This is a genomic window from Ktedonobacter robiniae, from assembly GCF_016587375.1.
Classification (GTDB): domain Bacteria; phylum Chloroflexota; class Ktedonobacteria; order Ktedonobacterales; family Ktedonobacteraceae; genus Ktedonobacter; species Ktedonobacter robiniae.
In genome coordinates this window covers 115,343-307,007 of the sequence record NZ_BNJG01000005.1, presented here as the reverse complement: position 1 = coordinate 307,007, position 191,665 = coordinate 115,343, and the positions used below count along the sequence as shown (strand labels likewise).

General features: G+C 53.5%; 160 protein-coding genes and 23 pseudogenes (1 of these 183 only partly in view). 94 read left to right on the top strand and 89 right to left on the bottom strand.

What is annotated here, in order from left to right; all coding sequences use genetic code 11:
• Window positions 1-692: 692 nt before the first annotated feature.
• The 3 genes and pseudogenes from JMJ04_RS47735 to JMJ04_RS49345 form a co-directional block, all read right to left on the bottom strand.
• Window positions 693-1,010, bottom strand: coding sequence for a hypothetical protein (locus JMJ04_RS47735; RefSeq protein WP_236039143.1), 318 nt, complete (start codon window positions 1,008-1,010; stop codon window positions 693-695).
• 7 nt (window positions 1,011-1,017) lie between these two features.
• Entirely contained in the window at window positions 1,018-1,314 is a 297-nt protein-coding gene (locus JMJ04_RS47730; RefSeq protein WP_236039142.1) for a hypothetical protein, read from the bottom strand.
• A 1,893-nt stretch (window positions 1,315-3,207) separates the two neighbouring features.
• Window positions 3,208-4,079, bottom strand: a pseudogene (locus tag JMJ04_RS49345) (sigma factor).
• A gap of 350 nt (window positions 4,080-4,429) precedes the next feature.
• Between JMJ04_RS49345 and JMJ04_RS43850 the strand changes: the two are divergent.
• The 6 genes from JMJ04_RS43850 (at window position 4,430) to JMJ04_RS43825 (ending at window position 10,943) form a co-directional block, all read left to right on the top strand.
• Window positions 4,430-4,729 (top strand): hypothetical protein, encoded by a 300-nt coding sequence (locus tag JMJ04_RS43850; protein ID WP_201376111.1) that lies wholly within the window; start codon window positions 4,430-4,432, stop codon window positions 4,727-4,729.
• 539 nt (window positions 4,730-5,268) lie between these two features.
• Window positions 5,269-5,709 (top strand): hypothetical protein, encoded by a 441-nt coding sequence (locus tag JMJ04_RS43845; RefSeq protein ID WP_201376668.1) that lies wholly within the window; start codon window positions 5,269-5,271, stop codon window positions 5,707-5,709.
• A gap of 394 nt (window positions 5,710-6,103) precedes the next feature.
• On the top strand, window positions 6,104-6,649 hold the full coding sequence (locus tag JMJ04_RS43840; RefSeq protein ID WP_201376667.1) for a hypothetical protein: 546 nt from the start codon (window positions 6,104-6,106) through the stop codon (window positions 6,647-6,649).
• Window positions 6,650-6,716: 67 nt separating this feature from the next.
• Entirely contained in the window at window positions 6,717-8,564 is a 1,848-nt protein-coding gene (locus JMJ04_RS43835; RefSeq protein ID WP_201376666.1) for a Mu transposase C-terminal domain-containing protein, read from the top strand.
• 110 nt (window positions 8,565-8,674) lie between these two features.
• Complete coding sequence (locus JMJ04_RS43830; protein WP_201374549.1) at window positions 8,675-9,619, top strand: TniB family NTP-binding protein; 945 nt, start codon at window positions 8,675-8,677, stop codon at window positions 9,617-9,619.
• A gap of 127 nt (window positions 9,620-9,746) precedes the next feature.
• Window positions 9,747-10,943 (top strand): TniQ family protein, encoded by a 1,197-nt coding sequence (locus tag JMJ04_RS43825; protein WP_201376108.1) that lies wholly within the window; start codon window positions 9,747-9,749, stop codon window positions 10,941-10,943.
• Between the two features lie 966 nt (window positions 10,944-11,909).
• On the opposite strand, the gene JMJ04_RS43820 is transcribed toward JMJ04_RS43825, so the two are convergent.
• Window positions 11,910-13,148, bottom strand: a complete 1,239-nt coding sequence (locus JMJ04_RS43820) for an IS110 family RNA-guided transposase (protein ID WP_201371172.1) — start codon at window positions 13,146-13,148, stop codon at window positions 11,910-11,912.
• Between the two features lie 391 nt (window positions 13,149-13,539).
• Between JMJ04_RS43820 and JMJ04_RS43815 the strand changes: the two genes are divergently transcribed.
• Complete coding sequence (locus tag JMJ04_RS43815; protein ID WP_201376107.1) at window positions 13,540-14,415, top strand: sigma-70 family RNA polymerase sigma factor; 876 nt, start codon at window positions 13,540-13,542, stop codon at window positions 14,413-14,415.
• A 205-nt stretch (window positions 14,416-14,620) separates the two neighbouring features.
• On the opposite strand, the gene JMJ04_RS43810 is transcribed toward JMJ04_RS43815, so the two are convergent.
• On the bottom strand, window positions 14,621-15,724 hold the full coding sequence (locus tag JMJ04_RS43810) for a protelomerase family protein (RefSeq protein WP_201376665.1): 1,104 nt from the start codon (window positions 15,722-15,724) through the stop codon (window positions 14,621-14,623).
• Window positions 15,725-15,922: 198 nt separating this feature from the next.
• Here JMJ04_RS43810 and JMJ04_RS43805 point away from each other — a divergent pair, with 198 nt between their 5' ends.
• Window positions 15,923-16,381 carry an alpha-amylase family protein gene (locus JMJ04_RS43805; protein ID WP_201376664.1) on the top strand — a complete coding sequence of 153 codons (459 nt, stop codon included), beginning with the start codon at window positions 15,923-15,925 and terminating at the stop codon, window positions 16,379-16,381.
• Window positions 16,382-16,878: 497 nt separating this feature from the next.
• On the opposite strand, the gene JMJ04_RS43800 is transcribed toward JMJ04_RS43805, so the two are convergent.
• The 3 genes from JMJ04_RS43800 to JMJ04_RS43790 form a co-directional block, all read right to left on the bottom strand.
• Entirely contained in the window at window positions 16,879-18,237 is a 1,359-nt protein-coding gene (locus JMJ04_RS43800) for an IS4 family transposase (RefSeq protein WP_236039138.1), read from the bottom strand.
• Between the two features lie 194 nt (window positions 18,238-18,431).
• A complete protein-coding gene (locus JMJ04_RS43795; protein WP_201376663.1) occupies window positions 18,432-19,898 on the bottom strand; it encodes a sensor histidine kinase in 1,467 nt (488 codons plus the stop codon).
• Window positions 19,899-19,901: 3 nt separating this feature from the next.
• Window positions 19,902-20,585 (bottom strand): response regulator transcription factor, encoded by a 684-nt coding sequence (locus tag JMJ04_RS43790; RefSeq protein ID WP_201376662.1) that lies wholly within the window; start codon window positions 20,583-20,585, stop codon window positions 19,902-19,904.
• A gap of 305 nt (window positions 20,586-20,890) precedes the next feature.
• On the opposite strand from JMJ04_RS43790, the gene JMJ04_RS43785 reads away from it, so the two are divergent.
• From JMJ04_RS43785 to JMJ04_RS43775, 3 genes are all read left to right on the top strand, one after another.
• A complete protein-coding gene (locus tag JMJ04_RS43785) occupies window positions 20,891-21,616 on the top strand; it encodes a hypothetical protein (protein ID WP_201376661.1) in 726 nt (241 codons plus the stop codon).
• A 66-nt stretch (window positions 21,617-21,682) separates the two neighbouring features.
• Window positions 21,683-22,612 carry an ABC transporter ATP-binding protein gene (locus tag JMJ04_RS43780; RefSeq protein ID WP_201376660.1) on the top strand — a complete coding sequence of 310 codons (930 nt, stop codon included), beginning with the start codon at window positions 21,683-21,685 and terminating at the stop codon, window positions 22,610-22,612.
• A complete protein-coding gene (locus JMJ04_RS43775; RefSeq protein WP_201376659.1) occupies window positions 22,609-23,409 on the top strand; it encodes an ABC transporter permease subunit in 801 nt (266 codons plus the stop codon). The genes JMJ04_RS43780 and JMJ04_RS43775 overlap by 4 nt, the downstream gene beginning before the upstream one ends.
• Window positions 23,410-23,497: 88 nt before the next feature.
• On the opposite strand, the gene JMJ04_RS49340 is transcribed toward JMJ04_RS43775, so the two are convergent.
• Window positions 23,498-23,734, bottom strand: a complete 237-nt coding sequence (locus tag JMJ04_RS49340; RefSeq protein ID WP_420799595.1) for a tetratricopeptide repeat protein — start codon at window positions 23,732-23,734, stop codon at window positions 23,498-23,500.
• A gap of 126 nt (window positions 23,735-23,860) precedes the next feature.
• On the opposite strand from JMJ04_RS49340, the gene JMJ04_RS43765 reads away from it, so the two are divergent.
• A complete protein-coding gene (locus JMJ04_RS43765) occupies window positions 23,861-25,219 on the top strand; it encodes an IS4 family transposase (RefSeq protein WP_236039138.1) in 1,359 nt (452 codons plus the stop codon).
• A 128-nt stretch (window positions 25,220-25,347) separates the two neighbouring features.
• Here JMJ04_RS43765 and JMJ04_RS43760 read toward each other — a convergent pair whose 3' ends face one another.
• Window positions 25,348-29,376 (bottom strand): PAS domain S-box protein, encoded by a 4,029-nt coding sequence (locus JMJ04_RS43760; RefSeq protein WP_201376657.1) that lies wholly within the window; start codon window positions 29,374-29,376, stop codon window positions 25,348-25,350.
• Window positions 29,377-30,052: 676 nt separating this feature from the next.
• Here JMJ04_RS43760 and JMJ04_RS43755 point away from each other — a divergent pair.
• Complete coding sequence (locus JMJ04_RS43755; protein WP_201376656.1) at window positions 30,053-30,547, top strand: hypothetical protein; 495 nt, start codon at window positions 30,053-30,055, stop codon at window positions 30,545-30,547.
• Between the two features lie 238 nt (window positions 30,548-30,785).
• Here JMJ04_RS43755 and JMJ04_RS43750 read toward each other — a convergent pair.
• The 3 genes and pseudogenes from JMJ04_RS43750 to dnaE form a co-directional block, all read right to left on the bottom strand.
• A pseudogene (locus tag JMJ04_RS43750) lies at window positions 30,786-31,622 on the bottom strand (BRO family protein); the annotation flags it as partial.
• 506 nt (window positions 31,623-32,128) lie between these two features.
• The gene (locus tag JMJ04_RS43745) at window positions 32,129-32,299 is read right to left on the bottom strand and encodes a hypothetical protein (RefSeq protein ID WP_201376654.1); all 171 of its coding nucleotides are present in this window, start codon (window positions 32,297-32,299) and stop codon (window positions 32,129-32,131) included.
• Window positions 32,300-33,097: 798 nt separating this feature from the next.
• Window positions 33,098-36,442, bottom strand: coding sequence for a DNA polymerase III subunit alpha (gene dnaE / locus JMJ04_RS43740; protein ID WP_201376653.1), 3,345 nt, complete (start codon window positions 36,440-36,442; stop codon window positions 33,098-33,100).
• 106 nt (window positions 36,443-36,548) lie between these two features.
• Here dnaE and JMJ04_RS43735 point away from each other — a divergent pair.
• The 3 genes and pseudogenes from JMJ04_RS43735 to JMJ04_RS43725 all read left to right on the top strand — a co-directional run bounded on the left by JMJ04_RS43735 (window position 36,549) and on the right by JMJ04_RS43725 (window position 39,857).
• Window positions 36,549-37,730: pseudogene (locus JMJ04_RS43735) on the top strand (IS256 family transposase).
• A gap of 309 nt (window positions 37,731-38,039) precedes the next feature.
• Window positions 38,040-39,218, top strand: coding sequence for an aminoglycoside phosphotransferase family protein (locus JMJ04_RS43730; RefSeq protein WP_201376652.1), 1,179 nt, complete (start codon window positions 38,040-38,042; stop codon window positions 39,216-39,218).
• A gap of 114 nt (window positions 39,219-39,332) precedes the next feature.
• Window positions 39,333-39,857, top strand: coding sequence for a hypothetical protein (locus tag JMJ04_RS43725; protein ID WP_201376651.1), 525 nt, complete (start codon window positions 39,333-39,335; stop codon window positions 39,855-39,857).
• 16 nt (window positions 39,858-39,873) lie between these two features.
• Here the strand turns inward: JMJ04_RS43725 and JMJ04_RS43720 are convergent, their stop codons facing one another.
• Window positions 39,874-40,722, bottom strand: a complete 849-nt coding sequence (locus JMJ04_RS43720) for a transposase (RefSeq protein WP_201376650.1) — start codon at window positions 40,720-40,722, stop codon at window positions 39,874-39,876.
• Between the two features lie 297 nt (window positions 40,723-41,019).
• Between JMJ04_RS43720 and JMJ04_RS43715 the strand changes: the two genes are divergently transcribed.
• Both JMJ04_RS43715 and JMJ04_RS43710 read left to right on the top strand, forming a co-directional pair.
• Window positions 41,020-41,376 (top strand): CHC2 zinc finger domain-containing protein, encoded by a 357-nt coding sequence (locus JMJ04_RS43715; protein WP_201376649.1) that lies wholly within the window; start codon window positions 41,020-41,022, stop codon window positions 41,374-41,376.
• Window positions 41,377-41,607: 231 nt separating this feature from the next.
• A complete protein-coding gene (locus JMJ04_RS43710; RefSeq protein WP_201376648.1) occupies window positions 41,608-42,015 on the top strand; it encodes a VOC family protein in 408 nt (135 codons plus the stop codon).
• A gap of 1,334 nt (window positions 42,016-43,349) precedes the next feature.
• Here the strand turns inward: JMJ04_RS43710 and JMJ04_RS43705 are convergent.
• The 3 genes from JMJ04_RS43705 to JMJ04_RS43695 form a co-directional block, all read right to left on the bottom strand.
• Window positions 43,350-44,780, bottom strand: a complete 1,431-nt coding sequence (locus JMJ04_RS43705; RefSeq protein ID WP_201376647.1) for an IS110 family RNA-guided transposase — start codon at window positions 44,778-44,780, stop codon at window positions 43,350-43,352.
• A gap of 309 nt (window positions 44,781-45,089) precedes the next feature.
• Window positions 45,090-45,392 (bottom strand): IS110 family transposase, encoded by a 303-nt coding sequence (locus JMJ04_RS43700; RefSeq protein WP_201376646.1) that lies wholly within the window; start codon window positions 45,390-45,392, stop codon window positions 45,090-45,092.
• Between the two features lie 449 nt (window positions 45,393-45,841).
• Window positions 45,842-47,587 carry an ISL3 family transposase gene (locus tag JMJ04_RS43695; protein WP_201376645.1) on the bottom strand — a complete coding sequence of 582 codons (1,746 nt, stop codon included), beginning with the start codon at window positions 47,585-47,587 and terminating at the stop codon, window positions 45,842-45,844.
• 392 nt (window positions 47,588-47,979) lie between these two features.
• Here JMJ04_RS43695 and JMJ04_RS43690 point away from each other — a divergent pair, with 392 nt between their 5' ends.
• On the top strand, window positions 47,980-48,132 hold the full coding sequence (locus JMJ04_RS43690; protein ID WP_201376644.1) for a hypothetical protein: 153 nt from the start codon (window positions 47,980-47,982) through the stop codon (window positions 48,130-48,132).
• Between the two features lie 5 nt (window positions 48,133-48,137).
• On the opposite strand, the gene JMJ04_RS43685 is transcribed toward JMJ04_RS43690, so the two are convergent.
• Window positions 48,138-49,562 (bottom strand): IS110 family RNA-guided transposase, encoded by a 1,425-nt coding sequence (locus tag JMJ04_RS43685; RefSeq protein WP_201376643.1) that lies wholly within the window; start codon window positions 49,560-49,562, stop codon window positions 48,138-48,140.
• Between the two features lie 1,053 nt (window positions 49,563-50,615).
• Here JMJ04_RS43685 and JMJ04_RS43680 point away from each other — a divergent pair.
• Complete coding sequence (locus JMJ04_RS43680) at window positions 50,616-51,404, top strand: DUF899 family protein (RefSeq protein WP_201376642.1); 789 nt, start codon at window positions 50,616-50,618, stop codon at window positions 51,402-51,404.
• 495 nt (window positions 51,405-51,899) lie between these two features.
• On the opposite strand, the pseudogene JMJ04_RS47705 reads toward JMJ04_RS43680, so the two are convergent.
• The 6 genes and pseudogenes from JMJ04_RS47705 to JMJ04_RS43655 form a co-directional block, all read right to left on the bottom strand.
• Window positions 51,900-52,137 (bottom strand): annotated as a pseudogene (locus tag JMJ04_RS47705) (DDE-type integrase/transposase/recombinase); the annotation flags it as partial.
• Between the two features lie 227 nt (window positions 52,138-52,364).
• Window positions 52,365-52,961 carry a dihydrofolate reductase family protein gene (locus tag JMJ04_RS43675; protein ID WP_201376641.1) on the bottom strand — a complete coding sequence of 199 codons (597 nt, stop codon included), beginning with the start codon at window positions 52,959-52,961 and terminating at the stop codon, window positions 52,365-52,367.
• Between the two features lie 12 nt (window positions 52,962-52,973).
• Window positions 52,974-53,591: a dihydrofolate reductase family protein gene (locus JMJ04_RS43670; protein WP_201376640.1), complete on the bottom strand. Its 618-nt coding sequence runs from the start codon at window positions 53,589-53,591 to the stop codon at window positions 52,974-52,976.
• Between the two features lie 126 nt (window positions 53,592-53,717).
• Window positions 53,718-56,102: a LuxR C-terminal-related transcriptional regulator gene (locus JMJ04_RS43665; protein ID WP_201376639.1), complete on the bottom strand. Its 2,385-nt coding sequence runs from the start codon at window positions 56,100-56,102 to the stop codon at window positions 53,718-53,720.
• A gap of 793 nt (window positions 56,103-56,895) precedes the next feature.
• Entirely contained in the window at window positions 56,896-57,402 is a 507-nt protein-coding gene (locus JMJ04_RS43660; protein ID WP_201376638.1) for a hypothetical protein, read from the bottom strand.
• 364 nt (window positions 57,403-57,766) lie between these two features.
• Window positions 57,767-58,507: a helix-turn-helix domain-containing protein gene (locus tag JMJ04_RS43655; RefSeq protein ID WP_236039137.1), complete on the bottom strand. Its 741-nt coding sequence runs from the start codon at window positions 58,505-58,507 to the stop codon at window positions 57,767-57,769.
• A 707-nt stretch (window positions 58,508-59,214) separates the two neighbouring features.
• Here JMJ04_RS43655 and JMJ04_RS43650 point away from each other — a divergent pair.
• From JMJ04_RS43650 to JMJ04_RS43620, 7 genes and pseudogenes are all read left to right on the top strand, one after another.
• A pseudogene (locus tag JMJ04_RS43650) lies at window positions 59,215-59,454 on the top strand (ATP-binding protein); the annotation flags it as partial.
• Between the two features lie 53 nt (window positions 59,455-59,507).
• Window positions 59,508-60,286, top strand: a pseudogene (locus tag JMJ04_RS43645) (IS6 family transposase).
• A gap of 79 nt (window positions 60,287-60,365) precedes the next feature.
• The gene (locus tag JMJ04_RS43640; protein WP_236039136.1) at window positions 60,366-60,671 is read left to right on the top strand and encodes a dihydrofolate reductase family protein; all 306 of its coding nucleotides are present in this window, start codon (window positions 60,366-60,368) and stop codon (window positions 60,669-60,671) included.
• 83 nt (window positions 60,672-60,754) lie between these two features.
• A complete protein-coding gene (locus JMJ04_RS43635; protein ID WP_201371172.1) occupies window positions 60,755-61,993 on the top strand; it encodes an IS110 family RNA-guided transposase in 1,239 nt (412 codons plus the stop codon).
• Between the two features lie 515 nt (window positions 61,994-62,508).
• Entirely contained in the window at window positions 62,509-62,940 is a 432-nt protein-coding gene (locus JMJ04_RS43630) for an alcohol dehydrogenase catalytic domain-containing protein (RefSeq protein WP_236039135.1), read from the top strand.
• Window positions 62,941-62,995: 55 nt separating this feature from the next.
• Window positions 62,996-63,490: a cupin domain-containing protein gene (locus JMJ04_RS43625; RefSeq protein ID WP_201376636.1), complete on the top strand. Its 495-nt coding sequence runs from the start codon at window positions 62,996-62,998 to the stop codon at window positions 63,488-63,490.
• A gap of 144 nt (window positions 63,491-63,634) precedes the next feature.
• Window positions 63,635-64,351: an alpha/beta fold hydrolase gene (locus JMJ04_RS43620; RefSeq protein WP_201376635.1), complete on the top strand. Its 717-nt coding sequence runs from the start codon at window positions 63,635-63,637 to the stop codon at window positions 64,349-64,351.
• 70 nt (window positions 64,352-64,421) lie between these two features.
• Here JMJ04_RS43620 and JMJ04_RS43615 read toward each other — a convergent pair.
• A pseudogene (locus JMJ04_RS43615) lies at window positions 64,422-64,910 on the bottom strand (IS6 family transposase); the annotation flags it as partial.
• 52 nt (window positions 64,911-64,962) lie between these two features.
• Here JMJ04_RS43615 and JMJ04_RS43610 point away from each other — a divergent pair.
• The 7 genes and pseudogenes from JMJ04_RS43610 to JMJ04_RS48485 all read left to right on the top strand — a co-directional run bounded on the left by JMJ04_RS43610 (window position 64,963) and on the right by JMJ04_RS48485 (window position 72,223).
• Entirely contained in the window at window positions 64,963-65,118 is a 156-nt protein-coding gene (locus tag JMJ04_RS43610; protein WP_201376634.1) for a hypothetical protein, read from the top strand.
• Window positions 65,119-65,380: 262 nt separating this feature from the next.
• Window positions 65,381-65,617 (top strand): hypothetical protein, encoded by a 237-nt coding sequence (locus tag JMJ04_RS47700; protein ID WP_236039134.1) that lies wholly within the window; start codon window positions 65,381-65,383, stop codon window positions 65,615-65,617.
• Between the two features lie 80 nt (window positions 65,618-65,697).
• Window positions 65,698-66,645, top strand: a complete 948-nt coding sequence (locus JMJ04_RS43600) for an NADP-dependent oxidoreductase (protein ID WP_201376633.1) — start codon at window positions 65,698-65,700, stop codon at window positions 66,643-66,645.
• 191 nt (window positions 66,646-66,836) lie between these two features.
• Window positions 66,837-67,085, top strand: a pseudogene (locus JMJ04_RS47695) (IS6 family transposase); the annotation flags it as partial.
• Between the two features lie 142 nt (window positions 67,086-67,227).
• Window positions 67,228-69,408, top strand: a complete 2,181-nt coding sequence (locus JMJ04_RS43595; RefSeq protein ID WP_201376676.1) for a PAS domain S-box protein — start codon at window positions 67,228-67,230, stop codon at window positions 69,406-69,408.
• A 1,086-nt stretch (window positions 69,409-70,494) separates the two neighbouring features.
• Window positions 70,495-71,517: a GAF domain-containing protein gene (locus JMJ04_RS48490; RefSeq protein WP_307811824.1), complete on the top strand. Its 1,023-nt coding sequence runs from the start codon at window positions 70,495-70,497 to the stop codon at window positions 71,515-71,517.
• Entirely contained in the window at window positions 71,474-72,223 is a 750-nt protein-coding gene (locus JMJ04_RS48485) for a sensor histidine kinase (protein WP_307811823.1), read from the top strand. Before JMJ04_RS48490 ends, JMJ04_RS48485 begins: the two co-directional genes overlap by 44 nt.
• A 281-nt stretch (window positions 72,224-72,504) precedes the next feature.
• On the opposite strand, the gene JMJ04_RS43585 is transcribed toward JMJ04_RS48485, so the two are convergent.
• Window positions 72,505-73,131, bottom strand: coding sequence for a LysR substrate-binding domain-containing protein (locus JMJ04_RS43585; RefSeq protein ID WP_201376632.1), 627 nt, complete (start codon window positions 73,129-73,131; stop codon window positions 72,505-72,507).
• A gap of 83 nt (window positions 73,132-73,214) precedes the next feature.
• Between JMJ04_RS43585 and JMJ04_RS43580 the strand changes: the two are divergent.
• Window positions 73,215-73,996: pseudogene (locus JMJ04_RS43580) on the top strand (IS6 family transposase).
• Window positions 73,997-74,184: 188 nt separating this feature from the next.
• Here the strand turns inward: JMJ04_RS43580 and JMJ04_RS43575 are convergent.
• Together JMJ04_RS43575 and JMJ04_RS43570 are read right to left on the bottom strand one after the other, a co-directional pair.
• Entirely contained in the window at window positions 74,185-74,625 is a 441-nt protein-coding gene (locus tag JMJ04_RS43575; protein ID WP_236039133.1) for a VOC family protein, read from the bottom strand.
• A gap of 67 nt (window positions 74,626-74,692) precedes the next feature.
• A complete protein-coding gene (locus JMJ04_RS43570; RefSeq protein ID WP_201369192.1) occupies window positions 74,693-75,922 on the bottom strand; it encodes an ISAs1 family transposase in 1,230 nt (409 codons plus the stop codon).
• A gap of 136 nt (window positions 75,923-76,058) precedes the next feature.
• Between JMJ04_RS43570 and JMJ04_RS43565 the strand changes: the two genes are divergently transcribed.
• Window positions 76,059-76,448 carry an HAD family hydrolase gene (locus JMJ04_RS43565; protein WP_201376631.1) on the top strand — a complete coding sequence of 130 codons (390 nt, stop codon included), beginning with the start codon at window positions 76,059-76,061 and terminating at the stop codon, window positions 76,446-76,448.
• A 19-nt stretch (window positions 76,449-76,467) separates the two neighbouring features.
• Here the strand turns inward: JMJ04_RS43565 and JMJ04_RS43560 are convergent, their stop codons facing one another.
• Both JMJ04_RS43560 and JMJ04_RS43555 read right to left on the bottom strand, forming a co-directional pair.
• Entirely contained in the window at window positions 76,468-76,767 is a 300-nt protein-coding gene (locus JMJ04_RS43560) for a hypothetical protein (protein ID WP_201376630.1), read from the bottom strand.
• A 584-nt stretch (window positions 76,768-77,351) separates the two neighbouring features.
• Complete coding sequence (locus JMJ04_RS43555) at window positions 77,352-77,897, bottom strand: YceI family protein (protein ID WP_201376629.1); 546 nt, start codon at window positions 77,895-77,897, stop codon at window positions 77,352-77,354.
• Window positions 77,898-77,986: 89 nt separating this feature from the next.
• Here JMJ04_RS43555 and JMJ04_RS43550 point away from each other — a divergent pair, with 89 nt between their 5' ends.
• Window positions 77,987-78,409: a hypothetical protein gene (locus JMJ04_RS43550; RefSeq protein ID WP_201376628.1), complete on the top strand. Its 423-nt coding sequence runs from the start codon at window positions 77,987-77,989 to the stop codon at window positions 78,407-78,409.
• Here JMJ04_RS43550 and JMJ04_RS43545 read toward each other — a convergent pair.
• The 3 genes and pseudogenes from JMJ04_RS43545 to JMJ04_RS43535 all read right to left on the bottom strand — a co-directional run bounded on the left by JMJ04_RS43545 (window position 78,406) and on the right by JMJ04_RS43535 (window position 80,659).
• The gene (locus tag JMJ04_RS43545; protein ID WP_268887437.1) at window positions 78,406-78,813 is read right to left on the bottom strand and encodes a serine/threonine protein kinase; all 408 of its coding nucleotides are present in this window, start codon (window positions 78,811-78,813) and stop codon (window positions 78,406-78,408) included. The two genes, JMJ04_RS43550 and JMJ04_RS43545, sit on opposite strands and share 4 nt — an antisense overlap.
• Before the next feature lie 84 nt (window positions 78,814-78,897).
• Window positions 78,898-79,612, bottom strand: a pseudogene (locus JMJ04_RS43540) (IS6 family transposase).
• 783 nt (window positions 79,613-80,395) lie between these two features.
• The gene (locus tag JMJ04_RS43535; protein ID WP_201376626.1) at window positions 80,396-80,659 is read right to left on the bottom strand and encodes a hypothetical protein; all 264 of its coding nucleotides are present in this window, start codon (window positions 80,657-80,659) and stop codon (window positions 80,396-80,398) included.
• A gap of 152 nt (window positions 80,660-80,811) precedes the next feature.
• Between JMJ04_RS43535 and JMJ04_RS43530 the strand changes: the two genes are divergently transcribed.
• The gene (locus JMJ04_RS43530) at window positions 80,812-81,066 is read left to right on the top strand and encodes a hypothetical protein (RefSeq protein WP_201376625.1); all 255 of its coding nucleotides are present in this window, start codon (window positions 80,812-80,814) and stop codon (window positions 81,064-81,066) included.
• Between the two features lie 15 nt (window positions 81,067-81,081).
• Here the strand turns inward: JMJ04_RS43530 and JMJ04_RS43525 are convergent, their stop codons facing one another.
• The 3 genes from JMJ04_RS43525 to JMJ04_RS43515 are packed head-to-tail and all read right to left on the bottom strand — an operon-like array spanning window position 81,082 to window position 85,272.
• Window positions 81,082-81,489 (bottom strand): WD40 repeat domain-containing protein, encoded by a 408-nt coding sequence (locus JMJ04_RS43525; RefSeq protein WP_201376624.1) that lies wholly within the window; start codon window positions 81,487-81,489, stop codon window positions 81,082-81,084.
• On the bottom strand, window positions 81,479-82,387 hold the full coding sequence (locus JMJ04_RS43520; protein WP_201376623.1) for a tetratricopeptide repeat protein: 909 nt from the start codon (window positions 82,385-82,387) through the stop codon (window positions 81,479-81,481). The genes JMJ04_RS43525 and JMJ04_RS43520 overlap by 11 nt, the downstream gene beginning before the upstream one ends.
• Window positions 82,388-82,431: 44 nt before the next feature.
• Complete coding sequence (locus tag JMJ04_RS43515; RefSeq protein ID WP_201376622.1) at window positions 82,432-85,272, bottom strand: ATP-binding protein; 2,841 nt, start codon at window positions 85,270-85,272, stop codon at window positions 82,432-82,434.
• 465 nt (window positions 85,273-85,737) lie between these two features.
• On the opposite strand from JMJ04_RS43515, the gene JMJ04_RS43510 reads away from it, so the two are divergent.
• The 9 genes from JMJ04_RS43510 to JMJ04_RS43475 all read left to right on the top strand — a co-directional run bounded on the left by JMJ04_RS43510 (window position 85,738) and on the right by JMJ04_RS43475 (window position 93,719).
• The gene (locus JMJ04_RS43510; RefSeq protein ID WP_201376621.1) at window positions 85,738-86,160 is read left to right on the top strand and encodes a response regulator; all 423 of its coding nucleotides are present in this window, start codon (window positions 85,738-85,740) and stop codon (window positions 86,158-86,160) included.
• Window positions 86,161-86,299: 139 nt separating this feature from the next.
• The gene (locus JMJ04_RS43505) at window positions 86,300-86,701 is read left to right on the top strand and encodes a hypothetical protein (protein ID WP_201376620.1); all 402 of its coding nucleotides are present in this window, start codon (window positions 86,300-86,302) and stop codon (window positions 86,699-86,701) included.
• A 158-nt stretch (window positions 86,702-86,859) separates the two neighbouring features.
• A complete protein-coding gene (locus tag JMJ04_RS43500) occupies window positions 86,860-87,621 on the top strand; it encodes an SDR family NAD(P)-dependent oxidoreductase (RefSeq protein WP_201376619.1) in 762 nt (253 codons plus the stop codon).
• Between the two features lie 141 nt (window positions 87,622-87,762).
• Window positions 87,763-88,842, top strand: a complete 1,080-nt coding sequence (locus JMJ04_RS43495; protein ID WP_201376618.1) for an aldo/keto reductase — start codon at window positions 87,763-87,765, stop codon at window positions 88,840-88,842.
• Between the two features lie 182 nt (window positions 88,843-89,024).
• On the top strand, window positions 89,025-89,537 hold the full coding sequence (locus tag JMJ04_RS43490) for a nuclear transport factor 2 family protein (RefSeq protein ID WP_201376617.1): 513 nt from the start codon (window positions 89,025-89,027) through the stop codon (window positions 89,535-89,537).
• 383 nt (window positions 89,538-89,920) lie between these two features.
• A complete protein-coding gene (locus JMJ04_RS43485) occupies window positions 89,921-90,925 on the top strand; it encodes an aldo/keto reductase (protein WP_201376616.1) in 1,005 nt (334 codons plus the stop codon).
• A 476-nt stretch (window positions 90,926-91,401) separates the two neighbouring features.
• Window positions 91,402-92,076 carry an IS701 family transposase gene (locus JMJ04_RS49335; protein ID WP_420799594.1) on the top strand — a complete coding sequence of 225 codons (675 nt, stop codon included), beginning with the start codon at window positions 91,402-91,404 and terminating at the stop codon, window positions 92,074-92,076.
• Window positions 92,077-92,109: 33 nt separating this feature from the next.
• Complete coding sequence (locus tag JMJ04_RS49330) at window positions 92,110-92,772, top strand: hypothetical protein (RefSeq protein ID WP_420799593.1); 663 nt, start codon at window positions 92,110-92,112, stop codon at window positions 92,770-92,772.
• A 125-nt stretch (window positions 92,773-92,897) separates the two neighbouring features.
• Window positions 92,898-93,719: a hypothetical protein gene (locus JMJ04_RS43475; RefSeq protein ID WP_201376615.1), complete on the top strand. Its 822-nt coding sequence runs from the start codon at window positions 92,898-92,900 to the stop codon at window positions 93,717-93,719.
• A gap of 135 nt (window positions 93,720-93,854) precedes the next feature.
• Here JMJ04_RS43475 and JMJ04_RS48330 read toward each other — a convergent pair whose 3' ends face one another.
• Window positions 93,855-93,989: a hypothetical protein gene (locus tag JMJ04_RS48330; protein WP_268887436.1), complete on the bottom strand. Its 135-nt coding sequence runs from the start codon at window positions 93,987-93,989 to the stop codon at window positions 93,855-93,857.
• An 80-nt stretch (window positions 93,990-94,069) separates the two neighbouring features.
• Window positions 94,070-95,302, bottom strand: a complete 1,233-nt coding sequence (locus JMJ04_RS43470) for a citrate synthase (protein WP_201376614.1) — start codon at window positions 95,300-95,302, stop codon at window positions 94,070-94,072.
• A gap of 246 nt (window positions 95,303-95,548) precedes the next feature.
• Between JMJ04_RS43470 and JMJ04_RS43465 the strand changes: the two genes are divergently transcribed.
• Both JMJ04_RS43465 and JMJ04_RS43460 read left to right on the top strand, forming a co-directional pair.
• Window positions 95,549-96,802 (top strand): multidrug efflux MFS transporter, encoded by a 1,254-nt coding sequence (locus JMJ04_RS43465; RefSeq protein ID WP_201376613.1) that lies wholly within the window; start codon window positions 95,549-95,551, stop codon window positions 96,800-96,802.
• 33 nt (window positions 96,803-96,835) lie between these two features.
• Window positions 96,836-97,417 (top strand): isochorismatase family protein, encoded by a 582-nt coding sequence (locus JMJ04_RS43460; protein WP_201376612.1) that lies wholly within the window; start codon window positions 96,836-96,838, stop codon window positions 97,415-97,417.
• Here the strand turns inward: JMJ04_RS43460 and JMJ04_RS47690 are convergent.
• From JMJ04_RS47690 to JMJ04_RS43440, 5 genes and pseudogenes are all read right to left on the bottom strand, one after another.
• Window positions 97,414-97,662: pseudogene (locus tag JMJ04_RS47690) on the bottom strand (RNA-guided endonuclease InsQ/TnpB family protein); the annotation flags it as partial. The gene JMJ04_RS43460 and the pseudogene JMJ04_RS47690 overlap by 4 nt on opposite strands.
• Window positions 97,663-97,881: 219 nt before the next feature.
• The gene (locus JMJ04_RS43455) at window positions 97,882-98,349 is read right to left on the bottom strand and encodes a hypothetical protein (RefSeq protein ID WP_201376611.1); all 468 of its coding nucleotides are present in this window, start codon (window positions 98,347-98,349) and stop codon (window positions 97,882-97,884) included.
• Window positions 98,346-99,179 carry a toll/interleukin-1 receptor domain-containing protein gene (locus tag JMJ04_RS43450; protein ID WP_201376610.1) on the bottom strand — a complete coding sequence of 278 codons (834 nt, stop codon included), beginning with the start codon at window positions 99,177-99,179 and terminating at the stop codon, window positions 98,346-98,348. The genes JMJ04_RS43455 and JMJ04_RS43450 overlap by 4 nt, the downstream gene beginning before the upstream one ends.
• Before the next feature lie 89 nt (window positions 99,180-99,268).
• Window positions 99,269-103,324, bottom strand: coding sequence for a tetratricopeptide repeat protein (locus tag JMJ04_RS43445; protein WP_338001085.1), 4,056 nt, complete (start codon window positions 103,322-103,324; stop codon window positions 99,269-99,271).
• 23 nt (window positions 103,325-103,347) lie between these two features.
• Window positions 103,348-103,545, bottom strand: coding sequence for a hypothetical protein (locus JMJ04_RS43440; RefSeq protein WP_201376608.1), 198 nt, complete (start codon window positions 103,543-103,545; stop codon window positions 103,348-103,350).
• Window positions 103,546-104,498: 953 nt separating this feature from the next.
• On the opposite strand from JMJ04_RS43440, the gene JMJ04_RS43435 reads away from it, so the two are divergent.
• Window positions 104,499-105,401 (top strand): GNAT family N-acetyltransferase, encoded by a 903-nt coding sequence (locus JMJ04_RS43435; RefSeq protein WP_201376607.1) that lies wholly within the window; start codon window positions 104,499-104,501, stop codon window positions 105,399-105,401.
• Window positions 105,402-105,901: 500 nt separating this feature from the next.
• On the top strand, window positions 105,902-106,225 hold the full coding sequence (locus tag JMJ04_RS43430; RefSeq protein ID WP_201376606.1) for a hypothetical protein: 324 nt from the start codon (window positions 105,902-105,904) through the stop codon (window positions 106,223-106,225).
• Between the two features lie 62 nt (window positions 106,226-106,287).
• Here JMJ04_RS43430 and JMJ04_RS43425 read toward each other — a convergent pair whose 3' ends face one another.
• On the bottom strand, window positions 106,288-107,196 hold the full coding sequence (locus JMJ04_RS43425) for an alpha/beta fold hydrolase (protein WP_201376605.1): 909 nt from the start codon (window positions 107,194-107,196) through the stop codon (window positions 106,288-106,290).
• A gap of 551 nt (window positions 107,197-107,747) precedes the next feature.
• Window positions 107,748-110,408 carry a tetratricopeptide repeat protein gene (locus JMJ04_RS43420; RefSeq protein WP_201376604.1) on the bottom strand — a complete coding sequence of 887 codons (2,661 nt, stop codon included), beginning with the start codon at window positions 110,406-110,408 and terminating at the stop codon, window positions 107,748-107,750.
• Window positions 110,409-110,870: 462 nt separating this feature from the next.
• On the opposite strand from JMJ04_RS43420, the gene JMJ04_RS43415 reads away from it, so the two are divergent.
• Both JMJ04_RS43415 and JMJ04_RS43410 read left to right on the top strand, forming a co-directional pair.
• Entirely contained in the window at window positions 110,871-111,809 is a 939-nt protein-coding gene (locus JMJ04_RS43415; protein ID WP_201376603.1) for an ISL3 family transposase, read from the top strand.
• Between the two features lie 3 nt (window positions 111,810-111,812).
• Window positions 111,813-112,445, top strand: coding sequence for a transposase (locus tag JMJ04_RS43410; protein WP_201376602.1), 633 nt, complete (start codon window positions 111,813-111,815; stop codon window positions 112,443-112,445).
• A gap of 383 nt (window positions 112,446-112,828) precedes the next feature.
• Here JMJ04_RS43410 and JMJ04_RS43405 read toward each other — a convergent pair whose 3' ends face one another.
• Window positions 112,829-113,641: a hypothetical protein gene (locus tag JMJ04_RS43405; protein ID WP_201376601.1), complete on the bottom strand. Its 813-nt coding sequence runs from the start codon at window positions 113,639-113,641 to the stop codon at window positions 112,829-112,831.
• A gap of 308 nt (window positions 113,642-113,949) precedes the next feature.
• Here JMJ04_RS43405 and JMJ04_RS43400 point away from each other — a divergent pair, with 308 nt between their 5' ends.
• The 5 genes and pseudogenes from JMJ04_RS43400 to JMJ04_RS43380 all read left to right on the top strand — a co-directional run bounded on the left by JMJ04_RS43400 (window position 113,950) and on the right by JMJ04_RS43380 (window position 118,276).
• The gene (locus JMJ04_RS43400) at window positions 113,950-114,213 is read left to right on the top strand and encodes a hypothetical protein (RefSeq protein ID WP_201376600.1); all 264 of its coding nucleotides are present in this window, start codon (window positions 113,950-113,952) and stop codon (window positions 114,211-114,213) included.
• Window positions 114,214-115,200: 987 nt separating this feature from the next.
• The gene (locus JMJ04_RS43395; protein WP_201376599.1) at window positions 115,201-115,857 is read left to right on the top strand and encodes a PadR family transcriptional regulator; all 657 of its coding nucleotides are present in this window, start codon (window positions 115,201-115,203) and stop codon (window positions 115,855-115,857) included.
• Between the two features lie 88 nt (window positions 115,858-115,945).
• Window positions 115,946-116,764 carry an alpha/beta fold hydrolase gene (locus JMJ04_RS43390; RefSeq protein ID WP_201376598.1) on the top strand — a complete coding sequence of 273 codons (819 nt, stop codon included), beginning with the start codon at window positions 115,946-115,948 and terminating at the stop codon, window positions 116,762-116,764.
• 77 nt (window positions 116,765-116,841) lie between these two features.
• Window positions 116,842-117,204 (top strand): annotated as a pseudogene (locus JMJ04_RS47685) (ISNCY family transposase); the annotation flags it as partial.
• 565 nt (window positions 117,205-117,769) lie between these two features.
• Window positions 117,770-118,276 (top strand): barstar family protein, encoded by a 507-nt coding sequence (locus JMJ04_RS43380; protein ID WP_201376596.1) that lies wholly within the window; start codon window positions 117,770-117,772, stop codon window positions 118,274-118,276.
• A gap of 19 nt (window positions 118,277-118,295) precedes the next feature.
• Here the strand turns inward: JMJ04_RS43380 and JMJ04_RS43375 are convergent, their stop codons facing one another.
• The 4 genes from JMJ04_RS43375 to JMJ04_RS43360 all read right to left on the bottom strand — a co-directional run bounded on the left by JMJ04_RS43375 (window position 118,296) and on the right by JMJ04_RS43360 (window position 121,842).
• Entirely contained in the window at window positions 118,296-118,493 is a 198-nt protein-coding gene (locus JMJ04_RS43375; protein WP_201376595.1) for a hypothetical protein, read from the bottom strand.
• A 538-nt stretch (window positions 118,494-119,031) separates the two neighbouring features.
• A complete protein-coding gene (locus JMJ04_RS43370; RefSeq protein ID WP_201376594.1) occupies window positions 119,032-120,132 on the bottom strand; it encodes an NmrA family NAD(P)-binding protein in 1,101 nt (366 codons plus the stop codon).
• A gap of 91 nt (window positions 120,133-120,223) precedes the next feature.
• A complete protein-coding gene (locus tag JMJ04_RS43365; protein ID WP_201376593.1) occupies window positions 120,224-120,772 on the bottom strand; it encodes a carbonic anhydrase in 549 nt (182 codons plus the stop codon).
• Window positions 120,773-120,987: 215 nt separating this feature from the next.
• Complete coding sequence (locus tag JMJ04_RS43360) at window positions 120,988-121,842, bottom strand: MerR family transcriptional regulator (RefSeq protein ID WP_201376592.1); 855 nt, start codon at window positions 121,840-121,842, stop codon at window positions 120,988-120,990.
• 314 nt (window positions 121,843-122,156) lie between these two features.
• On the opposite strand from JMJ04_RS43360, the gene JMJ04_RS43355 reads away from it, so the two are divergent.
• A complete protein-coding gene (locus tag JMJ04_RS43355; protein ID WP_201376591.1) occupies window positions 122,157-122,507 on the top strand; it encodes a DUF2200 domain-containing protein in 351 nt (116 codons plus the stop codon).
• Between the two features lie 311 nt (window positions 122,508-122,818).
• On the opposite strand, the pseudogene JMJ04_RS43350 reads toward JMJ04_RS43355, so the two are convergent.
• Window positions 122,819-124,313: pseudogene (locus JMJ04_RS43350) on the bottom strand (ISNCY family transposase); the annotation flags it as partial.
• 353 nt (window positions 124,314-124,666) lie between these two features.
• Here JMJ04_RS43350 and JMJ04_RS43345 point away from each other — a divergent pair.
• The 4 genes and pseudogenes from JMJ04_RS43345 to JMJ04_RS43335 all read left to right on the top strand — a co-directional run bounded on the left by JMJ04_RS43345 (window position 124,667) and on the right by JMJ04_RS43335 (window position 128,543).
• On the top strand, window positions 124,667-125,806 hold the full coding sequence (locus JMJ04_RS43345) for an IS256 family transposase (RefSeq protein ID WP_201376589.1): 1,140 nt from the start codon (window positions 124,667-124,669) through the stop codon (window positions 125,804-125,806).
• A 295-nt stretch (window positions 125,807-126,101) separates the two neighbouring features.
• A complete protein-coding gene (locus tag JMJ04_RS48325) occupies window positions 126,102-126,230 on the top strand; it encodes a hypothetical protein (RefSeq protein WP_268887435.1) in 129 nt (42 codons plus the stop codon).
• A 27-nt stretch (window positions 126,231-126,257) separates the two neighbouring features.
• Window positions 126,258-127,660 (top strand): annotated as a pseudogene (locus JMJ04_RS43340) (ISKra4-like element ISKra2 family transposase); the annotation flags it as partial.
• Between the two features lie 112 nt (window positions 127,661-127,772).
• A complete protein-coding gene (locus tag JMJ04_RS43335) occupies window positions 127,773-128,543 on the top strand; it encodes a class I SAM-dependent methyltransferase (RefSeq protein WP_201376588.1) in 771 nt (256 codons plus the stop codon).
• 300 nt (window positions 128,544-128,843) lie between these two features.
• Here the strand turns inward: JMJ04_RS43335 and JMJ04_RS43330 are convergent, their stop codons facing one another.
• Window positions 128,844-129,068 (bottom strand): carboxymuconolactone decarboxylase family protein, encoded by a 225-nt coding sequence (locus JMJ04_RS43330; protein WP_201376587.1) that lies wholly within the window; start codon window positions 129,066-129,068, stop codon window positions 128,844-128,846.
• Window positions 129,069-129,230: 162 nt separating this feature from the next.
• On the opposite strand from JMJ04_RS43330, the gene JMJ04_RS43325 reads away from it, so the two are divergent.
• From JMJ04_RS43325 to JMJ04_RS43315, 3 genes are all read left to right on the top strand, one after another.
• Window positions 129,231-129,641 (top strand): MerR family transcriptional regulator, encoded by a 411-nt coding sequence (locus JMJ04_RS43325; protein WP_201376586.1) that lies wholly within the window; start codon window positions 129,231-129,233, stop codon window positions 129,639-129,641.
• Window positions 129,601-130,386, top strand: coding sequence for an amidohydrolase family protein (locus tag JMJ04_RS43320; RefSeq protein WP_201376585.1), 786 nt, complete (start codon window positions 129,601-129,603; stop codon window positions 130,384-130,386). Before JMJ04_RS43325 ends, JMJ04_RS43320 begins: the two co-directional genes overlap by 41 nt.
• A gap of 226 nt (window positions 130,387-130,612) precedes the next feature.
• Window positions 130,613-131,179 (top strand): transposase, encoded by a 567-nt coding sequence (locus tag JMJ04_RS43315; protein ID WP_268887434.1) that lies wholly within the window; start codon window positions 130,613-130,615, stop codon window positions 131,177-131,179.
• A 223-nt stretch (window positions 131,180-131,402) separates the two neighbouring features.
• Here JMJ04_RS43315 and JMJ04_RS43310 read toward each other — a convergent pair whose 3' ends face one another.
• Window positions 131,403-132,548, bottom strand: a complete 1,146-nt coding sequence (locus tag JMJ04_RS43310) for an RNA-guided endonuclease InsQ/TnpB family protein (RefSeq protein WP_201376583.1) — start codon at window positions 132,546-132,548, stop codon at window positions 131,403-131,405.
• A 43-nt stretch (window positions 132,549-132,591) separates the two neighbouring features.
• Between JMJ04_RS43310 and JMJ04_RS43305 the strand changes: the two genes are divergently transcribed.
• Window positions 132,592-132,861, top strand: a complete 270-nt coding sequence (locus JMJ04_RS43305) for a helix-turn-helix domain-containing protein (protein WP_236039131.1) — start codon at window positions 132,592-132,594, stop codon at window positions 132,859-132,861.
• Here JMJ04_RS43305 and JMJ04_RS43300 read toward each other — a convergent pair.
• Together JMJ04_RS43300 and JMJ04_RS49325 are read right to left on the bottom strand one after the other, a co-directional pair.
• On the bottom strand, window positions 132,833-133,114 hold the full coding sequence (locus tag JMJ04_RS43300) for a site-specific integrase (RefSeq protein WP_201376582.1): 282 nt from the start codon (window positions 133,112-133,114) through the stop codon (window positions 132,833-132,835). The genes JMJ04_RS43305 and JMJ04_RS43300 overlap by 29 nt on opposite strands.
• A gap of 120 nt (window positions 133,115-133,234) precedes the next feature.
• A pseudogene (locus JMJ04_RS49325) lies at window positions 133,235-133,496 on the bottom strand (integrase); the annotation flags it as partial.
• 103 nt (window positions 133,497-133,599) lie between these two features.
• Between JMJ04_RS49325 and JMJ04_RS47680 the strand changes: the two are divergent.
• From JMJ04_RS47680 to JMJ04_RS47665, 8 genes are all read left to right on the top strand, one after another.
• On the top strand, window positions 133,600-134,124 hold the full coding sequence (locus JMJ04_RS47680; RefSeq protein WP_236039130.1) for a hypothetical protein: 525 nt from the start codon (window positions 133,600-133,602) through the stop codon (window positions 134,122-134,124).
• Entirely contained in the window at window positions 134,036-134,791 is a 756-nt protein-coding gene (locus JMJ04_RS47675; protein ID WP_236039129.1) for a HEAT repeat domain-containing protein, read from the top strand. The genes JMJ04_RS47680 and JMJ04_RS47675 overlap by 89 nt, the downstream gene beginning before the upstream one ends.
• Before the next feature lie 376 nt (window positions 134,792-135,167).
• Window positions 135,168-136,400, top strand: coding sequence for a sensor histidine kinase (locus JMJ04_RS43285; RefSeq protein ID WP_201376581.1), 1,233 nt, complete (start codon window positions 135,168-135,170; stop codon window positions 136,398-136,400).
• A complete protein-coding gene (locus tag JMJ04_RS43280) occupies window positions 136,393-137,091 on the top strand; it encodes a response regulator transcription factor (RefSeq protein ID WP_201376580.1) in 699 nt (232 codons plus the stop codon). The genes JMJ04_RS43285 and JMJ04_RS43280 overlap by 8 nt, the downstream gene beginning before the upstream one ends.
• A gap of 472 nt (window positions 137,092-137,563) precedes the next feature.
• Window positions 137,564-138,028 carry an FMN-binding protein gene (locus JMJ04_RS43275; RefSeq protein ID WP_201376579.1) on the top strand — a complete coding sequence of 155 codons (465 nt, stop codon included), beginning with the start codon at window positions 137,564-137,566 and terminating at the stop codon, window positions 138,026-138,028.
• Window positions 138,029-138,030: 2 nt separating this feature from the next.
• Window positions 138,031-138,774, top strand: a complete 744-nt coding sequence (locus JMJ04_RS43270; RefSeq protein ID WP_201376578.1) for an FAD:protein FMN transferase — start codon at window positions 138,031-138,033, stop codon at window positions 138,772-138,774.
• Between the two features lie 38 nt (window positions 138,775-138,812).
• Window positions 138,813-139,562: a hypothetical protein gene (locus tag JMJ04_RS47670; RefSeq protein WP_236039128.1), complete on the top strand. Its 750-nt coding sequence runs from the start codon at window positions 138,813-138,815 to the stop codon at window positions 139,560-139,562.
• Between the two features lie 113 nt (window positions 139,563-139,675).
• The gene (locus JMJ04_RS47665) at window positions 139,676-140,293 is read left to right on the top strand and encodes an FAD-dependent oxidoreductase (RefSeq protein WP_236039127.1); all 618 of its coding nucleotides are present in this window, start codon (window positions 139,676-139,678) and stop codon (window positions 140,291-140,293) included.
• Window positions 140,294-140,531: 238 nt separating this feature from the next.
• On the opposite strand, the pseudogene JMJ04_RS49320 reads toward JMJ04_RS47665, so the two are convergent.
• Together JMJ04_RS49320 and JMJ04_RS43255 are read right to left on the bottom strand one after the other, a co-directional pair.
• A pseudogene (locus JMJ04_RS49320) lies at window positions 140,532-141,775 on the bottom strand (cupin domain-containing protein).
• A gap of 583 nt (window positions 141,776-142,358) precedes the next feature.
• Window positions 142,359-142,631, bottom strand: a complete 273-nt coding sequence (locus JMJ04_RS43255; RefSeq protein ID WP_201376577.1) for a hypothetical protein — start codon at window positions 142,629-142,631, stop codon at window positions 142,359-142,361.
• Window positions 142,632-142,722: 91 nt separating this feature from the next.
• Here JMJ04_RS43255 and JMJ04_RS43250 point away from each other — a divergent pair, with 91 nt between their 5' ends.
• Entirely contained in the window at window positions 142,723-142,908 is a 186-nt protein-coding gene (locus JMJ04_RS43250) for a hypothetical protein (protein WP_201376576.1), read from the top strand.
• A 141-nt stretch (window positions 142,909-143,049) separates the two neighbouring features.
• On the opposite strand, the gene JMJ04_RS43245 is transcribed toward JMJ04_RS43250, so the two are convergent.
• A complete protein-coding gene (locus JMJ04_RS43245) occupies window positions 143,050-143,964 on the bottom strand; it encodes a cation diffusion facilitator family transporter (RefSeq protein ID WP_201376575.1) in 915 nt (304 codons plus the stop codon).
• 567 nt (window positions 143,965-144,531) lie between these two features.
• Here JMJ04_RS43245 and JMJ04_RS49315 point away from each other — a divergent pair.
• Window positions 144,532-145,314, top strand: a complete 783-nt coding sequence (locus tag JMJ04_RS49315; protein ID WP_420799592.1) for a cation diffusion facilitator family transporter — start codon at window positions 144,532-144,534, stop codon at window positions 145,312-145,314.
• On the opposite strand, the pseudogene JMJ04_RS43235 reads toward JMJ04_RS49315, so the two are convergent.
• Window positions 145,240-145,949: pseudogene (locus JMJ04_RS43235) on the bottom strand (IS6 family transposase). The gene JMJ04_RS49315 and the pseudogene JMJ04_RS43235 sit on opposite strands and share 75 nt — an antisense overlap.
• 957 nt (window positions 145,950-146,906) lie before the next feature.
• Window positions 146,907-147,618, bottom strand: a pseudogene (locus tag JMJ04_RS43230) (IS6 family transposase).
• A gap of 228 nt (window positions 147,619-147,846) precedes the next feature.
• Here JMJ04_RS43230 and JMJ04_RS43225 point away from each other — a divergent pair.
• The 5 genes from JMJ04_RS43225 (at window position 147,847) to JMJ04_RS43205 (ending at window position 151,828) form a co-directional block, all read left to right on the top strand.
• The gene (locus JMJ04_RS43225) at window positions 147,847-148,473 is read left to right on the top strand and encodes a TetR/AcrR family transcriptional regulator (RefSeq protein WP_201376574.1); all 627 of its coding nucleotides are present in this window, start codon (window positions 147,847-147,849) and stop codon (window positions 148,471-148,473) included.
• A gap of 152 nt (window positions 148,474-148,625) precedes the next feature.
• Complete coding sequence (locus JMJ04_RS43220; RefSeq protein WP_201376573.1) at window positions 148,626-149,087, top strand: cupin domain-containing protein; 462 nt, start codon at window positions 148,626-148,628, stop codon at window positions 149,085-149,087.
• Window positions 149,088-149,218: 131 nt separating this feature from the next.
• Window positions 149,219-150,019 carry an alpha/beta fold hydrolase gene (locus tag JMJ04_RS43215; RefSeq protein WP_201376572.1) on the top strand — a complete coding sequence of 267 codons (801 nt, stop codon included), beginning with the start codon at window positions 149,219-149,221 and terminating at the stop codon, window positions 150,017-150,019.
• Between the two features lie 81 nt (window positions 150,020-150,100).
• Window positions 150,101-150,280, top strand: a complete 180-nt coding sequence (locus JMJ04_RS43210) for a hypothetical protein (protein ID WP_201376571.1) — start codon at window positions 150,101-150,103, stop codon at window positions 150,278-150,280.
• 42 nt (window positions 150,281-150,322) lie between these two features.
• A complete protein-coding gene (locus tag JMJ04_RS43205) occupies window positions 150,323-151,828 on the top strand; it encodes an MFS transporter (protein WP_201376570.1) in 1,506 nt (501 codons plus the stop codon).
• 5 nt (window positions 151,829-151,833) lie between these two features.
• Here the strand turns inward: JMJ04_RS43205 and JMJ04_RS43200 are convergent, their stop codons facing one another.
• The gene (locus JMJ04_RS43200; protein ID WP_201376569.1) at window positions 151,834-152,022 is read right to left on the bottom strand and encodes a hypothetical protein; all 189 of its coding nucleotides are present in this window, start codon (window positions 152,020-152,022) and stop codon (window positions 151,834-151,836) included.
• Window positions 152,023-152,657: 635 nt separating this feature from the next.
• Here JMJ04_RS43200 and JMJ04_RS43195 point away from each other — a divergent pair.
• Entirely contained in the window at window positions 152,658-152,885 is a 228-nt protein-coding gene (locus JMJ04_RS43195) for an ATP-binding cassette domain-containing protein (RefSeq protein ID WP_201376568.1), read from the top strand.
• A complete protein-coding gene (locus JMJ04_RS43190) occupies window positions 152,882-153,397 on the top strand; it encodes a putative immunity protein (RefSeq protein ID WP_201376567.1) in 516 nt (171 codons plus the stop codon). Before JMJ04_RS43195 ends, JMJ04_RS43190 begins: the two co-directional genes overlap by 4 nt.
• Window positions 153,398-153,791: 394 nt before the next feature.
• Here JMJ04_RS43190 and JMJ04_RS43185 read toward each other — a convergent pair whose 3' ends face one another.
• The 3 genes from JMJ04_RS43185 to JMJ04_RS43175 all read right to left on the bottom strand — a co-directional run bounded on the left by JMJ04_RS43185 (window position 153,792) and on the right by JMJ04_RS43175 (window position 157,497).
• A complete protein-coding gene (locus JMJ04_RS43185) occupies window positions 153,792-155,849 on the bottom strand; it encodes a serine/threonine-protein kinase (RefSeq protein ID WP_201376566.1) in 2,058 nt (685 codons plus the stop codon).
• Between the two features lie 665 nt (window positions 155,850-156,514).
• Window positions 156,515-157,252 carry an SDR family oxidoreductase gene (locus tag JMJ04_RS43180; RefSeq protein ID WP_201376565.1) on the bottom strand — a complete coding sequence of 246 codons (738 nt, stop codon included), beginning with the start codon at window positions 157,250-157,252 and terminating at the stop codon, window positions 156,515-156,517.
• Between the two features lie 11 nt (window positions 157,253-157,263).
• Window positions 157,264-157,497, bottom strand: a complete 234-nt coding sequence (locus JMJ04_RS43175) for a hypothetical protein (protein WP_201376564.1) — start codon at window positions 157,495-157,497, stop codon at window positions 157,264-157,266.
• 144 nt (window positions 157,498-157,641) lie between these two features.
• Between JMJ04_RS43175 and JMJ04_RS43170 the strand changes: the two genes are divergently transcribed.
• The 4 genes and pseudogenes from JMJ04_RS43170 to JMJ04_RS43155 all read left to right on the top strand — a co-directional run bounded on the left by JMJ04_RS43170 (window position 157,642) and on the right by JMJ04_RS43155 (window position 161,306).
• A complete protein-coding gene (locus JMJ04_RS43170; RefSeq protein ID WP_201376563.1) occupies window positions 157,642-158,478 on the top strand; it encodes a helix-turn-helix transcriptional regulator in 837 nt (278 codons plus the stop codon).
• A 44-nt stretch (window positions 158,479-158,522) separates the two neighbouring features.
• Window positions 158,523-158,603, top strand: a pseudogene (locus JMJ04_RS48320) (DNA-binding response regulator); the annotation flags it as partial.
• An 806-nt stretch (window positions 158,604-159,409) separates the two neighbouring features.
• The gene (locus JMJ04_RS43160; protein WP_236039126.1) at window positions 159,410-159,625 is read left to right on the top strand and encodes a hypothetical protein; all 216 of its coding nucleotides are present in this window, start codon (window positions 159,410-159,412) and stop codon (window positions 159,623-159,625) included.
• 58 nt (window positions 159,626-159,683) lie between these two features.
• A complete protein-coding gene (locus tag JMJ04_RS43155) occupies window positions 159,684-161,306 on the top strand; it encodes an alpha/beta hydrolase (protein ID WP_201376561.1) in 1,623 nt (540 codons plus the stop codon).
• 117 nt (window positions 161,307-161,423) lie between these two features.
• Here JMJ04_RS43155 and JMJ04_RS43150 read toward each other — a convergent pair whose 3' ends face one another.
• Window positions 161,424-161,624, bottom strand: a complete 201-nt coding sequence (locus tag JMJ04_RS43150) for a hypothetical protein (protein WP_201376560.1) — start codon at window positions 161,622-161,624, stop codon at window positions 161,424-161,426.
• Window positions 161,625-161,636: 12 nt separating this feature from the next.
• Window positions 161,637-162,434 carry a hypothetical protein gene (locus JMJ04_RS43145; RefSeq protein ID WP_201376559.1) on the bottom strand — a complete coding sequence of 266 codons (798 nt, stop codon included), beginning with the start codon at window positions 162,432-162,434 and terminating at the stop codon, window positions 161,637-161,639.
• Window positions 162,435-162,610: 176 nt separating this feature from the next.
• Between JMJ04_RS43145 and JMJ04_RS43140 the strand changes: the two genes are divergently transcribed.
• The gene (locus tag JMJ04_RS43140) at window positions 162,611-163,054 is read left to right on the top strand and encodes a hypothetical protein (protein WP_201376558.1); all 444 of its coding nucleotides are present in this window, start codon (window positions 162,611-162,613) and stop codon (window positions 163,052-163,054) included.
• 38 nt (window positions 163,055-163,092) lie between these two features.
• On the opposite strand, the pseudogene JMJ04_RS43135 reads toward JMJ04_RS43140, so the two are convergent.
• Window positions 163,093-163,803, bottom strand: a pseudogene (locus JMJ04_RS43135) (IS6 family transposase).
• 158 nt (window positions 163,804-163,961) lie between these two features.
• Here JMJ04_RS43135 and JMJ04_RS43130 point away from each other — a divergent pair.
• Window positions 163,962-164,573 (top strand): integrase core domain-containing protein, encoded by a 612-nt coding sequence (locus JMJ04_RS43130; RefSeq protein WP_236039125.1) that lies wholly within the window; start codon window positions 163,962-163,964, stop codon window positions 164,571-164,573.
• Window positions 164,574-165,320: 747 nt separating this feature from the next.
• On the opposite strand, the pseudogene JMJ04_RS47655 reads toward JMJ04_RS43130, so the two are convergent.
• Window positions 165,321-165,641: pseudogene (locus tag JMJ04_RS47655) on the bottom strand (transposase); the annotation flags it as partial.
• A 522-nt stretch (window positions 165,642-166,163) separates the two neighbouring features.
• Window positions 166,164-167,795: a recombinase family protein gene (locus JMJ04_RS43120; RefSeq protein ID WP_201376556.1), complete on the bottom strand. Its 1,632-nt coding sequence runs from the start codon at window positions 167,793-167,795 to the stop codon at window positions 166,164-166,166.
• Window positions 167,796-167,859: 64 nt separating this feature from the next.
• On the opposite strand from JMJ04_RS43120, the gene JMJ04_RS43115 reads away from it, so the two are divergent.
• Window positions 167,860-168,147 carry a hypothetical protein gene (locus tag JMJ04_RS43115; RefSeq protein WP_201376555.1) on the top strand — a complete coding sequence of 96 codons (288 nt, stop codon included), beginning with the start codon at window positions 167,860-167,862 and terminating at the stop codon, window positions 168,145-168,147.
• Between the two features lie 12 nt (window positions 168,148-168,159).
• Window positions 168,160-169,200: an IS110 family RNA-guided transposase gene (locus tag JMJ04_RS43110; protein ID WP_201376554.1), complete on the top strand. Its 1,041-nt coding sequence runs from the start codon at window positions 168,160-168,162 to the stop codon at window positions 169,198-169,200.
• 805 nt (window positions 169,201-170,005) lie between these two features.
• On the opposite strand, the gene JMJ04_RS43100 is transcribed toward JMJ04_RS43110, so the two are convergent.
• The 9 genes from JMJ04_RS43100 to JMJ04_RS43060 all read right to left on the bottom strand — a co-directional run bounded on the left by JMJ04_RS43100 (window position 170,006) and on the right by JMJ04_RS43060 (window position 178,104).
• Window positions 170,006-170,458, bottom strand: coding sequence for an LLM class flavin-dependent oxidoreductase (locus JMJ04_RS43100; protein ID WP_201376552.1), 453 nt, complete (start codon window positions 170,456-170,458; stop codon window positions 170,006-170,008).
• Window positions 170,459-171,209: 751 nt separating this feature from the next.
• Window positions 171,210-171,596 carry a PPOX class F420-dependent oxidoreductase gene (locus JMJ04_RS43095; protein WP_201376551.1) on the bottom strand — a complete coding sequence of 129 codons (387 nt, stop codon included), beginning with the start codon at window positions 171,594-171,596 and terminating at the stop codon, window positions 171,210-171,212.
• A gap of 217 nt (window positions 171,597-171,813) precedes the next feature.
• Entirely contained in the window at window positions 171,814-172,413 is a 600-nt protein-coding gene (locus JMJ04_RS43090) for a GAF domain-containing protein (protein ID WP_201376550.1), read from the bottom strand.
• 118 nt (window positions 172,414-172,531) lie between these two features.
• Complete coding sequence (locus JMJ04_RS43085; protein ID WP_201376549.1) at window positions 172,532-174,163, bottom strand: MFS transporter; 1,632 nt, start codon at window positions 174,161-174,163, stop codon at window positions 172,532-172,534.
• 157 nt (window positions 174,164-174,320) lie between these two features.
• The gene (locus JMJ04_RS43080; RefSeq protein WP_201376548.1) at window positions 174,321-174,497 is read right to left on the bottom strand and encodes a hypothetical protein; all 177 of its coding nucleotides are present in this window, start codon (window positions 174,495-174,497) and stop codon (window positions 174,321-174,323) included.
• A 185-nt stretch (window positions 174,498-174,682) separates the two neighbouring features.
• Window positions 174,683-175,405 (bottom strand): TMEM175 family protein, encoded by a 723-nt coding sequence (locus JMJ04_RS43075; RefSeq protein ID WP_201376547.1) that lies wholly within the window; start codon window positions 175,403-175,405, stop codon window positions 174,683-174,685.
• Complete coding sequence (locus tag JMJ04_RS43070; RefSeq protein WP_201376546.1) at window positions 175,402-175,848, bottom strand: hypothetical protein; 447 nt, start codon at window positions 175,846-175,848, stop codon at window positions 175,402-175,404. Before JMJ04_RS43070 ends, JMJ04_RS43075 begins: the two co-directional genes overlap by 4 nt.
• Window positions 175,849-176,233: 385 nt before the next feature.
• Window positions 176,234-176,989: an SDR family oxidoreductase gene (locus JMJ04_RS43065; protein WP_201376545.1), complete on the bottom strand. Its 756-nt coding sequence runs from the start codon at window positions 176,987-176,989 to the stop codon at window positions 176,234-176,236.
• A gap of 293 nt (window positions 176,990-177,282) precedes the next feature.
• The gene (locus JMJ04_RS43060) at window positions 177,283-178,104 is read right to left on the bottom strand and encodes an alpha/beta fold hydrolase (protein WP_201376544.1); all 822 of its coding nucleotides are present in this window, start codon (window positions 178,102-178,104) and stop codon (window positions 177,283-177,285) included.
• Between the two features lie 550 nt (window positions 178,105-178,654).
• Here JMJ04_RS43060 and JMJ04_RS43055 point away from each other — a divergent pair.
• Window positions 178,655-182,332 (top strand): WD40 domain-containing protein, encoded by a 3,678-nt coding sequence (locus JMJ04_RS43055; RefSeq protein WP_201376543.1) that lies wholly within the window; start codon window positions 178,655-178,657, stop codon window positions 182,330-182,332.
• Between the two features lie 261 nt (window positions 182,333-182,593).
• Here JMJ04_RS43055 and JMJ04_RS43050 read toward each other — a convergent pair whose 3' ends face one another.
• The 7 genes and pseudogenes from JMJ04_RS43050 to JMJ04_RS43020 form a co-directional block, all read right to left on the bottom strand.
• Window positions 182,594-182,977, bottom strand: coding sequence for a hypothetical protein (locus JMJ04_RS43050; protein WP_201376542.1), 384 nt, complete (start codon window positions 182,975-182,977; stop codon window positions 182,594-182,596).
• Between the two features lie 148 nt (window positions 182,978-183,125).
• The gene (locus tag JMJ04_RS43045) at window positions 183,126-184,016 is read right to left on the bottom strand and encodes an SDR family oxidoreductase (RefSeq protein ID WP_201376541.1); all 891 of its coding nucleotides are present in this window, start codon (window positions 184,014-184,016) and stop codon (window positions 183,126-183,128) included.
• Between the two features lie 323 nt (window positions 184,017-184,339).
• The gene (locus JMJ04_RS43040; RefSeq protein WP_201376540.1) at window positions 184,340-184,540 is read right to left on the bottom strand and encodes a hypothetical protein; all 201 of its coding nucleotides are present in this window, start codon (window positions 184,538-184,540) and stop codon (window positions 184,340-184,342) included.
• Window positions 184,541-184,640: 100 nt separating this feature from the next.
• The gene (locus JMJ04_RS43035; RefSeq protein ID WP_201376539.1) at window positions 184,641-185,036 is read right to left on the bottom strand and encodes a response regulator; all 396 of its coding nucleotides are present in this window, start codon (window positions 185,034-185,036) and stop codon (window positions 184,641-184,643) included.
• 9 nt (window positions 185,037-185,045) lie between these two features.
• Window positions 185,046-186,601, bottom strand: a pseudogene (locus tag JMJ04_RS49310) (ATP-binding protein).
• Window positions 186,602-186,907: 306 nt separating this feature from the next.
• On the bottom strand, window positions 186,908-187,663 hold the full coding sequence (locus JMJ04_RS43025; protein WP_201376538.1) for an SDR family oxidoreductase: 756 nt from the start codon (window positions 187,661-187,663) through the stop codon (window positions 186,908-186,910).
• A 366-nt stretch (window positions 187,664-188,029) separates the two neighbouring features.
• Complete coding sequence (locus JMJ04_RS43020; protein ID WP_268887443.1) at window positions 188,030-188,686, bottom strand: group II intron maturase-specific domain-containing protein; 657 nt, start codon at window positions 188,684-188,686, stop codon at window positions 188,030-188,032.
• Window positions 188,687-188,878: 192 nt separating this feature from the next.
• Between JMJ04_RS43020 and JMJ04_RS43015 the strand changes: the two are divergent.
• Window positions 188,879-189,589: pseudogene (locus JMJ04_RS43015) on the top strand (IS6 family transposase).
• Window positions 189,590-189,627: 38 nt separating this feature from the next.
• On the opposite strand, the gene JMJ04_RS49305 reads toward JMJ04_RS43015, so the two are convergent.
• The 4 genes from JMJ04_RS49305 to JMJ04_RS42995 form a co-directional block, all read right to left on the bottom strand.
• Window positions 189,628-189,882: an IS110 family transposase gene (locus tag JMJ04_RS49305; RefSeq protein WP_201376537.1), complete on the bottom strand. Its 255-nt coding sequence runs from the start codon at window positions 189,880-189,882 to the stop codon at window positions 189,628-189,630.
• Window positions 189,774-190,040: a hypothetical protein gene (locus tag JMJ04_RS43005; RefSeq protein ID WP_236039123.1), complete on the bottom strand. Its 267-nt coding sequence runs from the start codon at window positions 190,038-190,040 to the stop codon at window positions 189,774-189,776. The genes JMJ04_RS49305 and JMJ04_RS43005 overlap by 109 nt, the downstream gene beginning before the upstream one ends.
• Window positions 190,041-190,542: 502 nt before the next feature.
• Window positions 190,543-191,013, bottom strand: a complete 471-nt coding sequence (locus tag JMJ04_RS43000; RefSeq protein WP_201376536.1) for a hypothetical protein — start codon at window positions 191,011-191,013, stop codon at window positions 190,543-190,545.
• Between the two features lie 112 nt (window positions 191,014-191,125).
• On the bottom strand, window positions 191,126-191,665 hold the 3' portion of the coding sequence (locus JMJ04_RS42995) for a peptidoglycan-binding protein (protein WP_201376535.1). It continues 192 nt past the right edge of the window; only the last 540 of its 732 coding nucleotides appear in the window; its start codon lies beyond the right edge, outside the window; the stop codon is at window positions 191,126-191,128.

The following is a 191,665-nucleotide window of genomic DNA, read 5'->3' as shown; positions in this document are numbered from 1 at the left end:
AACAACAACGACAGGGCTCGCTCCACCAGGGCGTCCGGGTCTTTGAGCAAGACCTGCTGCTTCAACGTTCCCTGCGTCACTCTGGGTGCGCGCATTCATCTGCACCCATTCCCCCTCCGACAGGTTAAACACTCGCAGCCCAATATGCTCTCGTTCATTCGTCCGGGGATTCTCCAACTATTGTCCTCCGTCACCGGCAACAGGCGGATCAAATGCCGCACCTGCGTGATCGGTTTGCGCAACGAGTCACCAGACAATCCTCGCTGCGTCTTCCACCAGTCTAGTTCACGCTCCCACACCTCACGCAACTGCACCTCTGCTCCACGGTGGCACGACTCACCACGGCTCCAACACCTCGTTCCAGCGCCGCTGCACCCAGCCTAAGATCGCCGCCATCTGCTTCGCCTCCTTCTTCGCCATCACGGCATCATCTTCTTCTCTCCTCAGTATAAAATGTTCCTTCGTTACTGTCAAGTAGGAACAAAGGAACATGCTCTTCCTCCGCAAGAACGGAACGCAGAAAAAGAGGAATGGAGGTGTTACGCGAGAAGAAATGAGACTGAGCGTAAGACCCCTGCCTTGAGGCATGGGGATACAGAGGAAACTGGAAACGTGCGTTTCGAAGGCACCAACTCCACGATGACCGTGAGGGGCAATACCCTGCTGGTGTGGTGCCGATTGTCCTCGTTTCTCTACCGCATTGGCGCATAGCTCGTTCCGGTGTTGTGAAACAGCACCTGCAACCCATTGACCGTCACCACCAGATCAGGATGCTTTGCATCGCCTGAGAAGGTCAGCAGAACCGGGGCCAGATCCGCGCCAGTCCCAACAAGATGAGGGCCTTGTAGGAGTCGGGCGTGTTCTGGATCACCGCCGGGCACCTCAAAGATGACCACCTGGCCTCTGAGGTTCAGAGCCGTAAAGTGAGTTGGCACGCGTGGATCCAGTTCATGGCCGACGATGTGGTCGACGTGCGTCGTTCGCGGATATCCATAGCGCACATCGTCCATGAACGTACTACTCCAGGTGACACCACAGACCCGCGAGGGCGAGCAGCAGCGCACACAACATCCCCAGCCCAAGAGGCAGGAGCCAGCTCCCTCCTCGGGACATCTTTGGCTGTGGCGAGGCCTCCCGCAAGAATTCCGGGACCTCTTCGGTGGGAACAGGGCGCTGCACCCGTGGTTTGGCGAACTGAGATGCACGCGCTGTCTGGACCGCTGGCGCTTTTCCTGGTGACGACATCGGACGGCGGCGCACGACAAGGCTGCGTGGAGCCAGACGTGACTCCTTCTCCTCGAGAGTTGCAGGCATAATGGTTCCCTCCTTTGAGAAGCAAAGCACAACAAAGTCACACAAGAAATAGAGGGCCGACGCCGGGCACAAGAGAGGGAAGCACGCTCGTTCCTACGAAGCATACCTGAACCAGAGGGCCCGACGCAACCCACTTTTCCACGAACTTATCCAGGGGGGTGCAGCGATTGTGGAGAAAACACAAGCCATCGTCACAGCCAGGCCAACTGGGGTGCGGCAAGTTTTTTTTGCGTACAGCTATTGAGGGGCACATGCTTCATCGGGTGTGAAGTCCCTCTTTGGCAGTGATTCCGATTTGCGAAGCAATTCGTGGCAATGAGTCATTCCGGTATCATTTCAAGGTTTTTCGGCACTCTTCCATCTGATTTTTGCGGCTAAGATATGACTCAAATCATTGCCGGTGAGAGGGCATATTCGGATGTAGCCCCTTCTGGCCAGAAATTGATCATATTTTGTGCTGACAGTAAAGCAGTAAAAAAGTATAACTGTTTTACTCTGGCTTGAGCAACGCTGGCCAGGAAAGAAGTTTCGGATATGACACCTCTCACAAAACAACTCTCTTCATGGAAGAGAGCTTAGCAAAGCCCTCTCCATCGCGAAGGGAAGAAAAAGGCATGCTGGTTGTCAGTTGCTGAACAATTTTGCCAAGCTTATGTGCGGCAGGAGGACTTGTTCTGGCAAATCTGGAGAGGACAAACAATCTCTCCCTTTATATATGCTTCACAGAACACTCACTCCTTCTGGCCTGTTTTGAAGATTGGTCCTTTTTGAGCTCTCTTGAAGAGCGCGGGAGCAATGCGTTGCAGTAGTGCCTCCGCATTTCCGTCAATAGCATCGACTGAAAAAACGATCTTGTAAGAATCATCCACTTGTCTGCCATCATCCCACAAACTCCACAACGACGCGCCCTAAGTATTGACTGCTTGCTTCTTGCTGACCAAGGAGTGGCTGACCTTGATGGCTCGATAAAGGGTCAGCAGTGTTTTTGGGGTCCGCCTACAAAACTGCTTTTTTTTTTGCCAGCTGTTCGTAGGGCCTTCATTCTCTCCTATCATTAGACATGTTGTACCTCCTAGTTAAATTTAAATAATGGGGAACGAACACGGTGTACATTCGCAAGCATACACACATCTATTCTGTAAGTGTGTGATTTGACCGTGTTTTTGTCCTGGTCATTGACGCAAAAAAACTTGCCGCACCCGGCCAACTGGCTACCAGCCTGGCTATGATGATGGCTCCCTTTCTCGCGCGACATGGTGAGAGAAAGTGGCTACCGGTTGGCAAAGAGAGGCGCGAAGAGAACATCAAGACACGCCACCATGAATGGACGCTCGCATTCCCTTCCACCACGGCTCCACAATGGCATCATGTCGACTCCATGCTCATGGCAAGCGATCCATTGCCAATGCTCTTCCACCTCGACATCTCTTCCATTCCGCTACAAACACATCTCTTCCATCTATTTCCCTATTCAAGGGCTTGTAAATGAAGCTATTCCATGATACAGTAAAAGATAGAAAGAGGCATTCGCGCGTTGCGCGAATGCCTGCCCCTGGCGTCAAAGAAGCAGGCGCCATTCTTCAAGGGACAGTTATATAGACCCTCAAAAATACACGGGCAGCGAGAGAAGCGGATTACTCCTCTTCTCTCGCCAGCCTCGCACCATCTACGGCTGATCATCATACAACTGATCATGTCGAGCATCCCTTTTGCTCTTTCCCCGATCCGCGCCTTGTCCCCAAAAGCACCAGAGCACTCAGCAACCGTTATCCCCCTGTCCCCACATGCTCGTGATATCGGCAATCACCTTTGGACTACTTGCCCACCGTAAAATATGCTCCTCATGCTCAAATAACCGTTCTCGCAATAACACCCCACAGGGGCGGCGGTTCGTCAGTCGTCGAGGACCGCAAGGTGCACCTGGCGCAGGCGTGCAGGATCGATAATCGTGGTGATCGCGGTGATCTTCCCTCCTCTGATCGAGAGATCAAAGACACCGATCAGCCGCCCGTACGGGGCCACCACGACTCCCACAGAGCCATTCACCAGCACTGTCTGTGTTGCCTGGGCTCGTCCCACAAACTGTTTGGCCACAGCCGCTGCACCATGAATCTCTCCTGCTACGCCGCAGGCACGGACATGGGATCGCGTCGGAGTACCACATCTGGATCGAGCACGGCGAGCAGCGCGTCAAAGTTCCCGACACGCGCGGCGGTGAGGAAGGCTTCCACCACTTCTCGGCTGGCGGACAGGTCCGCATCCTGAATAGGTGCTCTTCCCCGCACCCGGCGGCGGCGCGGCTGGCAAGCTGTCTGGCTGCGGCGACTTCACGCTCCACGAGAGGCGCGATCTCGTCGAAGGGCAGGGCGAAGATGTCGTGCAGCACATAGGCGAGGCGCTCGGCAGGAGTCAGCTGATCGAGCACCACCAGCAGCGCCAGACCCACCGCATCGACCAGTTCGGCTTCTTCCTCGGGGTCGCTTCTGCCAGGCTCTCTCGTGATGGACCCAGCAAAGGACGCTTCCAGGGACTCTTCTCCCGCGATTTCCGCGCGCGCAGCATATCCAGGCAGATCCGCGTGACCGCCCTGCTCAGCCATGCGCCCGGGTTTGAGACGGTGCTTGGTCCGTGCGGACCAGACGCAGCCAGGACTCCTGAACGGCATCCTGCGCCTCGGGAAGGGAACCCAGCATCCGATAGGCCATCGCCTGCAGTTGGGGACGTTCTGCCTCGAAGCGCTTCACCAGCCAGTCTTGTTCATCCATTCCTTCTCTTCCTTCTTTCTCCATTCGTCATACCACCGACGAAGGAAACCGGGCTGATGTGACAGGCTGCCAGCCCGTCTTGGCGCGGAGCTCGCAAGAGAGCAGGATGTTTCCTTCCAATCGCACACGAGTTTGCCCGAATCAGGGAAGAAAACCGGTCACATTCTTTCCGTGTCATACGTCGGGAGGGTGACGAGGGAAACCCAGCCAAGGTGAGAGGGAGTCCCACTCCTCTTGACCGCGCTGACTGGGCAATCTCATCACCATCAAGATACACCTTGGGGGTTGTGTGCACCGCCAGCGGAAAAAGCACCACTTTCCCTCGTGGAAAAGTGAAAGGACCTGTTCCCATGAAAGTAGCGATTTCCCATACCAAAGTCAAGCCTGACAAGCGCGCCGAAATCGATGCGGCGGGCAAGCGCGTGCTCGAGGCGCTTGAACGAGAACGTCCGCAGGGGTTTCTCTATGCCGTCTGCCCGCTCCCCGACGGGGAGACCTTTGTCACGCTCAGCGTCACTGACGACGGCGTCGACAATCCGTTGGTGGCCTTCCCAGAATTTCAGGCGTTCGTCGCGAACTTCAAGACCTGGATCGCTGAGCCGCCAACCGCCGAACAGTTGACGGCTACCAGCTCCTATCGGTCCTTCTAACGACCCAGGAGTCGAGCGTCTGGCGAGTGAGGCAGCCGCTGCCGATCATACTCGCCAGATCCTCTCGGCGATCTCCGGTGAAAAGCCTTGCGAGAAGACGCGAGCCACATGGCTCGTGAAGCTGGTGAGCGCGGCTCGTGAAACAGAGCCGCTTTCCTGTGCTTTCCGTATCGGGTCGCGTCTTTTGGATCGGGCACGCACGAGAGGAACAGAAGCAATGGCACGAGTGACCCATGCAGCCTCCCATCTCTCTTGCAGAGGGAAAAATCCGGATGAGGACCGATCAGAGCGCCGACCGCAGGAATTCCTTGTCCCTTTTGTCGCGTAACTGGATACTCGTCCCATTCGTCTCTTCTCCTCAAGAAGTACGCTGCTTCTACTAGAAAATGATCAAACTCTCTTCTTCTTCTCTGTTAAACCTAAAAGTACCAGTAGCTTGTTTTAAGGATAGATCATGGTGTATATAACAAAGAATAAGTGCACATCCTCCTGGTCTGAGGAGTGCCTAGAGGGGTATGACCATGTTGAAGGGGGGCCACATGTCAACAACACGCTCACGTCACAGCCACACCACCATTCGAGGGAGCATTCCGAGTAAGAAATCGACACGCCGCATGGTTCACTATCTCGGCCTGCTCCAGAGAGCCTACATCTATCTTCTCGAGTATGATCCACTCGTGCTTCACTACGAGGAACATCCCTTTTCCATTTCCTATCGTTCTGGCAAGCAGATTGCTCAGTATACTCCTGACTTTCGCGTCGTCTGGAAACATCAACGCCCCCGGCTCGTCACCTGCCGTCCGCGCATCACTGACCTTGAGCTCGCCGCTTTCACAGCCGCACAGTTGTGGGGTCAGCAACACGACCATGACGTTGCCCTTATCACCGAGGAGACGCTCAGTTGTCACCCGGGTCCTCCTCTCGAATCTCGAAATGCTTGCCGTTCATTCGTTTGCGCCGATTCCACCACCCATCTATGACTACTTACTCACGACCATTCTCTCCATTGGAGGCCCCTTCTCGCCTCTGGACTTGGTTCAACACACCTCCTTGCTTCGCCCTTTTCAGACAAAATCATTTCTCTGGAACCTTGTCTATCACGGTGAGCTCCTCACTGATTTAACACAACCATTAGAGTTCTCCTCGACCTCTCTTCTCTGGAAAGGACACCACTCTCATGCCTCGCCAGCGCATCTCGTCTGTGAACACGAGGGCTCCATCATATCGCCTCCAGCATCTTCCCCCTCCTCGATGACAGATGAGCTTTTATCCCCATCCAGAGCACCGTTCCCGGCAAGAGAGCAAGGGCGAGGAAGTTGGTCTCTGTCTGAGACCAACGATAAGACCATCAGCTAGTGCAAGAAAGCAAACACCATGTCTCAACCAGTTACCTTTGAACCCGGCATCCGGTACCTCTTCCAAGGGCGAGGCTACCAGGTCGTTCTGATCTTAAGCGGTGGCATGCTCGTTGCACGCAATCTTGAAACGAACGCACTCGTTTCTCAGCGTCTCGCCGAACTCTGGCACCATTGGCAAGAGAACACCCTGGAATTTGCTCGCGAAGGACCCAACCTGGACGAGCAAGCAACGACACCACTCAAGACTCGCTCGACCTTTACCGAACTTGCTGACTTGCCACCACACCTCCAGGAGATCGCGCGACATCGCTATCAATTGATTCGTCCACTCCTTCTGTTATCATCTCGCCAGCGCACCAAAGAGGTGGTCGAAGCACGTATTCAAACATACCTCTCGTCTCTCAATCCGGCCAGTGCTCCACACACGCCTCAGCCACTTGAGCCTGAGGAACATCAAACCATGCTTGCATCATCCCCTCACCTTGCTCCTTCTTTGACATCACCCTCGTACGGTTTCGCGTTGGATTCGTCGCTACCAAGAGAGTCACGAAGACATTCGTAGCCTGGTCCCTTCCTATCATCAACGTGGTCCTCGCCACCACCGCTTCAGTCCTCTTCTTGAACATTTCTTGCAAGAAGCCATCAAAGAAACATATCTGACCAACGTTCGCGCTCCAGTGACGCATGTGATCACAGCCTTTAAGAAACGCATCATTCTTGAGAATGCGACACGACCTGCGGAAGAACATCTTCTTGCTCCTGGCAACATGACGATCTACCGCTACATTCAGCGGCTTGACGCCTTGGACGTTGACACGGCTCGATTGGGGAAAGCGCATGCCCAGCGCAAGCACCATCAGACCCAACTCGGTCCTCTCCACACCCGGCCCAATCAGCGAGCAGAACTCGACTTCGCGCGCCTCGACCTTCTCGTTGTTGATCCCAATGATCGCCTCCCTATCGGACGGCCAACCATCGCAGCTATCCGCGATAAGTACACCGGCTACCCTCTTGGGGTCTTTATCAGTTTCGACCCACCCTCGTATCGTGTGGCCATGGAGTGCATGCTCTATGCCTTTTTGCCAAAAGAGCATGTGCAAACACAGTTTCACACCCAACATGCCTACCTGGCCTTTGGCATTCCAGAAGTGCTCGTCGTCGATAATGGCATGGAACTTGATCGAGATTTAGAGCTCGCGTGCTTGCAGTTGGGCATTGAACTCCAACACATGCCAGTACGCAAACCCTGGTTTAAAGGCAGTATTGAACGGTGGTTTCGCACGCTCAATACCGATCTCATTCACGTCACGCCTGGCACCACCTTCTCTCACTTTCTCGAACGCGGTGACTATCAATCTCAGCACCATGCCTGTATCACGCTCGACAAACTCTGGGAACTGCTTCATCTCTGGATTGTCGATGTCTATACGCAAGAGGTTCACCGCGGGGTGGGAGGCCATCCCCGTGGGAAAGGAATACCCGCCAGGCTCTGGGAGCAAGCGCTTGAAGAACACTTTGTTCCACGTCTTCCCCCCAGCCGCAATGACTTACTGGTCCTGGTCAGCAGAACCGCCACACGCACCATTCATCACTATGGCATCGAATTTGAACAGCTACGCTATCAGGACCCCAAGCTGGCCGCACTTCGCAGCAAGCTTGCACGTGCCAAAACATATCGGTCAACGCACAGCGCCATCGCTCGCCATCGGGAAGACGAGATCAAAGAAGGCATCGTCCACATCAAATACTATCCAGGAGACCTCTCACGCATCTGGGTCCTTGATCCTTTTTCCAACCGCTACCTCGAAGTGGAAGCCGTGGACAAAGACTATACCCAACAGCTCTCCTTATGGAAACATCGTGTCATCAAACGCTATGTTCAGGAGGAACTCAAGCGCCAGGTCAATCAGCAGGCTCTTGTGCTCGCCAAAGCGCGCTTGCAGCAATGTATTACGGATGAGATACGTCTGACACGCAAGCTTCGCACCCGCCAGAGCATGACACGCTGGTGGAATGAACAAGTGACGACATGGATCAATGCATCAACGCATGCGGCTGCCGAGACGTTCATCAACACTCCAGTGGACACATCGCAAGACGGAAACAGAGAGGTCACAGAAGAACATGCACCGCTGGAATCTTCTCTTGAAGCCGAGGCAATGGACCCACATTACCACTCAACCACCACAACACTCGCCGGTGTTGCCGATCTCTCTGCCCTCTCGGGGACATACAGGAGCAGGTCTTCCTCCAGCCTGACCAAAATGGACAAACCCCATTCGAGCCATTCCCGCCTCTTTCGTTCGAAGAGTGTACCCCTTTCGACAAGAAACAGCGTCCACCGCGCAAGTCGACCACAGCCCCAAGACACAGGAGAGCGAGACAGGGCCAATCATCGGCCACCGCCCAGGAACCAGAGGAACATATCCCCCCCTTACACACAGGTCAGCAGGAACACACAAGTGAACTCCCATTGACTTCCATAACAGAACTCACAACCACCATTACTGAACGGCAACAATCCTTTGGAATTGCCGTTCGTTCCACACACTGGCGCTCGTAACCGCGCCAAGGAGACGAAGAAACCATGACACAGGATCCTTCACCCACACCCGCATGGCAAACTCTCAGTGATGCTGAACGTTACGCCATCATTGATCACATCCTCATCATGCATAAAGGATTTACCGCCCTGCTTGCAGAACTCGACTACTGCAATCGCTTCACCCAAAGCAGCTCCACACATAATCCACCCTGCTTGGCCATTCTTGGCGAGACTGGAGCTGGCAAAACCACCCTGGTCCAGGAATGGTTAGCACGCAACAACAATACGCGCAGCGAAACACCGCAAGGGAGTATCATCCCCTATCTCTACGTCTCCGTTCCCGCTAAGGCCAGTATTAAAGGCACCGCTGCGGCGTTTCTCTCCACCCTGGGAGATCCCAACCCGGGACGTGGCACCCAATGGAATATGGTCACTCGCCTGCACATGCTGCTCAAAAGCTGCCAGGTACGCATGATCTTCGTCGATGAGTTCCAGCACATTCTCGACCGAGACACCCTCCGCGTCCTCAACGCCGTCACGGATTTCCTCAAAGATATTATCAATCAGAGCAACATCCCGATGATTCTTATCGGGCAAAAAGGGGAAGCAGAACCTATCCTTCAGACCAATCCACAACTCAGCCGACGCGTCGGGACACCTCGCTATATGACCCCGTTTCCCTGGGACCGCTCCCAATCCAAAACCACCGCCGAATTCCGCACGCTTATGGAAAGCATTGATCTCGAACTCCCCCTTGATCCTTCAGGGTTGGGAAGCCTGGACATGGCCTATCGCTTTCACTATGCCACCAATGGATATCTCGGCTGGATTATGCATCTGGTTCGCCATGCCGCGCACCTCGCTATCTCCCAGGGCTGCTCCACCCTCAATCGCATCTTATTAGAGCATGCTTATAACGCCTGCATTGCTGGCACCGTGATGGGCGAGAAAAAAATGAACCCTTTTTCGGTCAAGCGTTTTACCTAAATGCCCAGGCTTTCCGGCCACAAACGCGCCATCTGCGCTCACGACGCCGAGATGGCGCACACCCTGTCACGGACAGTCCGCTCATAGGCTCACACGTGCGCGAGAAAAACAGGAGAGACACGTTCACATGCACACCACCACACACAGCATCGCACCACTGCCAGTGCGCGTTCCTCCACAACCCTGGGAAGACCTGCATTCCTTCCTCACCCGTACCGCCAAACAGATGCACTACGAACGCGTGAATCAGGTCATTCAACCTGAGATGAGTCATTTCCGCATTGCCTCTTCTCAGGTGTCTCTGCTCGCTGAGCGAGCTGACTATCGGTTCCTTTCAGATCTTCTTCTTCTCAGTGAGGAAGCGCTCTACCAGATGACCTTACATCGGTTCTCGGCCCCATTTAAGCACCTCGAATACTTTCCCGTCATCAAAGTTCCTTCTTGGCGCTCCGGCCTCACTGAGTATCTCAAACCGAAAATAGCCCTCCACCACGATCCTATTGAGCGACCGCGGCTTCAACGAGATCTTCACCGCACCTTTTTTCTTCCCAACCAGACCACACAAATCTGCCCTCTCTGCCTCCAGGAGGAGGTCGCCTATGACCGCCTGTACTGGAAAGCCAGATACCTGCTGACCTGTCACAAGCATAGGCTGCTGCTCCTGCGACATTGCCCACACTGCTCCAGGCGCATTCCCTCACAACGGCTTGATCCAACCTCCTGTCCCTATTGCCGACACTCCTATGCTTCCACAGTAACGCTGCGCATCGCACCAGAAGCCATGGGGTTGGTCTCTGGGGATCAGTTGACCCTCCGTGCTCTTGGCGTTCTTCCTCCTCTTGACCATCCATCTATTCCTTTGGAGCTCAATGATCCACGCACCCTCTTACCACCGCAGCAGTATATTGCGCTTCTGCGCGCCTTTTGTATCAGCCTCCATCGTCTCCAACCCGCTGACGTTCAATCGTTGCTGCCCAACGCGTTCACCGCCTTCCTTCACACCAACCAGCTGTTCCAACGTCCCTATCCAGACGCGGTCCCCCCACTCCAAGTCGCCATCACGCACTGGATCTTTAGCGCCTGGCCCGACCATTTCCTCGCCTTTCTCGATGTCCTCGCATGTTGGTCTCGGAAAACAAAAAAAAAGCATGCCTTTGACAACTTCCCCCACCACTTCCTCCTTGGCGACCTCGCCAAAGACGCCCTCGCCATCGTCTCCCACGCCTACCAGCAGTATCAACCAACCTATTCGTTGCAAACCCTTGAGCACCGCATCCAAGAACACCTCGACGCCTGCAATACCGCCTCCTCCTCTTCCCCATAACACCTCAATATGCCTAATGACTATAGGATAAACTGGCAGCTGATGACCCAGCAGAGAGCGCAGTCCAGGAACCTCAAGGACACTATTTCTGGGATTCCCCACAAAACTCCTCTCCTGCACAGACGCCAAGTAGGATCCCACCAATCGTGTCTTTCTTCCCACAATTCCTGTCTTTGGACCCATCTCCCATCGCACTTATCGCGCGCAAAGAAGCCTATCAGCCGACTCCGCCATCACCAAGCCAGGAACACGCTGGAGGGTAAAGACATGTTTTGTGGGAATTCTGTAGGAAAATGACACATGTTGTGGGAAGCAAAGACAGGATTTGTGGGATTTTTCATATGAGGCGAGCTGAGGCAAAGACACTAATTATGAGATCCTACAGCCCGCCGCATCGATTTCGGCGCGCTTGTCAGGCTTGACTTTGGTATGGGAAATCGCTACTTTCATGGGAACAGGTCCTTTCACTTTTCCACGAGGGAAAGTGGTGCTTTTCCGCTGGCGGTGCACACAACCCCCAAGGTGCATCTTGATGGTGATGAGATTGCCCAGTCAGCGCGGTCAAGAGGAGTGGGACTCCCTCTCACCTTGGCTGGGTTTCCCTCGTCATCCTCCCGACGTATGACACGCAAAGATTGTGACCGGTTTCTTCCCTGATTCCTCTGAAAGAGCTGGAGAAAGAGACAAAAACACCCCCCTGTGGGTCAAGTGACCCAAGAGAACCTCATCCGCAAGCTCGTATGCTGGAAGCAGGATTAAGCGATCTGAGTAGGGGTCAGCGTCACCTGATATCCCAACCGTTCAAGCTGCCTGGTTGCCCGTCGCTCAGCATGCTTGCGATCTAATTCCGAAAAGTAGTTTGCTCCTCTTCCTCTGAAAGAGCTGGAGAAAGAGACAAAAACACCCCCCTGTGGGTCAAGTGACCCAAGAGAACCTCATCCGCAAGCTCGTATGCTGGAAGCAGGATTAAGCGATCTGAGTAGGGGTCAGCGTCACCTGATATCCCAACCGTTCAAGCTGCCTGGTTGCCCGTCGCTCAGCATGCTTGCGATCTAATTCCGAAAAGTAGTTTGCTCCTCTTTCCTGATAGGGCTCACCAGTCGTGAGCATGTGATAGTAGATCACCAGAATGCTGTGAGCCACCGCCACGACAGCACGTTTGTTGCCACGACGAGCAGCAATCTGATGATACTGTGCCGAGAGATAGCTGTGCTTGGTTCGAGCGGCGGCATTGGCGGCTTGAACCAGCATCGCTTTAATCCAGCGATTGCCTTTGCGAATGCGTCCACTTTTGCGTTTGCCTCCACTCTCGTTATTGCCAGGACAAATGCCCACCCAGGAGGCGAGGTGAGCGGCATCCGGAAAAGGAGACACATCCGAGCCTATCTCAGCCAGGAGAACTTCGATGATTCGACGGCTACATCCAGGAATAGCATCGAGCCGCTGAATCAACGCCTCCTGAGGGCGCAAGCGCTCCTCAATCTCCCTGTCCAGGCGCGAAATTCCCCGATCATGTCGCTCGATCAGGGAGAGCAGTTCCTGCAAGAGGAGGCGGTGATGGTCCCTCAGGCGTCCACGCAGCGCTTGTGCCAGCGCGTCACGTTTGCTCATCGCACGTCCCAGAGCCAGATCTGCTAACACGGCTGGATCTTCCTCTCCGCGAAGGAGAGCCGAGAGAATCTGCTGTCCTGATTTCCCCATGATATCCGTCAACACGGACGAGAGCTTCAGATTGGTATCTTCCAGCGTTTTGTGGAGCCGATTCACCAGCCGGGTTCGCTCGGCGATCAGAGTTGTGCGCAGACGGGTCAGATCACGAAGCTCTCGTTGTTGGGGTGACGGGATAAAGCTGGGTTTGAGGAGCCCAAACTGCAAGAGTTCGGCGATCCACTCCGCATCCTTTTTATCGGTTTTGCGACCTGGAACGCGTTTGAGATGTTCGGCATTGACAATCATGACCTGCTCAAAGTGCCCTTCCATGAGGTTGAAAGGGGACTTCCAATACACCCCGGTTGACTCCATCGCGATGGCCTGGCACCGCGCTGTTTTCAGCCAGTCAACGCACGAGAGTAATTCACTCGTCATCGTCGAAAAGCGCCGCAGCTCTTTGTGTTGCTGTCCTTTCTCATCGACAGCGAGCAAACATGCCACCAGAAATTGTTTGTGGACATCAATCCCGCAACAGCTTCGATACAGGACTTCCATCAGGGTTCCTCCTTCTGATACGCTGTGGTCAATGGTTAGCGATCAGCGACCAGGAAGTACCCGGCCTGTGAGGTTAGATTCCTCTACGTGCTTCTGGAAAAGAGCGACAACTGGCGGTGCAAACGGGTACCTGGAGACAGCTTCGGGCTCACGCTCATGTTCATAACTGGGCGTCCGTTCTCACCTGGCCGCGATCTCTCCAGTATATCCTCTTTCATCCCTGGTGGTGTCCCGGCACGGGGCATGCTGCTTCGGGCAAACTCGTGTGCGATTGGAAGGAAACATCCTGCTCTCTTGCGAGCTCCGCGCCAAGACGGGCTGGCAGCCTGTCACATCAGCCCGGTTTCCTTCGTCGGTGGTATGACGAATGGAGAAAGAAGGAAGAGAAGGAATGGATGAACAAGACTGGCTGGTGAAGCGCTTCGAGGCAGAACGTCCCCAACTGCAGGCGATGGCCTATCGGATGCTGGGTTCCCTTCCCGAGGCGCAGGATGCCGTTCAGGAGTCCTGGCTGCGTCTGGTCCGCACGGACCCAAGCACCGTCTCAAACCCGGGCGCATGGCTGAGCAGGGCGGTCACGCGGATCTGCCTGGATATGCTGCGCGCGCGGAAATCGCGGGGAGAAGAGTCCCTGGAAGCGTCCTTTGCTGGGTCCATCACGAGAGAGCCTGGCAGAAGCGACCCCGAGGAAGAAGCCGAACTGGTCGATGCGGTGGGTCTAGCGCTGCTGGTGGTGCTCGATCAGCTGACTCCTGCCGAGCGCCTCGCCTATGTGCTGCACGACATCTTCGCCGTGCCCTTCGACGAGATCGCGCCTCTCGTGGAGCGCTCAGAGGGCGCAGCCAGGCAGCTCGCCAGCCGCGCCCGCCGCCGGGTGCGGGGAAGAGCCCATATTCAGGATGCGGACCTGTCCGCCAGCCGAGAAGTGGTGGAAGCCTTCCTCATCGCCGCGCGTGTCGGGAACTTTGACGCGCTGCTCGCCGTGCTCGATCCAGAGGTGGTGCTCCGGCGCGATCCCATGTCCGTGCCTGCGGGCGGAGCAGGAGAGCTTCATGGTGCAGCGGCTGTGGCGAACCAGTTTGTGGGACGTGCCCAGGCAACACAGACTGCGCTGGTGAATGGCTCCGTGGGAGTCGTGGTGGCCCCGTACGGGCGGCTGATCGGCGTCTTTGATGTCTCGATCAGGGGAGGCAAGATCATCGCGATCACCACGATTACCGATCCTGCACGCCTGCGCCAGGTGCTCCTTGCGGTCCTCGACGACTGACGAACCGCCGCCCGTTAAACGCCGTGCTCCCACAGTTCGAGTCGTGCCCGTGCTCACACGACTCGAACTGTGGGAGCACGGCGAGCCGCATGCTCGCGTGATGCGTCGCACCATCGGTCGGAGCCTGCGGAAAAACAGGGCGAGCCGATGAGATAAAAACGAGGGAGACCCATTCTTTCTACGACAGATGGCGAATTGGTATCAGCTATCTGGATCGATTCCAGGGATAGGCATCAGGCTCCTCAGGCAACTGAATATCCTCCTGCACCAGCTCAGTATGTTTGTTATACCCGCGCGGAATATTGAACTCTTGATGATGCTGATCGACTTCAGCCTGATGCTCCTTCAACACAGCACCGATGAGATCCTTGCGACCACCAGCCAGAGCTTTCAATAAACTGACATTGAGAAACCACCGTCGTCTGGGTTCATTGGCACGATTCCACTGCATGATCGCATAGATCGCGCGGCGCAGACGTTCCTTGGTCGCCCCTTCCTGCCGATAGCGCGAAAGCTGAGATGTGGGCATGGCGGCAAAGTGTGGCCCCTCCTGCTTCATCTTCTCCGCTTCATGCAGAAGCCAGGAGGTTACCAAGGCTCGCAGATCGGTCACCTGTTGGCTGAGCAGATAGGTACGGATCTCTTGCAACTGCTGAGCAGAAACATCGAGAGCATCAATCGTCCAGGCAAGAGGTTCCGTTGGCTGAGGCAGTGGGGTCGCCGCTTTAGTAGCCGCTTCATAGCCATCCATCAGGTTGCGTACCACTTCATCCTGATCTTGAGGATATGGAACCATCCTCTCGGAGAGGTCGTCAAAGCGATCGCGCGTGGGGATCGCCAAGCGGATCAAAGAAAAGGTAGCCCCCTCTTTCCTTTTGCCTTTCTTCTTCTTGAGGGGCCGTCCCTCCAGCTTCGGTTCTTTCCTCACGCCCTTCTCCTTTGGTTGAAAGATCTCAAGCACCTCGACGCCAGGCTCCCCTAACTTTCGCCCCTGACGTCGATCAATGGTCCCATCAGAAGCAACGACCACATAATCAAAGTAGTGCAGGGCGGAAGCATAATTACGTTGCTGCTGTTCCACATCCTCCTCACCCACCTTCCCCGCTCCCGGGTGACGCTCTGCCGTGGTCACCAAGCGATGTCCCTGAATTTCGGCAATATAGGCAATGGCTTTCACCTGCTCGGGAGCATACCAGGACACCGCGACGGTGGCATAGACGCTTCTGAGCAGGTGGGTATACAAGGCGTCCCGCTCCTCATCACGCACAGGCACCAGGTCGTGAAAATGGCGATCAGCGGCCTCGCGCACTGCTTGCCCATAGCGGGCACGAATGCTCTGTTCCTCTTCGTGCTTCTAGAAAAGAGCGACAACTGGCGGTGCAAACAGGTACCTGGAGACAGCTTCGGGCTCACGCTTACGTTCATAATTTGGAGTCCGTTCTCACTCTGGCCGCGATCTCTCTCCAGTATATCCTCTTTCATCCCTGGTGGTGCCCCGCGCCGGGGCATGCTGCTTGGGAAGAAAAACTTTTTCACGTACGGTGAGGTATACTCCAACGAAGAGCAGATAGCCCGTTTTATCGGTCGCAATGCCATGGAAGGGGACACCCCCGTAGGCGTCGATGCTGCTCTCGACTTCCCGCTATTCTCCATATTGCCCTGGTTCGCCAAGGGGAGCAAGTCTCCTTCCGAGCTGGCCAATGTCTTCACGCACCGCAAACAGGCGGAGGAGGGCATTCTCAGCACTCATGGGGACGCCAGCAATTTCTTCGTGACCTTCCTCGATAACCACGATCAATACCAACGCTTCGGCTATCTGGGGGAGAATCCGCAAGCAGCCTTCTCAGATCAGATCTCCCTCGGCCTCGGCTGCCTATTCACACTGCAAGGCATCCCTTGCCTCTACTACGTGGTAAATGCCCCGAAAAGTGGCTCATGGCCAACTTTGGTGAAAGCCCTTCAATAAAAGAGACTAAAACTCATTAGTTTACGCTGCAGAGAGCAGAGGCCTTTCTTCCGATAACCTCATGATTCACCAAACCTGGCCATGAGCCGAAAAGTGAGCACTTTTTGACCTCAAGGGTGAGCACTTGCTCCGAAACGTGAGCAGCTCAACCATTGACGAGCGGAAAAACCGCTCCAGATGCGGATGGTTGTGTGCAGAAGTTGTAAATTCATCGAGAACTCCCACAGAGCAAGAGGACGAGGCGCATTTCCTAAGGTTCTCTGTCGGGCAGTGCGGCTGCGACGCATGATGTCTTCGGGCGGTCAGCATGCCGCTTTTGCTCGTTGGTTTCTCCATCCACGTGGGAACGCAGATGGAGGGTTCGAGCGGATCAGCCTCATGAGGTCACGCCTTCTGCCCGTTTTTTTCAGCATGAGTGAGCATTTTCTATTTGTCCCACTGCGCATGTACAACTGTCGAGCGCCTTGATTCGCGCCTTTCGCCATGTTTGGGGATTTTTACATAACCCCCCATACGCACCAACTTAAGGACTCAAAGCCCAGTTGGTCGATCTCCGCTGGAGGAGTTGGGCGGAATTGGGATGCTTTTTGCGCTTGTTCATTTGGCACCCTAAACGCATGCGACGTTGGATGGCTTGTAGGGCAGAGAGAAACGAGCGCTCCCCTGCAAAAGCTTCCAGCAGCGAACTGGCGGTATCGCGGACCACCTGTGCCAGTTTGCGGCATTCTGCGCTGCTCATCTTGCCAGGCGAACAGGAGAATGAGCCAGTGTTGCAGGAGCAGTCCAATGAGCTTGGCATACAGTTCACAGAGCACGCGCCAGGGATTCGTGGTGCGCCATTCATCAATCCGCCCGTATTGCTTCCATAACTTGTAAAGCATTTCCATTTGCCATCGTTCCCGCACCAGGACGAGAGCCTCCTGCAAGTTCAGAAGATTCGCAGGGACATCGGTGAGCAAGATGGTCCAGTCGGCCAGTTTCCAGGCTTGCTCCCGCACGGGTTGAGCGCGTCGCTTGGCATCAGCCTCCAAGTTGGCGCGTCGTCGCGAAGCTCCGTCTTGGGGAACTCGCAAGATGAGCAGACGCATCAGATGCCGATGCTCTTTGCCCACACGAACCCAGCGTTCGTGGGTCTGTCCGACCTGCTGTGGGAGCAGCGCATCCAGTTCCAGCGGTTTGCCTTCCGGCGTCCAGTAGTTGGTTCTGGCCTGGGCACGAGTGAGCGTGTAACTGCCAGCCGCTCGTCGAGCAGCAATCGCTCCCCAATCCAGATACCCCAGATCGGCGATATACAGACTTCCCACCGGCAAGCCATCATCTTTGAACGGACTGGATCGATCAATGATCCGTCCGTGCGTGAGCCTTGGGCCTTGCACCTGTCCCCGTTTGAGTTCCCAACGAACATGCAATTTCACCGCAGCTTGCCCCTTTCCAGGAGATCCCCCGCATCCCTGCCACTGCTCTGCCAATTCCTCTGGGAGGGCGATACTGCTACTATCCTCCAGCACGACTGACTGAAAGCGACACAGGAGCTCCAACGGGACATCCTGGCTGGCTTCAACGACCACACTGGCCATCTCCTCAAACACCGCATGCAAGAAGTGGGCACAGGGCTCCGTGAAGCGTTTGTGCAGCGCGGTATCTGTCACTTCCACCTTGCGGATGGTCGCCATGGATGCGAGCCGCTCCAGACTGGCATCCGGATGGCTCAGCCAGCCAAAAACCAGCGTTTGCAGCAGGTCGGCTCCACTGAATTTTCTCTGCCGTTCAATACAGCCCGTTTCGCGGGCCAGGACATTCGCTCGTTCTTCCAGGATGTGCTTCAAAGACTGCTCGACGTGTGCTACATTTGCCATGTCTGTGCTCCCTCTGCTCTCGATATCAGGTTTCTCTTTCTGACATCATCGCAGATGGAGCCTCTTTTTGCCTCTGCCTTGCTTAAGTTGGTGCGTATGGGGGGTTATGTAAAAATCCCCACGATGTCTCTTGACATCAATGCCAATCGCCCTGTAGAAAATGAGGGAACGCCGGATGTTCGTTGTCAGCCCCACTACAGTAGCGGCAAACGAATTTCAAAGCGCGATCCAGTTCCGATTTTGCTCTCCACACGGATCTCGCCATGGTGAGCCTGAACGATCCACTGGACGATGGAGAGCCCCAGGCCAGTACCACCGGGTTTTTCCTGATCTGGCAACGTGCTGCGTGTAGACCCTTTCTGCCTGGATGAGCGTGCCTTATCCACGCGATAGAAGCGGCTAAACAGATAGGGTAGGTGTTCGTCGGTCACACCGGGGCCGTCATCCTGCACGCGCACTACGCTCCACAGCGGCGGTTCGCAGGCGACCTCGACATGGACGCGCTTGCCGATGTGGCGGCTATATTTGATCCCGTTCTCGATCAGATTGGTCAGCATCTGTCCCAGATAGTGGGAGTCGCCACGAATCAGCACTTCCGGCAGATCGCCTGTAGTCAGTACGATCTGGCTCGCCCTGGCCAGCGGCAGCAGGCGTTCTACGCAGGCCAGAGCGAGATCGCCCAGATCGACTTCCTGTAGATTCAGGGCGATTTGTCCAGTATCGGCCCGTGCCAGAAGCAGCAGGCTATTGATTATCGCCGCCATATGTGCATTCTCCGCCTGGATCTGTTCAAACGCCTGCCGATATTCTTCCGGCTGCTCAAGCTGCGTTAGCGCCTGGTTGATCTTCAGGTCGATGATCGTGAGTGGCGTGCGCAGTTCATGGCTGGCATCGGCGGTGAACTGGGTTTGGCGTTTGAAGGCGGCCTCCAGGCGAGCCAGCATGTGATCAAAGGTGGCGGCCAGTTCGCCAAACTCGTCCCGGCGCTGCAAATGTAGGCGGCGGCGCAGATCGGTCGCGTTGATTTCATTGGCCATGCGGGTAATCATTTTCACCGGCCGCAGCACCTTTCCAGCCAGCCAGTAGCCCCCAATTGCTGCGACCAGCAGGGCCAGCAGGCCATGAAAAAACCAGATGATCCCTAGAGGGGTGGGATGTGGAGGTGGCAATCCCACTAGCAAAATAGCGACACGCGTATTCTGGTTCAGTACTGGCGTCACCAGAACGTGATAGGTGGTATTGATAGTCCACCAGGGAAGAGAGCGGCGAACGGTGAGGTCAATCATCCCTTTATTCTGCTCGGCCCCGGTCTGAAGTTGCTGGATCAGACTATCTGTCAGAGGTCCGCGCGAGTCCAGGGCATTCCCATCTGGATGCAGCAGCAGCACTATCTCCTGCGAGGACAGCTTGAGATGGAGGGTTGTGGGCGCCTGGCGGTCCAACAGTACCTGCCTATAGGTTTCCGCGAAACGCTGGCTATCCTGATATAATTGTGCCGCGCGCTCGGCTGTGTCGGCATTCAGGGAGATCTGAGTAATATAGAGGCTGACACCAAAGAGACACACGATAAATGCCACCATTACCAGATACCAGAGCGTCAGGCGCGCACGCACGCTGGAGGTCAGAGAAAAGCGGAAGTGATGCTGTATCGCTCGTTTCATGGTTCACCCCTGCTCTGGCGGCAGTTGCAAGCGATAGCCGACGCCGCGCACCGTGATCAGCAAGCTCGCCGCAAACGGAGCGTCGATTTTTCGCCGCAGCCGACGAACGTACACATCAATAACATTCGATTCGCACTCAAAGTCGTAGTTCCAGATATGCTGCTCGATCATCTCGCGTGTGATCACCTGATTGGGATAGTACATGAAGTATTCCAGCAAGGCAAACTCTTTCGGTGTCAGTTCAATTGGCTGTCCGTCTCGCTCAACAGTGTGGCTGCTCGGGTCCATCACCAGACTTCCCAGCGCCAATTGCCCCTGTTTCGCGGGCTGCTGGCGACGTAGCAGAGCGCGCAGGCGCGCCGACAGTTCGCGCCTGGCAAACGGTTTCACCAGGTAGTCATCGGCCCCGCAATCCAGGCCCTGGACACGGTCATCGATGCTATCACGCGCTGTCAGCAGCAAGATCGGCGCATGAATCCGCCGACGGCGCAGATCACGGCAAACCTCCAGTCCATCTTTCACGGGCAGTAAGATATCCAGAATGATCAGATCATAGGGCGTCATCTCCGCGAGATCCTGTCCCTCCTGCCCATCATACGCGCTATCGACGCTATAGCCCTCATGAGTGAGACTGGACGCCAGCGAATTATTGAGACGATGATTATCTTCAATGACAAGGATATGCATAGCACTGTTTCCCCGGCTTTCTTTCAACGACGATGACTCTCCTTCGAGTATCGCATGTCAAGATGACAAATCGATGACAAAAAAGGGGAGATAAGTTCACGCTGTTGTCATTTCACCTGATTATACTGTGGCTATCGAGAGGTATGCAGCCACGACCAGGACAGATCAATCTATTCCTGATCGCTCGGATGTGCAGGTGATGGGAACACGACACCAGACAAAGCGTTCCATCTGTTCTCTAGAGGGAAAAACACCACATCCGGCTTCACCTCTCATTCCACAGTTCCAAAGGAGAAACGTATTATATGAACGTGAAATCAACGATCGACGTATCATCAGAAGCCATAGATCGGCGTGAACGCCACTCTGGTCCGCATCTCGGGGCAGTCGCGACCGTTTATGTCGTCCTTTTCCTCGCTGGTCTCTCTTTTGTCACCGCTTTTGCGACAAACCCATCCTTCCCCTCGCCGAACGCAAGCGCCACGAGCATTGTGACGTACTTTCAGACGTATCCAGAGCAGGTTCGCATCAGCGCCTTCCTCTCTATTGGTTCCCTTCTCGTGTTGGGCGTTTTCGCCGCGAGTATGGCCAGTCGCTTTCGTTTTCTGGGTGCACGTTCTGCCTGGGTGGACATTATGCTCTTTGCGGGCCTGATTACAGCCTTTGATCAGAATCTCTCCCATCTCTGCGAGTGGGCGCTCACCTGGCCAGGGATCACGCAAAGTTCTCCTACAACCCTGGTGATTTATTATCTGCTCTATGGCAGTGGGGGTCCTGGTTTCGCTGTGCCGATGGGACTCTTTGTGGGCAGTATCAGCCTGATCGGAGCCAGAATGAAACTCCTGCCCGCATGGATCGTCTGGTCCGGCTTCGTCATTGCTCTGCTCGGAGAACTGAGCTGGCTCAACTTGCTCTTTCCCACCCTTGGGCGTCTTCCCCTCACCATTCCGCTCACCAGGTTTCCCTCGTTTGCCTGGGTCATTGTTGTGGGATTTATCCTGCCGAAAACGCGAGCGGTGAGCCGCACGTAATGGTAGGGTCGGGTGAGGAGGACAGGTGCCTCTTTGCCTGACGGCAGACGGAAAGGAGCTTCATTCATGGAATCAAACGTGATAGCAACCGCCCATCTCAGCAAACGCTACGGCAAGCAACTGCTCTCAGTGGACGACCTGAACCTACGCATCCGCAAAGGGGAGATCTATGGTTTTCTTGGTCCCAACGGGGCAGGCAAGACGACCACGCTGCGAATGCTGCTTGGTCTCGTGCGCCCAACGGCTGGCACAGGTCAGATCATGGGTCAACCGTTGAGGGGGATCAGGGATCTGGCCAGCGTGGGAGCAATGATCGAGTCTCCCGCATTTTATCCCTACCTTTCGGGGTGGCGCAACCTGCGCATCCTGGCCCACTATGCCGGTGTTCCGCTCTCGCGAGTTGATACCGTTCTTCGTCAGGTGGCATTGACCCGACAGGCGAGCGATCCGTTTAAAACATACTCTCTAGGGATGAAGCAGCGCCTGGGTGTGGCGGCGGCCCTGCTCAAAGACCCGGAACTCTTGATCCTCGATGAGCCGACGAATGGTCTGGACCCACAGGGGATGGCGGAGATGCGCGAGTTGATCTGTACGTTGAAGCAGAATGAGCGAACGGTACTGCTTTCCAGCCATCTGCTGAATGAAGTAGAGCAGATCTGCGATCGGGTAGGCGTGATCAGTCATGGCAAGCTGATCGCCGAAGGGACGGTGGCCGAGTTACGAGGACAGGCACAGTTGCTCGTACGCGCCGCTCCACTTGATCAGGCCCGACGGCTGGCCGAGCAGGCATATGGGGTTGAGAACGTGCAGATGATGGACGACGCGCTGATGTTGACAATCAGTCCTACCCAGGCGTCAGCCATTGCGCATACGCTGGTGACGGCTGGTCTGGCCCTCAGCGAATTGCGACCGGTCGAGCGCTCCCTGGAAGCCTCGTTCATGACCTTAACCAGCGAGGAACAAGAGGTAGGAGGAAAAGGAGAAACAAGACAATGATCAAGAGTTTCATTGCGGAGATGGACAAAGGGATCAGGCGTCCAGCGACCTGGGTTCTGGTGGTCGCCTGGGCTCTGGCTGCGATCGCCTTCGTCTACGTCAATCCATACATCAAATATGTAACTCCTGCAAGCAATGTTTCCGCCACAGACCGCCAGGCACTGCTCACGGGTATGCTCCCGGCGAACCTGATATCGGAAGTTATTGCGGGCTTCCCCATCTTCGGGGGAACGATTGCGTTGATCTTTGGGGCGCTTATGATGGGGAGCGAGTATGGATGGGGAACGTTCAAGACACTGCTGATGCAGCGATCGAACCGACTGAGCATGCTGTCCGGGAAACTGTTTGCGCTTGCTGTGATGCAGCTCGCATTTGTGCTGGTCGTGTTCGGAAGTGGAGCCGTGAGCAGTTTCATCGTGGCGACACTCACCCACTCATCGGTCAGGTGGCCCTCGGCAGAAGACTTCATGCAAGGAATAGGCGCGGCCTGGGTCATCATGATCATGTGGGCGCTGTTGGGAGCCATGTTGGCGACGCTCTTGCGCGGGTCTACGCTCGCAGTTGGGCTGGGATTGTTCTACTTGTTGCTCGAGCTGTTCTTCAGGAATACGGCTGGCACGTCGGGGCCTCTGGCTGAGCTCGCCAGGGTGCTACCGGGATCGAATGCGGGTGTGCTGGCCGCACCGGGCGTTGCAGCAGCGATAGGAGTACCACAATCTGTCCTCGTTCTCATTGCCTATAGCATGGGCTTTGTGCTACTCAGTCTCCTGCTGTTTCTCAGGCGCGACGTGGTGTGAAGGAGGTCAGGGCGACGAGTGAGGTGGTTGCTCTCTTCCGCTCTTTTGCGAAAAGCGAGCGGTGATTGTCTTTATTCGCTCAAATCCGTCAGGGTGCTGTTTGAGGGGGCTCTGATTCCAGGTATTGTTCTCGGATGGAGAGCGCGCGCTGGTGGAAGGGCTGGGCCTCCATCAATTTACCTTGATCAAAGTAGAGGATGGCCAGATTGTGGAGGGCGTTCGCTACCTCTGGATGGTGGTCTCCCAATTGCTGCTCTCGAATGCGCAGAACATGGGGATTTTTACATAACCCCCCGAAACGGTGTCTGGTCAAAGCCGAGTGCACCGTTTCGGGGGGTTATGTAAAAATCCCCATACGCACCAACTTAAGCAAGGCAGAGGCAAAAAGAGGCTCCATCTGCGATGATGTCAGAAAGAGAAACCTGATATCGAGAGCAGAGGGAGCACAGACATGGCAAATGTAGCACACGTCGAGCAGTCTTTGAAGCACATCCTGGAAGAACGAGCGAATGTCCTGGCCCGCGAAACGGGCTGTATTGAACGGCAGAGAAAATTCAGTGGAGCCGACCTGCTGCAAACGCTGGTTTTTGGCTGGCTGAGCCATCCGGATGCCAGTCTGGAGCGGCTCGCATCCATGGCGACCATCCGCAAGGTGGAAGTGACAGATACCGCGCTGCACAAACGCTTCACGGAGCCCTGTGCCCACTTCTTGCATGCGGTGTTTGAGGAGATGGCCAGTGTGGTCGTTGAAGCCAGCCAGGATGTCCCGTTGGAGCTCCTGTGTCGCTTTCAGTCAGTCGTGCTGGAGGATAGTAGCAGTATCGCCCTCCCAGAGGAATTGGCAGAGCAGTGGCAGGGATGCGGGGGATCTCCTGGAAAGGGGCAAGCTGCGGTGAAATTGCATGTTCGTTGGGAACTCAAACGGGGACAGGTGCAAGGCCCAAGGCTCACGCACGGACGGATCATTGATCGATCCAGTCCGTTCAAAGATGATGGCTTGCCGGTGGGAAGTCTGTATATCGCCGATCTGGGGTATCTGGATTGGGGAGCGATTGCTGCTCGACGAGCGGCTGGCAGTTACACGCTCACTCGTGCCCAGGCCAGAACCAACTACTGGACGCCGGAAGGCAAACCGCTGGAACTGGATGCGCTGCTCCCACAGCAGGTCGGACAGACCCACGAACGCTGGGTTCGTGTGGGCAAAGAGCATCGGCATCTGATGCGTCTGCTCATCTTGCGAGTTCCCCAAGACGGAGCTTCGCGACGACGCGCCAACTTGGAGGCTGATGCCAAGCGACGCGCTCAACCCGTGCGGGAGCAAGCCTGGAAACTGGCCGACTGGACCATCTTGCTCACCGATGTCCCTGCGAATCTTCTGAACTTGCAGGAGGCTCTCGTCCTGGTGCGGGAACGATGGCAAATGGAAATGCTTTACAAGTTATGGAAGCAATACGGGCGGATTGATGAATGGCGCACCACGAATCCCTGGCGCGTGCTCTGTGAACTGTATGCCAAGCTCATTGGACTGCTCCTGCAACACTGGCTCATTCTCCTGTTCGCCTGGCAAGATGAGCAGCGCAGAATGCCGCAAACTGGCACAGGTGGTCCGCGATACCGCCAGTTCGCTGCTGGAAGCTTTTGCAGGGGAGCGCTCGTTTCTCTCTGCCCTACAAGCCATCCAACGTCGCATGCGTTTAGGGTGCCAAATGAACAAGCGCAAAAAGCATCCCAATTCCGCCCAACTCCTCCAGCGGAGATCGACCAACTGGGCTTTGAGTCCTTAAGTTGGTGCGTATGGGGGGTTATGTAAAAATCCCCTGTTTCCAGGTGACAATGGTTGAGCTGCTCGCTCTTTGGGGCAAGTGCTCGCTTGCCAAGGCAAAAGCTGCTCACTTTTCAGGGCGTTGACTCATAACGTGCGTCGCGTGCTTTCCACGGTCAAGCATCCCTCCTTTTGGGAAGGGTGACCGTAAAGGTCGATCCTTTGCCGACGGAGCTCTCCACCGTGATGGTTCCCCCATGGCCCTTGACGATCTCGGCCACAATGTAGAGCCCCATGCCCAGACCAGGGATCGCTCTCTGCCGGGGACCTGCGGCCCGATAGAAGCGCTCAAAAATCTTGTCGCGCTGCTCTCGTGGGATGCCCAGGCCATGATCCAGCACACGGATCGTGACTGTCTCTTCGGAAGTACTCAGGTCCATCTCGACCGTCTCTGCACCGGGAGAATACTTGATGGCATTGCTGATCAGATTGGTGAAGACCTGTCCGAGCCGGTATTTGTCTCCAACGAGTGAGCGCGGTGCCGCACCACGCACCACAATGGCATGTGTCGTACTGAGCTGCTGCATCGTTTCTGCCACCTCATGGAGCATCGCATCAAGATCGACCGTCTCCCAGATGTACTCTAACCTGCCTGCCTGGATCTTGGAGACATCCAGTAACTCTTCAATCAGGCGTTCCAGTTGCTTGACAGGCCCCTCTACCCTGGTAAGCGCTGTGGCAGCCTCGTGATGGGATTGCCTTTCCAGTCGTTTTTGCGCCAGCTGGATCTGCATCTTTAAGGCGGCAAGTGGGTTCCTGAGCTCATGACTGGCCATGCTGATAAAGTCATCTTTGCGCTGCTCCAATTCCTTGCGGGCAGAATTATCCAGTACAAAGGCGATCGCCTGGCGTGGGTGATGCTGGAAGACGACTCCGCACACGAGCACCGGAAGGTGACTGCCATCTTTACAAACGTACTCTTTCTCATACGTCGTAGACTGCTGAGTGGCAAGTTCTTGATGGGCCTCTAAGGTACGAGCCAGGTAGTCTGGGGGCGTCATGTGCATCCAGTTCATGCGCCCCGCGCGGAGGTCTTCGCGGGTATAGCCGGTTATGCGCAGAAAGGTGTCGTTGGCGTCCACAATCTGCTCCCCTTCGATGATATTGATCCCGATAATGCTGGAGTTCATCAGGACGCTCGCGCGCTCCTGACTCTGGCGTAAGGCTTCCTCCGTCCGCTTCTGCTCCTCAATGTCAGTGTTGGTGCCAAACCATTTGATGATCTGGCCTGCTTCATCGCGCATCGGCATGGCGCGGCTTAAGAACCAGCGATACTCCCCAGCCTGGCCATTTCTGAGACGCTGTTCGTACTCAAACATTGCGCCCGTGTCCAGGGCATGCTGCATGTGCACTCGGTGGCCATCCTGATCATCAGGATGGATAAACTGGAGATGAACCCTTCGGTCGCTTTGTACGTGCTCAAGCGTCAACCCGGTGTAGTCACGCCAGCGCTGGTTCGTGTATTCGTACAGGCCGTCGGGTCGTCTCACCCACACCTGTTGTGGCACCGTTTCGGCCAACACGCGCAAGCTCTCCTGGCTTTCTTTGAGCTGCTGCTCCACCTGTTTCTGCTCCTCGATGTCAGTGCAGGTGCCAAACCATTTGAGAATCTGGCCTGCTTCATCACGCACCGGCATGGCGCGGGCTAAGAACCAGCGGTAGGCTCCGGTCTGGCTATTTCTGAAACGCTCTTCGTGCTCATACATTCCTCCCGTCTCCAGGGCATGCTGCCAGAGCGCTCGGGTGCCTTCCCGATCATCGGGATGGATGAACGAAAGAGGGGCCCATCGGTCGCTTTGCATGTGCTCAACCGTAACCCCCATGTAGTCACACCAGCGCTGGTTTATATACTCGTGCTGGCCATTTGGGCGCGTCGTCCACACCATCTGCGGCACTGTTTCGGCCAGCACCCGCCAGTTCTCCTCGCTGGCTTTGATTCTCTGTTCAGCCTGTTTCTGCTCATCGATGTCAGTGTTGGTGCCAAACCATTTCAGGATCGTGCCCTGCGCATCTTTGAACGGCACTCCTCTGGCAAGGAACCACCGATAGTCTCCGGTGGTTCCATTGCGCAGGCGCAGTTCCGCTTCATAGGGCTTGCCTGCCAGGACGGCGTTCTGCCACTCCGCCAGGACGCGTTGCTGGTCATCGGGGTGAATGGCCTGGAGCCAGCCGTCTCCCTGGTATTGTTCAAAGGTCATGCCGGTATAATCACACCAGCGTGGGTTTGCGTATTCAGCAGAACCATCGGGGTGCACGATCCAGACCAATTGGGGGATGGCATCAACCAGGACACGGATGTCGTCTTCGATCTGCTTTTTCTCATGAATATCGGTGCAGGTGCCAAACCACTTGATGATCTGGCCTGCTTCATCGCGTACCGGGAGCGCACGAGCTAAGAACCAGCGATAGCCCCCCGTTTTACCATTCTTGAGACGATATTCGATCTCGAAGGGTTCACCGGTTTCAAGCGCATGACGCCAGAGCGTCAGCGTGTGCTGAGAATCGTCGGGGTGGATGGCCTGGAGCCAGCCGTCCCCCTGGTATTGTTCCAAGGTCATGTCGGTATAGTCGCACCAGCGTTGGTTGCCGTATTCACTCGAGCCATCGGGGCCCAGCATCCAGACCAACTGGGGGATGGCATCGATCAGGGCACGCAGTTCTGCTTCGGCCCGCTTTTTGTCATGAATATCGGTGCAGGTCCCAATATATTTGAGGATCGTACCCTGCGCATCGGTGTAGGGTGTGGCTTGCATCAGGAACCAGCGATACTCCCCGGTTATGCCATGGCGCAGGCGCTGTTCTGCTTCATAGGGCCTGCCAGTCTGGACGGCACGCTGCCATGTCTCCAGGACGCGTTGCCGGTCCTCAGGATGGGTACACTGCATCCATCCCTTCCCCTGAGCCTCCTCGGTGCTCAGGCCGGTATAGTCGCGCCAGCGTTGATTATAAAAATCGACATACCCGTCGGGTCGCCCGGTCCAGACCAACTGGGGAATAGCATCGATCAGGTTGCGGATTTCATCTTCGACCTGTTTTTTGTCATGGATGTCGGTGCAGGTGCCAAACCACTTGATGATCTGGCCTGTTTTATCACGCATCGGCATGGCGCGGGCTAAAAACCAGTGATAGGCTCCGCTCGTGCCCTGGCGCAGGCGCTGTTCTGTCTCAAAGAGGGTGCCTGTTTTCCTGGATGTCTGCCATGCGTCCTGGATACGTTGCTGATCATCGGGATGCAGGCACTGGATCCACCCATCACCCTGTGCTTGTTCGGTGCTCAAGCCGGTATAGTCGAGCCAGCGTTGATTATAATAGTCGATATAGCCGTCCGATCGCATGGTCCAGACCTGCTGGGGGATGGCATCGATGAGGGTATGGAGTTCCGCTTCGGCGCGCTTGCGCGCGGTGATGTCGATGCCAACCATGACGAGATACTCGACGTGGTGATCCGCATCCCTGTGGGGGGTGATCGCGACCTCCAGGTGAAACTCCATGCCTTCTCTGGGGTGAATGGGGGTCTCGAACCGCACCGTTTCGCCCCTGCTGGCGCGTTTGATGGCTGCGCGTAATTGCGCTTGACTGGGAGGAGAAAAGGACCACCAGGGGCCTTCAACCAGGGGTTTGCCAACCACCTCTTCGCGTCGGATCTGCGCATCGTCTAACGGAACCTTATTGAGGTCCAAGACGATCCCCTCGGGCGTCAGAAAGACGATCCCAGCATGCACGTTCTCCAGGACCTCCATGTAGAGGGACTCGCGCTGGTGAACCATCTCCTGGCGCTCAGCTGGTGCTCCCATCTCATGGAACTGCAAGGTGAGTCCCCCACTGGTCGAAGAAAGATGCACGTGCAGCCAGCGCTGGGTGACGGAAGACATATACTGCACCTCGGTCAGAGCTCGGGTCTGTTTCGTCTTCTGGATGGCCTGGTAGAGCGCCGTGCTCACCAACTGTGGCGCGCAGCGCCAGAAGCTGTTTCCAACCAGTGTCTCTGGTGTGGCGCCTAGCAAGGCCTGTGCGCTTGCATTGGCGTAGAGAATTATTGAGGCATCATCGAGCACAAACAAGGCCCCAGGAAGGGTCTCGAGAATCGTGAGGAGCGTCTCATGAGACTCTGGCGTGAGACGCGTAATGTGCCTTGTCTTTAACATAATGCGGTCAATCTCCCTTTCACGTGTTCCCATCCCTGGTGGCGAAGATGCGTACCTGCTCTCACCTCAAGAAGTCTAGTGAAATAATCTGATATATTCGAGCAACAAGCAAGCTGTACGATTAGATATCGGTGAAATCGTTCGTCCTCTTCATAGGACTATCGGCTTATGCACATCAATGAGACGTTGAGACCTCAGGGGAACTTGTAAAAATAGACTCAACATCTCTCTACGGCCCATACCATTTTTTCCACCGAGCGGCATGCTGACCGCCCGAAGACATCATGCGTCGCAGCCGCACTGCCCGACAGAGAACCTTGGGAAATGCGCCTCGTCCTCTTGCTCTGTGGGAGTTCTCGATGAATTTACAACTTCTGCACACAACCATCCGCATCTGGAGCGGTTTTTCCGCTCGTCAATGGTTGAGCTGCTCACGTTTCGGGGCAAGTGCTCACCCTTGAGGTCAAAAAGTGCTCACTTTTCGGCTCATGGCCAGGTTTGGTGAATCATGAGGTTATCGGAAGAAAGGCCTCTGCTCTCTGCAGCGTAAACTAATGAGTTTTAGTCTCTTTTATTGAAGGGCTTTCACCAAAGTTGGCCATGAGCCACTTTTCAGGGCATTTCCACTACGGCACCGAACCAGGGGCTTTCTGGACATGGGGACAGATGCGAAGCGGTGCGGGAAGCTCTCTGGGGGAAACAAGATGCCTTCAATCGAGGTGCTCCGTTGTACCAGGTGATTCAGCAATTGGCCGATCATCGCAAGACGAAGCCAGCCTTACGCTACGGGCGACAATACATGCGGCCCATAGCTGGTGACGGGACGCATTTTCAGGTTTCGACCTACGCTCCGGGTGTTGTGGCTTACTCACGCATTTTGAACGACCAGGAGATCCTCATTGTGGCCAATGCCAATACCAACCCACCGCCCAACGGGAATTGGCGCGGGCAAGTGATCGTTGATATGTCTCTGAACCCAGAGGGATCAGCGTACCAGGTCCTATTCAGTAACAAAAGAAATCCGATTGTCCCCCAACCGGTTGCACGAAAAGCGGTCAACACGGTTCAGGTGACAGAATTTAACGGCGCAGTTAGCTCTGGCCCGGTTCACTGCATAGGAGTAGATCTCCAACCCATGGAAATTCAAATTCTGGAAAGAAACAACGGATGAAAATAGCGTGAGAACAGCAAAGCGAAGGAGCCTATATGCGGATCGATAACGTCTCGTTCTATTAGAGCCCCTTCAAGGTAGATAAGTCGCCATATTCACTGGAACAGTCGGCTGCTCATTGTTTCTCTAAAGAGCCAAGCCCCGGTTGATTGCGCAGTTGGTGCACTGACGTACATACTTGCACGTCTTGAAAAAATGGTCGAATCCTATGCATCCAGGGAAAACACCAATCTAGGCGTTAGAAAAGCGTCCCCTGATTATCTTCTGGCCTGCTTTGAATGCGCTTTTTTGTTTTCTTTCGACGCTCTTCGACCAGTTTTTTGATAGAGGGAGCGGGAGGAATATCCTCTGGTTTTTCTCCCGACATAGCAATCATTGCAGCGCGAACCTGCTTGCCATTGGAATAATGTTCGGCAATCGCTTCCTCTTCATCTCGGATCGCTTTCGTGCGTAAATTGTAATCTGTTTGCGTAATGCGTAGGAGGTTACCCGCCAATTCATGAGGTGGCATAGTATTATACAATTCCCCTGAGGGTATCTGTCTCTTTTCTTCCAGCTCGGCTGTCGTCAGCGTATACTGGCCGAGGATTCCTGCATCTTCAAAGATCCCAAAATTGGGTGACTGCACACCAGAGAGTCCCGCAGCCTCGAAAAGCGATTTATTTCCTTCCGAGACCTTCTCGCGCAGCGTAAGGCGTTGTTCCTGGTGTATCCTCTGCTTGTGCATCTCATTTTCGGCGGTGGAGACAAGAAAGTATGCCTGAGCGGCGGCAATTTCCGGTTTCCTGACATCTCCATTCATCGCAATGAGCCAGCACCCATACTTGCTCAAAAGCCAGTCTTTCGCGTTTTGGACGGCTCCATGTCCTCCGACAGTAGGTTTCTCTGCGGGAGTAAAGTGCCGTTCAACGGCATTCCCATTGGTGCGACACGAGTCCATTGCCCGCTTGATCGCATCCTCAAACCGCTGCCATTTTTTGTATCCCAACAATGGGGCCAAGTCTCTTGCCGACCAGTAAGGTTCATTATGAACATTTTCTTGCCGGATACTGTCAAAATCAGGCGTGGCCATTTCAACCTCCTCGGTTTGCGACGGTGTACCGCCTCCGGTAAACCGTTTACCTCCGTCTCTTCCTCTCCGATTTGCCGCGTCACTAGCACATTATACAAAATTGTATGTCTTTAATAGTTCCATTGTCAATTGCCCAAATTACAACCAAGGACCATAAAAATGAAGGAGCGAAAGGCGTTTTACTCCTCAGGAGTGCCTGAATCTCGTTCCGCGGGAACTCTCGCTTCGGCATAGAGTTCAATGATGGTTTGTTCAGGAACGTTCTTTCGCAACATGGGAATACGCTTTTCCTTCGTTGGTATGACCCTGATGACATCCCCGCTTCTCGTATGCATATTAAAAGGCCCACGCTTCTTTTTCAGAACAACGATTTCCTCGGGATCATGTTTTGCCAGCCAGGAACCACGGGGATTCACAACCGGCTTCGTCGCCGGCACTTCTTTAAAAAGCACGTTCTTACGAATCCGCCGGACTTTTACCGGTCGCGTCGTTTCATTCGTAGAGGTGGATTAGTTCTCGCTCTGTCCGATATAACGCCGAGACACGGCGGTTTCATTAATGACAATTTCCTGGTAGTAGCCCGCATTATAAAGGAAGAACCTGTGTGGACTCACACCGTATGCAGGGAGGAGGAAGCTGCTGGAGTCTTTTGCATCCTCCACCTCGCTTTCTTCGGTCATGCTCTTCCTTCATTCTCCTCCTCCTCGGTGCCACCTTTCACTAGGGGCAGTCAACGGGAACCCGGACCAACCAGAGCGAGCGTCAGCTCATCTTGGATTGGCACTCTGGCTCTGGCAACGGCCTTTCGCGTCGCCATGGGCTAGTGCAACAAGCCTCATAGACCCTTGAAGCTCTGGAGGGCGGGGAGCTGTCTCCAGAAGGAGGTCACTGCTGTTCACAGGCCACTAGCGGTTACTCGGGCTCTCCCACTGCTCCCCAATTATTATATGAGCGGTTTCTCAGGTGATCAATAACCGTGTTGTTTAACATTCGGCTCATGGCCAGGTTTGGTGAAAGCCCTTCAATAAAAGAGACTAAAACTCATTAGTTTACGCTGCAGAGAGTAGAGGCTTTTCTTCCGATAACCTCATGATTCACCAAACCTGGCCATGAGCCAAACATTTGGGGCAAATATGCATGTTTGAGGGCAAAATTTGCTTACATGGTAGGCCATTTACCAAGTCGCTCATGACCTTCTATTCCCAGAATAGTTCCTCGGGGGCGAATCTCTTCCCCCTATCGAGTGTAAGGCCCCCTTCTCTACGATCGTAGAGGCAAAAAACAGAAAGGAAGCGAACGTTGCGCACAGGAAAGGGACGCATGACTATAAGACGGCTCTCTCTGGGGCTTCTCAAGCCAGGGCGAAAGATTGAAGCAGGGGCAGAAATGGAAAAGCGCCTCAAAGTCATCTCGTGAAAGCCTGATCTGCTTTCTGTGTCTACTGGAGGCGCACGCTGATTCATCGGAGCGAACTCCAACTAAAGTAGCTGAACCACAATATTATCTTCACCCAGAAGCACCTTCAGCTCATCGCAGACGCCAGGGAAATCGCAAAAATTGTTTTCTGGCGTCAGACGTACTATCCATTCGCCATTACAAATACAAATCTCGTAGCAATCGCGTCCTGGCAGCTCACGCAAGCAGCGATGCAACCCCTGGATCTTCATGATATCGTTGGAGACAGAGATAGCATCCTCACCACTTAAATGCACCGTAAGCCACACCTGGTAGCGTTTGCGGCTCACACCCTCCTCGACCACTTTGAGTAGCTCAGCACTATCGCATAGAAATTCCAATTTTCCCCTTTGCGCCTGGACTTTTCCTTTCACGAGGACAATGCCACCCTCCTGCCACATATCTCTGGTCTGCTCATAGGTGCGGGGAAAGATGGTAATACTCAGGGTGCCATGCATGTCCTCAAGCTGTACGAGGCACATATCATCGCCCTTCTTGGTCGTGACACGCCGCGCCTCTTTAATCATGCCCCCCACAATTACCTTCTTGTTACCCAACTCCTCAGTCACCTGGTCAGTAGCGTGCGTGACTCCACGTTCTACAAAGATATCGCTCAGATAGGCCAAAGGATGCTCACCGAGGTAGACACCCATCAGTTCCTTCTCCCACTCCAGCAATTGCTTACGAGGAATCTCCTGAACATTGGTTGAGAGACTGAACACAAACGAGCTACCTATTTCCTCAAGATCGTCGAAGAGACTCACCAAGCCGCGCTCCTTGGCTAAGCGCTCGCTCTTGCCATACTGGACCGCGCGTTCAACGGAGGCAAGCAGAATATGACGCTCGCTCTCGTCAGGCGAGAGCGAGTCCATAGCTCCCACCTTGATCAGCGTTTCGATGACGCCTTTACCGACCGCGTGGGGATCGACGCGAGTACAGAAGTCACCCAGCGATTTGAAAGCGCCTCCCTCAACGCGCGCCTTAATGATGGCGTTAATAGGAGCATCACCAATATTTTTGATGGCAAGCAGACCAAAACGAACGCCGCCATTTTCAATCGTGAACCCCTTCCGGCTCTTGTTCACATCGGGACCCAGCACCTCAACCCCCATACGTTTACACTCAGCGATAGCACTAGCGATCTTCTTGGCATCCGCGGCTTTAGAGGTCATGGTCGCGGCCAGAAACTCAGCAGGATAGTTAGCCTTGAGGTAAGCGGTATAGAACGTTACGACTGCGTAGCTCGCGGCGTGCGCTTTATTGAAGCCATAACCACCAAAGGGCTGAATCTGGTCAAAGAGCCTCGCAGCGACCTCCGGCTCCATTCCATTTGTAATACACCCCTGGATAAAGTCGCTCTTGTAGGCCTCTACCTCGTGCATGATCTTCTTACTCAATGCCTTACGGAACATGTTGACCTTGCCCCAGGAGAAACCAGCTAGGTTGACAGCGATGAGGAGCACCTGGTCCTGGTAGACAATGATGCCATATGACTCCTCCAGCCACTGCGAGAGGCGGGGATCGAGATAGATTACCTTCTTGCGCCCGTGTTTGGCATCAAGGAAATCTTGGATACTCTCTATCGGACCCGGGCGGTAGAGCGCGATCAACGCCATAATTTCTTCAATAGATTGTGGAGCTAACTGCTTGCCAACACTAGTCATATCCTCCCCCTCCATCATAAACACGCCAGCAGTTTCGCCTTTAGTCAACAGGTCAAAGGCCTTCTGGCGTTTGTGGTCAAGCTCGGGATCGCCGGTGGGGTCCAGCGGCAACTTCTCCAGGTTGATGTCCTCGCCCCGTGACTCTTTAATAAACTTCACGGCATTATCGAGGATGGTCAGGTTGGAGAGGCCCAGGATATCATATTTGATCAGGCCGATCTCTTCCAGGTGGGCGTGCTCGTACTGGGTCGAGATACGACCCTCACGCTTCTGGAGCGGCACAAAGTTGACCAGCGGTTCATTGGCGACCAGCACGCCCGCAGCATGCACGCCCGTTGAGCGCACCGAGCCCTCCAACTTGAGCGCCATATCCAGCAGATCTTTGGCCTCACCATCGCGCTGGTAGAGGTCGTTCAGGTCACGCACATCGTTGAGGGAACCTTGCAGCGTCACTTTGGAACCCTTGGGGATCAGGCGCGAGATTCTATCGCCGAGGTCCTGGCGCCCCATCGAGCGCGCCACGTCCTTTACCGACTGCTTGGCGGCCATACTGTTGAAGGTCGCCATCTGCGCCACGCACTCGTGCCCATACTTCTCGCCCAGGTAACGGATGACCTCTTCACGTCGGTCATCGGGGAAGTCCATATCGATATCAGGCATGTCGTCGCGCTCAGGATTGAGGAAGCGCTCGAAGAGCAACTGGTAACGCAGAGGATCAACGTTGGTGATACCCAGTGTAAAGGCAACCAGGCTACCAGCTGCCGAACCTCTGGCCAGGCAGCGAATGCCCTGCTCACGCGCCCAGCGCACATAGTCCGCCACGACCAGGAAGTAGGGGACAAAGCCTTTTTGCACGATGATGCTCAACTCATAGTCAAGCTGGCGCTTCAACGGCTCGGTCAGCTCACCAAAGCGATAGCGAATGCCTTCAAGGCACTGAGCATAGAGGAACTCATCGGGCGTGCTGTACTGGGGGGGAATATCGACTTTGGGCAGTTGCGCCTTGTAGGCCAGGGGATCGATCTCGCACTGCTCCGCCAGGCGCACCGTGTTGAGCAGACCATCATGTAGCTCTGGGAAGAGAGCGAGCATCTGCTGCGGGCTACGCAGGAAGTATTCATCGCTATCGAAGGCGAAGCGGTTGGGGTCGCTGAGGGTGCTACCCGTCTGCACACAGAGCAGGACCTCGTGCGCGTGCGCGTCCGTATCCTGGACATAGTGCAGGTCATTGGTGACGATCATAGGCACGTCCAGCTCGTTGTGCAAGCCATAGAGCATCTTATTCAGCTTATCCTGGGGAGAGGGCGTGCCGTCCTTCTCGTGGCCATGGTGTTCCTGAATCTCTAGATAGTAGTTCCCTCGCCCCAGCACATCCTGGTACCAGCGAATAATGTTCTTGGCCTCGTCTTCCTTCCCCTCCAGCAACAGTTGGGGAACCTCGCCGCCCAGGCACGAGGAGGTAGCAATGATGCCCTCGGCATACTGAGAGAAGATGTTCTTATCGATCCTGGCGTGGTTAGCGTACATGCCCTCGGTATTGGCGATGGTCATCATCTTCATCAGATTGCGGTAGCCAGTGTTATTCTTCGCCAGCAGGAGCAGGTGAGTATAGTCACGCTGACCACGCTTCTTGGCCTTGACGTTCATATCCTCGGTCAGATATGCCTCGACACCCAACACAGGACGGATATCGTTGGACACCATCCCGAGTGTTGTGTACCAGTAGAGCTTTCTAAAGGGGGGATTTGAGAAGATAATACAGGCATAGCAGAAGTTTGCTACATTTTTCCATCAAAACAAGGAGAAAACTATGCCTGTACCCAAGAAGCATATGACATCGACCTCTGAAGCAGCAAAAGTGGAGTCATCGGGCCACAAGATACCAGAGGAGCAGGAATTTCGCCACTACATACGGAACCTGGCAGTCAGTGCCATGCGGGTCTTGATTGAAGAAGTCATGCGCGGGGAGCTTGAGCAGTGCCTCGGCGCAGCGTGGGGAGAATGCACCCCTGAGCGAAAAGGGTATCGCAATGGCTCCTACACACGAGATTTGGTGACAAAAACAGGGCGTATTGAGGATCTCTCAGTGCCCCGAGATCGTGCGGGACAGTTCCATACGTAGGTGTTTGAGCGGTATGGCCGGTACGAGCCCGAGGTAGCGGAAGCACTGACGGAGATGTTTGTCAGTGGCACCAGTACCCACAAAGTCGGGAAGGTGGCTCAAACACTGATGGGAGTTGCGCCCAGTGCCAGCGCGGTAAGCCGCTTGAACCAAACCCTGACCGAACAGTTTGAAGCTTGGCGAGAGCGCTCACTTCTCAATCACTATCGCATCCTTTACCTGGATGGCATCCATTTTACGGTTCGTCATGGCACTCAAACCGACTCGACCATTATCTTAACAGCGCTTGGCGTGAACCTGGAAGGGAACAAGGAGGTGTTGGCATTGCGAGCCTGTGCGGAGGAGGATAAAGACGGGTGGAGTTGTCTCTTACAAGACCTGCGTACTCGCGGTGCCACACAGATGGATCTGATTGTGACGGATGGACATGAGGGACTCCTCGCTGCCGTCTCTGCCCTTTTTTCCGCGACTCCCCGGCAACGCTGTGTGGTGCATAAACAGCGCAATGTGCTGAACGCTATTCCTCATCGAGAGCGCAAAGAGGTCAGCGCAGAATTGGCCGGGATTTTCAAGCAGGAGAAGAAAGAGGATGCGCTGCTCAATTTGGCAGCCTTTCAAGCCAAATACCAGAAGCGCTATCCCGAAGCCATCCGCAGCCTCTGTGAAGACGAAGAGCATCTTCTGACGTTTTATGCGTTCCCACCGGTCATGCATCGCTACATTCGCACGACCAACGCCATCGAGAGCTTCTTTAGCAATGTGCGACAGCGCACCGATCAGATTGACGCCTTCACGACGGAAACCAGTTGTCTGACCATCGTCTGGGCCGTAATGCAGGATATTCACCTGCCGAAGATCCCGGTCGGCTAAAGGCTGAAGCCTGATCGCTTTTGACATACAAGCAACCAGCTGGAAAGGGTGGTTCAGAAGGAGATATTTTTTGCAGGCGACCTTGTGTAGCACCAGGAATACCAGGAGTATTGAGAAGATTCCACCTCTTCTATTATATCATAACAACACATCGTCCAAACGACCGATGTGTTGTTGCCTCCGCTCAAGTATACTTGCTCTTGTGTCTGATGAATCCAAAAGATCTTCAGAAAACGCCGTGATAATGTTTCTCTCGTGGGAATGCGCATCTGCCTTTCGCGTGGAGAACGAGCTATGACAGGGGGCAAGATGAGAGAAAAGACCGCAAGTGAAAGACTCCTCCAGACTCTTGATCAGCAGACGATTACCACGCTGATGCGCCAGATCCTTGACCTTGAGGATGGAGAACTGCTTCAGTGGCAGGTTCAGGAGATTTCCGAGACCAATGGTGCTGCGACTGGTGGCGTATACCGTCTGACGGGAACCGGGCGAGGTCAGGACCGGGAGATGGATTGGTCGCTTATTTTGAAAGTGCTGTGTCGGACACCCGCGGGGAAAGCGCCCGGGGGCCTCGAACAGGAGCATGTCCTCTATTGGAAGCGCGAAGCCCTCGTGTATCAGTCAGGCCTGCTCAATGATTTGCCGGGGGGACTCCGGGGGCCACACTGTTATGCCGTCACGGAGCAAGATGACGAGTCGGTGTGGCTCTGGCTGGAAGACGTGAAAGATCCCCACGGGCCATGCTGGCCACTCTCACAGTATTCACAAGCGGCGCGTTGTCTTGGGCAGATGAATGGAGCTTATCTGGCTGGTCGACCACTGCCCGCGTTTCCGTGGCTGGTGAGAACCAGCTCTCCGCGCGGCCTCCTCGATCACTTCAGCTGGATGTGGAAAGCTGTGCCAGATCCTACGACCTGGCAACACCCGTTCCTGCGTTCCGCCTTCCCTCTGCCCATCGCTGACCGCCTCTGGCGATTGTGGGAGGATCGCGGGGCGATGCTCGACGTGCTTGAGCGGCTCCCACAAACCTTCGGTCATCTGGATGCCTGGCGTGGGAACCTGTTTGCGGTACCGGAGGCAGATGAAGAACAGCGGTTGATCGCTATTGACTGGGCGTATCCTGGCCTGGGAACTATTGCGACGGATATCGGAGATCTGATGGCTCCCAGCTTCGGCTTGTTTAGAGTCGAACCCTGCGATCCACGGACCCTCGATAGAGTGATCTTCGAGAGCTATCTTGAGGGCCTCTCTGCCGCCGGGTGGCAAGGAGATCGCAGTGTAGTGCGCTGTGCCTTTGCGCTTTTTACGGCCCTCAAGTATGGCTGTCTCCTTTTCTGGCTGCACCAGATCACAGATGAGAGCCAGCACTCCTCCTGGGAGCAGAGAAGAGGGCATCCATTAGACGAGTGCCTCCAGCAGCAAGCCGCCTTGATCTACTACTTGCTCGATCTCGCCGACGAGGGCCGCGGCTTGATCGATGTCGCATGAGAGCGAGCAAATTGGCTTCGGACTTTTCCTCGTTTGTTTACTGCTTGTCATTACACAATTATCGGGATGGTGTCGATGATGAGGTTATTTCCGCGAGCTACCTTAGGAGATATCATGAACAAGAGAACAAAAATTGCCCTCCTTTTTCTAGGCAACCTTCTCCTTCTGATTGGCTTTTTCTTTTTACCCTTGTACGTTATTCCTTATAATAATCACGGGAATCTTTTACAAGGCCCCTCTGCGTGGAATCTCATGACCCTTCCCTTCGTCGGTCAACCGAGCCATAAATTAGGAGCATTCCTTTTGACTATTCCTTTTTGGCTCCTTGCTGCACTTATTATTTTTGAGTTAGGAGGAGAAATTTGGAAATTGTGGCGTCGTCAAAGGACTTCTCCTAATCGATTGTACAACAATATCGGCCAAATAGGCCTTCTCTGGATGGGAATCATCTTCATCCTTTTATGGCTTGATTATGCTCAATTAGGGTGGTGGCGTAGCATCTTGATCAATGTAAGTGGGCTTGGATTCTGGTCTTGCCTCATCGGTTTTTTGCTTATTAGGGTGACAAGATTACCGCTGCGTGGCATGCAGCGTGTATCTGAGGTACCCCAGAATAACCGCAAAAAGAGGGTAGACTAAGATCAGACTTATGAAATTACTCTGATAAAATTGGTGGCAGAAGCGTGATCGAAGCTTTGCGCGGAGAAGACTTGAGCGGTTGATAATGACCCTCGCGATGGCGACGGTGCACGTCTGGATCATACAACGTAGGAGCAGGCGGCTCCTGCCCGTTGGGAACGTTGCTCAACACCTCAGCATCCAGTTTGAGAAGAGCATACATGGTCTCAATCATTTGCCCGGCTACGCGGCCAAAGACGCGGAGCCGACCAACTCGTACTCCGCGACGCTCGTCGTAAGGGCAGCGTTTCTCTACCAAGCGATGGTAGAGCAGTGCCCATTGAGTATCTTGTTTGATGACATGAGCTACAACCAAAAACATCATCTGCTTGATCGTGCGCAAGCCGCCCCGTGTTTGGCCAGTCCAATCCAGCGTCTTGCCAGATTGAGCGACGGCTGGAGCCCAGCCGAAGTGGGATTTGAGGCTTCCTGCGTTGGGAAAATTCTCAATGTTTCCAATGGTGGCAATAATGGTGGCGACCTGGATCAGGCCAATACCCATCGAGGCAAGGATTTTGCCTTCGCGAGCCTGTTCCACAATCGTCTTGATCTCCTGCTCCAACTGCTCAATATGCTGCTGTAGAAGCTGAAGTTCTCGAATGAGTTGTGTCTGCTCTAACACCAAGCCGCGTTGACGAAGAAGATCCCTCGTCCCGATGCTCTGGGCTGCTAATTGTTGCAATTCTATCAGCTTGGCATCACTGAGAACATAGGCTTTTCCCCGGATTTCTAGAAGGGAACTCATACTGGCACTGGCAAGTGCGGCTGGAGTAGGAAATCGTTCCCGAAGGAGCAGTGCTGTTGGACTATTTGGGTTTTTCACCACCCTGGTCATTTCTGGAAACAGTTCATCACAGATGGCGATGAGCTTGTTGGTAAATTAAGCGAAGGGCTGACCGATTTTGCACTGAAGGATGGGAATCTACACTGAAGGGTGGAACTTGACGCTTTGATGCCTGGAAAAGCCGCTCCGTATCAGGTATACTTTTCACGGAAATAGGTAATTGCCCTCCTCATCGAGAGCTTGATAAACCGTTGGGATGCGGAAAACAGACGCACCAGCAGATCGGCAAGGTTGCTCAAAAGGCAGGACCGAAAGAGCCAAAAATTTGAGGACCAAGAAATGACTTCTCTTATCGAAACCATCAAAGCGAAAGTTGACGTAGCTGAAGAGATTCGCCTCATTGTTCCATTACACCAAGCGGGGAAAGCCTTCAAGGGACGCTGTCCTTTCAACCACAACGAGTGGACCCCCTCATTCTATGTCTTTCCAGAAACGCAAACTTGGCGCTGCTTTGGCTGTAACGAGGGAGGGGATATCTTCTCCTTTGTCCAAAGGCAGCAGAGGCTCTCGTTTCGCGAGACACTAGAGTATCTGGCTCAGAAAGCGGGTGTAGTGCTGGATGAGCAGGAAGTGGTAAATAAGGTGAAGAGCGAGCGGGTTTTGAGGCGAAGAGTGAGCAATCAGCGCGAAGCATGAGCAGTAATGGGAGAATGCCTGGGAAGGCCGCTCCACACTTGGTCTACTTCTCCTAAGAGATGGAAATAAGAACGAGCAAGATACGAGAAGTTTTGTCCCTCCTACTGTGCTACACTGTGCCATGTCGAGAACAGATGCGCTCTGCGCCAGAACGAGTGACAAGGGGCCTAACTCGCGTATGCGCATGGACTCTCGTTCCGACGCGACAAAGAAAGAAGAGAGGTGTACACCATGGTTCGCGATATCATTGCATCTGTGTTGTTTGTCCGAGACCTGGGCAGATGCCTGACGTTTTATCGAGATACGCTCGGGCTTGAGATGCAAAATAGCGATGCCCATTCTGCCGGTTTCAAAATGAAAGACATCTATTTCCTCCTGCTGGATTCCTCAGCCGCCGCAAGCCTGATCGATTCAGAGGAAGATGAGCTCAAGACCAAGATCGAGGGAGGGCCTCGGGGACTCCTGGCCGCTGAGGTTGAGGATGTCGACGCCGCCTACGAGGAGCTTTCGGCTAAGGGAGTCACGTTTAGGAGACCCCCAACCGACCAGCCCTGGGGGAAGCGCACGGCACACTTTGCTGATCCCGAAGGCAACCTCTGGGAGATCAACCAGCCCATTGAATCAAAGCCAGAGGAGTAGGCAAAGCCGTTCCGTGGCGCCTTCTGGTCATCACAGCAAGGCTGGCAGGACCCGAAGCCTTGCAGGTTTTTCTTTGAGTCTCCCCAATGAGACTCAAAGAAAAACCTGAGCCCTCAGTCACACCCCTCTTCGTCTCCTCTGTATTTCCGCGAGTATGGGTTTTTATTTACAACTTTCCATTCCTGCCCACTGGATGTGGAGCGGTTTTCCCAAGTAACGCGCGCACCAGTTGTGGATTCTCACAATAAAATTCGCTTTTCTCTCACAAAACTTTTTCTTGTACCGATGGATAACGGCTTGCGAGGCTCGCTCAGCCCGTATATCAGATGAGTGTTCTTCGCACAAAACTTTTCCTGTGTGCATTGAAGCTTTTTCGCGGCTTCATCGCCGTTGAGCAAAAAGGCAAACACACTGAATTTTCTCGCATAACTTTTCGTTGGATAAGCTCGTGGCGCTTCTAGAGCGCCACCAATTTTCTCATAGAACTTTTCGCACAACTGTTAAAAACGCCGTTTACGTGCCCCTGGCTCATTGGAAAAGATACAAACGATCAGTCTGGAAAAGTTATGCGAGAAAATCCGCCGGTATTGCCGCTAAACATCTCTAGTACAGCGAAAATTTTCTTGAGAATGGCGAAATATATTCTGAGAAACGTCACCAGTGCTCATGCTTCGCGCTGATTGCTCACTCTTCGCCTCAAAACCTGCTCGCTCTTCGCCTTATTTACCAGGAAGGGCGTAATGCAGAGGACCAGTAAGCATTCTCTAACGGTACAAGAGAAGGGCTTGGATGTTTACAAGGTCATGATGCGGTTTCAATACCATCATTCCTCTGTGGGATGACTTCTCGCGCCTGCGGCGCTCGCTCAGGGAAAACTGCTCTGGTGATTCTCTGGCAGCCGCAGGCCCCCAGCAAGCCTCAGCGGTAAAGGACCCTTCGCGCCTGCGGCGCTCAGGTCTAGCTCACAAATTTTGCTGCAAGAGATACGAGCAATTCGAGTCATTTACAACTTCCTCTGATGCTTTTCTCGATACGGAGCGGCTTTTCCAGGCATCACAGCGTCAAGTTCCACCCTTCAGCGTAGATTCCCACCCTTCAGTGCAAAATCGGTCAGCCCTTCACTTAAGGTTCATAACATCCAGGCAAGAACTCTTCAACAATCCCCTGGCAGAGTTCCTGCCTGGATGTTATGAACCTTGGACAACAGCTGACCTCTGAAGTGCAGCGTGCATCCCCTCCACCCACGCCTCAAGCTTTTCGGGAGCTTGAGGCGTCTCTTCCCCTCTTCCATCTGATCAGAGGGAAAAACAAGGAGGCTCATCTGAGGAGGGACCTCACGACTTACTTGGAAGTCGAAGAATCTTCCTGGGCTGAGTGCCTGGCTTCAACGAGCGATAGGAGCCCTCCTGGTGTCTCCTGTGAACCTCTGGGTTGTAGAGCATCGGTGGCGGTGGATTCTCTCCTGATGGTACCCTGCTGAGCGTTTCTTGGTCGGTCTTCAACAATGCAAAGATCATAGAAACCATTTGTCCAGCGATTCGCCCGATCACTTTCTTTTTCCCACGATAATCTTTTATGCGGTCGTCGTAGGTCGCCAGACGAGGGAGCAAACGGCGGTAGATCCGTGCCCATTCACAGTCAAGCGTTGCTGCCCGCACAGCCATGAGATAAAGCATCTGTTTCACTGGACGCACCCCTCTGTGAGAGAGCTTAGTTCGATCAAAGGTAACTCCCGTTTGATGTCTTGTCGGTGCCCAGCCCAAGTAGGATTTGAGTTCACCCGCTTTCTCGAAATTATCAATGTGTCCTATCGTTGCAATGATGGTCGCAGCCTGCACAGGGCCAATGGGTGGCATCGAGAGCAAAATTTGTCCTTCACGGCTGGTCCTGACGATGTCTGTAATCTCCGTGTCGAGGCGTTCTAAGTGTCCCTGGACCAGATGCAATTCTTTGATTAACAACTCTTGCTCAAGCTTCATCCCACGTAAACGGTCCTTGTTGTTGATACCAATTGTCTTCTCGGCTAATTGCTGAAGACGGAGCAGATTAGCTTCTGAAGGAAAATATTTCACCCGCGTTTCTCGGAGTGCAGAAAGACTGGCAGTGGCAATGTCGTGCGGCGTTGGGAACTTTTCTCGAAAGGTAAGAGCCACTTCGAGATTAGGGTCGTGAAAAATTTGCGTAAACTCAGGAAAGAGTTCATCACAAATGGCGGTCAACTTGTTTCTCAGCCGTGTGCGCTGATGCGAGAGTTCATAGCGATGTTGCATAAAGCCTCGTAATTGCTGTGCGGCTTGCGTTGGGGACAGAGTCCGTCGAACCAGCTGCATTTTCTCTTCAACCTGGGCACCTAGTTCTAATTGGGTGTAGAGCCTATTGGCCAGTCCAAGAGCATCGCGCTTATCTGTCTTCGTCATGCCTTTGGGGCGCTCTTGCACGTGGATGCGGTAGACGGTGATATCCCACTCCAGAAGGTACTGCTCAAGATTTTTGTGATAATGCCCCGTGTGCTCAATCAGGACCGTGGCTTGTTCAAGAGGCACGTATTCTCGAATGCGGTCTACAAAGGCAAGAAAGCCTTCGCGTGACTGCTCAAAGGCAAAAACTGGACATCCCTCGAAACGCTCATGTCGCTGGAGCAAGGTTCGTGAAAGAAAGCCTGCCACATGCCGGAATTTGCCCACATCGACCCCGATGTAGAGCGTTTCATGAGGAAGCATTGGAATGAGTGCCAGGTCTGGACGGACTTTCTTCGCGCCTGCCATCTGAAGAACCCTCCCACACGCAACTGGGAAACGTCACTATGCTGTGAGTGTTGGCTGAGAGAGGCCGGGAACTGTGAATGTGTCCTACCCAGTTACACACAAAAGGTCTGCACTGGCGTCCTCATAGGTTCATGAAGGATCGTAACACATTCCCCACTTAAGTGAAAAGAGTCGAATTCCAAATTTACCAAAGGGTTCTCCAGTTCCCACTTCTCAGAGTAGCGAGCTCTCAGTGCCTCCCTCAAAATGAGTATCGCAGAAGGCTTGGTTGCCTGTCAAGCTGGTCTGTGTCAGGCTGTTGTGTGTAATTTACCACTTGTTCTTTCGTTGAGTGGTTTCTCCTACCAGCTCATAGCGATGACGGATTAATCCCTTAAGTTGAGCGGAAGCTTGTGTCGGAGGGACGGCTCTCCAAACAAGTTGGGCTTTGTCTGCAACCTGAACTCCCAGAGCCAACTGATTGTAGAGATGGTTTGCCAGCCCAAGCGCATCACGTTTGTCAGTCTTCATCATATGAGCCTGGCGTTCCTGCACATGGACAACATACACAGAAATATCCATCTCCTGTAAGTATTGAAGCAGAGCCCGGTGATAATGGCCCGTTTTTTCCATCAGCACGTACAATGCTCAAGAGGTGACAGGGAGCGCATACGTTCAATGAGAGTACGGAAACCCTCACGTGAATTTTCAAAGGCGAGAGCTGGGCAGCCTTCAAAGCGTTGATGTTGATTGTCGCAATTCTATTCGCTTTTTGACCCATTAACGTTCGTGTTTTTCAATAGTTGAGGTGCAAAAACGGCACATTTTAGAGACGATCTGACACAATTCTTTTCCAGGCACAAGCAAAATGTTGTCTTGCCCACCAGCATTGCAAAAACGGCTTTTTCCCCTTTCATGCGAAAAGTTATGAGACAAAAACGACTCGTTTTGACCAGCTTCTAGTGCTGGTTGAGACAGCGACATGAAAGATTATGCGTCAAAAAATGATGTGTTTTCTGATGGTCCGCTCATGACACCAAGCACGAAAAACATCTCAATGCTGCATGGAAAAGTTATGACTCTTACGCAACCTCGCTGATCACAGCGGTGGTATGCTGAGAGTTTACGGTTTTTTCTCCGCTTCTCGGCACGGTTGCGGGATCTTGTTGTCGATGATGCACTTTTCTCGTGGTTTTGTCCACCTTCGGGTTATCTTCGGCACGATGGAGGACGCGAAGTCGGAGCAGGTCAAACTTTGCCCGACCATACATGCTTCGTTTGAGCAACTTGAGTCGTGTGATTTGCCCCTCAGTCTGACCGCTACTCCACGGTAATGTGAGACCAGCAAGGATTGCGTTCTGGTCCTGTCGCACCCCGGCAGCAAATGACTCGAATTCTGGGATGTGGCTCGTTTCTGCCGCTTTTAGCCATGTCTCCAGGTGCTGACCGGTGCGCTCCCGCAGCATCTGGAGAACCGTCTGAACCAACTGATAAGCAGCCTCAATCTCCGGGCTAGCTTGTCTGATCTGGAATAATTCCTCCTGCTCCTCCTGACTGAGATCCACCGATTTCCGCAGAAAAAGCCGGGTGATACGCCCAGCTGATAAACGCTCCAGCGGTCCAGCAGGCACCTGCTCTTTCTCCAGCATGAGTGATCTTTGACGAGGCGCGCGTAAGCGCGCGAGATAGCGATAGAGAGCTTTTTGCGAGCCACGATAGCCTTGGGCACGCAGTTCCCGATACAAAGACGCGCCGTTGTGGTTTCCTTGCTCCCATCGTTTGAGAACCTCGCGTTCATAGCGATCGACCAGGCTGGGTCGTCGTCGCCGACGTTTCGGCTCAGGATAGCTGCCGTGAGCCAGCCAATCTCGAACAGTTCGTTCCCCCATTCCGACGTGCTTGGCAATGTCACTCGTCTTCAGACCCTGCAGATGAAGCGTGCGAACCAGTTCATACCGTTGCTCCCGCTCTGCTTTTCGAGCCAGCCGCGCTTGTTCCTCTCTTCTGGATCGATAGGCCGAGCGCTCTTGGGAAGGTTCTCGCAGCGGCTCCTCCTGGTGCCCATTTGCTCGGTTTGCTCGTCTCTGCTCCGCTTGGCACCGGGCCAGGACCGCTGTGAGCGTCTCTGACAGATTCTTGCCAAGATGCCAGCGGTCGGCGACTTGTATGGCCTGAGGTGCCCCTTGAGACGCAGCTGCGGCAAACTCAGCGGAGCGGTCGCGGCTGATCACTTCAATGCTGGGGTGCCTCTTGAACCATGCTGCAACGGTTTCTACTCTGCGATCGGGAAGGATGTCCAGAGGTATCCGCCGTTCGAGATCGCATAGGAGGGTTCCGTAACGCAGTCTGCGCTTCCACGCCCACTCGTCCACTCCAACGACTCGTGGAGGCTCTGGGGCTGGCAAATCACGTTGGCGCACCAGACGCAAGATTGTATCGCGGCTGGCTTTGAGATGAAGCTGTTTACTGACGCGTGCGCCAGCCTGCCCTCCCAGAGCAAATCCGAGCATCTGCAGTGTTTGCTGCAGCCGGATCGTCCGCTGGGCATGGGGAAGTGCCAAGAAAGGAAACCTCTCCGCAAAGATTTTGCGCTGACACGTCTTTTTTGGGCAAAAGAAGCGACGGACTTCTACCAGCAAATGAACAGCTCGTTCGCTGCTGGGAAGGTCATGTAAATGACGGATGTAACGACTTTGCACCCGTTTGGCCACCATACCGCAACACGGACAAGCGGCTGTTTGGGAAGCAGATCGCAGCGTCACCGTGATCTCATCGGCGACCTGAACCTGCTCTACCATTCCGTCAGAAAGATCTGGGAAAATCACCATGGGAGACACTCGAAGAAGCGAAATGGGTAATGAAGGCAGGGAAGATTGTACCTTCTATTTTATCACATTTATGATCAGCGAGGTTGCGTAAGAGTCATTTTATGGTCTTTCCTACAAAGAGCACGCGACTGAATGATTTCCTCTCGAATCAGCGGCTGTAGCTCTGCTGTCTCAAATGGACCTATCAGGCCAACGAACTACTTTGCTATTTTGACTCATAAGCTATCCGGCCAGTCATTGACCCATAATGCGTATGAGAGGTGAGGAACAATTACCCGAAAATCTTTTTATGCCTCAGACATTACTGCTAGGGCAAGCTGGAGCGCGGGCGATGCCGCCCATGTCTGAGGTGGGGCGAACGCTGTGCGCCGAGAGCGACGGGTACTGCATTGATGAGCGTTACTACAGCCCCGTCGCTCTCGCTCTTCGAGTCTACCCACCTCAGGCAAGGGTCCGGCCTGGCGGCATCGCTTGTTCCGCATTCCGGCTTGCATGAGCATGCTGGTTCCGTCACCATGCGTGCCTCAAGCTCAGAGGATGCTTGATGAGCCTACGGCTCGACCTGAACAATGTGGTTTGTGGCATGTTCCTTTCTAATTGGACGATAGTGACCATTACGATGGCTTTTATGGAGGTCTGGATCATAAAGGATCGGCTCCGGTGGCTCTGTTCCAGGAGGTAAATGACTGAGCATCTCATCATCTTGCTTGAGCAAGGCATAGATGAGGGTAATCAAGCGTCCGATTACATGGCCAATGGCCTTTCCCTTGCCTTTGTAGGTCTGCGTTCGCTCATCATACGTACAAAGCCGGGGAACCAGACGCTTGTACAAACTGGCCCACTCTGTCTCGCTCTTCACTGCATTCCACGCGACCAGATACATTACCTTCTTCATCTCACGAGATCCCCCTCTCGTAAGACTTGCCCGGTCAAAGGAAACTCCTGTTTGTGCTCTCTTTGGTGCCCATCCGAAATACGCTTTGAGATGCCCTGCGTCTTCAAAGTTGGCAATATGGCCAATCGTCGCAAGGATGGCTGCAGCATACATGGGGTAAATTGGAGGTATTGAGAGCAGAATTTGTCCTTCTCGACTGTGCTCAACGATTTGGGCGATCTCCAGGTCCAGCCGCTCTATATGTTCTTGAATGAGACGCATTTCCTTGATGAGCAAATCTTGTTCAAGCAGGAGACCTCGTTGGCGTGCGAGATTCTTGGTCCCAATGCTTTGGGCAGCAAGCTGCTGGAGGAGAAGCAGTTGTGTTTCAGAAGGATAACTCTTCTTCCTCACCTCACGTAAGGCGATCAGGCTCGCTGTCGCCACAGCGTGTGGCGTCGAAAACTTTTCTCGCAGATCCAAGGCGGTCGGTAAGTTCGGGTTTTTAAAGACCTGCGTTAACTCGGGGAAAAGCTCATCACAGATGGCTGTGAGCTTGTTTTTTCTTTGCGTGGCCTCAATGGCCAATTCATACCGATGACGCATCAATCCTTTGAGTTGTGCAGCAGCTTCCGAGGGAGGAACGGCACGTCGGACCACCTGCAATTTGTTTTCTACCTGGACCCCTAACGCCAATTGATTGTACAAGTGATTTGCCAGGCCAAGCGCATCTCGCTTATCGGTTTTGAGTATCCCTCCCTGGCGGTTCTGGACGTGCATCACATAGACGGGGATATCCAATTCGAGCAGATAGTGTAACAAGGGACGATGATAGTGGCCCGTTTGCTCCATCACGATGAAGCAATGTTCTAACGGACAGTAGGAACGAATGCGCTCGACAAAGGCCCGGAAGCCCTCTCGTGATTGTTCAAAAACAAAAGCGGGGCAATGCTCGAAGTGCTGATGACGTTCCAGGAGGGTTTTCGAGATGAAGCCAGCAACATGCTTAAACTTTCCGATATCCACCCCAATGTAGACGGACTCCTGCAGAAGCATGGGCAAGGCATTCAGATTGGAAGGCGCTTTTCTTCTGTTTGCCATGGGATGATCTCTTCCCGCTCGGCTTCCCTACCAGATACACAGATATGGTGGGTGGAGAGGCCAGGACTCGTGGATGTGGCCTACCCAGTTACATACGAAAAGTTGTACTGGCCTTCATTCAAATGCGTATGAAGGATTTCACGCACATCCCCCAATTATGGGTTAAAGGTTTGCTCATAAACGTTCTAAGGTTCTGCGAGTTCTTTTCTGAAGAGAGCTAATCCTCAGAACCTCTCCAGAGAGAATACGTTTGAAAATGGTTTCAAGTCTCAGCTCTCGTATGTAAACGTTCCGATCAGGACAAAGAGATTGTCAAACCACACCACCCTTCTGCCGGCAACGGAAACCCTCCTCCCACCCTCCCAATATATCGGCATTCCATGGTTCACTCCTTCTCACAACACATCGTCCCTTCTCGCGCTTCCTGGTAAATGACTTGAAATGTAGCCGCCTTTTGTCCTCAAACATGCACATTTGCCCTGAATGCTGGTGGTAAATTCACTCAAGGATTGTCAGATTTTGCACTCAAGGATGGAATTTTGATCTGAATCATGGGAATCGACCAGGAAAAAGCTGGTAAAAGCACTCTAGGAGCGGATTGTTACGCACCGTTTTCGTCAATTCGGGCTCCAACAGCCCCAAAAATCCGCTAAGGACATATGGGTGCTCCAGCTCACAAAAACCCTACTGTTAGTGTCAAATACTCATCTCTTTTCTCTGAAAATGAGACTTTGATTACGATACGTTTTTTGACACTCTTCTAATCATGATGCTCATGCTCCCGGAGATGATGTGTTTCTCTGACAAAAAACAGAACCAAGAGTGCCAAAAAAACGGTCGATTGTGATAATCTTCTTCACCACTTCTGTCCACAGAGCATGCCGCCCCCCCGGGCCAGGCTTTGGGCAGCGGACCGAGGATGTGAGCAAGATCGAAGAAGTTTTTTTCACGTCGAAGCCGGTAGAATAGGAATACGTGCACATGGGAGTTGCATCTCTGCTCACCAGAAGTCATCCTGAATGCGCAGCAGGGAAAAGAAAGAAGGAGATATCTATGAAGACACCTGATCAGCACCATTTCGCTAGAGGCCTCGACACTTCCGCACGGCCTGCAGTGGTAGACCGGGCTACCTGGCAGGCGCAACTGGACAAACTGCGGGTACGGGAAAAGGCGCACACCCGCGAAGGCGATGCAATCGCGGCGGCTCGCCGACGACTACCGATGGTGGAGGTGGACCCCACTATCACGGTGATCGGCCCGCACGGACCGGTCACGCTACTGGAGGTTTTCGAGGGGCGAAGGCTTCTGATCGCCTACTATCACATGTGGCACCTCGATCAACCCGCCAGCGGCCAGTGCGAGGGCTGCACCTTCTCCACCACCCACATCAACGAGCTGTCCTATCTCCATTCCCGCGACGTGACCTACGCCACGTTCTGCGAAGGCCCCTACGAGGAGAGTTCGCGCTATCACGACTTCATGGGCTGGACCATGCCCTGGTACTCGGTGCCGCAGGACTCCGTGGACCCGCTGATCGCAGACCGGCACTTCGGCATCCTGGTCAGCTATCTCCGAGACGGTGACCAGGTCTTCGAGACCTACTGGACCACCGGGCGCGGCAATGAAGTGATGGCACCGTCGTATGGGCTCCTGGATCGGACCGTCTACGGTCGGCAGGAGTTCTGGGAGGACTCGCCCCAGGGCTGGCCGCAGCGGGAAGGCGTGATGCTGCTGGACGGCCGCCCGACCGCCCAATGGTCCCGGCTTGCCGCTGGACGCTCCGACGACCTGGGCACCGGGGCTAGCGCCACTGCCCCCGACTTTTGCCAAAACGAGCCGTGACCTCGCGGGATGCGCAACGAGCTGGTGCACCGCCGAAGTTGCCCTCCAGCTCGTTGCACTCTCTTGGGTCTCACTTTTCCAAGGTTTTTTGCTACTCAACCCTTTCCCTCATAACGGAAAAAAGAAGGACCTCTTTTCCACTTCCTCTTGCCGTGAATTTACCAACGTCGTGTGCTGAAATCCGCTTCCAGAGCCGTATTCCCAAACTCGAACCTGTGGATTCCAATCCTTCGCATCAAAATTCCACCCTTGAGTGCAAAAAACGTCAGCCTTTAAGTGAATTTACCAGCTGGCTCTGCCCACGGGATACGCAACGAGATGCAAGCAAGCTAGCAGCGAGATAGATCTTCACAGAAGAGGAGGGCCTCCTTCGTGGATGTTTTGAATCTCCTCCAATTTAACTTTGAACTTCTTTTCTGTCTTACTGACTTGATTGGGTTCTGTTGCAAAAAATACGGAGGAAACAAAGAGAGTGTGAATTCCCCTCAATCGTACTTAGATTGCCACTCCAAATAGCTTGGCAACCAGCGCAATCTGGCTTCTCACATCACCTTTTCCTCCTCCTTGCAGTTGCCCTTTGCGTAGCATGTTCATCACCTCATATCCTTGGAGTGTTCGCCACGCTGTCTCGAACGAGAAAAAGCCCATCCCCGGCTTCGTCAACCGTTTGATGCGCGCGATGGTCTTGTTCGATGAGATTGTTGAGGTATTTGTTTACTTCTTGCAACACAACCGGAATTTTTGTCTCAGTGCTCACATTGGAGGGCAACTGTTTACATTGGAGGGCCAAATCCGCTCACTTCGGAGGGCATTTACCACCAGCAGAAGCGAGTAGGACACTTGAGGAAACCGCTCAGGGAGTGATTTCCTCCGCTCGACAGTTGTAAATTGAGGAAAGAGAAAGGATGCTCTCAAGAGGTGTCAAGTATCCTTTCGGTCAGTTTCCATCGACTTATATGTTTACACGCTTTTGTGGAGGACTTCGTAGCGTACAAGGATGTTATCGGAGTCTTCCCAACTGCGGACTTCGAGAAGCCGAAGCGACGCGGGAGGCTTGCCCACGAAGACTGGGACTCCTTCGCCTAAGACAACGTGGCCAATCATCAGATGGATCTCATCCACCAGATCGTGCGCCAGCAGATCGTTCCAGAGGGTCCTACTGCCTGTAATCAAAATATCTTTGCCTGGTTGGCGTTTGAGTTCGGCAATCTGCTGGTACGCGTCCGCACGCCTGATGATGCGGAAATTGGGCCAATTTCCTGTCAGCGTATCTGAGACGACGATGTTGTTGACGGACTTGCTCTCCTGTATGATCTCCCTCTGTTCGTCCGTCCACTCATCAGAATCTGGGTTCTCGGCGACCTTGGGCCAGTAACCGTGGAACAGTTCGTGGGAAACACGGCCCACAAGAAACGTGTCGGCTGTACGCAGCAGTTCGGCGTTATAGCCGTTGAAGGCTCTGCCGCCCATCATTGGGAACATGACCGAGACATCGTTGCCTGGCCCTGTGTGATACCCATCCAGTGAGATGATGTTGTAGACAATAATTTTCCGCATGAGAATGCCTCTTTATTTCTTCTTTAAATCCGGACGATAAACGGCGAGGATGTTGCCTGAACCTTGCCAGGTGCGTGTGCTGAGGAGTTTGAGTATCACCGGCGGGCGACCCACGAACAACGGTGTCCCCTCGCCTGCAATCAGTGGGAAAATCGTGAAGTGCAGTTCGTCGACCAGGCCATGAAGGAGCAGATCATTCCAGAGCATACGGCTTGCAAACATGAATATGTCTCTGCCTGGCTGCTGTTTGAGAGCGGCGATCTCCTGGTAGGTATCTGCTCGTTTGACGATGCGCGTATTCTCCCAAGGAGCTAACTCCTCGCTGGTGAGATGATCCGAAATCACAATTTTCTCGATGGATTTGATCAGCCCTGCAAATTCACGCCTGATTACGGTGGAGTGAGGATCATTCGGCACCCCCGTCCAATACTCCTTATTGCCTAAAAATGATGTGCGACCACTTAACAACAGGGTATCGGCTGCACGCATCCGTTCCGTATTGTAGTGATCGAAGGTCTGATCCCCATTGTAGTCTTCGTGGAAGTAGTCAAAGAGTACACCCACGTTTCGATCCTTCCCTTCGTAATAGCCATCCAAGGTGGTGAGGTTGCTGACGATCAGTTTCCGCATGATATTCCTCCATTGACGTCCAATTGAGCCGTTCATACAACGATTATAGCTTTCAACCCATGGTCCTGTGATCCACCTAAAGGCGTATTCAGCAGCGGAAGTGGTGGTATTGAGGTGGTAAAGGCGTTAGAGCAGATTGAGTTTCTTGGCCTGGATGATGGCCTGTGTGCGATTGCTGACAGTGAGCTTGCCGTAAATACGGCGGGTATGCACTTTGACGGTCGCAACAGAAATGAACAACTTTTGGGCAATCTCGGCGTTCGAGCAGCCAGTGCCCAGGTGGTGGAGGACCTCGAACTCGCGTGGGCTGAGTGGTTCGAGCAGAGGTTGGCTCATTTCCTTCATTTCTATGAGTGTGGGGGGATCCTGAAGTGCTTCAGTGATAGCCTGTTCAAGCGTCATGATATTCCCAGCGGCCCATGCGGCATGAAAGGCTTCCTCGTCTAGTTGGGTACGCACGGCAGCAACGGTCGTGTCAAAAACATCCAGAAGAGGGGATAAGCGGGTATTGTAAGAACCCGATGCGAGGGCCGCTTGTACGGCTCCTAGCAATCTTGCGGCTCGATCCTGTTCGCCGTGTCTGGCAGCGAGGCTGCCTATTCCCGCCAGCGCGAAAAGAGCGAGGTTATCGCGTATTCCTAATGCTCGTTCAAGGAGCAGGGTTTCGTGAAAGAGTGCCTGGGATCGCGCAAAATTTCCTTGAGATCGCTCAGCCTCAGCCAACATCACAAGCGGGTGTGCCCTCCCACGCACGTCTCGTATTTCTTCGAAGAGGGCGATGCTTTCCTGATACAGCGGGATCACTTGCTTGGGATGATGCTGGTGGATCCACAAAACGACTCCCCTAAAGCAAAGATCCCAAGCAACAGCATGCTTATCTCCCGCCTGCCGATCATTCTGCAAGGCTTGTTCTAGCAGGCAAGCTGCATACGCGTGCTTATGGTGGCCAATAGCGCAACCAGCAAGCCGCCTGAGTGTATGACTCAGACCTAAAGCGTCTTGCAGTTCCCAGAATAACGCCAAACCCTCTTCGAGCATCGCCAAGGCGTGGTGACTATCTTGCTCCGTGAAATATGCGGCGCTAGAAAGCGACCAAGCCAGATTCCACCGGTCATGTGTCGAACGAGCCAAGTGCAGGGCCTCTTGTATCCATAGTGTTGCCTGTGGCTCATAGGCAAGTTGACCTGCGAGTTCACTGGCGCGATGGAGCGCTTTGGCGCGTACTGAGGGCGACACATCACGGCTTATGGGTAAGAGTTTGTTGAACCAGGTCACTCCTTCTTCGAGGTGCCCACGTGTCTCCCACACCCAGCGGAGCGCCGCAGCGATACGCAGCCCTATTTCAACTTTCTTCGTGTTTATCGACCAGGCGAGCGCTGCCCTGAGGTTGTCCATCTCAACTTCCTGCCGGTCATACCAGATGACCTGTTCGCGACCATAGGCATGGGCTTCCCCCGCCTCAGCCAATTCCAGAAAGTAGTCCAGATAGCGCTGAGTAGTCGTGCTGATTTCACAAGCCTCGGCGAGTTTTTCGCCAGCATATTGCCGAAGCAGTTCGTGCAAATCGTACCGACCAGTGGAGTCCATCCGCAGCAGTGATTTGTCAGCCAGTCCCGCCAGCACGGTCAGTGTTGCCCCAGCTACTGCTACTGCTGCTGCTCCATCAAAGCCACCGCGAAAGAGCGAGAGTCGCATGAGGACCGCTTGCTCATCAGCCGACAGCAAACTCCACGACTGCTGAAAGACCACGCGCAGGCTGCGATGACGTTCGGGCATGTTGCGCAAGGGAGTGGTCAGAAAATCGAGATTATTGGCCATACGCGCCGCAATCTGTTCGCAGGACATCACATGCAGCCAACTGGCAGCTAACTCCAAGCCCAGCGGCATCCCCTCTACTTGGCGGCAAATCGAGAGTACGGCGTGAACATGATCGCTGAGCACAAAATGGGGCCGCACCTGCCGTGCGCGCTGAACAAACAATTGCACCGCACCATAGTGTTCCGCTGAGTCCGCGACCGGTGCTGCCGGATAAGACAAGCCATCCAGCGGAAAAACCCACTCTTCGCGCAGATTCAGTCGTTCGCGCGAAGTGACTAAGATTTTCAGGTGAGGTGCAGCTTGCAGCAGTTCAGTCAAGCATCCAGCCGCATCCAAAAGATGCTCGAAGTTATCCAGGACCAGCAACATCTGTTTGTCGCGCAAATAACGCCTAATTTGGAGAAGGGGTTCTTCGGGGTCCAAAAAGGGGATCTCGAGCGTAGCGCCAATGGAGGTCGGCAAGAAATCCGGTGAATCAATCGAGGTGAGCGCCACGAACGAAACACCATCAACAAAATGAACCTGTTGGCTAGTGGCAACTTGGAGGGCAAGACGCGTCTTGCCGATGCCACCAGAACCAACCAACGTCAGGAGTTGGCAAGTCGGATCGGTCAATAACCCCGCGATCTGCTTCAGTTCACGGTCACGACCAATGAAAGCCGTGGACGGTTGTGGCAAATGAGCAGGACTCATCTCTTTCGCTTTCCCCTTGTTATGCGAGCACCGCTACGTTTACAGCATGGAGCGGCGATTGGATATTCTCGGTATTGATAGTCAGCACTTGTGGCTGACTATCAATACATTTCTTAAAAGGTGCAAATGCAACGGTCGCTCTCTTTTCAGGTTTCTCTTGCTGTAAATGTGGAAATTATGTGAGTCTTCCGCAGGTTTGGTGAATTGGCGATTGCGGAGACATTGCGCCAATTTGGCAAAGAGCCAATGGCGTTCAAGGGCATAAGTCATGTAGGCAGTATGAGACATAATCTATAACATACAGGAATGCGAATAACCACCCGCAGAGGAACGCAGCGAGCAGGCGAATGGGTACCTGAAAACGCGACATATCCTTGTTCTCCTTTCTTTCCGGGGGATGATTCCTGGGTGGACGAGATAGTATCTCCACGTTTAAGACGATCAAGCGGAGCCGCGCGTCACTCCCATGGCCTTTGAGGAGGAGAAGCCTCGGTTATGTTCCTGTTTCTCGCTCTTGATGCGCATCCTGGCTACTAATATGAAACCCTGTCGTCGTTCTCAGATTTGGTAGAAAACACGCTGGCGTAACTTTGTAAGGCGATAAATGGTTAGGCAAAAGCTGCTCAGTTTTCGGTTCTGCCCACGGGATGCGCAACGAGATGGCAGCAAGCGAACAATGAAATAATGGAAGAGTTTGTTGGGAGCAGACAGGGATTCCTGCCCCTCAAGATCAGCTCAGAGGGAAGATGGCATCTTGCTCAAATTACCTGTTTGTAAGCTCATTCCTCCTGTATTACTTGATGGCGAGAAAGGCGGGGACGCCTGCGACGGTCACACGCAGTTGCGGTGGCCCCCACCAGGCATTACAGGCGAGCCGGTCGGGCCACCTCCAGCGGTAATGCGAACGCACTTCACGAGGGGGACGTGGTGGTGGAAAAACCTTCTCAGGACACTCGACAAGCGCGATGATCTCAGCGTGTTGACGACGCCAATGGATGGTCCAGGTGCGGCGAAGCGCTCGACCTGCGACATCCACCCATCGTATTGGTCCGAGAAGGACAGGCTTTTGCTCACACACAACCGAGGTAGGTGGGGGCAAGAGGCGACGGACAGCGCTAACCCGTCGAGCACGATTGCCTTTGGCTCCTTTTGCCAGACATTGTTCTCGTAGAGGTGTATTGCTGGATGGTTTGCCAGTCCTCAGTATGTTCTCGTTGAACCCGCTTGCGTTTGGGCACCGTGCTCCCTCCAACACGATGAGATAGGCTGATACATCAATCGTACCTGGATTTTCCCCCATTTGCAAGCCTCCGGGCATTTTTTGCTCACGTTGCATTGACCACATAAGTCAAGTATGTTATGGCGAGGTGTCAAATACCGCTATCAGCGGAGCAATGATGGTATTACTATCCACTTGATGAGGATCTCAATAAAATGTGCGCATATCCTGACAACTTTCGTTATAAGGGACTCAAGAATAATTAATGATCCCAGATAGCTGACAGGTTTTATTAACTCTACCTGAACCTATTTTGAGTTTCTTATGGAAGCATGGTGCTGAAAGTTGTGGTTGATTGCGGCGCGAATGGTGCATGCAAGCGATTTCAGGTATTTGCGCCTCACCTCCCATACGCCTTATGAGTGTGTCAGATCCGCTTTTCATGTCATTTATCACCAGGGTCGTACTCTATGCGCCTCTCCCCTTGTTTTTGCTGAGAAGTATGACGATATGCCTGTGGCGAAATACGCAGAAAACGCTGGAAGTGCAAGCGCAACGTCGCTGCTGAATGAAAACCACAGCACGGAGCAATCTGCTCAACGGGCTTGTTGGTCGTTTCCAGAAGACGCTGAGCCAGCACGATGCGCTGTTGAAGTATCCATTGATAGGGAGTCATCCCCAGGGTCGCATGGAGAGGAACAACCATCCGCCGTGCGACAGCCGCGGCAATTTCAGCTCCGTAATCCTGGCGCACAATATAGAGAGACAGGTCGATAGCCGCTGCTGTTCCTGCAGCCGTCAACACCTGGTTATCATCGACATAGAGCACGCGGGGATTGACCTGGACTTTCGGATAGCGCGCAGCCAGTTCCGCAGCCCAGGCCCAGTGGGTCGTGGCCCGACGCCCATCCAGCAATCCTGCGGCAGCCAGGAGGAAGGCTCCTGTGCAAAATGAGATCACACGTGTGCCACACTGATAAGCCGTGCGCAAAGCCTCCAGCAAATCGTCTGGCGCGGCCATGGTACGAAAACGAGGAGAACTTGTGGAGCTATAGCTAGGCAGAACCTCACCTGGGTGAATAGAAGGTGGTGGCACAAGAGTGCGACAAATGTCTTGCCATTGGCGAGTAATCAAACGATCTAGGTACTCAACGAGGTTGCTCACCACGTGAAAACGATCAGCCACTTGAACCGCCTGGGGAACCGCTCCACCAAATCAGTCGGAGAACCCATTTATGAGTCATTCCGAGAGTCACGGGCTTCTTCACTCTAGAGTGAAGAAGCCCGTGACTCTTCACTTGTGTTCATTCGACAGCCCTCAACAAATCTGCTTTTGTCCATACCGGCAGAATATGTCACATTTCGCTCCCCTCGTTTGTCTTCTTTCTGAGTGGGCTGAGGGCAATAAAATGATATAGAGAAAGAGGAGGTCACACTGTGTTTCGGTGAGAGCTTTGAAGCATTGGCTGAGAGGATCGAGTACGCTTGCCGGCAGCTTAGGGTTCCCTAACACCATCGTACTGATCATCTCACCGCAGCGATTCGCCAAATGCACCGCAAAGAAACCCAAGAGGAGTGGACTGCTCGCTATCAAGCCTTAATGGATCATTACGGGATGTAGCCCACCTGAGAGTCCCAATCGGCAAACTGAGTTACGCGAGATGTTAGAGCAACTCAATCTGGGTGGAATGGTGGCTATCTTTGCCGAGATTGCTCTGTGGGCGGACAAAGATCATCTACCCATGAAGCGTATTTGTAGGAACTCGCTGTTTACGAGTGAGACCTACGCACTCAGCGCCGGACGACGCGGGTGTTGAGCGCCAGTGGGTTACCTGCGGAGAAAACCTTTCGCACCTTTGATCTGAGCAAACTGCCCAATACCATCCAGGCACACATCGCGATGAAATGGAGGTGTTGTTTACCTTTTTTAGTGAACGCTATGAACGCAAATCCATCATGCTCTCAACCAATCTCGTCTTCAGTGAATGGGAGAGGATCTTCAAACATCCCGCGAAGGCCTTGGCGGCTATCGACCGCATCGTGCATCATTTAGTGATCCTGGGCCTCATGGAAATCGAGAGTTACCCAGATATGGAGGTGACCCTGTTTCAACAGGTTGTGTTGCAAGAATGAAGGTGTGATGATAAACTCTTCTTTATTTGAAGCGGAGCAGAGGAGTTTGCATCATGATCGAGCAGAATCTGTTTAAAGGGCGTCATTTCCAGACCAACATCATTCTTCTCTGTGTGCGCTGGTATCTACGGTATGCGTTGAGCTACCGTGACCTGGAGGAGATCATGCTCGAACGGGGTCTGCACGTCGATCATACGACGATCTATCGTTGGGTTCAGTCTTATGCTCCTGAGTTGGAGAAACGCTGCCGTCCCCACCTGAAAGCCTGCAATGACTCCTGGAAAGTTGATGAAACGTACATCAAGGTCAAGAAAGTCTGGTTTTACCACTACCGGGCCGTTGACTCTGAGGGGAACACCCTCGAGTTTCTCTTGAGTCCAACGCGTGATACAGAGGCGGCTACCCGTTTCTTCCTTAAAGCGTTGCGTTCCACCATTGATGGAACTCCTCACGTTCATCCAGTCGAGGAACAGAAGGCCAGCCCACAACTGCGACTAACCCCGTCACATCAGTTCCTCGAGTAATCAATGTTGATAAGAACGCAGCTTATCCCAAGGCTGTTGCCAACCTGAAAGCCGCTAAAGTCCTGTCTGAACATGTGGAATTGAGGCAGGTGAAATACCTCAATAATCTCATCGAACAAGACCATCGCTTCATCAAACAGTTGACAAAACCTGGAATGGGCTTTTTCTCCTTCGAGACGGCCTGGCGAACCTTACAAGGATACGAGGTGATGAACATGCTGAGAAAAGGGCAACTGCAAGGCGTGGCAAAAGGGGATGTGAGAGGGCAGATTGCGCTGGTCGCCAAGCTGTTTGGAGGGGCAGCCTAAGAATGTTTGATAGGACCGCTCACGCTCCATTTCTTTTCTTCCTATTTTTGCAACACAACCATCCGCAGTTGCGACAGGCTTGCGAGCCGCAGAGAGGAAGAATCTGCTGATCATCGGTGCCAGCGCCCGTCAGTGTCTCGAGGCAGGGCTGATTGACGAGATCCTCGTGCATGTAGCGCCCATCTTGCTCGGTGATGGTGTCCGCTTCTTTGCCCGAAGCAGCATGCCCCGTGCCGGGACACCACCAGGGATGAAAGAGGATATACTGGAGAAATCGCGGCCAGGTGAGAACGGACGCCCAGTTATGAACATGAGCGTGAGCCCGAAGCTGTCTCCAGGTACCCGTTTGCACCGCCAGTTGTCGCTCTTTTCCAGAAGCACGTAGAGGAATCTAACCTCACAGGCCGGGTACTTCCTGGTCGCTGATCGCTAACCATTGACCACAGCGTATCAGAAGGAGGAACCCTGATGGAAGTCCTGTATCGAAGCTGTTGCGGGATTGATGTCCACAAACAATTTCTGGTGGCATGTTTGCTCGCTGTCGATGAGAAAGGACAGCAACACAAAGAGCTGCGGCGCTTTTCGACGATGACGAGTGAATTACTCTCGTGCGTTGACTGGCTGAAAACAGCGCGGTGCCAGGCCATCGCGATGGAGTCAACCGGGGTGTATTGGAAGTCCCCTTTCAACCTCATGGAAGGGCACTTTGAGCAGGTCATGATTGTCAATGCCGAACATCTCAAACGCGTTCCAGGTCGCAAAACCGATAAAAAGGATGCGGAGTGGATCGCCGAACTCTTGCAGTTTGGGCTCCTCAAACCCAGCTTTATCCCGTCACCCCAACAACGAGAGCTTCGTGATCTGACCCGTCTGCGCACAACTCTGATCGCCGAGCGAACCCGGCTGGTGAATCGGCTCCACAAAACGCTGGAAGATACCAATCTGAAGCTCTCGTCCGTGTTGACGGATATCATGGGGAAATCAGGACAGCAGATTCTCTCGGCTCTCCTTCGCGGAGAGGAAGATCCAGCCGTGTTAGCAGATCTGGCTCTGGGACGTGCGATGAGCAAACGTGACGCGCTGGCACAAGCGCTGCGTGGACGCCTGAGGGACCATCACCGCCTCCTCTTGCAGGAACTGCTCTCCCTGATCGAGCGACATGATCGGGGAATTTCGCGCCTGGACAGGGAGATTGAGGAGCGCTTGCGCCCTCAGGAGGCGTTGATTCAGCGGCTCGATGCTATTCCTGGATGTAGCCGTCGAATCATCGAAGTTCTCCTGGCTGAGATAGGCTCGGATGTGTCTCCTTTTCCGGATGCCGCTCACCTCGCCTCCTGGGTGGGCATTTGTCCTGGCAATAACGAGAGTGGAGGCAAACGCAAAAGTGGACGCATTCGCAAAGGCAATCGCTGGATCAAAGCGATGCTGGTTCAAGCCGCCAATGCCGCCGCTCGAACCAAGCACAGCTATCTCTCGGCACAGTATCATCAGATTGCTGCTCGTCGTGGCAACAAACGTGCTGTCGTGGCGGTGGCTCACAGCATTCTGGTGATCTACTATCACATGCTCACGACTGGTGAGCCCTATCAGGAAAGAGGAGCAAACTACTTTTCGGAATTAGATCGCAAGCATGCTGAGCGACGGGCAACCAGGCAGCTTGAACGGTTGGGATATCAGGTGACGCTGACCCCTACTCAGATCGCTTAATCCTGCTTCCAGCATACGAGCTTGCGGATGAGGTTCTCTTGGGTCACTTGACCCACAGGGGGGTGTTTTTGTCTCTTTCTCCAGCTCTTTCAGAGGAAAGGCGGGCGAACAGGTTGCCTTAGAGACGATAGCCGTCTCACAAGCCGAGCAACTGACCACCCTGCGTTTCCGCGTGAGAAAGGCATGAACAGAAGCAACAGATGGGGGATGAACGCACCTCTCCGGCCAAGGGCACGCTCGCCATAGAGAGACCAGTTCCAAAACCTGGCATAGCAAAATGGCTCCGTACTTTTCATATAAAATGGCCCTTGTAGGAAGACCATTATCATTCTATAATTTTGCCAGGTAAAGCACTTCGGAGCCTCATGCAGGCACATATCCATTCAGAAGCTCCCCTTTAGCTCAAGACTTCTCGGCGTCTGCGGCATTTCGTAGGGTCATGTGTCGGTCCTGCTGGAGAGATCAGCCTGGGAATGCTCTGGAAGAATGAGGAAGAACAAGGAGACATGTAAGAGATGAAAGCTATTCGCCTATATAGTCAGAGCGGACCCGATCAATGTGTGTTCGAAGATGCACCGAAACCTCAGCCAGGAGTGGGAGAAGACCTGATTCGTGTCCATGCGACAAGTGTGATGTGGCAGGAACCGACCTGGTCGGAAACCTGGAAAACACCGGCTGGTATCGAACGTCAGCATCCCATACCAGGTCATAATGTTTCTGGTGAGGTCGTTGAAGTGGGGTCCGGCGTCACTGGTATCGCCGTAGGAGAGGCTATCTATGCACTCACCGAATTTTGGCGGGATGGCGCGGCTGCGGAGTACACTGTCACACGCGCGACTGATGTGGCGCTCAAGCCACGAACCCTTGAGCACCTCCAGGCAGCCGAAGTCCCCCTGGTTGGACTTGACAGGAGCTACAGGCAACCTATGCGGTGTGCTGGCCGCTAGAGGATGATGAGTACGGATAACCGTCACGATTAAAGAATAATACAAGGAGATAGATATGACCACGGCAAGTACCGAAAAAAATCCCTCGACTGGCCTGACCGTCGAAGTATTTGGACCCACTGTCGAGTTTCTGACAACGGAAAGTGGCTTCAGCGTGTTAAAAGGGGTTGTCCCACCAGGCGTCTTTGTTCCCATGCATAGTCACCCTGATGTGGAGGACTTTATCGTTATTGCTGGTGAAATGCAGTGCCTTAAACAAGAGACAGAAAGCCACGAGTGGATCACAGCGAAAGTAGGGGATTATATCCACGTGCCTGGGAATGCACGGCACGCATGGCGCAATGCCTCCAATGAGCCAGCAATCCTGCTCATCATCACAACCAATAAGATGGAACAATTCTTTAGAGAGTCGGGAAGATCGATAGATGGTACGCTTCAGCTACCCACACCGGAGGAACTGGGGAAGTTTGCGGCTATCAGTGCCAAATATGGTTATTGGATTGCTACCCCAGAAGAAAATGCAGCAGTCGGAATACACTTTAGTTTCTAGTTTATCGCGTAGACATGGGGTAGAGCCACATTAAATGGTGACGACATCCTTATTCAAGTTCATTTTCACAAGTTTTTCTGCGTTCTTCACCAGATCGTGTGGCTCTATCAGTTTCTGGAGTCAGCAGGTAAAAGGAAAAACTTCATGAGTACATATCTACTGATTCATGGAGCTTGGCATGGTGCATGGGTCTGGTACCATATCGCTCCGTTACTTCGAAAACAAGACCATAAGGTGATTGTTCCTGATCTGCCCGGATTTGGCCGAGATCGTAGTATATCTCCATCTACTGGAACGTTGCGTATCTATACCGACCATCTCAGTCACATCATTAAGGAACAAAACGAACCTGTTATTCTTGTGGGTCACTCGATGGGTGGCATTGTTATCAGCCAAACAGCAGAAGAATGCTCGGAGTCAATTCAAAAGCTCATTTACCTCGCCGCCTTCCTTGTTCCCAACGGCACGACCTTACAGGAACATGCGCAAAAAGATAAGGATGCTATTATACTTCAGAACACGTATATTAATGAAACACAAGGCGTGAGCGAAATTCCTGTAGAGAGAGTAGCCGACCTCTTTTACCATGATTGTCCCGAAAGCGATATTACGCTGGCCCAAATGCTTCTCGGGCCAACTCCCCTGGAACCTTTTTCTGCGATTGTCAAGACAACTGATCGCTTTGCTCGTATCCCGCGTTTCTATGTGGAAACTCTCCACGATCGGGCGAATAGCTTGTATATGCAACGGTATATGCAACGAAACCTTCCCTGTGAGCGCGTGTTCTCTTTATCAACTGGTCACTCTCCTTTTTTCGCAGCACCTAACGAATTGGCAGAGATACTCTTGTCGCTTGCATAGCGACAGGCGGGGAGACTTCTGACATTCTTGGGCTTTAACCTGCCGCAAGCCATGGGTTTAAACCCGTGGTGCGGAGTTCACAACCAGCAGAAAGAGCCTGAGCTGCTTTCAGTTCATCGAACGCTTTCGGATAGGCGGCGTTTTTGTCCACGGTGATGACACGCGGAGTCGTAGTATGGGAGGTCCCAAGGGCTTTGGCGAAAAAGCGCTTGGCCGCCTGAGCATCACGAGTGATACTCAGATGGAACTCCAGCGTGTTTCCCTGAGAATCCACTGCGCGGTACAGGTACATCCACACCCCTTTGACCTTGACATACGTCTCATCGACCCGCCAGGAGTCATTGGTGACCTTGAGATGAGGTCGACAGCGCTTCTCCAACTCGGGGGCGTAGTGTTGCCCCCACCGATAGATGGTGGTGTGATCCACCGGAAGTCCTCGTTGCGCCATGATCTCCTCCAGGTCCCGGTAGCTGAGCGCATAGCGCAGATACCAACGCACACAGAGCAAAATCATCTCGGCTTCAAAGTGGCGCCATTTGAACAGGGTTTGCGTCGCCATCATTACTCTCTTCTCATCTTTTGGCTCCATCCTACCAGATGAGGTTCCGTTCTTGCAACACAGCCCGCCATCTTGCCAATGGGAGGAGCGTGCTCGCAAAAAACCAGAACTGTCCGGGAATGCCCAGGGAGCGATCAATCCACAACTGAGCGCTCGCCTCATCCAGACCCTGGATGAGGGGTCCGTCTTCTCCCTCCTACCACTTTAGCATTTCCTGCCAATTGGCTACCTTACCACCTTAGCGACAACACTGGTCAAGAGCGATTCCTGGCCTTTCGCCAGGTAGTGCTCTTTTAGATATACTGTATCTGCTCTCCTTAAAGCCCCTGTATGAATCAAAATCTTTCTTAAATGGCCCCTTTCTTCTACCTGAAAATGGCCCTTTTAACAGGTCCTTTATCAGAGTATACTTCTTGGTGTCAGGAAAAGACAAGAGCACGAACGCTGCATTGCAGAAAGGAGAGAAAACAGTGATAGACAAAGGACAACGCATACAAGCGATCGCCATTCCCGCCTTTGGCGGCCCTGATCAACTCAAGCTTGTGGATCTGCCCGTGCCACCCTGTGGTCCAGAGCAGGTCCTCATCAGCGTCCAGGGTATTGTCAACTCGAGGACAATTGTTGCGTTTATCGCCAGAAATTCTGGAGAAAAGTGGGCGCCGCCCAAAATCTTCTCGGAAGAAAGCCCGCTGAAAGACCTCACATGAAGGTTCAGTGGTGAAACCTCATCAAGAGAAAAATGTACGTTGACAATACCGATATGTTCAGGTAAAGGAGCAGAGAGAGAATGAAAGCAGCATATATTACTGCTCAGCAAGGTGGTCCAGAAGTGATCGAGTATGGGGATGTGGAGCAACCTCACGTTGGTGCCGGTGAGATTTTACTTCAAGTGCATGCTGTTGGTATTTCTCCGCAGGAGCTCGAATGGGTTCCAACGTGGAAGACTGCCGATGGGCAAGAGCGTGCGAAGCCCATCATCATGGGTCATGAGATTTCTGGCTCAGTTGTTGAATTAGGTGAGGGTGTCACAACATTTAACGTAGGTGACGACGTCTATGGACTGAGCAGTTTCTGGAGAAATGGTGCCCAGGCTGAATATACCATTGTCGAACCAGCTGAAATTGCCCTGAAGCCTCGTCGTAGTAGCCACATTGAGGCCGCGACGTTACCACTTTCGGCACTGACTGCCTGGCAAGCATTCTTTGAGCAGGGATCGTTGAAGCGGGGACAGCGTGTCTTGATTCAAGGAGCTGCTGGTGGTGTAGGAAACTATGCTGTGCAGATCGCGCATTGGGCTGGCGCGCAGGTGATCGCAGTCGCATCAGCACGGCAACATGAGTTTTTGCGTGAACTTGGTGCAGATCAGCTTATTGATTACACAACGATGCGTTTTGAAGATGTTGTCAACGATGTTGACTTTGTGTTGGATACCATTGGTGACGATACACAGAAACGGTCATTTAAGGTACTGAAAAAAGGCGGTATCCTGGTTGGTATTGCTGGCGAGCAGGAGAATAGGATCTTTGAGTGGGCGAAGCAATATGAACGGGATGCGAAGTGGTTTATTGTTCGCCCTAACCATGAGCAACTAGCACGCATTACCGAGTTCGTTGATGGAGGTCATATGAAACCTATTGTGAATAGCGTCTATCCATTAGCTCAAACGCGTCAGGCATATGAGCATAGTTTGAGTGGTCATATGCGTGGCAAAGTTGTCATCCAGGTGGTGGAGTAGCTTTATAAAGTATCCCAGTTGGTAAATGTCCTGAAAAGTGAGTACCATTAGAGCTCAAGAGTTCCGCAAGTTGTTCACGTGTGATGAAATCGCTACCAAAGTTACCTTCAGGTCCCCCAGGCCAGGTGAAGGTATTGTCAACTTGACTAGGAGCCTTCTTGAAAGCTGAGCAATATGATACAATACGCCTTATGAAAAAGAACAGCTCAGCTTCTCCTTACAAGGGATATCGCTTCCCGCCAGCGGTTATCAGTCATTGTGTATGGTTCTATTTCCGTTTTTCGCTTAGTTTCCGTGATGTTGAAGAGCTCATGGCAGAGCGTGGGGTTGTGCTCACCTACGAAACCATCCGCCAGTGGTGTCTCACATTCGCCCAAACGTACGCCAATGAGTTGAAGCATCGACGCTCGAGGCCAGGAGACAAGTGGCATCTCGATGAGGACATGCACTTTTTCATAGCTTGTTCCAACCGATGTGACAGAAGAGGGATCATCTCCATTGCATGATATTTCTTGAGGTTCAAAGCGGGAAACATCTTTGCCACCAGGGATGGGGATACGTGAAAGGGAGACAGACAGCATGATGTTCAACCCACAAAGCAGCGAGTCAAGCATGCTCACATCGCGTGAAACGCTCCTCAGCACGCTTGAGACGCTTCCTGATGCGTTGTTTGTCGTCGATGACGCCACAACGATTGTGTATGCCAATGCGAGCGCGCAGACCATGCTAGGCGCATCACGAGAGCAATTCCTGGGGAACCCCTTCTGGCGCGGTGCTCCACAACTCGTGAGCCCCTCACTCTACCAGGCCGTCCAGAAGACCAGACAGACCCGAGCACCAAGCGAAGTGGAGTATGTGTCTCCCGTGACGGGGACCTGGCTGCACGTGCAACTCTCTCCCACGCTTGGGGGACTCACCTTGCAGTTCCACGAAGTGAGAGCACTAGCCCGACGCCAGGAGATAGTTCCCCTCAGCGAACATCTCTCCATTGAGGACCTGGATGGCTTGTTTAGCAGGATCGGCGTTCTGACCCCCAAGGGGATCGTCTTGGAGATCAATGAGGTCCCCCTGGCGGAGGCGCGTGTCCGACGCGAGGAGGTCATTGGTCACCCACTCACCGAAACCCGGTGGTGGTCCTTTTCTCCGACCAGTCAAGAGCAGCTGCGTGCCGCCATCGCGCGAGCCAGCAGCGGTGAAACCGTGCGGTTCGAGGCGGTCATTCACCCCAGGGAAGGCCTGGACCGCCACCTGGACGTCGCGATCACCCCCCGCAAGGATGCAGATCACCATATCGCGTACCTCGTCATCGCCGGCATCGACATCACCGAGCGCAAGCGCGCCGAAGCAGAAATCCATGCCCTCATCGATGCCATCCCCCAGCTGGTCTGGACCACGCAACCGGACGGCTCTCATGACTTGTTTAATCAACGCTGGCACGACTATACCGGCCAGAGCACCGCAGAGGCCCAGGGGGAGGGATGGATGCAGTGTCTGCATCCTGAAGACCGGCCACGCGTCCGCTCCGCGTGGCAGCGCGCCGTCCAGACCGGCGGGGTGTATGAAACGGAACTGCGCCTGCGCCAGAACACAATCGGGGAGTATCGCTGGTTCTTAGCCCGCGCCATGCCCATACGTGATGACACCGGCCAGATTCTCAAATGGTTTGGTACCAGCACCGACATTGAGGAGAAGAAACAGGCTGAGGAAGCCTTACGAGCGAGTCAGGAACGCGCGAGCGTCCTGATGAACTCCAGCATTATCGGGATCTTTTTCGCCGAAGGTGAGCAGATTGTGGACGCCAACGACACCTATCTGCGCATGACTGGCTATACCCGGGAAGATTTGTGTGAAGGGCACATCAACTGGTTGCGCATGACGCCTCCAGAGTATCTGGCTCGCACTCAGCAAGCGCGTCAGGAACTTGTCATTCAACAATTTGGAACCCCTTATGAGAAAGAATATGCCTGTAAAGACGGCAGTCGCCTTCCGGTGGTCGTGGGAGTCGTGGCCTTACGACGCGACCCGCAACTCCACACAATCGGCTTCATGCTGGATAACTCGGCACGCAAGGAGTTGGAGCAGCGCAAGGATGACTTTATCAGCATGGCCAGCCATGAACTGCGGAATCCACTCACGGCCTTGAAACTGCAGACCGCCTTGCTGCACCGGCAACTGGATAAGCATGGTACCCTGGATCAGGTTCCGGCACTCTCGAGCATGCAAACCCAGATCAACAAAATCACCCGACTGGTAGAAGACTTGCTCGATGTCTCCAAGATCCAGGCAGGAAGGCTGGAGTACCGGCAGGAATCGGTGGATCTCGATGCCTTGCTGCGGGAGATCGTCGACACCATGCAGCAAACCAACCCGAGCCATACCATTCTGGTACATGGTACAGCAGAGGTCAGCCTGCTGGGGGACCGAGACCGGCTCGGACAGGTCTTCACCAACCTGCTCAGCAATGCCATCAAGTATGCTCCCAGCGCAGAGGCGGTTGAGATGGAACTCTCGGCCTCCAAAGATGCGGTCGTGGTCCAGGTGCAGGATCACGGGCTGGGCATCCCGCGCGAGCTGCACGACAAGATTTTTGACCGATTCTATCGGGTCACAGATCCCAAGCAGAAGGCGATTCCCGGTCTGGGCATGGGGTTATACATTGTGGCGGAGATCGTCAGGCATCATGGGGGAACCCTGATGGTGGAGAGCGAAGTCGGCAAAGGCTCCACCTTCCAGGTGACCCTGCCCAAGAAGAGGGATGGCTGACCCGGGAACGACCTCCACATGCACATCATGTGAGACGATGATGGCGGCAGAAGCCGTGTCGACACGGATGCGCACGGATGCGCGCCGCCATCACGGATCTGTTTCCTGAGGACACCTTCGCTCGTCACGAGCCGCAGGATTCAGGCAGCTTTTCGACGCGTCATGGAGACATAGAAGCCCTCCTTGCGCGTTTTATATACATTAATAGGAGTGTAGCGGAGAACTTGTTGCGGCACCAGTGATCACGTCACAGAGAGAATGTGACACTGATCACAAAGAAGAGTTAATCTTCGTGTGGATACTACGTATCGCGCGAAAGGGGCAGCAGCCGAGAGGAAGGTGGTGCCGTTTTTTGTACAGAAACATGAGGTCCAGAATTGCATGTTTATTTTGAAAGCCATGCATGAGAGTGTGAGAGAGCCTTGAAACCCCTTCAGTCACATAGGACGCGTGCGAATCTTCGTGTCCAGAGACACAGGGGAGAGGAAAAGAGCGAAGCGGTCGAGCCAGCGGCCCAGATAGTATAATGGAAACAGCGAATGAGGTACCGCAGATGGCAACACGTCCACAATCAATCTCATGCCAGGATATCGACCGCTTCGAGCAACTACCGGTAGTTTGTTGCATTGGGATTTTACCCCGTTTTAAACCCACCAAGTGAGAGCAATCTGCGCTCAAATTGCTCAAAATAGACATCCACTATCAGACGCGATTCCCCGAGTCAACAAAGTACCGCTACAGCGATATTCACAAAGATTGAGCGCCCTCATTATTGAGCCCCTCTCTCAAAACCAGAGTGTTCTTCCTGGCAATTATCGTGTGGTGAGATTGAAGTCTCTTTTCTACGACACATATAATGACCTTAGAGTACTGTTCTTTTTCTCAGCTTGCAGCGCAATTGAGTATTTCCGAAAGAAGCTCTGAGGTGGGTAAAAGCTCGCACCATGTCACACAACGCACATTGAAACGGGGGGAACGCCTGTAGGGAAGCCGATTCCTCACTCCCGCTCTTTGAGGATCACACCCCACGACCAGGTGCAACTTCACCAGTTGAAAGCCCTCTGGGAGTCTTTCCCAGAGGGTCTCATGGCGTGTGATCATAACCAGAAGATTGTACGGATCAATGCCGCTGCTTGCAAGCTCTTTGAAGTGGCCTCCGAAGCTCAATGTCAAGGAAAAGACTACCAGCAGTTTCTCAAGCACTACCTACACTCTGGTGAGCCGTTACCATCCGTTGCCTCAGGGCAGTGGCTGATGTACCTCGCTCTTGCTGGGAAAGCAGGAGCTAGCCCACCAGAACAGGCGCTTCTGTTGGATCTCCCTTCCGGGCGCAAGATCTCAGTCTCTGTCCGCTCCTTTCCCGTGGTTGATCAAGAGCGCGGTATGGAAGAAATCGTCTTTGTCTTCCAAGAACGTACGGCAATCTCCCACCTCCAACGTGCCCACGAGTCGATGTTGGACCTGCTCACCGCGATCGCGCAGATTCCTGAGCAGATGGATTACACCTTGCCAGAAGAAACCTTCCTCCTCTCGTCTCCGGTGCTCTATGTGGTCCAGCAGGTAGTGGATATCATCCAGTCTGTCCTAGATTGTCACCGGGTGAATATGCTCGCGTTCGGCCATCGAACGGGCCATCTGTATTATGTCGCAGGAACTGGCTATACCGCTGAACAAGAACAGTACTATCGGGACATCGGGGGATACTTCCATCCCTCAGAAGTGCTTGACGACGCGGCATGGGCTCGCTTGGGCGCCAACCAGGAGGTCGTGATTGCGATGAATCAGGTGCACACCATTGAACGTCTCGGGAAACAGCTGCCTCTTCCGGCGTCTCTTTACCCCGTGTCCCCTGGCTCCGAGACCATCCTGTTACTTCCTCTGTTTCTGGAACAGCAGCGGGTTGGTGTGCTGATGGTCGTCAAAGCGAGTTCGGAAGGAGCATACACGCCAGAGGAGATCGCGCTCGTGAAAGCAGTCACCGCGCAGACCATGCTGCTCATTGCAGGGTATTCACTGTTTTTACGAGCAGGAAGAGAAACAGAAGAAAGCACTTGCCCAGCGCGAAGTGAGTCGCCTGGCGGGCGAATTTCTGACCCTGGCCACGCATGAACTGCGCACCCCACTGACAAGAGTACTGGGCAATCTGCAATTAGCACAGCGCCGATTGCAGACCTACAAAGGGCAGTTCGCTCCTCCGTCTGCTCAGATACGCGAACCCCTTGCCCATGTTCAGCAGCCCCTGGCAGCCGCCTCGCAGAGTGCCCAACTTCAGCAGCGTATCATCAATGACTTGATCGATGATGCGCGTATCCAGACCCATATGCTCACGTTGTCCTTGAACCCTGAGGATCTGGGCACCCTGCTCAGAGAGGTGGTAGCCGGGCAGCAACAAGCTGCGCCAGAGCATACCATCGTACTGGATGCTCCGCCTTTGGAACAAGGCGTGCCTATCCTCGCCGATGCTGAGCGAATCAAGCACGTTCTCACCACCTACCTGACGAATGCGCTCACCTATGCTCCCCCAGGACAGCCTATGGTGGTGCAGTTACGCATTACGGAGGCGCTCGCCCGTGTCTCAGTCCATAACGAGGGATCGGGTATTGCGAGAGAAGAGCTCGATCATATCTGGGAACGCTTCTATCGCGCCAAAGGCAGTGCCGTCCAGCATGAACTGGATCTGAGCTTCGGATTGGCCCTCTATTTGTGCCGGGTGTTCATTGAACAGCATCAGGGGAGCGTTGGGGTGGAGAGCGCTCCTGGTCAGGGAGCCACCTTTTGCTTTACCTTGCCCACCACCCCATCTCCGGGAGCATGACACAAGCTCCTTTGTCATGTAGCTCAATCTTTGTGAATATTGCTGTAGCAGAGAAATAGCAAGATTTACAACAAGTAGGTGGTGCTGACTGCATGCTAGCGCCACCTACTTGTTGTAGATAGAATCTGCAATTCTAGACTCCTTTATCAACTATGATTTTTCTCGACCGCTATGCGTAGAACAGGACAAACGCTTGATGAGCGAGCGCCTCAACACGCTGTGTCAATTCATCGATCTGTTCAATGAAGCCAAGGTCAAAGTCCAGGAGTCTGCACCGGGATTCACGGGTTCTCTTGCTCAAGTTGGTGGAAATACTGGATGACGAACGCTCGAAACTGCTGTGCCGCCTGCGAGAGGTAATGCGTGGTGCGCCAGGCCAGCCTGAGCTGACGCTGACAGCGCGGTTCGGCGATGGGAAGAGCTCGTGCTGCGAGTTGAGAGGTACTGCGTACCATGAGGCGGGGGATAAACGTCACCCCCAGACCAGCCCTGACCAGGCCGCGAATCGTCTCGGTCTCGTCGCCCTCAAACACGATCCTGGGCGTAAAACCCACCTGGCGACAGAAGCGGTCGGTCAGCTCCCGCAAGCTATCTCCAGCCTTCAAACTGATAAAGGGCTCGTGGGCCACTTCGGACAAGTGAATGCTTTTCCGCCCGGCTAGAGGATGTCCGAGCGGCACCACCAGATAGATCTCTTCACTCAGCAAGGGAATCCAGCCAAGACCCTCCTGCCAGTCGGTGTTCTCCTGCTCAAGCGGAGGAGAGATAATGCATAGGTCGATTTCTCCTCGTTCCAATTGCTGCTGCACCGCCTGCAGCGTGCGCTGATGGAAGAGGTGGAAGCTAATGTGAGGATGGAGCTCCTGGAAGGCACCCAGCAGCTCAGGCAAGATCTGGGGCACGATCACGGAGAGTGTAATCTGGCCGGTTGTGTTGCAAAAAAGGAAGCTGATCTGCGACAGTAAAGGAAAACGAGCGAAAGAGGCACGTTATGACAGAGCAGCATCCGTTCAAGTGGAGTCATTTCCAGTCCGACATCATTCTTTTGTGCGTCAGGTGGTATCTGCGCTATTCGCTCAGCTATCGGGACCTTGAAGAGATGATGCAGGAGCGAGAGTTGCATGTCGATCACACTACGATCTACCGCTGGGTGCAACACTACGCCCCCGAACTGGAGAAGCGCTGCCGGCCGTATCTGAAAGCCTGCAATGACTCGTGGCGTGTCGATGAAACCTATGTAAAAGTGAAAGAGGTGTGGATGTACCTCTATCGAGCCGTCGATTCAGATGGCCAAACTCTGGAGTTCCTCTTGCGTCCGACTTGCGACGCCCAGTCCGCCAAGCCTTCTCCCTCAAAGCGCTCGCATCGACTGCTCGTTCGGTTTCTCAAGCGGACACGCTTAAAAAGCAGGCGCCCCAGTCCATAGCTCTGGCTGATCCCACCACCATGTCAGCCCCTCGGGTGATCAACGTGGATAAAAACGCTGCCTATCCGAAAGCGATGGCTGATCTTAAAGTCGCAGGCATCTTGCCAGCATCGGTCGAACTGAGACAGGTCAAATATCTCAACAACCTGATCGAACAAGACCATCGGTGTATCAAACGGTTGACCAAGCCTGGGATGGGCTTTTTCTCGTTCGAGACAGCCTGGAGAACACTGCAAGGATACGAGATGATGAACATGATGCGGAAAGGGCAAGTCAGAGGGGTGAGCAAAGGAGACATCAGCAAGCAGATCACCTTCACCGCCCACCTGTTTGGAGTGGCTGCCTAAGCTGAACAGGAAGCGGAGTTCACACCTCTTGTTTTCCCAGAGTTTTTGCAACGCAGCCTGACCAACCGCCCGATCAGCGAGAAGGCGCAAGACCGCAGGTCTCAGTAGCGAGGTTTCCTACTTCTGTTCCTATTTTACGCCCATGGCCTCGGCTGGTCCAGCCGCAATCCACGTGAAACTGCGGCGACTCAGCCGAGTTCTTGGGCCAGCCCGATGAGAAGTCCTTCAGGTCCGCGGATGTAGCAGAGCCGATACGCGTCTTGGTACTGGACCACTTCGCTGCTGACAAGCTCTGCGCCGTGCTTGCGGAGCCGGACGAGCGTATCGTCGATGTCGTCCACGGCAAACATGACGCGTAGGTAGCCCAAAGCGTTAACTGGGGCGTTCCGGTGATCGGCGACCACAGGAGGCGTGATAAATCGCGAGAGCTCGAGCCGGCTGTGGTTGTCTGGCGTGCGCATCATGGCGATCTCAACGCGCTGGTCGCCTAGTCCAGTGACGCGCCCTGCCCACTCACCTTCTACCATGGCTCGCCCTTCGAGCTCGAGGCCGAGCTCAGCGAAAAAAGAGATAGCGGCATCGAGGGATTCCACCACGATGCCGACGTTGTCCATTCGTTTAAGCGCCATGTGTCCATTCTATAATATGTCGTCCGTCCTGTCAACGAACTCAGACCAGGAGCAGGGCTTTCCAATTCTAATAAACAGAACATTGACCAAGGAGGATAAGATCAAGAGCCTGATCAACATGGGCGTTCAAGTAGCGCATCTGGCGAGCAACATTGCGAACGCCAAGGCGATCCATCAGACTCAATACGGCGCTATTGAGCTGAGCAAGCAAACTGGGAACGGATCCTGTACGGGTTTGACAGCGATCTTCCCCCAAAGTGACATCTCGCCGATGATGCAGCCGATTTTCGATGGCCCAGTGGTCTCTGGCGAGTTGGAGCATGCGTTGGGGAGGAGCCTTGCTCATCGAGAGACTGCTGAGCCCATAGACCACTTCGTGGCGAAGCTTTCCCGTTTTCAGGATGCGCGTCGTTCGTTCGAGGCGAAAGACTTGCTCGATGCCTTCCCAGTCCTTGCGAAACCAATCGTTGAGATCAGGGCTAGAGAGAAGCTGGCGATGTTCCAATCGTCCATGTCCTTTGTCCCAGGTCTCTGCCTGCTTCCAGCGCCGCCGATCAGGGAAAGCGTCCTCAAACAAATCAGCAATATCCTCTTGGAGGGTGGGCTGATTGTCCTTGGCAATGAGGAGATAGTCTCCTCTCAAGCGATGGATCTGCGCACAGAGGTCGCGTTGCGTATGCAGAGCGTCGAGGGTCAAAATGCGTCCACTGACCCATGATGGCGCCAACAAGGGCTTGAGGGCACTGATCTCATTTTCCTTCTCCTGCACATTGCAATGCCAAAGCACGATGCCAGTCGCCATTTCATAGCAACTGAGTTGGTGAACCGGATGGACCTCGTTGCTCGTCGCCCGTAGAGCTTTGCCATCAACAGCGACATGAGCGTGATTGGTCTGTAGGCTTGGAATGAGGAGGCGACTGGATTGCTCCCCACATCGAGCCTGAGCTTCCCAACGGATGAAAAATGCCGAAAGAAGCTCGTCGAGATGCTTGCTGTCTACCATCGCCAGGACATTGCAATAGGTCATCTGGCATGGCATTTGCTGGCGACGAAGTCCAAAGCGCTGTGCCAAAGGCACGCCATGATGACGAATCCAATCGGTGGCTCCACTGAGTGTCTGTTGCCCTGCGAGCTTGGCGAGCACAATCAGAGAAAGGACCAGAGCCAATTCGTAGCGTTTTCCTTGTTTGCGTCTCTTGTCTGAGAGGGCTTGCAAGGTGTGGTACAGCGAAGCTGCGGGAACCATTTCTGGGGGATGTTTCGCTCGTGTTGAAAGCGTCAATGTGGTATAGTCCATGCAGAGTTTTCCTTGAGAGATGATTTGGTTTTCGTATTCTACAAGGAAAACTCTTCTTTTTCATCACCCTTTTGAGAATTGGAAAGCCCTGGACCAGGAGGTTCCACCAACAATCGGGTGCTAAGCTGCCATTACGTTGTATCCCAATGTGCTCCCGACGCTCTCTCTGTTGAAAGATACCTATCGTCTCAAGCTTGTCACCAATGGAAACACCTATCCAGAACGCTACGGCTTACCAGGTCTGTTTGCTTTTACGATTTTTGCCCAAGATTATCAAGTACAGAAGCCTCAGCCTGAATTCTATGAGCGGATCCTTTCTGAGACGCACACACACCCTCAGAAGATCATTCATGTTGGCGATTCCTTACACAACGACGTAGGTGGAGCGCAAGCAGTCGGTACCCGGGCCATCTGGGTGAATCGTCACCAAGTGCGAAATGAAACAAGCATACAACCTTTTGCCGAGATCACTGAGCTTTCGGAACTGCCTGACGTGCTTGCCCAACGCGCCTTTTGTAAGAGGTAAGAAGTTGTAGAGCGCTCATTTACAAAACATCGATGAAAGAAGCCAGATGAGGAGCAGCTTTTCTAGAAAAGTTTGTCCCGGTGTCCAGGATTGAGGGCAATGTTCCACGTTTGCGGGCCAAATCCGTCCACTTCGTAGAGTATTTACCAGCAGGCAAACCCATGAAGGTCGCCCGCTGCGCTGCGGCGCGAAAGCTTTTACACATTGCCTTTGCGGTCGTCAAAAACGAGGCGGACTTTGATCCGTTGTATGCAGCCAGAGCACAAAAAACGGCTTGATAGTTTGACATATCAAGAGAAGAAAATGTTTTCTTCTTCATATCCCACATATTTTTTTATTTTTGGTAAGCTGAGCAATACCCCTCTTGACAAACAATACCGTATCTTACTTTTAGCCATTTGCGTGAGAAACGTATCCGCGTGAGGTCTCAAGCGCTCTCATGTATCGGTTACCAGCGCATAGCCACACTGGCATGCTGCTCCGCGCGGAGCAGCATGCCAGTGTGGCTATGCGCTGGTAGTTCGTAGACCACTGAGCTTCCTCCAATTGCCCAGAGTCCCCTCGGACAAAGACGGTTACTAATCTGTAGCTCTACCCCTGGTAGGACCTCGAAGGGAAAAGTGGCAAGGTAATCGCCAGAAGAAATCGTTCGCTCCTATTTAGGAGTGGTTTATTTACAACTTTCTCCGATGCATCCCTAGATGAGAAGCGGTTTTTCCAGGAAACGCGTGTACTAGTGCTCATATGGGAGGGCAAGTGCTTACGTCGGAGGGCAAAACCTGCACACTTCGGATGTCATTTACCAAGACCTGGACAGCACCCTCGACAGCCTTGCTGCCCAGATCTCTGGTTGGTTGCTAGATGCGAGGAAAGCATCTTGCTCGCGCCTCGTACGCCACTCGGCTATTGTGCTGCAGCAACCTCCGCAGCGGGCTGCTGCACAACCTCCAAGTCGATCTCAATGGCGACCATCTCACTCACTGCGACCTGCCCGGCCTCGGCAACCGCTCCCAAGCTCATGCCGAACTCTTTGCGGTTAATCTTCGTTTTCGCGGTGAGACCCGCGCGCTGCACTCCACCCATCAAACTCTGGCCGCTGTACTCCGCCTCAAAGGTGATCGATTTGGTCACTCCGTGCATAGTCAGATCGCCGGTAATCTTGTAGTTTGGCCCATCCTGGTGCTCAACCAGAGTGCTCTTAAAGGTGATCAGAGGATAAATCTCGGTGTTGAAGAAACCAGCAGAGCGCAAGTGCGCATCACGCTGGTCATTATGAGTATCAATGCTGGTGGCATCTACTTCGGCCTCCACCCAGGAGTTCGCTGGTTTATCCTCATCAATATGGAGATGCCCACGCAAGACATTAAAGTGCCCGCGAACGGTGCTGACCATCATATGGCGGACGGCAAAAGAAACGGTAGAATGAACGGAATCGATTTCCCAGGACAAATGGTTCTACTCCTTTTCCTATTTGAGCAAGAGACCAGAAGTACCACAGACCACTGCCGCTGAGTGCGACGAGGAGCACCAGACCGAAGGTGAAGAGCACACGCCAGTTTCGTGTTCTCCTGTTCTGCGCCGGGCGAGGTATGGGTGCTGGCGAAAGTGGGGCTGTGCTCTCAGCAAACCCAGATTCCGGGATCGTGTCAGCTTCAGACGGGATGGTTGGTCGGACCGCTCCTGGCACTGGCTGGTCTGCTCTTGTGCTGGCAAGAGGCGGGGGAGGGAACGCAGCAGATGGGGAGAAGGCTCCTCTTGCCTTCCCAGGTTCGGTTGCCTGGTCTGACAGGAGTGACATCCGAGGCTTTGGTGCGGGACGTTCTGGAGAAGAGGAAGCGGGTTGGGGAGGGGCAACACGCCTCTGGCTGGCAGCCCGGAGGGCAACAGCAAAGTCTTCCACGCGGGCAAAGCGCTCCTGGGGCTGTTTGGAAAGGGCTTTGAACACCACCAGTTCCACCTAGGCTGGCAGCGTGGGCACCTGATCTACAAGCCTCGGCGGTGGCGCGTGGAGGTGCTGAGACACCAATTCTGGCATTGTCCCTTGAAAGGGACGCACCCCTGCTAGCCATTCATAGACCACCACCGCCAGGGCATATTGATCGCTTGCCGGTCGCAGCTTGCCTGCGTGCTGTTGGGGAGCCATGTAAGGCAGCGTTCCACCAAAGTCCTGGTAGGCGCAGGCTGAACTAGAGGCGTGAGCCACCGAAGCAATGCCAAAATCGCTGAGCAACACCGTGCCATCCGTGCGGCAAAGCATGTTCTCCTGCTTCACATCGCGATGCACGAGATGGCGGTCATGAGCAACTGTAAGGCAGAAGCCAGTTGAGTGATCAAGTCCACCACCGTCTCCAGAGGGTATTGTCAACTTATAGAAATAATGGAAGAGCTTGCAAAAAAGAAGGGCGAGGGAAAGAAAAGAAGCAGAAGAATAGGAGTGAACAATGCAGTGCTATGCCGCAGTTTTTGTTTCGGTTACCTCATTCCAGGTCTGGAATCGGGTCTGTAAAATGGCACGATATTCTCCAGCACGCAAACAGTGCCTTCGTGGTTGGAAGTGGCCAGAAATGATGCCGAAAGCCGAGAGAAAACGTTGCGCGTGTTTGGCTGATTTGAAACGCCGCATTTTCTTCTCGCACAGCCGCGTGGGCTGGTGTGAGTTCTCCGCTCGATTATTCAAGCCTTTGTGCTGCCGATGTGCCACGCCAGGCAGGATCTCGCGTTTGGCGGCTCCATAGCTCTTCAGTTTATCGGTGATGATCACGCGTGGGACGTATTGCAGTCCCTTGAGGAGCTTGCGGAAGAAACGTTTGGCTGCTTTTTTGTTACGGCGGCTTTGCACCAGGATATCCAGCACGTTGCCGTCTTGATCCACTGCTCGCCACAAATAGTGTCTCTCCCCCGATTGTGAGAAAGACCTCGTCCAGGTGCCACGTGTCCCCACACCGAGGGCGGCGCCGGCGGAGTTCGTTGGCGTACGTCTGCCCAAACTTCAAGCACCACTGACGTACGGTTTCGTAGGTGACCACAATCCCGCGTTGTGCCAGAAGTTCCTCCACATCACGAAAACTGAGCGAAAAACGGAAATACAGCCAAATCGCGTGGCTGATAATCTCAGATGGGAAGCGAAAGCCTTTGTAGTCGGGTGCAGTGGTGCGTATTTTCATGAGGCTATCTTAGCACAGTGTTCAGCTACGTTACCAAGTTGACAATCCCATGTCAAAACCTCGCATTGCTTCTAGCATAGAACGTTTTTTCGCATCTGTCTATGAGAAGGTACTTTATGGGCATCTTGCCACGCTTTGCCTACATTCTCCTCTCTTTTTGAGAACTGTTGAAAACTCTTTTGGTCCAAACTTCTGGCTTGCACCGATCGGTTTCCTCCTTTCTCTCGGAAGTTGTCTTTTTTTTCTTTCTCGAAAAACTGAGCTACATAGCTCAAATACGTTGCCAAAAGTGTCAGAGATCTCCTGATCGTTAACTTCAAAATATTTTTGGAACACCGCCCCTGCAGATCAGGTTTGCCATCCTAGTTTTTTTGAACAGGTAATTCTACAAATAATAGAATACCAAATTTTGGTAATTTCGGATCCCCAACAAGCTGGGGAGCAAAATGTTGCTTCCGTCCACACACGTGGTCATTGGTTCCATCTCAAGTGTATGGTGGCTCATACCCGATACCGCGCTGTATGATTTGGGTTGAGATGTAACGAGCTTTGCTTCTCGTAAGAAGGAAAGTACATGATTGATGCGAGAAGTATCTAGCTGACCTAAGATGGTGAGAGTTCTCACCCGTGCCACATTACAAACTTCTGAATCTGGCTGAGCTGTTCGTAAGCTCTCTCGTAAAAGTAATTCTGTCATACGATCTAAGTGGGCCTGTAGAAGCGCCTCTCTTTGAGCATCTTTCGCAATTTCCACATCATGTTCTTTTTGCTTCTGGGCAATGTCTAATTCTGTTTTTTCTGCACCTGTGAAAACCAGAGGCCAGCACCAGTTAAAGCTAATGGTGCCACGAAGAGTTGTAACCAGTCCCACAAGGTTTTGTTGGATGAACATTGCTGGTTGAAAGGACAGGCAGGAACAGAAAACCCTGTCCATGCAACTTGATAGCCGAGATACAGAAGATATCCCACAACACCTAGTCCAAGCATAAAAGCACAAAGAGTCGTGATAAAAGAACGCTGTTTCCAAAGACGGCGTTTTTTCTGCATCCTTCTTCCCTCTATTTCAAAAACAGTTTTACAATTTCTACTTATGTAAACGGAAGACAGGAGGTGAAGCACAACGATATCGCCTAAAAAAATCAGGTGGAACCAGCCTTTACAGGGTTTCTGTAAAGGCACTTTCTTTTGAGGCAAAACAAATGAGCATCTTTGCTCTGGATGATAACCTTACTGGCCTGTACCGACTCCATCCCTCCTTTCGTAACACGTTACTCTTCAGTCTCCTCAGTGCGGGAATCATCGCCGGATTTGTTGTATTGTTGATCTATGATTTGCACGTTGGGCTGTACCTAGAATTGCGCTATGGGCTGAGTGATGGGCCGAGCCTTGGGCTGAGCGGAGGAACACGACAGCCGCACTTGTTTATCTCATCCTTTGTGGCGTATGGGTGCTAAATATATGGCGCCTGATTACATCACCAGCCTCAAGAAATACACACCCCGCCATCCACAGGCCACCAGATGTTCTCCATCGGGATGAAAGGCGCAGCCAGAAAGCACTCTATCCACCGGAAAGGCCAGCAAACACTGTCCTGTTTGCACATCCCACACTTTGAGGGTGCAGTCAGCGGAGACAATCAGGCGATCTCCACTCATCCCACAGCCGTGAACCCTATCGCTATGGACAGAGAGGGTAAGGCGTTCGCTTCCGGTGGCAGCGTCCCACGCCTTGAGGGTGTGGTCCCAGGACGCGGAGATGATGAAGCTCCCATCTGCATTCACTGCTTTTGCCGACAGAACCGCCCTGCTTCGTAGGAAGAACTCCTTTTTCCGCTTGTCATCAACTGATGCACTGAACGTCGGGGGATCAACACTCATCCGGCATTGCGTGGGCGTCCGTAATCGAGTGAGTTGCAAGACGTTGCGCGTGCTGAAGCGCCGGACGAATCTGTGGCCCGGCAAGAAAGCGCGCCTGCAATGTCTCATCTTTGATGTCCTCAGCCAGCCTCTGGAGGATCGTCGCGGCCTTCCCAAAGGCCGTGCCTGCTTGCGCGAGTTCGCCTCCTGCCTCATGTAGGTCGCCGAGCAATGCCTGGATTTGCCATTGCTCGGCTGGCAAGCCGATCTCTTCAGCTAACCCTGCTGCCTCTCGTAAGTGATTCATGGCCTGCTCCCTCTTTCCCTCCCATCTGCTCAAGATCGCCAATGACCGGAGATAGGGAACTCGGAAGCGCCGATTGGCCCCAAGGCGTGCCCCCAGTCGCTGCACTTCTTCTCGCACCAGCTTCTCATCTCCCGCGCGCAGTAAGGCCTCTATCTCATACTGCGGGAAGAAATCCAGCCAAATCAATGCCTTGCCAGCACGCTTCCGAAGAGCTATGGCTTGCAAGGCATACGCGTGGGCTTGCTCCCACTCTCCTGCCACGACATAGTGCATGCACAACTGCGAGAGCACTGGCGCATCATAGTATTCCAGAGCAACCACCTCTGCAAGTATGCTACGCGCCTCTTCCCATTGCTGCAAGGCTTGATAGGTGCTTCCCCGAACAATGAGAAAGAGCCGGAGTACAGGCGCTGACGGAAGAGTGCAGGCGCTCGCGCTGGCGTGTTGAGTCAGCAGAAGCGCCTCCTCATAGGCTCCCGCATCCAACAAGCTAGCAGTCAGGCTAGTTGTACTAATGATGGGGGTCCAGACGTCTTTGCTCTCTTGTGCAAGCGCTGCCGCCCGACGCCCACTGAGCAGGCTGTCTCGTCCCTGTCCAGTATGCACTTGCACGAAAGCCAGCACTCCCCAATAAAAGGCACCGGTTGCGCGATTTGTCAAGGATGGGGTAAGTGAAACACCTGTGTTAAAGGAAGGAAGTGACCATTCCTGTGAAGCGAAAGGCTCGCCCCAAGAAACGTATACAGCATACGAGACGCTTCTAAGCAGCGAATGCTCTCCTCAAAATCTCTTCTCAGAAGATGAATATATCCAAGCAAGGCGAGACTTCTGGCTTCCAACTCCGGGTCGAGGCTTGTGCGTGCCAGAGTGAGCGCGTGCGTTCCATGAGACAAGGCCCCTTCCGGATCGTCCCAGGTGGCAGTGATCTGTGCCCAGTTCCACTCCGTTTCCGCCAGCGCCTTTGGATCATGGCTTGCCTCTGCCATCTGCAAGGCTTCCGCGAGCAAGGTGTCCACCAGTGATTTGTCGAACGACCGTTGAATGGCCAGGATGGCCAGGCGGTTGAGGGTGAGGCTGACCAATGTGGACAACTGCTTGTGCCGCCCATACGCGAGGAGTTCTTCGTACGCCTCCTGGGCCTTTTCCCAGAGTCTCTGGAAGGCGTAGGCTTGCCCGAGACGGGCATAGAGCTGTTCGATTGCTGAGACTGCAAGCTCCGTCTGAAGCCACGAGTGCTCTTGCAGCAAGGCACGTGCCTGCTCATAATATCCGATGGCGTCGGCAACGGCAAAGACCGCCACAGCCTCTCTCCCAGCCTGCAGGTTGAAGCGGTAGGCGGCCTCGGCATCATCAGCACACCTCGCATGATATGCGAGCTCAGAGGCGGGTGCCCCCTCACGCTCGAACATGGCGAAAGCACGCTGGTGCAAGACCTGCCGTCGAGCTGCGCCGATTTCCGTATAGACCACGTCTCGGATCAGGTCATGGGCAAAGCGATAACTGCCTGGACGGCCTGACCCGGTGCTTTCTTCGCGCAACGTGCCACTGCTGATGGCCTCTTCCAGGGCTGTGACTGCGATCTGCGTTGTCTGTTCTTCAGCCAGGCTGCCAACCTCTGCCACTTGCCAGAGATGTCGGGCGGTTGCCTGCGTTCCCAACACAGCGCTGGCCATGACCAAACGGCGCGCAGGTTCGGAAAGTTTGCTCAGGCGTACCTGTGTCAGTGCCCGCACCGAGGGCGGTAAGAGCTCGCGACGCAGCCGCTCTCTGCCTATGTCCACCATCAGTTCGAGCCGCCAGATGCCATCCGTTCCTAACCGAGGCAACAGCCATTCCCGCTCTCGCAACAGTTTGAGGGTTTCCAGGAGATACAACGGATGTCCTCCCGTATGGGCAAACAGGAAGCCGCCGAGGACCGTTGCGGGACCGTATTCATCCTGCTCATTGTTCTTCCCTGGGGTCTTCTTTCCCTCTCCAACCAGCGCCTCAAGGAGCTGGATAGTCTCTTCCTGACTGAACATCTGCAACAGCACCTGCGTCATCGGCAAGTCACGTCTCAGATCGGTCAGGTGTGAGCTCACTTCCAGATCCTCACTGCGCAGCGTGCCCAGCAGCAGCACTCGAGGGTTATGCCTGCTCCAGGAATGTCCCAGGTAGCGCAGCAGTTCGAGGGAGGCTTCATCCATCCAATGCAGGTCTTCCACGAGCAGCACCAGCGGCGTACGTTGGGCCAAGGTCTCGAAGAGGCGCGCCACCGCTTCAAAGAGCCGTCCTTTCGCGGTTAGCTCATCCTCAGTTGGAGATGGAAGATCAGGGTAGCGCGCCCGCAACTCTGGGAGCAAACGGGAAAGTTCGGCCAGCCACACGTCCTCCAGCAGATCTTCAGGAGCGTTTTCCACCTCCAGCCGCTCTCTCAGAGCCTCGATGAATGGCTGATATGGCAACCGTCCTCCCATCTCGAAAGCTTGTCCACGCAGGACCTCGGCGCCCTGTGCCTTTGCCCAGCCGATCCACTCCATTGCTAGCCGCGTTTTGCCAATGCCAGCTTCCCCCTCTACCACCACGACCTGCGGCTGCCTACTCCGTGCCTGCTGAAAACGACTGCTCAGTTGGCGGAAAGCACCAGCGCGCCCGACGAGGGGAGCCACCAATTCGCCTGACATCGATTGTTCAGCAGAAACATGGGCCGCAGAGAGGCCAGGGGGGCGCGTGGCGCTGGCGCGAATGTGCCTGGCCAGAGCTACCGTCTCCGCCGAGGGTTCCACCTGCAAATCTTCGGCCAGGCGCGTTCGGCAGGTGGTGTAGACCTGCAAAGCAGTAGCTGCATCACCACGCGCCAAGTGAACCCTCATGAGACGCTGGTAGGCCCCTTCTGCCAGCGGATCGATCATGTTCCAACGTGTCAGTGTGGCACATGCCTGTTCCAGTTCTCCACCGACCTCCTGCCAGGATGAGAGGCGATCCAGCAAGAAGACCAGGCGCACCTGCCACTGTTGCCGTTGCTGCTGAACCCATTCGTCAAAGGGAGCGTCCTCTCCCAACCAGAAGCCGTCCAGGAAAGGGCCGCGCACCAGGTCCAGGGCTTGCTGCACCATCGCGACCAGGGTAACACGTTGCGGTTCTGCGGGGACAGTGGAACACCGCTGAGCCTCCTGGTAGGCCCGTTGCACGACCTCCAGATCAAGCTCAAAAGAGGTGTTCCGATCCAGACCAAGCAGGTCACGCTCAATGAGCAAATGGTTCTGTGGGGATGAGGAAACCTCAACGTCGGTGAACAAGGTACGCAACAGTGCGATGGCGTTACGCAAAGAGGTACGCGCATCATGGGCTGTGCTGTCAGGCCACAGGAAGGCTGCCAGTTTACTCCGGGAATGCATGCCCCCTTCGACGGCCAGATAGAACAACAAGGCCTGCGCTTTGCGTAAAGCAAAGGTGAGGCGATGGCTGTTAGAAAACACTTCAGGAGAGCCAAATACGGCCAGTCGTAACAGGCCCATAGTATCCCTCTCTTACTAGAAGTAGCATGACGGGAAGGCAATGGTCCATAGAAACGGTATCACAGCAGTCTTCACAGATGCGTGGTGCTGTTGTGTTGCGAACCAGGGAAACAACTCGTGTTCGCTCCTAGCGTTCTCCCCTTTCTCCTGGAACAATTGTATCATGCAAGAAAACATCATCCTGAGGCGACCAATAGGCGGATGTGAGTCAGCAAGGAGCGATTCCCCGGGAATAACAGGTCGGGCTGATGGAACTTGCCCTACGGCGAACGCATGCTTCTGTGACGCTTCGTCCTCACTGGATGAACAAGATGACGACATTTTCCTGGACATCAGCACTTCAAGTCACATGTCATGACGCTGCTCATAACGCTTTCTTCACACCTCTTTAGTAGACTGGTACCAGAAACGACGATGTAAGCAGGAGCCAGAAGTCCTGCGAGATAAACCATGAAAGGGAAAACCATGAGGCAACGCATCTTAGTCGTCGATGACGATCAGAACATACGATCGATCTTACGAGCATTGCTGGAGGATGAGATGTATGAGGTCGAAACAGCCACCGACGGACTGATGGCGCTGGAAAAACTCGATCGCCAATGGGGCCGCTATGAGACTGTTTTGCTGGATGTGAACATGCCACAGATGGACGGACTCCAACTTATTCAGATATTACGGCAGCAAACAGAAGCATGGTTACAATCAATCGTTGTGCTTAGCACAGATCACGATGCGCTCTGCCAGGCCGTTCGGATGGGCATTTGCCACGTTCTGGCCAAACCATTTGACCTCGAAACAGTTCTTGCCCAGGTCTCCAGTTGCCATTCCCTGAACGTTTGCGGTGATGCTTCAAAAGAAGATTCACTGAGTATCACGGTGGAGTGGTAAAGCGTCGGGATGTATGTACTTGGAGCCATCCTTATCAGGAGCGAGAAGGCCTTCTCTCCAGGTGCAGGATCTTGTGGATCTCGTTGGATGAAGCTGAGGTGCATGCAAAGAAGCTACCATGCGCGAGGAGGAATAACGTATGCCACAACTACAAATAGCCTGCCTCCTGCGACCGGGAACCCAGGAGCGATGGCGACGATTGTATCAAGAACTTGCCGGGCCACGCCGTGAGCAATGGGAGGCGTTGAGCCAGCAAACGGGGATTACGCAGGTCCAAGTCAGGCTCGTGCAACTGTATCAGAGCGGCGAAATCATGCTCCTGACGTTTGAGATCCAGGATTCTCAACACATCCTGAAGGTGCTGGCAACCTCCAGGCGTCCGTTTGATTGCTGGCTCCAAACGCAACTCCGGAGTTTGCTTGGCTGGAATATGCAGGAGGTGCTGATCAACATGCCAGAGGATCTGATTTTCGTCTGGCCTGCTGAAGAAAAGAGTGGGAAAGGTGAAGTATTACATGCTGATGATATTTCATTCTCATGAGACGCGAAAAATGCTAACGTGCGCGGAGCAATGTTGTCCATGAGCACTTCAAGCTACATTCCATGACGTTGCTCATCACGTTTTCTTGACGTCTCCTGCTTAGACTGTAAGCAGAGTGGAGGACAACCTCGAACTAAACGGAAAAGAGAGAAAGTTCTATGGCACAAGCATTTGCCGGAAAGACAGCCCTGATTACTGGCGGGGGTACAGGAATCGGACGAGCAGCAGCAATCCAGTTGGCTGCGAAAGGGTGCTTCGTCACCATTGCCGGTCGCACGGTCCGTACCCTCGAAGAGACCATACACGAGATTGAAGCAAGCTGTGGAAAAGTCCGTTACGTCGTATGCGATGTCTCGGATGAAGATTCTGTGAAAGCCGCAGTGCAGGCAGCCATCGGAGACTCTGGCCGACTGGACTTCGGCATCAATAGTGCTGGGATCACCGGAGGAGACGACCCCCGGGAAACGGGCAACTATGCAACCGAGACATTCGATCGCGTTATTGCCATCGATCTCCGAGGCACTTTCCTCTGTATGAAATACGAGTTGCAGCAGATGCAGAAGCAAGGCTTTGGGTCCATCGTGAATTTGGCTTCCGGCGCCGGCCTCGTTGGCGTGCCTGGCTTCTCCGGGTACACGGCTGCAAAGCACGGTGTGGTGGGGCTCACTAAAACCGCTGCGCTCGACTACGGGCCCGACGGCATCCGCGTCAATGCAATCGCTGCGGGATTGGTTGACACCCCTTTGATCGCGACCGGTCACTCGCCCGAAATGATGGCCGCGAGAATCGCTGCTCATCCTATTGGGCGAATCGCCCGAGCAAGCGAGATTGCCGACGCCGTGGTCTGGCTCTGTTCGGACCAGTCCAGCTTCGTCACGGGAATTGCGTTGCCCGTGGACGGCGGCTACACGGCGCAATAATGTTTGTCAGAAACCAGAGGATCTGATGAGAATAGTTGCCTATGATCACGTTTGCCTTGTGGTCGCTGACCTCGATGCACAGTGCCACTACTACAGTTAATGAGTATCTATTCACTCATGAAACAGAGAAAGGAACGTTCGATGCCTTTAAACGCATATATTACCTTTGGAACATCTGGCCTGCGGGTGAGTCCGTTTGCCCTTGGGACGATGACGTTTGGGGAAGATTGGGGCTGGGGAAGCAGTGTTGCCGATGCAGAGGCTATTCTTACCCGCTACCTTGAGCTTGGCGGCAACTTCATCGATACCGCGAATATCTATACCGATGGTCATGCCGAAAAGATCATTGGCAACTTCATCGCGAAGGGCCGCGTGCGCCGAGATCATATCGTTCTGGCGACCAAGTTCTTCTTCAACCTCTATCCTGGAGATCCGAATGGTGGCGGGGCGAGCCGCAAGGCCATCATAGAGCAATGTGAACAGTCGCTCAGGCGCTTACAGACAGACTATATCGACCTGTATTGGCTCCATAATTGGGATCGGTTGACCCCAATCGAAGAGACGATGCGTGCACTTGACGATCTGGTGACGGCAGGCAAAATACGCTACATCGGTTTCTCCGATATCCCAGCCTGGAAAGTCGCACAGGCTCAGACCATCGCGCATTTCCGGGGATGGGCACCGATCGTTGCTGTGCAACTCGAATACTCCCTGCGGGAACGAACCGTCGAGGGCGAGCTGATCCCGATGGCGCAAGAGCTTGGCCTGGCGGTGGCTCCATGGAGTCCCCTGAACAACGGAGTGTTAACGGGAAAATACACCCGCCAGAACGCAGGGACAGCAAAAGGAAGAGGAGAACGGATGCTATCCCTCACGGAGAAAGATTATGAACTCCTCGATACCTTAGGCGAGATTGCTCATGAATTAGATACGACGATTGCTGCGGTGGCCCTGGCATGGGTGCAAGGGAGTCCAGGTGTTACCTCAACCATCATCGGGGCCCGCACGCCCAGACAACTGGATGAGAACCTGGCTGCACTCGACCTGCAGCTTTCGCCTGCGCACGTTGCTACGCTCGACAAGCTGACAGAACCGACCCTCGACTTTCCGAGTCAGAACATCGGAGCGTTGTCACTCAACGGCTCGCATGCCGGTGCGACGGTCAATGGCATACCATCTATCGTAGTGTTTCCCTCTCTGCTGAACAAAGAATGCTATTAGCAGACCGGTCAAGGAAAAGAGACAGCTTCCTCGATCATGATCACTATACGTCGAGCTTCTCCAAGTTCTCTCATCTTGATCGCCTCGTTGATCTGATCGAGGAGGTGTGAGCAAGAATAAAGTGAATTAAACGATAGATATCCCTGTTTCAGATGTTGAACAGGAACAAAAGGACGCAAACAATGACACAACCAACTGACGACTTCTCCATCAATGCCCTGTATAGCACCTCGGTCAAAGCGTCCTCGCTTACCGGCGAGGCAGCTGACCGTATTGCTATCCGTGAGTTGATCGACGCCTGGGGCCATTGTGCCGACCGTCGCAAACCTGAGCAACAGGCGAACCTGTTCACTGCTGATGGAACGGTCTTGATCTACGAAGGCGAACCGGGGACCAAAGAACCGGTCGCGGTCCTTCGCGGTCAGGCCGGGATTATTGCCTCCCTGGACGTCCTCAACAAGTATGACGCGACTACCCACTTCAACGGTCAAAGCGCTCTGCTGATCGACGGGATTCGTGCCGTAGGTGAGACCTACTGCCTCGCTCATCACCTGTGGGTCGAGAACGGACAGCGCACACTGATGGTCATGTCCATCCGCTACTATGACAAGTTCGTTCGTGAGGCGGACCGATGGCTGTTTGCCGAACGAAAACTGATCATTGACTGGACCGATAGCCATCCGTCACAGCCATAGTGCCGCTAAAGAAAGCAGCATCTTCTGAAACGCCCACATAAAAGCTCGTGTATTCGCGTTTCATGCGGAGTGGTGCGCTGCTAAGGCAGCGCATGACGTTTCGTCTTTTCACCGTGGCATCCTGCAGTTCTCCCGAAAAGCGATAGCGCACCGCGTTTTCACGCAGTGCTCGACCTGATCGCCGAAAAGCATGGAGTCTCTCTGCTGCAGCTTACCTTCACGTAGCAGTTGCACCGCTCTGAAAACATGCTGCCGATTCCGGGCACCACAAGCCTTGACCATCTGAAAGAAAACCTTGCCGCGACAGTCATTTCGCTGACGCAGTCTGAGGTAGACACCATTATTCATGTAGTTCCTAAAGAGTAGGAAAAGGAGAGAAAAAAATGATGCGTACAGTAAAGCTGGGCAGCCAGGGTCTCGTCGTCAGTGCCGAGGGCCTTGGTTGCATGGGCATGAGTATTACCTACGGCCCCAGCAACGAGGAAGAGAATCTGGCAACCCTTCACCGCGCGGTAGAACTCGGCATTACCTTGTTTGACACCGCCGAAGTCTACGGCCCACAACTGAACGAACAACTGCTTGGCAAAGCCTTTGCCGGTGGCAAGCGTGACCATCTTATACTGTCAACCAAGATCGGTTTCGGGATCGAAGACGGCAAGCTCAATCTTGAGAACAGCAGCCCCGTGCTCGACAGCAGCCCGGAACACCTCAAGAAAGCCATAGAGGGTTCGTTAGGCCGACTCGCCACCACCCACCTTGACCTGGTCTACCTGCACCGCATTGACCTGAACGTGCCGATTGAAGACTCGATTGGCGCTCTCAGCGACCTCGTGAAAGCGGGGAAAATCCGCTACATCGGGGTGTCCGAAGCCTCGCCGGAAACGATTCGCCGCGCCCACGCCGTGCACCCATTGACTGCCGTACAGACCGAATACTCGTTGTTTGAACGCGGCGTTGAAACGAACGAGGTCCTCAAAACCGTTCGTGAACTCGGCATTGGTTTTGTGGCGTACTCGCCGTTGGGCCGTGGCTTCCTCACTGGCACCATGCAGAATACCGACAAGTTGGACCCGACTGACTTCCGTAAGCTCGACCCGCGTTTGCAGGGCGATAATCTGGAGGCCAATCTGAAATTGGTAGCCGCCATTGAAAAGATCGCCGAAGCGAAGAATGTGAAGCCCTCACAGCTCGCTATTGCCTGGACAATGAGTCAAGGTGCTATCCCTATCCCTGGTACCCGCCGGATGAAGTATCTTGAAGAAAATGTTGCCGCAGCAGATATCACGCTGACGGATGAAGAACTCAAAGCCCTTGATGAAGCCGCACCAGTCGGCGCAGCCAGCGGCGACCGGTATCCTGCCTGCATGATGTCAGAGCTTACTCGATAAATACCCCTGAAAGGAACAACAGCGCTTGTTCCTGGCGGTGGGAGCGGTGTCGGCCAGGCGGCGCGAGCAGTAAATAGTTGTGCTGCTCACTCGTCGCGCCGGGTGTTCACGTTTGCGATCTGTCTCCTTTTTGGTGATCCAAACTGCTTGCTACAAACCCTTTGCCGAATCCTTCTCCATCAAGAAAGCCATTGTTGGAGAAGGATGACGATCGACGGAAGTGAAGCAGGAGTTTGCTCTCCCCGAAGGGTGAGAAGTTATGAGCCGCAAGAGAAATAGCTGGCTCGTTCCGCCCTCCTCTTCTATGAAAATAAAACAAGCGCAAGCGTTTGTGTTCCCATCTTCAAGGTTTGTCTGCATCAGAACGGTTGTGCTTCTCGAAAGAGCCGCTTCTGTTCCGGTGCAGGCAGACGTTTCCCCTACCTCATCGGGTATGCTCCAAGAGAAAGTCTGTCTCATGTGAAAGGAGCATCAGCATGAAGCCACCTCTCCAGATCGTCCCCGTCGGAGTGCAAACCACCTTTGTCGAAGTCTGGCGGTGGGGCCAGGAACTCGAACGCCTGTATGCCCGCATCTCCCCGCGTTTCGCCCGTCCCGAACCTCAGCGGCGCGCGCTTGCCTTTCTCAAAGGCATCGTGAGTGCTGTCGAGCGCAAAAATAACTGGCAATTGGCGGAGCACGCCGGAGAGGCCCGGCCTGACGGGATGCAACGGCTGCTCAACAGCGCGGTCTGGGACGCGGACTTGGTGCGCGATGATCTGCGAGCCTACATCCTGGAACGGCTCGGTGATCCCGGCGCAATTGTTGTCATTGACGAAACCAGTTTTCGCAAGCGTGGCAAGAAATCAGCCGGTGTCGGGATGCAACATTGCGGCACCACAGGGCAAGTAGAGAACTGTCAAGTTGGCATGTTTCTGGCCTACACTAGTTCGAAAGGCTCGACGCTGCTGGATCGAGAACTCTACCTTCCCATGCGCTGGACGGAGGATCGTGAGCGTTGTCGAGAGGCCGGTATTCCTGATGAGGTGAGCTTTCAGACGAAGCCAAAACTTGCCCGACGGATGCTGGAGCGGATCTTCGCAGCGCAAGTTCCCGTTGCCTGGGTCGTGGCCGACAGCGTGTATGGGAGCAATCTGGACCTGCGTACCTGACTCGAAGTCCATCGGTATTCCTACGTGTTAGCAGTGGCGAACACCGATGCTGTCGGCATCCAGACTGCCACAGGCCGCCAACGGATGACGGTGGCGGAAGCGAAAGCTCGGATGCTCGCTGCCTCCGACTGGCAACGACTCAGCATGAGCGAGGGCACCAAAGGGCCACGACTCTTCGATTGGGCAGTGCTGCCCATCTTGCATCGGTGGGAGGATGATGGCCGCCACTGGCTGCTGGTTCGCCGTCGGATAGATGATCCGAGCGACAAAACCTACTATCTGGTGTTTGCCCCCGTCGGTACGACGCTAGCCGAGATGGTCAAAGCGATTGGAGCGAGATGGTCCATTGAAACCTGTTTCGAGACAGGCAAAGAGATGGGTCTGGAGGATTACGAGGTGCGAGGATTCACCGCCTGGTATCGATTCATCACCTTGGTGATGGTGGTCATGGCAGCTCTCGCTGGGATTTGCGCGACGGCCCGGACTTCTCCTTCTGCGTCTCTATCGCAAGAGGAGCCATTGTCTGCTCACTGTTTTCTCTCGTTCACGATTCCTGAAGTGCGTCATCTCCTGGCGTCTCTGCTTTGGCCACCACCTCGCAGCGCTCTGCTGGTCCTCGGCTGGTCCTGGTGGCGGCGTTGCCACCAGAGTCGGGCCAGTTACTTTCACACGAAGCGTCGTTGTGCCGCCAGGTAACTGTTGGCTGGCTCAGCCAGACCCTCATCTTTTCTCGGCTATTTCCAATTCCAAGGAATCTCCCTGGAATTTCCCTCGATCTCGTGACGAATCCCATCGTTGTTTCTCATCAAGGAGGTTGTTTCATGACCAATCTTTCGTTCATCGAATGTTGTCACCTGCTCGCCGTCGATCCCAAAACGCTGCGCCAATGGCTGGTTCAGGCCCAGATGTCCCTGCACACCCATCCGACGGATGCACGCATTAAGTGTCTCACCAACGAGCAAGTCTTTGTCCTGGCGAATTTGCATGACCGTGTACTTCAAACATCGGTGCCTGCTACCTTTGCTTGTCCTGCACCATCTGAGGCGGAGAGCCAGAAGCCCCTTCTAGAAGCTCCTGACGCCGATCTGCGCGTCAGACTCGCTCAGATGGAGGCCCAGGTCGCAACCCTGCAAGCCCAACTCACCGGCCTGACGCTCCAACTGCTGCGCGAGCGAGAGCAACGCACGGAGCAGCGTCTGCTGGCGCTGGAAGCTGAACGCACCTGCGCCGGAGATCACCCACTGGTTCCATACTCAGGCACGACGTCCTCTGTGCCATGTCAGCAAGCCACGCCTGCATTAGTGTGCCATTCGACAGAAAAACGCAACCGTCTCATCCCGCTGATCGAATATGGAGCCAGAGGCCGGTATGTGCTCATCAGTCCAGAGGAGGGGGAACTGGCGATCACGCCGGATTCCCCAGAATGGTTTGCCTGGCTGGCGTCGCTCTCGTCCTTTCGTTTTGTGGGCCAGAAGGGTCGCTTTAGCGCGCGTCGAGGCTACAATCGTCGTCCCAATCGGAGTTGGTATGCGCAACGAGGGATTCATCAGAAGAATTACAGTAAATATATCGGCGTCAGTGAACATATCACGACAGAGCGATTAGAGCAGATAGCTGCACATTTCCAATCGTATATGCAGTAACCTCAAAACAGGAGCGTCCCGTCTCTTTCGCTCCTTTTTCCTCGAAAACAAGTGCGGCTGTCATGTTCCTCACTACAGCCGCACTTGTTTATCTCATCCTTTGTGGTATATGGGTGCTAAATACATGGCGTCTGACTACACCACCAGCCGCAAGAAATACGCACCCTGCCATCCACAGGCCACCAGATGTTCTTCATCGGGATGAAAGATGCAGCCAGAAAGCACTCCATCCACCGGAAAGGTCAGCAGACACTGTCCTGTTTTGCACATCCCACACTTTGAGGGTGCAGTCAGCGGAGGCGGAGACAATCAGGCGATCTCCACTCGCCCCACAGCCGTAAACCCTTCTTCTAGTGACCGCCTTCTGGCTGTATTCCCGTATAACGAGCGCGTGGCCGAATCCCTTGCGAGCTCCGCGCTTGCTCCAAGGCATGCCCGATCCAGCCGACACAGCGGGCCAGCGCGACGAGAGCCTGAAACTGCTCATTGGTAAGCTTCAGGTTCAGGGCCAGAGCTGCGTAGGCGAGCTCGATGCGCGGATGGATACCCAGTATTTGCTCAACTTCGGCAACCAGCGTCTCAACGAGCCTGGTACCAGAGGCTTCAGGATACTGCACGTGCAAAAGTTTCAACAGCATCACTACCCGCGGGTCCCCAGCTGGGAAGAGAGGGTGCTCGAAGCCTGGAATATCTTCCCCTTGCTTCAGGCGTTCGACGAGTACCCGATTTATTTGTTGAGGTTGACCAAGACTACCGAGAAATCGAAAAACCTGCCCGGTCCGGAAAGCTGCTAATGCTCCATTGATAGCGGCATACAGTGTTGCACCAGTTGATGCGATGCAGCGGGCAGTAAAAGCTGGAGCGCTTAATTCGTTATCAGCATTCAGAATCAAAGCCGCATTCAAGATCTGCGAGGCCTGGTCATCATGTGGTAACCAGGCCTGCTGGAGCGTCTCAGCCAGGGAGGCCTGAGGAGTTGTTGCATGGGCTAAAAAGCACGTGAAAAGCCAGATCAGGCGTACGCTTGTCGTGAGCGCGGCCTCCTGACTCGGACGATAGGCACGCATATCCTCTGCGCCGAGCAGGGGCAGCACCATCTGGAACTGCTCAAGAAGCGACAAGTTGGTAGGATGCAGCTTTTCCCGGAATGTCGCCAGTTTTTGGAGCAGCGCTGGCTGAGGCTTTTCCTCAGTGAAAAATTGCTCTACTTGTCGGGCATTTTCGCTTTCAGCAAAACCCCAGAGCAGCGCCGCGACTTGTTCAATCTTCCATGACGCAGCCAACTCCACTGCCTCGCGGCCACGATAATAGACGCGATCATCTCTCACCAGGGTCAGTTCGGAATCGATGATTGGCTCACCCCAACTGATCGCCTTGCTCACCACTTGCTCTGGATGCTGGCGCATCTCCTTGCGCGCTTTCAAGCGTTGAATATCTTCCGCCAGGTAGGCCCGCACGCGTCGCGAACCGCTAACCGCTTCCGAACGGATCGCCCCTCGACTCACATATGCATACAACGTTGTCAGGCTGATTCCTAATTCAGATGTCGCCTCCTGCGCACTCATATAGCGCTCATTACTCATGTGTTTCTGCCTCCTTCAGATGTTTTGTTGCCCCTATCATATAACACATTGATTTTTAAATCAACATGTTGACGACCTATCGAGATTAAAATATACTCATGGAGAAGTGAATACAATCACACATAAGCTGCCTTCAACCCCCTCTTCCAGGTGGAGAGAAGAGCAAGTACCACAACCGCGAGGAAAAGAAAAGGATGTTCGTAAGTGATGTTGAGAGAAGTCAGAACAGAAAGAGGGCCTGCTATCATGCCCATCTGGAAAAGGAACTTATTAGTTTGCTGGTTTGGCATGTTTATCACCAGCGTAGGACTGAGCCAGATTGCTCCCGTCTTGCCACTGTATATCAAGCATCTGGGCATCGATAACCCTGCATCGATTGCTCAGTTGTCGGGATTTGCCTTTGGCGTGACCTATATTATTTCCGCTCTTTTCTCCCCTCTCTGGGGTGTGGCTGCGGATAGAGTTGGCCGCAAACCCATGCTTTTGCGTGCCAGCCTTGGTATGGGAATTGTGATCTGTAGCATGGGCCTGGCGCAAAATGTCTATGAACTCGTTGGATTACGGCTATTACAGGGGGTTATCACAGGATATAGTACAGCCTGTACAACTCTCATCGCCACGCAGACGGATAAGGAACACGCAGGTTGGGCCTTAGGCACACTTTCAACGGCAAATATTGCAGGCAGTTTGCTTGGCCCCATCATTGGGGGAGGAATAGAAGAGAGCCTCGGTTTGCAAAATGTCTTTTTTCTTACCGGCGCGCTCTTGCTGGTTGTTTTTCTCACCACCCTGTTCTTTGTACAAGAATCGTTTACTCGCGGCGGGAAAGAGACGCTGCGGGTGAAAGAAATCTGGAATACGATTCCAAACAAAAGTCTAACGGTGATCTTGTCTGCCACCTACCTTATCATAACACTGGCACTCTATTCGATTGAGCCAGTTGTGACCATTTACGTTACTCAGCTTACCACTGATACGACCCATGTTGCTCTTTTAGCAGGAATGGCCTTCTCAGCCTCGGGACTGGCGAGTATCATTGCGGCCCCAAGGCTGGGGAAACTTTCCGACAAAATTGGAGCGCAGAAGGTGATACTTGTCGCACTGGTCGTGGCAGGGATCATTTTTATTCCCCAGGCGTTTGTCCAGAATCCCTGGCAGTTGATGGGACTGCGCTTTTTCTTAGGGTTGGCCGTGGCCGGGTTGAGTCCCTCGGTCAATATCTTGATCAAGAAAATCACCCCGGATGCTCTGACCGGGAGAGTGTTTGGTTTCACCATCTCGGCAGGCTATTTAGGCATTTTTGGTGGTTCCGTTTTAGGTGGACAGGTGGCAGCCTGGTGGGGAATCAGATACATCTTTTTTCTTACCAGCGCACTGCTACTGATAAATGCCGTGTGGGTGTATTTTACCGTGTATAAAAAACTGAACAGACAGGAAGAAGCAGTATCCCAAAAGGAAAGACCTGAGGAAGTTGTGGTCATTCCAACAGAGGCCCAATAGGGGTAGTTGAAGAGAAACATTAAAGGAGTTTTTATGCCATTAACAACCATCGATAAAAAAGCCGCTCTCATTGTCGTTGATTTACAAAAAGGCGTGTTAAACCTACCAGCCACTCATCCAGTTGGCCAGGTCGTTGCGCGGTCAGCCGAACTGGCCAGAGCGTTTCGGGGACGCGAATTTCCGGTCGTGCTCGTCAACGTTGTTGGCGGCGCTCCGGGTCGCACCGATGCCTCACGAGCCGCCCAGGCAACCGGGCAATCTCGCCCAACGCCTCCACCGCAATGGGCCGATCTGGCAGATGAGCTTGACCCTCAACCAGGCGATCACCGTATCACCAAGAACACGTGGGGCGCGTTCCATGACACACCGCTTCATGCGCATTTGCAAGAACTCGGCGTCACACAAGTTTTTCTTACCGGCGTGGCAACAAGTATCGGGGTCGAATCAACAGCCCGCTCGGCGCACGAGCATGGCTATCATGTCGTGCTGGTAACTGATGCTATGACTGACAGGGATGCTTATGCCCACCAGAATAGTGTGGAGCGGATATTTCCACGGCTGGGTGAAACAGCAACCACTGAAGAGGTCATAGCTATGCTGAAGGAGAACGTATAAAAGCGAGCGATGGCAGACCACGCCCGATCAGCACTGGCTTGACGTGCTTGTGAGTTAAGGCAAAAGACAAAGGAGAACGCTTTGGCAAGGACGGCACAATAGCACTGCAACTCATTCTTGTTGGCGTGTTCGTCCATCCAAAGACGGAGGCATTTGTTGCGAATGAACTGCACAATGCGAATTGCCTCCTCAATGGCGGCATATTGCGCTTTGCTGCCATCTAACTTGTATTCGTAGATGAGCACGTCCTTGCTCCTTCTAGAGATTCTCCTGTCTTCTTCTTTTCCACTTGAAGGATCTGGAAACGCGAGAGGCAAAAGGAACGGCGATTCATCCCCGTCATGAATGAGCGGGGCTTTCTCGCTCGATCCTCTGTAAAATTCATGGTAGTTACCACAATCCATGTGGCCGTGATGAGCCCCATCGCGACACTGTTTGTGAAGCCTGTAGGCAATCAGTCGCTATTATACCTGCGCAATGATCACGACAATAAGGAGTGCGAGTGCAATAGAACCAAGTGCAAACAAGACACCAGCCAGTCGCAAACATCGCATTTTATAGGTAGTGATATGTTGTAGCTGCTTGCCCATCTCTGTGACATTATAGCGAGGAATATCGTACATTCGTGGTTGAATTGCCAGGAGCGCCGCTGCCATTGCCAGAAGATACAGGATGAGCGTCAGGGTCACCATGATTTTGGCTGGCGCATTTCCTTTGAGATAAGGTGGTGGAAAGTTATTGCTAAATGCAGTGACGGCAAACAGAATCGTTAGGAATGTGGCGATGCGTTCGATCATACTTTTGCCGGACTCATCGAGAAATTCGAGCTGTTTGCTTTTCATATCAGTGAAAATCTGAACAAGCTGCTTTCCCTCTTCCGAGAGTTCCTGCGCATCCTGGATATCAACGGGCTCCTGTTGTTTACCCATCATTTATATCCTTCACAATCGACATGTGCAACTAATGCCTCACCGCACGTTGTACATGTAAGGATCAATTCATCCAACTCTTTTCCACTGCGTTGAATCTGACCTCGTGGCACCGGATAGGTGACTTTGCAGACAATCCGTTTGTCAAAACAGGACACATGTCCATTTCTGCAACGTACACCAAAGGTGGAATGTCTATTCTGTGTTTGCTGCGAAGGTGTTTGTGGTAGTTGTGATAGTGTCTGTGCATAGAGATTTAGCACCTCTTGCGCTTTGTCGCGGACGCTAGTAATCGTATCATGTTGTACCATATGTTCGAGCAGTGCCAGCACTCCCTTTTCCTGCTCATTCCGTTGCAGCATTGCCGCTGCTTGCTCAATGGCCGCCTTTCGCTCACGGATATACTCATGTGAAGCCTGTTCAACCAGTACTTGTAATGCGTCGCTGCTCTTAGATGGCGGTAGGAACGATGCAATCTGGGTCATGCATTGATCGTAAGGAGGCTGTAATGCGATAGTTTTCTCTGTGACCAGTGCTGTTGGAGGTGGCGTAGCATCTAATGTAAGGACAATGATAGTCTTCTGCAAACGTTGTGCGAAAAGGAGCAGACGTTCCACCTCTTTTGATTGAGCGGCAGCCCGGCTCCAGACCAGTAGAAATGCTGCACTACCTATGATCATTTGCTCGCTGCTGATTGGAGCAGTGACCGCGGATAATAGTGACGTTTGCTCTTTGTGCCAGATCTGATATCCCAAGGCCTCGCAACTACGCTGGATCTGATCGACACAGGCTGAGTTCTCTGAAGCATGTAGAACAAAAATATGTATTGTCATAATTCCTTCTGTTTTCTTTCTGCTTGAAATCTATTGCAGTGCCTTTTATATTCGACTGCCCTACGTGTCTATCAAAAACGTATTGCTTCTTACCAGGGCCAACGAATAGCCTTCCATAGTGATTGTATTCTTTTTGCTCCACCAGGTTGAGTGATTTTCTCCGCTTCTCTGTTTTGTGATACTTCTTTCTGCGCTTTTTGCACCTCCTCTAATGTAAAATCCATTTCTTCTTCTGAAACATCGTGATGCTCCAATATGTATTGAACTTGTTGCATACATTGTAATGACTTGTGCGGATTTTTAAAAACTGTGTAGAAAAGGTTTCCCATGCAAAAAAGTACGGTGGCTTCAGTGGCGCGATCCTCGAGTTCACGCAAGAGAGGGAGGGCCTGCTCGTAGAGAGGAAAGGCGCGTTGCGGCTCATCAGTGTCATGGTACAACATGCCGATGCTTGTAAGTGTTTTTGCTTCAGTGGCACGGTCCCCCAGTTCACGTAGGATAGGTATCGCCTGTTCGTAAGCAAGAATGGCATCCTGCACCTGGCTGGTAGTTCGGTGCAACAGGCCAATGAAAACAAGTGTTTCTGCTTCGGTTACGCGATCACCTATCTCACGAGAGAGCCCGAGGGCCTGCTCATAAAGGGGAAGAGCGCGTTGCAGCTGGTTTGTAGCTTGATACAACATGGCGATATACGTAAGAATAGTGGTTTCAGTGGCGCGATCACCTATCTCACGAGAGAGCTCGAGGGCCTGCTCATAGAGGGGAAGGGCGCGTTGCGGCTGGTCCGCATCATGGTACAACATACCGATACGTGCAAGCGTCGTTGCCTCACCTTGGCGATCTCTGACTTCACGTCTGATGAGGAGAGCTTGCTCATAGAGATCGAGGGCACGTTGCGGTTGATCCATATCTTGATAGAGTCCACCCATATTGTTGAGTATAGATGCTTCAGTAGTGCGATCGCCAACTTCACGCATGATGGGAAGAGCTTGCTCATAGAGATCGAGCGCTTGTTGCGGTTGATCCGTTTCCTCATAGATCCGCCCCATATTGTTGAATAGAGTAGCTTCGCTATCACGAGCGCCGATCTCGCGTGTAATGGGGAGAGCCTGTTCATAGAAGGCGAGGGCTTGCTGCAGCTGATCAGAGCTTTGATACGATAGGCCCATACTGATGAGTATAGTAACTTCTCTTTTACGATCACCGATCTCGCGTGTAATGGGAAGAGCCTGTTCATAGAAGGCGAGAGCGCGTTGTGATAGACCCATATCCTGATATAATAAACCCATACAAGTGAGCGTGGTCGCTTCGAGAGAGCGCTTGCCGATTTCGCGTGTGATAGGTAGCGCTTGTTCATAAAATGTGAGCGCTTGTTGTAGTTGACCAATGGCTTGATAAGCGCCAGCCATGTTACCTAGCACGGTCGCTTCGAGAGAACGATTGCCGATTTCACGTGTGATAGGTAGCGCTTGCTTATAGAGGTCGAGAGCGCGTTGCGGCTTTCCCGTGTCCTTATAGAGGAGCGCGATGTTGTTGAGTGTGGAGGCTTCGCTATCACGATTGCCCATCTCGCGTGCAATGGGGAGGGCTTGTTCATAGAGATCGAGCGCGCGTTGCGGCTTTCCCGTATCTTTAAAGACAATCGCGTTGCTGTTGAGTAAGATAGCCTCACCGTCGCGATCACCAATCTCGCGCGTGATAGGGAGAGCTTGCTCATAGAGGTCAAGGGCGCGTTGTGGTTGTCCAATGGCGTGATAAGCATTCGCCATATTCGTAAGAATAGTAGCTTCAGTTCGGCAATCGCCACTTTCACGCGCAAGGGGAAGCGCCTGCTCATAGAGAGCAAAGGCTCGTTGCGTTTGTCCAATGGCGTGATAGCTGAAAGCCATATTAGCGAGCGTAGAGGCTTCGCCAGTGCGGTTACCGATCTTGCGTTTGATGGTCAGGGCTTGTTGATAGAGAGCAAGGGCCTGTTGTGGCTGCCCAATGGTATTGTATACCCGACCTAGAATGCTGAGTACATCTAATTCTAGCAGCTGATCAGATCCTTGGACTTGCTCCAGTACTTCTTCAAGAATCCCCTGTGCTTTGAGCGCTTTCCCTAAGCGAGAAAGGATTGCAGCCCAGTACGCCTTATAGCTCATTTGTCTGGAAACATCGGCATACTGTATTCCCTGTTCCAAATCTTTTTCTGTCTGTTGTATTATCGCGACGATGGATGCACTCTGGTCCATCTCCTCATATGCCGTATATGTGAAGAGTTCATATGCTTCCCCATAGCGATGCAATATTTCTTCTTGTAGAGAGGTACTTTGCATATAGGTCTGAATATACAGACGGGTTGTTGGGAGGAGATAGTACAGGTCTTGCGTGTCATCACGTGCTGTAATGGTAATACATGCCAGTAATCCTCGTTGCCAGAGGATACTTAGTTGTGTATATATTGCTGAAGATGTGGAATCTGTTTCTTCGCTGTCCGGGTCAAAAATGGAGGCTGCGATATCTGGCAAGAACGGCGCTTGAAAAATCCAGAGATTACGAAGCAGGTGGCGCTGCTCATCATTTAAGTAGCGAATGCTGGTTTCCATGCTCGCGTAAAGTTGGCGATGTCGATGGTCCTCACCCACATATTTGTTCTCGGCATTAACCAATTGCATTTCATAGTCTTGAATAAAGACAGGCAAGGAAAGTGCGCTCGCATTGAATGCCCCTCCAAGGAGACGCAGGCTCAACGGATGTCCTTCTAGTTTCTGGCTGAGCTCCTGTGCTTCTTTCGTCGAAATAGCTTCTTGACGTCCAGGCGCGCATTGCTGGAAGAGTCGTGCTCCTTCCTCCATTGTTAAGCCTCCCAACTCATGGGTGATTTCATCCGGCCAACCGAACTGGACACGTGAGGTGATGAGCAGGCTGACTGATGCGCCGGGAAGTTGTTGGATAAATTCAGTAAGAGCAATCGCCTGGGAATCCCTGGCATTGACTGCGTCGACCAGTGTTTCAGCATTGTCAAGTACAAGTAGAACGCGCCTTGTAGCAAGTAGCCTGAGGACCTGATGCTCCCTATCTTCTGGATTGTCGGCCTTTTGTCCATGAATTCCTAAAAATTGAGCCAGATCGTTTACAATGCGGGTTCGATCAGGGAGTGGATCAAGCATGATGCCCCAGACACCTCCCGGCCATGCATACGCAAAGCGTTCAATGGCCTCACGAGCTAGTGCTGTCTTGCCTTGCCCACTACCACCATGGATGGTAAGTATTCGCGCTCGCTTGTTCCCTGTGAGCAGGTGGCCAAGGCTTTTCAGATCATCTACTCGACCCTGAAAAGCTCCGACTGCCCGAGCGATACTGCTCACTTCAATACGTGGTTGATGCTCATCAATGTGGGATGTGCCAGCGTGATTGATAAAGCCGTATGCTGGTGTGCTCAGGGACGTATACAGGACCGGAACACCAACTGCCCAGGCGAGTGGACGCTCTGCAAGTGAAAGTCGAGCCTGTAACAACGCTTCTTCAACAGATGTGCCTTGCGTCAATTCTGTATAGAACATGCGGGAAAAAGCCAGGGCATCCTCGTCATAGATGCTAAAGCGCATGCCTAGTGCATAGGGAATTTTGGCCTGCACGATAGAGGACGCAAGGTTACTAAACACGGTCGGACCCGGTGAAGCGCTCATACAGGCATTGAGCGTGATCAGAAAGGTGGTACCACGTATTCTGGCAATCAACTCTCTCGCTCCGACCAGATCCAGGTTTCCGTCCTCCTTCTCAAAACAGAGGACTGCCCCGCTCTCAATGTGTTCTCCATGACCCATAAAGTGAATGACGCTCTGTCGTTTGTTAGAGATTAGGCTACGCACTTGTTGGAGCGTCGGTGGGCGTACGCGTTCCAGTCTGATATCAAAAGGTAGTGGTTCAACAATTTCTTTCAGGCGCCACCACTCTGCATCGATATTGAGTGGTTTAACGAGGGGACTCAATGGATTTGATGGAACTGCCACAATATGCAATGGCTTATCAAGTATGGGAGGCGCAATACGTTGCTCTGGAGGAAGCCCACGTACAAAAGGGAACTCAAGCACAAGGAAGCCCTCGGGACTATAGAGATATTCCCAGGGGAGAATATCAAGCTCATCATTCGTGTTGACCAGGACGATGCGTTCAGGATGAGCATCTAGTGCATACCGTGCCGGAGAATCCGCGGGAAGAGGGCTTGAAAAAGGTGTTGACCATACCGGATCGGATCGTCAGTGATGCGTTCAAACCAGTGACCAAGCAGTCGTAATGGTTGTAGATCAAAGGTGTGGGATGGGTTATTATCACAGGTCACATGGACCTGATAATCTTCTAGCTGGGTGAGAATGAGTTCCATCTCTTCTCTCTTTCACTTGGCGTTACTCTGCATATTAGCAAATAGGCAAGGAGAGGGCAAGAGATGCATACGCTCTCAGAGATTTGTCGGCCTGGGAACGTGCTCCGATTCTCTCTGCCACAACGCCAGCAACTGGAACGATACATCATATCACGATTCTCGAGACCGGGTGCAACATGTGTTTTTTGCGCGAGGCTGAGGCTTGGCAACAAGCCGCATAAGTAGCAGATTGTGCCCTAAACAGGCTCGACGCAAAAAAGTGTGGCGGACTCCCGAAGAATCTGGTCGTGACGATTGATGGTTTGCGCCGTGCTGGAGAAGAAAAGGGGTGCGACAAGTGTTTTTTGCGCGAGGCAGAGACCAGGAAAAGCTTCGTACTACAATAGAGCTATCGGCGAGATGACGATCGGAAAGAAAAAGAGCAAAGCGGGATTGCAAAGGACGCAGCCATTTGCCGGGGGCGGGGTGTCTCCGCAAAAACCTCTTTTTCTTCTTTTGCACACCGCCGCAGGTGACAGATGGGACGTTGCAACGGCCTTGAGGGCCATGGGATCACTCTTGCTTTCGGGTATACTCTATGTTATATTCAATCTGTTGAAACATCGTTTCTTCAAACAAAAAGGAGCAACAGAAAATGAAACACACCCCCTATTTTCATGTTGTGTGCCGCTTCTGCTAACAGCTCGGTACAGCTCTCTTAAGGCATCTTACCGCTTCTTGTTATCATAAGGAATGGATACCTATCCTCCCTTGTGCCACACCACGCTCAATGCAGAATCGCTTCAGCAGAGATACCCCTGAGTGATATATGTCGTTCGTGCACATGCATGAACGACGCTGGTACACACTTCTCGATACTCCCGACAATCAATCGCGACATAGCACAGCAAAGGCAAAGCTATGTGCTTCGGTGTGCTATGTCTTTATTCGCTAAAAACATGAAGGAAGAAAAAATGAATCAACGTAGCGTAACAGGCGAAATTAAAACAGAGGTTACAGCAAGTGATCGAGCGAACATAGCCAGGCTGATCGAGGATTATCGCCTGTATGAAGGGGTGGACTGTCTCGTTTCCCTGGAAGAGATGCTTGCACCATCAGGAAACAAACCAGCACAGTTACTCCATTATCAGGGTGACACCCTCACCGGCTTCACCTACCTCCAACACCTCCGACCTGACTCAGAGATCGAGATCTACGGGATGGTACATCCAGATCACAGGCGTAAAGGTGTAGGAACGACGCTATTTGAGGCAGCGAAAGCTGTCTGGCGACGGAGAGGTGCTAGCGGCCTACTGCTGGTTTGTGATGGTGCCTTACCCTCCGGCAAAGCGTTTGCCTCCGCAAACAGGGGAGAATATCGTTTTTCGGAACATCGCATGGTGCTTGATCCAGCTAACATCAAGCGTCCCCAATGGTCACAAGGACAACAGGTACAGTTCCGACGCGCAGAAGCGACCGAAGTTCCAATCCTCACCCATCTCGTTTCACAGGCATTTGAGGCATCTGAAGAGGCAATGGAAAACTGGATCACGGAGGCTATTTCAGCAGACAACCAACGTTTTTACATCGGCCTGCTTGATGGGCTGCCAATTGGGTCACTCAGAACTGTCAGCATTGGTGAGCAGATCGATATCGTGACCTTCGGCGTACTCCCTCCCTATCGTGGGCGGGGTTACGGTCGGCAAATGCTCCTGGCAATCGTTGATCTGCTGCTTGAAGAACACTGGCCTAACATCGCTCTTGATGTAGAGACAAAGAATGCTAATGCCCTCGGACTCTACGAATCTTGCGGCTTCCGTACAATCAGAACATGTGATTACTACCAAGTAATCGAAGGGGGTCCTGCTCGCTCGTAGGCTGATAGAAGAGATAGCCTGTAAATCATCAGATTCTGCTCATAAAATCTTGTGCTTTACAGGCGAGCTATTTTGTTCGTACTTTCATCACCGACCGGCGTTCGAGGAGGTGGTAGACCCAGCGCAAAAAACTTGCCGCACCCGATTGAGTGGGGTGCGGCAAGTTTTTTGCGTCGAACTCATCCAGAGCAATGGAGAGACGGTACGATAGGAGAGGGCTGGTAAATTGAGCAAACTTCGACCGATTTTCAGGTGAAACGGGGGACGTCAATCACGGGAATCGGTGGTGAAACCTCGCCACGGAGAGTTTACAAATTCTGGCAGTGACGTTGACCGATGCGCCTCTCAAGCCAATGGATAAGTGGGAGAATCATCCTATATTTCAAGCAGATTCTTGCGTCAATCACGCTTCTTTCGTAGCATAAGGAGAAGATCATCGAGCTGGCAAAGGAAACGCCCAGTCTCGTCTCCTTTGCCGATCAAGCGCGGGAGTTGCAGAGATGCCGAAAGCCAAGCGAGAACGCAGGGAGCGGACCGATAACTATCATCTGCTTCAACAATGGTGTCGGACTCCAGAGCAGCGTTTGTATGAAGGGATTCGGCCTGTTGTGCTTTTCGGCATTCCTCCAGCAGAACGAGCACAGGAGACAGGTCTGGCGGAACGGAGTCTGGGCCGCGCTGCTGATGCCTTTGACACCCATGGTATCATCAGCCTCTTCCGCCCAACCAAAGCCCAACGAGAAGACCATCACCGCTCTCTTCCAGTCACTATGCGTCAATTGATCGTTGATCTCAAAGCCGAGTATGCCAACAGACGGCAATGATACTCAGGCTTTTCACCTGTGTTCACACAGTCACGGCTTCGGTATCGAACGCGAAAGCAAGGTTATGGCAAGGGCTCAGGGGCAATCATGCTGTTGTGAACCCGGCACTCTTCGACAAAAGCGAGTTCACGCAGGTAAAACGCACGCGCCGCTAAGTGGGCACTGAGTTGATGAACAACGAAGCGTTGGCGACGCACATCCACAAATGGGGCTTGTGGGAAGAGCTGGCTCAGTTCGTCCAGCGCAGATGCAGAGGACTCCCAGGTGGTGTCATACTCTCCAAGGGTCATCTGGACGGGAACGCGCACCTTAGCACTGATCTGACGAAGACGTTGGGGAAAGCGAAGCACCTCACGCAACTCCGCCATCGGCAAAGGAGCTCGACTCTGCTTCAAGCGTTCTCGGGCCTCATGAACCCAACTGTTGGCAGGTCCAAGGGACCTGGCGTTCTCGTCGAAAGGAAGCTCGACAAATGGGGCATTAGCCAGCAAGCTTTGAAAGCGTTGGAGGGCACCTGGCAACCAGCGTAATGCCGTCCCATGAGTGCTCACGCCAAGTAAAGGCACATCAGGCTGGCTGGCAGCCAACCCAAGGACGATGAGTCCCCCGAAGGATTGGCCAAGCAGAACGATTCCGGCCGAGTCGGCTCCATACTGCTCCCAGGCCGCGGTCAGCGCGAGCCGCAGGAGGGCGATCTGGCCATCAAAGGTGCTGAGATCTTCGGCGATCTGTTGGCTGGCCCCATAGCCCGGTCGATCCAGCGCCAGCACCGCGTACCCAAGAGCGGCCGCCGTATCGAGGAAGCCTGCTTCGCCAGGGATGGTGTTATCAAAGATAGCGGCTGAGAGGGCGCCCCCATGCAAGGCCACAATCAGAGCGCGAGGAGCGCTCGAAGGTTTCGCATACACTCCCGAGAGGTCACTCTGACCTGCTCGGATCAGAATGGGATGCTTGGTTATTGAAAGGCTCATCTTTTCACTCTCTTTTCTTCTTTTTTCCAGGGGACATCGCCACTGGTGCTGACGCAGGACCTTGGAGGGATCCTCGGAAAGAGGATGAAGCAACATACTGGAACTGCTTCTCTCAAGCCTCTCTATTCCCAAATCCACTCCCCGCGCCAGAATCGTTTTTTTCTCAAGACGTCGCTTCTGGTCAATTCGGAGCGGCGTCCATAGGACACTTACTGAAACAAGGGGAAAACGTTCTATTCCATCTCAGCAGGATTTTAGGCGGGTTTTTCTGTCGGGACCCGTTTTGTCCAATATCATTTGTTCATACTCCTTATCCATTTGAAAGAGCGCTGATGCGTAAGCGGGGATCCGGCAGGAGGCTGCCCTCCTCTTGCCAGGTCCTGCCTGGATCGCTTTCCAACTCTGTTGCTTGGAGTATATGTGGAAAGGGGAGTTTGAAGCATCGGCAATCGCGTCTATCTTTCACCCGCGATGCCGAAAGAGCATTGCCTAGGTAATGGGGGGTAGTTGCCAGCGGGAAGCGTGCTGAAACTGGCGATCGATGGAGGAATTTAGAGCAAGTGGGCATCAAGTGCGTAGCGTATAGCGGCGAAACGTGAAGAGAGACCCAGCTTGCTGTAGATGGAGCGCAGATGGGCGTGAACCGTGCGGGGGCTGATGACCAGCACCTCTGCGATCTGCGCATCTGTGTGTCCCCGCGCGACCAGGCGCAGGACCTCGATCTCGCGCTCTGTCAGATGAGATGGCCCAACTTCTCTACGCAGTGGCGTTGGTGATTGAGAAGCAACAGGTTCGTGCAAGGCCTGCGAAGCGAGGAAGCGTGCGGGAGACATCCCCTGACCCTCTTCCCAGGCAGCAGTGAAGGTCTGCGGGCCGAGCTGCTGGCGCACAGCTGCCACAACAGGCTCATTGTTCGCGCCTGTCGGTTGCAGGTGATCAACGGGAAGCGAGAAATGCGGTAAAGTTTTCCTCTGGCTCCATACCTGGCTCGCTCCCCACAGGCGCACGGCCCATTGGAGCTTGTGTTGCCGTGCCGCGAGCTGGCCCCATGAACGCAGAACGGAGGCAATGCCTTCGGTCTCATTCAGGCGCTCGAATAGTTCCAGGCTCTTACGATAGCAAGCGTGCGCCACTTCGTACTTCTCCTGCTGCCTCGCCGCCTCTGCCAGACGCAGAGAGGCCCAGGCGAGATGGCGTTGTGTGCCCAGAGCATGATAGGAGCGACGTGCTTCCTCAAGCCAGGGCTGTGCCAGTTCTGCGTTTCCCTGCTCCAGCTCAAGCTGACCGAGCAAATCAAGGGCACGCGCCTGGTGGAAGGCTTCCTTTGTCTCCCTACACAGTGCCAGGCTTTCTTCAAAAAGTGAGTGAGCATCTCTCGTCTCGCCCTGCGCAAAACGGAGCCGCCCCATGCTCCGGAGCGCACGCGCCAGATTCTTTTTCTGCTTCGTCATGCGACAGAGGGCGACGCTCTGCTCCAGGCACGTTTGTGCCTCCGTGAACTCCCCCTGATCAAGAGCAATATTCCCGGCGGTTATCCGGGCAAGGGCCAGCACCGTGGGATCATCTTTGGTGAGCCGAGAGCACTGTGCCAACAAGGATTGAGCTTGCTTCCCATCCTGGTGGACGACCCAGGCCAGATAGCCGAGCCAATAGGAGGCCATCGCGCTTCCCCGAGCATCCTCGGCCTCGCCAAAACAACGCAAGCTTTCCTGATAGAAGCGCTCCGCTTGCTCACCGTCATCCTGGACAAGGGCAAGCCATGCGGCTGCTTGCAGCGCCCTGGCTTTTATCTTCGGGGAAACCTCGACCGAGAGCCCAAGGGTGCGTTCGACCCAGTCGCGTTCCTGACTGCTAGACCAGCGATACCAGCGTACCGTCCAGAACCGGGCGATAGCGCCAGCCAGGCGCAGCGCCATTTCCGCGTTGTGCTCTTGCTCTGCGTGCTCTACCAGCCATTGCAGCGTCATGCGCAGATTCTCGCGCTCCCATTCCAGACGCTCAAACCAGTTCTCCTGTTCACTCCCAGACGAGGAGGCTGCTGCCTCGGCAAGCTGGACAAAATAGCGGGCTTGAGCGGCTCTGACCATCTCTGCTTCCTGACAAACAACCAGCTGTTCCCAGCCGAATTCGCGCACCGTCTCCAACATGACAAAGCGCGGCTCATCGTGCTCCTGCTCTCGTCTCACCAGCAGATGCTTGCCTAATAAGGAAGTAGCGGTGTCCTCAAGTGTAGCCGTTTCGCTCTCAGGCCAGGCGGAGATCGCCGCGAGTATCGGCAGTGTACATCCGCCGACAAAGGCCGAGAGCCGTCGATAGGTGCGCTGTTCAAGAGGGGTGAGCAAGTCATAGCTCCATTGTAGCGTCGCACGAAGGGTCTGCTGTCGCGCGGGAAGATCGCGTGGGCCATTTGTCAAAAGGGTCAGGCGACGGGTCAGGCGCTGGTGCAGGGCATGAAGCGAGAGGACGCCCAGGCGCGCAGCGGCCAATTCAAGAGCCAGAGGCAACCCGTCCAGGCGCTGACAGATGGCTATCACAAGCGGCGCATTCTCGGCAGTCATTTGAAAGGAAGGGAGCGTTGCCTGTGCACGCTCGACGAACAGCGCAATGGCCCCATACTGCGCCAGAGCTTCAGGGCCAACGGGCATCTGTGGACCAGGGAGCGCAAGCGGCTGAAGTTCCAGCTCGTGTTCTCCCCGCACATGCAACCGCTCACGGCTTGTTACAACGACCTTGAGCGCGGGGCACGAGGTCAGCAATTCGACCAGGAGTGGGGAGGCGCCGATAACCTGCTCGAAGTTATCCAGTACCAGCAACAGGTGCCTCGTGCGGAGAGAGATGATCAACTCCTCCAAAGGAGGATGGGCACTCTTCTGCTGGAAGGAAAAAGCCTCAAGCAAAGTAGGGAGGACAAAGGAAGCGTCTTGAACAGGTGCCAGGTTGAACAGGTAAACGCCATCAGAAAAGTCGTGCTGTACCTGAGCCGCGATGGCGAGCGCCACACGGGTTTTCCCGACGCCGCCGGTCCCTGTGACCGTGAGCAGACGAACCTGCGTGTTATGCAGCAGGCGCTCACCCTCCTCTACCTCCTGTGCCCTGCCGAGAAGGCGGGTCAAGGGAAGCGGTAAGCCGGGTAGCGAAGCTCCATCCAGCTTCCCAGAGGGAGAAGGCAGGGGAAAGAGCTGTTCCGTAGTTTTGTTCTGATGGTTTTCCACGAGGAGAAGTATCTCTCTTAATCCCGAAATGGTCTCCTCTAACGAGCAATCTCTCACAAGTGACACGGCGAGGAGGCCATGTGAATGTTCCAGGAGAGGTTTTTTGTTTTTCTCCCATCCTCATCATACCATATTCGTCAGGGTTCTCACAAAGTGCCATTCGGAGTCGTTCTCACTCCTAATATTCTTTGGCGGGTTCGTGGAGAGGAAAAAGGTCACTCTTTGTGCGTGGAACACGTCACTGACTCTTTGCTTCCCTCTCTCCTATACTTGCTTCATACTGACGATCCGCAAGAGCTTTTGCTTTTGCACTTGAACAAAAGAAAAGGAAATACTTTGGAGTGAACCCAAATGACCGGGTCAGACGCATTTTTGATGACACTCAAAGAGCCATTGGGAACACTGTAATCTACATTTGGAGGTGAACATTGACTGTGACCTGAAGAGAAAAGAGCGTTTCCGATGGCACCCTTCAATCTCTTACCTGATGCAACTCAACTTGAGCTCACGAATATTACCATTGACCATATCACCCATGAGATCACGGCCATAGCCACAACAAGAGCAATGGAGGCTCTCTGTCCTCTTTGTCACCTGCCTTCAAGACGGGTTCACTCTCGCTACAAGAGGCAATGGGCAGATCTTCCTTGTTGTGGTCAATCTGTCCGTTGGATTGTCGAAGCTCGTCGTTTTCGCTGCCAAAATCCAGATTGCAGCCGCAATATCTTTTGTGAGCGTCTTCCCACCTGTGCTGTTGCCTACGCTCGGCGAACCGTGAGAGCAACACGTGTTTTGACGGCCCTCTCCTTTGCACTGGGAGGTCGAGCAGGAGCCCACTTGGCGGAAGACCTTTCCATGCAGGTCAGTCATGATACGCGTGTACGCCTCATACGCAAGGAGGCCAACACCGCAGATCAATTGGTGCGTATCCTGGGAGTAGATAATTGGAGTTATCGCCGAGGCAAGCGCTATGGAACGCTTCTGTTGAATCTGGAAACACACCGCCCAATCGATGTTCTGCCTGATCGCACTGCTGCGACCCTTGCCAAATGGCTGGCAAATCACCCTGAAATTCTGGTTATCAGCCGAGATCGCGGCGGCGAATATGCTTTGGGATCTCGTCAAGGTGCTCCTCAAGCAGTTCAAGTCGCAGATCGCTTCCATGTCGTGCGTCATCTGGCAGAAGTGCTGGAGCGCAGTTTTCATCGCCACCGTCACCTCCTCAAACACATTCATCTTCCTGTCACCAACGAGAATGCGATCCCTCTCTTCGTCCGCTATGCCCGACCAGATCGGGAACATCGGAAGAAACAGGCGAGAGACAAACTCGTTGAACGCTACGAGGCCGTACAGCGCTTCGTGAAGCAAGGCGTGAGTCATCGCGAAATTGCACGGCGATGACACATGCATCGAGAATCGGTTCTTCGTTACTCCAAAGCAGAAAGCTTTCCTGAAAAGCCCTCTCGCTCGCCCAAGCCTGGCATTCTCACTCCTTATGAACCCTACCTGAGAGCTCGCTATCAAGAAGGGTATCGTAATGAATTGGGACTGTGGCGAGAAATTGTGGCGCAAGGGTTCACCGGCACCCGAATGACGGTGGTGCGCTATGTGTTGGGCTTACGCCAATTGGAACAACAGGGTGTTGCTCTCCCTTCCATCTCCCAGACGACTGAACTGACGCCACGTCGCCTCGTTGGCCTACTCTGGCGACATGACAAGGAATTGAGTCAAGAGGAAGTGCAAGCCTTGACCCAGGCAAAAAAACTCCACCCAGAGTTGGAGCGAAGCGCATCGCTGTTTCAACTGTTTCTCCAGATGGTACGAGAGCGCCGGGGAGAAGAACTCGATCTCTGGTTACATGCAGCGGTTCACAGTGGTATTCCTGAACTACGCTCGTTTGTCGTCAAATTGCGCCAGGATCAGGAAGCAGTGCAAGCTGGACTCATTTTTTCTTGGAACAATGGTGTTGTGGAGGGGCATGTCCATCGCTTGAAGTACCTCAAGCGGCAGATGTATGGCAGGCAGGGCGAATTTTGACCTCCTGCGCCAGCGTGTTCTTCACCATTCAGTGGATTCATCATGATCATCAAAAATGCGTCAGACCCGGCTTGAAGGGTCCACTCCAGAATGTGAGTATCTTTCTTCGTGGGGAACAAGCGGAACAAAACTTTTGCTGGATCTTATTCTATCACTCATCCCTTTTCACGGAAAGTGAGAATGAACCTATTTGCTGCCATGGAATTAAGCAATTTACAGGCTTGTAATTCGTTGGATTAGACGTTTGATTACTTATTAAAACCAGCAAATCACAAGCCTTTTCCTCCAAAAATCGCCTACTGATACGTCTATCGCTCAAAATAGCCGATTTTCATTCACTTTTCTGGTTCGGAGAGCCATCGTACTTCCTTCTAAAAACTCGGCTAGTTTAGCAGGAAGCTTGATTGCGACTCAAGGAAAGATGCCCATCGATCATTACAGTAATCATTTACAACAGTCAGATTTAACCACCACGCAACATAGTAATCACCATACGGTTCTGAGTGGTTAATGTTAAGGGTAATCGGTGCAGCGTCGTAGACGCTCGGACAACCAAAAGGACCACCCCAACCAAACCAGTCATTCGCGTAAAAGCCCACATCTGCGTAATACGTATCATTTGGCATGTTAACACCTTGTTCTGATACTCTGTCAATAAAAATCCCACTACAACCATTGGCGTAGTAAGTTATATCGACATAAGCACAGTATCCGTTCCCTCCTGGATTCCCTGTAGCATAGAGCGTTTCTTGTCCAGTAAAACACGATGACTGCGCCATGCTAGATTGTAGCGATGCCTTTTTGCTATTCCTCAGCTTCTGCACATCTGCAAATGTTTGCTTAAGTATCGCAGTTGATGCATTTTTATGAGGAAGTAATACATATGCATCGTGTTGCGCGATAGCTGTTGTTTTCTTAACAATTCGTGTGTCAAGTATAGTTCCTGGAGAGCATATTTGTGTTGATACACTTTCATGTGCTGTTCCTATTCCCTGTTCTCTACGCTTAGTGCACCCCCTGTTTGCTGTATTATCCACAACAATTATTACCGAAGGGTCCGACATTGTGTTGGCAGCATGAGCAGACGCTGTTGGAATAGAAATGGCTTCGAAGAAGCCAAAGCAGAGTACGCAAACAAGCGCAAGCAGGTTTACTTTTTTCCTCAAAAGGAAAAATCTCTGTTGAATTTTTTGCATGGAACTACCTTTCTTTTCTCTGTAACGCCAATTACTAATCCGATCAAATCAATAGATTTGATAAGGTATTGTCAACTTAATTTTTTTATTGATGAGCTTTCACCACTTCGATGCCATATCAGCCATAATTCTCGAACAAACAAGGGCAAGAAACAGGGCACAATCCCCACTTTGAGGCCTGTTTCTCTTCTATAAGCTCTACAATTGTAATTAAGTTGACAATACCGCCGGGTGTGAACGGAAAAGAGCCTGAACAGCAAACTGTCTCTGAAAACGCCATACCGAATGTACTAAGCGCAGTAGAAACGGTGGAAACGGCGAAAGAACAGGAAGACACGGGCAAAACAGCCAACTGCACGTTCTCAGGAGTGGTTCGTATCGATCTGCAACGGTTTACCAACAGTGACGTCAACCTGGTGGAATGCCCTGGCTGTGGAAGAATGCGTTCGCTTACCCCGGTCAAGGGTGTCCTCCGGTTCAAAGCGCACCCCCCACGCAAGCAGCAGACCCTTTTGACCGCGAAACGTTGGTCCTCTACAGGAACAATGGACTGGAATGTGGTCGGAGGCTAGAAAAGAGAGGATTCAACAGGTAATCTACCCATTGCTCAGATCGAGAATCGAGAGAGGCATGCTGGAGAAAATGCGAGAAAGGAGTCATTACAAATGGAAATGATTACAGATCAGGACGAATTAGATCGCCGGATTCGGAATCGAGAAGGGTTCTTGCGTAATGCGGGTGAAACAGCAGACGCATACAAATAGCATGACCTATCACGTCTCAAGCCAGAGCCAGGGTTCTGCGGATCGAATCTGATGACTGTTTCGCCTCCTGGGAGTTATCCCAAACATTATGCTGCCACCGAAGATGATATTCCAGAGCATGAGCGGTCACATCGCTGTAGCAAGTGCCGTAAGTAAATGTCAACTGGGTCTCAATACAAGATAAAGTCACATTAACATATGTGTGAACACCGAAATGGCTAGATTTGCCTTTTTTCGGGTCACTGTATCAATGTGGGAAAAACCGGTTCTCCCGCAGAAATGGTGCTCAGCAAGTTGACAATACCCCCTCAAGGCTGGTTAGGTCATGCAACGCTTGAGATGATTAATACCTATGTGCGGTTGGCAGAGCAAGATAACAGAGATCTGTATGTTCGCTATTCTCCTGTGGATGCGCTGAAAATGCACCTTGGGGCAAATGGCAAACGCGAACAGCTAAGGGAATGGCGTAAATCTCGAAAATGAACCTAAGGCGATTTAAATTAGCACAATGGCAATAATTGAGCTCGGCTAGGGACTGATTGTATTAGTGTCCTGGCCTTATTTTTTTCTACGGCGGTAATCTTTCTTTGCTGGGCTTTCTGTAAGAACAGGAAGGTGTCTTCACGGGAGTTCTCCGGGAGAAGCCAGAAGCCTGCTTTCACCTTACACTCGCGAACAGATCCAAACGACCTAGTACTTGACAACAAATATTCTCTATTATATATTCTCAACAGAATAGTCTGACAAAGATATCACCTCCCCTCCTTCTGGGGTACAGATCAGAACAGAGGAGAAATGACGACAAAACGCAAGATTCAGAATCCACTCGCATTGGCGGTCCTTGCTTGTCTCACGGAACACCCCATGCATCCATATGAGATAGCCACAACACTACGCGAACGGGGGAAGGACCAGAGCATCAAGCTGAACTTCGGCGCGCTCTACACCGTCGTTGAGGCGCTGCAACGACACGGACTCATCAGCGCACGTGAGAGCGAGCGCGAGGGCCGCCGTCCTGAGCGTACAGTCTACCGCCTGACCAGGGCCGGTCGTATCGAACTCATCGACTGGCTGAGCGAGCTCATCAGCAAACCGGTCAAAGAGTATACTCAGTTCGAGGCAGGACTCTCGCTCATTCCGGTACTGCCACCTGAAGATGCAGTCGTGCTTCTTGAACAGCGCTGTACGCATCTGGAGATGGAGATTGAGCAGCAACGCTCCTTCCTCCAACGCGTCGTGCAGCGTGGAATCTCGCGCCTCAATTTGATCGAGAGCGAGTACCTGCTTGCTCTGTATGAGGCGGAACTCGCCTGGGCGCGCCAATTCGCCGAAGCGATTAGGTCGGGAACACTGGAGGGTCTGACTGAGTGGATGACCTTTTCTCGCGCAACGGGCTCACAGGAGTACGAAGAATCCCAACAGAAGGAAGAACCCAACGAGGGGAAAAACTAGCGTGTCAGCTTTGGCTTCGGCATGTTCTCCTCACTTGATCCAGGCTCTCGTCCATACATTGAAAAAGACAGATCAGGAAAAATTCGTCATGAACGAAATCTCTACTACTTCCACGGTGAAATCGAAGGATGGCACGATCATCGGTTATCGACAGGTAGGCCACGGGCCGGGGCTTCTGATCGTCCATGGAGGTCTCGAAACGGCTGAAAGCCATCAACAATTGGCCGATGAGCTCTCGACACACTTTACGGTGTACCTCTCAGATCGGCGAGGGCGAGGGATGAGCGGCCCCATAGGTTCCGGCTATACCATCCAGAAAGAAGTCGAAGACATCGAAGCGCTTCTGGCCAAAACCGATACGCACCTGCTCTTTGGACTCAGCTCAGGAGCCATTATCTGCCTTCAGGCTGCTCTCACCTTGCCGACCGTCCAGAAAATCGCGATCTACGAACCGCCACTCTCGATCAATGGCTCCTTCTCGCTGGATTGGGTCCAAGCATTTACCCGTGAAGTAGAGAAAGGCGACGAGACGTCGGCATTAGTTGTCGCTACCAAAGGCACGCAGCAATTTGGACACACCCTGCCCGGCTTCTTGTTCAAAGGCATGGCTCGTCTCATGTTAGGCGATATGCTTGCTCTCGTGCCAACCTTTCAGTATGATGCGCAGCTCGTTCAAGAGACACAGGATACCTGGCAGAATTTCAAGGATATTCAGGCCGATGTCCTGCTGCTGGGCGGCAGTAGAAGCCCAGCCTATCTGAAAACCGCACTTGATGCCCTTGAAAAACGCTTACCGCACGTCAAACGCGTTGAATTTGCTGGCCTCAATCACGGTGGTTCAGGCAACAAAAACAGGGGTGGCCGACCAGCACTGGTCGCGGCAGAGATGTCTCGCTTTTTTCTGTAATCGTTTGGGAGGGCTGGCTCTCCTCCAGGAACGCGCTGCCAGGCCAGCCTCAACTGCTGCAGATTAGTGAGCGTTCTATGGCAAGAAAAACAGGTCGCCCAGTTACGGCAACGGAGCAAGTGCTGACATGTCTGCATACGCACTGCGACCGTTGTGGACACTCGATCTCGGTGGCGTACCGCACTCAGCGGACCATTACCACGTTACAGGGGAATTGTCGGCTCATCCTGCGTGTTCGCCGGTGTCACAATCCACAGTGCGAGTGGTATCATCGGTCCTACCAACCAGAAGAAGAGGGGAAATGGGCCTTACCGCACAGTGAGTTTGGTCTGGACGTGATTGCCCTGGTTGGGGCGCTGCGCTATACCTCTCACCGCAGCGTACCAGAGATTCACCAGACGCTCTGTGATCGAGGTATTTCGATTGCTGAACGGACTGTGGATGGGGGACTCACAGCCCATGTTGGCATGGACCTTACAGGTATTACGACAGCTTCTAGTGCTCCTCAAGTGCTTCATTGGTTCCTTTATGGAATCTCTGGTTTTTTTGAAAACAAAGGGGCACTTTGCGTTATGGTAAGTAGAGGATGGGGATTTTTACATACCCCCCGAAACGGTGCCTGGTCAAAGCCGAGTGCACCGTTTCGGGGGGTATGTAAAAATCCCCATTAATACTCAAGGGCCTTCATCTGATCGCGTTCTCAAGATCGTTTTGCTCTTCCCAAAGCCAGTTATTTACAACTTCCAATGGCAGTCACACCAGATGCGAAGCGGTTTTCCCAGGCAATGAAGCATCAATTTCCATCCTTCAATGCAAAATCGGTCCATCCTTCGGATCTGTCCCACTTTTGGTGAATGCTGAGCTAATTGTCATGTGTCAAAATGGTTGGGTCCTCCACCGATGAAGGATGCCGCTCGATTGCTTCGACCAGGGATCTTTGTCTTCTCCAATCAGAACAGATATGATAGGGAAGATGACACGGTGGAAAAACGAAAGGAGAGCTCCATGGCAGAGGAAATCGATCATGCTTCTCGACTCGATAGGCAACTACTTCAGCACGGGCCTATCGCCCTGTATTTTCAGTGGCGCATTCTTGAAGAGGCCACTGAATGGTTTAGCCAGCAGAACTATGAAGTGGTGACATTTGACTGCCGCCAGTGGAGATCACCAGAGGACTTCTTTACCGATGTGAGCCAGCGACTACGCTTTCCCGAGTATTTCGGACGAAACCTGGACGCATTCAACGATTGCCTCAGCGAGATAGATCTCCCTCAAAAGCAAGGGACCGTTCTGGTCTTTCTTCGCTTTGAAACCTTTACGGCCCGCCACCCTCAGTTTGCCTGGACTGTGCTCGATATCATTGCGACCAATGCGTATCGCTTTTTACTTGACTCGTACCAATTGATTGCCCTCGTCCAATCTGATGACCCGAAGCTCTCCTTTCAGCCTGTAGGGGCCCACCCGGTTCTCTGGAATCCTCGTGAATGGTTCAACAAAAACAGAGGGTTGTAAAGCAGCAGCCCCATAGGCATTAAGTTAAGAGCCAATCAAGACCATTGAGAAGCAACTGAGCCAAGCAGGGTTCAGTCGAGCGAGGATTGACCCGACAACCAGATTGCATCATTCGAGAGAGTTGGTCGACCAGCAAGCGTAAACGGTAGAAGCCAGAGAGCACTTCCAATCCCTGTAAGGCAAGGGAACGCACCACCTGGTAAATGACTTGCGACATGAGCGAGTTTGGCCCTCCGATGTAAGCACTTGCCCACCGATATGAGCAGTTCAGTTCATAACTGCGAGCGCAGCCGCTTCAAATGCGGATCGGGCTCAATCATTTCTGTAAATTCCTGCGGTGTTGTTTATTTTTTTGCCTGTTCCACATGTAATGTAGGAATTACATGAACGATAGTAGGACTATTCTGTGGCTGATTCTTCCTTCAAAAAAGAGGAGGTCAGCCACAGATTTATCAAAAATCCGTTCGCGTCCTGGTAAATGAGGTGACGAGTGATCAGGTTTTAGTGCGAAGAGTGAGCAGCTCAACTATTGGCGACGAGGGAAGCCGCTTGAGATGCGGATCATTCTCAATCGTTTCTGTAAATTAGCACGCGAATTTTCCTGTTTTTGCCTGTTATGAGTGGGCTATAGTAGCAGGAAACCCTGCGAGACGCGCCTGTTCCAGCCCAAAAAGAGGGAAGCCCGGGATACATGCAAAATTCTATCACGAGATCCTCGTGATAGAATTTTGCATGTATCCCGGGCTTCCCTCTTTTTATGATTGGCCGTGCCCGAACGCTGCTTTCTCTCCTGAGAGCTCGTATGTTTGCGGCTCATGGCTTTGACGCCATTCTGGGGAGTCCGCGCTGAAGACCACATGCGATCTCTCGGAAAATTCATCGAGAGCGAGGTATGGAGCCGTTTTGAGAGCTGGACGGAGCAGCAAGATGATCATCCTGAGCATAAGCTTGAACTGGATGACGAAGCTGCGCCTGACTCCCGGCATGGTGGCCGCATAGCGCCTCGCGATGGTCTCAAAATCCTCCGCCTCTCTGCCGGTGATGCGGCGCACCACATCCGTCGGCGCATTCACGCCAAACGCATTCTTCTGGTAATCGATCACGTATTGCGAATACGCGGCCAGGTTGTACAGAGACAAGCGCCCGCGCATAATCTTGGCCACCATCCGCATCGGCGCATTGCGGTAGGTGACCTTGCGCCCCAGCACCTTGCCGAGGATGGCCGCGAGGTCTTGCGGAGACAGCAGTTCGGGGCCTGTAGGCCGATACGTCTTGCCAGCGTGCCCTTCTGGCCGCGCGAGAATCTCCGCCACCACACGGGCTATATCTTCGTTGGAAGGAGGCGCGTTGAGACCCGACCCATAGGGCAAGGATAACAGCCCAAATTGCGCGGCAAACGGTAAGACTTGCATCTCGTTGTCCGCGAAAAACCCGGCGTTGATGGTGGTCACCGCGGTTCCCGGTAACAACGCAAACAACCGGTCCGCCAGCCAGACCTCGCGCGTGTGGATGGAAGGGTGATTGGGGTTGGACAGCCACTGGCTCATGGCGACGACGGATTCCAATTGGTGCTCAGCCGCGACCACCGTAAAGATGGCTGCCGCTTTGAGGTACCCTGCCTCATTGGGCACACAGAAGTAGGCACGTTTGGCCCCGGACATCGCAGTTCTCATATCGGTGGGATCGGTGAGCGAACCGACGACGATCTCCGCGCCTTTGGCCTTGAGGTGTTCGCTGCGCTGATCGGCGCGATGCACCAAGGCGGTGACGGGAAAGCCTTCGTCCAGCAGTTGCAGCGCAACGGGCATGCCCGTTCGTCCAGCGGCGGCCAAAACAAGGATTCTGGGTTTATTCATGGGATAAAGCTCCTGGTTTGCTAGGTGGAGAAAGACCACGGGATGCGTTGAGATGGGAGCAGAGACGACATGCCTGACGCCCCCGCGCGTCTTACGCCTGGCTCTCCGGGTGACGCAAGGGAGCCGGTGGCACGACGACCTCGACCAGGCCGATGGTCACGTCATAGACGAGTCCGGACACCAGCCAGTTGCCGGGCAGGGCGGGATTTGCCTTGAGGGCAGCCACATCGACCGCCACTGCGGCGTGAGGATCCGTGACCGCTTTGGCCGCCAGTGCTTCCTGATCGATACCAAAGTAGCTCGCCAGCAGGGCCGGTTGCCCTTGGAGGTGCGCAATCCCGCAGTGGGTATGCTGAAGCACGATCAGGTGAAACGCGCCGGCGGGAGGGCCACCTTCCCCCTGGGCAATCCTGCTCAGCATCCCCATGGTCTGCAACGTTGCGGGAGTGATGCGCCCCCCCACATTGCGGATCACGACTGCCTCTCCTGGCTGGAGACCAAGCAGGTGAGCCGGATCGACGCGTGGATCCACACAGCCAATGATCATAATTCTCAAGGTTGGCATCAGGGATAACCCCCTGGGGAAATGATGGGTAGCGAAGTCCTGGTTCCGTTCTATCAAGGTATCAAGCATTGTCATACTGCTTCTCCTTTATCAATCTCTTTCGTAAACAACAGCCATCTTGTACTGTTCTCGAGACATACGCCTTACGAGAGGTTCGGTGTATGCTGAGGGAGCGGTATGCCGTTTCCGTTTGTTTCACGCCACTTTATACAAGTGATAGCAGGAGTATACCGTTTGACGTTACGCCAAAGTCAAGCCTACATTCCCATCCATCGAGCGGCGGCAACACCTCAACTGCGGCGGGCAGGATACGCGCACCTGGTCACGGGCAGTTGAATCTCGACCACCGCTTCGTCCTGCTCCTGCGATTGCGGCAACTGGATCAAGAGCTCGCGCCCCGCTCCGTTCATCTGCCACCCATGGTGTTCCATCCAGGTCGCCAGTGCTCCAGAACTCTGATGGGTGTCGCTGACCCGCCCGACGTGGGCCAGGGTTGCCATGGTCTCCACTGCTGGCAAGGTCCTCAGCGTGAGCACCTCTTCCTCGGGGAGTTCGAGCGACTGTGGCCCTTTCCCCAGGAGCAGGTAGCCAACTTCGACATCGAGGGCGGCAGGATCGTACAGGGGGGAATGGATGATAACGGTGAGATGTCCAAGGTTGTGGTGCCCCATCCTGGCCGGAACCGTCATCGCGATTCTGCGCACGAGATGCTGGATCGCATCCATGCCGGGCAGTACGTCGCGTCGCCCAAGAAACGGCGTTGCTGGTACCGCTTTCAGGATCACGTCAGGCTCCTGCATCTGCCCATGGGTGTCGATCTGCTGCAATCTGCTCTCTACGATGCGCAATCGCTCCATCTCTTCCTGAACCGATTGCTCGATCTGGGCTTTGCGTAAGGTCAACATCCCTCGAATTTCCTCAACCGAGGTCTCCTGATCCAGGAGTCGGGCAATGTGTTCCAATGATAAGCCGAGTTCTTTGAGCACCAGAATGCGATTGAGCCGAGGCAGTTGCCGCGCGCTGTAGTAGCGATATCCCGTTTCTGGGTCGATAGACTGGGGACGCAGCAAACCAATCTCATCGTAATACCGCAACAGACGACCTGAAACCCGGGCGATTTGGGAGAATTCGCCGATACGAAACATGTCAATTCCTCCTTGGAGAGTTCTCTCCAGGAAGTGTACCGTTTGACGCTACGGCAATGTCAAGAGCGTTTACCCTTCTTCTGTTTTCTACGCTTCACATGATGAGAAAGATCGTTATCCTTTGAGCAGTTTCAGTTTCTCTTTGAGATGGGCTCGGCTGAGCCTTCCATTAGTTGAGCTGCTCACTCTTCGCGCCGAGTGATCACTCTTCGCCCTAAAACCTGATCACTCGTCACCTCATTTACCACGTCCTTCCCACATGTATCATATATCCGTGCTAGAATAAGGAAAATCTTTGAAGGAAGGAAGGTATCATGGCAGGACATCGGATCTATACAGTGAGCTTTGCAAGTGTCTATCCCATGTACGTTACAAAAGCGGAGAAAAAAGGACGCGCGAAAACAGACGTCGATAAAATCATTCGTTGGCTGACAGGATATAGCCAGGAAGAGTTAGAAGACCAACTGGAAAAACAAACAGACTTTGAGACCTTCTTTGCGGAGGCTCCTGGGCTGAATCCTTCGCGGGCTTTGATTAGGGGTGTGGTTTGTGGTGTCCGAGTGGAAGACATCAAAGAACCAACTATGCAGGAAATTCGCTACTTGGATAAGTTAATCGACGAATTAGCAAAAGGAAAAGCAGTGGATAAGATTTTGCGGAAATAATAAATCTTCAGGTATTAGCCTCGGACAAAGAAAAAATCCGTTCGCGTCCTTCCCACATGGACATCTACGCGCCTCGACCATCTACAGATCTTCGCTAGAGCAACACTTTTCAGATCAGAAGCAGATGGAGATGGAGCGGTAGACTCCATAGTTCAAGCTATTTTGTGTTTGTGAATTTACCAAAACGAAAGCGGTCAACCCGCTTTTTGAGCCGCGTTGGTCGGCAGTAACAGACGAGTTGCTCAAGTGGGTGGGCAAGTGCTTGCATCGGAGGGCCAAACTCGCTCATGTCGCAAGTCATTTACCAGATACTCGAGTTCACTCCGTAACGCACGCCAGCGAGAGATATCGGTCAAGCGAAGCTCGGCGACGTTAAAATGATGACGAGGTGAAGCGACGAGAACAATGACACGAACAGCACCCCGCACAACGAGACCAGGGGAGGCGCTTTCCCGCCCAGTTGCGCGCCGTTCATGGCGACGTGCCGAGCCGAAATACTGCTCCAGATCATTTGTTCGTGCGTGGGAGATTTGGCTCATCATAACAGTGAAAGAGTCCAGGCCAATAACTCGCCGTGACTTTGCCAAACGTAGTAAACATGGTGGCAAGTGTTTCCGTGGTTTTTGGAGTCTGCTCCATTTCTGACAGAAGGGTCTCATAACTCTGACGTATCTGGAGCGCATTCTGCTTTTCATGATTCGTCAGGAGATGTGCTGCTCGATGGACCCACCTGTAGCCCATTTCCACATCTGCCCACAACAGGTGGGTTTCCACTAATCCTTTCGTTAAGAAAGAGTGCATGCGTTCTAACTCGCGCGGTAAGCTCCCCTTTTCAGCAATCCGAGCAAGTGACGTAGCAATAGAAGAAATGCGCCCATGGAGTTTGAGCCCATGGGCGCTGAGTGGTGGGCGTCCATCATCGGTCAGAGCGTTTCGGACCGCGAGGCAATAGCCTCGAATAACCTCTGCCTCCGTATCCTTTCGTTGTTCGAGAGACCGTTCAATTGGGCGCACTCCGCGAATATGCTTCTTCAGTTCCTTTTTGGCATGTCGATCCGCTTCATAGACAGGTTTCGCAGCTTCACGTAAATAGTGAAAGTGACATAGCTGGTGTGGCACGTCTGGCAATGCTGTCTCTACAGCATTGCGAATAGAGTGTTGCCCATCCGAGACGACTCCACGAATCGGGACAGGAAGGGATTGCTGAATCTCGCGCAGAAGCCCAGCAAGATCAGTTTCGTTGGAGCTCAACAGGCTGCGAGCCAGAAGGATCTCTCCTAACAGGCAGTCACGTAACACCCATAAGACTTCATGTCCCACATCCGGCTGTAACCCATCAAGGGCCAGGACCACGTAGCCTTGCGTGGTGAGGCACTCACGTAAGCGAACACGATTCGTCAAGTGGAGTGCCACCAGTTCTTCATATCGAGCCAAGAGATTGGTGACCGTGCGCTCTGCGATGACCACTCCCCGCCTGCAAAGATCTTGGTGGATCTCTGGAACACTGCGATGGCTCTCATAGCGGAGCATCCCAACCAGCGCAATCACATCGAGGCCAAACTCTCCATGCGGTAATGCCCATGCTCCTTCCTCTTCAGGTCGATAAGGCTGGTGATAGAGAGTACAGTTCTCATCGTGGCAACGGCGAATCTTGAGCGTTAAGCGCGTGACTCCGTTGAGGGTCGTGACCGTACGACGAGTCGCATAGGCGACCCACATGAGCTGGTCACACTCTTGGCAATAGATAGACTGCGGTTCTAAGAGACACTGCAAAGTCGCTGCAGGACGATGTTGTTTTCTAGCCATCATGAAGAGTCCTTTGCCCAAACGTCAAAATGAAACGACAAGGAGATAGCACCTGATGTGCTCTTTACTCTACTCTCCCTTTCATTCGTCTGGAGGAGTAATTTGCACGTTACTCCTTTTCCCCTTCATTCTGAGGGAAACGGGCAGCCCACGGTTCATATTCAATGTGCGCTGCATTTGCGACAAAGGAAATGAGGTGATACCAACCAACAATAATGATCAGTTCCAGAATCTGGACACCATGCCGAGTCTTGTGTAATGACAACCTTTCCAAATGAGCTCGAGAGAGAAGATAATACAGGCATAGACATCTCCAATGTCTATGGAAGTCAATTCAAGCAAAGGAGAGGGACATGCCTGTGCACAAGAAAAAGGATATCACGCCGTCCGCTGAGAATCCAAAAGCCGAGTCTTCATCTCTTACCCTGCCAGAACAGGAGGAATTTCGTCAGTATTTACGTCGTCTGGCGGTCAGTGCCGTCCAAGTGTTACTCGAACAAGTCATGCGTGAAGAACTGGAGCAGTGTATTGGCGCATCGTGGGGGGAAGTGACTCCCAATCGGCGGGGATACCGCAATGGCTCCTACACCCGCGATTTAGTCACTTCGACGGGTCGTATTGAAGATCTCAGCGTGCCCAGAGATCGTGAAGGAGTGTTTCACAGTCAGGCGTTCGAGCGGTACAGTCGTTACGAACCAGAGGTAGCTGAGGCCTTGACCCAAATGTTCGTCAGCGGCACGAGTACCCACAAAGTCGGAGAGGTTGCTCAAACCCTGATGGGAGTGGCTCCCAGTGCCAGTGCCGTCAGTCGCTTGAACCAGAGCCTGACCGAGCAATATGAAACCTGGCGCGAACGTCCTCTCCTTTCCCACTACCGCGTCATCTATCTGGATGGGATCCATTTTACCGTTCGCCATGGAGCCCAAACGGATGCCACCATGATTTTAACGGCGCTGGGGGTGGATCTGGAGGGAAGTCGGGAAGTTCTGGCTTTTCGTGCAAGTGCCGAGGAAAGTAAGGATGGCTGGTGTGCTCTACTGCAAGGCCTGCGGACACGTGGAATGAAAGAGGTCGATCTTCTGGTCACTGATGGGCATGAGGGATTGCTTGCAGCGATAGCCGAACTCTTTCCCTCGACGCTACGCCAACGTTGTCTGGTCCATAAGCAACGCAATGTGATGAGTGCGATTCCCAAACGCGAGCAGCAGGAGGTAATGGCCGAACTCAAAGGGATCTGGCACCAGGAAACAAAAGAAGAGGCGCTCTTGAATCTGACAGCCTTCAAAGCCAAGTATCAGAAGCGCTATCCCGAGGCCATCCGCAGCCTTTGCGAAGACGAAGAGCATTTACTCACGTTTTATGCCTTTCCACCGGTCATGCATCGGTATATTCGGAGCACGAACGCGATTGAAAGCTTGTTCAGCAATGTCCGGCAGCGCACGGATCAGATCGATGCCTTCACCACCGAGACGTCTTGCCTGACCATTGTGTGAGCGGTCATCCAGGATATTCGCCTGCCGAAGATTCCCGTTTCGTAACCCTGAGGGGAGAAGAAGAGAGGCAGATGCAACCCGCTTTCCACGCGGGGTAGGAGGGGTGGTGTTTTTTGTCTTTTTCGATCGAATAGCAAGCATTTCTTTGCTGCTTCTGCCAAGCATTTTGACCATCCGCAATGTGCCCCCAATTGTGGACTCAAGCAGGGGGTGCGCGTCAATTTTTTGCACAAGGCTAGACAAAGGGCCTCTCCTATGCGAAGATGAGTTCATTCTCAAGAGGGGAAGGAAACACATGAGCGAAGAGAGCGATCAGGCCTGGCAACACCTGAGTGAGCAGATTCTCACCGATATCAAAGCGTGCGGCGAGCCCATCCCAAGGCCACCTTACACGAGATTGAACACGAAGTGCATCGGCGCCTGAATCGACTGGAAGCCAAAGTCATTCAAGATGCGGCCCAAGAGAGTGCACAACGCGACTGGAATGGTGCTCCAGCTCAAGAGCGTCCCAGTTGTCCCGTGTGTGGCACTCCACTGCAAGCTCGGGGGAAACGGACCCGCCGTCTGCAAGGAGCTGGAAGGCAAGAGATCCAACTCACGAGAACATACGGGACCTGTCCCACAGGCGGGACAGGGCTTTTTCCCCCTCGATGAGGAGTTAGCCCTCCCCAGAGGGAGTTGCTTGACCTCACTGCAACATGAGCATGTGGTCCATCTCTCCAGCTACATGCCGTTTGAGCAAGCCGCCAAGATGATGCAACGCATGGTAGGGGTTCAGGTCAGTGAAGCCACCACGCGTCGACAGACACAACAGGCAGGCACCTTCGCCCTGGCGGTGCAAACGGCTCAGGCCCAGCTGCCTGTGCCAGAGCATCCCCCTGCCAGCAAGTCCCCAAGCGTCTGGTGATCAGTGCCGATGGAGCCTATGTGCCTTTACTCAAAGGACAATGGGCCGAAGCTCGGACGGTGGCTCTTGGACAGGTCGAGCAAGAAGCGTCCTCGGCGGGAGGGCAAGAGATCCATGTGCGCCATCTCTCCTATTTTTCCCGCATGTGTGATGCTCAGACCTTTGCCAACTTGGCTGAAGTAGAGACGCAACGGCGAGGGGTCAGTCAGGCGAAAGAGCTTGCTGCAGTCACCGATGGAGCTGAGTGATTGCAAGGCTTCCTTGATCTGCATTGCCCCCAGGCACTACGCATCTTGGATTTTCCTCACGCGGCAGAGCATCTCAATCTGCTCATCCAAGCCTTGCAACAAGCCGGTCTGGCTCTGCCTGCCGATCTGCTGGAGCGAGCGTGTCATCGACTCAAACATCGGGGGCCTCGTCTGCTCTTCTGGCTACTTTCTCGCCTTCCAGCCGAGCTGGCCCAGCAGGAAGGTGTGCGTGAACAGGTGGGCTATTTTCTCAAACGCGAAGCTTTGATGCAGTATCCTCACTATCAAGCCGCAGGCTGGCCGATTGGGTCAGGGATGGTGGAAAGCGCCAACAAAGTGGTGGTGCAAGTCCATCTCAAAGGAGCGGGGATGCATTGGGAGCCCAACCATGTCAATTCCATGCTCACCTTACGCAACACTGTCTGTAATGAGCGATGGGAGGAGTGCTGGCAAGAAATTGGCATGGAGCAACGTCGCCAACTGGGACGGCGCCAAAAAGAGCGAGCGGCCCATCGTCTTGAGCAGATGATCTCCTCCTTGATGCTCCAGCTCCTTCAATTTCGCCCTCCTGCTCCCAAGCCACCCACCTCTCCACCTCGTCCGATGGCACTTGCTGCTACCTTGCCTGGTTCCTCACGCCCTTCCGCCCATCATCCGTGGAAACGAGCGTTGGCTTGTCGTCCCAAATCCATTGCAAAAATTGACGGACACCCTCAAGCAGGAACACACCTGGGCGGACCGCTCCCTATCTGGTATACTGTTCCTGGGTTTTATTCATGCGGTGGCGAACGACGAATGAGCGAAAGGGCCAATGATGATCGATTATTCAGAGTATCTTGAAGGGTATCGAGATGCCCAGGCATATGATTTGGAAGAAGGCGGCTACGATGCGGATTATCCCTTGACCGCGCAACTGGCTCGCGCGCTTGGTGGGCCTCTGCTCGATCTTGCCTGTGGAACCGGAACGATGGCCATTCGCATGGCCAAGCTTGGCTATGAGGTCACAGGGGTGGATATCATCCCAGAGATGATCGAGCTAGCCTCCCACAAGGCGACAAAACAGGGTGTTTCGATTGAGTGGAGCGTGGCGGATGCGCGCACATTCCATCTCCAGAGGCAGTTCTCATTTATTTACATGCTGGGGAATGCCTTTCAACACTTTCTCATACGAGAGGACCAGGAAGCACTGCTGGCTCGTGTGCGGGACCATTTGCATCCTGAAGGACGCTTTCTCTTTGGAACACGCCATCCTTCGCTACGCAATCTCTTCGAAGCTCGCTTTTCAGAACCACAGATGTACACCATGTCTGATGGAAGGCAATATGTGATCAGTGAGCATCCAGAGTACGACCCGATCACACAGATTCAGAACTACACCTTCCAGGAACACTGGCTCACGCCAGAAGGTCTCCAAGAGAAGAAGCAGTATCGCTCAGCACTGCGCTACGTCTTTCCCCAGGAGATGGAAGCCTTGCTCTTCTACAATGGGTTCCAGATCCGCTCGTGTTATGGAAACTGGCAGCAAGAACCTCTGACAGCAACCTCTCCCTACATGATTTATGTCTGCCAGAGACGAGTCTAGCCTGGCTTTCTTGTCTTCGCGTTCGGATACCATTGCCCCCCTGCGGCGAAGCCTACCCGATGGGGAGCGGTTTGCCCCGACATGTTCCTGCTTGTCTTGCGCTCACGTTTCGGGGCACACGCTCGCCTTGGAGGCGCAACAGCGGTTTAGGTTTCGGGACCGTTACCGGTTGTTCGCCTCTACCTTTACACAACATTTGGCATGGCGTCAGAATCTGTGCGATGCTCCAGATCGCCACAAGCTGCTCCCATGTGGCATCAGAGATGGTCGCCGTTTCATACAATTCATCGACGAGCCTGATCAGCACGTGTTCGCGCTCCGACCACAACGCCTTTGCGACAGTTCCATTGACCGTTCCTCCAGTTGTGTGCGATCCAGTCCGACAGCCTCTCCATAGGCGGCGACATGGACGCCCCATTCATATTCACACCCACAATGGGCGCAGGTTCGATCAATGAGGATCTCACGCTCGCGCGGATCAAGAGAACTGTGAGAACCAAGAATACCAGCTCCCAACGGACGCATGCGACTACTTATCTCTTGATTCTGATCTCGACTTTGTACATTTTTGGGAGATAAACGTTCTCTTCTTGGCCAATCTGTCAGAAATGGTAAGATACGACCAGATACCTCTTGACCCTCACATCAATGTCAGGGTGTATGATCCGTCCAGAAGGAGAAACAGCTATGCATGTTGGAGAACTTGCGAAACGCACTGGGGCGAGCATCCGTTCGCTCCATTACTATGAACAGATGGGTGTGCTGCATGCGTCGCGGCAGAAGAATGGCTACCGGAGCTATGGTCCACAGGCCGTTGAACAGGTGCAGCGCATTCGCAATCTGTTGCATCTGGGGTTCTCGCTCACAGACATTCAACTGCTTGCTCCTTGTTTTCTGCAAACAGAACAGGGTGCGCCGCTCTGTGCAGTTGGCATCGAACGGTATCAGCAGAAACTTGCGGAACTGGATGAGTGCATTCAGACATTGCAAGAACTGCGTGAGCGCGTTGCGCACCATCTGACGGTCATATCCCCTGATCAGGGAAAGGAGCCAATCAATGATTATAGACAGTCACGCCCACGTGATCTTGCCGGTTGAGCAGCAGCTCGCGCTGATGGAAAGTGCAGGTGTTGAACGCACAGTTCTCTTTAGCACGCGCGTTCATCCAGAGCAAGCCGTCGATCTAGAGGCATTCGAGCAAGAAATGGCCACGCTCTTTGCCATTATCAGCGGGCAAAGGAATAACGGGCTAGAAGTTGCGAAAGGTGCCATTCAGGAACAGATTCAGGTACTGCAAGCACATCCCACACGCTTTATTGGCTTTGGCTGGGTCCCTGTGGGCCTCTCGTATAACGACACGGCGAACTGGCTGCAAACATACGTGATCGCGCCAGGTATGCGTGGCATCGGCGAGTTCACCCTCGCACCAGGCCAGATTGGCCTGTTGGACCCAATTTTCGCGCTTTCCAGTGAAGCGGGCAATCTGCCGCTCTGGGTGCATACCTTCGATCCTCTCACACTTGATGATATTCGCGCTTTGGTCGCGTTGAGCAAGCGGTATGCAAGCGTCCCGGTGATCCTAGGGCATCTTGGTGGGCTGCACTGGATGGAGACCATCAAGTTGGCTAAGGCGTGTCCACAAACCTATCTGGACCTGTCTGCCGCGTATACCACCCTCGCGCCGACTCTGGCGATTCGCGAACTCCCAGAACGTGCGCTTTTCAGTTCGGATGCTCCCAATGGCAATCCTCTGGTCGCCCGGACCATGGTCGAGCAGATCACCCCAGATCCAGCAGTCCGAGCGTTGGTCCTGGGCGAAACCATCGCCAAATTGGTAAGCTGACGCATGAGCAACATGTCTGCTTCCATTTTCGCCTGATTCCTCCAGTCGTCCTTCCTTTCCAACGATGCCGATCTTCAACAATCGTTGTGGTGACCCCACCTCACTCCCAAAAAGGGTAAGGTGGGGAACTCACCTGAGCCGAACAATGCACCTTTTCTCTGGCTCTAACTGCCAGTTTTTACAGACAAGAGGTATCTCCTACTCTCTCTGAAAGCGAGAAAAACGCATGGCGCTTCCCGATCCCATTCTAGAGGTTCTTGCTGCTTTTCGACCATTGTTTACTGCTCCGACGTGGAGAAAACTGATGATCTTGTTGACTGGCACGTTGCTGGCTCATGGACGCCGCACGGTTGCTGCTGCTCTCCGCCATACGGGCAACGAGTTAGAGACGAACTTCAGTACATTCCATCAGGTACTCAACCGAGCGCGCTGGTCGCCGCTGGCTGTGAGTCGGCAGTTGCTGCAACGGATTGTGGATACCTTCGTCCAAGCAGGCGGGACGTTGGAACTGGTCATCGATGAAACGCTGGAGCGACGCTGGGGCAGCCAGATCAACAAACGTGGCCATTACCGCGATAGCATGCTTTCCAGCCGCAAGAGGTCAGTCAGCAGTCCAGGGCTCCGGTGGATCGTGATGGCCGCAGTTGTCACCCTGCCCTGGACAAAACAACCGTGCGCGTTGCCTTTTTTGTGTGTCCTGACGACCACGCCGGAGGTGAGCACAACTTTGGGGAAACGGCACAAAACGGTAGGCATGTGGGCACATCAAATGATGAGTCTGGTACGGCGCTGATTCCCTACACTGCCAATCACACTGCTGGGAGATACCGCCTACAGTATCCTGGAACTGGGTGGGCACTGTCAAAAGCAGCACGTGACCCTCATCACCTGCTCCGATTAATGTAGTCAAACGTATGCAAGCATAGATTTGCCACACCGTTCGTTGTTCCTGCTTCACTCCCAGATGCCTGAAGGCGATTGCCTTTTTGGTCTGACTCCAGGTCCACAAGCGACTTTTACGCGCCGTCCGAGCCAGTACCGAGCGCGGCTTGGTCATTGAGCCCTACCAAGCGAAGGGCTTCCTTTAAGATATTGGTCGCAGCGTTGCAGTCTCTATCCCCTTGCCAGAGACAGTTGGGGTTTTGACAGACAAAGAGGCGGTCGGCAAGTGTGATGTCATGCCAGCGCCAGCCACATTGATGACAGAGTTGGCTCGAGGGGAACAGGCGATCCACTTTCACCACGAGGCCACCGTTGTGTGTGACTTTGCTTGTGAGTAAGGTCAAAAGAGAGCCTAATGCCGCATCCGCAAACGAGCGAGCAAGACACCGGTTTTTCATCAAGCCCCGAAGATGCAGTGATTCAATCCCCACAACGCCGTAGCTCATGGCAATCTGCGTGGTCAGCTTGTGCAAGACATCATTGCGTAAACAGGTAATCTTGTAATGGAGTCGTGCAACTTTGCGCCTCGCCTTCTCGCGGTTCTTTGATCCCTTTTTGCAACGAGAGAGGTGTTGTTGAGCCTGCCTCAGCTTCTTCTGTGCTGTTTTGAGGAATCTTTGGTTTTCAAATCCCTCGCCGGTACTCAAGGTCGCCAGTCGGTTCAAACCCACATCTACTCCCACACGTTTCGGCTTTTGCTCACTCGCTTGATCGGAACGCTCAACCGTGATGCTCACAAACCACCAATCCGCCGTTTTTGTCACCCGTGCACCTGTGATCTTGCCTTTGAAACGAAGATTCTCGGCCAGATTGACCCATCCAAGCTTGGGTATCCAAAGACGATGATCACCAAGTTCGAATTGATCATTGGCGAGATAAAATGAAGGTTTTGAGCATTTCTTGGTTTTGAACTTGGGGCGGCCTCTTCGTTTCCCGTTCTTCTGCCCGTCAAAATAGATGGCCCAGGCTTTTCCCAGGTCCAAGAAAGGCTGGTCACAAGCGTTCTTGGTCACTTTCCAGGTCCAAGGGAACACTTTGCGTCTGATCTCGTTGAATTGTTTTTTGAGCTTGAGCGCGGTAGGCTTCTCTCCCGCCTCATGTTGGCGGTTCCACTCAGCTAGCGCCCAATTCCAAACAAATCGAGCGGTTCCGGCGGCTTTGGCAAAATAGATTTTTTGCTCTTCAGTAGGATGGAGCCGTATTTTATGAGCTTTGATCATTGGCCCCATCCTTTTGGAGAGCAGCAGCGCGGATCGCGTTCTTGTGGAAGCGCAAGATGAAGGGGAAGAACGCCAGGTGCGCAAGCTGGCCGCAAGCCACCACGCACCCGCCGATTGGAAATTCTACGCCAAAATGGTGGTCGAAAGCTGGGCCGGCAAGACGCCTCAAGAGATTGCGACGACGCTCTCATGCCATCCGAGAACGGTGCGCATCCATCTGACTCGCTTCACCGTGGAAGGAGTCAACGGCCTGGGGATGCGAGAAGGTATTGTCAACTTAGTGATCAGAACAAAACATTGTTCTGATCACTAAGTTGACAATACCAGGAAATGAACGCCGCAATCTGAGCAATATTCAGCTCTTTCCAACAGAGACGCTCGTCGCGGAGATATTCCCAGAACAACTTCAACCGATGGGCCGTCGCGCGGATCGTATTAGGGCTGCGGTCCAGGTTGTGGAGATACTTGAGGTAAGCAAGAATTGGTTGGACTGGGGTATGGTCGTCGTCCAGTACCATCCAGGTTACCTGCTCGTTGGAGAGACGGACACGTTGTACCTTCATCATCTACCACCTTATCATCATCTACAGTTCGATACAAATATCTTCTACAACGAAGAACCGCAAAGATCCTTAACATTACTTTCTGTACGTTCTGAGCAGTCTCTTTTTCTGGTCTAGATTTGTAGATGAATTGATCATTGGTCGTTTTGAATAACCACTCACAGACGGACCCAAAGTGGGGTTTCGCCCAGGGGCGCGTCTTCTTGGTACAGCGATAGCGGGCCAGGAAACTGTCAAAGTAGACGCTCTGGAATTCGCGCCCGCCATCCACCACAACGAATTGGGGAAGTCGTTCAAAACGCTGTACGCAAATGCGCAACACCATCATGACTGAGCGGTAAGAAGGTTGGTCAAAGGTCAGGTAAACGGCAAGCAGACGCTGAGAGTCCCACGACATGCGCAATGAGCTAGCGCCTTGTAGCGAATAAGCTGAGAAATGTGCCTCATTGAAAGGGAAAAACCACATTCTTCCCATCAAGGAGGCAGACATGATCAGTATCGCCGATGGATCGGTACGTATCCAAACCTCAGCGGAGTCGCAACCTGCGCTCCCATCCTGGTTGGGTGAAGTCACTCTGGTGGCATCCCACCTTCAGAAGCAAGGAATCCTGAACAAGATCTGCGAGCGCGTGCGTTTTGCGCGACGGCGGTTCGGACGCTACGACGTGCTTGACTTTCTCGCCGTACTCTTCGGCTATGCGATCAGTGGCGAACGGACCCTGGAAGCGTTCTATGAGGCTGTGCATCCCTTTGCTTCAGCCTTCATGGCCTTGTTCGGGCGCGCCAGCTTGCCTGCGGCCTCCGCGCCGATGTCCAGACGCGCTTGCACTTGCCTGCTGATCAGCACCTCCGAAGTTCCGAAAGCGGGATCTGCCGCGCGCTCTACGACTGCCCAGCCAACGCCTGAACGAGGACGGACCGCTCGTGCGTATCATTGTGGCCACCCACCCGGCCCCAGCCAAGAAGAAAAAGAAACGGCAGGTCGGACGCATCCGCAACGGAGTTGTGTATGAACTCTTCTTGACCAATCTCCCTCAGAGCGCTTTCACCGCCTCCGATGTGGTGTCTCTTTATCTGCATCGCGGCGCGTTTGAAACGGCTCTGGAAGACGAAGACCAGGAACAAGAGCCGGACCGCTGGTGCAGCCACTCGGCCTGGGGACAGGAAGCCTGGCAATGCATTTCACAGTGGACCTGGAACGTGCGCCTGGAATCGGGGCATATCCTGGTACCTGAACCGCTACGCACCACAGAGTTTGCACCTGCCATCCCACCACAGCCTGAACTCGCCCCCACGCCTCCGTCCTCACCTCCTGCCTCTGCGCCTGCCTCGGGGTATGCACCACCCGCCACCGCGACGTCCTGGAAAGCTGGCCGCTTCACAGGAGCCGACTTTCCTCTCCAACCCGATGGGACCCTGCGATGCCCAGCAGGCAACGTCCTGGTCCCGTATGAGCACCGTCGAGAACGCGATGCGAAGTGGCGGGTCCGTGGAAGTGCAGCCATCTCCCTGGGCAAGCTGGGAGATGTACGCGCCGTCGAGCCGCTGCTCACCGCGCTCAGCGATGCAGACGCTGATGTCCGTAGGCTCGCGGCCGAAGCTCTGGAGAAGCTGGGAGGTATGCGCGCCCTCCCGCCCTTGCGCGCCAGGCTTTCCGATCCCAGGCCCGACGTGATCTAGCAGGCCAGAGAGGCCCGTGCGCAATTGAAGGGATCAGGGAGCAGGCACTTCAGACAGGGAACACATGAGGTCCAGGCCCCGGAAACCAGGAGGAGAACCTGAAAAAGGTGCAATCCCCACTTTGAGGTCTGTTTCTCTTATATAAGCTCTACAATTTCAATTAAGTTGACAATACCCCCTGATATATACTATTTTATCCCCAAAACATACCCAGCCTATGGAACAAAGCCTTCCAACCAAGGCATTCTCATTGTTTTTACACTATAAATTTGCCTCTTTCGACACTGTCAGAAGAGGTCATTATCAGGCAGTCACCATGAGTGCTATAATGTGTGCCAACGTTTGTTGATTACACAGCGCCAAAGAGAGCCGATACATGGATTCCTATCATTCTCGCCTGTTTCGCTGGTTTATATTATTGTGGCTGGGCCTCATCTATCTCTGGGGGCTTCGACTGCAAGGGAGTCCTGAGCATACACTCGGCCTTCCAGAGATCCTCTTGTTTACGACCTTGATGACTATTCATATCCTCATCCACTGGTTTTACCTTTCGGATCGCTTCACGCAAGTATCGCAAGCACAGCAATTACTGATGTGCCTCCTCCAAAGTCTGCTCGCACTGGGCCTTTGCATTCTCATTCATGAATGGGATGTCACGATTGGCCTTTATCTCACACTTATCTTAGAAACCAGCGTTTTTCAACATCAGACCCGCCTGATAGCGATTGGGACCTATATCGCTTCCTTGCTCCTGGCTACGTTTATTCTCTACGTCACTATTCCTCACGAACTAGGAGAAGCACTACGAGGATTTGCCGCACCAATCTTTGTGTTTGCCGTCAGCTTTACCGTTCTCTACCTCCAGCAGGTACACGCACGCGAGCAGGCGCAGAAATTGCTCAAGGACCTTGAAATTGCGCACGCTCAGCTCTCTGCTTACGCCCTCCATGTGGAGGAACTCACCCTCACTACCGAGCGGCAGCGTATGGCACGTGAATTACATGATACCCTGGTCCAAGGTCTAGCTGGCTTAGCCATGCAATTAGAGGTCGCAGATCGACGACTGACCAACCAACGCTATGAGCCTGCACAAAATATCATTCAACAGGCAATGGTACAAACACGAGAAACGCTGGCAGAGGCCCGCAGCGCCATTTATGATTTGCGCATGGATGCAGAACATGTTGGGAGCCTCACACTCACAGTACAGGAAAAGGTCGCCCGCTTCAGCAGAGCCACTGGCATAGCCTGTAGCGTTGACCTTAATGCACTCTCGCTTACCTCTTCCACACAACAGATACATGTGCTACGGGTGATTACTGAAGGTCTCGCCAACATCGCCCGCCATGCCCAGGCCCACCATGCCTGGATTCGCGCCATCTGTACGACCGTTCGCGATAAGAAACAATTGCTCATAGAAATACGCGATGATGGAAAAGGATTCGACCCCACAGTTGTCGCGACGCAGGTTGGACATTACGGTCTGCTTGGCCTGCACGAGCGCGCACGCCTGATAGGTGGTTGCCTGGATGTAGAGAGCAAGCAAGGACAGGGGACGGTATTACGGTTCCAGATATCGCTCGAGCAGAAAGGGGCACCTGATGAATAAAAAAATTCGCGTGATGATCGTCGATGACCATACCATTATTCGCGAAGGAGTGCGTTTGATGCTAGGAGAGGTCAGTGATGAGTTTCAGGTCGTTGGTGACGCTGCGGATGGCGAGACAGCCTTACGACTGGTGGAAGAATTACAGCCAGATGTGGTTCTTATGGATCTGCGTATGCCTTCTATGGATGGTATCACCGCCATTGAGCAAATTCGCCGATGCTCTCCACAAGTCGCCATTCTTATCCTCACGACCTACAATGAAGATGATCTCATGATTCGTGGATTACAAGCAGGAGCCTGTGGCTACCTGCTCAAGGATATTCGGCTAGACACCTTACTCAACGCGATCCGTGCCGCAGCCAGAGGAGAAATCCTGATGCAACCTGATATCATGGCACGACTTCTCTCGTATACAACAAAATCCGCGCCTTTCGAGCCTCGCGCAAGTCATCTGAGCCATCAAAGCGCCATCGATTTAACCGAGCGAGAGAGAGAAGTCCTTATAGCGGTTGCACGCGGTGATCGGAGTAAAGACATCGCCAGGCATTTGGGCATTGCGGAAAGAACAGTTCGAGCATACTTGACCAGTATTTATACGAAACTGAATGTCACTTCGCGAGCGTCAGCTATCACGGTCGCCATTCGCTACGGTATTTTGTCACCCAACGATGAAAGAGATGAAAACTGGTGACGACTCCGTACGGCTGAAGGTAGAGGTTTTAGGCACCAGTTTGATACACTGACGCTCAATCACTTCGAATACCTCCTTCTCGCAGGCACCAAACGCTTCTTTTCTCCATGCTACATACTCATCCCTTTGCCTTCGCCGCCAAATAGTCAAAGTAAGCCGCAAACTTGCTATCAATGCCGCTTCCGCCACTGTCAAAAGAGGTATCGAAAGAATGGCGAAAGAGACGATGCAGCGCTCAGCGTCAATGGCTATACTGAGACTACCAATAGAATAAAACTTTCGCCGCTAACAGACCGGCCTGATGCTATGCCAAATATGTTGCCCCTCTCCTTCCTTATACTCAAGGGGCATACCATAGGTACGACCGAGCAAGCATTGCCAAATTGGTGCCTGCCGCCTGACACTTTGTCGGGCAAAAAGCATCGTTGCGTGCGAGACCAATGAGAATAATTTTGGGAGGTTACATAGACCCATGAAAAAACTCGCCGTTGCCGTGCTTATCATAGGAGCCTTCCTCCTCTACAGCTTTTTGTATCACTCAAATGCTGTCGCGCTCCTACCGACCGGTCCGACCAATTCAAATTCATCGGTAAACACATCTCCTACAAATGTGGCCTCGCCTCCTACCAGTTCAGCAGGCCCATCCGGCTCCGGCTCGTACAAAGATGGTTCATATGACGGAAGTGTTGCTGATGCGACCTGGGGCAATGTTCAGGTAAAAGCTGTTATTCAGAGTGGAAAAATAACGTCTGTAGCGTTTTTGCAGTATCCAAGCGATCGAAGCCGATCAATCTCTATTAATGCCTACGCAGACCCCATCCTCTCCCAAGAAGCAATTCAAGCACAAAGTGCTCAAGTCGACCTGGTCTCGGGGGCCACAGATACGAGCAACGCTTTTATACAATCGCTTACCGACGCTCTCTCTCAGGCAAAATAAACATGAAACACACACGCCTACTTATGGGGATGCCCATTACAGTCGAGGTCGTCGACCCATTCGTGACTCAGGAAGATCTGGACAAAGTATTCAGCTATTTTGCCTGGGTCGATACCATCTTCAGCACCTACAAAACGACTAGCGACATCTCAAAAATCAATCACGGAGAACTCTCTCCTGCCCAATACAGTGACACGATGAGAGCTGTTCTCACACTGAGCGAGCAAACAAAGGAGGAGACGGATGGCTACTTTGATATCCAGCGCGATGGAGTCTATGATCCTTCGGGAATCGTGAAAGGATGGGCCATTCGGAATGCCGCTCATCAGTTAGAGGTCCGGGGTTTCCGAAATTTCGCCGTTGATGCTGGAGGAGATATTCAGGTAGCAGGTCACAAAGACGGGCATCCCTGGAGGATTGGTATCCGCAATCCCTTTCATCGCACAGAGCACGTAAAAGTTCTCACACTCACCGATCAGGGTGTTGCAACCTCTGGCACCACCATCCGTGGACAACACATCTATGACCCCTACCACCCAGGGAAGGCCATTTTGGATGTTGTCAGCATCACGGTTCTTGCGACGAATGTGTATGATGCTGATCGCTTCGCAACCGCTGCATTTGCGATGGGAACAAGGGGCATCTACTTTCTCGAAAAGGTAGCAGGATTAGAAGGATATATGATTGATGCTCAAGGCAGAGCAACCTTTACCAGTGGCTTTGAAAGGTATGTGTGTCACCAATGATAACCAAACCCATAGATTATGTCTTAGATAGAATCACTATGTACCGATTGGTACTCTATGTCCTGATAGGGATGCTCGGATTAGCAATGCTCCTATCATGCTTTAAGCTCCTTTCTTTTTCCCCACTCATGCTCCTGGCGTCAACGCTCTTTTTGCTCATCATGTGTTGGGCCATGAATACCATTCTGACGCGTGTGTTTGCCGTACCAGCGAATGTTGAATCAGCTACAATCACAGCGCTCATTCTGGCATTGATTCTCGATCCAGCCCAGTCTTCCGGTGATATCCAATTCCTCGGCTGGGCAGCGATCCTGGCAATGGCTTCTAAATACATACTCGCCGTGCGTCACAAACACCTCTTCAATCCGGCAGCAATCGCGGTTGTCATTACTGCGGTTGTGTTGAATAAGTCAGCAAGCTGGTGGGTGGGAACGACAGACATGTTACCCCTCGTCCTCTTTGGTGGCTGGCTGGTAGCGCGTAAGATGCGCCAGGAGGATGTCGTTCTCGTGTGTTGTGGCGTTGTGCTGGCATGCTCATGCATGTTAACGCTGCTACAGGGCAACACGCTTCTCACACATCTGAAACAAATGCTGGTCGGGTCTCCTCTCTTTTTCTTCACCACGATCATGCTCACGGAACCACTAACGGCTCCCCGACCAAATCACTACGGCGGCTTTACGCCGCACTCGTTGGCGTGCTCTTCATTCCACAACTGCATATCGGCCCAGTGTACTCAACCCCCGAGATGGCATTGGTTCTTGGAAACGTTTTCTCGTACCTGGTGAGTCCGAAGACAAAAGTGCTGCTGACATTAAGCAGGAAGGTCAAACTGGTCCCCGGTGTGGTGGATTTCGTTTTCAAACCCTCTCAACGGCTAGCGTTTTCCCCAGGGCAATATATGGAGTTCACACTCGATCATCCTCACGCCGATAGCAGAGGAAATCGGCGGTACTTTACGCTCGCCTCATCGCCAACAGAAAAACTGGTTCACGTAGGCATACGCTTTTATGCCAAGGGTAGCTCTTTTAAGCGTGCCATGACCACAATGGACGGTCGGACAAAAATTGTGGCGGCTCAGATCGCAGGAGATTTTACCCTTCCCGCAAACCCGCAACAAAAACTCGTCTTCATTGCAGGTGGCATAGGGATTACGCCCTTTCGAAGCATGTTGAAGTACCTCCTTGATACCCAGGAGAGGCGTGACATCGTTCTCTTCTACGTCAACAGAACTGCGAGTGAGATTGTTTACGTCGACGTTCTCCAAGCAGCGCAAGCCCAACTCGGCGTCAAAGTATACCCTATCGTGACCGATACAACAGCCGTTCCACGCAACTGGCCGGGCCTGGTGGGCAGGCTCAATGAGCAAGTCATTCATGCTACTGTCCCAGATTATAGAGAGCGTACGTACTACTTGTCTGGGCCGCCAGGGATGGTACGAGCCTCTGAAGAGATGCTGAGGCATATGCACGTGAGGCCAAACCAGATAAAGAAAGACTTTTTCCCTGGACTCACATGATATGTCGCCACCATGCTTCTTACGCATATCAGTTAGAACGACGCCGCCTCTCAAATCGACACTTGTAAATATAAGGCGGGGTTCTGCTCTGGCGGCAGCCACCAGAGCAGAGAAGGAAGCAACATCCTGTTTCAGAATGGGGATATATCGAGATCCCTGAGCAACAAGTGTTCTCGTTGATCTAGCAAGCATGAGTCAACGTTGATCACTCTCCGCTGGATCACTCTCACTAGATCAGCTAAACGATGAACGGTTTTTTCTTCGGCAGGGCATTCATCACCTCCTGAGGTAGATTCAGATCTCCCTGCACGAGTTCGGGTGGAGTCACTGCCATCCACTGAGCCAGGGAGATTTCGGCAAAGTGAGCGGTTTTGAATAATGACAGGAAGCACGAGTTCGTTTCTCCTGTATTCTCAAGAAAGTGGCCCATGTTTGTGGGAACATAGCCCACACTGCCTGATAATCGAAGGTACGTGCCTTGCCTTGTGCCCCGAACACGGTCATGCGCCCGCTGCCTTCGATGTAGTATTGCCACTCATCTGCATTCGGGTGCCAGTGCATCTCCCGTATCCCGCCCGGCTCAATATCCTGCAACACACCCGCGATGGTCTTCGAGACATGGAAACTGCTGGAGTCCACGATGCGCACCGTGCCTTTCGGGGCCTGGATTGGTGGCTGTGCCAGCATCCGGTAGGTGAAGCTTTGCGGCGCAGGGCCATAGGGGTAGGAGACCTGCATAACTGATGGCGGACCAGGCACAATGCCCGGGTAAATATACCGCTGTGATGGAGAGGGGAGATGCTGAAAATAGCTCTGAGGCTCGCCAAAATTTTTTGCCAGGACTCCCTTGGGGGTATGCGCGAACCAGTCACTGAGCAGAAAGGTGTCATTCTAAGAGAAATTCCCGCTATCGAAGGCGAGCAGGAACTCACAGCCTTCTTCCAGGGCTTGAATAGAATGGGGATAGCCAGGGGGGAAGTACCACAGGTCACCGACGCCGACATTTCCCACAAAGTTGCGGCCTTGCGGGTCAAGGCATGTCACCTGGGCAGTCCCAACAAGCATATAGGCCCACTCAGCAACCGGGTGCCAGTGCAACTCACGGATCGCTCCCGGTTTCAAACGCATATCCACGCCTGCGATGCTTGTCGCAATTGGCAAATCGACCTGTGTGACCTGTCGTGCCCAGCCGCCCTCTGTCAGCCGCATGGGAACATTGCTGAACGAGAATTTCAGGTTCGGCATGTTGCCAGCGTCAGTTGGCGGCGGCGTTAACATATCGGGATTTAGTCGATCAAGTATCACATTGCGCGGGCCGGGATCATCCGCCCCAAGATGGCCCTCAATCGGCTGTGGCACGGTGGAGGTATTAGTTGGAGGGTCATCAATAGTCGAGGGAAAAGCAGCTCTGGTCGGGCCGGAAACAGCAGCAGCAACCCCAGCAGCAAGGGACTGGACGATTTTGCGTCTCGTTACATCCATTCTATGTTGATCCTTTTTTTACCAAGCCGAGGACTGTGAGACAGACGCACAGCCCTCCTATCCTTTTTACTATAAGAGACTATGAGCTTGATTTACTTTTGTAGAGAGGACAAAAAGAAGATCTAGTTCATCATCTCTTCATATTGCAGTCGCCCCCAATTCAGTAGAAGCAAAGAACAGAAGGGAAGTTTCCTTCTCCTAGAAATTGAAGCGTTTAGCATGAGAGAACGCAAAAGAGGCTGAAGCGATGCGATTTCACTTCAGCCTCTTCCCTCTTGACCTCCAAACCCCGGTTACATTGCGACCGCTATTCCCTTTTTCTCGAACAACTCATGAATGTCACTCAGGATGTCCTCTAGGTCGCGAGGTTCCATACACTCACAATCACAAGAGTATATTGAGACTACTTGTGCTGTGGGATCATCGCAAGCTGTGTTCGAAGTAAGAGGTGTATGCGTATGGCCTGGGAAAGCGCTACACGTAGACGGCGATAGATATGCAGCCGTTCCACTTCAGAGGCTTCTAGAGAGGAAACATCCTCAACCGACCAGAGATGACGCCGACCAGCGTTAGGAATCACTGGTCATTGATTGGTTGCCCCACTGCAGATGACCACACCCTCATCCCAGGAGTGGTCAAAGGATGGCTCTATCATGGGCGGGGAGAGAAGCAAAGGAACCTGAATCTCCTCCAGGACCTGACGAACCAGAGTGATGTCCTGCGGCGCGAATGTTCCTGACACAATCCAAATATTCCATTCCCCAGGGGCTTGCGCTTCAAGGAGACTTGCCGCCATCAACTCCCGAATAGAGCGATGCGCACAGAGAAACAAAAGACGCTTCTTGCGCTCAGTCATGCGGCTTCTCCTTCTTCATAGGGCAGCAGACGTTCAAAAAAGCATACATGGCTGGCTACAGAAAAGCAATAGATCGGTGGAGAAAACGGGAATGATGCTTACGCATCATGGTGGGATCGTGGAAGCGTCACAGAGATCGCCACACCCGCCAGGAGAAATCCTCCGCACACAGCCAGAAGGCAAGGTCATTGCACCCGAGAAGGTCATTGCGCTAGGCATCCTCTTCTCTAATGGTCGCAGATACGCATCCTATGCTCCATCATCGGATCAGGGCTGATTCTCCAATGGAGAGAATGATGCCACTGGCATTCTCAGCCCTTCTCTGACTGGTACACACACTATGACGATGAATGTGTGGTGCTCGCACGTCCTCACATGGGAGATCTCAGGCACGCTCACAATCTCACCTGCACATCGGTTAGAGTAGGTGAGGTTCTCGATCAAGCTCGATATCTTCAAATGACACCGGATCTTCTTTGGGTTCTAAATGGGTAAAGACTGTACTCTCTGGTAAGGCTTCGCGTATGGCCCGCTCAATCTCTTCACAAACTTTATGCCCCTTGAGCACCGTCCATTGTCCTGGCACGATCACGTGGAAGGAGACGAAGCGGCGCCTTCCTGCCATTCGACTGCGTAGAGCATGAAACACGATCCCTTGCTGTTGATAGGTTGCTAAAATCTCTTTGACCTGTTCCTGATCTTCTGGTGGAAGGGCCGTGTCAAGTAATCCTAAACCGGTTTGTCGTAAAAGTTTGATTCCCGTCCATATGATATTGGCAGCGACCAGAAGCGCAACGATGGGGTCAAGAATATACCACTTTGTCAATGCAACCAGAAGCACCCCCACCAGGACCCCTGCGGTCGTGAAGACATCAGCGAACAAGTGATGGGCATCGGCCTGGAGGGTAACCGAGCGCTCCTTCTTCCCTTCTCGCAGCATAAACCAACCTAACACGCCGTTAATGACCGCTCCGAGCACGGAGAAACTGAGTCCCAGGTAGGCCTGCTCAATAGGTTCGGGATGAAGCAAGCGTGGTATGGCTTCATAGGCAATCACCAGCGCTGCGATGAGGATGAGCGCGCCCTCAGCACCGCTGGAAAAATATTCCGACTTGCTATGACCATAGGTATGCTCTTCATCGGCAGGGCGTGCTGCCAGGGTGACTGCCCACAATCCCACCAGGGCTGCCACGAGATTGACCACGGACTCAGCAGCATCAGAAAACAGTCCAACTGAACCAGTCAGCGCGTAGCCGAGAAATTTGACGGCCATCGTTACCAGCGCGGCAGCAATCGATAAAAACATATACAGACGCAATGAGTGCTGTTTCATGTCATCCTTTCGTCATACAGGCTTGAATCAAGCCTCCATTTCCATCCTTGAAAGACGAAGCGTCGCCAGGAGAGCAGCAAGACCACAAGACGTATGCTCAGAATACATCTTCCGTTGGAGCGACCCGAATATGATGTGTCACAAGGGAGCGTCATTTCTTGCCGTTGCTCATTGCATAAATAATACAACCTTTTCCCTGGCTTGGCGAGGGTAAAAGGAGCAGAAAGGCGCACTTTACCCGATTTTTTCGTCTTGATTTCATTTTTAAACGTTGTAAAAAAATATTTTATCGACTAGAAATATATTTTTCTCGCCTTCTCTAGACAAGAGGCAGCACATCGGATACAATGCTCTCCCGGAAGTGCCGATGCATCTCGCTCTACAGAAATAGTCTTTGTGGCCAGGAAGAGGAACCTCCTGGTAGCGTGTCGAAATATATCTCTCTTCACCCTACGTTGACCAGACCACACGATCGACAAAGGACGTATCATAACGACACAACAGAGACTTCATACCCATCAAGAGCACGCTCCTCATCGAGAGAAACAGCTGGTCGCGCTCTCCTCTGTGGGAGCGGCCCTTGGACTGACCGCTATGAAATTGCTGGTTGAAATCTTGACGGGCAGCTTGGGCATTCTGGCTGAAGCGGCCCATTCTGGTCTCGACTTGATTGCTGCCTTGATGACGCTTTTTGCGGTTCGGGTTTCCTCCCGTCCAGCCGATGAAACGCACCACTATGGGCATGAAAAATTTGAGAACCTGTCTGCATTTCTAGAGGCCCTGCTCTTGCTTGCGACGGCGGGTTGGGTCATTGTTGAAGCCATACGACGCTTGCTCACGCATGAAGGAAATGTTGAGATCAGTCTCTGGGCCTTCCTCGTGATGGGAGTTTCCATTCTCGTGGATGTGACACGCTCGCGCGTCCTTTTACGGGTCGCCCGCAAGGTAGGAAGCCAGGCCCTTGAAGCCGATGCCTTACACTTCAGCACCGACATCTGGAGTTCAACCATGGTCATTGCTGGCTTACTCGTGGTCTTTCTGACGGGCCTGTGGCACCTGCCGTCCTGGCTCACACAGGCTGATGCCCCACCCAACATCGCAGACCTCTTGCAACATGGGCTGCTCAAAGCCAGTTTCATCCCTTCTGGCCCACAACGAGAGTTACGTGACTTGACACGCTATCGAGTGCGGTTGACAGAGGAGAAGGCTAGAGGGTTGTGTTGCAAGAATGATGAAGAAAACAAGATGAGCAGAGAATGTCTCCCGTTGTTCTGTTTAGGCAACCTCTGCAAAGAGCCTGGTAACCAAGGCAACCAGACCTTTCACATCTCCTTTGTTTCCCCCTTGTAGCTGTCCTTTCAGCATCATGTTCATCATCTCGAATCCTTGCAGTGTTCGCCAGGCCGTCTCGAACGAGAAGAAACCCATCCCCGGCTTCACCAACCGTTTGATGCGCGCGATGGTCTTGTTCAATCAGATTATTGAGATACTTGATCTGCCGTAATGCGCAGTGTTCAGGAAGGTACCTTTCTGCTTTCAACGAAGCGAAGGCTTTGGGGTAGGCGGCGTTTTTGTCCACGTTGATGATGCGTGGTTCGCTGCAATGAGGGGTGGCGAGCGTTTTCAGCAAGAAGCGCTTGGCGGCTTCCCCATCTCTGGTCGACCTCAGTACGAAGTCGAGTGTAATGCCCTGTGAGTCAACGACTCGAGAGAGAGATCCATTCCTTCTTGACTTTGATGTATGTTTCATCGACCCGCCAGGAGTCATTGGAAGGCTTGAGATGTGGTTGGCATCGCTTATTCAGTTCTGGGGCATAGCGTTGGACCCAATGATAGATCGTCGTGTGGTCGACCGAAAGCCCCCGCCCCGCCATCATTTCTTCCAAGTCCCGGTAGCTCAAAGCATAGCGGAGGTACCATCGTACGCACAGGAGAATAATGTCGGATTGGAAATGACGCCATTTGAATGGATGCTGAGCTGTCATAACGGGACCCCTCTTTTGCTCTTTTCTCTCAAATTTAGCAGATCCGCTTACTTCTTGCAACATAGCCCCATTCTTGACGACTATGGCAATGATCACCCTGCTGTTCAATATCGGCGGCGTAGACGCTAACAAAGATGATAAAACCAGCCCTTATAGCAAGTGCTATAAGGGCTTTTCCTTTACAACAGTGTTCTCCTGATGGTTTACCTGACTACCCGAGAATATGAAACAACATCTTAAGAGCATCCCCTAATTGATTATCTGGTTCCCACTGTTGCTACTATTGTTCTGATTGAAGCCCCTGTTATATCCCGAATTCCCACTATTGCCCTGATCAACTCCCCAATAATAGCTGTTATTATTGTTGTTGCCTCCTGGACCGTTTGAGCCGATCACTTGTGTGTTCATCTGGTTTCCAAAAGTGTGCCTAGCATTGATTATCTGGTTCCCGCTATTGCTGCCGTTGTCCTGATTGAAGCCCCTGTTATATCCCTGATTCCCACTGTTTCCCTGGTGGATTCCTGAATAGTAACTGTTATTACTGTTGTAGTTGTTTGACTGTTTGTATTGCGCGTTCACTTGGTAATGTTTACCATTCGAGGACTTCGAGGGAATGTACCCATAGCCATTCTTTATTGCATTACCTGTCTTTGCTAAGGACGAGGTTGCCCCTTTGGGGCTCATGGCGACTGTTGCCCGCTTTGAAGAGGCAAGCGCTGTTGGCGCATACCTGATACCAACAACACTAAGATTACCAGGCTTGTAACTATGAGGATCACACACTTTTTTTGAACGAAGAAACCACCACACTCTCCTCCCTTCCTGACACTAGACAAAAAGCTTTCCTTTTCTTTTTCAGGAAACACGTACGCACCGGGGTAAGCAGGATAATCGGCTGTGTTGCAAAAACCCGAAGAGGAACACCAAGGACGGAGCTTCGCCATTCTTCTGCTGTGCTTAGATGGCCACTCCGAACAGTTCTGCGATGAACGCTGCCTGCCCCAAGCTGTCTCCTTTGCGCACTCCTTGCATCTGCCCTTTTCTCATCATATGTATGACCTCATATCCCTGCAATGTTCGCCAAGCCGTCTCGAACGAAAAGAAGCCCATAACTGGTTTGACGAGTCGTTTGATGAACCGATGGTCTTGTTCGGCTAGGTTGTTGAGATAGTTGCTCTGTCGGAGCTCACAAGATACAGCAAGAGTCCTTTCCACTTTCAACTCGCAGAAGGCTTTGGGATACGCCGCATTTTTGTCGACGGTGATCACGCGGGGTGTCACGGTGTGACCAGCACCCAGCGCTTTCGCGAAAAAGCGCTTCGCCGCTTGGGCATCACGGGTTGTGCTCAGCAAGAACTCCAAGGTGTTCCCTTGAGAGTCCACTGCACGATAGAGGTACATCCAAATCTCCTTGACCTTCACATACGTCTCATCCACGCGCCACGAATCATTGGTCGTCTTGAGATGAGGCCGACAGCGCTTCTCCACCTCAGGGGCATAGCGCTGCACCCAACGATACATCGTCGTGTGGTCCACAGAGAGTCCTCGCTCTGCCATCATTTCTTCCACGTCTCGATAGCTGAGCGAAGAGCGGGGGATACCAGCGGACGCAGAGCCAAATAATCTCTGTCTCAAAGTGACGCCATTTGAAAGGAGCAGACACATCCATACCGGGGATTCCTCACAAGCTTCGAAATAAGCCCAAACTTATCATGCTCCTCCTCCTTTTTGCAACACAGCCTTTAATGTTGGGATTTACAACCATGGCCCGCCTCAAACATCCTCATGCTGCTCCCATCCAGCCCATGTAGTGACAAGCAACCGATTCCTGAACCGATGAGAAAATTCGTCACCAAAAAGCTTGACAGATACTTTTCTTCTGTGGTATATTGCTTGCATGAGCAAGCAATATACCACAGACCCACAAACTGAGGAACCGCAAGAGACGAGAGCGCGCATCATCGCCGCCGCCTCAAGGGTGCTCGCAACCAAGGGCTATGACGCGACCACGCTGCGCGAGATCTCACGCGAAGCCCAGGCAGCCCCTGGACTGGTGCATTATTACTTTGGGGGCAAGGATCAGTTGCTCGTGGAGGCCCTGCAGGCCGCTGGTCAGCAGTTTCATCAACGCATGCAGCACCTGGTCCGCCATATACCCGACGAGCAATCGCTCGACGCCTTCCTGACGCAGATCTCGGAACGAGTTGAACAGGACGAAAACATCTATCGCCTGCGCTATGAATCGTTCTCCCTGGGTCTGCATAACGCGCTCATCGCCCCAGCGGTGAGCGAACGGCTGGCACAGCGACGGGAGGAAATTGGCTCGGTCATGGGGACGATCCTGGAGAAGCTGGCCAGGACAGAAGGGGTGGAACGCTCCACTGTCGATCTAACTATCCTGGCGGCGCTCCTGCTCGCGCTCTTTGATGGGCTGGCCTTGCAAAAAATCATGGACGCCAGCTTCGATCTGGAGGCCGCATATAGCGTCCTGGCGCGGATGCTGCGTGGATTGCTCATAAGTTGAGGGAGCTCGCGCACCCCTGGCAACACGCGAAGCATTGATAGACAAACCACGGGCGAGCGAGCGCGGCTCTGGGAACAGAGCGCCGCTTTTTACCTCGCTCTTTGAACTGCAATATTGCTTGTTTGAGCAAGCAACGATGAAAGGATGTTGTTATGAGTGTCATCGCCCTGAGACCAGGAGAAGGACGCGCCATCTCTCTTGGTCCCATTCAAATAATCGTTCAGGAAGATGGAACGCAGACGCGGGGAACACTGGGCGTGGCGGAATTTACTGTGCCTCCCCATGCTCCCACTCCTCCTGCTCATATCCATCACGCGCATGAAGAGGTCTTTTACGTCCTGGAAGGCGAATTAGATTTTCTGGCAGGGACAGAGACCGTGCGAGCCGGCGCTGGAACGTTCGTAATGGTGCCCATCGGGGCTCTGCATACCTTTAGCAACCCGACGGACAGGCCCGCTCGTTTCCTTAATACGTTCACGCCTCCGCGCTATATCCACTACTTTGAAGAAATGAGCAAGCTCATCCAGGAAGGGATGGCTCCCGGTGCGCCAGCCTTCACGGAATTGATGGCTCGCTACGACACCGAGGTGGTTCCGTCACCCGCGACGCGCTGATCTTGCCCGAGCAAGAGAGCACGCCAGGTGGCAGGATTGCTCACTCACAGATAGTTTTTCGTTCTCTATTGCTTGCTTGAGCAATGAATATCAGACAAGAGAAATGGTTTCAACAGAAAGAACTACATTCCATGAGCACTTCATTTCCTGAGACACGCAAAGAGTCTTTCGCCGATGGTCTGACCATACGCTTTGACGAGCGAGCGAACAGCGGTCGTCCCATACTCATCTTGCATGGTGGTGGCGGTCCGCAGACCGTGGCGGGCATCGCTGCTGGGCTGGACAAGGCGCACACCCTGGTGCCGACCCATCCTGGCTTTGAAGGTGAGCCACGTCCGGAGTGGTTCGATAGTATTGATGATCTCGCCTTCGCCTATCTGGACCTCCTGGAACGGCTCAACCTGCGTGACGTCCTGGTTATTGGCTCCTCAGTCGGGGGCTGGATCGCCTCTGCGATGGCCTTGCGCGATACCACGCGGCGGCTTCGCGGTCTCGTGCTGATCAATGGCGTGGGGATTCAGGTAGAGGGGCATCCCGTTCCTGATGTCTCTACGTTGGCTCCCCAGGAGCTCGCGGCCCTCAGCTTCCATAATCCCGCAGCCTTCCGCATCGACCCGTCGACCATCACCCCGGAGCAGATTGCCACCAGGAAAGCCAATACCGAGACGCTCTATGTGTATGACCGCCAGAGGCTGGGCGGTGATCCCAAGCTCCAGCGTCGCCTCAGGTATGTGACCATCCCCGTGCTGGTGGCCTGGGGAGAGAGCGACCGCGTGGCAGACCTTGAATATGGTCGTGTCTATGCCCAATCGTTCTCCAACGCGCGCTTTGAACCGATCCCAGAAGCCGGTCACCTGCCACAGATCGAGCAGCCTGAGCACCTGCTGACCCTTGTGCGGCACTTCGCGATCAGCATCAGAGCGACCCTGTAGGTTGCCGGAGCGACGGGAACCGCGCTGCCGCTCTCTCCCAATCGTGAGGCGGGCAGCGAGCGGAAAACGAAGAGCCCCAGCGTGTTTTTATATGATGATAATAGCTTGCTCAAACAAGCAATAAAAGGACCAGGAGACCTTAAAGTACGCGGGCTCCCCGAGGACGTACTCCGGAGGTTTCAGTATGCCGTCGCCCGGCACGCTCCTGAAACTACCGCGCGCGTCCTGGCCCCCGGCGAACCGCTGCAGGTGACTGCGTAGGTCCTGGCCCGGGGCCAGCAGAGAAGAAAGGTACAAACACCGATGCGCTTACCACAGGCACAATCTCATCAGCAGTCCGCCACGTTCGCGCTCTCACAGCCGGCGCCAGACAGCAGGGGAGCAGGGAAAGAGACGGCCGGGAAATGGACAATCTTCTTTCTCGTCGCCATTGGCATCTTTATGGCGACCCTTGACACCTCCATTGTGAATATCAGCCTCCCGCTCATCGCCCAGAACTTCGGCGTGCCCTTGAGCGGGGCTATCGAATGGGTCGTCATCGCTTACCTGGTCACGACCACCGCCCTGCTCTTAACCGCAGGACGCCTGGCCGATCTGCTGGGACGCAAGGCCGTCTGGATCGCGGGACTGCTGCTCTTCACGGCGAGCTCCGCTCTCTGCGGGCTGGCCCCGTCTCTCTCCCTGCTCATTACCGCGCGCGCGGTGCAGGGCGTGGGCGGAGCGCTGGTGATGGCCGTCAGTCCCGCCATGCTCACCAGCGCATTTCCGGCCCGGGAGCGGGGGCGCGCCCTGGGCATCAACGCCATGAACGTTGCCCTGGGGACCAGCAGTGGTCCGATCCTGGGGGGCCTGCTCACGGCATCCTTCTCCTGGCGCTGGATCTTTTTCGTCAACGTCCCCGTCGGTCTGCTGGGCCTGGTGGCCTCCCTGCTCATCCTCAAAGAGAGGGCCCATTTCAAGACGGGTCGTTTCGATCCACTCGGGGCGATACTGATTGCCGTGAGCATGGCGGGACTGACCGCTGGCCTCTCCTTTGGCCAGGAGCTGGGCTGGACCTCACCGCTGATCCTGCTGGCGCTGCTGGTGGGCCTGCTGGCCCTGGTGACCTTACCGTTCGTCGAACGGCGCGTGCCCAACCCGGTGATGGTGCTGGCACTCTTGCGCAATCGCGTCTTTGACTCGTCCCTGGTAAGCCTGCTTCTCAGCTTCCTGGCCCTGTTCGCCGTCAGCGTACTGATGCCGTTCTCGCTGGAGCAGCTCCACGGTTTTTCGCCGCTGCAGGCGGGCCTGCTGCTCACTCCGGTTCCCCTCACGCTGGCGCTCATCGCGCCGGTGAGCGGGCGACTGTCGGACCGCATCGGTTCGCACTGGCTGGCAGCGGGCGGTCTGGCCATCGCCTGTCTGGGCCTGATACTGATGAGCCAGCTCAACGAACACAGCTCCATCTTTGGCCTGATCTGGCGGATGATCCTGACCAGCATCGGCCAGGGGCTGTTCCAGGCCCCCAATAATAGCGCCCTGCTCGGCGCGGCTCCCCGCGATCTCCAGGGCAGCGCCTCCGGCTTCCTGGCCACGGCTCGCACGATGGGGCAGAGCGTGAGTGTCGCGCTTGCGGGAGCCATCTTTGTTGGTCTGGGTGGCGCTGCTGCGGGGAACATCCTGGTCACGCATCCCGGCGGTGTTCTCCTCGCGGAGTCTCAACGGATCTTCGACACGGCTTTTCAGGCGACCTTTCTTGCCTGTGCCGCCATCGCGGCCCTCGGCATCGTGGCATCGCTTGTCCGAGGAAAAGAAGAACGCCAGAAATAGGGGGCTTAATCACGTCCGAACTCTGGAACGCGGCTGCCACTGCCCTCAAATACACCCGGGTCAATCTGCTTATCATTGACCAGGCAGAGCACCTCTCTCTCATCCTTGCCCAGTGCATCCGTTCCTATCTCTTCGATGATCAGATCTGTACGCTGCTGCTCGTTGGCTCTTCCGCTCTCATGACCACCCTGCACCGCGATCCAGCTCTTGAAAGCCGGGTCTTACCTGGCGCACCATCACCGATTTCGATTCCCCTAACAACTCCATCATTGCCAATCTCACCTAACTCGGCCAGAACACGGTGCCCATAGATAATATGGAAAAAGCGATATGAGACGACACGCCGCCAGGCAAGAAAGAGGAAATGTTGTAAATAAAAGGGGGTTACCCAACGCTCATTCCAGCAGCCCTAGCAAGACTCGATAGTGCGTCAAGTGGTGCCAAGCTCCATGTAAAACTCTCAATTTCCGACTTGAGGCTTTTTGCGAGACACTCCTCGTTCTCTCACAGAACTCCAAGTATATTGAGCAGGCTCAGATCCATTCCTGTCCATACGCACGCGCTTTTCTCTCTTTCTACCCTCTCTTCTTGCATCAGTGTTGTACTGTAGAGACGTGATCCAGAAAAAGCCCGGCCAGCCTGCATCGGAGATGCATGCATGCAGCCGAATGCTCGACCTGTCGAAGCTAGGAGCGTGTTCTCACTTCTCCAGGCTCCCATACTCTCGAGAACAGGAGACAAGAGCATGGGGCAAAAACAAAAAGCGAAAACAGTATTACCGTAAAGAAGCTGGCCCGCGTCATTTGGGAAAGTCAAGGCGGTCCGCGGTGTGTCCTTTGAAGTCAAGAAGGGAGAGATAGTTGGACTTCTCAGGCCAAACGGAGCCGGTAAAACGACGATCCTGGAAATGATGGAAGGCCTCCGCAAGAGTGATAGTGGGACGAGTATTGTGGCTAATGCCAATGTTGCTGAGGCGACGCGCAAGGTCACATCTCATATCGGCGTCCAGCTACAGTCCTCTTCTTTTTTTGATAATATGAAAGGGGTGCAGCCGTGATCCTCCCGAAAGACCGTGACCCTCGCTTCATCACCATCCGCCGCGGGGGGACGCTCACAGACTCCGACCATCAGCTGCTCGCCCTGTGGGCCGCAATGTGTGCGGAACACGTCCTGCACCTGTTCGAGTCGGCGCAACCTTCAGACCTGCGGCCTCGCCAAGCGATCGCGCAGGCTCGGGCATGGGCGCGAGGCGAGATCAGGATGTCTCAGTCCCGCGCGGCGGGTGGCCATGCCATGGCTGCGGCAAGAGAGTTGAGCGGAGCCGCTCGGTACGCCGCATATGCTGCCGGCCAGGCGGCGGTGGTGGCGCATGTCGCCGCACACGAGCTCGGTGCTGCGGCCTACGCTATCAAGGCTGCGCGTGCAACCGCGCACGCAGGCGAGGGTGAGAGCTCCGGGCAGCTCGAGTGCCGATGGCAGCGCGACCAGCTCCCTGATGCGATCCGCGAGCTGGTCCTGGATGATCAGCGGTTGCGAAACGACATCTGCTGGTCGGTGTTCGACTGCTGATCAACTTTCAACGGTATTGTCAACTTCATTGAAATTGTAGAGCTTATAGAAGAGAAACAGGCCTCAAAGTGGGGATTGCGCCCTTTTTCTTGCCTTGGTTGCTCGAGAATTCTGGTTGATGTGGCATCGACGTGGTGAAAGCTCATCAACGAATTTTTTTAAGTTGACAATACCCTGGGTGGTGTAGCCCCCTACATGAACGTCTTCTGTCAAAGATGGTAGATGCTCAAAACAGAGCACCGTAGTTGTGGGCAGAGACGTTGAAGAGTCCTTGTCATGCAGAGGGTGACTCGCACCACTCCTCACTGATTGCCTCTCCCTCTCTGACAAAAGAGGGTTAGGCTTGATCTTGCTCCATCAATAATCCGAAGCTATATGCCAGGGCCCTCTTTTCTCACGTTGATGAATAACGCGCAATGATCTGAATGACGTTGGGGTCGGTGGGCATACGTCCTCCCCACCACCAGGTCAAGCTCACATCAGTGGTGCGCGAATTGTAGCGGTTCAGGAGCAATGTCCGGGCATCGTCCTGAAAAAGTCCCGCAAGCGCCTGTTGAACCGCTTGCCTGCCGTGTTTGTCCAGCAGTAGGCGCCACTCACTTTGTACGGTCAGCCCAACAGAATCACTTGAACCGGGGGTACCAGGATCCGTAATCGTGATGTGCAGAGGATGCACCAGGGCAAAGTGCGAATCGAGACTACGCTGAGCCAGTTGATGGGCGGCAGTGAGAAGAGCCGCATCGGCCCCCTGCTGGTCGTAGGTTTCGATCTGACAGTTGGAGAAGAGACTAACGGTCACACTGCTCCCAGGAGCACCAACCGCAGGTTGGACCGTGTCATCCTGACTACAGGTCAGATTATTGAGGAGCGCCTCGCCGGGTTTGAGTTGAGATTGAAAGGCATGTTGCGCCTCCTGCTTTGCTTGTGCGTCGAAACCATCCAAGACTGAAACAAAATCACTGGAAGCGACTATCGGGCCATTATAGGTGTCTATACCACCAATGAACGGGGCGGGATTGGAGATATATACTGTAGGGTTATCGGCACCGATAACGGGGATAGGGAAGCCAAAGGCGTAGGTTCCATCAATCGCGTGCGCAGCCAGGTTACCCTTGCTTCCTTTCTCCTCGACTGTTACTGGCTCCGTGTAGGTTGAGCCAGGCCGCATATCGGTGTTGTAATCGGTGACAACGAGTGTTATGCTCTGACTCAGATTGATGCGAAACGCATCAAGCATCTTTGAAAGATCTATCTCGTCAGTAAGCTGGGAGAACACTATCTGACCGCTGGCGGAGGCTGCGTCGAGATGCCCAGTGTTGTGTACAGGCACTGTTTTGCTTCTGGTCGAGGTTTTATACGTCAGCATTCGACCCCGGACCTGGTGAGAAGTCAGATCTGTTTGTGTACTTACTGCTAGATGATAGGTCTGGCTAAGCGTGCGGTTCATGGGTACGATTGTCACGGTCGCCGCGCTGGCCGGTAGAACAATATGGAGAATGATCAAGCAGAAAATCAGTCCAAGGCACAGGGCGGCGGTTCGGGCTCGTCGCCCTGTAAGCACGTGGGGCATACGAAGTTTCGTATGCCTGGCCCTGGTCGTGGCGGAATTCCACCGCTCAGTGTGAGAGGGCGCAAAACCTTGCGGCGTGGTAGTGCTGTTATTCATTTGTTCGTCGATTCTGGCCTTGAGAGGCGGCGTCTCAAACTTTCTCTCACTCTCGGCCAAAGAGAGTGGGATTCCCACCTTGCCGAGGAATTCCCTGATGCTTTGAAAGCGCTGCATGGGCTCCGGGGTCTGAGCACGCGCAATCGCCCGGCGGAGAATGGCTGCATCCTCAGGAAGTTCTCCCTGCTCAAGCAAGAGGTCTTGAAGCAGACCGGCCAGGGCATATTGATCGCTCAAGTGGGTGGCCTGGCTTTCAGGAAAGCGATATTGGATAGGAAGAGGAGCACGGTCAATGGCGAGATCCAGGCCAGGGGAGAGGAAAGCAGCAACGCGGACCTCACCTTCAGCAGTTAGCAAGACGCACTCAGACGAGAAAAAACCGTGGATAAGATTATGTTGATGAGCCAGGACAAGAGCTGCGCTCGCATCAACGAGGATTTTCTCGGCCTCATCTTCAGTTATGCCCTTGTGTTGCAGGCGATCAGCGACCGTTTCTGCCCGAGTCGTCTCGTAGGGCAGAAGCACGTAAGGATGATCATCGGTATCAGCTCCGAAATCTTCCCCGGCGAGAATAAGCGGCGAGCGCAGATCTTTCAGCTGGTTCATCTGAGCGCGGAAGAACGGGAAGCCCTGTTTTCCAGCAATGCGCACGGTATTCCATTTTTGCAAAACGTACAATTTGCCAGGATCGGATACACGTTCGACAATATAGCGATCATAGAGAACAGATGAGGATTGATTCCAGATGATGCGATAGTTATCAATATGGCCCCCAATATTTTTCATGCATCTTTCCTTCGGGCGTTTGTCTTTAAAATGCGAATTTATGCGAGATAAATATGTTCCCTGAAACGTTGTCTGCTTACCCCGAAGCTTACGAGGAAAAGGAAGTTTCTACCAGGACAAGAAGCGGCCATTTTCCGGTCAGATTGCGTCAAAGGCTTTTATATTCTGTATTTACGCATTCTATACAACAAAAAGCCCTTCTCAGCAAAACCGTGGAGGGGCTTTTTGCGTGCTGATTTATGCAACAATTTCTTGCGCTCCTGCAAAAGCGGCGACGATCTCCGCATCGCGAAGCGCCAACGCCTTCGCTGGTATTGTCAACTTCATTGAAATTGTAGAGCTTATAGAAGAGAAACAGGCCTCAAAGTGGGGATTGCGCCCTTTTTCTTGCCTTGGTTGCTCGAGAATTCTGGTTGATGTGGCATCGACGTGGTGAAAGCTCATCAACGAATTTTTTTAAGTTGACAATACCGTAATCTGTGAGCATTGCCAGAGAGAATACACAACACGGGGGATAGCCTCTTGCTTCAATACACTATGCAACAGAGGTTTATTTTCAAAACGGGAGCGCTGAAGGAGGCAATTGCCGCTTCACCATCAAAGATGAGAACGGCAATTCTTGTCCCGTGAACCCGCAATCACGCTTGAAAGCCTCGCACGGAAAGCTACCAAGCGATCTGTCCATTGGCCCCAAAGAAACCACCAGTAGGTCCATCAGCTGGCAGGGTGGCATAGGATATAGGTGCTTTTGCACCCTGCTCGGTAGTGAGATGGCCACTGTGTCCGTTCAGGTCTGTAGCGACATAGCCAGGGCTGACCGAGTTGACCTTGATGGGCGTGTCTTGCAGCTCTTTGGCGAAGAAGACAGTGAGAGCGTTCAGGGCTGTTTTGGAAGCATTGTAGGCTAGAGTGGGTGGCATCCGTGAAATGGACGAGTTGGCATCGCTGTTGATATCTAGGGAACCCATCTCGCTCGATACATTTACAATGCACCCAGCCTGGGAGTGGCGCAGCAGGGGGAGCATGGCTTTGGTGACAGCAAAGACGCCGAAGACATTGGTGGCGAAAGTCTTCTGCAAATCTTCAAACGAGAGCTGACTGGGTGGAGTGCTCCATTCTTGAACGGCGATAGCCGCATTGTTAACCAGAATATCCAGCCGCCCATAGGTCTGGTCAATGAAGGCTGCGGCGGCATCAATGCTGGCTTGATCGGTCACGTCGAGATGAACGACAGTGGCGTCTATCTTCTCGGCACGCAATTTCTGAATGGCGGCCTCTCCTCGGTCCAAGTCGCGTACACCAACAAGGATGGTGATGTCCTGGATGCCCAACTGACGTGCGATCTCAAAACCGATCCCTTTGTTCGCTCCGGTAACGAGTGCGGTCTTTTTTCCCTCTGACATGTGATTTCCTCTCAACTTTTGACAGTGTTTGCTAGCACTGGGGTACCTTCAGCCCTTGCAAGCAGGGGGTTGGTGCTGTATGATGACAAAGTGAATGGTTCAGCAACAGCACAGCCAGTGTGCTGGCCAGCTAACTGCATCGCGCCATACCCCATACGCGTGACTACCAGATCCTCGGCCATAGTGAAGGTTCCAGCCACTGTAGCCGACAGATGAGGAGAGTCATTCGCTGAACGCGATCCCATAGAACTACTGTTCCTCTTTCTCTTGTCGAAACGACGACCATCACAAGATGTGATACACAGAGGAGTATCACATGAAGGTTCTACGAGGACCAGAGTCTCTTTATCGTATGATGGAGACTGATAGGATAAGGAGCAAGAAAGCCGATGAGCGACGAACAACGCAGACACGATTTTGCGGATTTTCTCCGTACGCGGCGTCTGCGCCTTTCGCCTGAAGAGATTGGGTTGATACGTGGTGGGAGGCGCCGCACCCCAGGATTGCGACGAGAAGAGGTAGCCGAGCGAGCGAATGTGGGCGTTTCCTGGTATACCCTGTTGGAGCAAGGGCGCGATGTGAACCCGTCACGGGAGGTGCTCCAGAGCATTGCCGATGCGTTACAGCTCACGCCTGACGAACGGCAACATCTTTTCTTCTTTGCCAATCAGCCCTACCTCATCGAGACCTCTACATCCGATGAGCTGGTAAGCCCCGCGTTACGTCGTGTGCTTGATTCGCTCACCCCTACTCCAGCGTACATCATCGATCGCCGTTGGAATTATCTCGCCTGGAATGCTACGGCTTCACAGATCTTTTTGCGGACGGAGATGGCACCTCCATATGAATATAATGTCATCTGGCGCATTTTTACTGATCCAAAGATCCGTCTTCTCAACAAAGAGCCCACTTGGGAGCAAGTGGCATTGCAAGTGATGGAGGAATTCCGTGCTGAGAGTGCACGTTATGCCGATGAGGAATGGTTCAAACGTTTGATCACTGATTTGCAACGTGTAAGCCCAGAGTTTCGTGCGTGGTGGCCCCATCACAATGTACGTGGGAGAGCCGATGCTCATAAAACTATAGAGCATCCATTGGTAGGATGTCTGATGTTCGAGCACACGACCTTGCAGGTGCCAGCTCAGCCCGAACTTAAAGTTATGATCTACACCCCACTTCCCCAAACGGGCACGTTGGAAAAGCTTCAGCAGTTGATGGCCTCTTGAGCTCGCGAGAGAGGTTTACAACGTAAGGCGTGAGATGGCCTGAGATCAGCAACATCCTGGGCAAACTCGGGGTGCGCGACCGGACCCAGGCGGTACTGAAAGCCAGGGAACTCGGCTTGCTGTAACAAAGCACGGGTTGCAGAGCGTGTGTTCTCTGGAAGTCTGCATAGGCATGAACGTTTCGCCATCTGATACATGAAATCCATGCTCAGTGTAAAGATATGGGTGCCGATATCTCGAACTGTTCTCCTGTATTACTTGACCGACGTTCTAGTATTACAACGAGACTTTACCAACGCAGCCCCTGCAATTGGGCCAGAAGCCGCTTGCGATGGGAGGGGAATGTGGAGTTGCCCCCATTTGGTGGAAGTCGAGAACCGAAGAGAACCATCATTTATTTAGCGAAAACGATATATCTTAAAGGGGGAAAGACGAAGTCACTTACCATAAGAACTTTATCAATTAGAATATTTATAACCAGAGAGCACAAAAGAGGCTGAAGTAACATGGTTTTACTTCAACCTTTACCTCTCTGGCCCTTAGAACTCTGTTAGAGGATAGCCGCTATACCCTTCTTCTCCAACAACTCATGGATGTCACCCAGCATATCCTCTATATCGTGAGGTTCTCTACACCCATCTTTATCAATGGAAGAGGATTGGGCTGACTCGATTTCCACCCATATAGTGAATCAAGCCCGCAGTAGATAATATGGCTTCCCCCACTTTCAAGCCTCTCTTAAATAGGTTCTCCGCCATCTCCTCTGAAAAAGGAACATTCCTCGCTTCCAGATATCCCTCTCAAAGAACGCTTTAACAGAACGGTTCAAGAACGCTCCATATTCTACACTTCCCTTAAGATAAACAGCACCATGACCATCCGCAGCAAGACCAGAGAGGTGTTCTGTGGAAATGATGCCTGGAGGGAGTGCATGAGCATAGAGAAACCGAATCCACGCCCTCGTTCTCATCTTTTTACTATTCGAGTTTGGGAAGAAGAGATCAATGCTGAACAGACTGAGTGGAGAGGCAAAGTCCAATTGTTTACCACTGGAGAAGTGCGTTACTTTCGCACATGGGCGCAACTTCAGCCTCTTCTCCTCACGATGCTGTCGGAGGTAGCTTCCGAACCGGAGCCACAGCAGTAACAGGCTGTCTCTCTGCTTGCCGAACAGGCAAATATACTTAAGAGAAGGAAAAGTAGATATGAGTGTACAAACAAGAAAAACACAGGATATGATTACCCATGGGACAGAAACTCGAACAAGCTGGTTTATGGCACACCGTCTCAAACGTGGGGCGCTCCTCTATTGGGCAGTTCTCCTTACGGTGAGCGCTGCCGTTATGCACGTTGTCGCTGTGTTGAACCAGTTGCCACCCTCTGCACTCCTGGCGGTCCTCCTGGTTGGCTTTACCATCGTTCAGGCAGTTGCGGCTCTTACTGCCATGGGAGTTCCTGCACGTCGTCTTCTGCTCGCTGCGGGAGTGGTCGAAGGAGTTGGGCTGCTGACCTGGATCATCGCACACGCTTTCGGGCTCCTTGATGGCTTTAACATATGGCGGCCCGAGACGCTGGGCGTGCCAGATCTCTATATCCCTTTTGTGGAAGGAAGCTCGGCCGTCTTCTTCCTCTGCCATTGTGGACGCACCTGGAGTACGGCTCCCAGAATGTGGCGCATTACCTTCTCCTGGTTACCTCGCCTGCTTCTGCTTGGCCTTCTGATATGGAGAGTGCTCAAGTCTGTCGCTCTTGTCGTTTTCTTCTTGGTTCCTGGAGTCTTCTCGAGCATACAGTACTTCTTCTTGCCTGTCGTTGGATTGCTGGCGGTGTTCCTGATCCTGCGTCAGTTCATTCGGCCTTTGCGGATGAGGACGAAAGGAGCGTGGCGAACGACGTTCATCTTGCTCCCGGCGCTCCTGGTGCTTGGATTGCTGACCTGGGGTGGAGGTGTGAGCGCCATAGATACGGCCTGGCTCTCCACATCGGCATCAGTTAGCGTTCCCGCCGGCCAGACAGCGACCCTCACGTATTGCAACAGCTCCAATGGCAGTCCGCTTGCCATGGACATCTCTGAGCCTTCGGCTGGGGTGCCTCATCCTGCGCCAATGGTTTTCTACATTCACGGCGGCGAGACGCTTGTCGGTTCTCGGATCCTGGAAGACGGATCATTGGATGGGATGTACTTCGCACAGCTCCGCACAAACCTACTGGGTCGCGGCTTCATCGTCGGCTCGATTGATTACGGCCTAGTCCCGCTTGACAACGTGGGGGAGCAGGTCAGGGAGGCCAAATGTGCCGTGCGCTTCTTGCGCGCCCACGCGAGCGCACTGGGTCTCGATCCGCACCGTATTGGCGTCTACGGCCCCAGCCAGGGCGGATATATTAGCGCCATGCTCGGCACTCTTGGGTCGGACAAAACCTATGATGTGGGCCAGTACCAGAATCAGTCGAGCAGCGTGCAGGCCGTGGTCGATATGTGGGGACCCACCGACCTGTCGAACTTCAGTGGTTCGCCGTGGTGGGCTTCCCTCCTCGTGGGGCATGCTACCACAGCGCAGTTGCGCAACGCGAGTCCGGCATACCACGTCGCGCAGGGCGATCCGCCTTTCCTGATCCTGCATGGCACCGACGACTGGTTTATCGCGCCGCACCACTCCCAGGATATGGCGAAGCGATTGCAAGCAGCTGGCGTCCCCGTCACGCTGGTCATGATTCAGCACGATAGTCACGGTCTGGCTGTGCCCACCCCCAACCAGACTGAGCAGCCCAGTCCCGCTACACTCGTACAAATGATTGTTGGTTTCTTCAGCAGAACCCTCGCGGGCTGACCGCCTTTCTCGGCGTTTTGTCCTTAGAGTAACTCTTACACCTACTATGTACAAGCGTCGCTCTAAGGACAAAACGCACCGTCATCCTGCCTATAGGGCCTTCGTTTCACCAAGGGTTTAGAGATAGCCCATCTGCTCCGCGAGAGGCAACATCTGCTGAAGGAGAAGATGTGCCTCCTCCTGTTCTCCAGCATCCCAGGCGTGCAAGGCTGCTTCGAGGAGCGCGTCCAATGGTTCACGAGGCGGTTGCTGGGTTGGATCGAAAAGCCGACGCACGTCGTTCATGGCGACGGAGATCTGGCCCTGGGCCAGGGCCACACCAATGAGTGGTCATCTTCCCACCCAGAGAAATGGATTAGGCCTGATCTGCTGGGATCGCTCTTCTTGGAGTGACTCGCGACCACAGGTCTCAGTTAGGGCCAGATTACCCTCACGCCAGGCTATCCAGGCAGCATGCCCTGAAAAAATCCGATTGTATGGCGCAATGCCTATGGACTGAGCCTGAGCGAGGATACGACGCATCTCTTCCACCTGTCCGCGTCCTCTGAAGACAAACGGCAAAAACGTCAAGCAATTGTTTTGTACCCAGGTATTCCCTGTGCGCACTCCTAAGCGTAACGCCTGGAAGAGCTGTTCCTCAGCCTCGTCGAACTGGGCAGCGCACACCAGCCCAATGCCAAGCACAGCAAGGTCGATCCCGCGCTGGGCCTCGTTGTCTGTCGGTTCCAGTGCCGCGATGGTTGCGCGCCAGGTGTCCACCCGGCTTGCCGGGATCACAAAGCGATCGCGAATGGCGTTGGATATGCCGACTGACTCTGCGAGCAACTTGCGTTGTTCCTGCGTCCCATGCTGCTCGACGACGGGACGGGCCTTTTCAAGCGCGGCTTGTATGTCGTCCGTCGATCCTCTCCAGATACGAGCAAACTGGAGCGCCAGCCATTCATCTCGCCAGGCTGGGTTTGCTGGATCGGCTACCCGCGTTAAGATATGTTCTGCTTCCTCAAACTCCTGGAGGCTCCTGAGGTAAAAGGGATCATGATTGAGCGCAAAGGAATACGTCCATGTTGCGGCTCTTTTCCAGTACAGGCGGGCCCGCCAGATGTGCGCCTCTGGCGGAACGCTGGCCATGGCTTGCTGATACGTGTGCTGGCTACTTGGGACATCCGTTCGATAAATCGGACTGTTATATATGATGGAGTGAGCTTTCTTGTCAAAGCACGTGGGATGCGTGTACAATCAGCAGGGGATATTCTACGTATGCCCTCCGACCATACGCCGTTCTCACAAAGAAGAGGTTTCTATTTGTGCTGCGTCTCTTTTCCTCGATCAAGCAACGTGTCTCTTTTTGCTTCCATACGCTTCAAGAACATGTTTTGCGTTGGATTAAACCGTCGACAACTTCCTTTGTACTCGGCACGTTCGCCGATCTGACGCGCAGCAAAGCCAAACTTTTGGCTGAAAATGCGCTCTTGCGACAACAACTGATCATTCTGCATCGTCAGGTCAAGCGACCGACCTATCGGAAGACGGATCGGCTTCTTTTAGTGCTCCTTGCCAGGATGGTCCGAACCTGGAAACAGGCGCTTTTCCTTGTCCAGCCAGAGACGCTCCTCCGCTGGCACCGCGAGCTTTTCCGTCTGTACTGGAAGCGCAAATCGAAGGTGCATGAGAGAAAGCCGAAGCTCTCGTCCGAGACGATCAGCTTGATCAAGGAGATGGCCGCAAAGGTTCTGTTGCAAAAAATCTGAGCGCCAAAGAAGAGCGTGAGTGGGTCTCTCAATCTGTCTTAGATTGCTATCCCAAACAGTTTGGCAACCAGGGCAACCTGACCTCTCACATCACCTTTTGCCACGCCTTGCACTTGTCCCTTCCTCATCATATTCATCACCTCGTATCCCTGTAAAGTGTGCCATGCTGTCGCAAAGGAGAAAAAGCCCATCCCTGGCTTCGTCAGCCGTTTGATGAACTGATGGTCTTGTTCGATGAGATTGTTGAGGTATTTCACTTGTCGCAATTCACCGCTTTCGAGGATGTATCCTGCTGCCTTGAGTTCGTTGAAGGCTTTGGGATAGGCAGCGTTTTTGTCGACGTTGATGACCCGTGGCGAACGCGTATGAGAGGCGGCGAGGGTTTTGAGCAAGAAGTGTCTAGCTGCTTGCCCATCTCTGGTCGGACTGAGCACGAAGTCGAGCGTCTTCCCCTGTGAATCGACCGCTCGATACAGGGAGACCCACTCTTTTTTCACTTTGATGTAGGTCTCATCAACACGCCAAGAATCAGTTGTGGACGTTACATGGGGACGGCACCGCCGTTCAAGCTCAGGGGCATACCGCTGAACCCAGCGATAGATCGTCGTATGGTCCACCTGCAAACCACGTTCCAGCATCATTTCTTCGAGATCACGGTACCCGCGCTATCCGCTCAGCTACCATCTGACGCACAAGAGAATGAGGTCGGCCTGGAAATGACGCCATTTGAACGGGTGTTGCTCTGTCATAGGGGTCCTCTTCTCCTCTTTATCTCCCCACTCTAACAGATCAGCTTTATTCTTGCAACATAACCGCCGCAAACAATCGGCTCTGGGGAGCGGAACGTATTCTCGGTGAGCTTCTCAAGCTCGATATTCGAGTGAGTAAACGCACGATTCAGAAATATATGAGACCTATCCGCCGCAAAAGGCTGAGTGGACAGACCTGGAAAACGCTCCTGCGCAACCATGCGGCAGAAATATGGGCTTGCGATTTCCTTCAGGTCCCCGACCTCTTCTTCCGCCCGCTTTTTGCGTTCTTCATCATCGAGTTGCAATCGAGAAAGGTCATTCATGTCAATGTGACGCGCTCTCCCAGCGATCCCTGGGTAGCGCAACAGTTGCGAGAAGCGACTCCCTATGGACACGCGCCAAATTATCTGATCCGGGATAATGATCGCAAATTCGGGCCGGAATTCGCACGAGTAGCAACCACAAGCCGCATCAAAGTCCTTCGAACGCCGTATCGAACCCCACAAGCGAATGCCATCTGTGAACGCTTTCTGGGAAGTGTGAGACGAGAATGCCTGGATCACTTCCTGATCTTCCAGGAAAAGCAGCTGTACCGCCTTCTCAAAGCGTATGTCGTGTACTTCAACCAGGCTCGACCGCATCAAGGGCTGGGACAGCGAATTCCTGATCCATCGATTCCATCTACTCCTCTCCCAAACCCACCGAACCAGGTGAGCGCCATTCCTGTGTTGGGTGGCTTACACCACAACTACCGCAGAGCAGCTTAAACAATGGCAAGCATATACTCCAAGAAGCAGGTGCAACCCGTAAAATATCAGATGGAGTATCTGAACGTTCCTTGCCCGTTTTCCCTCATCGGACAAAAGAACAGGTTATTTCTCCGCTTCATTACCGAGATTGGTGCTTCTCTGCTCATGAAGCAAAGGCCTCCCCTTGCTTGGCGGTGCGCCTCTTTGTGAAAGCAATGTGGAAGACGAGAGCGTATCCTGGACCAATTTTCCGATCTTATGAACAGATATTCCAAGTAGCCAACACAGGTGTCAAGACCCTGCAGGAGGAAGCGAACCGTTGCAAAGGAAAACCGTCTTATGTTCAATGGGCAATGCTGCAGCTAACGAAATTTCTGCTTGAGCTTATCTCGTTGCGCATCCCGTGGGAGCATGCTGCGCCCGTGGTCTGATGACGAGCGTTCGGCGTGAGTATTTGCTCGTTGACTGAACACAGTCGGAAAGACGTGGGCATGACCGACAATCAGTGGTGGAAAACTGGATCTTGATCAGGTCAGGATAGCTCTTCCTGCTGAGCCAGCTCCAACTGGTACTCGTTTTCTCCTGTGGACAGATCGCTTGTTGGTTCCCCCAATCAAGGATGAATTGACTGGCATCAATGCCAGATGGGGTATGGGCCTGCCACTGGGCATCAATAGACACAGGACCAACTCCCTCGATTCCAAATCGCTCCTGACTCTTTACCAGAACCCGAGCGCTCACATACCCGGCATCAACTAAATGCTCTAGCACGCTTGCATCAAAGCCAGGATCAGTGAGTTCGAGCCCCAGGAGGTATTTCCAGTCAATGCGACCCCGAACGGCATCTGCAGCTTGCCGGTCGGGCAGTTCTTCCATGAATTGCAGCACCGTGATCAAGGCCAATCGCCACGGGGCCTCAACAGATCGACCATCGTGAGGAAAGAGCGAGGCAAACGTCTGATCCTGGTAGATCGTTCCAAGTACATCGCGCATCTTTATGAGTGGATTTCCATGTGGATAGGCAGCGCGGGCAACACGAATAGTCTCTTCGGGAATGGTGAACTCGGTTTGCGCATGCAACGTCATTTTCTTGCTCCTGTTCTTGACCTGGGATGTCACACGAACCGTTTGGTTCTTTCCATCCTAGCAATCTCAGGCAATACCAGTCTCAGAAGTTTGCCAGCAGTGAGTCATGTATCTTCGATACACCACAACGCATGAAAAGGAATACAATGGGAACAGACGGGCAGCGTCAAAGATCGGTTTGATATTCGTACTGTGAGTCGGTACAGCAGTGTGATCTGGATGCCTCACAAGCACCACTGTCTGTCGCTCCCATGAGGGAAGCACGTAGGGGAGAATTTCACCCTCGCTTGGCATCCTACTGCTCGTCTCCAATTTCTCATTGGAGGTTCCCCATGAACATTGTCTACGAGCGCTGTGCGGGTTTTGACGTTCACAAGAAGACGGTCGTCGTATGTACCATCACTCCTGGCGCGAATGGGCGGCCTCACAAAAGAGCATCAGACCTTTAGCACCATGACCCCCGATGTGTTGCGATTGCGAGATTGGCTCAAATCCTTGGGCATCACCCACGTGGCTATGGAGTCAACCAGTGTCTACACGCCTCCCCCAATGGTGCAAATTGAGGGAGGCCCCATCAAAAGGGGGAGCAGAAGCCAGCGGACTGATGCGAAAGACCACCCGGATCTGCTGCTCATCAATCTCGACCCGTTTGACTAAGGCACGGATAATCTCCCGGCGGGTCTGGAAATCGGCATCACTGAGCCCCTCGTTGACCCTAGCAGCAAAGGTTTCCAGGCGTTCGAGAATCGCCCGCAGTTCGTCTTCTCCTGCGGCTTCTTCTTTGAGACGCTGCAATTGTTCCTCTAGATGATGAAGTCGTTCACGCATACGTGTCACTCGCGATTCAAATTCTTGCTTGTCAATAAACCCCTCCGCGTAGCTATCAATTAATCGGGCAATCCCTCGGCGGAGTTTGCCCATTTGCGCATCTAACCCTTCTGGTTCGTGCGGCTTCTGGGGGGCTTGTAAACGTCGGCGATATTCCTGCGCGAGGCGCTCTGGCTCTTCCAGGAGATGGCAGACCTCTTGCCACACTACCATATCGGTCTCATCCATGCGCAGTTCTCTGTTCCAGCAGTGCCGTTTCCCTCCAAAGCGAGTGTGATGCATCGAGCCGCTACAGCGGTAATAGGCGTTGCGCTCATCGTTGGTACAGCCATGATAAGCATACCCACACTGGGCACAGACCAGCACCCCCTGCAACAGGTAACGACTACCTTTCTGCGGAATACGCGCGCGTCGCCGATTCTCTTCAAGCTGTTCTTGCACCGCATCGAAAATCGCCGGATCAATCAGGGCCGGAACGGGAATGATGATCCATTCCTCTTTGGGGGCATCTTTCCCCCAGAACGGTCGTCGTGGTTGGGCTGGTTTGTTGCGCGGGACGCGCAGGCGTGGACCATTGGGCACCCAGCGGGTTTTGCCCCAGGCCGCTTCCCCTTTGTAGGCTGGATTTTTCAGCATATCCCAGACGGTCTTGTGGTCCCAATAGTCTTTGCCCGTGCGTGTGCGGATCCCGGCTTGATGCAGGCGACGGCAGACCTCGTTGATCGAGCAGCGATCCTGGCCCACCCAAGTATACACCTGTTGCACGACACGGGCTTCATCCCACACGATTTCATAGCGTGCTTCTCCGCCACCCCCCTGTTTACTCACATACCGATATCCGTAGGGAGCATGACAAAGAATCCCGACACGACCCTCCTGGGCCGCATGGCGTTTTCCTCGTCGACTGCGCTCGAGAAATTTCGCTCGCTCGTATTCAGCAATCACTCCTTGGACCTGCAACAGTAACTGATCCTCTGGTGTCTGCCCCAGAGGCCGGTTGAGAAAGATGACCTCCACCCCCTGATGCGTGAGTTCCTCGACCAGTAAGACTTGATAGGCATAGTTGCGGGCGAGGCGATCAGGACAATGGACATAGACCCGATCCATACCTCCAGCTGCTGCCACATCACGGAGCCGCTCTAACGCTGGCCGCACCAGCGTCGAGCCACTGTACCCCTCATCGACAAACTCGAGGACTGTGGCGAGATCAATACCATCAGCAGCAATCCGATCGCGGATCTCGTCCAGTTGGCTCGCAATGGTTTTGGCTTCGGCTTGTTGCTCGGATGACACTCGAGCATACAAGGCCACCTGTCGTTCATTCATCACATGCTCCTTTCTTCGCACGCACCAGACGTCGGTCCCTGTTCTCAGGAGCGCAAACTCGCTGATGGACCGTGGTGAGGCGTCTGCAGGACACTGGCACCACCAAGGCATAGGCAGCCTGGAGAAACTGCTGGTGGAGGCGGTGTGGCTCATACATGGTCAGCACCTCCAGGGATCGGTTGGGTCGAAGAAGTTGTTGGGACATGAGCAGCTCCCGGACCCTGAGGAATGGGGCCTTCGTGGGACAAACTTGGGCTGTGAGGCGGGGCGTGACGCTGGTCTCCAGCACGAGCGCGAAGGTCGCTCTGCAGGATCTCTCTCGTATACTCCCAGTCTAGCACACCTTTGGTAACATTGGGGAGGCATGTACTGGAGACCTGTGTACAACCTTCTGGAAGCCCATTTTGAACTCCTCGTTGTGAACGCACAGCATATCAAAGCGGTCCCTGGTAGGAAAACCGATATCAAGGATGCCGAGTGGATTGCTGACTTGTTGCAACACGGTCTCCTTCGAGCCAGCTTCATTCCGTCCCGGCAACAACGGGAAGTACGCGAATTGACCCGCTATCGAACGAGTGTGATTGAGGAGCGCGGGCGCACTATCAATCGCTTGCAAAAGACGCTGGAAGATGCCAATATCAAGCTGGCCTCTGTTGCCACTGACATCATGGGAGCATCGGCACATGATATGCTCACGGCTTTGCTCCAGGGAGAGACAGATACCGTTGCCTTAGCACAATTAGCGCGTGGGAACATGCGCCCTAAGCTTGAATTGCTCGAGCAAGCCCTACAAGGACGCTTGACGGATCAGCATCGTTTTCTCCTCAGCAAGCAGCTGACCCACATTGACACTCTTGACCAAGAAATTGAACAGCTTGGTGTCGAAATTGCTAAGCGTCTGCATCCTTTTGAGGATATTCTCCAGCGGTTGGAGACAATCCCTGGGATCAAGCGACGCTTAGCCGAAGTGATTCTTTCAGAAGTCGGAGTCGATATGTCTCGTTTCCCCAGCGCACGCCACTTGGCGTCTTGGGCGGGAATGTGCCCTGGCAACTGTGAGAGTGCGGGCAAGCGTTTGAGTGGGAGAACCCGCAAAGGCAGTTCCTGGTTGCGTTGTGCCCTTGTGGAAGCAGCCCATGCTGCCAGTCGCTGCAAAGATTGCTATCTTTCCGCGCAGTACCAGCGTCTTGCGCGCCGACGAGGTGGCAAGAAAGCGACCGTCGCTGTTGGACACAGCTTGCTCGTTATTGCCTACCATGTCGTGGGAGAAGGAAAGGAGTATGAAGAATTAGGCGGCAACTACTTTGATGAATGGGATCGCCAGGCAGTCCAAAAACGGCTCGTCCGTCGCTTAGAGAAGTTGGGCTATGAAGTCACGCTAGCACGCTCTTCTCCTGTCGTTTGAGCTGGCTGCATGTCCCAGGTAACCAGCCTTCCCAACCGATCAAATCGGCCTCTTGATCGGCTAGGAGCGCTTTCGCTCTTTTCCACTTTATCCCTCTGCCACTCCTTTTTCAGGGGAGTGTCAAAAGTGAGGCAAGCTCAAAGCGATTGAGGAAGCACAGAAACGATTACGAAGAGGCGAAAGGTAAGCACCTCTTTCAAGGGATCTCCATTGACAAAAAAGAGCAAAAGCGTCATGTTCTGACATCTGAAATGGCATGCTCTGGTGCCTGACCCACTTCCAATGGCACTTTTCTTTCCAGAAACGAGCACGCTGCGCATTCGCCAGCCTGTTTCCCTCCTCCTGGTCGTACCCTCGGTTTTACTTCCCTGCCAATCGAGCAACAACGGGAGCAAATGCTTCCATATCGATATCGCGTATCTGAATATAGGAGAATCCGTACTGTTCTCGACAGCTCACCAGGTCTTCAATGATTTGCTCAATACTCCCAGTAAGCCTCTGGAAAGGTGGAGGGGTAAAAATCGCATCCTCAGTTCTCTGGGTGGCAGATGCATGGTGCTCCTGGTCAGATGTCACTCTCTCAGTGATTGTCACCTGGAAGACCGCAAAGCCCAACTCAATATGCTCGAAACGCTCCCCGCAGCTTCCCTCACCCAGGCAATTTTTTGGATAATGGCATCTTCGCTCTCAAGAACGCCGATATTCACACTGTCAGCGTGCCGGCCAGCAAGGGAGAGAACACGTTTCCCCTTCCCCCCCAGGACAAATGGTGGGTAGGGCTTCTGTTTCGGTTTTGGCTGATGGTTCATGTCGTGGTGGTATAGAATTCCCCGGCAAAATCCACCGATGCCTCGGTAAACAGGTGTTTCATTATCTGGACCGTTTCTTCCAGGCGACGAATGCGTGTGCCAGCTGGATCAAAAGGAATGCCAGCCTGCCGGTAATCGCTGGCTAAAAAAACCGCGCCCAGCCCGATTTCAAAACGGCCCTCTGAAAGCACATCAAGGGTTGCCACTTCCTTGGCCAAGACGGCTGGATGGTGGAAATCGTTGCTCAAGACAAAACTTCCCAGGCGCAAGGAGGTCGTTACCCCTGCGGCAACTCCCAGTGCGGTGAGGGGAGCCATTGCCCCGGTGATGTGATCAGGAACCAACAAGGTTGCGTAGCCCAGATCTTCGGCTTGACGCGCTTTCATGATCCATTCAGAACGTGAGGGAATTCCTCCACTCAAGACGCCAAAACGAAATGCTCGAGACATGTCATCTCTCCTTTGCTCTTCTCTCATGGCTTGCCACAGACGCAGGAGGCCCCGGCAGGTTGAAACAGGGGCTGACGGAACCCACCTAGCCTGTCTGTTTCAAGAGATACTTTAAGGGGGGGAAGGCTTTTCTTGCAAGAAGGCACGGAAAAGTGGTATAGGTATCATATGGATACCAAGATACCTCTTTCACCTCAGATCGATATTGCGGATCAGTCGCCATGATGGGTTCACTCCTACTCGCTCCTTTGCATTCCCTCTACTGCTTTTTGCCTCCTCGTTCACTTGAACTCTGATCCTTCGTGACACGTATTCCTCTCTTTATCTCTGCCTCTTTGTTGGTCTACGACTGGCGGAAACCGGTGGGGTCACAAGGATCGAAAGTCATACACCAGGGGCAGAGTAGCGGGCAATAGGGGCATAGAGTGTACAGGAGAAAGCAGAACCTTTCATCTTTTAGGAAAAGGGAGAATGCTTGTTATGAAGCAAGCTGCTGAACATCCGTTTACAGGATGTTGTTCTCGAATGCTGTCAGATCCGTATCAGCTAAGGCAAGGGAAAAAGACCGCATGGTGCCCTTTCCCCTTGCCTTTCAAGAATTCTGAGAGCTGCCCCAGGAAAGAAATCTTACTCTCTTCCACGAAGCCTATCAAAGAAAGGCTCGATGGGCTTCGTGGAAAAGAGGCTGCTCTGGAAAGGACCGTCTGTCACCATACGAAAAACCCGGTCACAGACGACACCTCATCGAGTATTAGATGATTTTTTCTGGATGCAGGATAACAATCACCCGCTTCGGATCATTCATGATATCCGTCAGCGATTGCTCGCGCATCGACTCTGGCACATACTTTTCAATGATGGGGCGCGTCAAGGCAGCAATATCGTGCTCAATGATTTCCGCCCGCCCATAGGCCGTCACAGACGTAAAGGTAGCCGCATCCTCAACCAACAAGGAGATGGCTGGGTTGCGCTTCATGTTGCTATATTTTGCGCGGTCCTTCGAGGTGGACAGGTAGAAGTCCTTGCCATCCCAGAAGAACCAGACGGCGGTGAGTTGTGGCGCTCCTTGCACGCGATTCACACCAAGAATCGCTGTTTTGGGTTGGGCAAGAAGGGTCGCTTGTTTTTCAGAAATCATACGGGAAACATCTCCTTTTTGGTTGTAAAATGGAAGAGCAGTGTACTCATTGCGCACTGCCTGAAGGAATGTGAGGAGCCAGAGCAGCACGCAGGTTCCAATTGGCATTTCAGCACTTGCCTCTTATGGCTGATCACTCAAAAAGCAATATGAAACTTTTCAAGCCGGGTAATGCTCGCTACTTTGCGGCTCATGTCAAGCTTACGTAGCGCTGGGCTTACTCCAGGTGCATTCGATGGATGGCATCGAGCGTCTTCGCGGTCAATTGCGCGAGACGAGTCAACTGTGCCTCATCCTCCTCGGTAAAATCCTGGTCGCCATACTTATCCGAGAGTTGCAACAGTCCATAGTTACTTCCATCATGGCTTAGCATAGGTACAGCCAGCCAACCGCGCATAGGGGGATGTTTTCCGACCTGGTTTCCGAAGCCGCGCCAATCGGGGTGTTGCTCCAGTTCGGCCTGGGTCAGCCTGATCGGCGCATTTTGTTTCACCACATCGGCATGGATACCAAAGCCCACAGCGGGCGTTAGATAATGATACCAGGCAGCGTAGCGCGGCGAGAGCGAAAAATACTTGCGCATGGTTGTCCAGTCGTCCTTGATAATCAGAGCAGCGGCGGCCTGGTGTGCCCCAATGAGCCGCCGGGCCAGGTCAGCTGTCAGATGGAGCACCCCATCAATGGCCTTAGTAAAGTCATCCGAGGATGGATCAGGAGTTGGAGTCCAATCATCGTCAAGAAGCTGGGAGACAACCACACCAGTCACACTGGGGTGCAAAGTGGCCTGCACTAGCTGCTCTTCGTTTTGATGTGTCACGAGTCATTTCTCCTTTGCTCACTATTTCTTGTGCCTCTGCTAAAGCGCAGATTTTATGGCCGTCAAAGTTGGCTTATCGTTATTTCTCGTTCGGTTAATCCTCAAGGGCCTAGACTTCTTAGCTCGACTTCTGTTCTCTGTGAACAGCAGGCGCCGCTTCTTCATCCCCTTCAGAAACACGCGCTTGTCGTTTGCCTTCGATAAGCACAGCAGCAGCGACGGAGCTGGCCAGGGCGAGGACGGCGCAGATGAGGACGACGATGCGGAAGCCGCTGACGAAGGATTGGTCGATGGCGCGCTGGAGCAGAGCGCGGGTTGAGCTGCTGGTGTCCGGCGGCAGGGTGAGACCGGCCAGGCTGCCGCTGCGAGCCTGGATGGTCTGGCGCAGGTCCGCCGACAGGGGAAGCGCGGCCAGGTGTTGCGCGAGGCTGTTACTGAATGTGTTCACCATGACCAGGCCCATGAAAGCGATGGCCATGAGTCCGGCAGTGCGTGAGACGGCATTGTTGATGCCTGAGGCCGTGCCAGCCGCCTGCTGCTCGACCGCGTTCATCACAGTGGTCGTCAGCGGCGCGACGGTGACGGTCATGCCTAAACTCATGACAATGACCGCGGGAAAGAAGGTCAGCCAGTAACTGCCCCCGATGCCTGGCAGGGCGTACAGCGCGAAGCCCAGCGCGGTAATTGAGGGACCAACGATCAGCGGAAGTTTGGAGCCGAAACGCCTGACAAGCCCGCCAGTCCAGCGCGAGAAGAGAAACATGGTCAGCGCGAAGGGCGTCAGGGACGCGCCCACCATGGCCGGGGTGTATCCCTGCACCTGGATCAGGTTAAAGGGAATAAAATAGGTACCCGCGCTCAAGGCGCCGTAGAGCAGGAAGGTCAGCAAGTTAGCGCCTAGAAAAGAACGGGAACGGAAGAGTCTGAGCGGCACCATAGGATGAGCGCTGCTTGCCTCGACCAGGAAAAACAGCACTAGCGCGAGCGTGCCAAGCGCCAGCGCGCTCAACACCTCCGGCTGTCCCAGACCCGCCGCTCCCGATTGGATCAAGCCGTAGACAATCCCCGCCAGGCCGAGCGTGACCAGGAGCGCGCCTGGCCAATCGAGCCGCCCAGATGTCTCCTCGTCGCGGCTCTCCGGCACACCCCGGAAAGAGACCAGCAGCACAGTCACCGCCAGGGGCACGTTGAGGAAGAAAACCCAGCGCCACGAGGCAACCTGTACCAGCCAGCCACCCAGCAGCGGACCCAGCACCGAGGTCACCGAGGTAAACCCTGACCACGTCCCAATGGCCCGCCCACGCTGATCAGCCTGGAAGGCCGCGCTGATCAGCGCCAGGCTCCCCGGCACCAGCAGCGCTCCGCCGACCCCCTGCAGTGCGCGGGCCACGATCAACCAGATGGTCGCGGGCGAGAGGCCGCAGAGGATCGAGGAGAATGCGAACAGCGTCGTCCCAAACAGGAAGACGCGCCGCCTCCCCAGGCGATCGCCCAGCGAACCACCCACCAGCAACAGTGCCGCTAGAAAGAGCGCGTATGCCTCCACTACCCACTGCACCTCGCTGGCCGAGGCGTGGAATTCCCGCTGGAACTCCGGCAGCGCCACGTTTACCACCGAGCCATCGATAAAGACCATGCTCGACCCCAGGATCGTCGCCACCAGCACCCACGCACCTCGCGCAACTGGCTGGCGACAGGGTGTAACACGTATCATGCCTTCGTCACAGGGAGATTTTACTGAAGGAATCATTTCCCGCTCCGTTCTTTTTGAGCGTCTTTCGACGGAACCTGTCGCTTATGTGCTCAATCTGTGTGCTTGTAGCTGCGCTCTGACCAAATAACGTTAATGTTCCCAGACCTTGAATGGCATCCAACAGAGTTGCGCCCAGGCGGGAGAGTGCCTGCCATTATTGGCGCGTACGCTGCTCCGCGAAACTTCCGACGAGCATCATGAGCAGGGGGATAATTGGGCCAGTCACCAGTAAAAGCACCCCACTCGTCACATCAATGATGGCTGCTCCAGCAAGAAACCCCCGAGGGCCATTAACATAAAGGCCTTGCCTTGTTTTCGTTACCTTACTCATCAAAAATCCTTTCAGAGGCTGCTCCTTTCTTCTCTCTTCACGACTTGCCCGTCACCGATGAGCCCCCAGAGAAACAACCCTGGACAAACCGCTCCCCATCGCTGGGTGTCAGCATGATATGTAAATCAACCACAAAGCTCGTTTGCTACAGTATTTCTACCAGTGGCGCTGTTTCCAATGCTCATTCAGGCCTTGTTTCCATCGTCAAATCTCCCCTCGTTGTGTCTTTCTTTTTTATCTGGTTCAAACCTTTGTTTCCGGTATACTTCTCTTGCGGATCTACGCTCATAGGTGGTAAACGCCCAGAAGAGCCAAAGGACAGAGCAAATTCCTATGCTTACCCCAGGGCTCCAGAACGCAAGTACCAGCGCGAGCAGATAACAGGGAGCACCCAGAGCGTAGTTGCGGCTCTGGTTGTGTATCAGCATTGGCGAAACAGAGTCTTTAAGGAGGCGGGACTGATGGGCGGCTAACCACCAGAGCAGGTTATACACGAGGTTAGTCATCAGGAAAAGACCCGCGTAGATAGCACAGACCACCCCTGCAACTGGTGTGGTGAGATACGTTGCAACCAACTGGGTCGGAAATGGCACGGTCGTTACCAATAAGAGTAAGAAGCCATTGGCGAACATGAAGAGCGTATCGGACTTGTCAATCAGCTTGAACATAACGTGATGACTTATCCACATGATGAGGATGGTGGCGAAGCTGATAGAGAAGGCCAGATAGGAAGGCCAGCGCAGCAAGAGCATCCTCACCAGATGCTCTGAGGTAGAGGGATTGTCGAGCGTCGGGACTTGCAAACTGAAGACCAGTAAGGTGATAGCGACGGCAAAGACGGCATCACTGAACGCTTCGATTCTCCCCGTTTCTTTCGCACCACGTGTTTCATGTCGCCCTTCAATCATACTCTCTCCCCTTTACTAGCTGCTGCTTTCAGTTGGACTTTCTGTTCTTCTGTAAACTCGGCGTAGATGAGAGTGCCACGAAACTGTCTGAATTGAATAAGTACCTCCCTACTAGCAGATGGCTCTATCAGGCAAAAGAAGGCCGAGTTGCCGGATCGGTACACTTGTTTAAACTTCTCGATAGACCAATCATCAATGTGATATCCCCCATCCGAGAGCAACATCTTGATCACGAACGTCCAAAGCTCAGAAGTGAAGCCGTTCTCGCTGAGCGGATGAGCCCACTGCTTGACGAGCACCTCGCCGGTCTGCTTGTAGACAGCCACAGCGGCATCATCGATAGGAAAGGATTCCGCTTTCAGCGTCTCCTCAAACTCATCAAAAAGGCGTTCAGCTCCCCCTTCATCCTCAAAGACGAGAGCGATCATCATACTATCTGCCATACTCATATTCCTCTTCTCTCTTCTCAATGGCAGCAGAAAAATCCTCTTCTTAAGATCTTCAAAGAAACCATACGGCGCAGCCGCACCACCCGGCATGAAACTGAGGATGAGGCTACAAAAAGCTCTTGCTATCCAGGAGTTCCAGACGAAATTTACATATTTCAAAGCAATACCAAGAGCGCTTTACGGATGCACATTCGTGACCCTCTTGTGATTGGGAACACATCGAGTAAAGTCACGCTGCCATACATCAGGAGCGCGCGTGAGCATATCTTGTTCTCTTCCAACCAGAACACAGCTCGGAAACAGAGTTGAACACCCTTCCTCATGAACACAGGTCGTTGCTTTCCGCCCGGTAGACAAGCGGGCGTCAACTCAGCCTTACTTACTTTTGCCCTCTGGAGCTGCTCAGCCAATCCTCAAAACGCGTCGGGGCGATCCGCGCGTTCTCGCCCGGAATGAGGGAGTCATCCTCCAACTCTGTGCCGAAGAAGTGCGCGTGAACGTCTGTGATCACCTGGCGGGTGTCGTTGTTCGCGCTCAAAAATCGGCGCACGAGTTCATCGAGATGCATCTTTTCAGGACCAGCCACCTCAAGCGTGCCGTTCACGGGTGCCTCGAGTGTGACGTCAGCCAGTGCCGCCACAACGTCATCCGACAAGATCGGCTGTATAAATGCAGACGACAGGCGAATCGTTTGTCCGTCGCTGGCCTCCTGGGCGATGCCGACGATGAATTCGAAGAACTGCGTTGCGCGAAGAATGGTATAAGGAATCTTCGAAGCCTTGATCAGCTTTTCCTGAGCCACCTTCGCTCGGTAGTATCCGTTATCGGGAAGACCGTCGATGCCGACGATCGAGAGGGCGACGTGATGTTTCACACCAGCCTCCGCTTCCGCCGCCAGGAGATGGCGACTTGAGGTCTCGAAGAACGCTAAAACGGCCTTATCTTCCCACACAGGCGCGTTCGTCACGTCGACGACCACCTGAGCGCCGACAAGCGCTTGCGCTACCCCCTCACCCGTGATGGTGTTGACGCCTGTGCTCGGTGACGCCGCCACTGCCTCGTGACCACGCTCACGAAGCTGCTTCACAAGCTTTTTTCCAATAAGCCCGCTCCCGCCAATAACGACAATCTTCATATGAACCTCCTACTCATACGCCCGCACTGGGGGCTTTCTTCTGTACAAACAGACAGACATCATCATTGCTGTAGAGACTGAGATACGTGATCTCTTCAATTGCACGTTCCCTTACCGTACAATTACATGCATGAGCTCTTCAAATGGCTCGCCAAGACCTCTTCCCCATTTCATTATGGACGAAAGGATTTTGAAGCCGATCCGTCCAGGACGCATTCACACCAGCATTGCCATGTGAAGTCGTTGGTCAATAAGCACCCAGAAGACACCAGCGCTGCTCTATCCAACGAGGGCTAGGACCTGATAAAAGACAGCAGATCTTCGTTGAGTTGGGTCGCGTGCGTCGTGGAAAGGCCGTGAGGCGCTCCCGGATAGATTTTCAGGGTCGCGCCCTTGACAATCTTCGAGGAGAGAAGAGCCGAGTCGACAATTGGCACGATCTGATCGTCGTCTCCATGGATAATCAGGGTGGGAATGTCGAACCGCTTGAAGTCTTCGGTGAGATCTGTCTCAGAGAAGGCCTTGATGCAGTCGTAGGCCCCTTTAATTCCGACCTGTATCGACCACAACCAAAGCATGTCCAGAACGCCTTGTGACACTTTGGAGCCTGGTCGATTGGCACTGTAGAAGAGGGCGCTGAAATCCTTATAGAACTGCGAAGGGTCCGTCCTGATGCTAGCGCGGAGCTGGTCGAATACTTCGATGGGGAGACCACCGGGATTCGCTTCCGTCTTGAGCATTAACGGAGGGATCGCACCGATGAGCACAGCTTTTGCCAGACGCGAAGTACCGTAGCGACCAATGTAGCGGGTCACTTCGCCGCCGCCTGTGGAATGACCGATCAACACAGCATTCTGCAGATCTAGCTGCTCAATAAGTTCTGCCAGATCATCAGCGTAAGTGTCCATATCATTGCCGTCCCATGTTCGGTCCGAGCGGCCATGACCACGTCGATCGTGAGCAATGGTTCGATGGCCATGAGAGGCAAGGTAGAACATCTGCTCGCCCCAGGAGTCAGCATTGAGCGGCCAACCGTGACTGAAGACGACGGGCTGGCCGCTCCCCCAGTCCTCGTAATAGTGATTGGAGCCATCTTTTGTCGTGAATGTACTCATGCTCTGGTATCTCCTTTCAAGAGCAACAGCGACAACTGCCCAGGAGTGCTGATATCCGAGTTCTCAGAACCTCTTTGACCAGCATGCTCTGAAGCATTTCGTCTTTCCTGCTGCAAGTATAAAAGCTTGCGCAGAAGAAAGCACTGTACATCACCGACCATCTCACTTGCCATCTCACCTTGCTTTGTTGTAAAGATAGATAGAATTCGAGTGAAGTGAAAGACTCGTCGTTGGGAGGCAAATCTGTTATTCCATTGGCGTTTAGACGAAATTCTTGTGAAGCCAGGCGGGAAGCGTTTCCATACGATTCATTGCAAAATTCGTCTAAATACCAAATTATAAAGGCATGAGCGCATAGAGACAAAAAAAGAAATAGAGGTAAGAAATCGTTTGACAGCCGCTTTCTTACCTCTGAGACAAGCGTTACCCAAGAGGACGCATGCCCGACAGGCACCAGTATAGAGGAATCACTGAGAAAAGCACTATCCATCGGTTGCCATCTCACCTTCCATGGTCGTCCTTGGTTGCGTCGTCGGGAAGGAAAGAATCTATGACGAAAACGTCGTATCGAGAGCAAGATCACACCTTCGGTCAGCAGATGTTGGCCCTGCGAACGGCAACCGGACTGACGCAGGCTGGGCTGGGAACTCTCCTCGGCGTCTCCCGACATACCGTCGGTGCCTGGGAGGTTGGGGAGAGTTATCCCAAGGCCGACCACCTCAAGGCCTTTCTCACGCTGATAGTTGAGCAACAAGGGTTTCAAGCGGGAAGTGAGGAGGAGCAGATCAGAGCCTTGTGGCGTTCGGCTCATCAGAAGGTGCTCCTGGATGAGCAGTGGCTGAAATCGCTCCTTGGTCAGCAGGTTGTTCCCCTGGTCTCGACTCTGGTCGAGCGGGTCCATCATCAGAACGTAATCACGCCCTCTCCTGTTGCAAGTGGTCCCAAAGTGGATTGGGGTGATGCGCTCGATATCCCTATCTTTTATGGGCGTGAGGAGGAACAGGCATTGCTCTCGCGCTGGATTCTCCAGGACCACTGTAGGGTGATCAGTGTGCTAGGCATGGGTGGTATCGGCAAATCAGCACTCACAACCAGAGTCATGCATCAGGTAGCATCGCAGTTTGAGGCAGTTATCTGGCGGTCGTTGCGTGATGCCCCCTCCTGTGAGGAGATTGTGAAGGACTGCCTCCAGATACTTGCCCCCCAGGCCCTCTCCGAAGTGCCCATCTCCTTCAAGAGACACCTACACTTGCTGATGCAGCAGCTGCGCACACAGCGCGTCCTCTTAGTACTGGACAATTTGGAGACGATTTTAGAGGAAGGCACTGGCACGGGTCGCATGCGTGCAGGCTTTGACGACTATGCCTACCTTCTTCGTCAAGGAGGCGAGACCGCACATCAGAGTTGTCTGCTGCTGACCAGCCGAGAGAAACCAGTTGACCTGGTGCCCCTGGAAGGTCGCCGTTCACCCGTGCGAACTGTGCGGCTGGCAGGGCTGGATACAGAGGCAGGAGCTGAGTTGCTGGAGGAGAAATATCTAGTAAGTCCCTCGGACGAACGGGCGCAGTTAGTCGAGGTGTACCAGGGCAACCCACTGGCGTTACAGATCGTGGCGCACACGATTGTGGAATTATTCGGTGGGGAGATTGTTCCATTCCTCCAGCAGGGTGAGACCGTCTTTGGGGGCATACGCCAGATCCTCGATGAGCAGTTCATGCGTCTCTCGGCTCTAGAGCAGACAGTGCTGCTGTGGTTGGCAATTCTGCGCGAACCGGTGAGCTTGCACACCCTCCTCGCCATCTTGAACACTCCTATGCCGAGGGTGCAGGTCCTCGAAGCGGTGGAGGGACTGCGCCGCCGCAGCCTGATTGAGCAAGGACACCGTGCTGGCAGCTTCACGCTGCAATCGGTGGTGCTGGAGTACGCGACAGCGCGGCTCATTGAGGAGGGAAGCCGTGAGATCAAGCAGGGGCAGCTGGTTCGCCTGCTGGAGCATGGACTCTGTCTGGCTCAAGTCAAAGAATACGTGCGGCAGACTCAGGAGCAGTTGCTCGTGGTTCCACTGCTCACCCGGTTACAGAGCACCTCTCAGGCACCATCCGAGGTCGAGGGGCGCCTGCTCTGCTTGCTCGACGAAGTGCGAAATCGGGATCAGGCGACCCAGGGGTATGGACCGGCTAATCTGGTGATACTGCTGCGCGTACTGCGCGGGCACCTGCGGAGGCTGGATCTCTCACGTCTGGCCCTGCGCGACATGTTTCTGCGAGGGACCGACTTGCAGGATAGCACCTTGTCCCACGCCGTGCTTCAGGAAAGCATCTTCACCGAGCCTCTTGATGCGCTCTTAGCGGTCACCACGAGCAAGACTGGTGCGTACTGGGCTGCTGCTGGTGGACGCGGGGAAATACGGGTGTGGGACAGTGACGGACTGAGGCTGCACCATGCCTGGCGCGCTCACACGGAGATGGCCTGGGCGCTCGCGCTCAGCCCAGATGAACGCACACTCGCCAGCGCAAGCTCGACTGGCAGCATCAAGCTGTGGGAGGTTGGCAGTGGCGCGTTGCTCTGGGAGAGCTGGCCTGCCGAGAGCTTTGTCTGGCTCGCCTTTTCTCCAAACGGAGATATGCTCGCCAGTGGAGGAGTCGATGGGCTCGTTCATCTCTGGGACCCGAAGCTAGGCACTCCTCTCAAAACATTGCAGCATAGCAGTGGGGTCTTCTGGCTGGAGTGGAGCCCTAATGGACGACTGCTTGCCATTGGCTGCTTCGACGGGAGCATCTGGTTGTGGCAGCCTGAGATGCCGGAGCCTGGGATGCGTGCTGGGGTCCTGGTGGCACATACGAGCCGTGTGACAGGATTGGCCTTCTCCCCCGATGGGGCCCAGCTCGCCAGCGCGAGCCATGATGGCACCGTCAAGCGGTGGGACCTGATCACGGGCACCTGCCTCCAGACGTTCACGGGGCCTACGGACCGGGTGCTACGGGTGGCGTGGAGTCCCGATGGACGCACGTTGGCCAGTTGCGGCTATGATGCTGCGATTCGGTTCTGGAACATCCAGACAGGCAGAGCGAGCAAGATACTGCAGGGACATACCGGTGTGGTGACCAGCTTGGCCTTCACACCTGACAACCGTACTCTCTTGAGCGGCAGTTACGATGGCACACTGCGTGTGTGGGACGTGGAGAGTGGAAAGTCGCTGCACATCCTGGGAGGCCACACGGACGCCCTGCTCGATCTCGACTGGAGTCCCGATGGCACACAGCTTGCCAGTTATGGAGCTGATATGCAGGTGACGCAGTGGGATGTAAACAGTGGAGTTCCACAGAGCATGGTGCAGGAACATCGGGACATGGTGCAAGGACAAGGGGTGGCTTGGAGTCCCGATGGGCGGCTCCTGGCCAGCGCAGGACGAGACTTCATTATGTTGTGGGACTCATTCACACATGTTCATCTACACGAGCTGCGCGACCCCGATGAGGTTGGCATCGTCTTTCAGGGTGTAGCATGGAGTCCTGATGGGTGCCTGCTCGCAGTTGGGAGCTATTTGCATGGAGTGCAGGTGTGGGAGATGACCACCCGCATCCGTCGTTGGATGGCACATACGCAGGCAACACGCATTCGTCGCGTGGCGTGGAATCCCGATGGAAGCCTGCTTGTGGGCGGAGGCTATGACGGCTCAGTGTATGTGTGGGATGCCAGTGATGGTATGCAGCAGCAACGGCTGGTGGGACATGAGGGGGTCGTCATGAGCGTGGCCTGGAGTCCTGATGGCAGATGGCTCGCCTCTGGTGGAGGAGGCAGAGAGGGTGGACAACTCTTCGTGTGGAAGATGCAGAGTGGCGAACGTGTGCACATATTAGCAGGGCATTCTGATATGGTCTCATCCGTGGTGTGGAGCCCAAGTGGGAAGGTGTTGATCAGTGGAGACAGCGATGGCAGGGTGCGTTGGTGGGAGGTTGAAAGTGGGCAGTGCCTGCGGGTGCGAGAGGGGCATCAGGGGATGGTACAAGCTCTCAAAGTCTGTCCCGACGGCAGCAAACTTGCCAGTTGTGGGGATGACGGAGCCATTCGGCTGTGGGATCTGCAGAGCGGCGAGGATCTGCGAACACTCCAGCGGGACCGACCCTACGAGCGGCTCAATATTACGGGTATTCGGGGTCTCTCCCAGGCGCAAAAGGCATCGTTGCAGGCTTTGGGAGCCTTTGAGGAAATAAGCATTTGGAGGTAGTGTTACTTCCTCATCTGTCATCACTTTGCATGATGGTGTTCGAGCGGTTCATGCAAAGTGATGACAATTTCTTCCTCCCTTTTTTGGGGTACCAACTTTTTCCCCATGTAAACTTTGGAATGAAGCGGGTCTCCCGCTGGTTTAGTGAAGCCGCTTGTAAGACTCCCGCCCTTCTGGATCGTTTTTTGCTGATAATGGTTCTGATGATAAACTTTAATTTGTTGACCTTGCCCTCGACGATGCCATTGCTGTGAGGTAAAGTCAAGCCTGCGACAACAGCGGTGTGCTCCGCTCAATCGCCAGATCCGACCACTGGCGTTGGGTTTCGATGCCCAAATGAGCACGAGCTTGTTCAAAGGTACTTTCCAGACTCCAGCGCTTCATGAACGTCCTGATGATCGTGAGCGCCTCCAATTGCTGATCTGTACACAGGAGGGCTTTGGCTTCCCGCTTGCCCTCCGGGTCACACGTGAGGACCCAGCGGATCGGCAAGGGAGGCTGTCCAAACCGATACCACAGGGCAGTGCCCGTACACCACTGCACGCGGCGCTTACCTTGTCCATACCATTCGATCTCACGGTCGTGCCAGACCGTGGCCGGGTCGGCAAGGACCTGCTCCAAGGAGGGCAAGCGCGGGCCGATCACTTGAGGCTTGCCCCCTTTGCGGCGCTGCTCGACGGGAGGAGGAGGCTCTCGCTGGAATCAATCCCTTGTGCTCCAGTTCTTGAAGACGTTCCTGTGTTTTTTCCCCAGAAGCGCTTGCAATACGTTTCGTTCCCAATCCCATCTTTGATTATCTTTCTGAAACAGCCTGGGAAGACTCGTTTTGTCGGATCAACTCCTCAGAGACGTTCCAGAGCCGTTGGCGTACCGCCACATCATAAGAATGCGTAGATGAAGGGATCTGCTTGCCGTCGGAGAAGTACTTCCCACTCACCCCTTCAACTTCAGGTGAGGTTGCCAGGTAGAGCGTCGTCTGCGCCCCTTTCTCTTCAGATATACCAGTCAAGAAGTAGAGGACCTCACCAAAGACATGTACAAGGCCTTTCGTGCCGCTGTTGAAATGAGACCTCACTCGACCAGGGTGAAGCGCATTGACCGTGACGTCTACGCCCTTGAGCTGATCAGCCAATTCATAGGTAAAGTAGATCTGTGCCAGCTTGGACTGGGCATAGGCTTTCACGAAGTTATATTTTTGTGCCCCTTGCAGATCGGCAAAATCAATGTGCCCATGAGGATGGGCGTCTGAACTGACGTTTATAATCCGAGCTGGCGCACTCGCTTTGAGCACATCCAATAACAGTTTTGTCAACAGAAATGGGGCCAGATAATTGACCACAAAGGTCTGCTCCAATCCATCAGGTGCCACTTTTCGCTCCTCATAAATACCTCCAGCATTATGGATGAGGACGTGAAGCTGAGCATATTTCTGCTTGAACTCACTGGCCACGCTGCGTACCTGCGAAAGCTCTGAGAGGTCCGCAATGATCAGATCCACCTGATCGTTCCCGCTAGACTGTTTGATCTCCGCTCGCGCAGCTTCTCCCTTCGCACGATTGCGGCAGACCATTACTACGGTCGCGCCCATTTTGGCCAGTTCTCTGGCTGTGATTTTGCCAATGCCTGAGTTACTGCCTGTCACCAGACAGATTTTTCCTTGCATGCTTGTGTTATTTATTGTCATAGTTACTATCTCCTGCTCGTTTGAAATGACGTGGAAACCTCTCGAGCAAACCCTGCTCTCTCTTCAAGGGAAAAGCTTTTGAAGAAGGATCTCTTCCATTGCAAGAATCTTTTTAGAATCAATATTCTTCCTTCCTTTTATCTCCAATAGTAGACGAGACAAAGTGTTGCACTATCTGGCTTTCTCTCAACCCCACATTCCACAGTGAAATTCTCGTTTTACTTTTCAAGCGGCTTCAGGAAGCAGAGATAAAGAGCATCTCTGCAATATAACTTGGCTTGTAGCCTGAATTCAAAACATTGGGTGCGGAATGTGGGCTCAACTTATCTTTGCCGACGTTCTTCATATTGCCGACGTAAATCGAGCCCGACAAGCGATTGGATCACCTCTTCATAGGTGCGCTGGGTTCCGGGAATACATGCATAGACGCCATGTTCCAGCTGAGCTTGTTGCAAACGCTGCACTTCCTGACGATCGCTTTTAACAGACCCAGTAGTTTGAGAATAGCCATATCGTAGTTCCATGTCTTTGATCTTCCTCTGTTTTGTTCCGCAATGACCCAATTGCTTGTTTTACATTTCTTGATCTCCCAATAATTCTTCTCATCCTCAAGAGCCAGTATGCTTAGGATGCAAGAAGCTCAGCGATCAATTGCAGAAGCTTCTCTAAGTCAAAGGGCTTCTGGAGGGTTATGAGATCATCCATCGCACCGTTCTCTCGTGGCAAACTGGCACTCATGAGGAGAATGGGTCTCTGCTTGCATCCTTCTCTTCGCCGCAGTTGATCAGCGAGTTCCAAGCCATTCATCCCAGGGAGATGATAATCGAGCAGAAACAGTGCGGGCGTGATCGTTTGCAGTATGGAGAGAGCCATCTCGCCACTTGGAACAAGAATCCCCTGATAGGTCGCCTCCCATTGGAGCGCTTCCAGCAAGATATCCCCAAGGATGGGATCATCTTCGACAACGAGAATACACTTGACGATAGGTCTCTGACTATCGACGTGTTGGAGATGGGACATACGCGTTCCTCATGGACTTTTCCGGGGAAGCGTCACGTGAAAGGTCGATCCTTTGCCTCGTTCGCTCTCTACCGTGATGGTTCCCCTATGGTGCTTGACGATCTCCGAGACAATATACAAGCCCATTCCGAGGCCTGGAAAGGCACGCTGATGTGGAGCAACCGCCCGATAGAAACGCTCAAAGATTTTCTCGCGCTGCTCTCGTGGAATGCTGATGCCATAATCACGCACGCTCAGCGTCACGACCTCTTCGGAGGTTTTGATGTCAACCTCTACCCTGTCGGCTTCCGGGGAGTATTTGATCGCGTTGCTGATCAGGTTCAAGAGCATTTGCCCAAGTCGGGCCTTATCCCCAACCAGAAAGGGGGGATGCCCGGCATGTTCCACGGCGATGGTATGGGTTGTCTGCGTTTGTTGCACGATCTCAACGACCTCCTGAAGCACGTCGCCCAGGTTCACCGTTTCCTGGGCATACTCCAGCTTGCCCGCCTGAATTTTGGAGAGGTCGAGCAGCTCTTCAACCAGTCGAATGACGGTATTGAGTTGGGACTCCATCCGGGAAAGCGCAGTATCTACGTTGTGAATGTCTTGCTTTGCCAGTTGTTTTCGCAACAGTTGCGTTTGGAGCTTTAAGGACGTGATTGGTGTCTTGAGTTCATGGCTAGCCATCCCCAGAAAGTGATCTTTGCGCTGCTCTAGTTCCTTGCGAGCCGAGTTATCCAACACAAAACCGATACCCTGGAGCACATGATTCTGGAGTGTGATACCCCCAGTAAGACAGGAAGGCGACCGCCATCCTTACAGATCAGTTCAGTTTCAAAGGGAGTCGTATACTGCTGGACGATCAGTTCCTGGTGCGCCTGCTGAGCGAGAGAGGGAGAGACTGGAAGCGCCAGGTTTTCCAGGCTCACTCTCCGGTGGCACAGGTCTTCCTGGCAATAGCCGGTCATACGCAGAAACGTGTTGTTCGCTTCTACAATTTCTTCGCCTTCGGCGAGAAAGATCCCGATAATGCTGGAATTCATCAGAAGGTTGACGTGTTCCTGGCTCTGGCGCAAGGCTTCCTCTGTCCGCTTCTGGTCATCAATGTCAGTACAGGTACCAAACCACCTAACAACCCGACCCGCCTCATCACGTATCGGCACCCCGCGAGTCAAGAACCAGCGATAGACTCCGGTCTGACCATTTCTGAAACGTCCTTCGCACTCAAACATTTCTCCCGTATCCAGAGCATGTTGCCAGAGTGCCTGGTTACCTGCACGATCATCGGGGTGGAGGAACTGGAGATGGTCCCATCTCTGTCTTTGTTCAGGCGTGAACCCAGTGTAGTCACGCCAGCGCTGGTTTGTGTATTCGTGCAAGCCGTCGGGTTGGGCTGTCCACACGAGGTGTGGCACGGTCTCAGCAAGGATGCGAAAATTCTCCTCGCTGGCTTTGAGCTGCTGCTCAGCTCGCTTCTGTGCAGCAATATGCTTGATGAGCGCCTTCCAGAGTGGAAGAGTGAGGTGCCTGGTCTGTTTTCCCTTCACTATCATGCAGTAGCTATTCCTTTCATGTGGCCCCATCCCTGGAAGGAAATCGCTTCCCTGCTCTGATATCTCAAAACAGAAGTGAGAGATATGAGAAGACGTGAACGCCCTTCCTCACGAACACAGGCAGTTCATGTAGCGGTCTGACGGAGGTATTGGGCGAAAACCTCATCGCCCCCCTATGTACCTATGTGATTCGCTTTCTTTGGACGAAAAAAGGCAAACGCTCCCGCTCGTTGAGCTTGAGAAAGCTTTTCTTCTGCTTGTTGTCGTCGAAGAGAGGAATCACATATCTGTATACAATGTTGGTGAGGTTTGTTGAAGCTAGGTGTCGATCCTGCCTTACCTTTGAGGGAGAGAGCGGCTGAGCCAATCCTCGAAGCGCGTCGGGGCGATCCGCGCGTTCTCGCCTGGGATGAGGGAGTCATCCTCCAACTCTGTGCCGAAGAAGCGCGCGTGAACGTCTGTGATCACCTGGCGGGTGTCGTTGTTCGCGCTCAAAAATCGGCGCACGAGTTCATCGAGATGCATCTTTTCAGGACCAGCCACCTCAAGCGTGCCGTTCACGGGTGCCTCGAGTGTGACGTCGGCCAGCGCCGCCACAACGTCATCCGACAAGATCGGCTGTATAAATGCAGACGACAGGCGAATCGTTTGTCCGTCGCTGGCCTCCTGGGCGATGCCGACGATGAATTCGAAGAACTGCGTTGCGCGAAGAATGGTATAAGGAATCTTCGAAGCCTTGATCAGCTTTTCCTGAGCCACCTTCGCTCGGTAGTATCCGTTATTGGGAAGACCGTCGATGCCGACGACCGAGAGGGCAACGTGATGTCCCACGCCAGCCGTCGCTTCTGCCGCCAGGAGATGGCGACCTGAGGTCTCGAAGAACGCTAAAACGGCCTTATCTTCCCACACAGGCGCGTTCGTCACGTCGACGACCACCTGAGCGCCGACAAGCGCTTGCGCTACCCCCTCACCCGTGATGGTGTTGACGCCTGTGCTCGGTGACGCCGCCACTGCCTCGTGACCACGCTCACGAAGCTGCTTCACAAGCTTTTTTCCAATCAGCCCGCTCCCACCAATAACGACAATCTTCATATGGACCTCCTACTCATATCAAGAACAACAGTGACAACTGCTCAGGAGTGCTGATACCCCAGTTCTCAGAACCTCTTTGGCCAGCACGCTCTGAAGCATTTCGTCTTTCTGCTGCAAGTATAAAAGCGTGCGCAGAAGAAAGCACTGTTCATCACCAACCATCTCACTTGCCATCTCACTTGCCATCTCACCTTGCTTTGTTGTAAAGATAGATAACGTGAGTTCTGGATAAGGAGATCCTCCTCCGATGAGTTAGAATAGGAGCACTGACAAAAAGCTTCTATCCACCATCGGAGAGTTGCAGTCAGTAAGAGGATCACTCCTCTTACTGCTGCTCCGAAACTGAACGTGAAAGTTTCCCTTCATTCAGCTACTCAGTGTATGGTCGTTGTTATCGATACTCTTCGCGGCATGTTTTGCATGTCGTGAGTCATGGCAATGTAGGTGGAGAGCGAACTTGTTATTCAATTCTTCCCCTCCTCCTTCGCTTTTGGGGGTGATGTGGTCTATCTCTATGAGGTCCCCTGGTCGAAAGTAGAGTTCACACCACCTGCATTTTCCTTGCTGCTTTTGCAGGAGTCTTGCGAGCGTCCCTTTGAGCATTGGGTGATGCTTGAGTCTCTGGCTCCAATAGAGCAGATTCCCGTCATATGGGCTGGCTTCTCCTTTGACCTTCGTGTGTCGTTGAATACTTGTTTGATTGTGCCGTCGGATTTCTTGCTTTTCTGGGGTTGAGAATATCCAGTTTCGCGTTTCATCCTTTCGCCAATATCGTTGATGTATCCATCGCCTTCCTCTGGTCGGATGTTTGTGTCTCGCCCACTGTTCAAGTTGGTAGTAGAGGACATGATCGCATCTGCTGAAGATGTTGGCTGCTACCACTGATCGGTAGTACCTGGACCATCCTCGTATCACCGGGTTGAGTCGCATGATAAGCCTTTCTTGCGAAATATTTCTCATGCTTCTTAATCGTACTTTGATGGAGTGGGTGTGCCTTTTGACGGCTTCTTTACTCGGTGTGATGAGGGTCTTGAAACCGGGTTTTCTTCCACGTGTATCTTTCCCCGTTTGGTTTTTGCCTACCGGGTATTGTTTGACATGAAAGCCTAAGAAGTTGAAGCCTACCTCGCCCTCATAGGGTGTCAGTGTGGGTTATGTTGCAAGAATAAAGCTGATCTGTTAGAGTGGGGAGATAAAGAGGAGAAGAGGACCCCTATGACAGAGCAACACCCGTTCAAATGGCGTCATTTCCAGGCCGACCTCATTCTCTTGTGCGTCAGATGGTAGCTGAGCGGATAGCGCGGGTACCGTGATCTCGAAGAAATGATGCTGGAACGTGGTTTGCAGGTGGACCATACGACGATCTATCGCTGGGTTCAGCGGTATGCCCCTGAGCTTGAACGGCGGTGCCGTCCCCATGTAACGTCCACAACTGATTCTTGGCGTGTTGATGAGACCCACATCAAAGTGAAAAAAGAGTGGGTCTCCCTGTATCGAGCGGTCGATTCACAGGGGAAGACGCTCGACTTCGTGCTCAGTCCGACCAGAGATGGGCAAGCAGCTAGACACTTCTTGCTCAAAACCCTCGCCGCCTCTCATACGCGTTCGCCACGGGTCATCAACGTCGACAAAAACGCTGCCTATCCCAAAGCCTTCAACGAACTCAAGGCAGCAGGATACATCCTCGAAAGCGGTGAATTGCGACAAGTGAAATACCTCAACAATCTCATCGAACAAGACCATCGGTTCATCAAACGGCTGACGAAGCCAGGGATGGGCTTTTTCTCCTTTGCGACAGCATGGCACACTTTACAGGGATACGAGGTGATGAATATGATGAGGAAGGGACAAGTGCAAGGCGTGGCAAAAGGTGATGTGAGAGGTCAGGTTGCCCTGGTTGCCAAACTGTTTGGGATAGCAATCTAAGACAGATTGAGAGACCCACTCACGCTCTTCTTTGGCGCTCAGATTTTTTGCAACAGAACCCTCAAGAGCATTCTCGCAATAGTCATCGCGTCGAGCCGATCTGTCTTGGCTCGTAATCGCTGTTGTCGATGAAACTGATGGGTTTGCCCAGCGTGCAACAGACGCAACACATAGCCCCGCTGTTCTAACTCCTGATACAAATTCTCCCATAGCGAGATGTAGCTTCCATTCCGATGAGGAGCTGGCTTGGTTTCGCATCCAACTGGCCCAGTTTCTCCTCCCAGAGCTGCCATCCCTCCCTGGCATTGGCAAAAGCAATCGATTTGACCACGACGCTTTTGTCAAGCCGGAGAATGCAACCGGCGCAGGACTGGCTTCCAAGGTCAATCCCACAGACATATGTGATCGACATTGCCTCAGGAGAGAATGTCGCTGCCGCCATTTTCATCACACACCTGTTTCCTGGTGTTCTCTCCATTTCTCGTCTTCTTCGACGTAACATGTGCGATTGTTGGCAGCGAGAAACCCAACCAATCGGAGCGAGCATCAGCTCACACTGGATCGGCAATCTTGTCAGGCATGCGAAGCAGCCTGGCTGTTGCAACAAGCCTCATAGACCCTTGAAGCCCTGATGGGTGAGGAGCCGTCTACGTAAGGAGGTCACCGTGTAACACAGGCATCAAGCGCTAACCCTGGCTCTCCCGCTACCTCCATCATTCTATTCCTTGAATGAGTTGCCATCGTGCATTCTTCTGCCAAATTATTATATGAGCGCTACCCCTAACTGATAGGAGCGGCATTGTGAAGATTCCCGTAGATGACGCATCTACGGGAATCTTCACAATGCCGCTTAAGATTACCAGATCGCCAGACAACCACTGGCGTAGAAGCGGCGTGCAAACACAAGCTGGTGCTATCAGTAACCCTGTTCTACCTACTGAATGAGGCACTTCCTACAATGGAGTTGCCGTAATCACATATTGGACTTGAGCGTTGTTGCCAACGCTGCCAATGATCTCTACACTGAAATCTGCACAAGGATCTCCGATGACATCCACACTCTGCTCATAGTGGTTAGAGCCAATGAAGGGATTAGAAAAGGTGAGGTGGATCATCACACCGCCATCATTGCCATCGCTGTCTGCAACTGTATAGTGGATGACCCCAACGACACCTGTAGCGGGCGCGGTGTTTGTCATGCCGAACACCTCCGCTTGTTGCGGAGGTAGAGATGAGCCAGGTAAATTTCCAGCCTGATAACCTCCACTTTCAAAATTTGAATTACCATCGGATTGAGTAAGATTCAGAGTGTAGTCAGTGTTGTTCACCACACCAGCCGCAATAGAGCGGTCAAATGTGTTGCCGAGCAATTGTCGTAACTGTGATAGTGTGCCTGCGACTTCATCAATTGGAAGGAATGCCATGATGTGTACCATCCTTTCTAGTAACAACTTGTGGACGAGCATATTTTCATGCTCGGTGGCGCCCTGTAGGAACTTGTGGGTTTCTCCTTCGGAAAATGTGATAAAAATGCTGCTACTGGCTGAGTGCACTCCATGTATGAGGGCCTACAATACCATCCACACTCAGATTCGCTGCTTTCTGGAAGGCTTTGACAGCCGCCTCAGTGGCAGGCCCGAAGATGCCATCGATCTCCAGATCATAGCCTTTTGCCTGTAGGAGAGATTGCACGAGCCTGACTGCTTCGCCTGTATCCCCTCGCCGTATTATTGGCCTATTGGCCGGTTGGTTGGGGGTCGTAGGATCGGTAAGCACTTGCCATACCTCATCTGGTAACGCATCAAGACCATAACTTGTCCCTGGTATCCAACCCTCTACCCGCTTAATCTCACTGGCAAAAGTTGTCAGCTGGTCGTCGCTCAGGCTTCCAACAATAGTCGATACGGGCACGCCTAATCGCTTCGCGATGGTACTGGCATACGCATCAGGATCATTATTTCCATCACCACGAGGCGCGTAAATTTCCATGATCTGTGTGATGGATTTGCTACTCCTAGCGCTCAGGAATGACTTGATAGCGTTGAAGCCTGTCTGCGCATCAGGAAAGATGGCGAA

Coding starts and splice junctions, on each gene's coding strand:
- JMJ04_RS47735 (WP_236039143.1), bottom strand. CDS start 1,010: ATGGACGATGTGCGCTATGGATATCCGCGAACGACGCACGTCGACCAC.
- JMJ04_RS47730 (WP_236039142.1), bottom strand. CDS start 1,314: ATGCCTGCAACTCTCGAGGAGAAGGAGTCACGTCTGGCTCCACGCAGC.
- JMJ04_RS43850 (WP_201376111.1), top strand. CDS start 4,430: ATGAAAGTAGCGATTTCCCATACCAAAGTCAAGCCTGACAAGCGCGCC.
- JMJ04_RS43845 (WP_201376668.1), top strand. CDS start 5,269: ATGTCAACAACACGCTCACGTCACAGCCACACCACCATTCGAGGGAGC.
- JMJ04_RS43840 (WP_201376667.1), top strand. CDS start 6,104: ATGTCTCAACCAGTTACCTTTGAACCCGGCATCCGGTACCTCTTCCAA.
- JMJ04_RS43830 (WP_201374549.1), top strand. CDS start 8,675: ATGACACAGGATCCTTCACCCACACCCGCATGGCAAACTCTCAGTGAT.
- JMJ04_RS43825 (WP_201376108.1), top strand. CDS start 9,747: ATGCACACCACCACACACAGCATCGCACCACTGCCAGTGCGCGTTCCT.
- JMJ04_RS43820 (WP_201371172.1), bottom strand. CDS start 13,148: ATGGAAGTCCTGTATCGAAGCTGTTGCGGGATTGATGTCCACAAACAA.
- JMJ04_RS43815 (WP_201376107.1), top strand. CDS start 13,540: ATGGATGAACAAGACTGGCTGGTGAAGCGCTTCGAGGCAGAACGTCCC.
- JMJ04_RS43805 (WP_201376664.1), top strand. CDS start 15,923: ATGCTGCTTGGGAAGAAAAACTTTTTCACGTACGGTGAGGTATACTCC.
- JMJ04_RS43800 (WP_236039138.1), bottom strand. CDS start 18,237: ATGGCAAATGTAGCACACGTCGAGCAGTCTTTGAAGCACATCCTGGAA.
- JMJ04_RS43795 (WP_201376663.1), bottom strand. CDS start 19,898: ATGAAACGAGCGATACAGCATCACTTCCGCTTTTCTCTGACCTCCAGC.
- JMJ04_RS43790 (WP_201376662.1), bottom strand. CDS start 20,585: ATGCATATCCTTGTCATTGAAGATAATCATCGTCTCAATAATTCGCTG.
- JMJ04_RS43785 (WP_201376661.1), top strand. CDS start 20,891: ATGAACGTGAAATCAACGATCGACGTATCATCAGAAGCCATAGATCGG.
- JMJ04_RS43780 (WP_201376660.1), top strand. CDS start 21,683: ATGGAATCAAACGTGATAGCAACCGCCCATCTCAGCAAACGCTACGGC.
- JMJ04_RS43775 (WP_201376659.1), top strand. CDS start 22,609: ATGATCAAGAGTTTCATTGCGGAGATGGACAAAGGGATCAGGCGTCCA.
- JMJ04_RS43765 (WP_236039138.1), top strand. CDS start 23,861: ATGGCAAATGTAGCACACGTCGAGCAGTCTTTGAAGCACATCCTGGAA.
- JMJ04_RS43760 (WP_201376657.1), bottom strand. CDS start 29,376: ATGTTAAAGACAAGGCACATTACGCGTCTCACGCCAGAGTCTCATGAG.
- JMJ04_RS43745 (WP_201376654.1), bottom strand. CDS start 32,299: ATGACCGAAGAAAGCGAGGTGGAGGATGCAAAAGACTCCAGCAGCTTC.
- dnaE (WP_201376653.1), bottom strand. CDS start 36,442: ATGGTGTCCAACGATATCCGTCCTGTGTTGGGTGTCGAGGCATATCTG.
- JMJ04_RS43730 (WP_201376652.1), top strand. CDS start 38,040: ATGAGAGAAAAGACCGCAAGTGAAAGACTCCTCCAGACTCTTGATCAG.
- JMJ04_RS43725 (WP_201376651.1), top strand. CDS start 39,333: ATGAACAAGAGAACAAAAATTGCCCTCCTTTTTCTAGGCAACCTTCTC.
- JMJ04_RS43715 (WP_201376649.1), top strand. CDS start 41,020: ATGACTTCTCTTATCGAAACCATCAAAGCGAAAGTTGACGTAGCTGAA.
- JMJ04_RS43710 (WP_201376648.1), top strand. CDS start 41,608: ATGGTTCGCGATATCATTGCATCTGTGTTGTTTGTCCGAGACCTGGGC.
- JMJ04_RS43705 (WP_201376647.1), bottom strand. CDS start 44,780: ATGGCAGGCGCGAAGAAAGTCCGTCCAGACCTGGCACTCATTCCAATG.
- JMJ04_RS43700 (WP_201376646.1), bottom strand. CDS start 45,392: ATGGAAAAAACGGGCCATTATCACCGGGCTCTGCTTCAATACTTACAG.
- JMJ04_RS43695 (WP_201376645.1), bottom strand. CDS start 47,587: ATGGTGATTTTCCCAGATCTTTCTGACGGAATGGTAGAGCAGGTTCAG.
- JMJ04_RS43690 (WP_201376644.1), top strand. CDS start 47,980: ATGAGCGTTACTACAGCCCCGTCGCTCTCGCTCTTCGAGTCTACCCAC.
- JMJ04_RS43685 (WP_201376643.1), bottom strand. CDS start 49,562: ATGGCAAACAGAAGAAAAGCGCCTTCCAATCTGAATGCCTTGCCCATG.
- JMJ04_RS43680 (WP_201376642.1), top strand. CDS start 50,616: ATGAAGACACCTGATCAGCACCATTTCGCTAGAGGCCTCGACACTTCC.
- JMJ04_RS43675 (WP_201376641.1), bottom strand. CDS start 52,961: ATGCGGAAAATTATTGTCTACAACATCATCTCACTGGATGGGTATCAC.
- JMJ04_RS43670 (WP_201376640.1), bottom strand. CDS start 53,591: ATGCGGAAACTGATCGTCAGCAACCTCACCACCTTGGATGGCTATTAC.
- JMJ04_RS43665 (WP_201376639.1), bottom strand. CDS start 56,102: ATGAGTCCTGCTCATTTGCCACAACCGTCCACGGCTTTCATTGGTCGT.
- JMJ04_RS43660 (WP_201376638.1), bottom strand. CDS start 57,402: ATGGGGGAAAATCCAGGTACGATTGATGTATCAGCCTATCTCATCGTG.
- JMJ04_RS43635 (WP_201371172.1), top strand. CDS start 60,755: ATGGAAGTCCTGTATCGAAGCTGTTGCGGGATTGATGTCCACAAACAA.
- JMJ04_RS43630 (WP_236039135.1), top strand. CDS start 62,509: ATGAAAGCTATTCGCCTATATAGTCAGAGCGGACCCGATCAATGTGTG.
- JMJ04_RS43625 (WP_201376636.1), top strand. CDS start 62,996: ATGACCACGGCAAGTACCGAAAAAAATCCCTCGACTGGCCTGACCGTC.
- JMJ04_RS43620 (WP_201376635.1), top strand. CDS start 63,635: ATGAGTACATATCTACTGATTCATGGAGCTTGGCATGGTGCATGGGTC.
- JMJ04_RS43600 (WP_201376633.1), top strand. CDS start 65,698: ATGAAAGCAGCATATATTACTGCTCAGCAAGGTGGTCCAGAAGTGATC.
- JMJ04_RS43595 (WP_201376676.1), top strand. CDS start 67,228: ATGTTCAACCCACAAAGCAGCGAGTCAAGCATGCTCACATCGCGTGAA.
- JMJ04_RS48490 (WP_307811824.1), top strand. CDS start 70,495: ATGGCGTGTGATCATAACCAGAAGATTGTACGGATCAATGCCGCTGCT.
- JMJ04_RS43575 (WP_236039133.1), bottom strand. CDS start 74,625: ATGGCGCTTAAACGAATGGACAACGTCGGCATCGTGGTGGAATCCCTC.
- JMJ04_RS43570 (WP_201369192.1), bottom strand. CDS start 75,922: ATGGACTATACCACATTGACGCTTTCAACACGAGCGAAACATCCCCCA.
- JMJ04_RS43560 (WP_201376630.1), bottom strand. CDS start 76,767: ATGAAGAAGAAAACATTTTCTTCTCTTGATATGTCAAACTATCAAGCC.
- JMJ04_RS43535 (WP_201376626.1), bottom strand. CDS start 80,659: ATGCAGAAAAAACGCCGTCTTTGGAAACAGCGTTCTTTTATCACGACT.
- JMJ04_RS43530 (WP_201376625.1), top strand. CDS start 80,812: ATGAGCATCTTTGCTCTGGATGATAACCTTACTGGCCTGTACCGACTC.
- JMJ04_RS43525 (WP_201376624.1), bottom strand. CDS start 81,489: ATGAGTGTTGATCCCCCGACGTTCAGTGCATCAGTTGATGACAAGCGG.
- JMJ04_RS43515 (WP_201376622.1), bottom strand. CDS start 85,272: ATGGGCCTGTTACGACTGGCCGTATTTGGCTCTCCTGAAGTGTTTTCT.
- JMJ04_RS43510 (WP_201376621.1), top strand. CDS start 85,738: ATGAGGCAACGCATCTTAGTCGTCGATGACGATCAGAACATACGATCG.
- JMJ04_RS43505 (WP_201376620.1), top strand. CDS start 86,300: ATGCCACAACTACAAATAGCCTGCCTCCTGCGACCGGGAACCCAGGAG.
- JMJ04_RS43500 (WP_201376619.1), top strand. CDS start 86,860: ATGGCACAAGCATTTGCCGGAAAGACAGCCCTGATTACTGGCGGGGGT.
- JMJ04_RS43495 (WP_201376618.1), top strand. CDS start 87,763: ATGCCTTTAAACGCATATATTACCTTTGGAACATCTGGCCTGCGGGTG.
- JMJ04_RS43490 (WP_201376617.1), top strand. CDS start 89,025: ATGACACAACCAACTGACGACTTCTCCATCAATGCCCTGTATAGCACC.
- JMJ04_RS43485 (WP_201376616.1), top strand. CDS start 89,921: ATGATGCGTACAGTAAAGCTGGGCAGCCAGGGTCTCGTCGTCAGTGCC.
- JMJ04_RS49335 (WP_420799594.1), top strand. CDS start 91,402: ATGAAGCCACCTCTCCAGATCGTCCCCGTCGGAGTGCAAACCACCTTT.
- JMJ04_RS43475 (WP_201376615.1), top strand. CDS start 92,898: ATGACCAATCTTTCGTTCATCGAATGTTGTCACCTGCTCGCCGTCGAT.
- JMJ04_RS48330 (WP_268887436.1), bottom strand. CDS start 93,989: ATGTGCAAAACAGGACAGTGTCTGCTGACCTTTCCGGTGGATGGAGTG.
- JMJ04_RS43470 (WP_201376614.1), bottom strand. CDS start 95,302: ATGAGTAATGAGCGCTATATGAGTGCGCAGGAGGCGACATCTGAATTA.
- JMJ04_RS43465 (WP_201376613.1), top strand. CDS start 95,549: ATGCCCATCTGGAAAAGGAACTTATTAGTTTGCTGGTTTGGCATGTTT.
- JMJ04_RS43460 (WP_201376612.1), top strand. CDS start 96,836: ATGCCATTAACAACCATCGATAAAAAAGCCGCTCTCATTGTCGTTGAT.
- JMJ04_RS43455 (WP_201376611.1), bottom strand. CDS start 98,349: ATGATGGGTAAACAACAGGAGCCCGTTGATATCCAGGATGCGCAGGAA.
- JMJ04_RS43450 (WP_201376610.1), bottom strand. CDS start 99,179: ATGACAATACATATTTTTGTTCTACATGCTTCAGAGAACTCAGCCTGT.
- JMJ04_RS43440 (WP_201376608.1), bottom strand. CDS start 103,545: ATGGAACTCATTCTCACCCAGCTAGAAGATTATCAGGTCCATGTGACC.
- JMJ04_RS43435 (WP_201376607.1), top strand. CDS start 104,499: ATGAATCAACGTAGCGTAACAGGCGAAATTAAAACAGAGGTTACAGCA.
- JMJ04_RS43430 (WP_201376606.1), top strand. CDS start 105,902: ATGCCGAAAGCCAAGCGAGAACGCAGGGAGCGGACCGATAACTATCAT.
- JMJ04_RS43425 (WP_201376605.1), bottom strand. CDS start 107,196: ATGAGCCTTTCAATAACCAAGCATCCCATTCTGATCCGAGCAGGTCAG.
- JMJ04_RS43415 (WP_201376603.1), top strand. CDS start 110,871: ATGGCACCCTTCAATCTCTTACCTGATGCAACTCAACTTGAGCTCACG.
- JMJ04_RS43410 (WP_201376602.1), top strand. CDS start 111,813: ATGCATCGAGAATCGGTTCTTCGTTACTCCAAAGCAGAAAGCTTTCCT.
- JMJ04_RS43405 (WP_201376601.1), bottom strand. CDS start 113,641: ATGCAAAAAATTCAACAGAGATTTTTCCTTTTGAGGAAAAAAGTAAAC.
- JMJ04_RS43395 (WP_201376599.1), top strand. CDS start 115,201: ATGACGACAAAACGCAAGATTCAGAATCCACTCGCATTGGCGGTCCTT.
- JMJ04_RS43390 (WP_201376598.1), top strand. CDS start 115,946: ATGAACGAAATCTCTACTACTTCCACGGTGAAATCGAAGGATGGCACG.
- JMJ04_RS43380 (WP_201376596.1), top strand. CDS start 117,770: ATGGCAGAGGAAATCGATCATGCTTCTCGACTCGATAGGCAACTACTT.
- JMJ04_RS43375 (WP_201376595.1), bottom strand. CDS start 118,493: ATGTCGCAAGTCATTTACCAGGTGGTGCGTTCCCTTGCCTTACAGGGA.
- JMJ04_RS43370 (WP_201376594.1), bottom strand. CDS start 120,132: ATGAATAAACCCAGAATCCTTGTTTTGGCCGCCGCTGGACGAACGGGC.
- JMJ04_RS43365 (WP_201376593.1), bottom strand. CDS start 120,772: ATGACAATGCTTGATACCTTGATAGAACGGAACCAGGACTTCGCTACC.
- JMJ04_RS43360 (WP_201376592.1), bottom strand. CDS start 121,842: ATGTTTCGTATCGGCGAATTCTCCCAAATCGCCCGGGTTTCAGGTCGT.
- JMJ04_RS43355 (WP_201376591.1), top strand. CDS start 122,157: ATGGCAGGACATCGGATCTATACAGTGAGCTTTGCAAGTGTCTATCCC.
- JMJ04_RS43345 (WP_201376589.1), top strand. CDS start 124,667: ATGCCTGTGCACAAGAAAAAGGATATCACGCCGTCCGCTGAGAATCCA.
- JMJ04_RS48325 (WP_268887435.1), top strand. CDS start 126,102: ATGAGCGAAGAGAGCGATCAGGCCTGGCAACACCTGAGTGAGCAGATT.
- JMJ04_RS43335 (WP_201376588.1), top strand. CDS start 127,773: ATGATGATCGATTATTCAGAGTATCTTGAAGGGTATCGAGATGCCCAG.
- JMJ04_RS43330 (WP_201376587.1), bottom strand. CDS start 129,068: ATGCGTCCGTTGGGAGCTGGTATTCTTGGTTCTCACAGTTCTCTTGAT.
- JMJ04_RS43325 (WP_201376586.1), top strand. CDS start 129,231: ATGCATGTTGGAGAACTTGCGAAACGCACTGGGGCGAGCATCCGTTCG.
- JMJ04_RS43320 (WP_201376585.1), top strand. CDS start 129,601: ATGATTATAGACAGTCACGCCCACGTGATCTTGCCGGTTGAGCAGCAG.
- JMJ04_RS43315 (WP_268887434.1), top strand. CDS start 130,613: ATGGCGCTTCCCGATCCCATTCTAGAGGTTCTTGCTGCTTTTCGACCA.
- JMJ04_RS43310 (WP_201376583.1), bottom strand. CDS start 132,548: ATGATCAAAGCTCATAAAATACGGCTCCATCCTACTGAAGAGCAAAAA.
- JMJ04_RS43300 (WP_201376582.1), bottom strand. CDS start 133,114: ATGATGAAGGTACAACGTGTCCGTCTCTCCAACGAGCAGGTAACCTGG.
- JMJ04_RS47680 (WP_236039130.1), top strand. CDS start 133,600: ATGATCAGTATCGCCGATGGATCGGTACGTATCCAAACCTCAGCGGAG.
- JMJ04_RS43285 (WP_201376581.1), top strand. CDS start 135,168: ATGGATTCCTATCATTCTCGCCTGTTTCGCTGGTTTATATTATTGTGG.
- JMJ04_RS43280 (WP_201376580.1), top strand. CDS start 136,393: ATGAATAAAAAAATTCGCGTGATGATCGTCGATGACCATACCATTATT.
- JMJ04_RS43275 (WP_201376579.1), top strand. CDS start 137,564: ATGAAAAAACTCGCCGTTGCCGTGCTTATCATAGGAGCCTTCCTCCTC.
- JMJ04_RS43270 (WP_201376578.1), top strand. CDS start 138,031: ATGAAACACACACGCCTACTTATGGGGATGCCCATTACAGTCGAGGTC.
- JMJ04_RS47670 (WP_236039128.1), top strand. CDS start 138,813: ATGTACCGATTGGTACTCTATGTCCTGATAGGGATGCTCGGATTAGCA.
- JMJ04_RS47665 (WP_236039127.1), top strand. CDS start 139,676: ATGGAGTTCACACTCGATCATCCTCACGCCGATAGCAGAGGAAATCGG.
- JMJ04_RS43255 (WP_201376577.1), bottom strand. CDS start 142,631: ATGACTGAGCGCAAGAAGCGTCTTTTGTTTCTCTGTGCGCATCGCTCT.
- JMJ04_RS43250 (WP_201376576.1), top strand. CDS start 142,723: ATGATGCTTACGCATCATGGTGGGATCGTGGAAGCGTCACAGAGATCG.
- JMJ04_RS43245 (WP_201376575.1), bottom strand. CDS start 143,964: ATGAAACAGCACTCATTGCGTCTGTATATGTTTTTATCGATTGCTGCC.
- JMJ04_RS43225 (WP_201376574.1), top strand. CDS start 147,847: ATGAGCAAGCAATATACCACAGACCCACAAACTGAGGAACCGCAAGAG.
- JMJ04_RS43220 (WP_201376573.1), top strand. CDS start 148,626: ATGAGTGTCATCGCCCTGAGACCAGGAGAAGGACGCGCCATCTCTCTT.
- JMJ04_RS43215 (WP_201376572.1), top strand. CDS start 149,219: ATGAGCACTTCATTTCCTGAGACACGCAAAGAGTCTTTCGCCGATGGT.
- JMJ04_RS43205 (WP_201376570.1), top strand. CDS start 150,323: ATGCGCTTACCACAGGCACAATCTCATCAGCAGTCCGCCACGTTCGCG.
- JMJ04_RS43185 (WP_201376566.1), bottom strand. CDS start 155,849: ATGAAAAATATTGGGGGCCATATTGATAACTATCGCATCATCTGGAAT.
- JMJ04_RS43180 (WP_201376565.1), bottom strand. CDS start 157,252: ATGTCAGAGGGAAAAAAGACCGCACTCGTTACCGGAGCGAACAAAGGG.
- JMJ04_RS43175 (WP_201376564.1), bottom strand. CDS start 157,497: ATGGGATCGCGTTCAGCGAATGACTCTCCTCATCTGTCGGCTACAGTG.
- JMJ04_RS43170 (WP_201376563.1), top strand. CDS start 157,642: ATGAGCGACGAACAACGCAGACACGATTTTGCGGATTTTCTCCGTACG.
- JMJ04_RS43160 (WP_236039126.1), top strand. CDS start 159,410: ATGAGCATAGAGAAACCGAATCCACGCCCTCGTTCTCATCTTTTTACT.
- JMJ04_RS43155 (WP_201376561.1), top strand. CDS start 159,684: ATGAGTGTACAAACAAGAAAAACACAGGATATGATTACCCATGGGACA.
- JMJ04_RS43145 (WP_201376559.1), bottom strand. CDS start 162,434: ATGGCCAGCGTTCCGCCAGAGGCGCACATCTGGCGGGCCCGCCTGTAC.
- JMJ04_RS43130 (WP_236039125.1), top strand. CDS start 163,962: ATGAGACCTATCCGCCGCAAAAGGCTGAGTGGACAGACCTGGAAAACG.
- JMJ04_RS43120 (WP_201376556.1), bottom strand. CDS start 167,795: ATGAATGAACGACAGGTGGCCTTGTATGCTCGAGTGTCATCCGAGCAA.
- JMJ04_RS43115 (WP_201376555.1), top strand. CDS start 167,860: ATGGACCGTGGTGAGGCGTCTGCAGGACACTGGCACCACCAAGGCATA.
- JMJ04_RS43110 (WP_201376554.1), top strand. CDS start 168,160: ATGTACTGGAGACCTGTGTACAACCTTCTGGAAGCCCATTTTGAACTC.
- JMJ04_RS43100 (WP_201376552.1), bottom strand. CDS start 170,458: ATGTCTCGAGCATTTCGTTTTGGCGTCTTGAGTGGAGGAATTCCCTCA.
- JMJ04_RS43095 (WP_201376551.1), bottom strand. CDS start 171,596: ATGATTTCTGAAAAACAAGCGACCCTTCTTGCCCAACCCAAAACAGCG.
- JMJ04_RS43085 (WP_201376549.1), bottom strand. CDS start 174,163: ATGATTCCTTCAGTAAAATCTCCCTGTGACGAAGGCATGATACGTGTT.
- JMJ04_RS43080 (WP_201376548.1), bottom strand. CDS start 174,497: ATGAGTAAGGTAACGAAAACAAGGCAAGGCCTTTATGTTAATGGCCCT.
- JMJ04_RS43075 (WP_201376547.1), bottom strand. CDS start 175,405: ATGATTGAAGGGCGACATGAAACACGTGGTGCGAAAGAAACGGGGAGA.
- JMJ04_RS43070 (WP_201376546.1), bottom strand. CDS start 175,848: ATGGCAGATAGTATGATGATCGCTCTCGTCTTTGAGGATGAAGGGGGA.
- JMJ04_RS43065 (WP_201376545.1), bottom strand. CDS start 176,989: ATGAAGATTGTCGTTATTGGCGGGAGCGGGCTTATTGGAAAAAAGCTT.
- JMJ04_RS43060 (WP_201376544.1), bottom strand. CDS start 178,104: ATGAGTACATTCACGACAAAAGATGGCTCCAATCACTATTACGAGGAC.
- JMJ04_RS43055 (WP_201376543.1), top strand. CDS start 178,655: ATGACGAAAACGTCGTATCGAGAGCAAGATCACACCTTCGGTCAGCAG.
- JMJ04_RS43045 (WP_201376541.1), bottom strand. CDS start 184,016: ATGACAATAAATAACACAAGCATGCAAGGAAAAATCTGTCTGGTGACA.
- JMJ04_RS43040 (WP_201376540.1), bottom strand. CDS start 184,540: ATGGAACTACGATATGGCTATTCTCAAACTACTGGGTCTGTTAAAAGC.
- JMJ04_RS43035 (WP_201376539.1), bottom strand. CDS start 185,036: ATGTCCCATCTCCAACACGTCGATAGTCAGAGACCTATCGTCAAGTGT.
- JMJ04_RS43025 (WP_201376538.1), bottom strand. CDS start 187,663: ATGAAGATTGTCGTTATTGGTGGGAGCGGGCTGATTGGAAAAAAGCTT.
- JMJ04_RS49305 (WP_201376537.1), bottom strand. CDS start 189,882: ATGGCAGCTCTGGGAGGAGAAACTGGGCCAGTTGGATGCGAAACCAAG.
- JMJ04_RS43000 (WP_201376536.1), bottom strand. CDS start 191,013: ATGGCATTCCTTCCAATTGATGAAGTCGCAGGCACACTATCACAGTTA.